Here is a 230,686-nt window from a genome sequence, read left to right on the forward strand (position 1 = left end):
ATGATGTAATGGAAAAAGTGCATGTGGCTATCAACGCCCTGCCGGAAAAGTACCGCACCATCCTTCAACTGAGGGATATCGACGGGCATTCCTACCAGGAGATCGCCGACATACTCGATATAGACATGAACGACGTTAAAGTGAATTTGCACCGTGCCCGTAAAACGGTACGCGAGAAACTACAAAACCTGCAGGTATATGGATTATAAAGAAATCACTGTATTGGTGGAAAAGTACTGGGAAGGAGAAACTTCCCTCGAAGAGGAAGCGGTGTTGCGGGATTTTTTCAGTACACCACATTCAGCCCTGCCAGAAGTATTGCAGGAAGCAGCGCCCCTGTTCGGCTATTTTCACCGGGAGGCGGAAAAAGTATGGGAGGCGCCGCCGGTAAAAGTGGTGAAGCTTTCGCCCTGGCGGCATTGGATGAAGTATGCAGCTGTGATCATGGTGGCGGTAGGCATCGGTTATGCTCTCAAACAGCACCAGCAGCGTGAACAACAGGTATTGGTAGCCCTGGAGCAGCAGGAACTGAACGATCCGCAGAAAGCGTTGGACGAAACAAAAAGGGCTTTACAGCTGCTGGCTAAAAACCTGCACAAAGGCACCTCAAAGATGCAGCAGCTGTCTTATTTCAATGAAGCTACTGCTGTGGTAGAAGGCAAGGAAGACTAACGGCCATTTTAAAACCTGATATAAATTTAGAAAGATGAAACGATTCTTGTTATTACTATTGGCAGTCTTTGCCAGTTTTCACCTCTTCGCGCAGCAGGGAAGCGTTATAGAACGATTTTTCCAGAAGTACGAGAACGATCGCAGTTTCACAGTGATCACCATTACCCCCAAAATGTTCAGCATGTTCGCCAAAGTAGATGCCGGCGACGCGGATGCCAAAAACATGATGAAGGTGATCCAGAAACTGAAAGGACTCCGTATCCTTACAAAGGAAACCACCAAAGATGGTCCCCGGTTGTACAAAGAGGCCGCCGCCTTCCTGGGCAGCGATTTTGAAGAGCTGATGACGGTACGCGACAAAGACAGCGACCTGAAGTTCCTCGTCAAAGAAGATGCGAAAGGAAATATCAATGAACTGGTCATGCTGGTAGGCAGTTCCGATCAGTTCCTGGCCATGAGCCTCGTGGGCACCATGGACCTCAATGAAATATCACAGATCGCCAACGGCGTGAATATCCAGGGAATGGATAAACTAAAAAATGTGAAGAAGAAATAACTTTTAAAAACCACCCCCATGAAATCATTACTCATTGCCGCCAGTTGTATCGTTTTGTCTGCCACCGCTGTAAAGGCCCAGGATAAATGCCTGCGGGAGTTCCGTAACAAGTACAGGGGAAGCGCCGAAACACATACCATCAGCTTTGGCAACTTTGCTATGCGACTTGGAAGTTTATGCTTGTCGTTTGATAGTGAAGATGCAGATGCCCAGGCGATGAAACATGCGCTTAAAAATGTGCGCAAAGTAAAGATGTACACCATCTCTAACGTGAAAGGCGGCACAGTGAGCAACGACGATATCGCCGATCTGAAAAGTAACCTGCAACGGAATGAAAATTTTGATTTGCTGATGGAAGTGAGGGAAAAGGGAAGCCTGATCCATATACTCAACAAAGGAAAAGACGATGAACTGGGTAATGTGGTGATGCTGGTGCAGGACGAAAATGACTTTTTGATCGTCAACCTGCAAACTACCCTGAAAATGAGCGATATCAACGAACTGATTCACCAGTTTGCCTCCAACTGATACTTACCGGATCATCACTTCCTTTACAATGTTCTCCCCGAGCATTTCATTCACCAGCTTGATGATCTTATCTTTCGAATAAGTTAGTTCCTGTTTTAGCGGCGCCACGGTAGTTGTAACGATCAGTGTATGATCGATCAGCTGGATACTCTGTGTGTAGCGGGCAATAGTTTTACCCATCAGTTTCTCCCAATTTTCCTGGATGCGTACTTCTGTGAGACGGGGTTTCATCCTGCTCTTATTCATAAATTCCCGGAGCGCATCTCCGATACTGGTGGTTCCATGACGCATGGTGCGAAGCTAGTGATTTTTTGGTTCTCTGTGATGGGCTTTTAGCTTTTGGTGATCAACTTTACGGAGGAAAGCTAAAAGCTATATTGTTATCAGCTGTATGGCCTCGCCGGTGCCTGCAAATGCCTCTTGCAGGCGCTCTGCGTGCGTATCTGTAATGAACACCTGGCCGTAATTATCGCTGGCAACCAGGGCAATGAGGCGGCTCACCCTTTCCTGGTCAAGCTTTTCGAATATATCATCCAGCAACAGGAGCGGAGGGAATTTTTTATGCTGACGGATCACTTCAAACTGTGCCAGCTTAAGTGCAAACAAAAAGCTTTTGCGCTGTCCCTGTGAAGCGCTGCTTTTCATCAGGTGGCCGTTCAGCAAAAAAAGGAGGTCATCGCGGTGAATACCGGTAGTGGTGCGCTGTAACTGCATGTCGCGGTATCTCGACTGGTGCAGCTGCACCGCGTAATCTTCTTCCTGCAGGGTGCACTGGTACTGGATATTTACCACTTCGTGGGTGCCGGCAATATAATCGTACAGGCGCTGTACCTGCGGAATAAAGGTTTGCAGAAAGGCTTTCCGGGTTTCGTACACCGGTACGCCATGCATCACCAGCTGCAGGTCGAATACATCCAGCAGGCTATCCTGGTTCTGCCCGGTAGCGGCCATGTTTTTCAGGAGCGTGTTCCGCTGTAATAATATTTTCTGATAGATGATGAGGTGGTCGAGGTACTCGGGATACAGCTGGGAGAGGAGACTATCCAGCCATTTACGCCTTTCCTCGCTGCCTCCCAGGATGATGTCCGCATCGTCCGGGGCTATCATTACGGCGGGAAACTGCCCGATGTGCCGGGAAAAGCGGTCGTACCGGTCGTCGTTAAGGCTTATTTCTTTCCGGCCCTCTTTGAGGGTACAGACAATTTTTTCTTCCTGGTTATTTTTTTCAAGATAGCCCTCCAGCCGGAAGCCGTTGGTCAGGTACTGGGTATTCTGACTTTCGCTGCTGGTAAAATAGCTGCGGGTGAAGCAAAGGTAGTAGATGGCGTCCAGCAGGTTTGTTTTGCCGGCACCGTTGCGGCCGGTGATGCCCACGATCCTGTGCCCGAAGGAAAAGGCCGCCCGGCTGTAATTTTTGAACTGGACGAGTAATATTTTATTTATATAAAGCAAAGAAAAAGATTATTCGTAAATAATAATATGCGAAAATTATCAATTGTATAAGTGATAAAAAACCGCTCTAATGGGAACTTCCCTGTGATTCCCGTGCAAATAAATGCAAAACTGTTTGAAATTGATGAAATTGCATAATTTAATGGGAATTAGAATTGATATTTATATTTTACGATTTTCCTGTTATATTTGCGAACAAATTTAGAAAGAGTGCAAACTAAAACAGACGTGAAGACGAAATTCACCAAAGAGACATATCTGTACTGGTATGAATTGATGCTTTTGCTGCGCCGCTTTGAAGAAAAGACAGGCCAATTGTACGGGATGCAAAAAATCCGTGGCTTTTGTCATTTGTACATAGGACAGGAAGCAATTGCTGCTGGTGCGATGACTGCTACCAAGCCCGAGGATAAATTCATCACGGCCTACCGCGACCATGCGCTGGCAATTGCAAAAGGAATTTCCGCTAAAGCTTGTATGGCTGAGCTGTATGGTAAAGCAACCGGTTGTTCGAAAGGAAAGGGAGGCAGCATGCACTTTTTCTCTAAAGAACATGGCTTCTTCGGTGGCCACGGTATTGTTGGAGCTCAGATAGGTACAGGTGCCGGACTGGCGCTTGCAGAGCAATACAAAGGAACAGACAACGTCGTGTTGTGTTTCTTTGGTGATGGCGCTGCCCGTCAGGGTATCCTCCATGAAACCTTTAACATGGCCATGACCTGGAAGCTCCCTGTGATTTTCATTTGTGAAAATAACATGTACGCCATGGGTACTTCTGTAGAACGTACCTCCAACGTATTGGATATCTATAAGTTGGCGGATGCTTACGAAATGCCGGCCGATTCTATCGATGGTATGAGCTGCGAAGCTGTACATGATGGTATCGAAAGAGCGGTGAAACGCGGTCGTGAAAACGGCGGTCCAACCCTGCTGGAAATCAAAACATACCGTTACCGTGGTCACTCCATGAGTGATCCCGCTAAATACCGCACAAAAGAAGAACTCGAAGAATACAAGGAGAAAGATCCGATCAACGAAGTACTGAGAGTTATTCAGAAAAATAAATGGGCTACCGAAGCAGAAATTGAAGCAATCAACGAACGCGTAAAAGTGGAAGTTGAAGAGTGTGTAACATTCGCAGAAGAATCTCCGTGGCCAGCCGATGATGAATTGCTGAAAGACGTTTACGTTCAGGAAGATTATCCATTCATCGTTGACTAATGTATTTAGCTATCTGCCTTAAGCCTTTAGTAAATGTAGCAAAGCTGCATCTGCTAAAGGCTTAAAGCCTAAAGCTAAACCCTATATTTAATAACCAAGCAATCACAATTACACCTTACAATGGCAGAAACTAAAGATAAAGCCACCGTGCCTCAACCTACAAAAGATTTTGACCTGGAGAAATCCATGCACAAGGCGGAAGATTTCTTCTATAAAAACAAAAATGTTATTTCTATAGCCGTATTGGCTGTAGTAGTAGTGGTAGGCGGTTTCTTCGCTTATAACCGTTTTGTAAAACAGCCCAATGAAAATAAAGCACAGGAAATGATTTTCCATGCGCAAAACTACTTCGCGGTAGATTCATTCAAACTGGCACTGAACGGCGACGGTAATAACTACGGTTTCATCCAGGTAGCAGATAAATACGGCAGCACCAAAGCCGGTAACCTCGCTAAATACAGCGCAGGCGTTTGCTACATCCGTTTGGGCGAATACCAGAAGGGTATTGACATGCTGAAATCTTTTAGTTCAAATGATCTGCTGCTGCAACCTACTGCCTACGGTTTGATCGGCGACGCTTACATGGAGCTGAATAAAGCTGAAGAAGGTATTGAATCCTACAAGAAAGCAGGTCACTATAATGATAATGAACTGACTGCCCCCGTATACCTGTTCCGTGCAGGCCAGGCCCTGGAAAGAGCTGGTAAGGCGCAGGAAGCAATCGCTATCTATCAGGAAATTAAAAAGAATTTCCCTACCACCAACGAAGGTCGTGAAATGGATAAATACCTGGCAAGACTGGGAGATGTAAAGAACTAGCTATTAGCAGTTAGCTGTTAGTTTTTAGCTGACAGCTAACTGCCAACAGCCCAAAGCTATAGAATATGTCCGAGCACAATAAGAGCTTATTAAATGACGCTGGCATTCTCAACCTGGAGGATGCCAGTGTTGTTATGGTGTATACCGAATGGAATGATGCCATCGTGAATGAACTGGTAAACGGCTGCGAAAAAGCCCTCAAACAGTATAACATCACCAAATCAGAAAAAATAATTGTACCTGGCGCTTTCGAACTACCTTACGCCTGTAAGCAATACTGGGAAACCACCAAAGGCACCGGCAAACAGCCTGGCGCTATTATTGCTTTCGGTTGCGTGATCCGTGGCGAAACACCTCATTTCGATTATGTGTGTAAAGCCGTAACAGAAGGTATCCTTCAACTGAACCTTCAGTTACCGCGTTCCTGTTATATTTGGAATTCTGACGGTAGATAACGAACAGCAGGCGCAGGACAGACTCGGCGGGGCCCACGGCCATAAAGGGGAAGAAGCTGCCATTACTGCACTGAAGATGATTGCATTGCAAAGAAAGTTAGCTAAGAGCTAAGGGCTAATCGCTAAAAGCTATAGAGATGAATGTACAGTTATTTATACCGTGTTTTGTAGATCAGCTGTTTCCTGAAACCGCCTTCAATATGGTGAAGGTACTCGAGAAACTGGGATGTAATGTAATGTATAACACGGAACAAACCTGTTGTGGTCAGCCGGCCTACAATGCCGGGTACCAGGATGAATGCCGTACCGTAGCTACCAAGTTTGTAAAGGACTTTAAAACCTTCGACTACATTGTTGCTCCCAGCGGTTCCTGTACCGGTTTTGTAAGAAACTACTATGGCAAATTGTTCGATAATTCAGCCGCACATAATGATGTGAAACTGCTGAAGAAAAACCTCTTCGAATTTACCGAATTTCTCACCGACGTATTGCATGTAACAGACCTGGGAGCTACCCTCAACGGCGTAGCCACCTATCATGATGCCTGCGGCGCACTGCGGGAATGCCATATCAAAGAAGGCCCCCGTAAACTGCTGGAAAAAGTAAAAGGACTGGAGCTGAAAGAGATGAACGATGCCGAAGTATGCTGCGGATTTGGCGGTACTTTCGCCGTTAAGTTTGAACCTATTTCCATGGGAATGGGCGAACAGAAAGTAAACAACGCCGTTGCCAGCGGCGCCGATTACCTGATCTCCACCGACCTTTCCTGCCTCATGCACCTGGATGGTTATATCCGTAAGCACGGTACCAACATCAAAGTGATGCACATTGCAGATGTATTGGCCAGCGGTTGGTAATTCCAACTATCTGATTACGAAAATTAATTGCTATATGAATTATTGGTTGGTGAAATCTGAGCCATTTAAATATTCCTGGGATCAGTTTGTAAAAGATAAGATCACCTTTTGGGATGGTGTGCGCAACTACCAGGCGCGCAACAACCTCCGGGGCATGAAAAAAGGCGACCAGGTACTGTTCTATCACAGCAATGAAGGGATGGAAATAGTGGGCCTGGCCACTGTTGCCAAAGAAGCTTACCAGGATCCCACTACACCCGATCCAAACTGGGTGGTGGTAGATCTTAAACCATTAAAGCCATTTAAAAAGGCGGTGACGCTGGCACAGATGAAAACTGAAAAACGATTGGCCAACCTGTCGCTTATCCGCCAGGGTCGCTTATCCGTGTGTGATGTGAAGCCGGAAGAATTTGAGGCGATCATGGAAATGGGTGGTATGAAGAAGTAGGTACTTTACCAGAGATATAAACGGCGAAGGTTATCTTTCTTATGGAAGATAACCTTCGCCGTTTATGGAATTCGTGAAAGATGTTCATCATAGAGAAAATTCCAGCTCATGAAACATTCCTTCATATTAGCCCTTTGCACAGCAGTAGCCTTATTGCCGGCCTGCCGCAACCATAGCGCGCCGGTTGCAACTGAATTCAAACAAACGGAAGCCAACATGACTGCCGCCGCAGTAGCCAGCGACGAGCTTCCCCTGTCTGAAAGCGAAGCTGATCAGGCACCTGCCTTACCCATCTCCCAAAAAATAATAAAGAATGCGGTGCTCCGCTTTTCCACTTCTGACTTTGAAGCCTGTAAAAAGCGTATAGCCGATACAGTTAAAAAATACGGTGGCTACATTGCCAGTGAAAAACAGGAAAATACCAGTATGCAATGGCGGAATGAGGTAGCCATAAAGGTGCCGGCAGCCACCTTTGAGCAATGCGTGGAAAACCTCACTGGCGGCGCCTCCGGGGTAGATGAAAAAAGTATTACCTCCACTGATGTAACAGAAGAATATGTAGACCTCGACGCCCGTATGAAAGCACGGCTGGCAGTAGAACAACGTTATGTGCAGATCCTGCAGCAGGCGAAGAATGTAAAAGAAATACTGGAAGTGGAGGCACAGCTGAAAGGCATCCGTGAAGAAATAGAATCCGCAAAGGGCCGGCTGCAGTACATGGATCATCATGTGGCCTACAGCAATATCAGCCTGGAGTATTACCAGACGTTTGCCAATTCAGATCCGCAGTCGCCGGGATTCCTGCAACGCTCGTGGTTGTCGTTTAAAGATGGCTGGAACGGGCTTTTATCTTTTGCATTGGGCATATTGAGTGCATGGCCTTTGATTGTTGGTATTGTTTTTATTTTTATTTTTATAAAAAGAGGAATAGGGAGATGGAAATCCCGTAAAACCCCAGCTAACGTAAACCTATAAACGAATTCACATGAAACCAAGATTGGTGGTGCTGACCGGAGCCGGCATCAGCGCAGAAAGTGGCCTCCGGACTTTCAGAGACACGGATGGATTATGGGAGGGCTATGATGTGTATGAAGTGGCTTCTCCGCAAGGCTGGGAGAAGAATCCCGCCCTGGTACAGGACTTTTACAACGGCCGCCGGCAGGACGTGAAGGCGGCGCTTCCCAATGCTGCACACACAGGCCTGGCAAAGCTGGAAGAAAAGTATGATGTGCGGATCATCACTCAGAATATTGACGACCTCCATGAAAGAGGAGGTTCCACTACAGTACTGCACCTGCACGGGGAAATTTTCAAGATGCGCAGCGTGAATAATGAAGCGCTGATCTATGATATCCGGGAGGATATTAAGATGGGTGACTTCGCAGAAGACGGTGGACAGCTGCGCCCGCACATCGTTTGGTTTGGCGAGGCGGTGCCTATGATTGAAAAGGCCGCACGGGAAGTATGGGAGGCCGATGTGTTTGTGGTGGTGGGAACATCCCTGCAGGTATATCCTGCCGCCAGCTTGTTGCAGTATGTAAAACCGGACGTGCCGGTGTATATCATCGACCGGAAAATTCCCGAAGTAGGAAAAGCGGATAACCTGCACCTGATTGAAAAGCCCGCTACAGAAGGCGTGCTGGAATTATTAAGTATCCTGTAAAATAAAAAACCTCCCCACTTCAGGGGAGGTATCACAAGTCCTTGTGCCCGGTTAGAGTCCATCATAGGAAAAAAATAACTTTGCGCTTATTCAAAGCTTTCTTCAAATCTGATATCATACTCCTCTAATTCTTTTAGAACGGGGTTATATATTTCCGGCATTACCGGTATTTGTAGTCCTGTTAACGTTACCTTATCCTGGAGAATCATTTTGGCCATGATGCCGAGCGGAAGTCCCACTGTTTTAGCCATTGCGGTATGTATGCTGTCTTCGCCCTGAACAATCATGTAACTGTGCATCCTGGTGGCCATGTTGCGGCGTTCAAACTCAATCTCGTGCATCATTACGATCATGTCCTTGTCGGCAGGCTCCATTTTAAGTTTGTTTTCCACCAGGAACTGGAGAACGCCTGCGTTGGTTTGCACCCCTAAATTTATGACTTCTGTATTTAATAATCCCAGGAATTTTAACTGGCGGATCACTTTGGACTTGGTGCTAACGCCCAGAAACTGGGCCATATTCTCTTCCGGGGTGCCTGTTCCTTCTTTAACGGATTTGGTGGCCCACTCGGTATACGTAAGCTTATCCGTGGCAATCTTATGACCGTCGTCTGTCAGGCCCAGCTTCATCAGGGCATTCCAGCCTTCGCAGAAGTCGGGATACCGGAGGGTGGCACGCATAAAAGTGGCCAGTTCTTCGAGCTTATACGCCTGCATATATCCCAGTGAGTCGCGGTTGGGGTAGAAGGCCAGTTTACCGAAGCCAGGTACCTGGATCGTTTTGGTATGATCAAACAGTTGTTCGTAGCTAAGTTCCTTTACCTTTCCTTTTTCTTTGTAGGTGGCGCCGGAAACGCCCGCCATTACAATGTTCCGGGCATTCCAGGATACTTTGTACTGCCAGGGATTATCGTTGCTGTCGGGGGAGATAAGGCCCCCGCAGTAGGATTTAAAGGAGAAGATCTGTCCGCCTTTCTTTTCGATGGAATGAATGAGTTTCATGGCCGACATGTGATCGATACCCGGGTCTAATCCCATTTCATACATGAAGAGTAACCCGGCTTTTTCAATTTCGGGTTGCAGTTGCCGTACTTCTTCGTCGATATAAGAGGCGGTGAGGAGGTTCTTTTTTTCAGTAAGACAATCTTTGGCCACTAAAATGTGCAGGGTAGCGGGTAGCAGGGAGATGACGAGATCGGTATCCCGGATGAGTTGTTGTCTGGCCGCGCTGTCTTTAATATCGAGTGCGGCGGGGGTAGCATAATATGATTTTCCTGTTTTGGATTTGATGAGCGAAAGATCGTGATCGGCTACAGTGATATGCCATTTTTGCCTCGGTGCATTTGCCAACAGATAGTCGATCAAACTGGTGGCCGATTTACCGGCTCCAAACAACAGTATGTTCTTCATAGTCTTCTTTAGAAAAATGATTAAGAATCAGGGGAATAACAGCACTTTTTATACTAATGTTCGAATTTTTAAGCAAATTCGGATTTGTTCTTATTATATATATGTTTTCCGTTGATTCGAACAATTGATTATCAGCCTCTTAGAAACAAATACTTTGCCAATATTTATATTCTAATATATTAATGTGTCTTAACATATTGCAATTAAATCAAAATCAGGGTTGTTTTACTATAACACAAATGCTATATAAATGGTTGTCATTCATTGTGTAAATCAATCATATATCGATATTGCAATATAAGCGTTAATCCCTATGGCGTTTTTTATTCACATTCTTTGATTTTTAGGCCGGAATAAGGGCTGAAATGGCTATATTTGCCTTTATCTGTTTTACGCAGAAAAAACTGTAAATCAACACACAAAATGACAGAGCATACGGAAAATCATCAGGAAGGGAGAATTGTCCAGATAAATATCGAGGAGCAAATGAAAACGGCCTACATAGATTATTCTATGTCCGTGATCGTGGGCCGTGCCTTGCCCGATGTGAGAGATGGTCTGAAGCCTGTGCACAGGCGTGTTTTATTCGGAATGAATGAACTCGGCAACCACAGTAACAAGGCCTACAAGAAATCAGCGCGTATTGTGGGTGAGGTAATGGGTAAATATCACCCGCACGGTGATGCTTCCATTTATGACACCATTGTACGACTGGCGCAACCCTGGAGCATGCGTTATCCCATGGTGGACGGACAGGGTAACTTCGGTTCGGTAGATGGCGATATGCCGGCTGCCATGCGTTACACGGAGATCCGCCTGCAGAAGATCGCAGAAGCCATGCTGGAAGACATTGAAAAGGAAACGGTGGACTTTACCAACAACTTCGATGACACGCTCGAAGAACCGACGGTACTGCCTACCCGCATTCCCAACCTGCTGGTGAATGGCGCTTCCGGTATCGCCGTGGGGATGGCCACCAACATTATGCCCCACAACCTCAGCGAAGTAGTGGATGGCGCTATCGCTTACATCGAAAACAAAGAGATCACTATAGAAGAGCTGATCAAACACATTAAAGCACCGGATTTCCCAACAGGGGGTGTTATTTATGGTTTTGAAGGCGTTAAACAGGGTTTTGAAACCGGCAGGGGCAGAGTAGTGGTAAGAGGCAAAATTACCTCCGAAACCGCTAAAAACGGCCGTGAAAAACTGGTGATCTATGAACTGCCTTACCAGATCAACAAGGCAGTACTGCACCAGAAAATTGCACAGCTGGTAAATGATAAGATTATTGAAGGCATCTCCGATGTACGTGACGAAAGTGACCGTGAAGGTATGCGCCTGGTAATTGATCTGAAAAGAGAAGCGATCTCCAATGTGATCATCAACCAGTTATTTAAATATTCCGAACTGCAAACATCTTACGGCATCAACAACGTGGCACTGGTAAAAGGCCGTCCGCGTATCCTGAACCTGAAAGATATGATCGGGGAATTCATCGACTTCCGTCATGAAGTAGTGGTGAGAAGAACCCGCTTTGACCTGCGTAAGGCAGAAGAAAAAGCGCATATCCTTGCCGGTTACCTGATCGCACTGGATCACCTGGACCAGGTGATTGCACTGATCCGCGCCGCCGCTACGCCTGATATTGCGAAAGAAGGGCTGATGACAGAATTCGGATTGTCTGAGTTACAGTCGAAGGCTATACTGGAACTGCGTTTACAACGTCTGACCGGTATGGAACGCGATAAGATCCGCGCTGAATACGACGACATCATGAAACTGATCACTTACCTGAAAGAAGTATTGGCTGATGAATCTTTACGTATGAAGATCATCCGCGAAGAACTGGAAGAAGTGAAGAAGAAATTCGGCGACGAACGTAAGACAGAAATCCAGTACCTCGCCAGCGAAATGAGGATAGAAGATATCATCGCAGAAGAAGATGTGGTGATCACCATTTCCCACCTCGGATATATCAAGCGTACTTCTGCCTACGATTACCGTCAGCAGAAACGCGGAGGCCGTGGCGCCATCGGCGGTAAAACCCGTGATGAAGATTATATCGAGCACCTGTTTGTGGCTTCTACACACCATACCATGCTGTTTTTCACGGAAAAAGGCCGCTGCTACTGGCTGAAGGTCTATGAAATTCCGGACGGGGAAAAGAGCGGTAAAGGACGTGCCATTCAGAACATGATCCAGCTCCCGGTTGATGATAAGATCCGCGCTATCATCGATATTAAAGACCTGAGTGATAAAGATTTTATCAATAACCATTATATTGTACTTTGTACCAAGAAGGGTATCATCAAGAAGACGATGGTGGAAGAGTTCTCCCGTCCGCGTCAGAACGGTGTGAATGCCATTACCATCAATGAAGGCGATGAACTGCTGGAAGCCAAACTGACTACCGGTGACAGCCAGATCATGATGGCCATCCAGAGCGGTCGCGCTATCAGGTTCCCTGAAGCTACGGTACGCGACACCGGTCGTGGCGCCATCGGCGTAAGAGGAATTGAGGTAGACAGCGACAACGACGAGGTGGTTGGTATGGTTTGTGTTAATAAGGAAGATGAACAGAAAACCATCCTGGTGGTTTCTGAGAAAGGATTCGGTAAACGTACCAACATCGAGGAATACCGTATCACCAACCGTGGTGGTAAAGGTGTGAAAACCATTAACATCACAGAAAAAACCGGTAACCTGATAGCTGTACTTGATGTTACGGAGAAACATGACCTGATGATCACCTGTAAGTCCGGTATCACCATCCGCATGGCCGTTGCAGATATCCGCGAAGCCGGCCGCGCCACACAGGGTGTACGCCTGATCCGCCTGGATGACAACGACGAAATTGCAGCTGTAGCACGACTGGATGAACAGGAAGAAGAAGTAATACTACTGGAAGAAGGCGAAGAAGGTAGCGAAACGCCCGCTGTAGCAAGTGATGAAACACCTGAAGCAGGTGAAAATGACAATACACCGGAAGGAACCGACGGTGAAGCTACTGACACTACAGAAGAATAAATAAAATTATAACCGGTAACAGGTCCTTAACCCGGTCTGTTACCGGTTTCTGATAAAAAAAATACAGCCAGCTTTTAGTGGTAACTATACTACTGGTTGTATTACTATTTATTGGAGCACCATACTCTTATTGTAATCAGCAACTAAAAAAACAAAAGCATGAAAAAATTATTGGTATCTCTTCTCTTTTGCACGGCCGGTGTATCGGTTATGGCACAACGGGCAAAAGTTAGCAGTGCGGATGAGAACCTGAAGAAGCAAGATCTGGAAAAAGCCAAAGCGGATATTGACGCAGCATTACAGAATGAAAAGACCAAGAACGACGCTAAAACATGGCTGGTAGATGGTAAGATCCTGGAAGCTATGGGCACCAAGCAGAAAAGCGCTGCACTGGCAACAGAAGCTTTTGCCGCCTTCAAAAAAGCATTGGAGATAGATCCTAAAATGAAAGAAGCCGTGCTGGAAATGAACCAGCCGTTGTTCAATGTATACGCTACTATTGCCAACGCCGGCTATGCTAACCTGAATGAACAGAAATGGGATTCCTCCCTGTATAACTTCAAACAGGCTTTTGAAGTAGCTGACTTCTACAACAGTAAAAACCTTGGTGGCTCTATTCCTGCAGATACTGCCCTCACTTTCTACGTTGGTTACGCTGCCAACCAGGCCGGTAAAAAAGATGATGCTTTTACCTACCTGAAAAAAGCAGCCGATCTGCAATTCAAAGGAGAACCTGCTCTCTATGTAATCCTGGGTCAGCTGTATGAAGAAAAAGGCGACCAGGCAAACTGGCTGAAAACAATCGAACAGGCTAAAGTTTTATTCCCTAAGGATAAACGCTTTAACGATATGGAAATGGCTTTCTACAGCAAAACAGGTAAAACCAACGAATTACTGACGATGCTGGAAAAGAAAATCGCCGACAATCCAACCGACCAGGCAGCTGTACTGGATTACGCTATCCGCGTAGATAACCTGGCTAATCCCCGCGATGATAAAGGCGGTGATGCTCCTAAACCAGCTAACTACGAAGAACTGATAGGTAAAGCAGAAACAGCTTATAAGAAAGCGATCGAAATGAATCCTGCCGATGCTACCGCTAACTTCCAGCTGGGTGCTCTGTACTTTAACCGCGCAGTTGTTTTCAACAAAGAACTGAATGGCCTGGACAGCAAACAGCAAACTTCTCCTAAAGCAAAAGAATTACAGGGAAAAGTAGAAGGACTGATGGGTCAGGCACTGCCTTTCTTCGAGAAAGCTGATGCCGGCTTCACCGCTAAAGCCAGCAGCCTCGATGCAAGCGACAAACAAACTTACGAAAGCTGCCTCTATGCACTGCAGAAGATCTACGCGATCAAAAACAACACTGCAAAAGTAGAAGAAGTGAAAAAGAAACTGGACGGTTTAGGTGCTAAACAATAAACCGCGTATTGATATTCTTGGAAAGAGTCCGCCTGACAGCGGACTCTTTTTTTTGCTTGTGCGGATTTTGTCTTTCTCGCTGATTACGCTGATTATACTGATTAGTTTGATTTTTACTTTTGGATTTTATAAAGAATTAAGGGAGATAGAAGCGGATATATTCGCTTTTATCCCCCTTAAATAGTATTATAAGAAAATCTAAAAAATCAAAGAAAAATCCAAAAGTAAAAATCAAACTAATCAGCGTAATCAGCGAGAAAGACAACCTCCGCAAAAAATCCCGCAAGCCGGAAAGACTTGCGGGACAATTAACTCAAACGCTGTATGTACTCGTTATGCTTTTTTAGCAGCAGGAGCAGCTTTCTTTGCATGTTCGTGTTTAGCGGCTTTCTTAGTAGTGTCAGCAGCTGGTTTTGCTTCAGCTTTTGCTTCAGTTTTAGCAGCTTTCTTTGCAGGTTTAGCAGCTGGTGCTTGTGCGAAAGATGCAGCAGAAATGCTCATTACTACTACAGCGGCGATCAGGCTTTTTTTCATGATATTGTCTTTTTAAAATGATTAGATGAAGAATGTTTTGTTATAGTTTCTGTAGTAAAATTACATCAGCAAAGGCGGTGTTGACGGGATGTTTCGGTGAACAGGGAATTACTGTCGTTGAACAGGGGAAAATGTACGGTAATATACAACAGGGAGTTATAACAGGATGTGGATGGCCTCCTGTACAGCCTGTATACACAGGTGTTTCAGGGTATTGAACTGGCTGGCAACCGTACCGGGATGGTAGTTGTTTTCCTGTAGTTTTTCCAGTGGTTCCAGGATAGGATAGAGGTGATCCTGCAAACCGATAAATGAAACGGTTGTTTTCAGGTTATGCGCGGTAGCGCGTATAGCTGCAATGTCTTCGGCTATCACTGCCTGTTTCAGCAACGATAGTTCTTCCGGCAACTGTGCAATGAACTGCTCCAGCATTGTTTTTTCAAATTCGGTATTACCTTTGGAAAGATCATGGAGATAATTCAGGTTGATGAGATGCTGGGCGCCATTTTCATTTGACAGGTGATAAACAGCCGGCAGTTCACGGGGCGGCAGTTTACCAATGTATACCTGGATCATTCTGTAGAGGTCCTCTTCAATAATAGGCTTGGAGATATACTCGTTCATACCCATTTGCAGGCATTTTTCGCGCTCTCCGGTCATAGCATGGGCTGTCATGGCTATTACGGGGATAGTGGAGTGCAGCTCGTGCCGGATGGCCTGTACAGCGGTGTAGCCATCCATTTCAGGCATTTGAATATCCATCAGCACCAGGTCGTAGTGCTGCCGGTCCAACGCCTGCAACACTTCCTTGCCATTGTTTACAATTTTATACTGCAACTGCCAACTGCCCAGCAAATGACGAAGCAGGTTCTGGTTCATCTTATTGTCTTCTGCCACCAGCAGCCGTACATCCGGATGAAGGGGCAGTTGGTCGTTCTCTGTAAAATAATGATGCCCCTCTTCTGATAATGATTCTCCCAATGTGTAGGGGAGTTCTACTTTAAATGTAGCGCCTTCACCGGGTTTGCTCTCCACTGAAATAAAACCATTCTGTAATTCTATCAGTTGTTTTACGATGGCCAGTCCCAACCCCGTTCCGCCAAACTTGCGGGTGGTAGCAGCTTCCGCCTGGTGAAAGCGGTCGAAGATACTTTGTTGCATGGAAGGGTCAATACCTATACCGGTATCACTAACGGTGAATAATATACGAACCGCATTTTCTTCTGCCCATACTTTTGCCACATGTATGCGTACTTCACCCTCACTGGTAAATTTAACAGCGTTGCTGGTGAGGTTCACCAACACCTGTGTCAGCCGCATTACATCTCCATATAAAATATCCGGTACATCTTCCTCAATGGTCACAGCCAGCTGAAGTTGTTTCTCTTCGGCTTTGGGTCTGAACATGGTATTTACACCATGGAGCACGCTGCGCAGGCTAAAAGAGGTGGCTTCTATGCGCATCATCCCGGATTCTATTTTGGAAATATCCAGGATATCGTTGATGATTTCCAGTAAACTCTGGCCGGCGCTGTCTATGGCGCCTACATATTCTTTGGATTTATCGTTGAGCGGCTGGGCTTTGAGCAGGTTGGTGAAGCCCAGCACCGCATTCATGGGCGTTCGTATTTCATGGCTCATATTGGCCAGGAACTGGTCTTTTATGGTCGCCAGTTTTTTCTCCTGTCGCTGGGATTCATCCAGCGCTTCAATGAGTTGCTCTTGCCGGTGGATCCGGCTGGTGATATATAAGAATGCCAGCAGGCTCATTAAACAGGCAAAAAATACCAGCACGGTACCCCAGCGCTGCGCTTTTTGCCCGCTGCTGTCTATCAGGTGGGTGGTGCGGTTCACCTCCGATTGCCGGGTGGTGTCCAGTTGCCGCAAAATGCCGTTGATGGCCTCGCCCAGCCGCCTTCCTTTCTGGTTGTTAATTAATTTTTCAGCCGCCCATTTACCCTGACTGTAAAAAGTATCCAGTACCATGAGGTTAAAGGCATTCTTTTCATCTACCAGGTAGTTGAGCTGGGTGAGTAACTTTTCTGTGCTGTCGTTTCTGATAATTTTATTGATCTCTTTGAGATCTGCCTTAATAATGGCTATTTCGGCTTCGATGCCGGTAATATGAATGGTGTCCTGGGAAATCACTGCGCCGCGTACCTTGCTGTCGGTTTTTGCCATATTGGTTTGCAGCTTCTGGAGTTCGTTCTTTACATTAAGCTCCTGTAACAGCTGCTCATTGCCTTTGATCAGCTTATGGATATTGTTTGCGGAGTTGAATTGCAGCACAACAAATAATATCATTCCGGTAATGAACAGGCCGAGGAGGTAATATTTGATTCTTTTAGGCTGCATGACAGTTTAGTACATATAAAACGCTGATATAGGAAAGCCGGTTCAATAAAAGTAGCAATTTTATTGCTCCTTCCTTCAGATAATTAGCCTCAGCGTAATAATTCGCTGAGGCTAATTATGTTGACAAAGGACTATGATTATTTCGCTTTTGGTGCAGCCGGAGCAGCAGCAGGTTTTGCTGTATGATGATGCTTCGCATGTGTTTTGTGAGCAGGCGCCTTTGCAGCCGCTTCTTTTTTTGTTTCTTTTTTAGGCGCAGTGGTCTGTGCAAAAGATGATGCACTCATAAACAACATAGCTGCGGCGATTACAATACCAAACTTTTTCATGGCTGTATATTTTATTTAGTGATCAATTGTTTGACGACCTAAAGGTACATCCGCCAGAAAAGTGATGGTAATACTAATGGCCCAACAGGCAGCAGCTGTCGGTCAAAAAGGGGAAAGTGTCGTTGAGTTACAGGAGGTTCAGTTTATTATTCAATGCAGAACGGTAGGCATCTGCTACAGGAATCGCGTTTTTATTAATAATGATGGTGCCATCTTCAATAGATTCAATTTTGTCGAGCGCCACGATATAGGAGCGGTGCACACGCATGAATTTAGCAGCCGGCAGTTTTTCCTCCAGTGCTTTCAGCGTAGTATGGATGGCGTGGAATTTCTGCGGGGTATTTAACTTTACGTAGTCGCCCATTGCTTCCAGGAAAAGGATATCTTCTGTTTTTATTCTCTTCAGGATGCCATTATCACGTATAAACACAAACTCGGTATCGGATACCTGTAGTTCGCGGTGATCGCTGTCGGTGATTTCACGGGCCTTTTCAATGGCCTGGATAAAGCGGGCAGGCTGTACGGGCTTAATCAGGTAGTCGGCCACATTCAGCTCAAACGCTTCTACTGCATAGTCCTTTTTTACCGTGGTAAAGATGATCACCGGGCGTTTCTTTCCCAGGTTGCGGGTAAGCTCCAGTCCACTCATACCGGGCATTTCTATATCCAGTAACAGCAGATCTATCTTTTCTTTCTGTAAAAAATTATATGCTTCCATAGCACTGCTGCACTCACCTGCCACATGCAATTGTTCCACATGACTGGCTAATTGCTTCATGGCGGTACGCGCCAACTTATTATCGTCTACGATCAGGCAATTCATGCGGCTAATTTAAGTACAAATCGTAATATAAAATCATCTCAGCCGCAACTGCGATGCAGTTTTTTCCAGTGGCGTTTTGAGTTTAATTTTTACATTTGTAAAGATGAAGTGGTTACTTTACATACTAAGCTGTTATATCCTGCTGCTGTCGTGCATTCCCTGCAACGACTACCAGCCGGGAAACCATAGCGCAGTTGTACAACTCGCCACTTCCCACGACCATGAAACACAACCGGACTACTGCTCGCCATTGTGCGTATGCAGTTGCTGTAATATACAGGCTACTCCCGGTGTGGCCGTCACGGTTTATTTTATGGCGCAACGGATCAGTATAGATTACCCCGTGTTGCCCGTTAACCCGCTTCCTTCCTTATCAGATAATATCTGGCAGCCCCCACAGCTGGTTTAATCCGTTTACAGATGTTTTTGCTATGAGCATATCCATGCCTTTACCGGCGTAGATAAGGCTATGGTACGTCATTTTATTACTTATTGAATCAATCATGCTGGATAAGATCATTCGTTTCTCTGTGAGGAACAAATTAATGATAGGGATATTTACGTGTGCCCTGGCGGCATTTGGCGTATATTCCCTGTTACGTTTACCGGTAGATGCCGTACCGGATATCACCAATAACCAGGTGCAGGTGATCACACAATCGCCTTCCCTCGCAGCCCAGGAAGTGGAAAGGCTTATTACCTTTCCTGTTGAACAAACGATGGCGGTAATACCGGAACTGGCGGAAATACGCTCTATTTCCAGGTTTGGACTGTCGGTTGTAACCATTGTATTTCATGATAATGTAGATATTTACTGGGCCCGCCAACAGGTAAATGAAAAGCTGGGCGAGGCGAGAACCAGTATTCCTCCGGGTATTGGCACCCCGGAAATGTCGCCCATTTCCAGCGGATTGGGGGAAGTATACCAATATGTACTGCATCCCCGGAAAGGGTATGAAGAAAAGTTTGATGCGCGTGAATTGCGTACTATACAAGACTGGTATGTAAGGCGACAACTGCTGGGAACACCCGGCGTAGCCGAAGTAAACAGTTTTGGCGGATTGCTGAAGCAATACCAGGTTACGCTCAAGCCCGACCAACTCCGCAGCTATCACCTGAGCATCGCCGACGTGTTCAACGCTATGGAAAGGAACAACCAGAACACCGGCGGCGCTTATATCGACAAGAAACCCAATGCTTACTTTATCCGAAGCGAAGGGCTGATCAGCAGTTTGGCGGATATAGAAAAGATAGCGGTGAAGAATACGCCTGACGGATTGCCCATATTGATCAGGGATATCGCCACCGTGCAATTAGGAGATGCCGTACGTTATGGTGCGCTTACCCGCAATGCAAATGGGGAGGCCGTTGGTGGCATTGTGATGATGCTGAAGGGGAAGAACTCCAGCGAGGTAGTGAAAACAGTGAAAGCAAGGATTGAACAGATACAGAAAACGCTGCCGCCCGGCGTGGTAATAGAACCGTTCCTGGATCGCAGCGAATTTGTAGGCAGAGCCGTAGGCACTGTACAAAAGAACCTGGTAGAAGGGGCGCTCATTGTCATATTCGTACTGGTACTATTCCTCGGAAACCTCCGTGCAGGGCTGATTGTAGCCTCTGTGATCCCGTTATCGATGTTGTTTGCCATTTCCCTGATGTACCTCTTCGGGGTATCAGGTAACCTGATGAGCCTCGGCGCTATCGACTTCGGACTGATTGTAGATGGTGCAGTGATTATAGTGGAGGCGACCTTACACCACCTTGCCGGCAGGAATAAAACCGGTCAGCTGGTACGTTTATCACAGCAGGAAATGGATACTGAAGTATTTGATGCTGCCAGCAAGATCCGCAGTACTGCTGCTTTTGGTGAAATCATTATTCTCATTGTATACCTGCCCATACTCGCTTTAACCGGCATCGAGGGCAAGATGTTCCGGCCGATGGCGCAAACTGTTTCCTTTGCCATTCTCGGCGCTTTCATCCTGTCGCTCACCTATGTGCCGATGATGTCCGCGCTGATGCTGAGTAAAAATCTCGATAATAAAGTCACGGTAGCCGACCGGCTTATGCGCTTCTTTCAGCGTATATACGATCCCGTTATACGCGGCGCATTACGCGCAAAGGCGGTGGTCACGGGAGCGGCTATACTGCTTTTTGTGATCGCATTATTTTTATTTGGTAAGATGGGAGGAGAATTTATTCCTACCCTGGAAGAGGGGGATTTTGCCGTGGAAACAAGGCTGCTCACCGGTAGTTCCCTGTCCGAAACCATCGACAAGGTAAGCCTGGCCTCAGGGATATTAATGAAACAATTCCCTGAAGTGAAAGAAGTGATCGGCAAAATAGGCGCTGCTGAAATTCCTACCGACCCAATGCCGATGGAGGCCTGTGATCTCACCATTTTACTGAAGCCCAGGAAAGAATGGACCAGCGCCCGCAACCGGGAAGAACTGGCCAACAAAATGCAGGAAGCCCTGGAGGCGATACCAGGCGTGAGTTTTGGCTTTTCGCAGCCTATCCAGTTACGGTTCAATGAACTGATTTCAGGTGTGCGCCAGGACGTAGGGATTAAGATCTTTGGGGAAGATCTCGCTACGCTGGCTTCACTGGCCGACAAGATAGGTCGTATTGTAAGCCGCACTCCCGGCGCCAAAGATCTGTACGTGGAGCAAACCGGCGGGCTGCCACAGATAGTGGTAACAGCCAACAGGGACAAAATAGCCCGCTACGGACTTGACATTGCCACCATTAATCAAACCATCAACACTGCTTTCGCCGGCCAGAGCGCCGGACTGGTATATGAGGGGGAGAAGCGTTTCGACCTGGTACTGCGGCTGGACCAGCAAAGCCGGCAGCAGCTGGCAGATGTGCAAAACCTGTACATCACCACGCCATCCGGAAACCAGGTGCCGCTACAGGAAGTGGCGGAAGTAAAAATGACGACGGGCCCCAACCAGGTGCAAAGAGAAGATGCTAAAAGACGCACTATCGTTGGCTTTAATGTGCGGGGCCGCGATATTTCAAGCGTGGTAGCCGATATTGAATCCGCCATTGGCAAAGAAGTAAAACTTCCCGCGGGTTATTTTATCCGGTACGGCGGACAGTTTGAAAATCTGAAAGAAGCCAACCGGCGTTTAGCCGTTGCCGTACCTGTAGCATTGCTGCTGATTTTTGGGTTGCTCTATTTTACTTTTCACTCTGTAAAACAATCGCTGCTCATATTTACCGCTATCCCCATGTCGGCCATAGGAGGCGTTTTTGCGCTCCTGTTGCGTGGTTTGCCCTTCAGTATTTCCGCCGGCGTAGGATTCATCGCGCTTTTTGGTGTGGCGGTATTAAATGGTATTGTGCTGATAGGGGAGTTCAACCGGCTAAAGGAATCCGGTTTGCAGGACCTTAACAGTGTGGTACTAAATGGAACCGCTACACGATTACGGCCGGTACTGATGACCGCCTTTGTGGCATCTCTCGGCTTTTTGCCGATGGCCCTGGCCACCAGCGCAGGAGCGGAAGTGCAACGTCCGCTGGCTACCGTGGTAATAGGAGGGTTGATTACTTCTACCTTACTGACCCTCCTGGTGTTACCGTGTTTATACATCTATTTGGAGAAAGGTTTTTCAAAACATACATTATGAAGATCTGGATATTAGCAGGCCTGCTGTTGCCTGCAATAGTTACTGCACAGTCGCAGGTACTCACACTGGAAACAGCTGTACAGCTGGCCTTGCAGCAAAACAAAGGGCTGAAATCTGCCGATGCATCCATCGGTTACTACCGTAAAATGACAGGCACCAGCGGGGAAATCCCGAAGACAGATGTGAACCTGCAGTACGGTCAAACAAACAGTTATGTTTCCAATGATAACAACTACAGTGTTACGCAAACCATTCCTTTCCCAACCGTATTCAGCGCCAGGAAGGAACTGAATCATGCGCAGGTGGACAAAGCAGTTTGGCAGAAAGCGGTTACGCAGAATGAACTGGTGTACCAGGTGAAACAGGTGTACATACAGCTGCTGTACCTGCAGGAGGTGAAAGCCCTGATACTCCGGCAGGATAGTATCTTCACCAGGTTTGCCCGCAGTGCAGACCTGCGGTACCGTACCGGTGAAAGCCGGATGCTGGAAAAAATCGTAGCCGAAGGACGGCTCAACGAAGTAAAGAACGCCCTGCGTCAAAACGAGGCTGATCTTAAAATTTATACCGCCAGGTTACAGGCATTATTGGGTACCAACAAGCCCGTTACAATAACGGAAACGGCTATACCGGATGCAGCACTTTCCCTTGTGGGTGATTCCGCCGCCATAGTGACCAATCCGCAACTGCAATACCTGAAGCAGCAGGTAGCCGTTGCGGAAAAGCAAAAGAAGCTGTTGAAAGCCGCGATACTGCCGGATATCATGGTGGGTTACTTTAACCAGTCGTTCATCGGCACTCCGTTGAATGCTTCGGGCACCCCGCTGGCTACCAACAGCAACCGCTTCCAGGGGCTCCAGGTAGGACTGGCGCTGCCCATTTGGATAGGACCTCTCAAAGCAAAAGTACGGGCGGAGGAAAAGCAGCAGCAGGCGGCCAGTTTACAGTTTGATAATAACCTGATACAACTGCAATCCCAATATGAGCAGGCGGTACAGCAGTTTATCAAAAACAGGAACAGCCTGGAGTTTTATGAAAGCACTTCACTGCCAAACGTAGAGCTGCTGCTGAAGCAATCTGAAAAATCCTACAGCAGCGGAGACATTGGCTACGCTGAATATTTTCTTAACCTGGAACATGGGCTTACGGCACGGCAGGGATACCTGCTGGCGCGCAATGAAGTAAAACAGGCAGAATTATACATGGCTTATCTGGCCGGCCAGCAGTAAGCTGTGTTCCGCCGGTCATCAACAAAAAAAAATCATTATGCGATTATTCAAAAAACATATAGCCTTTACCGTTATCAGCAGCATTTTGCTTGTTTCCTGCGGCAATAAACAAACACCAGCTACTGCAGATGTGCATGATCATGAAGAGGAACCTGGTGTTGTAGAGCTGACTCCCGCACAATTTAAAACAGCAGGTATTACTTATGGTAAACCAGAGAACCGGCAGATCAGTGGCGCCGTGAAAGTAAATGGCTTGCTGGATGTACCGCCGCAGCAACAGGTAAGCATTTCGGTACCAATGGGTGGATTTATAAAGCAAACCAGTTTATTACAGGGAATGCCGGTGAAGCAGGGGCAGGTAATTGCTGTACTGGAAAACCTCGACTACATCCAGTTGCAACAGGATTACCTGGAAGTAAGCAGCCAGCTTGAGTATGCAACAAAGGAACACGACCGCCAGCAGGAGTTGGCCAAAGAAAATGTAAACGCCCTGAAAACGCTGCAACAAGCCAAAGCCAGCTGGCAAACCCTGCAGGCCAAAGAGAGTGGACTCAGGCAAAAACTGTCGGTGCTGAATATTAACCTCCCTGCCCTGCAAAAAGGAACCATTCAGCGTACGGTTAATATATATGCGCCTATCAGTGGCTATGTAACACAGGTGAACGTTAACCTGGGCCAGTTTGTAACGCCTGCGGATATCCTTTTCCGCATTGTGAATACGGAACATCTGCATGCGGAGCTGACGGTGTTTGAAAAAGATGTGCCCCGGTTAAAGATCGGTCAGCTGGTACGTTTCACGCTGGCTAATGAAACTAAGCCGCGTACCGCTACTGTTCACCTGATTGGCCGTGAAATCAGTCCCCAACGTACGGTAAGGGTGCATTGCCACCTGGAGGAAGAAGATACACAGTTGCTGCCAGGTACTTATCTCCAAGCCATGATTGAAACCGGCGCCGCTGCCGTAAAGGCGCTGCCTGATGCCGCCCTTGTGGATTTCGACAACAAAGCGTACGTGTTCGTAAAAAAACCGGGAACAGACAGCACCTTTCATTTCAATATGCTGGAGGTTAAAAAAGGAAACAGTGAACTGGGCTATACCGAAGTAGTTTTCCCGGAAGAGGCGCCGGACGGGGATGTGGTGATAACAGGCGCCTATGATCTGCTGGCTAAGTTGAAAAACAGCGGAGAACATGAAGGGCATTAGGCAGTGATCCGTTTTATTAATTTAAATAATTTCATATATTTGAAATTATTAATTGATGAGAAAATGAACTATTTGAGATGGTCCGTTCTTTTAGGGGCTTTACTGATCAGCAGTTTCGCCATAGCCCAGGTACCAGTCGTAACACTGGGACCGGACTTCGCCGAGCCGGGAGATGGCTGGGATAAACTGCTGCAATTAAGGAATGGTAACACGGTGTACCTGCATTTCTCCAAAAAGGACGGGCTACTGGTAAATATTTACGACACCGCCCGGGCCCTGAAAGTAGCTGATACAGTACATGCCAGTCAATGGAATGCGGCAGACCTGGAGTCTACTGAAATAGATGGCATCTTTGAAATAAACGGTCAGCCGGTACTTTTTTTACAACAACTGGTAAAATATAATCCCGTGATGTACCGTCTGATACTGGATGGTGAAACAGGGAAACTGCTCCGGGAAGATAAACTGGGAGAGCTGCCCAGCGTACAGCACCGCAGCGTATTTGTAGATGATAATCTCGCTTCTCATGATATGTATGTAGAGAAAGATGTCAACAGCGATTACTATGCTGTGGCTTTATTTTCAGGGGGGCCGGTTCAGAAAAATGACAGTGTTCGCGAACGTATCCGGGTCATGCATTTTTCACCGGGGCATGAACTAATTAACAGTGGCTTGTTTTACATGTCCGACTCTTCGTATAGCTATTTCAGTTATATCGATATGGCAGTGAAAGGAAAGGAAAAAGTGTACATGGGCACAGTGGGCTTTAACGCCAAACGAAAAGACGGCGACGCAGGAGCAAAGGTGCTCTTCTCCATGTTATCGCCCGATTCGGCTACCTTTGCACACGAGGTGCTGGATTATACTGCCGGCTTTGGAAATGTTGGTGGAGAAATCCAGGTGGCTGCTTCACAGCTGCGGATGCTGCTTTATGTGTCTCCCCAACAAAAAGACGGGTATTCCGGCATCATCATGAACACTTTCCGGGAATCTACCGGTAAGCTGAAGAAACATGTGCAGCTGTCGTTTCCGGAGCTCTCCCGTAATGTGCAGCAGAATCTCAACTACAAAGAAGAATACAAAGGCACACCACAACGGATACACCTGAACGAAGACGGAAGCAGCACGTTGTTGATGGAAAGTTTCTCGTTTTTTAAACAAGGTAACTCACAGCTGAATAAATTACACACGAATCTGGGAGATATCGGGATTGCTTTACTGGATACGGCGGGAAGGGAAAACTCCACACTGGCCGTTTCAAAATACCAGGTGATCACCGGTGTTTGTGAGCCTTTCCAGTTGCAGCGTCGCAGTAAAAGTGAGTGGGTGTTCCGCAATAAAATCGCCGCATTGAATACCAACACCTGGTTGTCGTACGACTATATCCCTTCGCCGGATGTATCGTTTGTACTTTTCAATGACTATCTCCAATACCTCGACACCGGCGGACAGGACAAAGTTCGTAAACCCCTGAAATACGCGGCAGACGCGAATTTTGTCTGCTACCGTTTTTATAAAGGAAAGATGGACCGGTTGTTTCTTTTCGGTGCGCCGGAAGTAACAAAAGGATATGCCTGTATGATGGGCGCAGCAGATTATAATGCACAAACACGCACATATGCTACGGTACTGATTTCGCGCAAGGGCCTGGAGAAAAAAGCAAATATTGCGTGGATAAAGTTTTAGTTGCAGTCTTTAGGTTTGTTCAAAGACTGGTCCATCCTTCAGAAATGACTCCCGTCCGGAATTGGTTAACCGCGTTGTGCGCCAACCTTGTTGGCTCAGGTAAACGGTAGCCTTTTATGCACTGCATAAGGGTCTCCGCACTGCCCGGAATATCTGTCAGATGGCCGGGTGACACGAAAATAGGCGCCACATTGGTTTTACTCCGCAGTACATAGCCCAGTTGTTGGCCCTGTTTATCCGTTAACGGGGTCCGGCTGCCCCTCTCCATACCAGGTTCTTCATAAATACCAAACAGCTTTTTCTTGGCGCTGCCAATGGTGGGCTGTTGTGTAAGCACTCCAAAATGACTGGCGATACCCATACGGCGCGGATGCGCAATACCATGACCATCCACCACCAGTATATCCGGTTTTACGGGCAGTTGCGCCCAGGCATCCAGCAGGGCGGGAACTTCCCGGAAGGCGAGGAAACCGGGAACATAAGGGAACAATACTTCTTTTTTTACAAGACTGTAGCCAACCGGCTTTAGCGATGGAAATTCCATCATTACAATACCAGCGTATACAGTAGTACTGAATTTATTGAAAGAAATATCTGCTCCGGCCACATAGTTTATAGGGCCGTTGTACGGTGTTATTTTTACGGAGTCACGTAATTCCTTTTGTATAACAGTGGCTTCCGGAACGGTGAGTTCATTGTAATTGATCATGGATTCCGTTATTTGATCTGCTCAGAAAAGGGTTAACTGGTCGCCGCCTTTGGGTGCAGGAGGTTTTACTGCTTTCCCGAAAACGGTTCTGCCACCATATTTCCACGAATCGCGGCGTTCCTGTTCTATCACGTTCTCAAAATTGCTGTTCGGTTCAAAATCTTTTTCAATCTGCAGGGAAAGCGCCGACAGCTTTTTGATGGCATCCTTCTTATCCGATTCCCCGATCTTAGCTTTGTGCAGCGCTTCTTTCAGGGTATGAATGGTTTCATCATAAATGCGAGTGGGCACCGGGAAAGGGTGACCATCCTTTCCGCCGTGTGCAAACGAAAAGCGGGCGGGATCCTCAAACCGGGAAGGGGTGCCATGAATCACTTCACTCACCAGTGTAAGCGATTGCAGCGTTCTTGGGCCTACGCCTTCGAGCATCAGGAGGGTTTCAAAATCCGCAGGGTTGGTATCATGCGCCAGGGCGAGCACGCTTCCCAGCCTTTTCAGGTTCACGTTTTCCGCTCTCACATCATGATGGGAGGGCATCACAAGATTACGTATTTCGGGCAGCAGGTGCACCGGTTTTTCTTTTGTAAGCTGAAGGATGCCGCTTTTGGTAGCACCGGCCTGTAAGTCGGTGAGATTGAGGATTCTGCCCTGGTTGCGCCCATAAATAAAAGTATGCGGCGCTTCTGTATACGACTGAAAGGCGGACGAATGCCAGTGGTAACGACGGGCCATACTGCTGGCATCATTCATTCCCTGTTGCACCACCGCCCATTCGCCGTCATCTGATAAAATGAAGGAATGCAGATATAGCTGGAAGCCATCCTGAACAGCGGTATTATCTACTTTGGCGGTGAGCTTGCTGCTGTACACGAGCTGGTCGCCGGGTAAGCCGGTTTTGTTGGCAATGGCGGTGAGTTCAGCAGGTGTTTGTTTACTGTAGCGGCCTTTGCCACCGCAGATATAGATACCCAGTTCAGCAGAACGGGGATTGATCGCTTTTTTCAGCGCGCCCATTACGCTGGTGGTAATTCCTGATGAATGCCAGTCCATGCCCAGCACGCAGCCCAGCGCCTGGAACCAGCAGGGATCACTGAGCCGTTTAATCACTTCTCCTTTACCGTAATCGGTTACAATAGCCTCTACAATAGCGCCGCCCAGAAGGCTCATCCGCTTGGCCAGCCAGGGCGGAACCTGGCCGTAATGTAAAGGCAGATCTGCATATGATGGCATAATACTCAATTAAAAATCTTACGATGGGTTTGCCTGTATCTCGTATTGGGAGATAAATGGGTTCGTCAGCAGGAAGTTATCAAACTGCTCCATACTTTCTTTGCTGCCCCGTACCGCGTAATTCACTTCCACAATATGTTCCTTTCTCACGACCATCATTCTTTTATGCTTCAGTTTAAAATCATGTAGGATATTTTCAACATCCATATGTGGAAATTTTTCTTCATGAAAAAAAATTGTGTAATAACGTTTAACATTTATATCCGCAATTTTTCTTTCTACAAATTCCAGTGTAACCAATACAATCAGCGCACCGGCAAGAGCTGAAGCGGCCAGCCAGTACTGGCTCATACCAACGGCCATACCAATAGCGGCAGCAATCCATATAGATGCCGCAGTAGTAATTCCATCTATCGTATAATCGCCTTTAAAAATAACGCCTGCACCAATGAAACCCACGCCGGTAAGGATATTGGAGGCTACGCGATCTGCTGAATGAGGATATCCCAACTCTGCAGATAGGATGGTGAATACAGTGCTGCTCATGCATATGAGGGTCATGGTACGCATACCAGCAGCCTTTCGTTTATACTCTCTTTCAAGACCCAGCAATGCACCCATCACCAATGCTATCAGCACTTTCAGTATCTGGTCTTCTTCTATGATATGCAATACATCTTTCATCGTCTCAAAATATATACTTACAAATGTACGTGTTGGCACAATTCTTTCCTTTATCAATTGTAACAGCATATTGAACTGTTTGCTTTAATGCCTGTTACGAATGAAATTTATCACCATAAAAAAGATCAACATGGAAGCCTTTTTCTATAAATCATGTGTAGTCCTCTGTTTAACCGGGATGCTGAGCCTTTTCCTGTTTGCCTGTAACAGTTCCAAAGAAGCCAGTCGTGAAGCCGATTCCGCTGCGGTATCTATGCCTGCGGTAGACAGTACCAGTGTTATACCCGTAGACACTACTAAAACCAAACCGGATTCAACCCAGCGGTAAGCTGTAACGCTTGTTTAGGGACAACGCTTTGTTAACTGATAAATGAATTACCTCACCCTTAAACATTCAGTTTATGAAAGTAACACACATGCTCATGCTGGCAGGTATATCGGTTGTAATGCTCGCTGCATGCGGAAACGGCAATAAATCCGGAACCGATTCAACGGTAAATACAATGGATACAGCCGGTATGATACAGCAGGACACCGTGCCTGCGGCACAAATGCCTCCCGGAGCTATTAACCCAGGGGAAGATTCTTCCCGTTTTGGGACCGGTGCCGCAGATTCATCCAAGAACAGACCACGGCCTTAGCCGCACTTATAATGCCTCTGGTATTTGTTTTTCCGGCGAGGAAAAGGCAATCCCCGGAGGCATTATAAATTTTATCCCGCTTTTTGCAATATATTTGGATACGTTTCGTCTACCTCTATTAATAAAGACTATATCCGAATGCAAAACGACACCACACCCCCGGCACCAAAGCAATCCATAAAGGTAGCCGCTCTGAAAAAAACATTCCGCCTGTTCCGTTATGTAAAACCCTACTGGCCTGAGTTTTCGTTAGGTTTTATTTTCCTCCTGGTTTCCAGTTTAGCCGGCCTGGCCTTTCCGAAATTGCTGGGCAACCTGGTAGATCCGAAAAGTAATGAATACCTGTTTAACGGTATGAACAAAGCTGGCGTATTGCTGATTGGCGTACTGATAGCACAGGCTATCTTCTCTTTTTTTCGCGTTGTATTATTCGTTAATGTAACAGAAAAAACGTTGGCCACGCTTCGTCAAACTATTTATAGTCACCTGATTCGCCTGCCGATGAAATTTTTCCTGGAAAGAAGGGTGGGAGAGCTTAGCAGCCGTATTTCCTCAGACATTTCTTTATTACAGGAAACTTTTACGACCACCCTGGCGGAATTTATCCGGCAGATCATCATCATCATTGGAGGTGTGGTTATTTTACTGGTCACCTCGCCTCATCTGACCATCTTTATGCTGGCCATATTGCCGCTGATGATGGTAGTCGCCGTGGTTTTCGGGAAATTTATCCGCCGTTTTTCCAAACAGGTGCAGGAACAGGTAGCAGCTTCCAACACAGTAGTGGAGGAAACACTGCAGGGTGTTTTGAACGTGAAGGCTTTTGCGAATGAATTTTTTGAAATTGCCCGCTACCGCCAACGCACCAATGAAGCCGCCAGGCTGGGTATGAAAAGCGGAAAATTCCGCGGCGCTTTTTCTTCCTTTATTATCATGGGTATTTTTGGTGCACTGGTAGCAGTGATCTGGAGGGGCGTTTCCATCGGGATGCCTACTTCCGACCTTCTGTCATTTGTGTTGTATTCCCTGTTTATCGGCGGTTCCATCGCGGGTTTGGCGGAAGTATATACCAATCTGCAGAAGAGCATCGGCGCTACCGAACATCTGCTGGAAATACTGGATGAACCGGCAGAAGATATCAGCCAGGTAACGGCCATTGCGCCGGAAAACCAGCTGGACGGGCAGATCAGCTTCCGCAATGTGTCTTTTCATTATCCTTCCCGCCCGGACCTTACCATTATGAACGATGTATCGTTTGATGTGTATGCCGATCAGAAAGTGGCGTTGGTAGGCCCCAGCGGTGCGGGGAAAAGCACCATCGTGTCCTTGCTGTTACGCCTGTACGATCCGGTAAACGGCAGCATCCTGTTTGACGGCAAGGAAAGCACTGCCTTTCCGCTGTCGCAGCTCCGTTCGCAAATGGCAGTAGTACCCCAGGACGTGTTCCTTTTTGGTGGTACCATCGCAGAAAATATTGCCTACGGCAAGCCCGGCGCCACACCCGAAGAAATGGAGGAAGCCGCGAAAAAGGCCAATGCATGGGAATTCATACAGCGGTTTCCGTTAGGTCTTCAAACGGTAGTAGGGGAAAGAGGCATTCAACTCTCCGGCGGACAGCGCCAACGTATTGCTATTGCTAGGGCGGTATTGAAAAACCCCCGCATCCTCATACTGGATGAAGCCACTTCCGCATTGGACTCCGAATCGGAAAAACTGGTGCAGGACGCGCTGGACAAGCTGATGGAAGGCCGCACATCAATCGTAATCGCGCACCGCCTCGCCACCGTACGCCAGGCCGACAAAATAATCGTGCTTGACAAAGGCCATATCGTAGAAGAAGGCACCCACAGCGAATTAATAGGCCTGGACGGCCTATACCGGACACTGAGCGATATGCAGTTTGCGAGCTAACCCGCGCGGATTTTGTCTTGGCTCAGGATTACGCTGATTATACTGATTACCTGGATTTTTACTTTTGGATTTTATAAAGGATTAAGGGAGATAGAAGCGGATATATTCGCTCTTATCTCCCTTAATTATTATTTAAGAAAAATCAAAAAATCTAAAAAAATCCAAAAGTAAAAATCCGGGTAATCAGTATAATCAGCGTAATCCTGAGTAAGACAAAATCCGCTGCGATCCCCGCTACATGTAGGGCCTCATTTCTTCGTCGATGTCTTTACGCAGGTCCATTAGCTTTTTGGCATAGCCTTCCATGCTGATTTCGTTGGCAGTTTGTGGCGTCCACTTGGGTACGGGTACGGTTTTGCCGTGATCATCCACTGCAGCAAAAACCATGACGCAGTGCGTGGTTTTGGATTTCTTTTGCTGACGGGGATTGCCTGCAAATACATCAATAGAAATATGCATGCTGGTATTGCCGGTATAAATGATCTTTGCATCTATTTCCACCAGGTCGCCGATGGCGATGGGTTTAAAAAAACGGATACCCCCTACATATACCGTAACGGCGTATTGCCCGCTCCAGTTGGCAGCACAGGTATAACCTGCCTGGTCAATCCACTTCATAACAGAACCGCCATGTACTTTCCCGCCGAAGTTTACGTCTGACGGCTCCGCAAGGAACCGCAGGGTGATAGTGTGATAAATAGAATCCATAAGTGTTTGTTTGCAACGACAAAATACGAATTAAAAATTATCACCTCCCCCCATTTCTCCGTTGTTGTTTTCTTTGGACTTGTTATTCTTTCTTTTAAAAAGATGCGTGTCCATTTTACCAAAGCGCCAGGTAGCATTGAGCCTCAGCTCCCGGGTGGCGCGTTTGCGGTAATTTTCCTGCTCGGAAAAGCTGGTCGTGGTATAGGTAAGATTGCGATCGGTATTGAATATATCTGCGATCCCCAGGGAAATAGACAACGCTTTATTTTTAAGCAGGTCCTTTTTAATGGCGGCATCGGCCGACCATTTGGGCTCTCTTTCGCCCTGTGGCAGGATTTGTTTGGATTCATATTCGGCGCTTACCTGTAGCGTAAGGTTCCACGGCAGTTTGGTGTTGCTGTTCAATTTACCAAACCAGGTAAGGCCCTGGTTGGAGAGATTGCTGCCATTACTGGTGGCGTCGATCTTTGTCTGCGCCAGGTTTACGTTGGTGGTCAGGTCCCATATTTCTGTGAGCTGGCTTCTCAATGTAAATTCCGCACCATATGAATTCCGGGTGCTGGCATTAATAGGATAGGAGAGCAATACGTGCTGATCCTGCCCATTCAGGTTCAGGGTAGTATCTACATAGAAATCAGTAATAGCGTTGTTGGTATTGCGGTAGTATAAAGATACCAGCAGGTTGTGTTTATGCGCAATATCTTTCAGATAAGACAATTCAAAGGAGTTCGTGAACTCCGGTTTCAGCTGCGGATTACCGGTATTGGCGCTTTGCCCGCTGTAGTCGATGGTTGGCAGGAGATCACGGAACCAGGGCCGGCGGATCCGGCGGCTATAGTTCAGTTGCAGTTCATGATCGCCTTTAAATTTCTGCGACAGGAAAATGCTAGGGAACAGGCTGATCGGATAATTGATCTTATAGGAAGATTTCTCTCCCAGTCTTGTTTCTCCGTCGTAGTTCGATTGTTCCGCCCTTAAGCCAACCTGGTAGCCGAAATTATCTTTGGCGCCGGTGTAGCTTACATAGCCCGCATTGATCTGTTCCTGGTAATGATAGCTATTAGAGAGCGCGGTATCCAGTGAGAAATCGCCGGAAGGATAATTCTGTCCATAGGTATTGGTGAAATTATCAAACTTGCGGGTGTTGCTGCGCAGCCCCATTTCTATCTTGGATTTTTCTGTCAGCGGTTTTACATAATCCACCTGCGCAGTAATATATTTAGTAGTTCCTTCTCCGCTGCCATAGCGCAATTCAGGCTTTTTAGGATCATAGATCGGTTGCCCGGAAAGATCAAAATACTGCAGGGAGTAATTGGAACTATTGTCGCCGGTAGCGTAGTTATAGGTGAAATCTGCGGTCAGCTCTTCACCTTCTTTGGCAAACGTATGCTTGTAACCCAGCTGTGTAGTGTAGTTACGGAATCCGTTTAAGGTATTGTTGATACCTGTACCATAGCGTACTTTTTGTTGCTTATCGTCCAGTTCATTCAGTATTTGATTATTGTACCGGTTAAAATTACCGCCGGTAATGTTTTCAGATACGGTGATGGTGTTACGGTTATCGATAAACCAATCGAACCCGATGCGGCCGGTCTGGAATTTCCGGTAGAAGTCACCATCTTCCAGTTGCTCTGTATACGAGGTGCTATCAGCGCCCAGGTTCTTACGGAAAAGGCGGCTGGTCATGGGAGATTTGCGGTTACGGAAATTATAATTTATGAAGAAGTTGAACTTCTCCTGGCGCAGGTTGAAGTCGATGCCGCCATTGGTGCTGCCGAGGGAGGTCACACCGGCATTTACGGCGCCATTGATCCCTGCTTTCTTATTTTTCTTCAATACAATGTTGAGGATACCGCTCATTCCTTCTGCGTCGTACTTGGCAGAAGGGTTGGTAACCACTTCGATGTTCTGGATGGCATCGGCCGGGATCTGGTCCAATGTGAGGGTAGAGGGGCGCCCGTCAATAAAGATGGTAGGAGCGCCGTTGCGCACGGTTACATTTCCGTCGATGTCTACATTCACGGAAGGCACCTGTTTCAGTACATCGGTGGCAGTACCGCCGATACTGGCCAGGTTCTTTTCTACATTAAATACTCTTTTATCAATGGCCATCGTAAAGGCCGGTTTCTCGCCTACTACATTCACGGCGGCAAGTGATTTTACATTCGCCTTCAGCTTGATGTTACCGATGTCTACACTGCTGGTTTTAGCCGACAGCACCGCTGATTTATATATGGATTCGTAACCGATGAAATTAATCTTCAGGATATATTTATTCAGTGCAATGTTTTCGAAACTGAAGTCTCCGTTGGTTTTGGAGAGCATACCTGTCTGCACGGAGGAGTCGGGACGCAGCAACGCTACAGATGCGTACTCAATAGGTTTACCGGTTTGTGCGTCCAGCAGTTTGCCGTAGATAACGCCCGTACTGGCGGGGGCGGCCTTTCCACCCGGTTGTTGCGCCACAGCAGTAATACAAAACAATAACAGCCAGCCTGTAATTAACGATACAATTTTTCTCATAATAGCTTCCAACAATTTATAGCCCTGTAAAATTACCTTTTATGAATGAAGAATTGACTGTTTTTAGGATGAAAGGTTGGTTGGAACCCTTTACAGTCCGCTGTTTCAACTACAGGATTGCACAGAGTCCCTTGTGGTAGCCGGTTACAGAAAATATGCAGAGAAAATACCACAAGTGTTAATTAGTGTTAAGCCTGGTTTGTAACCGGTGTAATTGAGTGGAGGCCAACGCATAGCATACGCTAAATTTTGTGGATAAAAAAGAGGTCAATACAAGTTTATCGTTTCCATTGTATTACAGAGCAACGTATCTTTACAGCCAGCTGTTGCGTTATTTTAATTTTTTTATATGCATAAGGATTACCGACCGGACTGGGATATTTATACGTGCCATATTGAAGAAAGTCCAGCAGTAATAGGCCTTGACCTTGATCTGAGACGATTTGCGCCATTAAAGGAAAAGCCGAATGCCATATATATAACAGTGTATCTTAACAATCCACGTGAGGACGGATTCCCGCAGAACGATGAATTTGCCGTCATGGGTGAAATTGAGGATAGTTTGGTAGAGCAACTGCAAACCAAACTGGATGCGCATTTTGTAGGCCGCACTTTTTCAAATGGCGTACGTGATTTTTACTTTTATTCAGGCACCACTTTGCTGCATGATAAATTCATTGCGGATGCAATGATTAATTTTCCTGATTACCGTTACGACTACGGCGTAAAGGAAGATAATAACTGGGAACTATATTTTGATTTTCTCTTTCCTGATGTGTACGAGTTTCAGCGCATTCAAAACAGAAAGGTACTTCGTATGTTGCGCCAGCATGGAGATGCTTCAGAAAAGGAACGTATCATTGAGCATTGGATTCACTTCAGAACAGAAGAAGATAAAATTGCTTACTGGGAACACATCAAGGAAAATGGCTTTGCGCTGGCCCGGGAAGAGAAAACAGATAATCCAGAATTCCCTTATAAATTATGTATTTCCCGCTTGGACAAAGCCAGTGAAGCCACCATCGATAATGTGGTAATGAGCCTTTGGGAACTGGCCCAGCAGGTAAATGCAGAATACGATGGCTGGGAAACCAGCATCATGAAGTAGTTGCGGATGTTGTCTGACTCAGGATTACGCTGATTATACTGATTAATTTTTTGATTTGATCATGTCTGATTTTAAAGGATTCGGGGAGGTAAAAGCGAATAAGTCGTTTTCCTCTTCCTGAATCCTGTAAAAAATCAAAAAAATAATTCAAGGAAATCAGCATAATCAACGTAATCCGGCTCCAAGACAATTTACAACCGCCGAAGGCGGTTCAGCTCCTATTTCCGCAGCAGTCCTGTCAGTAAAGAAATAGCAAATAACACCAGGAAAATGTAAAACAGAATCTTGGCGATAGATGCTGCTCCGGCGGCAATGCCTCCGAAACCAAATACTGCTGCGATAATAGCGACGATAAAAAAGATGAGTGCCCAGCGTAACATAACTAAAACTTTAAGGTGAACAATAATATCTGTAACACTTTTTCAGGTAATCCGTTCAATTTTACACAATTATCATTCCGGTAAGTACAATAATTGCAGTTGCTGCTATTTCATTTTTTTTCGATATACTTGTTACCTGCTGCTAGAATTGAGGAATTATTTCAAAATATGGCCTACACTAACTGTCTTATGCTGGCTGATTGGCCTGCATAGTCCTGTCTGTTTATACGCAGAAGGCCAACAGTCACCGCTCGCAGCGGACACTGTCCCCCATAAAAGTAGTGGCCTCTTCAAAAAAATCGGGGAATACCGCGATTCCATGCGTAACAAAGAGTACCGGCAATCGCTCATAAAACGCATTACCAAACAGGATGTTCAGGCACATTCCAATGATAACGACAGCACCATTATCAAAAGTGAGGCGTATTTTACCCCCTTTGCGGGCAAAGTGATCAGAAATATCTACTATAGGAAAGTAAAGGTTTTCGGTCCGCGCAACATCAATGATACCACTTTCACCACCAGCATGAAGCTGATCCACCTGGCCAACCGGATGCACTACGATTCCAGGGAATGGGTGATCCGGCAGTCGTTGTTCTTCCGGGAGAATCAGCCCCTGGATCCCTTTGAAATGGCCGATAACGAACGTTACCTGCGTAACCGGCCTTTTATACAGGATGCCCGTTTATATGTAAAAAATACCGACGGCGATTCAATCGATGTGGAAGTAGTTACGAAAGATCTCTTTGAATATGGCGTAGACATCTCGCAGTTCAGTGCAAAAGACATCAGGGCCAGCGTATCCAACAACGACCTGTTTGGCGCCGGGCAGGGACTCCGGGTCGGAATGCAGTGGCGCTCCGATTATTCTCCCACCTGGAACACGGAAGTAAGGTACACGAAATATAACCTCCTGGGATCTTTTATAGATGTGAGCCTGGGCTATACTACCCTGAATAACTATGCCCAGCTGGATACCAACGCCTTTGAAGGAGCGGTATTTATTAATCTCAACAAACCGTTGTACCGCAATTCCGCCAAACTGGTGGGCGGTTTTGCCCTGTCGAAGAACTGGTCCATTAATATCCGGGGTTCACTGCCCGAAAACGGCGACAGCATTTACCGCGACTATGTTTACGCAGTAATAGATGGTTGGATCGGGTATAACTTTATCAATAATTATAAACACGACGGGACCATCGGGAAGAAGCCCAACTTCGCGGTGCTGGCCAGGCACTATAATTTATCCTTTCAGCGAAAGCCGGATCAGTTGCGGTATAAAGACGATCCCGTTTATAATAACCACCGCCTTTACCTGGCAGAACTACAGGCTTACCGCATTGATTATTTTAAAGCCCACTATTTTTTCGGCTTTGGCCGCACAGAGGATATTCCCCTGGGATATAACATCAGCGCCACCAGCGGCTGGGAAAGCTGGAAGGATCGTCGGAGGATCTACACCGGTATTGAAGCGCAGAAATTCTGGACCACCAGGAACCAAGGCCTCTTTAACTCTACCATCGGGCTGAGTACTTTCTGGCTTAATAATGCCTGGGAAGATGGCGTAATACATGCCCGTCTTGAATATTACAGCAAGTTGCTGAATATCCGGAAATCACGGTTCCGGCAGTTTCTGAACGCCGACTACCTCAACAGCCCCAACCCGTTTTTTAATAAGCCGCTCAACATTAATATGGAATACGGCATCTGGGGGTATAAGAATACCATGATCAACGGCTATCAGCGCCTGAACCTGGGATCGGAAACCGTGTACTACAGCCCCCTGAAATTCCTGGGCTTCAAATTTAATTTCTTTACAGCGCTCCAGGCATCTATGATCACCAATAAAAGTGATGACCTGTTCCGCAATCCGGTTTACCTCGGACTGGGAGGCGGCTTCCGGGTACGCAATGAAAACCTCTCTTTGAACACCATCAAAGTTTCCGGCTATTATTATCCCAATGCGCCGGCCCCCATGAAAAAGCTGATGCTGGAAATTACTACCATCGTTGATTTTCGTTTTGATGTATCTGCACTGCGCGCGCCTACGGTGCTGAACTTCCGCTAAAATCATGCGGAGGAAACCCCTTCATTCCGTAAATTTATAGTACTAAACCTTTGTGTCATGGAATGGAAGAATGAACTCACCCGTATGCTGGGGATCACTTATCCGTTGATACAGGCGCCCATGCTGGGGATCACTACACCCGCCATGGTAGCTGCTGTGAGCAACAGCGGCGGAATGGGTTCCCTACCGGTTGGAGGGCTGCCTCCGGAAAAGATAACAGCGCTGATCCGGGAGGTAAAGGGATTAACACAACAACCGTTTGCCGTAAACCTCTTTGTTTATGAGCCTGCAGCGCATTACGACCGGAAAATATTTGATGATATGCAGGAGTTCCTGCAATTCCTGTATGGCGCCAACAGGCTTGCCGCTGCACCGGTGGAATTTCGATGAAGTACCTTTTTATTCCTGGAGGGACCAGCTTCCCGTTATCCTGGCAGCAGGCATAAAACATGTGAGCTTTACATTTGGCATGCCTGATGAAGCCGGATTCAGGCTGCTGAAGGAGCATCATGTGCTGCTGATGGGAACGGCCACCTCGGTGGAAGAAGCGACTGTACTCGCTTCGGCAGGCACCGATGTGGTGATCGCACAAGGCATTGAAGCCGGCGGCCACCGCGGCTCTTTCCTGTCGGGAAACCTGCCGCAAACGGGCACATTCGCGCTGGTGCCTCAGATTGCTGATCGTGTGCACGTGCCCATTATAGCAGCCGGCGGAATAATGGATGGCAGGGGAGTAGCCGCTGCAAAAATGCTGGGCGCCGCTGGCGTTCAATTGGGCAGCCTGTTCCTCAGAGCCCACGAAAGCCTTGCTACATCTGCACATAAAGCCGCATTGGCCGATATAACGGATACGGATACACTACTTACACGGGCAGTCTCCGGTCGTTGGGCAAGGGGCGTTCGTAATACATTGATCACAGAAATAGAAGCATCCGGGTTACCCATTAATGAATATCCTTACCAGGATGCGTTAACGCAGCCCATCCGTAGAGTAGCGAAGGAACTGGATAACCCTGCGTTTGTAAATATGTGGGCCGGACAGGCAGCCGGAAAGGCGCGTACCTGGAGCACGGCAGATATTTTCGCAGAGCTGGTCCGTGAAACAGCCTTGATCTTTAATAAGTGATGCGTTGGAAAATACCGGGATAATCTGTTACAATATCGTTTTCATCAAACGGTAATGCTGCTGTAAAATCTGTGGATACATTATCATACAGGTATTCCTGCTGGCCTGTGCGGGTATAACGTTGCTGCACTTTCTGCAATTCAAATTCCGGCAGGTTGATATACAGCATATCCAGCAGTTTACTTTCCTGCAACTCAAACTGCAGGCGTTTCACCGGCAGGGTATTCGTGAAAGGAGTCAGCGAAATATCAATGTCGATACAGTTATCAAATGCATCTATATGGTTATTATCTTTATCAAACCAATGCCCATGCAGGTCGGAGGTAAGCTTTAGCTCTGTTGGCGTAAGCCCTTCCTGTTTAATGTGAAAGGAAGACACCTGCCAGGATGCGGTGATCTCTATTTTATAATGAATACAAAATGGTTGCTGATCCCTTACTCCGTTGATACAACCAGTGGCGAGCCTCCCCGTTCCATTTTCCTGCAATGTAAAATATTCAGTTGCCGGCCATAATAGTGCCTGCCATATAATGGGTTGCATGCGTTAGTTTTTTATAGTCGATGATTTTATTTTAATGATCACCAGTTTTGATGTTGGCGTATTGCTTTTATCTGCTACGCTGTCTACCGGCACCAGCACATTGGTTTCCGGGAAATAGGTAGCAGTGCATTTTTCAGGTATGTGATAAGATACAATAATGAAGCCATATGCTACGCGCTCTTTACCACCGTGATAATTATAGAGATCCACCACATCGCCCGGGTGAAATCCGGCGGCGGCAATATCAGCAGGATGCATGAATATTACGCGCCGCTCATGATATACGCCACGGTAACGGTCGTCAAGCCCGTATATGGTGGTATTGAACTGATCGTGACTGCGGATGGTCATCATCATATACTCGTCGATGGCCAGCGGCGTGGTGAGTACTTCTGCTATATTGAAATTAGCTTTGCCGCTGTAGGTATTGAACTGTCCGTCGCGTGCGCCGTTGGGCAGGTAGAATCCTCCCGGATGCCTTACCCTTTTATTGTAATTATCGAAGCCCGGAATTACTTTTTCTATATCGTTGCGGATATGGTCATAGTGCCGCGTATAGTCTGTCCAGGGTACGCGCGATTTTTCGCCCAGCAAGGCCATAGCCAGTTCGCAGATAATAACAGGTTCACTTTTCAGATGAGTGGATACCGGTTGCAGGTTGCCTTTGGACATCTGAATGACGCCCATAGAATTTTCGCAGGTCACAAATTGCTGCTCGCCGTGTTGGAGGTCTTTATCGCTGCGACCGAGACAGGGCAGTATCAGGGCTTCTTTGCCGTGCACAACATGACTGCGGTTTAATTTCGTAGATACGTGAACGGTAAGGTCGCAGTTACGCAGCGCCTGCGCCGTATACAGGGTATCTGGTGTAGCCGAAAGAAAGTTGCCGCCCATCGCCATAAACACTTTGGCATCTCCGCGGTGCATGGCGTTGATGGCATTCACCACATCATAGCCGTGTGCTCTTGGCGGCTGAAATCCATATACAGCGCCAATTTTGTCGAGGAAGGTGGCGGATGGTTGCTCGTAAATGCCCATGGTCCGGTCGCCCTGCACGTTGCTGTGCCCGCGTACCGGGCAGGTGCCTGCTCCTGGTTTACCGATACTGCCTTTCAGCAGGAGGAGGTTCACCACTTCGCGGATAGTGTCTACTGCGTTTTTATGTTGGGTAAGTCCCATTGCCCAGCAGGCGATGATCTTCTTTTTATGGAACAGAGCTTGTGCGGCCTGGTGTATCAATTCCGGCGCTGCGCCGCTGTCGGCGATCAGTTGCGGGAGCGACTGCGTTTTCAGATGGTCGATATAACCATCGTAGCCGAGGGTGTTTGCGGCTATAAATTCCTGGTCAAATACGCTGCCGGGTACACGTTCTTCTTCCTGCAACAGCAGCAGCGACAAGGCTTTCAGCAGGGCCATATCTCCATTGATCTTTACCTGCAGAAAAATGTCCGTGAGATGTGTTTTAATGTTTAATACTCCCTTAACGGTTTGTGGATTCAGAAAATTCAGCAGGCCGGTTTCGGGTAAAGGGTTTACAGATATGATGGTAGCGCCGCTGGCTTTTGCCTTTTGTAAAGCCGTGAGCATGCGCGGATGGTTAGTTCCGGGATTTTGTCCCAGTATAATAAGCACTTCTGCCTCATGTATATCTTCCAGGGTAACAGATCCTTTGCCTATCCCTACTGCATCACTCAGCGCTACGCCACTGGATTCGTGGCACATATTGGAACAGTCGGGGAGGTTGTTGGTGCCGTATTCCCGGACCATCAACTGGTACAGGAAAGCCGCTTCGTTACTGGTTCTCCCCGAGGTATAAAATACAGCTTCATCCGGTGAGGGTAATTTATGAAGATGACCGGCAACGATTTTGTAGGCGTCTGCCCAGGCGATGGGTGTATAATGTGTGGCGCCGGGCGCGAGGTACATGGGTTGGGCTATCCTTCCTTTTTTGCCTATTTCGTAATCCGTTAATTCACCGAGTTCCACGATGCTGTGCTGTGCAAAGAAGTCCGGCAGCAGCTTTTTGGTAGTAGCTTCTTCGGCAACAGCTTTGGCGCCGTTCTCGCAATATTCTGCGATGCCGGATCTTTCGTCATCCGGATCAGGCCATGCGCAGCCCGGGCAGTCGAATCCATCTTTCTGGTTAAGCTCCAGCAGGGCTTTCATTCCGCGGAAGGCATTCATTTCCTCCAGGATGTGCCGCATACTGGACACTACTGCAGGGATGCCTGCGGCTACTTGTTTGGGAGGTCCTAGTCTGATACCGGTGAACCGCACCGGGTTTTCTGCACTATCCATAAAGGTGAATTTATATTACATCAATTCTTTCTGCTCCGCTGTAAATATTAAAACGTTGATCTTTCAGAAAGCCGAGCAGTGTGATATTCCATTCGACGGCCATTTTTACCGCCATGCTGGAAGGTGCGCCTATGGCTGCAATAACAGGTATTCCCGCCATAGCGGCTTTCTGTATCAGTTCAAATCCTGCACGTCCGCTGAGCAGCAGGACACATTGGTCCAGCGGCGTTAATGGTTGCTGAAGAGCTGCGCCAATAAGCTTATCCACCGCATTGTGGCGGCCGATATCTTCCCGCAGCAGGAGTAATTCCATATTGCTGTTGAAAAGTGCAGCAGCATGTAGTCCGCCGGTAGATGCAAACAGCGCCTGTTCATTTCTTAGTATGGCGGGCAGTCCGAATAAATTCCCGGCGGAGAGGCAAAGGGTGCCATTACTAACGGAAACGCCTGTATGAATGGATGCTATATCCGTTTTGCCACATACCCCGCAGGCGGCCGTGGCGGCAAAATTCCGCTGGGTACCGCCAAGTTGCGCCACTATGGACGGTTTTAGGTGAACGGTGGCAACGCTGCCGTTATTATCTTCCGACAAAATAATTTCCTGGATAGCAGCCTGGTCACGGATCACCCCTTCGGTAAAGAGGAAGCCGGCAGCCAGTTCCATATCTTCACCGGGCGTACGCATGGTAACGGAAATATTCTGTTGCCGGCGGTTATGGGAAGGCCCATGCACCAGTCTTATTTCGAGTGGATCTTCTGTCGCGAGTGTATCACAGGCATCTGTAATACTTCCGGCGGCTACTTTTTTTACACGGGTATGAACAACAGCATTTGTCATACTCAAAATTACACTTTCACTACCATCTTACCGCTGTTTCTTCCTGAAAATAATCCGAGTAATGCTGCGGGCAGATGATCAAATCCTTCTTCCACGGTTTCGGTATATTTTATTTTTCCTGCCTTCACCCATTCGGACAGCTGTTTGAAACCTTCGCCAAACCTGCTGGCGTAGTTACCGATAATGAAGCCCTGCATGAGAATGCTCCGGGTTACCATAATAGGCTGGATGCGTGGGCCCATAGGCACTTCTGTGGAATTATATAAGGCAATCTGCCCGCATAGCGGCACCCGGGCAAAGAAGTTGAGCTGTTTGATCACCGCATCGGAAATATCGCCACCTACGTTGTCGAAATAAATATCCACGCCGTTGGGGCAGGCCGCCGCCACTGCGGCTTCTATGTTGGTGTTACCTTTGTAATCGATGGCGGCATCGAAATTAAAAGTATCTGTCAGCAGTTTTACCTTTTCAGCGCCGCCTGCAATACCTACCGCGCGGCAGCCCATTATTTTTGCAATTTGTCCTACAATGATGCCCACAGCGCCGGCGGCGCCGGATATCACCACGGTTTCCCCGGGTTTGGGCTTGCCGATATCTGTCATGCCAAAGTAGGCGGTTAACCCCGGCACGCCAAGGAGACCGAGATAATAAGTAAGCGGGATGCTGTCGTCAATTTTACGCAGGTGCCCGGCGGGGAATATAGCCGCCGTTGCCCAGGGCAGGAAGGGGCGGGGGCCGCTGCTCATTACTTTATCACCGGCTTTAAACAGGGCGCTTTTGCTGTGTGTTACTTCCGCCACGCCGCCGCTTTCAATGGGTTCGCCTACCTGGAACGGGGGAATATAGGACCTGGCGTCGTTCATACGGCCACGCATATACGGATCTACAGAAAAGTACAGTGGTTTTACCATTACTTCATCTTCCTGTAGTTCCGGTAAGATGGCATCTACTATTTCAAAGTTGCCGGCTACAGGTAATCCGTTTGGTCTGGCGGCGAGCAGGATCTGCTTTATTTTCATATGCGCGGGTGTTTATAGAAGTGAGGAATGGCAATGATTATTTAACAGGTAAAAAATGCTTTTGTTTAACCGGGGAGAAAAGAGTGGAATTATCAATGAAAAATGTACATTCGGGTAAGAATTTTCACCCCTTAAATTTAAAATCTACTATGCGTCTTGATGATGAAGAAATGAGCGAAAACGTCGAGAAACGGTCCGGTGGCGGCATGCGCAAGATCGGGGTTGGCGGCGGCATTGGCACCCTTGTCATTATAGTGCTGGCATTGATCTTTAAACAGGACCCGCAGCAGGTAATGCAGGCTGTTCAACAGGTAGCCCCAGGCCAGGAGCAGGCGGGAACATCTGAAAAACTTACGAAGGAAAATGCAAGTCCTTTTGAGGTCATGTCTTCTAAAGTTCTCCGCAGTACCGAAAGGGTATGGAAGCAGGGATTCCAGGAGCGCAACAAAACCTATGAAGTACCCGGTATGGTGTCTTTTGAAAAAGGTACCAATTCCGGCTGCGGCTTTGCGGAATCAGCTATGGGCCCATTTTATTGCCCGGCCGACCGTAAAGTATACCTGGACGTTTCTTTCTTTAATGAACTGGAGCAACAATTTGGCGTAAAGGGCGATTTCTCAAAGGCTTATGTGATTGCACATGAAGTAGGGCATCACGTACAGAACCTGTTGGGCATCAGCGATAAATTACAATCCATGCGTTCCCGGCTAAGCGAAAAAGAATACAATAAATTATCGGTGATGCTGGAGCTGCAGGCAGATTTCCTTGCGGGCGTATGGGCTAACCGTGCCAATAAAATCAAACCTTTCCTGGATCCGGGAGATATAGAATCCGGGTTGAATGCCGCCAGCGCGGTAGGCGACGACCGCCTGCAGCAGGCCAGCACCGGCCAGGTAGTGCCGGACGCCTTTACGCACGGAACGTCCGAACAAAGGATGTTCTGGTTTAAGAAAGGCTTTGAATCCGGGAATGTGGCCGACGGCGACACGGGCATCGGCCTGGGTAACTGGTAGGCGAGGGGGTTCCGGATTTGCGTAACTGCTGGTGCAGGTACACAAATCCGGAAACGGTGCATCATTAAATATTCAGCATTTCCTTTGCCAGTTCGATCATCCTTGGATCACCGGTATATTTCCCGTTTATATCAGACAACTTCACTACAGGCGACCACCGGGTAGCATCTTCGGGCAGGGCTTCATACATTTTTATTACAATATTCAGGGCCGTTAACCCTACGTCGTTGGTAAAATTGGTACCAATGCCAAACGACATCCCGATCTTTCCCCGGCAGTAAGCGGCGATATCCGCTACTTTCTCATAATTGAGGCCATCTGAGAAAATGATGGTTTTGCTGAGCGGATCCACGTTTTTACCTTTATAATGCGCAATAGTGCGGTCTGCAAACAAGAGTGGATCGCCGCTGTCGTGCCGCACCCCATCAAACAGCCGGGCGAATTTCTTGTCGAACTGCTCAAAAAAAACAGGAGTGGTGTAGGTATCTGAAAGCGCAATTCCCAGATCCCCGCGGTATACCTGTACCCAGTTTTCCAATCCAAGCATGTTGGCCATTTTAAAGCCGTATTTGGCCGCATGAAACATAAACCATTCATGGGCGTGGGTGCCTACAGGCTTTACTCCGTTACGCATGGCCAGGTGTACATTGCTGGTGCCAATAAAACAACCTGTTCCATATTCACGCAGCGTTTTCATCACCAGCTTATGAACGGCGAGGGAATGCCGGCGCCGGGTGCCAAAATCCGCGATGGTGATATCCATCTCTTTATATTTTTCAATTTTTTCGCGGGTAATGCGGATCACTTCTTCATCAGCTACCCGCTGCTGGCCGGTCAGCTGGTAATAGAGTTCGCAGATGAGCGACATCAGCGGCACTTCCCAAAGGATAGTGCGGTACCAGTAGCCATCGGCATGTACTTCCAGGTGTTCGCCCTGTTGTGCAATATGAATTTCGGCCGGATCATAACGGTAGCCCTGCAGGAAATCAAGGTAGGTAGGGTCGAGGTAAGGACAGGTAACAGCCAGGTAATCCTTTTCCTCAGGGGTAAGCTGCAGTTGCTGCATGTTATTCACCGCTTCACGGAGGGCTTCGGCAAAGCCCGGCGGAAAGGCATGCTGTCCCCGGTTAATGAACGTATAACGGGCACGGGCCTTCGGGAATAATTTGACAACGCCATGCTGCATGGTAAATTTATAGAAATCGTTATCAAGAAGCGAAGTAAGGATCATATTTGGCGTTTAGATTCACAATAAAATTATATTTTTGCATTTAATCATATTCTCACTTACCATGAAGCAGATTAAAGTTAAATGGCCCCTTAACCCACAGGAAACCATATTATTCAAAATTGATGCAGTATACATGAAGACCAGGTTCAATGCAAAACAAGGTACACTGTATATTACAAACGAGAGAATTGTTCTTGAAGCCAAACCAATGGTGATGATTTTGTTATTTGGTGTCATTGGTTGGTTGCTTTCCCGTAAAAAAATTACCCTGGAATTTCCGTTATCTGATATAACAGATTTCAGAAGAGGTAAACAGGGCTTTAACAAAAGAGTTGCCGAGTTCGATCTGATAGATGGCCGCAATATACGCATCGGCATTTCCGGTAAATGGGAACTTTTTGATGCTGCTTACCAGAAAGCAATGATAGACGTACAGCCTTTATTCAGTGTAAAATAATTCAGAGTTTATTACCGCAGTATTTGCAGAAGTCCGCATTGGCATCGTGTCCTTCACGCATGCAATGTGGACAAACTCTGCGATCTACATCATCGCGACTGCGTATCCTGCTCATCTCCACCGTCACTATCCCTGTAGGTACTGCTATAATTGCATAACCCATTATCATGATGAGCGCTGAAAACGCTTGCCCCATTGGCGTTACAGGCGCAATGTCCCCGTAACCCACCGTGGTGAGCGTAACCACCGCCCAGTATACACTTACCGGTATGCTGGTGAACCCTGAATTATGGTCAGACTCTATCACATACATAATAGCGCCTAATACAACGGTCAACAATCCAATAAAAAAGAGGAAAACAAATATTTTACGCTGGCTTTGTTGTAGCGCCAGCGACAGTTGTTTGCTTTCGTTCAGGAAGGGGACCAGTTTAAATATCCTGAAGATCCGCATGAGCCGTAGTATCCGGATGGTGAGCAGGAAGTGCGCACCACCATAAAAAGCTTCCACATAGGTAGGCAGGATGCAGAGCAGGTCAACAAGCCCGTAGAAGCTCGTAATATATGCCTTCGGACGGTAACTGCACCAAACCCGGAAGAGATATTCCAGCGTGAAAATAATAGTGAATACCCATTCCAATATATGAAACAGGTGTCCGAATTTCTCCTGCAAAGGCGCCACGCTTTCCATCATTACAATAACAACACTGATCAGAATAGCAACAAGGAGGATAATATCGAACGCCCGGCCGGCCGGTGTGCTCGCCTCAAAAATAATGTTATGCCATTTCTCCTGGAAGGGAGTAAGTTCGCGCCTGCTATCGTTAGTCATCCTGTTGAGTTATGTACTTAAAACAAAAGCAGGTTAGTTTATGTTTAGTGAAAACTTTTATAATAATATCAAAAGATGATTAACGGCTTTTCCTATCTTTAACATATGCTAACCGGAATTTTAATAAATTTATTTGAGCGGGATCTCAGCAAACTCGAGGAGGAGATTGCCGCATATGAAACAGCTGCCGGCATCTGGCAGGTTCCTCCCGGTATAACAAATCCCGCCGGGAATCTTTGTCTGCATCTCTGCGGTAACCTGCAGCATTATATAGGCGCGGTATTGGGTAAGACGGGCTATGTCCGCAACAGGGACCTGGAGTTCAGCGACAGGAACGTACCCACGGAAGATCTGCTGGTGCTGATCAGTTCCACGCGTCGTGTAATCCTTACCGTTATAGCAGGTTTAACAGCAGAAGATCTTGAAAAAACATATCCGGAAAAGGTTTTTTCAGGAACGATGTCTACCGGCCATTTCCTCGTACATCTGAGTACACATCTTAATTATCATCTCGGACAAATAAATTATCACCGCCGATTAACCCAGTCGTGATCCCATGAATGCCTTCCTGAATAATTTCATTAAAGTATACCAGCAACTGAAATGGCTGGTATGGCCATTTGTCTTGTTAGTCATTACTGTGCTGGTAATGCGGCTGGTAGTAAGTCGCCAGGATGCTTATTTTTTCATTAATAAACTGCATACGCCGGCGGGCGACTTCCTATTTCCCCGGATAACAGAGCTGGGAAGCGTTGCCGCAGCGGTTCTCATTTCATTATTGCTGCTGGTCATTAATAGGCGGGCAGGCGTTATGCTGGCCACCGCGTACCTGTTTACCGCCGCTATCAGTTTTACACTGAAAGCATTGATTGGCTTTCCCCGCCCTCACCGTTATTTTGCCAGCCGTTTACAGGAAATTTATTTTGTACCAGGCGTATCGGTACTTGATAATTTCAGAAGCTTTCCTTCAGGGCACAGCGTATGTGCATTCACTGCTGCCACCGTGCTTTCCTATTATGCAAAGAATAAGTACTGGTCGCTGTTATACCTGGCGCTGGCCATGCTGGTGGGATATTCCCGGATGTATATGAGCCAGCATTTCCTGGAAGATGTGACCGCCGGCGCTACGCTGGGCGTTTTCTTTTCTATGGTATGGTTAAGCATCTTCAGGGGCAAAACAGCACAACTGTCAGGACAATAAATCTTTTTTGTCTTCCATTTCCTGTATCAGCGAGTCCTGGTGCTGCCTGAGCATTTCATTATATAATTTTGCGGGAGATGTGGTATCAGTATTTTTTTCTTTGTGCCACACAGGGGCAGGGGTGTACCGTGCCCACAGTATTTCATACCCGATGTAAATCTGGTGCTTACCATCCCTGACATGATCCGTATGTCCCAGCCGCCGTTCCTCTCCGGGAGCAAGATTTTCAATGAGGCGGGCCTGGTGCGTGGTACCCATAGTGGTAGTGATCACCTGGTCAATTGCCACAGTCATAAACCGGCTGTCCGACAGGTTCTTCACGCTGCGGAGGTATTTGGATACGCTGAATACACTATTGGAAACGCCTACTATCCTGACGGCATGGATGGCATCTTCACCTGCGACAGGCTTTGGCCTCTTTTCCTTGAAGGCTGCGCCGCGGAAGCTTTGGGTACGGAAATGAATGTACCACAACAGGAAAAAAAAGAAAATGATTACCGGAACGTACATAATTAACAGCTTTTGAGGAGGGGATTATTAAACAGGGCATCAGTCTTATTTTGAGTCGCTTGCAGGTCACGGGGCTTTTATTTTATCATATTGATAATGCTAAAATAAGCGGTCTTGCACAGGTAAATGTAAATTCTATGTTAATGAAAGCATGATATTTTTACACAGATCGATGGGTTTCCGCAGGTACTTTTGCAAAAATGAACATTTTTTTTGCACGTTAACAATTAAATCACAAAATTTCTCAGGATAAACCTGCAACTTTACCGTATTGCCAAAAAACAGGTGTTTGTAACCAGGTCAGCTTTAGGGGTTAACCCCCATGTATTCTTTAGTTAACACTCCAATATTTTAATATATGTATTTTTTTACATCCGGGACGGATGCAGCGTCATAGCGCCCTATAGGCGTTATGACTTACTATTTACTTATCATGTTACTTAGCGGGGAAGAAGATAAAGCTAAGACCGGCACTGTGAAATTGCGGGTTATAGTAAGGCATGATCATTTTAGTCGCCGGGTGCGCCGGATCTTTAAAGAGCTGCCGCTGAATCCAGGGATACATCCAATATGCAGCTTTGGTGCCCAGTATGCCTATACCCGCGCCGGCTACCACATCACTGAGCCAGTGTTTATTATTATACATCCTCAAAGCGCCGGTGGTGGTAGCAGCTAAATAGCCCGCCACGCCATACCAGGGGGATACGTCTTTGTATTCCTGCCGGAGAAATTCTGCAGCAGCGAAAGCTGTAGCTGTATGACCCGAGGGGAAAGAAAGATAGTCGGAGTGATCCGGCCGCTCTTCATGGGTACGATTTTTTACAATTTCCACGGTACCAGCGGTAATTACGGCGGATATTCCCAGGATGATGGAGCGGTCGCGCAGGTTGTGTTTTCCCTGGATGCCGGCGGCATTCAGGATATAAACTGCAGTAACGGGAGCATACTGAAGGTAGTTGTCAATATGCGTGCGGAATTGAGGGTGATCTTCTTTGATTTCCGCTTTGGTAGTGGAGTTCAGGTCCCTCAGCGTTGGATTATTAAGCGCAAACACCCCGTAGCTGATCATTGCCACCGGAACAGCAACACCCGCAATAGTGGTATGAAATTGTTTTGTTTGCCAGGCAGGCAGCTGGCTCTTTTGTACAGGATAGGTAAAACGGATGGAATCATTTCCGGCAGGCAGGGAATCTGTTTCCTGTGCATCAGCACCATAAGAGCAGGTGAGGGCGCCCAACGCCAAACCTGTCGATAATATCATTTTCTTCATGCGTCACTCCTTGTTACATCAAAAATAGGAGCCGATTCTGAAGTAATTCTGTATCATCTTATTCCCCGCCCCGGTCGGGTTTGGGAAGGATCATTTCAGCGGTTTGTTTGGTATAACGGTTATGGAAGATGAAAGTAATCAGCAGCCCAAGCAGGCAACCGGCCAATACAGACAATACTCTTGCCACGGCAGTATCCCACACATGTTCACCCGCCTCATGGGTCATCACAATAATAGTGGCCGCCAGCGCCGTACGGGTAGCTGCTTCAAGATTTAGCAGGTTGCAGATTACTACCGTAACAAATACGGCAGCACACATCATCATCAATATATTCGGATGCACTAATATCAACAGGAACCCCGATATACCACCTACCACATTTGCCTTAATGCGTGTAACCGCTAACGTTACAGCGTCTGATCCGTCAGGAGACAGTACCAGCATCACAGAAATCAGCACCCAGATGATGTCGTTGTAATTGACTAACCACGACAAACCAAGCACCACCAGCACGCCGGTGACGCATTTGGCTGCGTAGATGAATGTTCGCCTGATTCTTATTTTGTCAATCATGATTGAACTTTTGGCAGTTGGAAGTTGTTCTAGGGATTTAACCAAATAACGGCATGAAAATAAGGAAACTATGTTATCTGGCCACGCTGACTATTTTGTTACACGCCTGCATTAAAGACGCACCCATTAACCCGGAGGCAGATATTGAAACATTTATCATAGAAAAGAAATATCTCACTGCAGATATTTTTATTGATCAGGCAAACAAAAAGATCATGCTGAACCTTACACCTGCTGCGTTTAAGAGCGGTGTAACCCCCACGATTACCACTTCAGCGGGAGCTACGGTACTGCCGGCATCCGGCGACTCACTGCACCTGGATTCTTCACAGGTAAGCGAGTATGTTGTTACTGCCGCTAACGGAAATAAGAAGATCTACAAGATTGAATTTGGTGGGATGGGCATATGGAAATGGGACTTCGAAACCTGGCTGCTGCAGGATAAAGATAAATACCAGTATGTAGAAGAACATGGGAGTAGTACGTTCTGGTCATCCGGTAACCCAGGCATAGCCTTATCCGGCGTAAAGAAGGACCCGATGGAATATCCGCTGCGTGCCACTTCCGATGCATACCACGGAAAGTCTGCCGCTGAATTGGTGACCCGCAAAGGCACGGCTTTGTCCGCCTTGTTAGGCATTAAGCTGTTTGCAGGGTCTCTTTTTGTAGGTGTATTTGATTCGAGAAATGCCATGACTGCGCCGTTAACGGCTACACAATTCGGGGAGCCCTATTCAGGTAAGCCACTGCGTTTCGTGGGTTATTATAAATATCAGCCGGGAGAACAATACCAGGATAAAGCCGGGAATATTATTGCGGGCATGAAAGACAGTTGTTCTTTATACGCGGTGCTGTTCAAAGGAACCACCAGGCTGGACGCCACCAACATCCACACATCAGACAGGATAGTAGCCACCGCCAGTATACCGGATGGCGGTCCTCACAGCACATGGACACGATTTGATATCCCGTTTAAAACCGTACAGCCATATACAGGAACGGAGAAAATGATGATGGCAATTGTAGCGTCTTCCAGCAAAGATGGTGATACCTATAAAGGCGCTATCGGTAGCAGGCTGGTACTCGATAGCCTGGAAGTGATAAAGTAACCGGGCAGTATAAACAAAAGATTACCCATGATGATAAATATAAGAATACCAGTACTGATATTAGGCATGCTCGCCACCGCCTCGCCGTTATTTGCACAGGATAACGGGTACGGGCAAACGAATACGCACCACTTTAAACCGGTACTTGAACATCGCATCCTTGCGGGGTTTAACTTTGGGGGCACGGCCCCCGTAGGCTTACCCAACACCATCCGTAAAATCGAAACCTACCGGCCTGAATTCTCTCCTTCGCTGGGCTATGAGCTGTCGTACCGCAAAACAAAAAAATGGGGCGCTGCAGTAGCGGTGAAACTGGATTATAAAGGAATGTTTACCAAAGATGAAGTGCAGTATTTTCCTACTATCATTACCACCAGCGATGGTGGCCGATTTGAAGGAGATTTTACCGGTAAAAACGAGACCACGGTACGTAATGCATATGTGTTCTTTCCCATCAGCGTAGTATATACTCCCAATGATAGGTGGCGTTTTAACATGGGCGGTTATGTGGCCTGGTTGTTCAGCGCCAATTTCCATGGTAATGTTTCTGACGGCTATATCCGCAATGGCGGATCATTAGGAGAGAAAGTAAACATCACAGAAGCGACCTTCGATTTTGGTACGGAAGTCCGTTCATTTGATGCGGGGTTACAAGGCGGCGCTGCCTATCGCGTAGGTAAAAAACTCAGCATCAACGGCAACCTCAACTGGGGATTGCGCCCGATATTCCCGGACGATTTTAAAGGAATGGATTTCCCCTTGTACAACATCTACATGACCTTAGGCGTAACGTATAAAATATAAAACCGCGACCGCCTTCGGCGATGCGAAGGTTGTCTTGAGCACTGATTACGCTGATTATACTGATTAGTTGGATTTTTACTTTTGGATTTTCTTTGATTTCTTAGATTTTCTTAAATAATAATTAAGGGAGATATAAGCGAATATATCCGCTTATATCTCCCTTAATCCTTTAAAATCCAAAGTGATCAATCCCTAAATCAGTATAATCAGCGTAATCAGTGCTCAAGACAACCTTCGCACCGCCGAAGGCGGTCATCCGCGCACTAGTACTTCGCCGCCTGCCCGGCTTTGGGAAGCGACGCCCGGATGAAATCGCGGATATCGTTATTCCCTGTTGCCAGATCATCCTTCCGGAGGTACATCATGTGGCCACTGCGGTAGCCGCGCCAGGAGAGGCGGTCTTTCAGCCGGCCGCCGGGATCCATTTGCCACATACTGTATTTGGCATTGAAGTAATCGCAGGCGCCATCGTAGTAGCCCGATTGGATCATTACATGCAGGTAGGGGTTGGCGGCCATGGCCTCACGCAGGTTTTCGCCGGTATTGTCGCCGTTCTTATCCCACGGATGCACGGGGCCAAACATCATGTATTTGAGATCAGTATTGAATTTCAGCTCTTGCCTGAGATAAATATTAATGGCTGGCGTAAACGCATGCAGCCAGGAAGTAAGTTCTGCATTGTAATCCGGACCGTTGCCTGCATCTTCCCGGTCGAGGCCACGGTAGCGGGAATCCAGTCTGCCTACGGTAAACCCTTTATCACGCAGTAATTCTTTCCAGAAGAAATTCGGTGGTACGTCGAGGTTATGTTGCAGGATCACTTTTTCCGGTAAACCGGAGTAACGGGCCATTTTTGAGGCGATACTTTTTCTTTGTTGTTCATCCAGGAATCCACCCTGGCTGATGGCCGGTATTAATTCATGGATGGTGAAGTTTTCTACTTCCGGTAACACGGCGGTGAGATCTTTCTGTTGCAGGTCCGGCGGCAGCATTTTATGATACCATGCGGTGGCTGCAAAGTAAGGGAGCCGCAATGCCGCATCTACAGGGCCGTTGCGGGAAATGCCCAAATCGGTGGGGGATACCAGGATCACACCATTGAGATACATCCACTGCGCATTCTGCAATTCCAGCGCCAGGCCGGAAACACGGGTAGTACCATAGCTTTCCCCAATCAGGTATTTGGGGGAGGCCCACCTGTTTTGCCTGGACACGAAAGTGTTGATCCATTCTGCCAGGTAGCGGATGTCTGCATTCACCCCGAAGAATTTTTCACGGGGCACATCTTTTCCTATAAGCCTGGAAAAGCCGGTGTTGGCGGGATCTATGTAAATGATATCGGCGATATCCAGGATAGTTTCCGGATTTTCGTGTATGCCATAGGGTTGTACGGGATATCCTTCGTCATCGATATTGAGTAATCTTGGGCCGGTATAGGCAATCTGCATCCATACAGAAGGCGTGCCGGGGCCACCATTAAAAGAAATGATCAGCGGTCTTGCTGCGCGGTCCTTTACATCAGTCCTTTCATAATAAGTATAGAAGAGACCCGCCAGTACTTTGCCATCCTGGTCCCATACTGGTAGGGTGCCCGCGATGGCTTTGTAAGGGATCTTCTGACCTTTTACGGTTACATCGTGAAAGGTGGTAACGGCCGTATCCGGGTTCAGGACGACGGACCATTGCGGCGGCGTTTCCTCTTTGGCGGTCGCATTGACTTTATTGTTCTTCTGCTGTGCCTGTAGCTGCAGGCCAATAGTACCCGCCAGCAATAGCGGCAGCCATAGTTGTTTTGTTATTACATTCATGGATTGGATCTTGATTGCGCTTAAAGATTGTGCAATTGCCGCAGAAAATCAAGCACATTCGGATGAGTGGGTGAATGCTGGAATCAGCCTTGTTTGATTTTTGTACCTTTGATCTATCATGAGATTCATTGAACTACAGTCCTTTTATAAGATCCTTAACCGGGATATTGCACCTGCGCTGCAGGAGTCAGGCCACTTCAATATTTTCAGGATTGAAGATATGCAGTTACCGGACTATAAGCCGGTTACCTACAGCCGTCGAAACTTCTTTAAAATCAGTCTGGTTACAGGGCATAGTAAAATTCATTATGCAGATCAAAGTATCGAAGTGCTGGATAGCGTATTGGTATTTACGAATCCGATGATTCCATATCATTGGGAGAGAATCAGCGAAAAACAAAGCGGTTACGTTTGCATCTTCACAGAGGCGTTTTTTAACCGGTTTGGAAATATCAGGGATTACCCGGTATTTCAGTCTGCCGACGGCGCTGTAATACCTTTATCAGCTGGCAGTATATCCCAGTTTAGTGAACTTTTTCTGAAGATGTTTAACGAGCTGCAGGGGGATTATGCGTTTAAATATGATCTGCTGCGAAGCCTTGTGATGGAAGTAATTCATGAGGTGCAAAAGATGCAGCCGGCAACCGGAGGCCCGGTCGTGGGTTCCAACGCGTCGGAAAGGATCACAGGATTGTTTGCCGAGTTACTGGAACGTCAGTTTCCCATTGAATTAAGTAACCAGGTGATTCAGTTAAGTACGCCGTCGGCTTTTGCCAAACAGTTAAATGTTCATGTTAACCATCTCAATAAAGCGTTGAAAGAAATCACGGGAAAAACCACGTCCCGTCTGATCAGGGAGCGGATATTGCAGGAAGCGAAGGTCTTACTAAAAAGTACCAACTGGACGGTGAACGAAATCGCCTGGAGCCTGGGATTTGAAGAGCCTAATCATTTTTCTACTTTCTTTAAAAGTCTTGCCGGAATCACCCCCAATAAGTTCAGGCAATCTGAGGCTGATTGATTTTCATAGTTTTTGCTTTCATTCTGGTATCATCGGCATATGCTGTTTGAGGAACTTTGTGGTATCAAATAAACAAAGTTATGTGGACAGCAAAAGATAATATGACAGATCAAGCCGGTAAGACGGTGATCGTAACAGGTGCAAATGCCGGAATCGGGTTTGAAACAGCGTTGGCCTTATACATGGCGGGAGCGCACGTGGTTTTGGCCTGTAGAAGTATTGAGAATGCAACGCGTGCCCTTAGACTCATAAAGGAACATAAGGGAACTGGTTCATTGGAAACAGCTTTGCTGGATCTGGCCAACCTCACAGCGGTGAAACAGTTTTCAGAGGAATTTCTGAAGCATCACACGCAGCTTCACGTGCTTATTAATAACGCGGGCGTAATGATTCCGCCGGCCTCTAAAACAGCCGACGGGTTTGAGTTACAGTTTGGTGTCAACTTCATCGGACATTTTGCATTAACAGGCCATCTGTATCCGTTGCTCAAAGCAACGCCTGGCACACGTATTATTACCGTGAGCAGTATGGCGTATCTGAGAGGAGTGATCGATTTTGATAATCTGAAATCCGAGATTTCCTACGATCCGGTGAGAGAATATTCACAAAGCAAGTTAGCAGATATATTGTTCTCGGTAAAATTGCAACGGAGAATTACCGCTGTTGGCGATAAGGTGGTTTCAATAGCGGTACAACCGGGAGCGAATAAAACGGAGTTGGCGCGTCATATGAGTGCAACTGAGTTTTCAGCTGCAAAAGAACGTGTTGGTGAACTGATGGAACCATGGCAAGGCGCTCTGCCGTCGCTATATGCCGCGGTTTCAGATGAAGTAACAGGAGGGGAATTATATGGTCCCGACCGGGACGGCGGATACCGGGGATTTCCAGCGCGTGCTGAAATTTCGCCGAATGGCTTGGATGAGATGGTGGCGAACCGGCTTTGGAGTTTTGCAGAAGAGGCTACAGGTGTTCATTATCCAGGATAGGCGCAACGGATAAGGCAACTTTAAGCAATCGGCAAACTTGCGGGCTTAAGTTTGTCTTATCCATTTGGATCAGATTAAGTTGATAGGTCAGCGAATATAAGGAAGGCCGCAAAATCGATAGGATAGAGAAGATGATTAATTATTAGTTCTTTAAGTCAGTTTATTCTATTTAACATAATATAAATTATAGGATATATTTGAATACACTGAAGCATAAAAGAAAGATGCTAGTCACCCTGGTTATTAGGCAGATTTTAAGGGCTAATTCACTAAAAATGAAGGCGCTGAGAATCGTATATAAGAATCATGTCTGCATATCTGATGGGATTTCGCAATTACAGCCGGTACTGTCACGCACAAAAAACCGTTTGAATAAACGAGTGATCAGTTCACTCCCATTCAAACGGTTTCTATTCTGAAGCAACTAGACGTTATGGCTACGGAATTATCTTTTTACCGCAGTCGCATCTATCTCCACCAACATACCATCCAGTGCAAGCCGCGGAACCGGAATCAGCGTATTTACGGGGAATTTTTTGTCGGGCCAGATACGCAGGGATTCTTCTGTGAGGATTTTGAGTTTCTCTTCATTGTGATCCACAACCAGCGTGGTTAGCTTCACAACATCACTGAGCTTCAAGCCTTGCGATTTAAGCGCTGTATCCAGGTTGCTGAAGGTTTGCTTTAATTGTGTTCGAAAATCATTTAGGAGGCTGCCATCAGCGGTTTCGCCGCCCTGACCGGCAATAAAAACCAAAATATTTCCCGCCGGCACTACCGCGATATGTGAATACGCATTGGGAGCCGGATCGTATAGCCCGGGAGGATTAATGAACGCCGGCATTTTTGTTTCTTTTTCCATGTCAATACTTTTGAAGATAATAAATAAGATACCTGTTAAAGTCAATGCTGCAGCAGCTATCAGGATATTCCTGCGGGGAAATCTACGCATGCTTTTCATTTTATATCCCGCAAAATAAACGGAAATAGCTACGCCAAAACAGGTACAGATCTATGTATCTAAAGCATAACAGTATCAGCCAGGAAGTGTTTCAATAAACTCAATTACTTCACCATCCAATCCATACACGAGGGAATTATACACCGTCATAGGCGGTTCGCCCAAAACAAGCACAGATGGCGGCACACAGCTCGTGGCTCCGGCAGCGATGGCCCCGTGGTAAGCTGCTGTGGCGTTTTTCACGGTAAATGCGAAATGGAGTAAGGCGCCGGCTACCGGTGATTCTCCGCGACGACCCTGAGTTGGGATATTCGCTCCTTTGTCAAATATTTCTACAAAGGAAGATGTTCCGGGAATGAGCAGCAGCGCGCCGTATTCAATATTGAACTCCGGCAAGGTCCAGCTGTGAAACAAACTAAGTCCGAGCGACTCATAAAATTTAATAGTAGCCTTGTAGTCTTTCGCTTGAATGGCAACATGGTGCATGCCTGTGATGTTCGTCATCCGGCAAATTTAAAAGCTGCTGACGTAAGAAGATGGTACTAACAAAATTGTTAGCGCAACTTTTTTACTTCCAGTCGCTGGGCGCCATAAATACCCGTGTGCCCACTGAAATAATAGGCCGTAAAACAAGCCACTGCAAAGTATAAAATGTGGTCGGTGCCAAATAATTCTGCGCCCATTAAGGTACAGGCAATGGGTGTATTGGTGGCGCCTGCGAAAACAGCAATAAAGCCCAGGCCCGCAAACAGGTCAACCGGTGCGTTGAACAGGAGCGCCAGCGTATGGCCCAGGGTAGCGCCTATAAAAAACAGGGGGGTCACCTCCCCTCCTTTGAAACCCATTCCCAGGGTAATGGCCGTGAAAACCAGCTTCCAGAGCCAACTCCAGTCGTTAACTCCACTGCCGGGATCAAATGCAGCCAGTATACTGATAGATTTTCCGTGAACGCCTAATCCCAAATAGTCGGTAGTTCCGGCCACGTAACTCAGTAATATGATTACTACGCCGCCGGCCACAGGAATCATCCAGGGTATTTTAATATAGGCCTTGGCGTTATGCCTGATGTTATGAATGAGTTTGGAGAATAAAAGGCTGCTCAAACCAAAACACACACCACTTGCGATCACTTTCGCCAGCAACCACAGATCCTGGTGAACAAAAGGGAGCCAGTTCATGAAAGGATTGGCCTTATAAAATATATAGTAATGGGTATGTTGAATACCCCATGAGGAGCATACGATATCCGCGAAAACGGCAGCAATCAGGCAGGGTATCAATGCCTCGTAACGCATTACGCCAATGGCCAGTACTTCCAGCGCAAACACGGCGCCCGTAAGTGGCGTGCCAAACACCGCTCCAAATCCAGCCGCAATCCCGGCCATCAGTAAAATTCGTATATCCGGCGCCGATAGCCCCAGCTTTTTACCTATCAGGCCGGCCATACTGCCGCCGATCTGCACCGCTGTTCCTTCCCGCCCGGCAGAGCCGCCGAATAAGTGAGTGATAATCGTGGTGACCAATACCAGCGGCGCCATACGTGCAGGCACACCGCCACCAGGTTGGTGGATCTCTTCCATGATCAGGTTGTTGCCTTTCTCAGCGTCATTTCCACCGATACGATAGAGCCAGTAGATCAGTATACCCGCCAGCGGAAGACCAAAAATCAGCCACTCATGCTCCATACGGAGATCGGTGACTACATCCAGTAGCCAGAGAAACAGGGCTACTAAAGATCCAACTATAATGGCAACAGGTGTTACCAATACGGTCCAGCGCAGCAGTTGGTTAGCCACGGACAATTGTTCCAGCAAAGATTTCGTTTGTTTCATATCCTACAAATAGCAGCGTTATATGGCAGCTTTGCTACCATTATAATATTTGTAGGCGCCATCAGACAGCCCTGGGCTGACGGTTTGGGTCAGGAAGACACCATTTCCTGTTATCTGTCTCTCAAAAATAAGTTTATTCTTTTAATAATCCGGCATAAAATGCCGCACCCCATAAGGCAGCTTTATCATTGCTGACGATATGGATTGGTACACTGGCCAGCAATTCAGCCATGCGGTCGCCCTGCATATAATGATGATAAAACTCACCTGTTTCCAGTAGCGCCGCTATCTTTGGAGGAATTCCCCCGCCCAGGAACAAGCCACCCGTGGCCTTCATTTTCAACACCAGGTTGCATGATTCCCTGGCGAGGTAGCGGACAAACAGCTCCATCGTTTTAATACAAACCGGAATCCGTCCTGCTGCAGCGGCCTTGCTGATTTCAGCCGCCGCGTCGCCGGCGTCCATCGCTGCACGCAGCTCGGTGGGTTCGTCCATGCCTTTTATATCCCGCAGGAACTCGTAGATATCGGTTATACCGGGGCCGCTGATAAGACGCTCCCAACTCACCACATCATATTTTTCCTGGAGATACCGGAGCAATAAAATATCGAGGTCTGTTCTGGGCGCAAAATCAGTGTGGCCTCCCTCTGTGGGGAACGGGTGATGATATTGGCCATCCCAATACAACCCTGCCATACCCAGCCCCGTTCCCGGCGCTATGATGGCCATGTTGCCGTTATGCTCCGATGCGCCCCTGTGCAGGGTGGTAAGCTGCTGCGGCGCCAGCGTGGCTAACCCGTAAGCGGTAGCCTCCAGGTCGTTGATCAAGGCCACAGTATGCACACCCGTGCTCTGCCGGATCTCTTCTTCACTCAGCTCCCGGCTCAGGTTGGTCAGTTCCACTTTTCCCTTCACCACAGGCCCGGCTACGCCTATGCATATACGCTGCGGCGGAGTATCGCTGCATCCACTGAGAAAGTGCTTAATTATCTCTGAAAAATTCTGATAATCACGCGAAGCATATTTTTCCTGCCGGATCAGCTCCAGCTCTCCATTCACGCTGCTGAACAAGGCCAGGTTGGTTTTGGTGCCTCCCAGGTCGCCCGCCAGCAGATAGGTTTTGGTGTCCCCACTGCTTACCGGCTCTATAAAATGAGGAAGGTATTGCTGCTTTTTCAATGTTTGCATCTTTGTGGAACTTTATACTTAAAAATAAGGGTTTCCACCAAGAATACAACAGGAATATGTTTTGTTAATAATTGTCCCGGATATATTATTGGAACAGCTTTTGTTCCAGGGGGATGAACAATTCCGGGAGAAAAATGTAATTCAAACCAAACGTAAGGCCCATATGGAAAGACACACCTATCAGACAGGACTTATTGGCAACTGTGCATTTCTGGCGCATGTAAATAAGGATACAAACATCGATTGGCTTTGCTGGCCCCGCATGGACAGCTCCTTTATTTTCGGCGGACTGCTCGATACGAAGAAAGGCGGCTGCTTCTCCATTTTACCGGAGGCAGATTTTTCTTCCCATCAGTATTACCTGGAAAATACCAATGTGCTGTGTACTGAAATTACCACTACAGAAGGCAGCTACCGCGTTACCGACTTTGCGCCCCGCTTCCTTCAGTATGAACGTTTTTTTAAGCCACTCATGCTGATCCGGAAAGTGGAACCACTGGAAGGCTCTCCCAGGATCCGGGTAACCTGTGAGCCTACCTGCGACTATGGCGCCTCGAAGTTGCGCCCTATGAGAGGCAGCAGTCATATTGAATTTACAGGCTGCGAAGAAAACATCCGCCTCACTACCAACATTGCTGTCAGCTACCTTATCGACGATGAGTTTTTTGTACTCAATGATACGCGGTACCTGATTCTCACTTATGGCCATCCGCTCGAAGCGCCACTGGCCAGTACCGCGGAACGGTTTCTCCGGGAAACTATTTCCTACTGGAGAACATGGATCAAGCATTCTTCCATTGCCAATTACTTCCAGCCTTATGTGATCCGCTCTGCTTTAGCACTGAAAATACACCAGTATGAAGATACCGGCGCCATCATCGCAGCCAGCACCACCAGCTTACCCGAGTTTCCTGAAAGCGGGCGTAACTGGGACTATCGCTATTGCTGGATGCGCGATACCTATTATATTATCACTGCCTTGAACCACATTGGTCATTTTGAAGAAATGGAAAGGTACTTCGGTTACATCACCGATATTTCTTTCTCCGGTGATTTCCGCTATCAGCCACTGTATGGAATTACGGGACAAAAGACCCTGTCGGAAACCATCCTGCCACACCTTGATGGTTACATGGGAAATAAACCGGTGCGCATCGGCAACCAGGCTTTTGAGCACATCCAGAATGATATATATGGACAGGTGCTTATTTCCATGCTTCCATTATATACTGACCACCGTTTTATTTTTTCAGAAAGAAAGGATTCTGACCGGTGGATTGAACTGCTGCTGAAGAAGATAGAAAAAACGATTGATGAGAAAGATGCAGGTATCTGGGAGTTCAGGAACATGGCTAACGTTCACTGCTACACGAACCTGTTCCAGTGGGCCGGCTGCGCAGCCGCTGAAAAAATGGCCCGCACCATTGGCAATCAATCCCTGCTGGATAAGGCCATTGAGCTGAAAAACCGCGCTGCAGCCCATATTGAAAGCTGTTACGACCCGGTAAGAAAAGTATACACCAACGCCGCCGGAAGCCAGCACCTCGATGCCAGCACCCTTCAGCTGATCATGATGAATTACCTGGATCCTGCCTCTGAACGGGCACGCGATCATCTCATCGCATTGGAAAAGGAATTGAAAACACCGGAAGGATTGTTTTACCGTTACCGTCACTCCGATGATTTTGGTAAACCCAAAACCACTTTCCTCGTATGTGCGTTCTGGTATGTGGAAGCACTTGCCTGCGTTGGCCGGCTGGAAGATGCGCAGCGGGAATTTGCCAAGCTACTGCAATATTCTAATCACCTGTTGCTTTTCAGTGAAGATGTGGAATCTGCCACCGGCAGCCAGTGGGGGAATTTCCCGCAGGCTTACAGTCATGTGGGATTGATGAATGCCGCCTACCGGATTGCCATGAAACTGGATACCCCCATTTTTCTATAGTTTGATTTTACATAAAAATAAAGGAGGGGAGTTTGTGCTCCCCTCCTTTCATTATTTACACGCTTTCCCTGTTGCGTAATGTTCTCAGCAAATGCCGCACTTCATGATAACTTCGTAAGTAGTACTGTGCAGCAGATACCTGGCTGCCTACTTTCACCGTGATGGCTTTATTCGGAAGCGCTTTAAAGATGTCTTCATCTGTTACATCATCGCCCATGGCCATAATGAAGTCGTATTTTTTATGATTCAGCCAGCTCAGGGCGGCTTTACCTTTATTTATTTCGATATTTTTTACCTCTATTACTTTGTCGCCGGGCAATACCTGCAATCCTTTCTCCACTGTAAAGTAGCGCAGGGTATTCATCAGTTCATTGGCGCGTAATTCGCCGAGGCCGGATTCCACTTTGCGGTAATGCCATACCAGGGAGAAACTTTTTTCTTCGATGAAGGAACCGGGTGTACGGTCGGTAGCCAGTTCCATGATAGGCAGCAGTTCCTTTTTCCATTTGTCAGTGAGGCCGGGCAGCTGGTACCACTCCCCTGCTTTCGTTTTTTGCCAGGCGCCATGTTCTGCAATGAGATCGAGGTTGAGATGACCGAACCACTCTCCCAGTGTATCGTGGTTCCTGCCGCTGATCATTACCAGGTCGTTGCCGGGTATGGCTGCCAGTTCCCGCAGTAGCTGGTACAGATCAGGATCAGGAGATGCCATGTCGATATTGGGCTGGAAGCCCACCAATGTACCGTCGTAGTCGAGGAAGATGATCCGTTTTTTACTGTTGAAATATTGTTGCCGGATGAGTACCGCTGTTTCCTGGTTTACGCGGCGGGCCAGCATATTCTGCTGCATCTCATTTACTTCCTGCAGGCGGGTCATGAATAGTTTTACCCAGTGGCTGATATTGAACTTGGCAACCACGGTGCGCATTTGTTTCATGCGGCGTTGCTGTTCCGCGAGTGGCATGTTCAGCGCGTCTACGATAGCGCGGGTGATGGCGCCAATGTTATTTGGATTGACGATGATGGCATCTATTAATTCTTTAGATGCCCCCGCCATTTCGCTCAGAATCAATACACCATCGTCGTTATTACGGCTGGCTACATATTCCTTGCTAACGAGGTTCATCCCATCACGCATAGGTGTTACGAGACAGATGTCTGCAAAATTATAGAGGGCTGATAGTGTTTCCAGCGGAAATGAACGGTAGAAGTATTGGATAGGATGCCAGGCCAGCGTACGGAAACGGGCATTAATATTTCCTACCTGTTTATCTATTTCATCGCGCAGTTCTTTGTACTGGGGCACCTGGTCGCGGGAAGGCACCACAATCATATACAACACCACCTTGCCGATATATTCAGGATGGAGTTGCAGCAGCAGTTCAAAAGCCTGGAGCCGTTGCAGGATTCCTTTGCTGTAGTCCAGCCGGTCGATGGAGAGCACGAGCCGGTCGTTGTGAAAGTTTTCTTTCAGGTTTTTTACCTGCTGCAGTACTTCGGGGTCATTGCCCATTTCTGCATACTTGTTATAATCGATCCCCATTGGAAATGTTTCCACTACAATGGCGCGGTCGTTATAAGACACCACGTTGGCGGTGGTGGTCACTGGCAGGATGCGGCTGGCGGCATTCAGGAAGTGGCGGGTATCATCAAAAGTATGGAACCCCATCAGATCGGCGCCCAGCATCCCTTCCAGGATCTCGGCCCTCCATGGGATAAGGCGGAATAATTCGAAGGAAGGAAATGGGATGTGCTGGAAGAAGCCGATGGAGATCTCCGGCATCTCTGCGCGGATCATTCCGGGCAGCAGCAGCAATTGGTAGTCATGAATCCAGATGGTGTCTCCGGGTTCTGCTACTTTCATAATAATATCCCTGAATTTTTTATTAACCTGGTAATAAGCGTCCCAATAGGATTGTTCATAGTGGGCATAAACAGCCATATAGTGGAAAACCGGCCACAGTGTTTCATTAGAAAAGCCTTCGTAGAAGTTGTTGATTTCATCCTGTGTCAGGTATACCGGCATCAGGTTCATCTTACGCAACTTTTTTGTTACTTTCTCCTGTTCCTTCTGGTCTGTGATTTCCTGTCCCGGCCAGCCTATCCAGATATTATTTCCTTCGCGGTAGATGGAGCCCAGGCCTGTTGCCAGGCCCCCTTCGCTGGGTTGAAGGGAGTAATCCCCCTCTGTTTCCGAAATCTTTACTGGCAGCCTGTTCGATACAATAATGGTCTTTCGCATAGTCAGTTTATATAATCTATTATCTAATTACATTCAATTGGAATAGCACCCAACAAAACAAAAAATGCACCCAAAAGAGCGGAACCTACATATATAAATAAATACAATGCTGCTACAATGGCTATGGTTCATCAACAGGGTTTATCCGGAGCGGATAAGGGCTACACCTGTATATGTGTGAAAATGCAAGATAAACATTATCAGGGGGAAAAGGAAGTAGAAATATCTCTACTACCCTATTTTGACTTACGGCCCAGCGTCATCAATACTACACCGCAGATAACGATAGTAGCGGAAATGCCTACCAGCGAAGTAATGGCTTCGTTACCAATAGCCCATCCCAGGAACAAGGCCACAATGGGGTTAATATAAGCATAAGTAGCCGTTAGCCGCGGCGGCGCATTTTTCGATAACCAGCTGTAAGAAGTATACCCCACCAGTGACCCGATCAATACCAGGTAAAGATAAGCCTGCCAGGCTTCCGCAGTCATCAGAGGCAGGGTAGCAAGTCCGCCGGGTTCCAGCACAAAACTCATCAGCAGGGAAAATACGCCGCCGGCCAGCATCTGGATAGCGGTGCTGGTAATTTGTGTAGGCATCGGGAGCCGCTGTACCAGCAGCGTTCCAACCGCCCAGGCAATATTGCCCGCCACGATTACAATCACCGGCCATAAAGGAAACTGTCGTGCTTCGTGATGAACAAACGGGTTAAACAACAGGAACAGGCCAATAAACCCTACTACAATCCCCAGCATAGTCATGGCGGAAGGGCGTTGTTTGCTGAAAAAGACCCAATCCATACCCATGATCCAGGCGGGCATGGCAGCTACTATCAGCGCCACAATGCCGGAAGGCATATGGTGTACGGCCAGGGCTACCGTGGTGTTGCCGATACCAATAAGCAGCACGCCTACAAAACAGGCAGAGATAAGCTCTCTGCGCCCCGGCCGGGTTTTCTCCCGCAGGCAACCTACCAGCAGCAGGATCCCTCCTGCTACCAGGAAACGCATCGACGACAACAGAAATGGCGGCACTACTTTCGTCGCTATCTTCATCCCGAGGTAAGTGGACCCCCAGATGATGTATACTGCCAACAGGCAAAAGATCATTTTGGAGGATAATACGCCTGTCTTTTTGTTCATGGTTTCTTTCTTTTGGTACGCTGATAGTTCCGGGTTACTTTACTGACATCACCGCAAGTGCTCATGCTGCACCATTTGCGGGAGCCGTTGCGGCTTTTGTCCAGGAAAAGCCATCCGCAGGCGGGACACTCTTTTACTTCCGCCGGCTTGCCGGAGGTATACAATTCCACTGCCGATTTTACCAGCCACCAATATACCTGCTCCAGTGCAGGGGCGTTAAACTGCAAAGAGCCCGCGCCTGCCTGCCAACTGATTTCTATATTGCCGTACGCCTCCCCGATATAAGTATTGAACTGCATACTGTCGGCCGCAGCAGGTTGCTTCCTGGCAATACCTGCCATAAATAACCGGTGCAGCAACTCCCTTAAAACAATGCTTTTCTCAAAAACCATGGTCGCCTTTTGCGGATAATCCTTCGCCAACCGTTCCAGGGTATGGATAATTTTGGGAGATAAGGCACGGGTGTGAGCGTACCATTTCAACAACTCTTTGAAGCCGTTGAGATAGTCGTGCGATATTACTTTCTTACGGTTGTCGATCGTATTCACAAAATCGAGACACAGGATGCCACCGTCGAGCCGGAGTGATGTAATGGATTTGGAGGATGCCATGAGCGGATTTTGTCTTTCCCAGGATTAAACTGATTACGCTGATTACGCTGATTTTTTTTGTTTTTTTTTGGATGCTACTGCGAAGATAAATCTTATTATTAACCAGTAAAAGTTATTTTACCGGTTAATTAAAAAGAGGGTTAAATGAGGGTGTTTGTCTGATTGAGACAACGCTTTAATGCGAAAGTGTTATATTAATGATTATCAATTTGTTATAAAGTAAAAAGCAGCTTCAGAAGAAGCTGCTTTTTACTTTATAATGATGGTATTTTAATATGCGGTAATTAATAGCGGGCAGTATTTTTGCCAGATGACCTAATAAGTTACATTATTTATTTGATATATACTTCAATAATTGCATTAGTAGGCCTTCTGGGTGCGAGGAAACTGTCAACCTGGTGGTAATGTTGCTTCAGTTCTCCCCTCAATGCAAAGGGGTAAAAGTTGTTCAGGTTGGGCGCATATTCATATATTACCAGGTCGTAATGACGGTCTCTTACCTTTTGGGTGAAGGTGGCAAGTTGCCTGTTGAACATCCCTACTCCCAGGTGATACCATAACGGGTAATCGGGACCGGTTTCCAGTTTATAAGGCATTGCGGCGGCCAGCGGAGTCAGCTCGGACATGTTCAGTACTTTAATATCCCCTCTCTTTTCGGCTACGACCGGCAGCGCCATAATCTTTTCCATTCCCTTTACCGTGGAAGCGGGCATGTATATTTTGCGGAACGGACGGAGATTTGAGAAAACCCAGGACGACACCGGCACATCGGTGGTATCGTTATTCAGCATAAAGTTATGCCGGTTTACTACATTCTCATGACCGGGCGTTCCCATTGCCACAGTTTCCTGTGCCGGAAATAAACGGTCGGTGAAACGGCCTATGTATTTCCACCAGGTACCAGACCACCAGAAAAGCACCAGGAAGGTGGCCCCTAACAACGGACGGAACGAGTTGATATTTATCTTCCCTAAATCCAATAAATAAGAAGCGATAAAGGCAAACGCGAAACTGTGGAAGAAGATATTGTTATCCGGCGGGGTGTAGCTTGTTACCTGGAAAATGGCGGCTTCGCCCAATATACCCAGTGTAAGCAAAGCAAACAGTACTTCCCGGCGCTGCTGTAACCAGGAGCCCCATGCTTTCACTTTCGCCACAAGGCACAGCACTACCAGCACCACATATGCCTTGATCCAGTTGGAGCTGCCGAATATTTCGTCTGTGAAGTCGTTGAAGGCCAGTCGGGAGCTGTGTGGCGGCTGCCCGTGGTTAAACCAGTATCCGAATCCCGGCATCAGCGGCAGGATCATGATGGCGGCAATCAAAGCAAACATACCGGCAAAGATGGGCAGGTCCAACCAGCGGCGTGTCTGGAAACTATTATAGGCCAGGAACAGGAGGCTCAACATAAACGCCATTCCACCGCCATCCTGTTTGGTGAAAACGGACAGGAAGATAAAGAAGGCAGCACCGAACATCAAGAGGTAACTACGTAAACGGCTATCCGAAAAGAAGGACCGGAACAGGAAGCTCAGTCCCACCAGTTCAAATACAATCACCGTATGATTATACCAGGGCCAGAAATTAAAGAAGGAGTAGGACAACACAAATACCAGCACAGACAGTAACCTGACACCGGGTTGCACGCCCATACTTTTCATGATGGACCTGAAAGCAAAGCCGGCCATGATATTCAGGAGCACCTGCGCCTTTACAAGGGAAATGAGTTCAGGTCCGAATAGTTTAAAGAAGATGGCCGGGAAGATCCAGAAGCCGTAACCAAGTGGCGATCCGAAATCCCTGAAAGGAATTTGTCCGGATGATATCCGGTAAGCTCCTTCCCAGGATAGAAAAATATTAACGCGGTACGGGAATGTTACAAATAACGGCACCAGGGCGAGTGCGATAATAATAATGCTTTCGGCAATGGCCGGGCGACGGCCGTTCAGTGAAAATTTTGGCATAGTAGATTGGGATTCGCTGTAATTGCTGACTATTCAGTAATATGAATGGCTGCAAAAGTAATTGAATAAATTGTAAATTAGCCCCATCTAACTACCAAACAACTCCAGGTTCCGTGAAATTTTTAAAGCTGCTGAGACCCAAACACTGGGTAAAGAATGCCTTCCTGTTTATTCCCCTGTTCTTTGCGGGAGAGATCTTTAATACTGATAAACTGCTTGATGTCCTGGTGGGTTTCTTCGCCTTCAGCTTTATTGCCAGCAGTATTTATATACTGAACGACTACCGCGACATTGAGGCTGACCGCCTGCATCCGGTAAAGTGTATGCGTCCGCTGGCGTCGGGAGCCATCAGCCGGTCGGCCGCAATAGCGCTTTTTATCATCTGCGTTTTCGCCGGGTATGCGCTGGCCGTTATGGTGGGAGAAAAGTTTGTTTTTGTGCTGAGTATTTACTTTGTGCTAAACATCCTGTATTGCCTTGGCTTAAAGAACATTTCTATCCTTGATATTATCATTGTGTCAACCGGATTTGTGCTGCGGGTTAAATCCGGCGGTGTAGCCGCCAAGGTGGCGTTGTCGGAGTGGCTGGTGATTATGGTGTTCCTGTTGTCGCTGTTTATGGCCATTGCCAAACGGCGGGACGACATCCTGATCAAACTCGATTCCGGGAAAGACATGCGCAAGGCGGTGCGGGGTTACAACATGGATTTCCTGAACGTGATGCTGGCGCTTGTTTCTGCTGTTATCATCGTTGCCTACCTGATGTATACCATTTCTCCTGAAACCCAGGCCAGGTTCCATACTTACCGGCTTTATTACACCACCCTGTTTGTAATTGGCGGATTATTACGATATTTGCAAATAACCTACGTACAGAACAGTACTGGTTCTCCAACCAAAATCCTATATAAAGACCGTTTTATTCAATTAACCATCCTCCTGTGGGTCCTGAGTTTTTATGTATTAATTTATTTACCGACAGATAAAACTTTTTTTGAATAATGCAAAAACGGTTAGCCAACTGGGGGAACTTCCCTGCTGTTGACAGCGACGAAAATGCTTTTACCCAGGAAGATGAACTTCGCAAATACGTAGTGGCTAATAGCCACATGATTGCGCGGGGCAATGGCCGCTGTTATGGCGATGCCTCCCTGGGAAAGCACAGCATATCCATGCTGAAATACGATAAGATGCTTTCCTTTGACACCGCCAACGGGATCATGGATGTACAGGCAGGCGTAACGCTGGACCAGATACTGGATATTATTGTTCCCAAAGGATGGTTCTTACCGGTAACCCCTGGTACTAAATATATTACCGTAGGCGGAGCAGTGGCTTCTGATGTACACGGAAAGAACCACCACGTAGACGGCGCCTTTTCCGGTCACATCATTGATATGGATATACTCACCGCCAACGGTGAAACCATTTGCTGTTCCGCCACCCAACACGAAGATCTTTTCTGGGCTACCTGTGGCGGCATGGGTCTTACCGGCGTAATCACGCGGGTGAAATTCGGCCTTAAAAAAGTGGCTACTGCCTATATACGCCAAACACAACTGAAGGCGAAAAACCTGGAAGAAGTGATCCGGCTGTTTGATGAATATAAGCACTATACTTACTCCATGGCGTGGATCGATTGCCTCCAGAAAGGCGATTCTTTTGGCCGGAGTATCCTGATTGTAGGCGAACATGCCACTCCGGAAGAACTCAGCGCGGAGCAACAGAAAGCCCCCCTCACCCTTCCGGCTAAACGAAAACTCACGCTCCCGTTCAACCTTCCTTCCTTTGTACTGAACACTTTTACCGTAAAGGCGTTTAACTGGTTATACTACGGGAAGAATTATAAGAAGGTGATGCACAAGGTAATCCCTTATGAACCCTTCTTTTATCCGCTGGACGCCATCCTTCACTGGAACCGCGGGTATGGCAAGGCAGGCTTTGTACAATACCAGTTTGTAGTATCCCTGGAACAGAAAGATGGCCTGGTGGCTATCCTGCAACGGATCAGCGATAAAGGCTGGGGTTCGTTTCTCGCGGTACTAAAGGTATTCGGTAAACAAGACAGCCTTATTTCCTTCCCGATGGAGGGGTACACCCTGGCGCTGGACTTCCCCATCCGCAAAGGATTATTTGAATTCCTGGATGAGCTGGATGAAATTGTACTGCAATACGGCGGTCGTTTGTACCTGTCGAAGGATGCGCGGATGAAGCAGGAAATTTTCTGGAACAGCTATCCTAATGCCGGCAGGTTTGCCGAAATTGTAAAACAATATAACAACAACGCGCGTTTTGAATCCCTGCAATCGGAGCGTTTATTATTGACAAAATAGTTTACCCTGATTAACCAAGTACACTCATGCCTACCCTTTTAATACTTGGCGCAGGCTCCGACATGGCCATTGCCATTGCCCGGAAGTTTGCGTCTGAAAAATATGATATTCAACTGGCCGGCAGGAACATTGCCGCATTGATTCCTCAACAACAGGATCTGCAGGTGCGTTATGACGTTAAAGCCACCACGCATGTGTTTGATGCTGCCGGCTACCAATCGCATGCTGCTTTTTATAACGACCTCCCTGTTCCCCCGGACATCACCATCTGCGTTTTCGGTTACCTGGGCGACCAGGAGAAAGCGCAGCAAAACTGGCAGGAAGCCGCCACCATTATCAACAGCAATTATACCGGTGCTGTTTCTATATTGAACATCGTAGCGGAAAGCTATGTGGCCAGGAAGCAGGGAACTATTGTGGGCATCAGCTCTGTAGCCGGTGAAAGAGGACGCCAGAGCAATTATATCTACGGCAGTGCGAAAGCCGGTTTCACCGCTTACCTGAGCGGATTAAGGAACCGTCTTTTTCGTAGTGGCGTTCACGTGATGAGTGTGCAGCCGGGCTTTGTGAACACCCGTATGACCCAGCACCTGACGCTCCCACCACTGCTTACGGCGCAACCGGAAGCAGTAGCTACCGCAGTTTTCAAAGCAGTGAACCGCAAAAAGAATGTGCTGTATGTAAAGTGGCATTGGCGATACATTATGCTCATTATCAAATTAATACCGGAAGGTATTTTCAAAAAACTCTCCCTGTGACCATCGCTTTTTTCGACTTTGACGGTACCATTACTACACGGGACACCCTATGGGAAATTATCCGCCATCACAGGGGCCGCGCCGCCATGTATGCCGGCATCATTCAATTGCTGCCGCCACTGCTGCGCTTCAAATTAAAAATGATGCCGGCGCAGCAGATGAAAGAACAAGTGCTGGAATATTTTTTTGGGGAGATGTCTGCCCACGATTTTTCCGCTGGCTGTGAAAGCTTCTGCCGGGAAAAGCTGCCGGCTTTAATTCGCCCGCAAGCGCTGGCGGCTATACGAAATCACCAGCAACAGGGTCATCATGTGGTAGTAGTATCCGCTTCCGCACAGGACTGGGTAGCGCCGTGGTGCCGGAAAGAAAATATCATTTGCCTGGCTACGCGTCTCGAAGTAAAAAATAAAGTCATCACCGGTAAAATACAAGGTATCAACTGCAATGGCGAAGAAAAGGTGAACCGCATCCGCGAAGCCTACCGCCTGGAAAACTTCCGCGAAATATACGCCTACGGCGATAGTGAGGGCGACCGGCCGATGCTGGCACTTGCGCAGCATGTTTCGTTCAAGCCATTCAGGTAGTGGGGATTGCAGCGAAGGTTGTCTTACTCAGGATTAAACTTATTTCACTGATTACGCTGATTTGATCACTTTTTGATTTTTAAAGATTCGGGGAGATATAAGCGAAAATATCCGCTTATATCTCCCCGAACCTTTAAAAAAATATAATCATTATAATTAGCGTAATCAGTGAGTAAGACAAAATCCGCTTATCCGCTTATATCTCCCCGAACCTTTAAAAATCAAAAAGTGATCAAATCAGCGTAATCAGTGAAATAAGTTTAATCCTGAGTAAGACAACCTTCGCGTATAAAAAATGCCTCACCATTACGGTAAGGCACTTTCTATTATTGTAACAGATTGATTGTACGAAGTGTTTATATTATCAGGCAGCTTTCGCTTTCTTCATTTGCGCTGTTACCATTGCGGGTTTCAGCTTGATGATGCCAACGAAGTTCAGCAGCTTCATTACCTGGTAGCTTGGGTCCAGCTCATACCATTTTTTGGCAAAGTTAGGACTGTCTTTAAATTTGTGGTGGTTGTTCTGGAACAGTTCGCCCATCAGTACTATACCCCATGGAGAAGTATTTCTGGAGTGGTCGTTGTTGTCAAAATTCTGGTAACCATATTTATGTCCGCACCAGTTAACGATAGCACCCTGTACAGGTCCCATCAGGAAGTGGATAGGCAGCAGTAAATAAAGATACCACATACCTGCAGGAACGAATGCTACGTAAAATGCTACATAAGCGCCCATCCAGAGGAAACGGGTGATGTTGCTGTCGCCGAATTTATCCATCGCATCCCATTCTGGTAATGGGTCTTTGGTAAATTTAGGATCTACATCACTGGTACGTGTTACAAAACCATTATAGATTTTGCGGGTTTGTACCATCATGCCCCATACGTCTTTGAAGAAGTGCGGAGAATGCGGATCATGTTCAGTATCGCTGAATTCATGGTGCATGCGGTGCATAACGCCATAAGCTCTTGGAATCAGGTATGATGAACCCTGGAAAAACCAGGTGCTGAAATAAAAGAATCGTTCCCAGAATTTACTGGTAGTATACATCTGGTGAGATGCATAACGGTGTAAGTAGAATGTGTGAAAAAACAAGGAAAAGAACCAATGCACACAAAAGAATATCAGGATCGCCGTCATTTCTATACTTTATAAAGTGACAAATAAGCGTCAAAGGTAAGCTAATTAAGCGGATATTAAGCCAGTTTTAACCTCCCCGGTGGTGAAGAAAATGTTAAAATAATTTTAAATTTTAATTTTTCTTTACCCAACGTAACTCTAAGAGATTCATACCGTTACCACTGAATCCGGAGACGTTTGGCTGCACCAGCCGCACCACTTCGTCATAGAACAGCGGCACTACCGCGGCGTCTGCCATGATCATATTATCCATCTCCCGGTACTGGATGTACCGGATGCTGTCGTTGTTCTCCTCCAGGGATGTTTCGTACAACCGGTCGAATGCCGCGTTGTGATAGCGGGTATAATTCGGTGGCGCCGGGTTTTTGCTGTAAAACATGGCCAGGTAGCTTTCAGCGTCGGGGTAGTCGGCGATCCAGCTGCCGCGGAAAAACAATGCCTGTGATTTAGCGGTTTGCTCCAGTAGCAGGCTTTTCTGCAGCACCTCCACTTGTATACGTATACCAACATTCTCCAGCTCATTCGCTACATAATTGGCGAGGTCGGCGTAGATGGGAATAGACAACAGTTTGATAACAGGTAGTCCTTTTCCATCCGGGAAGCCGGCCTCACGGAGCAGCTGCCGCGACATGGCCGGGTTGTAGGGATAGCCTTTTACCAACTGCGCATTAAAGGAAGGCAGGCCCGCGGGTACAAATCCCGCTGTCGCAGCGGTGCCTATGCCATTGCGGAGGTAAGTCATCATTTTCGTACGGTCGAAGCCGTAGTTGATAGCTTGCCGGATCTTTTTCAAGCGGAGCGGCGACTTCCCGACGAGCGGATTGCTGCTGTCGGTAAGAAATCCGAGGTATTCTGTATTCAGATAAGGATGTTTGTTCAGCACCATTTTCCCCTCCCACTCCTTCCGGAGCTTGCCTTGCTTGGTGAGCACTTCATCTTTAAAGGAGGCATCGATATCATTCATAAAGTCCAGTTGCCCCTGGCGGAACAGCAGGAATTCCGAAGCTTTGCTTTCAAGGAAGCCTACCTGTACTGCATCCAGGTAAGGGAGGCGGCGACCGGTATCATCTTTTTCAAAATAAACGGGGTTGCGATGCAGCACCAGCGCCTGTCCTTCATCCCAGAGGAAAAAGCGGAACGGCCCGGTACCGCAGGGATGATTGCGGAAGTCTTTCCCGTATTTCTCTATGCCCTCGTGTGGTACGATGGAGCAATACTGCATGCTGAGTATTCCCAATACCGGGTGGAACGGCCGGTAGAGCGTTAGTTCGAAGGTGGAGTCATTCAGGGCGTGAAGACCGCTGTCGGCGGACAGTTTGCCGTTGAAGATCCAGGCGCCGGGCGAGGCCGTGGCGGGGTCCATGATACGGCGCAGGCTGTACACCACGTCGTTGGCCGTCATCCGGCGGCCTTTGCCTCCGGGGAAGATGTCGCTGTCGTGGAAGTATACGTCTGTCCGGAGATCAAACGTATAGGTGCGGTGATCGGCCGATTCACGCCACTGTTTGGCGAGTGAGGGACGGATCACCAGGTTGCTGTCGGGTTCCACGAGCGTATTGTATAATTGCTTTACCGCCCATATTACTTCCTGGCTTTTGGCAAAAGCAGGGTCCAGGCTGGCTATTCCGTTGGTGCTGTTATACCGGAATACGCGCAGCGACTGTTTTTCCGGGCTACCGCACGCCCCAAGTAAGAGGCTGCATAGTATTGCAAGCCCCCATCTGCATATAACCACCTGACAATAACAACTTTTCATTTGGCAGTAAATTAATATCTTTCAGGCTAAAATATACGAATAAATATGCGCGGCATACCGATGCTTTGTATGGCCCTTCTGGCAACTTTAACTGCCGGGGCACAACAGTTCAGCAGGGCTGACACGCTGAGAGGCAGTATTACTCCTCAGCGTGCCTGGTGGGATGTTACCAGCTACGACCTCCATGTACAGGTAAACCCGGACGACAGTACCTTCAGCGGTTTCAATACGATTACCTATGAGGTGCTGAAAACCGATTCAGTGATGCAGATAGATCTGCAGATACCGATGGTGATAGACAGCGTGGTGCAGGATAAGAAGCCGCTCACCTTTACCCGCGACGGCAATGCCTGGTTTATAAAAATGACAATTCCACAGGTAAAAGATAAATCAAAAAAGATCACCGTGTATTACAGCGGCAAACCCCGCAAGGCGTTGAAAGCGCCGTGGGATGGCGGTGTTGTATGGTCGACAGACGACAAAGGCCGTCCGTGGATAGCCACTGCCTGCCAGGGTTTGGGCGCCAGCATCTGGTGGCCCAACAAAGACACACAAAGTGATGAGCCCGAAGACATGACCATCAGCGTTACCGTTCCTGCCGACCTCACCGATGTATCCAATGGCCGTTTAAAAAAGACCATCGACAATCCCGATGGCACCCGGACCTTTGTATGGTATGTAGGCAGCCCTATCAACAACTATGACGTAGCAGTGAACGTAGGTAATTATATAGAGATGAAAGATACCTGGCACGGTGAAGGCGGTAAACTGGATCTTGGTTTCTGGGTATTGGATTATAATGAAGACAAGGCAAGGGAACATTTCAAAGTAGTGAAGCCTATGCTGAAATGCTTTGAATACTGGTTTGGCAAGTATCCTTTTTATAAAGACAGCTACAAGCTGATAGAAGCACCGTTCCTGGGTATGGAGCACCAGAGTGGTGTGGCTTATGGCAACAAATACCTCATGGGGTATTCCGGCAGGGATCTTTCCGGTACCGGCTGGGGATTGAAATGGGACTTCCTCATTATCCATGAAAGTGGCCACGAATGGTTTGGCAACAGTATCACCAGCAAAGACCTGGCAGACATGTGGATCCATGAGTCTTTTACCAACTACTCCGAAACTCTTTTTACTGAATGCCAGTATGGACATAAGGCCGCTGAGGAATATGTACAGGGAATCCGTAAGAATATTTTAAATGATGTGCCCATCATTCCGCCTTATGGTGTTAATGCAGAGGGAAGCGGTGATATGTATTATAAAGGCGCCAACATGCTGCACAATATCCGGCAGATCATGGAAAACGACGAGGCCTTCCGCCAAATGTTGCGTGGGCTTAACAAAACATTCTATCACCAAACGGTAACCACGCAGGAGGTAGAACAATACATCAGCCAGGCAGTAGGTATGAACCTGGATAAAGTATTTAACCAGTACCTGCGTCATACCACTATTCCTACACTGGAGTACCGCTTCAATGGCCAGCAGATCCAATACCGCTGGGTGTCTGATGTAAAAGACTTTAATATGCCGGTGAAAGTGAAGCTGAGTGATAGCGGGTTTAAGCTGATATACCCGGGCACTTTATGGCGGAGTTCCAATATTACTTTAGGTGACCTCAAGAACTTTGAAGTAGATAAAAACTTCTATATTAAATCCAGGCAGGTGAAATAAAGATGCGTGCAAAATAAAAAGAGGGGTCTGCTGATAGCAGACCCCTCTTTTTATTTTATCGTTTCAGTAATTTGAAGGCGTGACCGGTGCTGTCATTCAGAAATCCGTAGGCTGCCCATAAAATAGAGAGTGGTTCAATACTGCGGCTCATTTCTATCCTTCCCATATCTGCCACATCGAGCCAGCCTATCTGGTGCAGGAGGTTGATGACTTCGCGCTTCGCATCGTTGTTATTGCCGGCGATAAACATGGTAGGGGCTCCTTCTTTGAGTTCCGGGAGCAGCATTTTTTCGTGGCCAATACAGCTGAGTGCCTTTACTACATTGGCATCCGGCGGCAGCCAGGCTTGTATTTGTTCCCCTGCGGAGTTGTTGTGACCGATGGTGAAGGTGAGTCGTCCGTTTTCATCGGGGCCTTTGCCATCGAGTGGATTGGTAACATCCACTACTGTTTTGGATTTAAAGTTCCATATCCCGGCGGCTTCAATGGCTTTTTTGGTACCGGCCCAGCTGGTGCAGATCAGCAACAGTTCCCCGAATTCGGCTGCCTGTCTGAAAGTGCCTGCCGTAGCCTGCTTACCCTGCTTCTTTATCCATTGCTGCAAAGATTCCCTCGAGGGATTACGGGTACCGATTGTAACATGATGTCCTGTTTGAATAAGCCCTTTACCAAGAGTTAAACCAACGGGACCGCTTCCAAGGATACCGATTTTCATGAGCGTAGATTAGTAGATTAATTTTAAGTGCGAATTATGAAGATACTTAAAATTGGGGAGAACTAAGCGTAGGTTGTCTTTCTCGCTGATTACGCTGATTTTACTGATTTTACTTTTGGATTTATTGGGGAGATGTGAGCGGATTTTGTCTTACTCAGGATTACGCTGATTTAACTGATTATATCTTTTATGATTTTGGGAGATATAAGCCAATATATCCGCTTATATCTCCCAAAATCATATAGAATCCAAAGTGTTCAAATCCCTTAATCAATAAAATCAACGTAATCCTGAGTAAGACAGCCTACGCTTAGATCTCCCCTGGCACTCGCTTAGGACATGCTTAATACATGCCTTTGCCATGGGCTAAACATGAGGTAACGTGGAGGTGACGTGGACTTGATCATGTATCCAGCTCCTGTAGCAGGTATCCGAGGAATTTTTGCATGCCTTGTCGCTTTGCGGGCGTTAACGGATAACTGATATTATGAATATAATAAGTGGTAAGATCGTAGACTGCATAAGGGTTTTCGGCCACTACTGCCGGGATGTTCTGAATACCGATGCCGGTGGCGTTGTTAAATGCGGTGATAAACTCAGCGGGCAGTTGTTTATTACTGATCCAGGCGGCGAATACAAATGGCAGGCTGGTAAAGCGCACCCAGTGTTCAGCGAGGTCGTATATATATGGCGAAACGGTGCGTTGTTCCAGGGCGCGGTCGCCGATCACCAAACCAGCGTCAGTTCCCCTGATTTTGTCCTGGTAATCCCCGTTGGTATCTACAAACTCCACACCAAGCTTCCAGTATTCACGTACCAGTACTTTGAGTAAGGCTACGGAGGTACGGCTCTGGTAATCGAGGTAAATACGTTTTATTTCGTTTAAGGGCACCTCGCTGTATAAACAAACAGATGCCACAGGTCCTTCGGCTCCGATACAATAATCTGCTATGATATGATATTCCTTCAATTTAGGGATAATGGCTACCGGCACCAGTGCTACGTCTACCTCTCCATCTATCAGCTGCTGGGCTATTTTAGCGGGATAATCCATCGATAATTCCATCATTTCCATCACCGGATGATTCCTGAATCCATACAATAAAGGCTTCGTATTCAAATAACTTACAGCCGCAACTTTTACTTTCCGTTCCAATTTCAGTAATTTTGAAGCTGCAAAAGTAATTAAATCCCGGTTAACAAGTTCCAAATGAATAATTGTGGTCCTGTAAATCAGGATTTAGGGAGAACTTGCAGCCATTCAAACATGTTAATAGTAATACTGGAATACATACATTATGCAACTACAACCTTTAACTGCCATTTCTCCGCTGGACGGGCGCTATCGCAAACAACTGGACGAGCTGGCCAATTATTTTTCTGAATTTGCGTTGATCCGTTACCGTGTGATGGTAGAGGTGGAATATTTTATTGCGCTCTCCGAGCAGAAGCTGTTTACGCTGCCGAAAGCCAAGTTCCCTGCCCTGCGTAAAATCTACCAGGAGTTCACCATCGAGAACGCACAACTGATCAAAGACACAGAGAAAATTACCAACCACGACGTAAAGGCAGTTGAATATTTTCTAAAGAATGAATTGAAGAACCTGGGTTTGGAAGACAAACTGGAGTGGGTGCATTTCGGTCTTACTTCACAGGATGTAAACAATACTGCTACCCCGCTGCTGTGGAAAGATGCCATAGAGCACGTGTACATGCCCGCGCTGGCCAATATGATCCTGGAGCTGAAAAAACTTGGCTTATCCTGGATGAAAGTGCCAATGCTGGCACGTACCCACGGTCAGCCAGCCTCGCCCACCATTTTGGGTAAAGAGATCCTGGTGTTCGTAGAACGCCTCGAAGGACAGGTAAACCTGCTGGGACATATTCCTTTCGCTGCAAAGTTTGGCGGCGCCACCGGCAACTTCAACGCGCATCATGTGGCTTTCCCGAAGATCAACTGGGAAAAGTTCGGGGAGAAGTTTGTGAACACCACACTGGGCCTGCAACGTATGAAGTATACCACGCAAATTGAGCATTATGACAACATCTCCGCTCAATTTGACGCGTTGAAACGGATCAACACTATTTTGCTGGACTTCTGCCGTGATATATGGACTTATATCTCCATGGATTACTTTAAACAGAAGATCAAGAAGGATGAAGTAGGTTCTTCTGCGATGCCGCATAAAGTAAACCCCATTGATTTTGAAAATGCAGAAGGTAACCTCGGACTGGCTAACGCCCTGTTTGAGCACCTGAGCGCCAAGCTGCCTGTTTCCCGCCTGCAGCGCGACCTCACCGATTCTACTGTATTGCGTAACCTCGGTGTTCCGTTTGGTCACACCTTACTGGCTACCAAATCTATCCAGAAAGGATTGGGTAAACTGATCCTGAATGAAGCTAAACTGAAAGATGACCTGGAAAATAACTGGGCCGTGGTAGCAGAAGCTATTCAAACCGTATTACGCCGTGAAAACTATCCGCAGCCATATGAAGCCCTGAAAGAGCTGACCCGCGGCGGAGAACAGATCACACAGAAAAGTATGCATAAATTTGTGGACGGACTGAAGATCAGCGCTGCCCTCAAAAAAGAACTGAAAGCCATCACACCACACAACTACACCGGTTTGTGGTAAGCATAAAAACATAAAAGCTCCGTCTTATAAGACGGAGCTTTTTTTTACTTTCTGACTCCCGAAAGCAACTTACGGTGTTCAATGCGTTAGTAGCGTAATAGCCGCGGTTAATCAAACGCTGTCAAATGTGTATTAATTTTTACGCTCCTATCCTTTCTGTTGTTACGGGTATCGCCGTTATCCATCTCTCCTGTTATGTACATAAACTGCCTGCATAGGTCGCGCTGACCAGTGCACCAGATCTTTTCAGAGAAAATGTTTGCTTGTCATCTACCGGGATACCGGGGGTATAACAACTCGGGGTAGGTTCTAAAAGCTGTTACAAAGATAGGCAATAACATAGTATGAGAAAATTATCACAGGCGTTTTTTTGTTAATAAGCGGTTAACGCGGATTTTGTCTTGAGCACTGATTACGCTGATTATACTAATTAACTGGATTTTGTTTTTTTTGATTTTTTGATTTTAAAATCATTTGGGGAGATATAAGCGACAATATCCCCTTATATCTCCCCAAATCATTTAAAATCCAAAGTGATCAATCCTTTAAATCAGTATAATCAGCGTAATCAGTGCTCAAGACAACCTTCGCGCCAAAGGCGTTTGCCTAAAACACGTCCTTCAGGTGTTCCAGCTCGTACGTTTCTCCGGAAAATGTGATCGCAATAATATCAAACCGGATGGCCGGCGGGTTGAGGTTATAATGCAGCAGGTAATCAGTTGCCACACTGCGGATATGTTCTTCCTTGCGGGCGTTCACTGCTTCTTCGGGCCAGCCGAAACGATCTGTGCTGCGTGTTTTTACTTCTATGAAATAAATCTGTTCACTTTTCCGGGCGATGATATCGATTTCCCTCCTGCCGGATTTCCAGTTTACATGCAGGATATCACAATACCGGCGAACATAAGCCTGTGCAATTGACTCGCCCTGTTGCCCCAGGGACAGATGATTGACCATTTGTTATTGGGTTTGGGTTATCACAAACAACTGCCTGAATAATTTACTTCCCGGTGCGGGGGAATTATTTACACTTAACACCTATTTTTGCAGGCATATAAAATTATCGATTCCCTGGTATTTAACAAGTAAAAACAGATTACTATATATGAACTTATTCAGACTGGAAGGAAAAGTACAGCACTACGCATGGGGCGGACACAACTATATTCCTGAGCTGTTGGGAATAGCCCCTTCAAATCAGCCCAGTGCAGAATACTGGATGGGCGCGCATCCCAGCGCACCATCCACTGTTACTACCGCCAGCGGACAACTGCCGCTGAATGAACTGATCGGCCAGGATCCGGCCAACATTACCGGGCCTGCGGTATGGGAACGATTCAAGGAGCTGCCTTTTCTTTTTAAGATCCTGGATGTAAAAGACATGTTATCTATCCAGGTACATCCTACCAAAAGTGAAGCGGAGAAAGGTTTTGCAAGAGAAAATGCTGAAGGCATTCCATTGAGCGCCCCTAACCGTAACTACAAAGACGATAACCATAAACCTGAAATTATGGTGGCCCTGAGTGAGTTCTATCTCCTTCATGGCTTCTTACCGCATGAACAATTGCTGGAAGTGCTGAAAACCGTTCCGGAATTCACTTCACTGGTAAGCATATACGAAAAAGAAGGTTATTATGGCCTGTATAAAAATGTAATGGAAATGCCTCAGTCGCTGGTGAACATCCTTCTCCGCCCGCTGACAGACCGCCTGATCCTTCCTTACAAAGCCAATAAGCTGTCGAAAACCGATCCTGGCTTCTGGGCGGCCCGTGCGGTTTTAAACGATCCTAACAGCAGGGAAAAACTGGATCGTGGTATCTTCTCTATTTACTTCTTTAATATCATGCAGGTGCAACCGGGTGATGCGGTATTCCAGGACGCCGGCATCCCGCATGCTTACCTGGAAGGCCAGAATGTAGAGCTGATGGCCAATTCAGACAATGTACTGCGCGGCGGTCTTACCCCGAAACATGTGGACGTACCGGAACTCCTGAAGCATACCCGTTTTGAGGGCGTGCATCCGAATATCATTAAAGGCGATGTAAGCGCTGATGGCCTGGAGAGAATATATCCTTCCCCGGCGCCGGATTTTGCGGTAAGTAAAATCGATCTCACTGCCGGACAAGTGTATAAACACACCGCCAAAGCCGCGGAAATACTGATTGTAATGAAAGGCAACGCCACCATTAAAGGTGAGGATACACTGGCGCTGCAAAAAGGGCAATGCGCTTTCACCGCCTACGGCGCCACCTACGAGATCAGCACTGACAGCGGAGCGGAGCTGTTCAAGGCAACAGCGGGTATCTGATCGCCTCCGGCGATGCGGAGGTTGTCTTGAGCACTGATTACGCTGATTATACTGATTAAGGGATTGATCACTTTGGATTTTAAAGGATTAAGGGAGATATAAGCGAATATAGCCGCTTATATCTCCCTTAATTATTATTTAAGAAAATCTAAGAAATCAAAAAAAATCCAAAAGTAAAAATCCAACTAATCAGTATAATCAGCGTAATCAGTGCTCAAGACAACCTCCGCGTCATCAAATAACAATCACGGTTTTCCCTTTGCCTTTCGCCTGACGGCTCAGGGCTATGGCGGCCGGAACGTCTTCCAGTTTGATTTTATTTTCTACGGGGATGGTGAGTGCGCCCCGGTCAATGGCTAATGTGAGGGTATCCAGTGAGGCGGCGCTGCCTTGTGTTTCGAAGTTGCCTCCGCGGATGTTCCGGTCTTTCAGCGCATCTTCCTTTGCTACGAACATGGTGGTAAGGGCTGCGCTGCCTGGTTTCAGCAGATCCAGGTTTGCCTCAAATGCGGCGGCGTTGCTTACCAGGTCGATCAGGCCGTCGAGTCCCTGCGGGAACTTTTCCTTTACCTGTTGCGTTAACGGCGCTTCTTTATAGTTGATGGTGATGGTGGCGCCCAGTTTCTTCATTCTTTCAGCGCCCGCATCGTCTGATACAGTGGCAATTACCTGTAAGCCCTGGGCGGCGGCCAGTTGTACTGCAAATGAGCCAACACCGCCGGTGGCGCCGTTGATCAGCAGCGTATTTCCTTCCTGGAGATCCAGTTTATCCAGTAATTGCTGGGCGGTCATACCGGAGGTAGGCACCGCTGCCGCTTCCACGGCCGACAGGCTGGATGGCGCTTTGGTAAGCCCGGATTTCTCCGGCACAATGGCGTATTCGGCATAGGAGCCTTCACCGATGGGCGAATGAATAAACTGTCCGTATACCTTATCTCCTGCTTTAAACCGGGTAACGCCCTCTCCCACTTCTTCAATGGTACCGGCTCCATCTACGCCCATGATGAGCGGAAACTGGTGTTTGGTTTTCCCGTCGTCCATAATGCCATCGATCATTTTCCAGTCGAACGGATTCATTCCCGCTGCGGCCACTTTTATCAGCACAGTGCCTGGTCGTACTACGGGTTTCGGCAGGTCCATCACTTCAGGAATGTCTTTGAATTTTGATACGGCTACGGCTTTCATAATTATGTTTTTTTAATGTAGAAAGATGTTTTCATGATTACAGTCTCGGATCGACCGGTTCGCTCTCCAGCGCTAAAATACCAAATACGCATTGATGTACCGACTGTAAAGGTGCATTATTTACAAACCGGTCGAGCCCTTCGAGGCCCAGTGCGAATTCGCGCAGCGCCAGTGAACGTTTGCCAGATAGCTTGCGGCTGCGCAAACGGTGGAGGTTTTCCGGCGCATCGTATTCAGGACCATAGATAATGCGCAGGTATTCTTTTTCCGCGGATCTTTACGGCGGGCTGAATGAGTCCTTTTGCATCGCGGGCAACAAAAACAGATGGCTTGATCACCATGCCTTCGCCACCGGCGGCGGTAAGGTTTTCCCACCAGGTGACTGCTGCTTTTTCACTGGCTTCATTACCGATTTCCACTTCCAGGAAGGGAGTAGCCAGCAGTAATTGTTCATCTCCGGCGCAGATATTTTTTATGGCAGACAGGTGCCATTCATGGTCTTTATCGAAATACGTTTTTCCTTCCGTGGCCATGATATGGAACGGCGCCAGCTTATAATCGTCCAATGATGCCACCGGCCAGCAATATTGGCGGTATGCTTTTACGTAGCTGCTGGTTTGCTTGAGGCGGCGGGAATATTTTTCCAGCAACGCCTGTGCCGGCACGCCCTGTGAAATGGCTTGCTGTAATGCATCTACCACAACGGGCAACGCCTGGCCTGCAGCAGTACCTACGGCGGCATACTGGTTTTGCAGCAATGCCTGCGCCTTTGCGCTCCAGGGCATCAATTCTGTATCCAGGCATACCCAGTCGGTGTTAAAGGTTTCGTAAAAACCGGTGTTGATCAGCGCTGTGTTGATGCGGGCAATGAAGTCCTGTTCTGTTTGTTTATCGCTGAAGAAGCTGCGACCTGTTCTCGTATATACTACTCCGTTACCTCCGCCTGCAATACCGAAACGTTTTACGGCGGTGGCCTCGTCGCGGCAAACTATTACCACAGCGCGGGAACCCATATGTTTCTCTTCACAAATAACTTTTGCTATTCCTGCTTCTCTATAATACTGCAGGCCCTCTGCGGGGTGCTCCAGCATTCCTTCTTCGCGGCTGGTTTCAGCGGGCGACATAGTCGGTGGCAGGTATATAAGCCAACGCGGGTTGATGGCAAAGCGGCTCATTGCTTCCAATGCGGCAATGTTGTTCTCTTCCCGGATGGTAATGCTATGGCTATAGTTTGTTTGCAGTATTTTCTTCCCGATAAAATCTTCTATGTCCAGTACGTTATCATATTGTTGCTCCAGTGTCAGCGCGCTTTCTGCGTTATAGCCTATGGGCCGGGCCGGCGCTGCATACTGTTCTTTTGCCGGTACCGATACCAATATTTTTTCGGGATAACGCAATGCGGTAAGGGTAGCGCCAAATACGCAACCTGTGTCTATGTCGATGGTATTGTTTAAAAATCTCGCTTCAGGAACCGGTGTGTGGCCATATACCACCATTGCCTTCCCTTTGTATTCCAGCGCCCAGTTATATCTTACCGGCAGGCCGAATTCATCTGTTTCACCGGTGGTTTCCCCATACAAACAAAACTCCCTTACAGCGCTGGAACCGCGCCCCTGCATGCTTTCTTTCAATCCGGCGTGTGCTACTACCAGTTTACCGTCGTCCAGTACATAATGACTTACAAGGCCATCTAAAAAGAGTTTTACCGCCGCGATGAACTCCGGCGATTCGCCAGCCAGTTGGGCCGCCGTTGCTTCGAGGCCATGCCGCAGCTGCACATTTTTTCCATTCAGGTAGCGGAGCAGTTTGGCGTCGTGGTTTCCCGGTACACAAAGCGCGAGGCCATTGTTTATCATGTTCATGACCAACCGCAATACCTGCGGTGATTTCGGGCCGCGATCTACCAGGTCGCCTACAAACACAGGTTTACGGAAACGCGTGTATCCCTCTGCGTTAGTAGTGAGCGGTGCGCTGATCAGGCTGCAGTTTTCTTTATCTACTTCATAACCCAATGTATCCAGCAAGGTGCATAGCTCATCGTAGCAGCCGTGTACATCTCCTATGATATCAAAAGGTCCGTGTTCATCTTTCTTATTATTGTAGAGCGGGTTACGGATAACTGCTTCCAGCTGTTCCACTTCTTCCGGCGAGTGCAGTTCAAATATATGCCGGAAACCTTCTTCCCGGAGGTAACGGATACCGCGCCGGAGCTGACTGATCTGCTGCGGAATCACATGCGCACCGAAGTTACGGTCGCTCCGCAGCTGGTTGCGCTCCTGGCATACTTTCTCTGCCATATTAAGCACAATTGCTACCGGCAATACATGATACTCACGGGCCAGCCGCACCCATTCTTTGCGGGTTTCCGGCTGAACATTGGTGGCGTCGATCACGGTAAGCAGCCCCAGTTTCAATCGCTTCGCGGCTATAAACCTGACTACTTCAAAAGCATCGGTAGTAACAGCCTGGTTATTTTCATCATCGCTGATCAAACCGCGGCAAACATCCGACGAAATAATTTCGGTGGGCTTGAAAAAGCGGCGGGCAAAGGTAGACTTGCCGGCGCCGGAAGGGCCGATCAATAATACCAGTGAAAGTTCCGGCAGGGAGATATGTGATAATTGTCTATTTCTTCGGGACATAAAATTCGTCTCTTATGCTGATTAACAGCTTTGCTGCCAGTTCCGGGTCCGGGTGATCCGGAAGATCGGAGGCAGCATACAGCTGTTCCATGTCATTTAATTTTTGGGCAGCCATATCCAGCAATTCCTCATACGTGAACTCACCGTTGCGGATACGAAGCAGGAAATCGCGGTCGTTGCGGTAAACGCGCACTTCCTTGTATAATGCAATCTCTTCTGCCATGGTGAGCAGACGGAAAGTATGCATCATATGTTTGCTGTCGTAGTCTGCCCCCAGTTCTTTATTATGCTCATAGCGGGCTTCATTGCGGAGTTCCACCCATTCCCAGTAGGCTGCAAAGTCTTTGCAATATACCGTATAGCCATCTTTGTTAAACTGCATAATCGCCAACGGATCCGGTCCTTTCGGGATGCTGCTGAGTTGTACGTCATTCGCATCTGCACCGGAAAAAATACCTTTAAAGGTAACGCCGGGTTCAAACTGGCTGGTATGGTACAACGCATAAACATCGCGGAAGTGATCTATCCGTGCGAGCCCGCAGTCACTTTGCAGAAGATCATTTTCGTGCATCCATTCCCGTAAGGGAATGCTCCGGCTGCCGGCAATCACGTAACAAAACTCGGTGATGTTTTTCCGTTCTGTTCCGTGCGACTGATTGATCTTTTTGTTCAGTCCGCGGGCTTTCTTTATCTGTGTTTTGGCATAGCCTGCAAAGGTTTCCAGACAAAGTTTTGACAGGAAGTCGCGGGGCTGAATGAGGTTCATCAGCGGATGCCGGAATAACTGGTTGCCGTTGGCGGTACTCAGCAGTTCCAGGATATTGGGATTGTTTTTATCCAGTAGTTCCAGGAAGCGTTTTATTTCAAAATATACTTCGTCGTTGCTTTGATTGGCCACCTGCGGTGTGTAGATCATCCCATACAGTTCACGTTGCGGTAATATGAACACGCCTTTGATATCTGTATCTGAGGTGGGTACCTGGAGGTTATATGCCCTGCTGCCGCTGATGCATTCCAGCAGGATATATTCCCGTTGTTGTTGCAGTGCTTCAAAAGTCATACGAAATATATTTCCGGAAAAGCGTATCCAGTTCCGCGGTATCGTTTTTTATAGCGGGCAGTTCAGCAGCCTGCATTTTGCAATCTTCCAAAGTATATGCCATCCACTGATGCAATGTTTCATCAGGCGCTACCGTGGCTTGCTCATCTGCGGTGGCTTTTAATTCCAGCAGTTTGTCGATAATGGCCTGGATGCTATCATCTTTGATTAAGGTACGCAGCGGCGCCAATTCCATCGGCGGCACTCCTTTACCGGCAAGGATCCACTGGCAGGCCAGCATAGGGCGCAATACATAAAAGTACTTCTTCAGTTTAATGGCTTCTCCCTGTAATTCGTTGGAGAAAACATTAAAGGCCATAGACAGGTAATGATGACAACCTGAGCGTGGCGAGAAATACTTCCCCATCAGGCTTGTGAGGGTTTGCTTAAAGTCCGTTTCTTCCTTGTAGATGATGGGCGACTGTAACCATTCGTACAGGGGAGCATTAGATTTCAGGAACAGCTGTAATCCTTTGCGGATATCCCAGCCGCTTACGTCCAGTACTTCATCTACCGGTAATTCAATCACATCCCGTGGTTCCGTGATACTCAGGTAGCTATCCCTGTGCCGGGTGTAAATATAGCGCACATCGTAGTCGCTGTCGGGCGATTCAAAGCCCCATGCGCGGCTACCGGATTCGCAGGCATATAATACTTTTACCTGGTGTTGTTGTTCCAGTTCCTCTATCTTCTCTAATATAATGTCTCTCATAATGATCGTTTAAATAATGCCAGCTGGCTGGGTCCTCCCAGTGTTTCATCTGTTTCTCCAAGTGGTCTGAAGGATACAATATAGCCAAATTGTGCGGCTACGCGGTTGGCCCATGTTTCAAATTCTGCGCGCGTCCATTCAAAACGGTGATCGCCGTGCCGGAATGAGCCAGCAGCAAGTTTTTCATACATCACGTTATATTCTGCATTTACGGTGGTCATGATCACATGGGCAGGCCGTGCATATTCAAAAACTACTTTTTCCAGGGCTGACAGGCGGGATTCGTCCAGGTGTTCTATCACTTCCACCAATACGCCGGCATCAAAACCTTCCAGTCGTTTATCCCTGTACGTTAGTGATCCCTGGATGAGTTGTATACGGTTACGCTGCATTTCAGGCAGGCGGTCCAGTTTCAGTTTATCCTGTGCAATTTCCAGTGATCGGTAGCTTACATCCATTCCCAGGATCTTTTTGAACTGTGTTTTTTCCACCAGGAGGCGGAGCAGCTTGCCTTCTCCGCAGCCCATGTCTGCCACGGTGGACACGTTTAGTTCCAGGAGTATATCCCTTACCGTTAGCAGGCGGAGATCGTGCAGTTTCACTTTATCTTTTGCCGGTTTTTCTTCTACCGGTAATACTTCATCCTTCATGATCAGCTCCAGCGCCTGTTTTGCGAGTGGTGCGATATTCCGGAGGTAGCGGCGGGTAATGAGTTCTTTGGCAGGATGTGTATCCAGCCAGCCCTCTCCTTTCTCCATCAGCTTTTCAATTTCATGGCCGCCCACGAAATAATGTTTGTCGTTGTCACAAACCGGCACCAGGATATACAGGTGTCTGAGGATTGTTTTCAGCGGCAATGTGTGGCGGAGTGTTACATTGAAATAGCGACTCTGCCCCCATTCGGGATATTGTTCATCCAGCAGGTGCGATTGTACCGTTACTTCATAGCCCAGTGGCTCAAAGAATTGTCGGAGTAAAGGTTCGCCGCCTTTCACCGGTAACACGGACAGGCCTATTTCAAACGGAATGGCTTCATCTACCAGGTGTGGCTTATCTTTACAACGCCCGTTCATGGCGGTGGCGAAGGCTTGAGAGATGGCGGCGCTCATAAACGACGAGGCCACATACGGGCGGTCGTTTACATATTGTTCCAGTGCAAAGTCGTGGCCGTTACCGTTTCCACGTACCAGTCTTACAGGATCAATGTCCAGCAGTAAAGCGGCGGTGCAGGCATGGTCGGTTGCTTCCGGGTAAAAGATGTGTGCACTCCCTGCGGTCAGTTCAACGGTTTGTACTTTAGCGGGATGTTTATGCAACAGGTAGCCCAGGTCTGTGGCGGGGTAACGTTTGGTGGTAATAGTTAATAACATCGGTCAACTGCGTTTCTTCACGTAAACATGCATTTTGTAATTATGCTGCCGAAGATATTATTTTTTGTGTGAGAACCATGTTAAAATATTTTGTTATTGCAATTAGTCTACTATATTTGTAGACTTATACTCAAACCTTTAAACTTTCCGGTTATGTCCAGTAAGCCATTACATTTTGACACTTTACAGGTGCACGCGGGTTATCAGCCTGAATCCTCTACCCATGCTGCCGCAGTGCCTATTTACCAAACCACGTCTTATACTTTTGAGAGTGCAGAACATGCGGCGGATCTGTTTCAGTTGAAGCAGTTTGGTAACATTTATACCCGTATTATGAACCCCACCACGGATGTATTTGAGAAGAGAGTGGCGGCACTGGAGGGCGGCGTGGGCGCGCTGGCAGTGGCTTCGGGGCAGGCAGCCCAGTTTATTGCCCTGCATAATATCCTGTTACCGGGAGATAATTTTGTAACCTCTTCCTATTTGTATGGCGGCACTTTTAACCAGTTTAAAGTAAGTTTCAAGCGTATTGGCGTAGAGGCGCGTTTTGCGGATCTTGACAACCCGGAGAGTTTTGAAGCATTGATTGATGCCAATACAAAAGCGCTTTACGTGGAAACCATCGGTAACCCGGGGTTTGCCATTCCTGATTTTGAAAAGATCAGCGCCATAGCGCGCAAGCACGATATTCCGCTGGTAGTGGATAATACATTTGGCGCAGCGGGTTACCTGGCCCGTCCGCTGGAACACGGCGCCAACGTAGTGGTAGAAGCAGCCACCAAATGGATTGGCGGGCATGGCACCAGTATTGGCGGTATTATTGTCGATGGTGGCAACTATAACTGGGGCAATGGTAAGTTTGTGCAGTTCAGCGAGCCTGATGAGGCGTATCATGGCATGAAATTCTGGGAAGTATTCGGCTCCCACAGCCCGTTTGGCAACATTGCCTACATTATCAGGGCACGTGTGGCCGGCTTGCGCAGCTGGGGACCGGCACTGGCGCCACAAAACTCTTTCCTGTTCCTGCAGGGGCTGGAAACCCTCTCCCTCCGGGTACAGCGGACGGTAGATAATGCACTGGCGCTGGCACAGTGGCTGCAAGCGCATCCTCAGGTGGAATCTGTAAACTATCCTGGTTTGCCCGACAACAAATACCATGCACTGGGGAAGAAGTACCTGCAAAACGGCTTTGGCGGTGTATTGAGCTTTAAGATCAAAGGAGGAAAAGAAGTAGCTGATAAATTCGTACAGGCGTTAAAGTTAATTTACCACCTCGCCAATGTAGGCGATTCCAAAACGCTGATCATCCATCCGGCTACTACTACTCATCAGCAGCTGAGCGAGGAAGAACAAAAGAAAGCGGGTGTAGCGCCGGGCGTGCTGCGCATTTCGCTGGGCATTGAACATATCAGTGATATTAAAGGAGATCTTGAACAGGCCTTCCAAACGGTGGCTTAGAAATAGTGATGGTGGCTTTTGTGATGATTCACAGAAGCCACTTTCTAGTCATCATTTCCTTTGCCCAGCTTGATCTTTACTTTGCCATCCTTTTCCGAAACGGCACGCAGGTGCACCACAATTCCTTTCCTGCTGCGTTTGCGCTTCTCTGCTTTGTCGGTAATGGCCGAATCTTTTGCGGGGTTCCTCAATGGAATATCCAGGTTGATATTCGTACCTCCGGTTATTCCGTATACCCCGTTCACATCAATATTGATGGCGCTGGAAGCGATGCGCATAGGTGGAATCAGTATTTTATTTCCCTCCACCTGGAAGGTACTTGACAGGTTATCGATGGTGATACTATCGAGGCGGCGTTTGCGGAAGGCGAAGTTACCAATGTCTGCAAGCGGGCCGAAATTGATGAGTGCACCGTTCTTCAGGTTAAAGTTAATAGTACCGTAGAGCGAGTTTTTAGCAAGACTTCCATTATCCAGCACATTACCTTTCAGGTTCACCTTTGCCGATACATTGCCTCTCAGGTTATCTGATTTCAGGGCCGACAAGCCGAAGTTATCGAATGCGTAAAACAGCTGGCTGATGTGCACATTGTTCACCGTGGCGTTTATGTTAAAGTTGTTGTTATTCCCTTGCTGGTGGAGCACCCCGGCCATCTGCATATTTCCGCCTGCATGTTGCAGGGCAATTTGTTTTAACAGTATATCCGTATTCGTTAGCTGTACAGATGCTTTTACATTTTGTGCATTAAAGCGCTGATAGGTAACCTTATCCAGCTGCACCAGCATATTTACATTACTGGAAGCCAGTACTACATCCAGTTGCCGGTTTACCCGGGTCATTTTTGCTTTCTGCTGGGTGCGGGTTGGTTTAACTTTTTGCCGTGGTGCCAGGAAGCTCTTGAACTCATTAAGGTCTACCAGCTGGCTGCGGATATTCCAGGTGAGTTCAATTTTATCCGGCGTAGTAAAATAGAGGTTCAACAGGTTCTTCACCATGCCGTCCATTTGCAGGTTACTTTTCTGTGTTTGTATATGCACATTTTCCAGCATCAGATCCTGCCCTGTAAAGCGCAGGGTGGCGTTGGCATCATGAAAAGATAAGTTACGCGGCAGGTAGGTAAATGCCCCTTGTTTTACCTGTACTACCCCTTGCAGGGACGAAGGCGTATTATCGCTGTTAAGCACGGGCCCCGTGTAGTATAGATCTGCATTGGCGTTGCCGTCTTTGAACAATATCGGGCTTTCCCCTGTCTCGCTGTTCAGGTTGGTCAACGGAAAATCCGACCGGAAATGTCCGTGCAGTAAAGGCTGTTTCAGGTTTACCACCCGGATGGTGTCTGCTTTTAGCGGTACACCTGCCAGCGTGGCGCTCAACTGGAAAATATTAACGGCAGAATTTTCATCAGTGTGGCCTTGTCCCGGTAATACTTCGTTATTAAATCTCCCCGTGAAATTACAGTTGGTCCATTCGCCCATTGTAGTTACCATTACATTGTTGGTGGTTTTCCAGGTAATGAGCACTTTGGGGGTGTCCCTGTATTTCATATAACCGTTGAGGTTAGCTTCTGCATCCAGCGGCTTTGTGAGGGTAATGCTGTTTAATTTGGAGCTGATGGCAGGCGGCAGCCAGGTGGCGGCATCATGCAGTAATACCTGGTTGGCATTAATTTTCAACTGGAACGGTGGTGGTTTTTCTCCAAACCCAAACTGCCCTGCAATGAGCAACGGGTGGTCATCTATACGGATTTCCTGTTGTGGTATGTGCAGGATCTTTGTGCGTTTGTTGAAGATCACGGAGAGGTTCAACTGCATTTTTTTATCTTTCAGATAACTTCCTTTAACGGTGTTAAAAGCAAAACTTTTAGACAGGATATCCGATATCATTGTAAACTGGATACTACTGTCGGTGGCGCTCACCTTACCGTCCAGCTGGCGTACATCCAGGTGGAATAGTTTAAACTTCTGCCGGTTATCTATTATAAAACTGATGTTCGTTAACATCAGCTTTTTAATGCTGGCATCTTTTGAGCCGTTGTTTTTCTTTGCGGCTGACTTCCGTTGAAGTACATACGTGTTGGAATAGCCGGTGGTATCTGTATACAGGAAGATGGTACCATCCTGCAGGGTGATTTCATTTACATTTACGTGTTTGCGTAACAGTGATAACGTGTTTACCTGTACGAAAATGTAGTCAACATCCAGCAATGGGTGATGATGCTGCTGAAAGAGGCTGTCTTCCAGCACTACTTTTTTCAGGGCGATAGACACACTGGGAAAGCTCTTCCAGAGGGAAGGTTCCATATCCGCGATGCGGATATTTCCGCTCAGGTGATCATTTAGCTGGGCAGTGATCTGTTTGAGGAAATTGTCTTTATTCGCATGTATGTACCAGGTCATACCCAGGATTAACAGCACCAGGAGTGCTATAAATATACCGCCGGTAATAAGGATGATCCTGAGCCATTTCTTCATGTGGTAAAGGTTTATTTGCTATAACAGCTTGAGCTGCCAAACAGTTCACCAACCCATAAAAACCATGCCTGTTCCGCAGAGTGTAACAGCAGCGCCGCTGATGGCGGCCATATATCTTTCTGTGGCTACGGGTTTCATTAGGGAAAACCCGTAGTATCCCAACAGTACCATGATGATCATGGTGAGGATGGTAAAGAACGTAAAAGTAGCTATCAGCATTACGATGCCGGGTACAGATTGTTGCGCGGCCGGATAAAACAATAACGGCAACAAAGGCTCCGACGGGCCCATTACGAATATTACGAACAGTATCCAGGGCGTTACGCGGATCCTTTTCTGTGGCGCTACATAGGCTTCATTGTGCCGATGCTGATAAACATACATATCGCCGTCGTCATATACATCAAAATGTTTGTGCGGCCTGTTGGCGATGGCTTTATACAATCCCCATATGAGGTAGAAAAGCCCCAATATCAGCAATGCCCATCCCGCAATGCCGCCACGCACTTCTGTGATGGCGGTAAAACGCGACAGCTGCCAGCCCAGTACTACGCCAATCATCCCGATCACGAGTGAGCTCATTACATGTCCGAGGCCGCAGAGGGCCGTCCACCCAATAGTTTTAGCCACCGACCATTTCCGGGTGCGGGAAAAAACGATGAAGGGCACGTAATGATCCGGTCCGGAGGCCGTATGAAGACAGCTGATAGTAACTGCCGTTAGCAATAAACTGTTATCAATAAATGACATACTACATTTTTAAAGAGATAAAAGCTTTGCCAGTTGTTGCTGACATTCAAATAGTTGTTCCCCGCTATGGCCCAGCATTCTTACCATGATACCATTACCCGCAGTGCGGGTAACGCCGGCCAGGATATGGGGTTGATCTTCCAGGTAACGGTGAAGCCTGTCCGCAGTTTCGTTCAGGAGTACCTTTTCATGGGTATCAAAAAACAGGAAGGTGGCCTGGTGGGTATATTCTTCCATCCATCCCATTGCATTAAAGCTGGTAACACCGGGTTGCATCAGGAGGTTATCCCTTAACAACAGCTGCTCCCCCAAAAATACCTGTGTGATGCTGTGCAGTTTTGTAAACAGGAATATTTCCCCGTTTAGTTTCCGGCCGCAGGTAATGATTTCTCCCCATATAAGACGGCAGTCATTTGCCAGGTGCAGGTTTGCCGTGCCGGTGTAGGCAGCCTTTTCATGCGGCACCAGGGGGTGCGGTAAAAAGGTGAAGGTGCTCCCTGTTTGCAGTCGTACGCACATTTCCTGTGTAGCGCCGGTTTCCATGTTAAACAGCCGCTGGTAGGCCTGAGTTTGCAGGTGCAGGGCGGTGCCTGCGGTTACGGTAATATCTAACTGGTAATGATCTTTATCCAGCATCCCCGGCGAAGAGCTCATCATCATGAGGCGCAATACCGGGTCGCTGCGTTCCTCCCGCACGTTGGCCACTTTAAAAGGCCGCGTGCAGTAGCATTCCTTCAGGTAAGTGCTGCTGTCCCTTTTGCCTGTCAATATCTTCAGTTCACTGATCATGTTAAGAGGTTGGGCACGGCGCTGTCTTCCAGTAATGCATATCTTTTAATCCAGTTAATTACGTCTTGCAGCCCGGTACCGCTCATGAGGTCAGTGAACACGAAAGGTTGTCCTACTCTCATTTTGCGGGCATCTCTTTCCATTACGCCAAGGTCGGCGTGCACATAAGGGGCGAGGTCAATTTTATTAATCACGAGCAGGTTCGAGCGGGTAATACCGGGACCTCCTTTACGGGGAATCTTATCCCCTTCCGCTACGTCTATCACAAAAATGGTAACATCTGCCAGGTCGGGGCTGAAAGTGGCGGACAGGTTATCGCCGCCGCTTTCAATAAAGATGATTTCAATATCGGGGAAGCGGCGTACCATTTCTTCCACGGCTTCCAGGTTCATGCTGGCATCTTCACGGATGGCGGTATGTGGGCAGCCACCGGTTTCCACGCCAATGATCCTCTCTGCCGGCAGCAGGCTGTTTTTCGTGAGGAATTCCGCATCTTCCTTCGTATAAATATCGTTGGTGATGACGGCTACCTGGTAGTGTTGCGCCATTTGCCTTGTTAACCGCTCAATGAGGGCTGTTTTGCCGGAACCTACCGGACCGGCCACTCCTACTTTTATGTATTCTCTGCTCATTGTATGAATAATTATTGTTACGACATATACAACCGGCTGTACAGGCGTTCGTGCTGCATACTGCGGATATCAAATGCCGCGTTGCAAAGGCCGAGCAATGATCTGTCGGGTTGTATCGTTGCTGCTGTCAGTTCTTTTAGTAGATGTTGCAGGTCAAAGATGATATCCTGCCCGTCCATTTGCCCAAGGGGCACGAGCTTTACGCAGTTGGTCACCATTCCCATGGCGGCGTTGTAATAGAACGCATACAACGCGGACGACAATGGAATGCCGGTGAGGTGGGCGTATATACCAAACACCAGGCAGTAGTGCGGGCTGTTACCTGCCGCTGTTTCATACTGCGTTACCAGATCGCTGGTGTACCTGCGGCTGAAAATACGGGTAAGCCTTGCACCCAGCTTCTGGCTGGCTTCCCGGAGTTCGCGCGGCGCTTTTACGGCAGTGCACAGGTGGTGCAGCTCCAGCAGTTCGTTCACATTATTTTGTGTAGCTGCGGTGTAGGCCAGGCTCATAAATGCGGCATCGTTGTAGCGGATATTATTCTGCAGCATATTGCGCACAAAGGTAGCCGCAGTGGCTGCGCTGTTGACCAGCCCCTGTTGCACAAAGGTTTCCAGCCCGGCAGAATGTGTGTAACCGCCAATGGGCAATGTGCTGTCTGCCAGGTGTAGTAAGCTGCCGAGATAATGCTGTTCCATATGCTCTATTTTGACGCCAGTTCCAGGATCTTCCCAAAATATGAAGAGCCGCTGTTTCCATGCGTGTGTGGTTGTACGTTAGTACGCAGGATGTGCAGTAACTTGCGCCGTTCTTTTACCACCGGGTACCCGGCCGCATGGAGCCAGCGATACAGCGGCTCCTCTGCGGGAATCAGCAGCTGCTCCTCTTCGAGGAAAAGCGGCAGGTGTTTGTTGCCGATTTCGTAGCACACCTTTGCCATTTCGGCCATGTTCTGCGGGCGGATCACAATAGCTTCACAGGGAAGGATGTCTACCACGATCATCAGGTCATTGTCCTGGTAGAGGATATCATTTTGTTGCAGTTGCTGCCCTTCCTTTGTAAACTTCAATGCCACTTCACGGCCGCCGGCAGTGAGTTTCCGCTGAATGCGCCGGGAAGTTTCAAACCATTCCAGCGGCAGCAGGTCGGTTTCTTTACTGCTGCGTGTATGCGTATCCGTATTTCCTATAATTTCCCTTACCAACATATCTCTTCCGGATTAAAATAAAAAATAACGCTGTGCGAGCGACAGTTCCTTTAACGGTTCGCAGGTAATTTTTTCGCCGTCTACCCGTACTTCGTATGTTTCCGGATTTACGGTGATATCGGGTGTTTTATCGTTATGAATAAGATCTTTTTTGGAGATGTTACGGCAGTTGCTCACCGGCAACAATTGTTTCTGTAAACCGTATTCTTCTTTAATGCCTTTCTCTAACGATAACGCAGATACGAATAATACGCTGGTGTGCAGCAGTGCTTTTCCGTGTGCGCCAAACATGTGGCGGTAAATTACCGGCTGCGGTGTTGGAATGGACGCATTGGGATCGCCCATGCGGCTGGCATTGATCATGCCGCCTTTGATGATCATTTCAGGCTTCACGCCGAAGAAAGCGGGTTTCCACAGCACGAGATCTGCCATTTTACCGGGTTCCAGGGAACCGATATGCGTGGAGATGCCGTGTGCGATAGCCGGGTTGATGGTATATTTGGCGATGTATCTTTTCACACGGAAGTTATCATTCTCGCTGTTCTTATCCTCCTCCAGTGCGCCACGTTGTTTCTTCATTTTATCGGCGGTTTGCCAGGTGCGGATGATCACTTCACCGATGCGACCCATTGCCTGTGAGTCGGAGCTCATGATGCTGAATACGCCCATGTCGTGCAGGATATCTTCTGCAGCAATGGTTTCCGGGCGGATACGTGAATCTGCGAAGGCCACATCTTCCGGTACTTTTTTATCCAGGTGATGGCATACCATCAGCATGTCGAGATGTTCATCGATGGTATTTACCGTATAAGGGCGGGTGGGATTGGTAGATGCAGGCAATACATTCGGGAAGGAGGCGGCGCGGATGATATCCGGTGCATGGCCGCCACCTGCGCCTTCTGTGTGGAAGGTATGTATTACACGGCCGTTGATGGCGTTGAGTGTATCTTCCAGGAAGCCGGCTTCATTCAGCGTATCCGTGTGGATGGCGATCTGCACGTCCAGTTCGTCGGCTACTTTCAGGGAAGCATCTATTACGGCCGGCGTAGCGCCCCAGTCTTCATGAATTTTCAGCCCCAGCGCGCCTGCAGCTATCTGTTCCACCAATGGCCCTGTGGTAGCACAATTCCCTTTACCAAAGAAGCCGAGGTTTACGGGGTATGCTTCTGCCGCCTGCAACATGCGCTGGATGTTCCATTTTCCCGGTGTTACCGTAGTCGCGCTGGTGCCATCGGCCGGACCGGTACCGCCGCCTATCAGGGTGGTTACTCCGCTGAAGAGGGCATGATCCACCTGTTGCGGGCAGATAAAGTGAATGTGCGTATCAATACCGCCGGCAGTGGCGATGAGGTTGGCGCCATTGTGTACTTCGGTGGATGCGCCGATGATGAGCTGCGGATGTACGCCGTCCATCGTGTCGGGATTACCTGCCTGTCCTACTGCAACGATCTTACCGTCTTTAATCCCTATATCTCCCTTCACAATACCCCAGTGATCGATGATCATCACGTTAGTGATTACAAAATCGAGCACGCCTTCGCTGCGCAGTGCGGTGGCTGATTGGGCCATACCGTCCCTTACGCTTTTACCGCCGCCGAATTTGCTTTCATCGCCGTATACGTTGTAATCCTTTTCTATTTCGATGATGAGGTCTGTATCTGCCAGCCGTACGCGATCGCCGGTGGTAGGACCATACATATTTACATATTTTGTTTTGCTGATGGACAGGCTCATAGTTGCTCGGATTTAAAATTGAGGGAAGCTGCTTTGGCTATGGCTGCGGCTTTCACAGCAGGATCGGTGGTATCGCCGTTTACAAGGTTATTGATACCGATCACTTTCCGGGCGCCGCCCAGCTCCACCAGTTCCACTTCCTTGGCTTCTCCCGGCTCAAAGCGTACAGCATTGCCCGAAGGTATATTGAGCCGCATACCGAATGCGGCCTCCCTTGGGAAAGACATCATGCGGTTTACTTCAAAAAAGTGGCAATGGGAGCCTATCTGCACTGGTCTGTCACCGGTGTTCACCACACTTACCCTGACCGTTTTCCGGCCGGCATTGGCAATGATATCTTCCTTCTTTAAAAAATATTCTCCGGGGATCATGGTTGTAAGATTTAGTACTGGTTAACGGATAGGATCATGTACGGTGACCAGTTTGGTACCGTCGGGAAAAGTAGCTTCGATCTGAACCTCGTGGATCATTTCGGGTATGCCTTCCATCACATCTTCGCGGGTAAGAATGGTAGCGCCATAGTGCATGAGCGCTGCCACGGTATTGCCGTCTCGTGCCGCTTCCATTAAGCGGCTGCTGATAAGGGCGATGGCTTCCGGGTAGTTAAGGCGCAGTCCTCGTGCTTTTCTTTTCTCGGCCAGTTCACCGGCCAGGTGCAGTAGTAATTTCTCGGTTTCCCGTGCAGTCAGGTGCATATGAATAGATTGTTGTATAAAAACTTTTTTCCGGGAGATTGGCTGGTGTATGAAAGGAGTGGTAAAGTACGATTTTTCCGCGGATTTTGTCTTTCTCAGGATTACGCTGATTTTACTGATTTTTTTGATTTGAACATTTTGGATTTTAAAGGATTTGGGGAGATATAGGCGGATTTTGTCTTTCCCACTGATTACACTGATTTTACTGATTAAGGGATTTGAACACTTTGGATTTTAAATGATTTGGGGAGATGTAAGCGGATATTTTCGCTTATATCTCCCCAAATCATTTAAAATCCAAAATGTTCAAATCAAAAAAATCAGTAAAATCAGCGTAATCCTGAGTAAGACAAAATCCGCTTAATGTGCGGCGCTGGCTATTTTACCGAACCGAGTACGTACGGCATCGAGTTCTCCGCGTTTCATTTTTGATGTTTTTTCGAGGATGCCAACGAAGTAATCCACTTCTTCTTTCTGGGCGGGACAGCCTACGTTCTGCAGTTTGCCGGTGGGGCTTTTCATGCGGCTGTCGGCCAGCAGTTCACCGTTGGTGTTTAATACCAGCCAGAACGGAATGCCTTCCTGATCGCCGTGATATTTTGCCAGCAGATCTGCGCCACCGGGGTTTTCCAGCGATTTGTTGGCGCCGTTTTCCAGCACGGTGATATGACGGATTTCGTAATTGTTGTCGAATGCTTTTTTCACGCTGGCATCATTCATGGCAGTATCCATTTTATGGCACCAGCCACACCAGGATGCGTGAAAGATGACGATCACTTTTTTATTGGCTTTGGCTGCCTGCGCGCAGGCATCTTTTACTACCTGGTCGGCGGCGGGTGGCGCCTGTTGCGCTTTTACGGCCGAGAAAGCGAGCGCGGAAAATACGAATGTTAAAGAGAGCACTAAAGAACGCATGGGTGATTGGTTTTCTCAAATATAACAAATTTCGCGTGGGGATCGCCTTCGGCGATGCGGAAATTGTCTTGGCTCAGGATTACGCTGATTTTACTGATTAGTTTGATTTTTACTTTTGGATTTTTTTTTGGATTTTCAGATTTATATAAAAATTAAAAGGAGATATAAACGAATATATCCGCTTATATCTCCCAAAATCATATAAAATCCAAAGTGATCAATCCCCTTAATCAATATAATCAGCGTAATCCTGAGTAAGACAACCTACGCTTTAATCATCGAGTTTGAGTACCGCCAGGAACGCTTCCTGTGGTATTTCCACGTTGCCTATCTGGCGCATACGTTTCTTACCTTCTTTTTGTTTCTCGAGTAATTTACGTTTACGGGAGATGTCACCGCCATAACATTTTGCGGTTACGTCTTTACGCATAGCGCTGATGTTTTCGCGGGCAACGATCTTGGCGCCGATGGCTGCCTGGATGGCGATCAGGAATTGCTGGCGGGGCAGCAGTTCCTTCAGTTTTTCGGTGAGTTTACGGCCAAACTCCTGTGCGCGACTTCTGTGGATCAGGGCACTGAGTGCATCCACTTTTTCGTTGTTCAGGAGGATATCCATTTTCACGATATCACTGTCGCGGAATCCGATCGGGGTATAGTCGAAGGAGGCGTATCCACGTGTCTGACTTTTCAGTTTATCATAAAAGTCGAATACGATTTCCGTTAATGGTATTTCAAACATCAGTTCCACGCGGGTGGTGGTCAGATAGCTTTGATTCAGGAGGTTACCGCGTTTGCCGAGACACAGGGTCATGATGTTACCGATATATTCCGGCTTGGTGATGATCTGTGCGCGGATGAAAGGCTCCTCGATCCTGTCCAGTTTGGTAGGATCGGGCATTTCGCTAGGGTTGTTTACGATGATCACGCCATCGCGGGTTGTGTGTGCAATGAAGCTTACGTTGGGAACCGTGGTGATAACGGTTTGATTGAATTCCCTTTCGAGGCGTTCCTGGATAATTTCCATGTGAAGCATACCGAGGAATCCGCAACGGAAGCCAAAACCCAGCGCCTGCGAGGTTTCCAGCTCATAGGTGAGGGAAGCATCGTTCAGCTGCAGTTTGTCCATACACTCACGCAGCTCTTCGAAATCTTCCGTATTTACAGGATAGATACCGGCAAATACCATTGGTTTTACTTCCTGGAAGCCGTTGATACCTTCTAAGCAAGGATTATTGGATAAGGTGATGGTATCCCCTACTTTCACTTCCTTAGCGCTTTTGATACCGGTAATAATATACCCTACATCCCCGGTGAATACTTCCTTGCGGGGATCGAGTCCAAGTTTCAGGATGCCTACTTCATCTGCAAAATATTCTTCTCCGCTGTTGAAAAACCGGATCTTATCACCTTTTTTGATGGAGCCGTTGAACACGCGGAAATACGCGATGATACCACGGAATGAGTTGAATACGCTATCGAAGATCAGTGCCTGTAACGGCGCTTCATTACTGCCTTTGGGAGCGGGAATACGGTGAACGATGGCTTCAAGGATCTCTTCAATGCCGATACCGGTTTTACCGGAGGCAAGCAGGATATCTTCCCCTTTTACGCCAATGAGTTCAATGATCTGGTCTTTCACTTCTTCGATCATGGCGCCCTGCATATCAATTTTATTGATAACGGGGATGATTTCGAGGTCGTTTTCCAGTGCCAGGTAAAGATTTGAGATAGTTTGCGCCTGGATACCCTGTGCGGCGTCTACCAGGAGGAGGGCTCCTTCGCAGGCGGCAAGGGCGCGGGATACTTCGTAGGAGAAGTCCACATGGCCGGGGGTATCGATCAGGTTAAAGATATATTTTTCACCATTTTTTGCCGTGTAATCCATCTGAATGGCGTGGCTCTTGATGGTGATCCCTTTCTCACGTTCAAGATCCATGTCGTCCAGCACCTGTGCCTGCATGTCGCGGTCGGAAATAGTATGTGTAAACTCCAGTAAACGGTCTGCCAGGGTACTTTTACCGTGGTCAATATGGGCAATGATACAAAAATTGCGAATATTCTTCATATGTTTTTTTGCTATTCCGTGTCCTGCTGCAATGTACTGCATCGGACCTTTTCAGCCGGCAAAGGTATTGAAATTAGTTCATTAGTTAATGCGTTTAGTAATTATGTTTTGTTATTTGGTTTTTAAGGAGATAGAAAGGATGGCGCGGGCTTTTTTTGATATATTAATATATAAAGCTCAACTTTATAGACATAAGGGAAAAATGAGGGTGTTAACCCGTATTATTAAATTTAAAATTCACCGCACATGGAACTAACCAGTCAGTTTGAAGAGGCAGTAGCAGCCAGTAAAACCCTGCCGGAGAAACCGTCCAATGAAATTTTGCTGCAGTTGTATGCTTTGTACAAACAGGGAACAACCGGCGACGTGGATAACGACGGTCCTTCCAACCCATTTGATTTTGTGGCGAAAGCCAAGCATGAAGCGTGGGCGGAGTTGAAAGGTAAAACGAAGGATGCGGCGATGCAGGAATATGTGGACCTGGTAAAGAAACTGAAAGGAGGCAATTAGCCGGGAGCTGTTAGCTGACGGCTAACAGCTTCTTTCATCTTTTTCCTTACTTTTGGGTTATGGTACCTTCATACACGATAAGCGAAAAGTCACAACATTACCTGGCGCTGGAAGAACAATATGGTGCCCATAATTATCATCCGCTGCCGGTTGTACTGGACCGGGGCGAAGGTGTTTTTTTATGGGATGTGGATGGCAAACGTTATTATGATTTTCTGTCCGGTTATTCTGCTGTAAACCAGGGGCATTGTCACCCTAAAATTATTGCCACCCTTATAGAGCAGGCAAAAAAGCTGACACTTACCTCCCGTGCATTTCACAATGATTTGCTGGGAGAATATGCACAATATATCACTGCTTATTTCGGATATGACAAAGTATTGCCCATGAATACGGGGGTGGAAGCAGTGGAAACAGCGCTGAAGCTTTGCCGTCATTGGGCCTATATTGTAAAAGGCATTCCGAAAGACAAAGCAAAGATCATTGTTTGCGCCAATAACTTCCACGGGCGTACGCTCAATGTGATTTCGTTCAGTACGGATCCTGCCGCACGTGATAATTTTGGTCCGTTCACACCGGGCTATGAAGTCATTCCATACAACAGCCTAACAGCACTGGAACAGGCTTTACAGGATAAAAACGTAGCCGGATTCCTGGTAGAACCTATACAGGGTGAAGCAGGTGTAATGGTACCGGATGAAGGGTATTTATCCAAAGCGTGGCAGTACTGCCAGGATGCCAATGTGTTATTTATTGCAGACGAGATACAGACGGGTTTGGCCCGTACCGGCAAAATGCTGGCGTGCGACCATGAAAATGTGCGCCCGGATATCCTGATACTTGGAAAGGCTTTGTCGGCCGGCACCTTACCGGTGAGCGCTGTACTGGCGGATGATGAGATCATGCTCACCATTAAACCGGGCGAACATGGCTCCACCTATGGCGGCAACCCGCTGGCCTGCAAAGTGGCCATTGCTTCCCTGCAGGTGCTGAAAGACGAGAAGATGGCGGAAAACGCCGCTGAAATGGGCCTGTTGCTCCGCAACGGCCTGAAGGAACTGCATTCGCCTTACATCACCACCATCCGTGGAAAAGGACTGCTGAACGCCATCGTTATTGAACATAAAGACCCGGAAGCTGCCTGGGACCTTTGTCTTACTTTAAAAGAAAACGGTCTGCTGGCAAAACCAACACACGGTGATAAAATACGGTTTGCACCGCCCCTGTCTATCAACGCAGGACAGATCAACGATTGCGTGCAGATCATCAAAAGAAGCCTGGAGCAGGCTTTCAGTTAGTGAACCTTGTATGACTATATCCCATAAAGCCATCCGTAGTTCCGGGTGGAAGACAGATTTTTTAATCGGGTTTCCCGATGGACTTTTCCTGCTGTTCTTTGCTACGCAGGTGATACAGGTATTTCCCATTGAAGTGCAAACCTTTTATACCATTCACCTGTGCGCACTGATCATTGGCGCCGTACTGGTAATGATCAGCGCTTTCCAGGCTAATAAAGGCGACCTGCAGCACGACAGCGCCCTGTTGTCGGACCAGGAACGGTCTAAGCTGCAACGATTGGATATCAACCCGCGTATGATTGCACATATAGAACAGGAAATGGAAAAGGATGCCCATTCATGGGAGCTGATGCTGGAACAGGAAAAAGTAAAGGAATCTGCGTTTAGCCGTTCCCGTGCTATCAAGAGTGCGCTGATGACGGGAGTTTTCTTTTTGCTTGGCGGCATCCTTTCGCTGGGACCTTACCTTTCCAATGAAAATTTCGCAGCGGCCTCCCCTACCAGTATCCTGCTGGTTTTCCTGGGACTCACGATTTTCAGTTTTATCAAGGCGAAAGTAACCGCGCAACGTCCGCTCCCGGTGATTTTACGGTATTGGTTGATGGGAGCCGGTATCCTTGCGGGTGCATGGATTTTACATAAAACCATCTTCTGAAGCGGATTTTGTCTTTCCCACTGATTACGCTGATTATATTGATTTAGGGATCTGATCACTTTGGATTTTAATGATTCGGGGAGATATAAGCGGATATTTTCGCTTATATCTCCCCGAATCTTTTTAAAATCATAAAAAAATCCCAAAAGTAAAATCAAGGGAATCAGTATAATCAGCGTAATCAGTGGGAAAGACAAAATCCGCATCGTCTTCGGCGATGCGGATTTTTATTTACTGTTTTTAGGCGGACGTGTAAACAACACGCAGGCAAAGGCTACCAGCGCACCAGCTAATGATAAGTAAAGGCCGGGTTGCGACTGCGGACAATCGCCCATCTCACATCTTGAATACAACAACATATTCCTGAAGGTCCAGGCCAGCAGAAACCCTACAATAAAGAGGTTCACCCTGGACACCCACTTATTCTTTACCAGGAATATTCCAATTGCCAGTATAGAAAGGATAATACATAACCGGCCCGGCTCTCCGTAATTGGAACCCGTTCCGTTTACGCCTGTAAAAACCAGGTGCCTGCCTTCCACGTCTACCACCGACCACGGCAAAAACGCGCAGATAATCACCAGCAACACTGCCAGTATTCCAATAATAGCTGTCCTGGACATACTTTTAAATTTAGGGAGGCAAAGGTACTTATTTTGCGCCCGGTTCACAATGCGAACGCAAATAATTAGTATATAAAGTAGAAAGGTGTTCAAAAGTGCCTTGCCCCTCAGAGATACTATGTGTGCGGTTAGGATAAGCCATAAACTGGAACTGCTTATTATACCTGATCAGTTCATTCAGCAGCATTTCCGCGTTCTGATAATGTACGTTGTCATCACCGGTGCCATGAATATAAAGCAGATTGCCCTGGAGATTTTTTGCATAAGTGATAGGCGAACCTTTTACAAAGTCTTCCCGGTTTTCTTCGGGCAGGCCCATATAGCGTTCCTGGTAAATGTTATCATAAGTAAGCTGGTTGCCTACCGCAGCAATGGCGATCCCTGTTTTATAGATCTCCGGATACTGGAACAGGAGATTCAGCGTCATGGAGCCGCCGCCGCTCCAGCCCCAAACAGCGGTGCGTTGCGGATCAAGAAAAGTATATTTCTGTAACAATGCTTTGGTGCCCATAGCCTGGTCGCGTGCATTGATCAATCCTACTTTGCGGTACACGCATTTACGCCAGTTGCGGCCTTTGGGCAATGGGGTGCCCCTGTTGTCCATTGATACGTACACATATCCGTCGGCAGCCATATCGCCGTCGTAGAGGAAATTGCGGCCTGCGCCAATGGCGTCTAGCGAGGTAGCGCCGGCGGGTTCGCCGTATACATAAAATACCACGGGATATTTTTTGGAGGGATCAAAACTGGCGGGTTTACTCATCCAGCCGCTCATGGTAACGCCGTCAACGGTGGTGATGCTGAAGAACTCCGGTTTATTGGGTGCTGCAGCGCCTTTGGTAATAGCATTCAGTACGGTATTGTCCTTGCTTTTGTGCGCCGGCAGCTGCAGGTTTTCACTAACAGGATAAGTATATGCGTTGCTGAAGTCGTGGATAGCCCAGTTTCCGTAAGGTGAAATTTTATATTCGTGGGAGCCGGGTTCATTCGCGGGTGTGATACGTTCTGCCTTGCCTCCGTTTAACGGCACCTTGTAAAGGTACTGCTGGGTAGGATTGTCCGGTGAGGCGAGGAAATAAATGGTGTTACTCGCTTCATCAATTTTGGCGATGCTGATCACATCATAGTTTCCTGGTGTGAAGTAAAGTGGCTTTACCATCGTCCGTAGAAATATTGTAGAGATGGCGCCAGCCGTCCTGTTCACTCACCCAGATAAAGGATTTGCTGTTGCGGATAAAGTCCCATCCGGCGATGTTGTCATCGTCCCAGCGCGACTTTACATCGATCCAGGCGCTGTCCTTTTCCTGGTAAACAGGGCGTACATTTCCATTGGCGGCATCGCAGAGCATTATTTTGCTTTCGTTTTGTTTGCGGTTCAGCTGCTGGATGATGAGGGTATTTTTACCGGGCACCCATTCCATGCGGGGAATATAATGTTGTTGCTGATCGCCCGGAACCTGCATCCAGGTTGTTTTAGCAGTTTGTATGTCGGCAACCCCGATGCGGCAGGCAGAGGGGCTCTCTCCTGCTTTCGGATATTCTACCGGCACCGTAAAGGAATATATGGAATCAGTGTTATCGATCATGAGGAAGTCGCGGATCTTTGTGGCATCAATCTGCCAGTAGGCGATGCGCTTGCTATCCGGGCTCCAGCGGAAGCCGTCGCGGCAGCCGAATTCTTCTTCATAGGCCCAATCGAATGTACCGTTAATAAAACGGCGGGTACCATCCGTGGTAATGGGAGTAATGGCGCCTGTGGCGAAGTCTTCCACGAAAATGTTATGCCCGCTTACGTACGCGGCTTTCGTGCCATCTGGTGATAATTTGGCGAACATAAGGGAAGAAGCCGGTTTATCTTTCCCGAGCTGCAGGAGTTTTCCGCTGGCGATGTCCAGCAACCAGTAGTCACCGCGGGTTTCATAACGCCATACTTTTTTCGAATTGGTGTAAAGCAGTACTTTTTTTTCATCTCCTGAAAAATAAAAATCCTTTATGGCAAGGTTGTGATAGCTGACTGCGGGGACTTTTAGGGAAGATGCTTCACCGGACAACGGGTAAGATTCGATCCCGGCAGGGGTGGCTTTAAAATAGGATTTGCCGTCGAGGCTCCACCGGATGCCCTTTCCGGGCTGCGCCTGTGCTGGTAAATAATACAGCGCGATAAAAACAATGAGTAGCGTAAGTTTCTTCATTATGTAAGAATAATTTGCAATGGTAGCCAAATTATAATAGAAAAAAAATGAACAATATAGGGACGGTAGTGTTCACTTAATAAAAAATCACCCTTTAGTATTAAAAAAACAATTTCTTTTTGCCTATTTTTATGTCAGATTTAATAATTAGATAATGAAAACCAGCCGGTTAGCCATATTTTAACCGGTAATCCTAATTCCTGCAGAAAAACCGTCAGTTATGATACAGATTACCTTATCTTATAAAAACCGTGAATACCGGCATTTTGAAGATTCCTCTCTTGCGCAGATCGCTGAAAATACCCGGAGATTACTTTGCGCTTTACTGGAAGATATCTATGACCTTGTTACGAAGGAAACAGGGCGCTTTATGATCTACCTGGATCACCATCCTAAAATTGAAGTGGAAGGATTCAGTCATGGTCTCCGCAACCAGATAGAGCGTACGCTCCGTGGTGAATCTGCCCATGAGGATGATTATTGAGTTGGTTGTTGTTCTCCTGTCGTAGTCATATAAAGTATCCTTACCTTAGTTCATAAATCAGACAAGGAGAATGCAGCTTACCTTCATCCAGGTATTGGAATTACTGGGCACTTTTGCGTTTGCTGTTTCCGGAGCCACAGCAGCTATTAATAAGTCGTATGATGTTATCGGGCTATTGGCGCTGGCTTTTATCACCGCTATTGGCGGTGGTACTATCCGCGACCTGCTGACAGGCGCCACGCCAGTAGCCTGGATGACGGACGAACTTACCAACACGGCCATTATTGCCGCGGCTATTATTGCCGCATTATTTTTTTCCTATGTGAAAAAACTCACCCGTTTACTCAGCACCTTTGATGCTATTGGTCTTGGGCTGTTTACTATTACCGGTATCAATAAAGGACTGGCAGCGGGGCTTCCTATGCCCATATGTGTAGCGCTGGGCGTTATTACCGGCACTTTCGGTGGATTACTGCGCGATGTTATCACCGGAGAGCAGCCAATTCTTTTTACCCGCGAAATATATGCTGCGGCATCTATTGCCGGTGGCATCCTGTACCTGGTTGCGGGGCACTTTACCGGCGTTTCCGGAGACATTGCGCAGGGTATAGCCGTTACCGTTATAGTGACCATCCGGCTGATAAGCCTGCGTCATAACTGGCAATTGCCCCGCTTACGTTCCTAGCAGCGATGTTTGCCGGTAAATAAAATTTATTATATTGCTGATATGATGGCATTATTTGATAATTATCTTGCTTTTGCAACCACCGTATTCATGGGATTACTGGCAATTGTAAATCCTGTTTCAGCCATCCCTGTTTTTATGGAGCTGACATCCAATATGGATAAAAAAGCGAAGCGAAATATTGCCACCAAATCAGTGATCATTGCCTTCTGTATTATTCTTGTTTTCAGTGTGGCGGGTAAACTCATTTTTCATGTTTTTGGCATTACATTGGCCGCGTTGCGTGTAACCGGCGGTATCCTTGTATTCGTGATTGGCTATGAAATGGTACGCGGAGAAAAGGAAAATAAAAATGAAAATCCCAAACTCGGCGCTCAACCGGTGAAGGCCGACCAGGGGATCAGCGTAGCCATTACCCCACTGGCAATGCCGCTGCTGGCGGGCCCCGGCGCTATTACCACTTCCATGAGTTATTCCGCGGCAAAAGACCTTACACACCTGGCTATTGTAATAGCCATTTATGCATTTATATGTTATATTACCTATCTGCTCTTTATTGCAGGTGAGCGCATTGTAAAAATAATCGGCACCAATGTAATGATGGTGATCACAAAAATGATGGGACTTATTCTAGCTGTTATCGGGGTTCAGATGTTTGCGCTCGGCATCCGCGAACTTTTTAATTTTTAAAAACGGTTTTCCCAGAACAATTTTAAATCGTTTCGTGTTATTATTTCAGATGCGCACTAAAGGAGTTTTCAAGATAACACAAAAGGGAAAAAATATTTAAGAAGATAGCAGCCATCATCCGCATAGCGTGACCCGCTATGATTGTCATTGCGCATCCAAACATAAAATCCAAAAACATTTTAACCTATCGAAAACATTTCGCGTAAAAATACGTGAAGGAATCTCATTGCCACTTTATAAAGTTTTTTTAGTTGAACAACAGGTAAATCCGTTATTGATTACTAGGTGGATGTTATTTGTTCTCTTTTTTTAATAAGAACATAAGAAAATCAATATAGACGGAACAGTTAGCAGAAAAGCCGTCCCGACTCCTCGGGACGGCACTTTTTTTTAGTCCTGGTTTTTCTTTTTGCGTTTGCTGTCTGCGATATCTTTCTGATCGTATTCGTCTTCATCATATCCTTCCAATACATTATTCCGGTCGTCGTTCCTTTCCTTTTTGGCGCCGCCTTTGGCCGGAGCCAGTGTTTCATTCTTACGCTTTGTTTCTTTCAGCTCACGCTTTTCGGAAGTGCTTTTTTTGATCGTCATAAGTCATGGTTTTAACGTATGGCTACAAAAAAAACGCCGGAACTGTGCTTACGGGATCATGATACCTTCTTTAATTTCATCTGTTGCCGGTGCGATCACCCGGTCATCCGCCTGCAGATGGCCGAACACTTCCGTGGAGTCGTTGTGATGATTACCTTCTTCTATATCAATCCATTTTGTATAGTGATTTCTTACGGCGACTACATACTTTCTTTCCGTAGACATAACAATTGCGCTGGCCGGCACTAACAGCGCCTGAGCAGAGCCTTTCAGCGGCAGCATCACTTCTGTATACATTCCTGCTTTGAGTAACCGTTTCGCGTTCTGTACATCTATTTCTACAGCTTCAGAGCGGTATTTATCATTCAACGTACCCGCCTGCCTGGCGATGGTACCCTGGAAATGTTCACCGGGAATGGCATTGACCTCAAATGTGATCACAGACTGTTCTGATAACTGGGCGCTGTATATTTCGGGGACCTGGAGCATCAGCCTTAGCTTGTCTTCCTGCTCCAGCATCAACATGGGCTTATCATCCACTTTGGTGTCCGGCCCCACCAGGGCACCGGGGTGAATGTTACGTTCTGTGATCACGCCATCAAAGGGCGCGGTAACAGTTAAATATCCACGGTTTACTTCCTGCGCGCGGAAATTGGCCTGCTCGCTGTTCATCAGTGCGCTGTCGGCCAGCATACGGGCTTTTGCCAGCTCCAGGTCGTGCGGGGAAATGGTGCCCGGTTCTTCACTGGTGGCTACGGTACGTTCGTAGTTATCCTTACTGGAGGCGAACATGGCCGCTGCCTGCAGGTATTTGGACTGTGCAGCGTAATAATGCTGGGTTACTTCCGGCGCTTCCAACACCAGGAGTACCTGTCCTTTTTTTACTTTGGAGCCACGGTCTACAGAAATGCTTTTCACAAAACCATTGATCCTGGGATAAATGCTAACCTTCTGGAAGGCGGCTAACGCGCCCGGCAAGCGGATACTACCAGCCAGCGGTCGCTGTACCACTGTTGCGAGCATATAATGACGTTCTTCTTTATTTGTTTTCTTTTTATCAGTCATAGCGGCTGAATTACAGGCCGCCAGGGCAATGATTAAACTTACCGTGAACAGGTAATATTTATAGTACTTCATTATTTTAGATTTTATTTTAAACATTGGCATTGTCCGGCATTAGGGAGGGCGACTGATAACCTGTCTTACGCTGCATCAGCGCATATACCTGCGGTAATATAAGCAGGGCGGCAAGTGTGGAAGCTATCAGTCCGCCGATTACGGCGCGTCCCAGCGGTGCCGTCTGATCTCCTGCTTCCCCAAGGCCGCTGGCCATCGGGATCATCCCTGCGATCATGGCCAGGCTGGTCATCAGGATAGGACGTAGCCTTATACCGGCGCTCACGATGGCTGCTTTCCGCGCATCGCGGTATTCCACCCGGAGTTTTTCCGCGTTGGTAACGATCAGGATGGCATTGGCCACCGATACGCCGGTAGACATGATCATGCCCATATAAGATTGCAGGTTGAGTGTAGCGCCGGTGAGTAACAGGGCGATCAGTGCACCGGCGATTACTGCCGGGATGGTAGTGAGTACCACCAGCGATAATTTAAACGATTGATAATTGGCCGCCAGCAACAGGAAGATAACTGCTACCGCTATCATCAGCCCGTTTTGCAGGCTGTTCAATGTTTCCACCAGGAGGCTTGATGCGCCTTTCAATTCTGTGATCAATCCCTTTGGCGGTGTGCCGGTTTCCTGAATCGCCTGTTGCACGGCGGCCGTGGCAGCACCGAGATCTTTGCCCGAAATATTGGCGCTAACGGTAACGAATCTACGCGGACCGGAGCGGTCATATTCCCCTGGCATTTCCGTTTGGGAAAAAGTGGCTACATCTGCCAGTACTGGTCTGGGCTGGCCTTTCACCAGCGGGATCTCTTTCAGGTCGTTTAAGGCTGTCATGTTGTACTCCGGCACCTGCACCTGTACCTGGTAGGTATATGCCACCTTTTCATCGAGCCATTGATTTTTTTCCGTAAAGCGGCTGGAGGACGTGGATGCTGTAACAGAACGCGCCACCTGGTAAATGTTCAAACCCATCTGTGCCAGTTTAAGACGATCAATGTGAATGCTGATCACCGGGAAATGCAGTGGCTGCGCAATTTGTACATCCCGCAGGAAAGGAATGTCGCGCAGCTTATCTACCAGCTGTTGTGCATACGCGGAAATCTGTTTCATATCCTTCCCTGCCACCCTTACTTCTATCGGCGTGGCTGCTCCCTGGCTCATAATTTTTTCCGTGAGATCTATCGGCTCAAAGGACAACCGCATCTCCGGTATTTTCGCCGTGATGTTCTGCCGGAGCTGATCTTTCAGCATCTCGATATTTACTTTGTAATTTTCCTCCAGGTTCACCTGCAATACCGCCTCATGGGTGCCGCTGTTAAAAATATAGAGGTTACTGGTACCATAGCTGCTGGGAATTAATCCCACGTAAGCGGAGCTGATGGCCACATGCCCTTCCACGGTACTGTCCACTACCGCCAGCACTTCATGCAGTGCGCTTTCCGTGCGCTCCAGGCGGGTACCATCGGGCATGCGTAAACGAAGCTGGAACTGCCCGGCGTTGATGTGGGGCATGAGGTCCTTCCCTATCCATACGTAGCAACCACCAGCCAATAGCAGGGAACCAATGATATAAACGGTTACGACTATACGGGATTTATTCATACCGCTTTCCAGGACCTGCATAAAGCCCTGTTTAAAGCGTTCGAAGCCGGTTGCTTTTTCCGGATGCTGCACCGCCTGCTGCAGATGATCGTTTACTTCGTTTATTTCTTCCGCATCCAGCGCCAGGCCGGCATGGGCATGGTGTTGGTATTTATCAGCCTTCAGCCACCAGTTGGCGATAACCGGCACCAATGTTTGCGCTGCGAAATAGGAAGCCACCATAGCAAAGCCGATAGACAACGACAGTGGCAGGAACATGGCACGTGGCACCCCGGTCATAATAAATGAAGGCGCAAATACTGCCAGGATGCAAAGCAGGATGAGCAACAGCGGGAATGCAATTTCTTCGCATGCATCATAAATTGCCAGCCGTTTGGACTTCCCCATTTCCAGGTGCTGATGGATATTTTCGATAGTCACCGTGGCCTGGTCCACCAGAATACCGATGGCCAGTGCAAGGCCGCTCAGCGTCATGATGTTGATGGTTTGCCCTGCCAGCTTCAATCCCATTACAGCGCATAGCACTGCTACCGGGATGGTAACCACTACCACCAGACAACTACGCAGGTCACGCAGGAACAGGAGTACCATCAGCCCGGTGAGCAATGCGCCCAGCGTACCCTCTGTGATCAGGCTTTTCACGGCATTGATCACGAACACCGACTGGTCAAATTCGTACGATACCTTTACATCATCCGGCAGCAGGCTTTGCATTTCCGGGATTTTGGATTTCAGTGTTTTTACTACGTCCCAGGTGGAGGCATCGGCTGTTTTTACCACCGGGATATATACCGAGCGTTTGCCATTAACCAATGCATAATCCACGGTTACATCCGTAGCATCGGCTACACGGGCTATGTCGCGTACGAACACGTTGTTGTTGCCATTGGTAACAATGGGAATATCACCAAAGTCCGCCACCTCTTTTTCGAGGGAATTGATGGTGGTCACAAACATGGTATTGTTGATACGGATGTTCCCTGAGGGCGTCATCACATTATTTTTCGCAATGGCTTCCACTACTTCATCGGCGCTGAGGTTAAAGCTGCGCAGCTTTTGCGGATCAACATTTATGATCACCGACCGGGAGTTAGCGCCAAAGGGTGGCGGCGCCGACAGTCCGGGTACAGATGCAAACATAGGCCGGATGCGGGTAGCGGCCAGATCATAAATTTCCTTCAGCGACTTTTTAGGGCTGCTGAACACCAGCTCTCCCACCGGCAGCGACGATGCATCGAAACGCATGACCTGCGGCGGCAAGGCTCCCGGCGGAAAAAACTTCATGGCGCGGTTCACCTGTAACGCCACCTGGGCGGAAGCTTCCGCCATATCTGTGTTTTCATAAAAGGTGAGCTTTAGTAACGTTAACCCCTGTATGTTTTTGGTAGAAATACTTTTTACGCCATTTACATACAGGAACTGATCCTGCAGGCGGGTGGCAAAGAACCCTTCCATTTGCTGCGGCGACATTCCTCCGTATGGCTCTATCACGTAGATAGTTGGCAGGTTCAGTTTCGGGAATATATCGATGGGTATATTGAAGATGGACAGCAACGAAAAAAGCAGTAGTCCGCCGGTGATTACCACCACCGCAATGGGCTTCTTCAGTGCCGAAGATACAAATGACATAATGAATAGCGTTTAATTCAGATCAGGTAAAAGTTGTGAAATAGTATTGCCGGCATAAGCAGCACGGAACAGTGCTTTCCAGGCTGCATCCTGTGTTTGTACCAGGTCTGTTTCCGCGCGGTTCAAAACAAATAAAGCAGTAGTGACATCAATAATATTGGTGAGACCACCTTTATACAACGCCATTTTTTGCCGGGCTGCAGCCCGTGCAGCTGCCAGTTGCAAAGGCAGTTCCTGTAGTTTCTCGCGCGAAGTTTGAATATCCGACTGCGCCTGTTGCAGTAACCCACTGAGCGCAGTGCGGGTGGTAGCCAGTTGTTGCGCGGCTGCTTCCGAGCGGTATTGCTGCACAGCAACTTTTTCGTGTGTGCGTTTCAGGTCTGTAAGATTATATGTGATGCCCAATCCGAATAAATAGTTGTACCTGCCGTACCCGAGGCCACTCCACAGGTTTTTATCATATACATCATTGAATGATCCGCTGGAGCCGCGCATCCAGCCTGCTGCCATCAGGTTTACTTTGGGCAGCCTTGCTTTGCGGATTACCTCAGCGGCGGCGCGTTGTTGTTCGTATACCGCATGATAATAAGCCAGCATGGGATGGGCGGCCAGGCTGTCCGGCGCTTCGCTGCCCAGCAACACCCGCAGGCGTTTGTTGTTAATGGTATCGGGCAGTATCAGCGCCGTATCGAGTCCGGTGAAAACACTAAGCTGAATGCGCACCTGGTTATAGTTGTTTTTTATATCGAGCAGGGTGAGTCTTGCTTTCGACAATTCTGCGGCAGCTATGGCGCTGTCGACTCCGGGTTTGAGGCCATGCAGCACGGTAGCCGTTACTGCCTTCAGCACTTCTGCATTACGCCGGATATTGTCCGATGCTATTTGCTGCAAGGCATACAGCCGGAGCAGTTCCAGGTAATTTTGAATAACGGATACCGTTAGCTGGTTGGCCGTATTATTCAGATCTGTTTGCTGCACTTTAAGTGATTGTGCCGCTTCTTTCTGTTCACTGCCGTAGGCGCCAAAGTTATAGATCTCCCACTGCATAGCGGCCATTGCGATATTGCCGCTCATTAAGGCACTGTTATTTTCCGGGCGGATCCCCCCGGAAGTGGAGGGAATCATTCCCATGGTGAAATAAGATCCGTATATGCTGTTGTCTGTGCCGGCATCTACCTGCTCGTGCAGTTTTATGGCCGGGTACCAATTATGCTTAATATCTGTAAGGCTTGCCTGTCCGGCGTTTACCTGGGCCTGTTTGGCCTTTATAGCGGGGTAATGTGCAAGTGTAAGCGCAATGGCCCGCTGCAGCGAAAAGCTATCCGCTGCAGATTGTGCGAACAAAGAAGTGAAGGGGAAAATACATAGCAACCACCAACACCACTTCTTCGCGATCATATGTAAGTTCATAAATCGCTAAAAAAGAAAATGAAATAAATAAAAGATAAACGGGTTATCAGGCGGCAGGCGGGCCTCTCCAGCTTCTTAGCGGTGTGGGTACGCTGAGGTAAGGATTGAAATAATATCCTTTGAGGGTTTTGTCTACATAAATAAACCGGGTAGTAACGGCGGACAATAAAAGGGGACAAACCTTTTCGTGGCCGTAGCTGTCGTTGATACCAACAGGGCGGCGTTTGAACCGGTTAACCGTAGTGCGGAACCGCGGTGCTTTCTCCGCCGCTTTAAAGGCGATGCCGGTGGTCAGGTGAATATTATCCGTGCCTTTTACCTGTATTTTCCAGGGCTGCCCCTGCACCTGTGGCAGGAACATCACCGCAATCAATACATAAAATAAATGCCGGAATAATTTCATGTGGTATACTGTAATGAATGTACTAAGGTATTTAAAAGTGCCTGCTTTGACAGCGCCTCGTATTTTTTTAACCGGATTTTAATGTCCTAAAAAAAACAGATCAGGCAGAGTTCTTCCATTTTCAACAGGGCATTGGCGAGGCGAAAGTCCTGCATATTAAGGCAGGTGAAGGATTGATATTCATCCAGACTGGTACCGGCTGCCACTATTTTCAATTCATGTTCATCCAGCTGGTCATTTACAAAATCCAGCACGCCTTTGGCAAAATCTTCTGCGCCAATGATGGCTTCAAAATCATCTGCATCCGGTGCTTTCAGCATAATACCAGCCTGTTGCAATGGCCTGAGCCCATTCAGCGCAATGATACCGCTTTCTGCAAATTGCTGCCACTCAAATTCCACCACGTTGCCGGTGGCGGATAGCGCAGCATATAATTCTTCCCATATGGCCGTGGCATTTGGCAGCACGATGTCCGGCAAATGACTGATCTGGTCTTCCGCATCATCTTCATTAAAGATATCCAGGTACAGCTGTGCCAGCGGTTCGCGGGCATTTGAAAGACCGTGAAGGTTTTCGAGCATCTTTAGTTCGTGCATGAGATCAGACCAGCGGAGCAATAGCTCTTCTTCATCTTCCTCATTCATCTCATCTGGGATGAGCACTGCTTTATCGTGCAACTTATAATTATCGAGTCTGTTTTTCCTGATGTGCAGTCCCGGCGTATCAAAAGAAAGTTCATAGGAAGCACAGTTCAGGAAGGCGGTACCAATAAGCACCTTATCTACAAAAATTTCATGCACCACACTTTCTTTGGTATCTATGTGCGAGTAGCCACTCTCCTTTCCATAGGTTTGTGTTAACCAGTTAAAATCTTCGCGTGAAATAGCAGGCATCTGTTCTGGCATAAAAATTAGTCGGTGAAAGACAAAAGTAATTAAATTACGTACGGGATGTACCCGCGATAGGTATCAATAAAAAAATTATTATGGAAAAACGGAAACTGGGACAATCCGGGCTATTAGTAGCCCCACTGGCCTTTGGCGGCAATGTATTCGGCTGGTCGGCCAATGAATCCACTTCTTTCTCACTACTGGACGAATTTACGGCAAATGGGTTCAACCTTATAGATACGGCGGACGTATACTCGCGCTGGGTACCGGGCAATTCGGGAGGTGAATCTGAAACTATAATTGGTAAGTGGATGCGCGACCGAGGTAATCGCGACAAAGTAGTGGTGGCCACCAAAGCCGGCGGTGATATGGGTGAAGGCAAAAATGTGACCAGGGCCTATATCCTCAAAGCCGCAGAGGCTTCCTTAAAGCGCCTGCAAACAGACTATATAGACCTTTACCAAACGCATTTCGATAACGAAGCCACTCCTGTGGAAGAAGCGCTGGCCGCTTATGATACGTTGATAAAAGCCGGCAAGGTAAGGGCTATCGGCACTTCCAATATGAGTGCCGCCCGCCTGCTGGAAAGCCTGGAAGCCAGTAAGCAAAACGGCTGGCCGCGGTACGAAACATTCCAACCGGAATACAACCTGTACGACCGCAAAAAATATGAGCAGCAGTATGCAAAGATCTGTGAAGAACAGCATCTCAGCGTGATCAATTATTATTCGCTGGCGAGTGGTTTCTTGACGGGCAAATACCGGACGGCCGCCGACACGGGCAAAAGCACCGCCCGTGGCCAGAAAGCGTTGAGCTATCTTAATGAAAGGGGGCTTCATATCCTGGCGGCATTGGACCAGGTAGCGGCCCAATATCACTCTACACCAGCCGGCGTGGCGCTGGCATGGCTGCTTACACGCCCTGCAGTAGCGGCGCCTATTGCCAGTGCTACCAGTAAAGAACAATTGCATGAACTGATGAATGGCGTGCAGCTGCAGCTGGATTCAGCAGCAGTGGCGTTACTCGACAAAGCAAGTGCATAAAAAAAGGGGAGGTTAAATGGCCTCCCCTTTTTTATGTTATTTATGATCACAAATTAAATTTCAATCCTACATTTAATCCCAGTCCCCCGATATTGATATAGGATTTCAGGTCGTTGCCCGGCTTATTATCATCTTTATAAATCACTTTGGTGCCCTGCTGGTTTACCGGCGTATTGGAGCCCTGATCCAGCGTAGTTACGTATTTCGTATTCTTTTCCGCTACCGACAAATCGTTAATAGTACGGCCTGGCAGGGATTGTATCACCGCGCCGGTGGAACCATTGATGAGGGTATTGGTTTCATTGTACTCAGTGATTTCTTTCTCTTTACTGCGCACCGGCACATTCTTGTATTCCGTTTCCACGAAAACATCAAAGCGGGGTGACACTGTAAATGATACACCGAATGCTCCCTGGAAACCGACAGTAGGATTAGGTTTGATTTCTTCTTTCCTGCTGATATTGGTAACTACCTGCGTACCTGTAGGAATACCGGCGGGGCTTGACACCTGGGTAGCATCCGTTTCAATATAGAGGCGGCCCCATAACGGAACGATTACACCAAAGCGCACATAGGGGTTTACTTTTTCAAAGCCCGGACTTACCACCAGGCTGGGTGCAAAATCTATTGCGTTCACATGTCCATGCGACTCCACATGTCCCAGTTCCCTGCCAGAACCGGCCAGGGTAGTCCGCTGACGGGTCATCAGGTTTTTCTTGCTGTGGAAATAATTAAAGGTTCCTTCTACCGCAAAATATTTATTGATGTTATAGCCAACGGAAAGTCCTCCCCTGAAACCTTCTCCGTAAGAACCGGTGAGCACCTTCCGGCTAATCGTATCCATACCGGAAGCCGGGTTAAACTCTGTGTGCAGATCCTGCGGAGGATACGGGCCAACATTGGGAAACTGCCCCGGCGATACGCTGAAAAAATATCCACCGGTAACTTTGAGATAAAATTTGGAATGTGAAGAAGATTGGGTGCTGGAATTGTCCTGGGCCTGGGTGCTGTGGGTAACAATCAAAAGCACGGCAACTGCTCCTAGCAGGAATAGATTTTTCATATGCAATGGTTTTGGAGTATGGTATTTAATCTATTGAAAGTTAACAAATTATTACCACATAACCATCACCATTGCACTGCATTAGAACGCTTCCGCCAGAGACAGATACAATCCTTTTTGCCTGGATTCACCGCTGCGCTTCTCTCCAACGGCGTAGTCTATACGAATAGTGAGTCTTGCATTTTCGTCGTAGAAGTAACGGATCCCTGCGCCATAGCTTGGTTTAAATCCGCCGAAACGGAAATCACGATTGGCGAACACGGTACCGGTGCCGGCAAATGCTGCCAGTGCAAATTTTGGTTTGATATCCACAAACCAGATATGGATGCGCATTTTAGGATCAACGAGATAGCGATATTCCGCTTGTCCGGCCAGGTAATTCTGGTTGCGGTATCTCCCGGTGTAATAGCCGCGCATGATGAGGTCGTTCCCCATTTCCGGCAGCAGGTAAAAGGGCAGTTCATTCCCCTGCAAACTGTTGAAGATGCCATTAAAGCCAAGTGTGCTTTTGCGGGAGATGGACAGGAAATGTGATCCTTGTGCTTCTATTTTGAATAGCGGGTGTTTGCTTAAAAAAGAAGGTGCGTATGCCAGGTTGAGTTTCAGCCATGAACCGCGGCGGGCAAAATTTTCATTATCGCGGTTATCGAAGATACCCGTGAGTCCGAGAAAGGTAACATATCCTCCTTCTTTATCGGTAAGCGGCATGGTGGTATAAATGCCTTTACTATCGCCGCTGCTGTAGGTATCATGCTGGTATAATATGGAGGCGCCTGCATAAAAATGTCCGCTGATGCGGCGTTCCCCTTCCACCTGTACTTTATAGCGGCTATTGTTTACCAGCGACCGGTTATCGTAACGGGTGGTATCACCGATACCAAAGAAATAAAGCGGGTAGTTATGATACCGGAGATTGCTTTTGAAATGCCAGGTATTGCTGCGGGTCCAGATATTTGCTTTCAGGTCTATCTTGTACTGGCTTTCCGTGGTGATCGCGGGGATCAGGTTGAGCGTGGAGTTACGGGTAGCCCTGTCTGGATTCTTATTATCCGTATAAAACGAATACAACATGGCGGCGCCGATTTCCAGCCCTTTTTCCTGGGAGTAGCCGAGCACCGGCAACGGAAAGAAGCTCCGTTTACGTAACCATACGCTATCGTATAGCCCTTCCCGTGAAGAAGAAGGGGTTGTGGTAGTGCTATCCTGCTGAGCCTTTGCGCCTATTGCTAATAAAAGTGATAAAGCCGTGATATGGAGGTTTTTACGCATAGGCTGCAAATGTAAAGATTTTAGCGGAGTGCACGCCTTCGGCGTGGGAAATTGTCTTGGAGCACTGATTACGCTGATTATACTGATTTTTCGGATTTTGTTTTTTTGATTTTTATTTTGATTTCATTTGTACTGATTAAGAGAAATATAAGCGATCCGCATATATCTCTCCTAATCATTATAAAATCCCAAAAAATCAAATCCAAAAATCAGTATAATCAGCGTAATCAGTGCTCCAAGACAATTTCCCCACGCCGAAGGCGTGCGCTACGGCCGGTCCGAGTGCCCGAGGCTCTTTTCAGGGTTCACGTGATCCCTTACCAGCTGCTTGAGGAATTTTATTTCAGGGAAATGCCCGCTTTCCTTGCGGTCGAAGATCTTTTCTTCGCCAAGCCAGATAATATAGGAGCCCCCTGTTTCGCTGGGGCGGAGGGTAACGCCTCCCAGTTCGTCTGTGAAGGTAGTCAGCAGTTCCTGGGCCATATAGGCGGCCCGGAGTAACCAGCCGCATTTCGGACAGTATTCTATGGTAATGAGCGGTTTCATTGCTATTAATCTTTCGGGAAAGATACAACCTAATTGATTTATGGCGGGCATAACACTAAATTCATGCTCCCATTCCTCACTTTTTTCCCAACTTACTTTGAATCGTGGCACATTATCTTTAATTTTAACCTATATTAAAGTGGACCGCCCCCGAATCGCTCCACTCTGTCACTGCCAACAATATTAAATATGCTGCCGGCCAGTCCTTTGAAGAAGAGCGTTTTAATCCCATTATGTCTGATTTTGCTGTCGCCTGCGGTAACAGCGCAACAGCTTATCCACGACAGCCTACTGGCAGTACTACACTCCCATTCACAAAACGATACCGCCCGTGTAAACCTGCTGAACCAGGTAGCCAGGACTTATTTTACTATAAATGCCCCTACTGCAGCGAAGTATGGCGCCGAAGCGCTCCGGTTAAGCGACAGTCTTCATTATACCAAAGGAAAAATATGGGCCTGGCGCAACCTTGCCCTTGTGGAAAATACCAAAGGACACCTGGATCAGCAGATGCAGCTGACCCTCAATGCCCTGAAACTGGCAGAAGTCCTCGGCGACTCTTACACACTCGGCGTACTCAATAATGATGTGGGGAATATTTTCACAGAACTGAATACGCCCAGGGACGCACTCATTTACCTGAAAAAGGCCCTGGCTATAAAGCTGAAAAGAAACGAAAAAACGGAGATCGCCAAGACCCTGAATAATATCGGCTCTGCTTATATCTCCCTGAAAATACCAGATTCCGCTATGCTGTTCCTGGAGAAGGCCGAGAAAATAAAGCTGGAACTGCACGATCAGCGCGGCCTGGCCTATACCTATGAGAACATGGGTATTGTTGCGATGCTTCAGCACCGGTATAACGATGCACTGCGCTATCACCAGTTCTCCAATACCTACTACCAGGAGGCCGGCAATTTGCCCGGTGTGGTGAAGTCGAGCCTGAACCTGGCTGAAATTCAAACTATGCAGGGCGATCTGAAAGGCGCTGCCAAAAACCTGGAAAAAGCAAAGTTATTAAATGATACCCTGGGTAATGTAAAAAACGAGATGATTTATTACAAGATCCGCTATGAGCTGGATTCTGCCCGGAATGATTATGCCGCTGCCTTTGCGAGTTACAAGGAATACAGCAACCGTAACATCGACTTTTTCAATGCTGAAAAAGGCCGGCTGATATCCCGCTCACAGGAAAAATATGAATCTGAAAAGAAGCAACGGGAAAATATTTTATTGAAGAAAGAACAACACATGCACCTCGCTACCATTCAGCAACAGCGGGTGCTGGTGCTGTCGGCCGGGGCGCTTTTCCTGGCGTTGTTGCTGATTACGGTAATGGTGTACCGGCTTTATAAAAGGCAACAGGAACTGTATCTGGAACTGAATAACAAGAACCGGGAAGTATCCATGCAGAACCGCATTATCCTGGAGCAAAACGCCACCCTGGAAAATCTTAACCAGGTAAAGGATAAAATATTTTCGGTCATTTCGCACGACCTCCGTTCCCCGCTGGCCATCCTGGAAGGACTACTCTTTTTGCTGAAAGATGAGAAAATTGATGCGGCACAGTTCCGCATTTATACCGACGAATTATGGAGGGACGTAAAAAATACGGCCTATATGATGGACAATATGCTGCAATGGGCCAGCAACCAGATGAAAGGCATTGGTGTAAAAGCCGACGACTTTGACGTCACCTTATTATTAAACCGCGAATTTGAGCTGTTGCAAACCCTTGCCCGGCAGAAAGAAGTGAAGCTGTCGCACGAACTGAATAAGAGCATTATGGTATACGCCGACCCAGATATGATCAGGCTGGTAATGCGTAACCTGATCAATAACGCCATTAAGTTCACACCTTCCGGCGGTGAAGTAATGATTACCGCCACACATGACGGCGAACAGGCGGAAATTACGGTAAAAGACAATGGTACCGGTATTCCTGTGGAAAACCAGCACCGCATTTTCTCCAACATCTACTACTCTACCAGCGGTACGCAGAACGAAAAAGGCTGCGGGCTGGGGCTGCATCTTTCCAAAGACTTTGTAGAACGCAACCAGGGACAGATCTGGTTTAACAGTATGCCCGGCAACGGCAGCAGTTTCTCGTTTACCATCCCTTTGTCCGAAGAACCGGAGACTAACCCGCTGGCCTATACGGTAGTGGTACAGGATCATCCGCTCAGCGGTGTGAGTGTGCTGAGGCGCTAACTATCCCAGCCGGAAAGCTGTGGTGTGCTTGATTTCCGTCATCACAAAAGAGCTGTGCACCTGCCCGATGTTTTCAATGGCCGCCAGTTTATTCGTCAGAAAATACTGATAGCTGCGCATATCGTTTACCACTACCTTCAGCAGGTAATCGTACGTGCCCGCTACATGATAACACTCCATCACCTCTTCCATTTTTGCAATAGCAGTTTCAAATTTCTTTATCAGCGGCTGTGAATGCAGCTGCAATGATACATTACAATATGCCGCGAGCGTTTTGCCTGCTTTATCGCCATGCAGCAGGGTTACATAGCTTTTGATCACCCCGCTTTTTTCTATTTTCTTCAGCCGTTCGTAGGTGGGAGTAACGGAGAGCCCTATACGGTGTGCAATTTCTTTGGTGTTCAGGCGTGCATCGGCCTGGAGGGCGTCCAGTATTTTCCGGTCTGTTTTATCCAGTGTATCCATGGCAGTTATATTTTTCTTTTAAAAGATGTCCGGCGGTTGCCCGGCAGTGCTATTTATCTTACAAAGGCTTAAAAGTAGTATATATTTTCTAATTCAATCTCTATTCCAGTTCAATCAGATTACCAATATGTACTTTTACAGCATCATACACCTGTAAAATACGATTATGAAAGAGTACCGGCTGGCCGCAGCAGATGCTACAACGCTGAATGAACTGTTAGCGCAGGTACAAACGCATACCAGGGATTTCCTGGGATATCCTGTGTCCAAAGATTTTGATTATAGTCCACTCCTGCCCTTTTTACAATATCCGTTAAATAACCTGGGTGATCCTTTTGTGCGCGGCCACTTACGCCGTGGGATCCAGGGAGATGGAGAAATTCGTGGTTTCCTTCTTTGCCGGCCTTTTCCGTACGCCGGAAGACGACTGGTGGGGGTATGTTACCAACGGAGGTTCCGAGGGCAATTTATACGGCCTGTATCTCGCGCGGGAATTATATCCCAAAGGAATGGTGTATTATTCCGAGGCTACTCATTACAGTGTGCAAAAGAACCTGCACCTGCTCAATATGCCGGGGATTATTATCCGCACATTGCCGAACGGGGAAATAGATTATAACGACCTGGAAAATACCATCCGTATGAACAGGCATCTGCCGGTGATTATGCTGGCGAACATCGGTACCACCATGACGGAAGCGCGGGATGATGTAAAGCGAATCAAAGATATACTGAAGAACCTGGCCATACGCCATCATTATATTCATGCTGATGGGGCGTTGTCCGGCAGCTACAGCGCTTTCCTGGAGCCGAGACCCGCATTTGATTTTGCGGATGGAGCAGACAGCATTGCCATCAGCGGCCACAAATTTATTGGCGCCCCGATTCCCTGCGGGGTTGTGATTGCGAGAAAATCGAACCGCGACAGGATTGCCCGGTCGGTGGCGTATATCGGCAGTATGGACACCACCATTACCGGTTCAAGAAACGGCCATAGTCCGTTGTTCCTGTGGTATGCACTGAAAAGCCTGGGCGTGGAAGGTTTGCGGGAAAGGGCCAGGCACAGTTTAACAGTAGCCGCTTACGCAGTGGAACGCCTCAACGAAAACGGCATTCCGGCGTGGCGCAACCCCGATGCTATTACGGTGGTGTTTCCGGATCCTCCCGGAAGCATCCGCCGGAAGTGGCAGCTGGCTTCAGAAAGCGGCTGTTCGCATATCATCTGTATGCCTAATGTAAGTAGGGCGCAGATAGATCAGTTTGTGGAAAGCTTTGTGGAAGCGATGGTACTGATTTAGCTCACACCTTCGGCGATGGCCATGATTTCTGTGTTGAGCGCCCGCCTGATGAGGCGTTCAACTTCCTTATTGGTTTGCGGCATCAGCAGTTGTACTTTAAACTGTACAAAATCTTTTTTGATCTCCATTGTTTTCAAGGAGAAGCTTTCGGGGGTATAGCTGCGGGAATACGCGTCGATGGCTTGCTTCAGTCGGTCTTCCAGGCCGCGGATGGTAAACGGATGCTTATGATCCAGTTCAAACTCGATGGTGAGTTTACGGATATTCTGTTTGGACTGGTTCAGTACAACCGACGTAAACACTACCGAATTAGGAATAATAACAATATCATCGTCGTCGTTCTGCAATACCAGGTTGATGAGGGTAATATCCATCACCCTTCCTTTGATATCGCCAATGCGTATGTGGTCGCCGAGCGACAACTGATCGGAGAACATAATGATGAGTCCATTGATCATATTGGCGATATAATCTTTCGTGATCAGGGCAATGGCTGCTGCCACGATAGTGATGCTGGTGACAAATTTCAGGGGATTTACGCCAAAAAAGAAGGTGATGGCGAGCAGGAGAAAAATAGTATTTAATACGGAGGAAATGCGGTTGATGCCGAGAATGAAATTGTCTTTTTCGATAGGCCGCTGCCTGTTGCGTCGGCGGGTATACCACGAGAGGATTACCAGCCAGGCCAGGGAGATAACGAGGTTGGCTCCCAGGAAAAAAGAGAGTGCATTGGTAAGCTTAAACAGCCATGTAAATTTATCATATACGGCAGGGTGTTCAAGGTTAAAATAAACAATGCCCAGATATACCAGCAGTTTTACGAGGAATATGATCCTTTCCCTGCGATTAGCGTTCTTATAGGTTTTATCGGTTACCATCATAGCAATTCATACTCGCTTTGCTGCGAAGGTACAACCGTAGTAGTGAAGCAACAAAGCCTTATTTCATTTTATCCAGAATATCTTCCCAGATAATACGGGCAATCTGTTCGGTTTCTACCGTGCGGATGCTTCCCTCAAGGGTATCTTCGTGATCAGCAATAAAGGCTGTACCGTGGGGTTCAAATTCATCGAGCACATGTTCGCTCACATCAGGAATCACTTGAAATGCTGTTTCCAGAGCGCCCTTGTCGATTGTAATAACCAACCCGTAGGGTTTACCTCTAATGATCACAGTAATGCTGTGTTTTTCCATACTTCATAATCCTGCAAGCCATATACCATAAAAAAAGACCGGTGCTATCCAGTCACCGGTCTTTTTGTATATATAAAACGGATAAAACGATCCTGAAAACCCTTTACTTATGCGGTTGCTGCTGATTTTTTACGCGCGGCTGACTTTCTTTTAGGCGCTGCTTTTTTTGCGGTAGATTTTCTGGCCGTTGTTTTTTTAGCAGCTGTTTTTCTTCCGGTAGATTTTTTCGCTGCTGCTTTTCTAGGCGCCGCTTTTTTTGCGGTAGATTTTTTTGCGGTAGATTTTTTCGCTGCCGCTTTTTTGGGTGCTGCTTTTTTTGCAGTGGACTTCCTGGTAGTGGATTTTTTTGCCGCTGCTTTTTTAGGCACCTTCGCTCCTTCTTCGCGGGCTTCGGATAAGCCTATTGCGATAGCTTGCTTAGGATTCGTAACTTTCTTTTTGCTTCTTCCGCTCTTCAGTTTTCCTTCATGCATTTCGTGCATACTTTTCTCTACTTTGTGCTGGGATTCTTTTGAATATTTTGCCATAACAAAAAAATTTAGATGGGTTAAGAAAAGAAATGACATGGTTGCAAAAACAAAATATAAGCCACGGAAAATGAGAGAGTTCCCGATTAAAAACTGTAGAACAGACAATAAAAGTGTGTGGAAAATTCTATGGATTGTGGAATGTATTGCCCCATTTCACATCCCCATGTGCCTCAAATCCGCTACCATCGTGGCTAACCCGTGATGGCACATATCTTGTTCCGGGTTAGCGTAAATGTTTAACTACTATCACTAAAAAAAACCTCAGGATTATGGAAGACATCAGATATCAAACTGCCACACCGGTTAACCATGTTTCGGAAAAGAACTCTGATCAGAAGAGTAAACACAGTAAACGCGGATTCGCTTCTATGGACCCTGAACAGCAACGTGCCATTTCAAGAGAAGGAGGAAAAGCTGCACACCAGCAAGGTGTTGCCCACAAATTCACTTCTGAGGAAGCCCGTGCTGCAGGTAAAAAAGGCGGTGAAGCCGTTAGCAGAAATCGTGAACACATGGCCGCTATTGGCCGTAAAGGCGGAACCAACCGCGGAAAAAAGAAAAGTAGCGTTGAAAGTGATAATCAGCAATAACCCGACGACCGGGTTATTGCATCGTATAAGGGGCCGCAGGTCCCTTTTTCTCTCTCCTGACCCATCCTCATATTCCGGTTTTCTTTGCTATATTTACCGCTTTTTGAACCTATGGTAGCAAAAAGGCGCTGGATTTACTTTTTCCTTATTTTACTGAATATCCCTTTAGGACTCGCCACCAGGTGGGCACCTCAATATTTTCCTGACATCATACGCATATATGGAGGAGATGTGTTATCTGCCACCTGTATCTTTTTTGGCCTCCGGTTCCTGTTCCCGGTTACTCCCCTGTGGAAAATTAGCATCAGCAACTACGTGGTTTGCCTGCTGATAGAAATACAGCAGCTGTACCAGGCAGAATGGGCAGTAAAGTTCCGTAACACACCTGCCGGTATCCTGCTGGGACATGGATTCCTGTGGAGCGATTGTGTATGTTATGCCGCAGGCACCCTGCTGGCGCTGGCCATTGCCTGGCTTGCAGAAAGAATAATTTGACCTATATTTATTTATAAACCTCAACACTATGCTGGTCGCCATCAAAATATTGGTTGCTTTTGTAATGCTGGAACATCTTTATATCCTTTGGTTTGAAATGTTTGCCTGGACCAGCAGGGGACCTAAAATATTCAAGCAACTGCCCCGGGAATTGTTTGTCCCTACCAAAGCACTGGCAGCCAACCAGGGCCTGTACAACGGTTTCCTGGCAGCCGGCCTGGCCTGGACCTTCTTTATCTCCGACCCGGTGTGGAGCTTGCATGTGGCCACTTTCTTTTTAAGCTGTGTAGCTGTTGCCGGTATATATGGAGCGCTTACCGCCAGTAAAAAGATCTTTTTCGTACAGGCATTACCGGCGTTGATCACCTTGTTGCTGATTATATTTTATTAAGATAAAAATATGATAGAAGAATCAGACATACGGATAGGCAACTATGTATCTTACTTTGATTATAACATGGAAGAAACAGCCTTTGTAGTAGAAGGCGTCTTACAAGGCTTTGTGTATAATTCAGGACTGCCGCTCAGCAAACTGCCCTATGCAAAGGTAAACCCGATGGTGCTGGATGTGGACCTGCTGCTGAGATTTGGATTTATCAAAGGAGATCCCGACTACGGCGAAGATGAAAATGTATATTCCCTGAAATATAACCGGCTGCACAGTGTGCATATCAGGCACGAAAACGAAGTGTTTCAGCCACTTACAGATGCCGCAGAAGGACTGGTGCCATATGGCCGTGCCATTGTACATGTGCACCAGTTACAAAATCTTTTTCACGCAGTTACCCGCGATGAGCTGACCTTATTCGAATAAACTCACTTCCACTTTTCCGGTTTAAACAACACGGTGCCATCTCTTTTTATTACCCATGCGGTAACCGGATTCACATGATATCCTCCCATGTCTGTTCCACGCGCCTGTATCAGTTGCTTTAATGAAGGCTGGCGATAGCCCGTGTCGTCTGTAGCGAGACTCATGATCTCTGTGGCTTGCCCGTCCCAGTACCAGAGATGGCGAAAATAGGTGTGTGCTTTGTCCATTACCGGTTCCTGCAACACTGCTTTTGACCAATGCTTCCCTGCATCGGTGCTGATTTCCACGCTATCAATTTTTCCGCGGCCGCTCCAGGCAATGCCTCTTATTTCTATCCAGCCCTTTTCCACCTGCTGCGGAAACGACGGATAGGTAATGATAGACCGGGCATCCATATCGAAGCTGAATTGCCGGATCTTATGATCCCGGATGGTTTCCGTGTATTTGGAAGTTTCTTCACGCGTCATAAAGGGTTGGTCCGACAATTCAATACGCCGGATCCACTTTACGTTGGTATTTCCTTCCCATCCCGGCAGGAATAAACGCGCGGGATAGCCCTGTTCCGGGCGAATGGCCTCCCCATTCTGCCCGTAGGCGATCATGGCGTCTTTCCAGCCCTTTTCCACCGGGATGCTGCGGGTCATTACTGCAGCATCGGACCCCTCTGCCAGGAACCAGGTAGCCTTTGGATGCACGCCCACTTCACGGAAAAGGGTGGACAGCATTACACCGGTCCACTCACTCTGACTCGTGAGGCCACAAATTTCCTGCGGCGTCATGGTTTCCTTGCCCGATCTGAAGTTCCCTGAGCACTCGATAAAGGCGATGCGCGATGCGGCCGGGAAACGCTTTAAATCGCGTAAAGTAAAGATCATAGGCCGCTCCACCATACCGTGAATCAGCAATTCGTACTTATCAGGGTGAATGAGTGGCACGCCGGCATGACTTCTTTCAAAATGCAGGTCCGACGGAGTGATAATGCCATACAAATCCTGCAGCGGCGTGCGGGAAGAAATATCGGAGGGCTTTTTCAGCGGCTGCTCAAATGGTGAGCGCGTTCCGAGTTTGCCCGGAAGTGTGCCCGTGATTTTGGTAGGATCGGTGTAAACCGTGTCCTTTCCCGCGCTGATGCGGCCGGTACCACGCTGCACCCTGGAAGCGCCCATTAGTGCCGCAGCAGCGGAAACCGCCGCTGCTCTCAGTATTGTTCTTCTAGGTATCTTGTTGTCTTCCCCTGACATAATATTCATTTTACTTCGTTGCCACCACGACGGTCGTCGTTCACATAATATTTTTTTGCCGGCATTACAATATGAGACAGGTTTGTTGCATCCAGTTGCAGGGTGCTGTCGATGATATCGTTGCGATACAGCAGGAAGGCGGTAAGGCTATACACTTCTTCATTCGTGAGCGATCCCGGTGCATTAAAGGGCATAGCGCGGCGGATATAATCAAATACCGTGGTAGCATAAGGCCAGTAATTGCCGATGGTTTTTGTGCGCACCGTATCGCTGAGCGTAGCCACCAGCCGGTTGGCCGTGGGCTCAGCGCCGGTTTCACCATGACAGGAAGCGCATTTGGCCAGGTAGATCACCCTGCCTGTTGCTGCATTGCCACTGCCGGCGGGCAGCCCCTTGCCATCTGGAGCAATGGAGATGTTCAGCGAATCGATTTGCCGGCGGGTGGCTGTTTTCCCAAATCCAAAATGTTCCGGCCAACCCGGTACCGGTGGCCGGGTGTTGGTATGGCAAGCCAGCATACCCAACACCATTACAACAGCCACCCGGTAACAGTTGGTTCGTTTTATCAACATAGCGCTTCTTAGTATTTTCCTGCCTGCAAGGTGCTGGGTGTCAACGTATAATCCCTGTTGATGCGATCCAGCACCACGTAAATGTTGTTCTTATTTTCGTCCACGCCGGTGAGTACCACATGCGAACCATCGCTGGTGGAATATTTCACCGTAAAGCGTTTCCGGTTTTCCCAGGCAGGTGCGGCGGCATAATCTTTTGCCCTCCGGGCAGACAATGCAATGGGGGCTATCTTTAATGATTCATCACCTATATTTTTACGCGCTGCTGCTGGGATCCAGTCCTTCGCAGCCTTGGCCGCTTCCTCACGCGCTGCCTTTTCCGCCGCTTTATCCACTACCACGCCACCATCACCGCCTACACCGGCGGTGCGGTTACGCCTGTCCGGAATGGGCTTATATTTATCTTCGAGGTAAAGTACTTTATTTACTTCATCTGCATAATAATGGAAAGCCCGCTGACCGCCGGCGAGACCGGTTATTTCAAAGGTGCGGTTCACATCGCGCTGCGGATCGCCGCCGCCATTGGACAGATCCAGCGGATGCGGCTTATTAACGCGGTAAGTAAAAGTAGACCAGTTCTCAAACGTGGCTTCCTGCCAGCGAACCGTATCGAGCGGCGAATACGGGATCACCTGTTCATTTAGCCGGAATTCCGTTACCTGGTAGTTGCCGCGTAGTTCCTTTACGCCCGCCACCGATGGTTGTTTGTAAGGATCATACAGGAAATTGATCAGCTGCAGATAAAAAAGCACACCCAGGAAAAGGAAGATGGTAGCTGATTTCAGCCCTATGCGGGTATAGCGTTGCCATCTCTCCGGAAAAACGGGATAATAATTTACCGGCACCGTGAAACGCTCCTGCACCAGCAAACGATAAATTTTAGGCACATCATTTACCAACAGTAACGCTGCCAGCAGTACGAAATAACTGCTGTATACATGCACGCCGCCATCGTAGGCAAAGTTCACATACACGATATCTCCCAACGCGGCAAACAACAAAACAGCACCCAGCGTAGTCGTTTTACGGAAAAATAAAAGTGCGCCTGCCGTTACTTCCACCACGCCCGCAAACACCTGGTACCAGGGTACAATACCGATAGACAACCAGTAAATTTTCTGCGCAGTAAGATCCCCGAAGTTGGTATTTAAAATACCGAAAGATGGATACGGCATTTGTACCGGTAACAGCTTGGTAAACCCAAAGCCGATGATACCGATACCCGCACGGTATCTTACAACCACCCGCAGCCAGTACCACGCGGTATAATATTCTTTACGCGGCAGCTTGCGGGCTTTTACGATGCCAGTCCACACAAGACCGCCGGCTGTAGCTATCAATGCCGTAGTGATCCAGTTGGCATAGCCCAGCAGGGAGCTGCCGAAGATGGTGTTGCCAAGGAAATTAATCCCCGAGCCAAAGCGCGCAATATCATACAAGTCGCGGTAGTTCAACTGCGTCCAGTCAAGCTGCACCAGTTGCTGGTACCACTCCACGCTATTGGGAACCGATAACGCAATGAAAAAAATAAAGGCGATGCGGAATAGTACCAGCTGGTATTCTTTCCAGGCCGGCAGCTGCGACAAAGGTGCACTGACAGCCGGCAACGCCACCGGGGCCGTATCCTTGATCACGGGTTCATCTGATAATGTTTGTGTGTTATGAGCCATGATAATTGGTTTAAAGTTTTAACTTCCTGTTTCGTCCTCCTCCGTTTGCCACTTCTTCCAACAGATATTTCTTATTTACTTTTTCCAGTACTACATAGATAGAATCCCTGCTGTAGGTGGTACCCGTGAGTATCACCCTGTTGTTATCCGGCCGCGAGTAGTGCAGCAACAAGGTTTCCGCCGACAGTTTGGGATGCCTGTTTTGTAAGGTGAGCAGTTGTTGCGTGGTATCGGCCGCATAGCTGTAGTAGTGCCTCCCGCTGGTACCTTCAATTTCGTATAGTCTTTCCGCGTTATCGCGTTTCACCAGGTGCTGATTGTTGGAATCTACCAATGCCGGTTTGTTGGTGCGGATGCTGATGGTGTTCCATTCTTCAAACACCACGTTGCGCCAGCGAAGGGAATCTGTTAAAGAATAAGCAAGTGTATCGCCATTAACAATAAACGTGGCCACATTATATAACCCGCTGATAGCCGGTAACCCTTTGGTGGTGGGATATTGATAGGGATCGTATTTTGCGCCCACACCTGTTTTCACACCATAAATCACCACAAAGAAAAGCAGGAAAGCTGTTTTCAGGATCCACCTGCCGTTTTTACGAATGCCTTCAAACGCCGGTTTAAACGAAGCTGCTGCTGTAGGTTTTTGGAGAATGAGCAGACGGACAATCCGCTGCAGATCGAAGCTGAAGATAACAAAGGCGTAGGTGATCAGCAGCAGGCTGTATACCTGGTCGCCGCCTTCGTATGCCAGGTTGGACATAAAGACATTACCACAAAAGATGAGGAACATGAAAGCGCCTACAGATGCGGTTTTACGGATCAGTAACAATACCGCTAAAAATATTTCCACACCGCCGAGGAATAGTTCATAGGAAGGAACGATGCCAAGACTGAGAGAAAACAACTTCCAGCGGTTAAAATCGCCGTACGGTGTATTCAGGCTGCTCAGCGAGGGATATGGCGCCTGCAACGCGTACAGCTTCAGGAAGCCATAGGCCAGCAGTGCCAGTGCCAGCCGGTACCGGAGAATCACGCGCAGCCAGTAAAAGGCTGCGTCGTAGGTGCGTGTCCGTTGGCCATCGGCGTAAGTCCATACAACGGCGCCCGCTACTGCAATGATCAGCAGTATGCCCCAGTCGGCATAGGTAGCAGGCCCCGCGCTGAAGCGCGTAGCATAATTGACCAGGTTAAAGATATCTTCATAATGAAGGTTAAAAATGGGGGTAGAAAAAAGGTAACTGTAAAACTTCCAGTCGAGCGGCAACGCCTGCAACACGAAGTAAATAAAGATTACCCTGAACCCAATTTTTTCATAGTCTTTCCAGGCGGGTGTTTCCCCTATTGTGACATTACTCATTGGTGATTTGTTATAAGGTGATAAGATCAGTAACCATCATTCTGTTTCAGATTGCCGTTCGATAAAGTGACTTCGTTGGCCGGGATCGGAAATACATACAGCTGGGGATTCGTGATATTCAACACGGCGCCGGCGCGTTTGGTGCGTACCAGGTCGAACCAGCGGTGAGGCTCCAGTGCGAATTCTATTCTCCGTTCGTTTTCAATGGCCAGCAGCAGGTCATTCTTAGCAATCAGTTCATTCACGGGTGAGAGCCCGGCCCTATCGCGGATAACGTTGAGGTCTTCGCGGGCCAGATCTGGTTTATCCTGTTGGGCGCGTGCTTCCGCGCGGATCAGGTAGAGTTCTGCTATGCGGATCACATAAGCCGGATCGGTGGCGGGGCTTCTGTAATAAAGGTTGCCATACCACAAACCGGCAGAGGTTTTAGCTACCAGTGCGTTGCGGTTGCCGCCTGTTTTCGGATCATTTACCAGCGTGATAAACGCATCTGATGGCGCCCATTGCCGCGTACCACCATTGGCCGGCGGTTGCCAGTAGTTGCGGTGGCCGCTCAGGTAGGTAGCGCTGTACGACAGCTCAAATACCGATTCCTTTGTAGCCATGGCGCTGGCCGGGGAAAAGAAGGCGCTGTAAGGCTTGAGCAGCGTATAGCTTCGTGTGTCGCTAATTACTTTGGTGGCATAGGCTTCTGCCTGGGTCCAGTCCGACTGGTACAGATAGTAGCGTGCTTTCAGCGCCCAGGCGGTTTGCTGGTTTACCCTCACCGGGTTAGGCGCGCCTGTTTGAGACGGCGGTTGCAGCAGCGAGTCGGCCGCATTCAGATCGCTTAGCACCTGCTGGTATACCTGCGCCTGTGTGCTGCCTTTTACATCCAGCTTATCGGAAGCATTGAGTGTAGGCGTTAACGTTATTTGCACATTTCCCCAGGTGCGGGCAAGATCAAAGTAGCTCAGGGCGCGGATAAAGTACGCCTCTCCTACCGCCTGGTTCTTTTCCGTATCCGAAAAAGTAGCGTCCTGCAGGCCGGGTACTTTTGCAATCACGTTGTTGGCGCCGTTGATGGTAGCATAAATAGCCGCCCATACCGTTTGCAGGTTACCATTGTCCGCATTTATTTTATGGGTAATAAACTGCTGTATAACCGACTGGGAGCCGGTCCACTGCACATTATCGCCGGGCAGGTAGCCGAAGGTCTGGAACAAAGCGCCGTAGTAACCGTCGCTGCCCAGCTTCCTGTACACACCACGCAAAGCCGTAGTGGCGGATGTTTTATCAATGATCGTTTGTTCGTCAGACACACTGTCCCGTGGTTCCACGTCGAGAAATTTCTTGCATGACAAGGCTGTCAGCGAAAGAAAGAAGAGCGATATATATTTCCGATATGCTTTCATACAGGAGAATTAAGAGCGTTTAAAGAGTTACGTTTAAGCCAAACTGCACGCTGCGTGGTTGCGGCGGCGTGCCAAGATCCAGTCCCTGTACGGTTTGTATACCCGTTACGTTTGATTCCGGGTCCAGCCCCGTGTATTTGGTCAGCAACCAGAGGTTACTACCGATGAAGTATACACGCAGTAGCTGGATATGCAGTTTTTCACTGACAGACTTAGGAATGGTATATCCTACAGTGAGTGATTTAAGCCGCAGGAAAGAACCATCTTCCAGGAAGCGGTTGTTCTGATCGATGGTGTAGCTGAGACCATAAGCGGTAAGGCGCGGTACATTGGTGATGTCGCCGGGTTTCTGCCAGCGGTTGAGCTGATCCGCAAATAACACGCGGTTGGCATCGCGGGTGCCTCCTCCTTCTCCGAAAAATTTGTTCAGGTTGTATACGTCGTTGCCATACTGGAAGGATAACAATACACTCAGGTCAAAACCTTTATAGGAAACGGTATTGCTGAAGCCCCCATAAAATTTCGGCATGGCGTTGCCCATTACTTTGCGGGCAGATACCGGCAGCTTGCCATCTTTCTCGCCTTCAAAGATCGCGTTACCGGTTTGCGGATCCACGCCCAGCTGGTTGTACAGCCAGAAAGAGTACATGGGTGAACCTTCCTGCATGATGATCCAGTCGCGGTTATACTGATATATCGGCGTTGGCAGTTTTTCAATGCGGTTGGTATTGCCGGCAATATTCAGGCTGCTTGTCCAGGTGAAATTACGGGTGCTGATATTAGTTGTATTGATCCCGATTTCATACCCTTTATTACTGATTTCACCGGCATTGCTATAGATCGACGTAAAGCCCGAAACGCCTGCTTTAGGCAGTTGCAGCAGTACATCGCTGGTGTATTTGTAGTATACATCTGCAGTGATATTGATACGGCCGTTGAGTAATCCGAGATCCAGTCCGCCATTGAACTGGCTGGTTTTCTCCCAGCGTAGGTCGGGGTTTGGCAACTGCAGGGGTGCGGTGCCTGGCTGATCGCCGGTACTGTTGTCGGGGTAGCCTGCACCGCCGGACCACAGCCCTTTTGCCGCGAAGTTGCTGATGCCGGATTGATTCCCCGTGATGCCGTAGCTGGCGCGTACTTTCAGATCGCTGATGCTGTTCACCGACTTCAGGAAGTTTTCTTCCTTGAGCCGCCAGGATGCACTTACAGAGGGGAAGTATCCCCATTTATAGTTGTCGCCGAATTTGGAGGAGCCGTCTGCGCGGATGCTTGCTTCAAAATAATATTTACCTGCATAGTTGTAATCGATCCTGGAGAAGAACGACGACAATGTGCTGCGGGTCCATGTTTGCGCAGCGGTGCGGGTTGCGGCCGCAGAAATATATTTATAAGAATTGTTAGGGAAGCCGGTTCCCTGTGCAGAGGTTAATGTTTCCGTATTACTCTGGATGGTGTTGCCTACCAGTACGCCGAAGAAATGTTTTTCTCCTGCATGTTTGCGCCAGGTAAGTGTTTGTTCATTGATCCAGGAGGTGTTTTGTGTAATGGCGGAAGTGGCCAAACCGTTGGTGGGACTGGCGCCCAGCTGGGTGAGGTTATTCCAGTATTCGGATTCGTTATAGTTATTGTAATCGATGCTGATGTTGCTGTGAAACTTCAGGTCCGGCAGCAGTGTGGCATCGAGGTAAAGGTTTCCGATATAACGGAGGCTTGTGGTGTGTACGTCGTAGTTATCGATGAGTACTTGTACGTTATCAAAGCCTGCCCACCGTGCCGGTGTACCGTCGGGATTTGTTTCCGGGAGATAGGTGGGCGTATGCAAGGCTGCCTGCAACAGGCCACCCTGCGGGCCATCGCCAGCGCGGCCCTGGCTGCGGAAGCTGCGGGAGAAGCTGTTGCTGGACCCGATGGTTACCTTGTCATTCACCCGTTGATCGATGTTCAGTTTAAAGCTGGCCCTTTCAAAGGAGATGGGCCGGAGGATAGATTCCTGTTTGGAATAGCCGCCGCCGAAATAATACTTGGTTTCACGGTTACCACCGGAAAGGGACAGGTTATAATTCTGTAGCGGGGCTGTCTGAAAAATTTCCCCGAGGCGGTCGTAGGTTTGCTGATCCTGCGGCAATCCCCTGGGTGCAGGCGATTTATCCGGATTGTCCGTCAGCGCGCGGAAGGGCTGGTAGCTGTATTTGGTGATGCCTGCTTTGTCGCTGAGAGCCGTGGCGTCGGCCAGGGAGTTGCGGTAAAACTCATTGACCAGCGTAGCATGTTCCGGGCCGGTGGTGAGGTCCCACATTTTGGGCGCCCAGGCTACACCAGCCGATACATCTGCCGTTACTTTTGCTTTGCTGTTATAGTTGCCGCGGCGGGTAGTAACGATCACTACGCCGTTGGCGCCCCGGGAGCCATAAATGGCTGTTGCGCTGGCATCTTTCAATACCTCTATATTTTCAATATCAGCAGGATTGATATCTGCCAGCGGAGAGCTCGAGCGGCCGCCGGTATTCACCGTTTGCAGGCTGGAGTTATTCATAAATACACCGTCGATGATATAGAGCGGGTCATTATCGGCGTTGATGGAGGTAGTACCGCGTACCCTTACAAATACGCCATCGCCGGGAACACCGGTATTGGAATTAATTTGCACCCCTGCGGCCCTGCCCTGCAGCTGTGCGTCGAAGCTGGCTACCGGCACCGTTACCACGTCGCTGCCTTTTACGGAGGAGATGGCGCTGGTAAGGTCCCTTCTTTTCTGTGTACCATAACCTACTACCACCACGTCGTTCAATTGTGTACTGAGCTCTTCCAGGGCGATATTGCCTGCATTGGATTTATCGGCATATACTTCTTTGAGTTTATAACCCAGGGAAGAGATCTGGTAGATGACCGGCACTTTCTGACCGGTGAGGAAGGCGAATTCCCCGTTAGCGCTGCTTTGCACCTCATGGGTGGTGCCTTTGATATGCACAATAGCGCCGGCGATAGGTTGCTGTGATTTGGCGTCGATAATCCGTCCTGAAAGTGAAATGTTGTTTTGAACAATGTTCCTGTGTACAGGTTTGGTGGTATCTGCGCTGTGAGGTGCGCGCAATTCCTGCGACCATGCGGTAGCCGCCAGCAGCAGCCCGCAGCTGCATGCAATAGCAATTTTCATTATCTTTACTTTGGTATGAAAAAATGAGGCCGGTGAAAGCAGGTAACTGCAATCACTGTAAAATGTCTCCAACAGCCTTGATTACCAGCCGGAACTGCGTCAACAGTTCCGGCCTTTTTATTTCTGATTGATGCGTCCTAACATCGGTTTGCCGCAAATGCTACACAGCAACTATTCCTCATTAACTGTAATGATGTTTCCATGTCGGTATTATTTTGAAAGATAAACGGGGTATGTCAACAGGTGGATGAGTTTCCCCTAAAGCGGACCCGGAAAGCCTACGAAGCACAATAATACAATATTTTTTGAAAAGTCTATAATTTTAGTAGACTAATTAAAAAATAATACGGCAACCATCTGCGCATGAAGTTTGTTGACCTATGTATGATCATTTTTTTACAAAAAAGGAATACCATGACCAACAACACTTCTCTTATTCCCAATCCCGTTGCATTGGATGAACTATGTATCAATACACTGCGTTTTTTATCGGTAGATGCCGTACAGAAAGCAGACAGCGGGCATCCGGGGCTGCCATTGGGAGCTGCGCCGATGGCCTATGTATTATGGACCCGGTTCCTGCGTCATAATCCTTCCGATCCGCATTGGTTTAACCGCGACCGGTTTGTATTATCGGCCGGACATGGCTCTGCCTTGTTATATAGTTTGCTGCATATTACGGGGTATGATTTGCCATTGGAAGAGCTGAAGCGGTTCCGTCAATGGGGCAGTAAAACACCGGGGCATCCTGAAAGGGGTTTGGCACCGGGCGTGGAGGTAACTACCGGTCCGCTTGGACAGGGATTTGCCAACGGTGTTGGCCTTGCGATGGCAGAAGCTTACCTGGCAGCAAAGTATAACCGTCCGGGTGATACGGTAATAGACCACTACACCTATGCGCTGGTGAGTGACGGCGACCTGATGGAAGGTGTGGCATCCGAAGCCGCTTCCCTCGCCGGTCATTTACGGCTGGGCAAGCTGATCTATTTGTATGACGATAACCGGATTACCCTGGCATCTGCCACACCGGTTACCTTTACAGAAGATCATGCAAAACGGTTTGAATCGTACGGATGGCATACCCAAAAGGTAGCCGATGGCAATGACCTGGAAGCAATTGATGAAGCCATCCGTATGGCGCAGGCAGAAACAGAGCGGCCTTCCATCATCCTCGTGCGCACGCGTATTGGTTTTGGTTCTCCCAAACAGGATACCACCGGTGCGCATGGTTCCCCACTGGGCCCTGAAGATGTAAAACTCACGAAAGAGAAACTTGGCTGGCCGGTGGAACCGGATTTTTTAGTGCCGGCGGAAGCCCTGGATCATTTTCGTGCAGCCGTAGACGTTGGCAAAACATTATCTTCCAAATGGGAAGAGCAAATGATCATCTACGGACAAAAATACCCGGAGCTGGCCAAAGAATTACGCTCGCTGATACATGACCATATTCCGGAAGACTGGGATAAGGACATTACGCCGTTTGCCGCTGATGCCAAAGGACTGGCCACCCGCGCCGCTTCGGGGAAAGTGATGCAGGCGTTTTTCAAACATCTTCCTGGTTTCATCGGTGGCTCAGCAGATCTTAACACGTCCACCAATACAGAATTAAAGGACGCCGGTAATTTTGAAAGTCCGGCGATGGAACATGGCGACCTGCAGGGCGCTGCCGGCGGTGTATGGGGCTACGATGGCAGAAATATCCAGTATGGAGTGCGGGAACACGCTATGGGCGCTATTTCCAACGGCCTGGCAGCACATGGCGGCATCATCCCCTACTGCGCCACCTTCCTCACCTTTTCCGATTATATGCGGCCATCGATCCGGCTGGCGGCTCTTTCAGAACTGAAAGTAATCTTTGTGTTTACGCACGACAGTATTGCTATGGGAGAAGACGGTCCTACCCACCAGCCGGTGGAACTGCTGGCCGCACTCCGCGCCATTCCCCGCCTGGTAGTGATCCGTCCGGCAGATGCCAACGAAACGATTGCAGCATGGCAGATAGCAATCCTTGAACCGGACAAACCGGTAGCGCTGATCCTCTCCCGCCAGGCGGTGCCTACCCTGGATCGCAGCAAATATGCAGCTGCCAATGGGTTACGCTATGGCGGTTACATCCTCGCAGATGCGCCTGACGCAAAGCCTGAGCTGATCCTGATAGCCACCGGCGCCGAAGTGGACTTAATTGTAGCTGCGCAGGAGAAACTACAGTCATTTAACATCGCCGTGCGCACCGTATCTATGCCCAGCTGGGAACTGTTTGAAGCGCAATCTCCGGCTTACCGCGACCAGATACTTCCCCCCGATGTAACAAACCGGATTGTAGTGGAAGCAGGTATTTCACAGGGATGGCACCGTTATGCGGGTGATAAGGGTGAGATTATATCCATTGATCACTTTGGCGCCTCTGCACCGGGACCAGTATTGCTGCGTGAGTTTGGATTCACGGCAGATAATATTTGTGAACGCGCACTGGCCTTACTAAAAAAATAACCGCAACAAATGAAGAAGCTGGTGGTATTTGACCTGGATGGAACGTTGGCACAGAGTAAATCTGCTATTGATGAAGAAATGAGCGGACTATTATATTCATTGCTAACAGTGGCCAGGGTGGCGATTATTTCCGGCGGCGCCTGGCCACAGTTTGAGCAGCAGGTGCTGGCAAAACTGCCTGGCCAAAAAGGGCTGGAACGGCTATCTATTCTCCCTACCTGTGGCACACAGTTTTACGCGTACAATGGTAAGTGGGATAAATTATATGCGGAAGATTTCACCGCAGCAGAAAAAGAGAAAATCACCAGCGCTTTGAATGAAGTGATAAACACCCTGGGATATAAAGCTGCCAAGCTTTGGGGGCCTGCCATAGAAGACCGTGGCAGCCAGATCACCTTCTCTGCATTAGGACAGGAAGCCCCGCTGGAGGAAAAGAAAAAGTGGGATCCTGATTTTGCAAAAAGGCAAAAAATGAAAGCCTTGCTGGATGGTATCATCCCGGAGTTTTCTGTAAGCCTGGGCGGCACTACCTCGGTGGATATCACCAGGCATGGCATCGACAAAGCTTACGGCATCCATAAACTCAGGGATATTTTAGGGATCACTATTGAAGAAATGTTGTTTGCAGGAGACGCCATTTTTCCAGGCGGCAATGATTACCCCGCAAAGGAAACGGGCGTAGCCTGCATCAAAGTGCGCGACCCCGACGAAACCAAACGCGTAATTGAAGCGGTTATAGCCTGCTATACAGGATAAGCCAGCAATTCATTCAACAACTCAGTTAAGCTGATGCTTCCGGTGGCAATCACTTCATCACCGGCGCCATAATAAATATACAGGGTATCGTTGAATACGACTGTGCCGGTAGGGAAACAAACATTATCCACATCTCCCCTGATTTCCCAATCCCGCTCCGGCGCCAATATGGGATAAGGTAACCGTGCAATTTCTTTCGCAGGATCATTGAGATCGAATAAGGCTGCGCAGCCCACATATACGTAGCCTTGCGGGGTTTCATGCACGCCGTGGTAAATGAAAAGCCAGCCGTGCGGGGTTTCCACCGGCGGACAACCGGCGCCCACATAACTCATTTCGTGTTTATACTTTGGCGTTAGTATGATATGGTCGCGGAGATGGAGATAATAATCTTTCCAGAAATCCGCCGTAAGATCAGATAGTTCGTTTACCGAAACCAGTTGTATGTGTGGTTTTATGCGGTGCAGAAAATAAAACCGGCCATTAATTTTTCTGGGGAAAAGTACTACATCCTTATCCCATAAACGCGGATTAAAATCGTTGTACAGGATATATTTTTCATCCAGCGGGCCATTGGTTTCCGCAAGCCGTTTAAATTCCGCGTAATCCATTTGTGCTACTATCAGCCCGTGTTTTTCAAACTTTACACCATCGGAGGAAGTGGCCAGCGCGGCGCAGGCGCTCACACCGTCGTAAGCAGTGTACGTGAGATAGTATACCCCATCGATACACACAATGCGGGGGTCTTCCAGCCCTTTTGCTTCGTAGTCGTGTTCAGGAAACAGAATGGGTTTATCCAGGCGTTGTTCAATCGTAAGCGGGTCGCTTAATTTACAAAAACCGATGCTGGAGTGATTGCCTTTCTGTACTGCCCTGTAGTAAAAAAGCACCTCGTTTCCCGCCCTGATAGTGGCGGGATTCAGCACGCCTTCGTTTTCAAACTCGAGATTGGTTTGTTTCAGCAGTATGCCTTCTTTTCTGATCCGTATCATAATTCCCGGTTTCCGTTTGGGTAAAACAATTATCTGTCTGTCAGCAGGGAAACTTTATATTTTGGATAGTCTACCAACAGCTTGTAAAAGATAATATTTTTTGCTGATCCGGAAACGATTACCTTATAAACGCCTTTTCTTCCGGTAGCAGCCCAGGCGTACCGGAGGCTGTCGTTCTGCACTTTTAATTCCTGTTCCTTGCGCCAGATATACAGTTGCTGATTTACCAATTCCTGCGCCCTTTCAGGGGTGGCGAAAACGGCGTCTACCTCCTGCTGATAGCGGCTACTCCAGTTGCTGCCATATCTTGCCTCCATCTTTCTATTCGCCACGTTATTGACACGGGCTACGCTGTCGATAAGCGTTTGATCAACGGTACACTCCCCTACTGTATAAAAAGCAAAGCCCCATTTCCGGGCGATGGTTTGTTCCACCTGAACCCTTTCAATATCGGGGAAGCCGTAAGTGAGGAAGCAGATCTTTTCTTCCGTATGGTTGTTTTGCGGCTGTGCCAGGCTAGTAAAGGAGATGAGTAGGAAGATGGCGAATGCGGATAGGGATTTCATTGTGGTGTGTTGGAGATTTCAAAAGTTGCCAGCAACTCATCGACTTCAGAACCGTAGTGGCTGGTAAACCGATACCTTCGAGCCTGTAGCAATGCCTTATAGGCTTCCTCCCGTTTATTTTCTTTCAGGTATACGAGTGCCAAATTACGGTAAGCATATGAATTACTTTTATGCAGGTCAAGGGACTGAAGGATATGTTCCGTCGCTTTTTGTACAAAGCCCTGTTGGAGCAAAACAAATCCTTTATTGTTATAGGAGTATGCGAAATCAGGATTCAGGCTAATAGCCTTATCCAAGTACCTGATTGCTTCATCATAGTTACCAGCATTGGCCAGAAAAAAACCAATGTTATTTAACACCGGAACATTATCGGGTTGTTCAGCCAATATCTCTTCTAATATTTCTAATGCCCGGACGTGGTGTCCGTTAGCGTCTAAACAGCTGGCCAGATTTTGCTTATTGGCAGCATCTTCCGGCTCTTGTTTAACGGCCTGTTCTAAATATGGTTGTGCATTTTCATAGCGAAGTTCTTTCATCAACGCATAACCTAAAAGGCTATTTGCATCCACATTATCCGGATCGATTTCGAGCACATAGTTACAGTATTCCCGTAGTAGCTCGTAATGGTTTACTTTTGAAAAATAAACTGCCATCCGGAGCCATGAAGCAATCTTTTTCTTTTCTGAAATGGGAAATCCGGAAAGCCAATTGAACCATCTGCTACGAAAGGGCTTACTTCGAGGCATCATGGCAACGCTGCTAATATCCATCTGTATATCAGATTGCCATTTTTTATCAATGTATTCGAGGTAATCTTCAAAAATAAGTCCGACGCTTTCCATCTGTTTCCTGCAGACTCCCTGGATACTTAGCATGGCGAGCAGTAAATGTTCGGGGGAAAGATGACTGTGTTTCAGTTTAACCTGTAATACCGCGGCACTATTGACCATTTCCTCGGCCTCAAGTGTTAGTGGTATGCTATCTTTTACCATGCCAGCTCCTTTTATTGGTTCCCATCCATTACTCTTCAACCGCGTTACTAACAACTGAATGTCAGTCTCCTCCAACGGTAGCGGGAAATGGGTTAATTCCAGAATAGCCAGCAGTAAAAGTCTGCTATCGATATAATAAATCTTATTTTGAACGCTAAGCTCCCTGGCAATGGTGGTCACTAACTTAAACTTTTCATCCTGATCTGGTAGCATATAGAGATTATCAATAGATGATGACTATTACAAATATATACCAAATATAACTAATGTAAATATCCGGGCATAAAAAAAGGACGAACCGATGTAACTCGTATTCGTCCTTTAGTTGGTGACCTCATCTGGATTCAAACCAGAAACCTTTTGATTCGTAGTCAAATGCTCTATTCAGTTGAGCTATGAAGCCGTTTTCCCGTTTCGGGATTGCAAATGTAGAACAATTTTTTATTCTAACAAATTATTTTTCAATTTTTTATACCTGAAAGCTTTTCTCCAGATTTTTTTCTTTTGACAGAAAATGCTGCAGTTAATGCAGCATTTCTGTCTTTTGGTGACCTCATCTGGATTCAAACCAGAAACCTTTTGATTCGTAGTCAAATGCTCTATTCAGTTGAGCTATGAAGCCATTCCCTGTTTGGGATTGCAAATGTAGGATTTGTTTTAAATTAAACAAAAAAAATTAAAACTATTTTTCTGAGACTACCGTTAACGGGTATACGTGATTTGTATAGGTAGCTGTAAAGGTCTGCCATCAACAGATAGCAGGGATTAAAGGGACCTGGCCTGTTCATTTGGTTCAAATAATTCAACCAGGTTTCCTGAAGGATCCTGCAATAGAATTTGTTTACCCCCGGCGCCTGTCACCAGCTCATTGCGAAAACGTGCATCCTTTGTTTTCAATGTTTCAATGAACGCCTCCAGGTTAATTACTTCCAGTTGGATCCGGTTCCATCCGCCCGGTGCAGGCGCGGTACCATCAGGCATCGATTGTCCGGCGCCTCCAAACCCCGGCTCATTCAGGTACAAGTGAAGGCTTCCTTTTGATAGCTTTGCAAAACCCTGCGCAGCCTGCATGTCGACCGTAAATCCGAGTAGCTCTTTATAAAATGGTACAGTGGCGGCTACATCTTTTACGATATAACGAACACCATAAAAAGCTACAAGTTCATTGTGCTTGTCCATAGCATGCGGTATTTGATTTATGAAAAACGCTATTTCACTTTCCTTTCGGACGAAGCGCCAGTCCGCTTAAAGTAGCGCCCGTCAGTGCCAGTACAAGTGCCACAATGGCTCCGGCTTTTCCACTGCCTGAACCAAAAACAGCACCGGCAGAAGTGCTGAGATGTACAACACTGAGGATAATGGCTATTGCTCCCAGCGACAACGCAATAATAGCTGCTGTTGGTTTATTCTGCCTGTTTCCGGTGAGATGGGTTGAACGGGAACGGGCTTTAGCCCGCCATCCCATAATTAAACTAATGAGTGCGATGATCGCGCCAACCAGGGCCTGGGCCCGCCCGGTGGTAATGCCGCTGACAGCCGGTGAAGTTCCATCTGGTGTTGTTTGTGAAAATACTTTTTCCGTTGTCAAAATAAACAATCCAATAAAGAAAATGAATGGAATATGCTTTTTTATGAAGGTCTTGCGCTGTAAGTTCATAAGGCTCTTTTTTTACAAAGCTACTGTTGGTGCAATCAACAAAATTGTAAAATCGCGACATGTTTCAGCCTCCGGGTCAGGGATTGAATTCTTCAAACGCCCGGTAATCAGCCGCATCTTTCTGATGCGTGAAAAAAGCTTTGGGATTATATCCTGAAAATAACCGGAAGTCGTGGATAAAATGGGACTGATCGTAATATCCGCAACTGTACGCCATTTCCGTGAGCGATACCGGCCGTTTCTCAAACCCTTTTATAACTGCATTGAAACGGGCAATCCGTTGGAATTGTTTAGGACTGTACCCCGCATAATGAATAAATTTTCTTTCAAACTGCCTGCGGGACAAATAGCACTCATCCGCCAATGCAGGAATAGACAAGGCTGTGGAAGATATCAGGATCTGTCTTATCGACGTAAAAACAGGACTCGCTGTTTCCGCGCTCTTCGCCAGCCGCTGCAAAATAAATTGAGAAATGAGTGTTGCACGTTGCCGGTGATCAGACGCCGCGAATACTTTTTGCTCGAGCAACTGTCCTTCTCTTCCGAGCAGTGTTTCTGTATCCACTGTTTGATCACTCAGCACATGGGCTGGTAAACCAAAAATACCGGGGATTGCATAAGGAAAAAGGTATACACCGAACAAGCAGAAATCGTTCAAAGTATATAGTTTTCTAAAATGCTGCAGCTGTCCCGATAAACAGGAGAAAGAAGTTTTGTGCCGGTCGTCGCCCACCCCGTAAGCCTCGAATTGTCCTTTGCAATAAAATATCCATTCCGGTGAACTCTCGGCCAGCACCCGGTGATGGAATGGCTTTTCAGCTGTAGCTGAACCTTCCAGTACCCAAAAGAACTGAATGTATTCCGCAAGTTTGACCGGGGGCGGAATTGTATAATAGTTCATATGTAATACGGTGTTGGACTCAATGTTTATTACTTATTTTACTTGATTTGACGACGGACTTTCCTGCCTCGTTTATAAGCAGGAATATCAACATCATCGTCATAGCAAAATCAGTGCGGTATTATTTGTTTTGCATAGGTAAATTGTTTAAAGCTATCAATTCGTTTTTACTGATAAATGCGGATTTGTTATTTCGAACCGGGAACAGTTATTGGGAAGAAGTTTCACTGGCAATTTTAACGTTACCGGAAGTGTTACGCGTTCTGAAAAATCACTATACAAGAAAAGAAATAGGCGGAATCCCTTATAGGTAAGGAATTCCGCCTTGTGACCCCGTCAGGATTCAAACCTGAAACCTTCTGATCCGTAGTCAGATGCTCTATTCAATTGAGCTACGGAGCCATGTGTTTATGAATGGATGCCAAAGGTAGGAGATTTTTCGAAAATCCCAAATAGTTATCAAAAAAATTTCTACAATCTTCTGATTTACACTTACTTTTACACCAATTGCTTAATTATTAAACGAAGTGAAAATTCAACTCTGGAGCATAGGAAAAGAACATGATCCCTACATCAGGGATGGGATGGCTGTTTTTCAGAAAAGACTGCAGCATTACGTGGATTTTGAAGTAAAACTAATCCCTACGGTAAAGCAGGCTGCCAGTTTATCGGTGCCGGAATTGAAAAAACAGGAAGCAAAAATTATCCTGGATATGTTACAGCCTACCGATTTTCTGCTTGCGCTGGATGAGAAGGGAAAGATGATGACCACTGTGCAGTTTGCCGACTTCCTGCAGCAACGCAACAATGCAGGTACACGTCAGCTGATCATTTTAATTGGCGGTGCGTTTGGTATCGATGATGCCGTGTTGCAAAGGGCGCAACTGAAAATGTCTTTATCCCCGCTTACTTTTCCGCATCAGCTGGTGCGTCTTATTTTTGCTGAACAACTGTATCGTGCTTATACAGTTTTAAACAGAGAAAAGTATCATCATCAATAAGTACCTTTACCACCTAAATAAACCGGTTATATGACGCTTTCCATCAGTTTGATTATTATCATTATTACCTGTCTTGTTTCCTATACTGCCCTTAAGAACTATGACCAGCTGGACAAGATGAGCCTGCAACCGTACATGGTAAAGCGTTACAAACAATATTATCGCTTCATTACTTCAGGGTTTGTGCATGCCGATTTTCAGCATCTCATTTTCAATATGCTCACATTATTTTTCTTTGGCCCTGCCATTGAAAATTTATTCATGCAGCTTTTTCACAGCAAGCTGGTTTATATTTTATACTATCTATTGGGAATCATTGTTGCAAATATCCCATCTTACATAAAACACCGTAACAACTCCAGTTATTCTTCGCTGGGAGCTTCGGGAGCTATTTCTGCGGTGGTGTTTTCAGCCATCATGATAGATCCGTGGAATACGATCTTTTTGTTTTTCATCCCCATCCCTGCTGTAATTTATGGCGTTTTATTCCTCGCTTTGTCAGCGTACATGTCGAGAAAAGGCGGCGATAATATCAATCATGATGCACATATGTGGGGCGCGCTATTCGGTATCGTATTTCCACTGATTTTCCATCCAGAACTGGGCGCCTATTTCCTGGAGATGCTCAAGCATCCAAGATTCGGACGATAAATGAAACCGCCGGCTGTGTTGGTATTCCACTCCGCCGGCTATTTCTTATTTCGCAAAAGTAATACTAAGTACTGCTTTCGTTTTGGGCGTAATCTTCACGCGGTCATCCACCCGCATACCTACCAGCCACACGATACGTTTGTTTGATTCCAGCACCCATACATTTTCTTTTTGCGGCATTGATAATTTCTGATCAATCAGGAAACGGCTTACCTTTTTCTTTTTGGGCATGCCCAGCGGGTAAAAGTAGTCGCCTTGTTTCCACTTTCTCAGGATCAACGGGAAGCTAACCTGTGCCGCATCCAGCCAGGCTATTTCCGGCGACGCAGGAATACCGGCGTTGCCCCGCTCCTGCTCACGGACCTGTAATTGTCCGCCTCCAAAATGAATATGCTGCTGTCCGGGTTCAATCACTACCAGCGGCGACGCATCTGTTGCCAGCGGGGTAATAAGCAGCCACTGACGGTTGCGCACAATGCGGTGACTGGCCGTATCCACATACCTGCCGGATTCACTTTCCATCAACGATAATACCTGCTGCGTTTGTGCGGATGAACAGCCAAAAGTCCGGAACAGCTCCCAGGCGATTGTTTGCAGCGGGATCGTTTTCTGCAGCTTCAATACGGGCACCATCCAGGTGTTCCCCTGCTGGAACAGCAGGCGTTTACGGTGCTTCGCCAATGCTTCCTGGTAAAGGATCTCCGCTTCCCTGATCCGTTCAATAGTAGCCGACATATTTTTCACAACACCAGGAAAGGCTTCCTGTAATCGCGGAATCACCTGGTGACGGAAATAATTACGTGTATACTTGTCAGTTATATTGGAGCTATCTTCTACAAAAGAAATATTATTCATGGCGGCATACGCTATGAGCCGGTCTTTCTCCGTAAATAATAACGGGCGGATCAGGCGTTCCTGTTTGGGCAGAATGCCATGCAGCCCGGCAATACCGGTACCTTTGGCGAAATTCATCAATGCTGTTTCCACACTGTCCTGCATATGGTGGGCGGTGGCAATATATGCGTATCCTTCCGCAGCGCGTACTTCTTCCAGCCATTGATAACGCAGTTCACGAGCGGCTACCTGTATGGTTACACGATGCTGGGCCACATAACCATTGGTATCGAATTTTACTACGTGCAGCGGCAGTTCCAGTGTTGCTGCCATGTTCCGTACAAAAGCTTCATCCCGCTCAGATTCCTCACCCCGCAGCTGAAAGTTGCAGTGGGCAATACCGGCGCGGTAACCGGCATTTTTAAACAACCAGGCCATTACGATGGAGTCCACCCCGCCACTTACGGCCAGCAGCACCTTTTGCGCAGGATCAAATAATTGCCGGCCGGAGATATAAGCAGTGAAATCAGTTATTAGATGTTGAGGCATGCGTTGTTTGTTGGATTAATAATATCAGTATATCAGGTCTTCGTAGGCCGACTGTAATTCGTTGTATGCATGTCTTTCATTACCTGCTTTGGCCATAGCCATGCCTTTTTCATAGGTGCTGATGGCGGCGGCATTATCACCGGCACGTTCCAGTAACTTCCCCAGGTGATAATAAGAACCTACATAGCCCGGTTCATGGGCCAGCAGTTCTTCAAACAACTGCCTGGCGGTTACATCGTCGTTGAGCTTAATGTATTCCAGCGCCAACGCATGTTTCAGGAAGCTGTCGTTTGGTGTGGCTACCAGGAACTGCTTTATTTGCGCGATTCTGTCCATTCGTTTGTTATTATTTAATTGTACAATATGTCAATCTCTCACACTGATTAAAATCATCTTCCCTCCCTGCGGTTGGCGTATATTATTTAGATATATTTGCTATTACCGCATTTTAAAACAAAACAGTTTAAGGCCATGAAGATTTTAGTATGTATCAGCAAAACTCCGGACACGACTGCAAAAATAGCTTTCACGGACAATAACACGAAATTCAATGAGGCTGGTGTACAGTTTATTATTAATCCGTACGATGAATGGTATGCATTGGTAAGGGCGCTGGAGCTGAAAGAAACCATAGGGGCTGACGTGCATCTTATTACGGTAGGTGGTGCAGATTGTGATCCGGTTATCCGCAAGGCACTGGCTTTGGGCGGAGACGAGGCTTTCCGTATAAATGCGGATAGTGCTGACAGTTACTATATTGCGTCGCAGATAGCTGCGCATGCAAAGGATAAACAATACGATATTATTTTTACCGGGAAGGAAACCATTGACTTTAATGGCTCCGGTATAGGCGGTATGGTGGCAGAGCTGCTGGAATTGCCCTATGTATCCATTGCTGCTAAATTTGACCTGAATGGTACCGTGGCTACCGTTAACAGGGAAATAGAAGGCGGAGAAGAAGTGTGCGAAGTATCGCTGCCAGTAGTTGTTTCCTGCCAGAAGGGAATGGCTGAAGCCCGGATCCCCAATATGCGCGGTATTATGGCCGCCAGAACCAAGCCCCTCACTGTGGTGGAACCTGTTGCTGCAGACGCCCTCACTTCCGTAGTAAGCTTTGAACTGCCTCCTGCAAAGGCCGGCGTTAAACTGATCAGTCCTGATAACGTGGAAGAACTGGTGAAGTTGCTGCACGAAGAAGCAAAAGTGATCTAAGGGTAAACTATCTCTCAACTACTAATCAAATTATTCATGTCTATATTAATATTTGCCGACCAGGCACAGGGTAAAATCAAGAAAGCGGCGCTGGAAGCCGTACAATATGGCGCTAAAGTGGCTGAACAGCTGGGTACTACTGCTACTGCACTGGTACTGGGCCCTGTTGATGCTGCTGAACTGGCCGCACTGGGCAACTATGGCGCACAAAAGGTACTACACGCAGCAGATGCCCGCTTACATGAAGTAGAAAGCATTGTATATACCAAAGCTATTGCCGAAGCAGCCGAAAAAGAAGGCAGTAAGGTGCTTGTCTTCCCTCATAACTTTGATGGTAAAGCCATTGCGCCGAGGGTATCTGCCCGGCTGAAAGCCGGTCTGGTGGCAGGCGCCATTTCCTATCCGGATACTACCAATGGATTTGTGGTAAAGAAAAACGTGTTCTCCGGTAAGGCATTTGCCCATATCAATATTACATCTGATAAGAAGGTGATTGCCATTATACCCAATACCTTCCCTGTGAACCCCAGCACTGCTACTGCTACAGTAGAAGCCTTTTCTCCGGCTATCAGCGATGCTGATTTTAAAGTGAAGGTGGTTAAAACTGAAACGGTGAGCGGTGAAGTGCCTTTAACGGAGGCAGAAGTAATTGTAAGCGGCGGCCGTGGTATGAAGGGTCCGGAAAACTGGGGCATCCTGGAAGACCTGGCAAAGGCACTGGGGGCTGCAACAGCAAGTTCCCGTCCGGTAGCCGACGCCGGCTGGCGCCCGCACCATGAACATGTGGGTCAGACTGGTTTAACCGTGCGCCCCAATCTTTATATCGCGGTGGGCATTTCCGGGGCTATTCAGCACCTGGCAGGCGTAAACGGCAGTAAGGTCATTGTGGTGATTAACAAAGATCCGGAAGCTCCTTTTTTCAAAGCCGCAGATTATGGCATAATAGGTGATGCATTTGAAATAGTGCCTAAGCTTACGGCAGCCGTCAACAAGCTGAAACAGAGCTAAGCAACCGGATTACGGTATAAGAATTACGAATGAAGTATTCAATTTTTAAGATCGTGTTGATTTTTCATTCGTAATTCCTGTACCGTAATTCTTATATCATAGATTTATCATTATAGATTTTTTTTAGATAAGGAATATTTTTCTAACTTCACGGTCTTACAAACTATTCAGCGACAACGCAAGACAGATATGAGAAAAATAGAACTGGAAATAGTTGCTTTATCGCACAGCATTACGCAGACTCATTCATATGCCGTGGTACTGGGAGAAGTAAACGGATTGCGCCGTTTGCCTATTGTGATTGGTGGCTTTGAAGCGCAGGCGATTGCAGTAGCTCTGGAAAAAATGCAACCCAGCCGGCCTTTAACACACGACCTGATGAAAAACTTTATGAACGCCTTTAATGTAGAATTACAGGAGGTGGTCATCAGTAATCTGCAGGAAGGCATCTTTTACTCAAAGCTTATCTGTTCTAACAATGACGAAACCATAGAGATAGATTCCAGGACATCGGATGCACTGGCCCTCGCAGTTCGCTTCGGATGCCCTATTTATACTTTCGAGAATATCCTCAACAGCGCAGGGATACTGCTGGACGACCCTGCCGGTAAAAAGACCAATAAGCCGGTTACCCCCACTATTTCGGAGCATGAGAAAGGTGTGGAAGATGACTTGAAAGCACTGAATGTAGAGGAGTTAACTACCTTGTTACAGGAAGTACTGGAACAGGAAGACTACATCCGGGCCATCGCTATCCGCGATGAGATCAACAGCCGCAAAAGCAAATAACTTTTCATTTTATATACTCCCTGCAGCCGGCGGTGTAAAAACTGTAGCTGTTGACTTGCCGTGCAACTATGATTCTATTTCCAAACTGCAAAATAAACCTGGGCTTACATGTTACCGGTAAACGCCCCGATGGCTTCCACAACCTGGAAACCATCTTCTATCCCCTGCCTGTTAATGATGCGCTGGAGGTAATTACGCATACTGAACTTCAATTTGAGAGCACGGGTATCCCGGTGCCTGGTGATGCAGCCGATAACCTTTGTATACGGGCTTTTCAGTTATTGCAGTCGGACTTTCCGCAGTTGCAGCCGGTAAACATTCATTTGTTGAAAAATATACCCATTGGCGCCGGCCTGGGTGGAGGTTCCGCAGATGCCGCCTTCATGTTGCAACTGCTGAACCAGAAATACCAGCTGGGACTTCCGGAAGCTGCGCTGGTTGACTATGCGGCTCAACTGGGGAGTGACTGCCCGTTCTTTATTGTCAATAAACCTTGCTATGCCACAGGGCGTGGAGAAATCATGGAGCCGGTGACACTAGACCTCTCCGGCTACTCGTTTTTGCTGGTGCATCCGGGTATTCATGTAAATACGGGGTGGGCATTTAGGCAGCTTGTTCCCGGCGCGCCGGTTCACCCGCTGCGGGAAATGATCCAGTTACCGGTGGAGGAATGGAAAGATATGGTGTCAAACGATTTCGAGGCGCCGGTATTCCAGGCACACCCGGTGCTGGAGGGGATAAAGGAACAAATGTATTCGTCCGGGGCGCTTTATGCGTCGATGAGTGGCAGCGGTTCCGCGATATTCGGGATATATCCTAAAAACAAAATAGCTGACATCCTGTGGGATGCCAGCTACCGGGTATTTACTATCAGGTAAGTCTTACTTTACAGAAGCTACCAGTGCTTTAAATGTTTCTGGTTCATTCATAGCCAGATCAGCCAGAACTTTTCTGTTCAGGTCGATGCTTTTGCCGGCTAATTTGTTCATAAACACAGAATAGGTCAACCCTTCTGCTCTAACAGCAGCGTTGATACGGGCGATCCACAGCTGGCGATAGTTTCTTTTCTTTAATTTACGGCCAACATAGCTATAAGTGAGTCCTTTTTCAAGAACGTTCTTCGCTACGGTGTACACATTTTTTCTTTTACCGTAGAAGCCTTTGGCTTGCTTTAAGATCCTTTTTCTCCGGGCTCTTGAAGCTACGGCATTAACTGAACGAGGCATTTGCTTTGTTTTTTCTCAGGTTATAAAATTCGATTCTTTTGACAGATACTAGCGCATTCCGAGCATTCTCTTAACCAGGTTAAGATTTGCTTCGTGAACCAGTGTACTACCTCTTAAGCTACGTTTTCTTTTCGTAGATTTTTTGGTCAGTAAGTGGCTTTTGAAGGCCATGAACCGCTTAATCTGTCCGTTCCCACCAACCTTGAACGTTTTCTTGGCACGGGAATGTGTCTTTACTTTGGGCATCTTACATCAAATTTGGTCTGCAAAGGTATGAAAATAATTTAATAAAGCACAGTCTCCTCTAAATAATTCAGCCCCCATCGCGAATGTGGATAACTTTTCTGATATTTTTTTACCCCCTTTAAGCAATTGACAATCAATTTTTCGCTAACCCATCCGGTCAACTTATCTGGCGCTTTATCATATTACGATTAATAACACTTTTTTTATTTCCCTATATTACATCTAATTTTAATCTTAATTCATTTATATATTTTAGCCATACCAAGTATAAACACCTGACGCCTATGAAACCATTTTACACTTGCTCCACGCTCTGCCGGAAAAAACCATCCGGGAAAGATAACCGATGTAAAGAGTTGAGGTACAATATGGACTGAGCAAACAAAAGCTGCTCAATCCTGATACTTTTCTTACTTAACTGTTTGCACCTATGAAACGACTATTAACCTTTTTGTACCTGATACTGGGGCTTGTGCTGCTTAATAAACAGGTGGCAGCACAAACTGCGCCGGCAAACGGCACAGCCTTTATGAACCTTCCCGACACGATATGTAAGGGAAGTTTCGCCAGTATGAACGCCTTCTTCTGGAATAACACCAGTAATTATGCAGATTCCGCGACCTGGACAATCACGGGGGGAACCTATGATGTGCTCTTCACGACCGATACCAGGGCAGGCCACGAATTAGTTGGCCAGCGGAGGGACACTTATAACTCCGGCGGCATAAATATTAATAAGAACTCCCTGACCATTAAATTTAATGATGCCGCTAAGTATACGGTGAAAGTGGTGCTATTCAGGGGAAATAATACCTATCCGGTTACAAAGTCCATTTACGTAAAAGACTGTACAATTCAACCGTGTTTGGGTAATACGACCAGTAAAAGCGATTTCCTGGAGGACTTTGGTAAATTCAAAAAGAATGCTACCGACAGCCGCTCCAATGCAGCGGTTACCGGATATAACTATGTACCTATGCCTCTGAACGGGGCTAATTTCATTGATGATAGTTACAATATTTTCTGGCATACTCAAATAAGAAGTGAGTGGGTAAAGGCAACAGATCATACCGGAAGTACTATCGACTCCGTGGGTGGTATGCTCATCGCCAACTCTTCTATCAATAAAAAATCTTTCTATACTAAAAACAATGTGCAGGTATGCCCGGGCTCTTCTTATAATTTCAGCGCCTGGTTCCTGAACGTAAACAGCTACAACGTATTTAACTATAACTGTGCGGCAGGTAACTCGGATGGTTATCACTATGCCGGGGTTACCTTCCTCATCATTAATAAAAAGGGCAGCACTAATGCTGCATTGTGGGATACACTCGCAAGGTTTAAAACCTACGACGTATCAATGAACCTGTCGTATTCAACATGGCAACAATACGGCGGCAGCTTTAAAACACCCGGAGGTGTAACTGCAGTAACACTTGAAATTGTCAATGATCGTCTTGGTGATTGTGGAAATGATATCGCGATAGATGATATCGGCTTTAATTATTGCAGCCCGGACATCTACTCATTTATCGATGGTCAGATTGATACAGAATTAAGAGCGGATTCACTTTGTGAAGGCGCTCCTATTACTATTAAAGCATTATATAGTCCTGATGGTCATTTGCCGAATGGCACTTACGATCCCAACCAGGATTATTTTAAGAATCCAATATATCAATGGTTTTACAGTAATACCGGGGATGAAAACAATCCGGCCGACTGGTTTCCTGTTGTAAATGGAAACGGTATATCAGGCGCGGCTACCAACACGCTCACATTTGCGGATGGCGCGCTGAAAGGAGATCCCAACCAGATAGTACATAAATATTACCGGGTAAATATCCTTGAATCGGGAAACGTCAGCAACTGTGCGTCTCCATCGAAATACACCAAGATCACTATTCTTCCGAAGCCCAAAGTAACCATTTCGTCGGGCAGGATCTGTATCGGGCAAAGTGTGGATCTGACGGCTGATGGAGGATACAGTACTTATGAATGGAAGGTGGACCCGGTTTATTTTGGCCCTAAAATGACCGTATTTCCCGACAGCACCAGAGACTACTGGGCTATCGGGATTGCAGATTACGGGTGGAACTCTGTGAAGAATGAACCGCGTCAATGTAAGGACAGTGGATTTGCCCGGGTAGTTGTAGATAAAAAACCGGTCACCGCTATTACAGGCGGACCGGTGAATATTTGTCTTGGTGCACAGATTAACCTGAACTTAGGCATTACAGGCGCGCCCGCCGACAGTTTGAACTGGATGTGGAAATATGGCATTGATTCTATTAAAGGTAAAGTGCCCGCTATTTCGCATGTTCCTTCAGATACCGGTACCAAAGCTTACAACGTTGTTGTGACCAACAAAACCTGTACGGTCGTTGACACCTTCAGGGTAAATGTGCGGTCGGTGCCGGTAGCGGATGTGGATACCATCTACAGACAATGTAATATATCCACCTTTAATATTAAAAGGAGCACCCCTCCTTCGGATCAGAAAGGTACCTGGTCATTTGACGGTCCAAACAAAGGAGCCGTTATTACCAATACTACTACTGCCGCCACCAGCGTGACGGGTGTTATGGCAGGTGATACGGTACGTCTCTTCTGGATAATTACCAACAAAGCACTGGCTGCATGTACGGATACCAACCGGGTTACACTCATTAATACCAGACCTCTTACCCCGAGTGTTGCAGGTCTGAACCAGGTACAGTGCGAGTTACGTGATTTCCAGCTGAACGCCAGTAAGCCGGGCGTTGGTGAAACCGGTAAATGGACATTAGCGCCAGGTACTACTTCTTCGGATATCACCATTAACTACGACACCGCTTATAATGCGATAGCTTCTGTTGTCAGCAATGCACGGCCTAAAACATTTGTGCTGACATGGACCATCTCTAATGGTGTTTGTCCCGGTCCGAACTCGACTACCGTTAACCTTACCATTAAGGATAAGCCTACGCTGAATATTGCTGCAGCTGCGGTTTGTAATACGGTGGATTCCTTTACGGTTTCCTACAGCAACGTGGTACCAGGGACTTTGAAGCAGTATGTACTCAGTGTTGCCGCCACCAGGAAGATGCCTGGTTTTGTAACGGTGTCCAAAGCATGGCCATCTAACAATACCTCTGGTATCTTTAACGTGAAGCTGCCGGCAAACATACCTGCTGGTAGCTACGACTTCGTCATTACAGCACAGGAGGATACGTTACACGGATGTAGCGTTACGGTGCCGTTTTCTGTTTCTGTGGAAAAGCCTTCAACCGCTCCTACTTCCATTGATGCCAGCTCCGACAGTCTGTGCGTTACCGGTAATGTTACTTTAAAAGTGATAGGAGGTTCCTTGGGAACTGATTCTACTGGTACTACACATAAATGGAAATGGTATACCGGTGCTTGTCCTGGTTTACCAGGCAGCGTAGCAGTAACTCCAGCTTCCTCTATTAATAATGGTGCTGAAGTTGTATTTAATAATGTAACTGCCACCACCACTTATTATGTGCGGGCAGAAAGTACCGGTCCTTGTGGTAACACCGCCTGTGCGAGTGTAACGGTGAAAGTATTTGCAAAACCTAATGTTGCCAATGCAAATACTGACCAAACAGAATGTGACCGCGCTACTGACTTCCAGTTAGCAGGTAATACTCCGGCTCCTGCAGGAGCTACGGGCCTCTGGACATCGCCTAACCCGCGGGTTACTATCACCAACCCAACGCAGTGGAATGCTACTGTGAAAGTACCTGTTGGTGATACCGCTTCATTGGTATGGACTATTTCCAACGGACCATGTTTGACTACCAATGACACGGTATTTATTACCAATTATAAGAAGCCTGTTATGCGCAATGCAGGTACTGACCAGACAGCATGTGATAAAACTACTTTTACACTTAATGCTACTGAGCCTACGGAACTGGGTGCTAAAGGTACCTGGACCTTCCTGCCTGTTACTGCTACCGTGACTTTCGTAGATAAAAACAAAGCCAACACAAATGTTACCGTTCCCGCTAATACTGCGGTGAAACTGATCTGGAGCATTTCAAATGGTACGTGTAGCGCCGATAAATCGGATACAGTTGTTATCACCAGCCTGCTCAAACCAGTGATGCGCAATGCAGGTACTGACCAGACGGCATGTGATAAAACTATCTTTACGCTTAATGCTACTGAGCCTACAGAGCTGAATGCACAAGGCACCTGGACATTCCTGCCCACCACTGCTGCGGTGACTTTTGTTGATAAAAACAAGGCTAATACGGATGTTACCGTTCCTGCTAATACTGCGGTGAAACTGATCTGGAGCATCTCAAATGGTACTTGTAGCGCGGACAAATCGGATACGGTTGTTATTACCAGCCTACTCAAACCAGTGATGCGCAACGCAGGCACTGACCAAACAGCATGTGATAAAACTACCTTTACACTTAATGCCACTGAGCCTACAGAACTGAATGCACAAGGCACCTGGACATTCCTGCCTGTTACTGCTGCGGTGACTTTTGTTGATAAAAACAAGGCTAATACGAGTGTTACAGTTCCCGCCAATGCTGCGGTGAAACTGATCTGGAGCATCTCAAATGGTACGTGTAGCGCCGATAAATCGGATACGGTTACCATCACCAGCCTGCTCAAACCAGTGATGCGCAATGCAGGTACTGACCAGACAGCATGTGATAAAACTACTTTTACACTCAATGCTACTGAACCTACGGAACTGAATGCACAAGGCACCTGGACCTTCCTGCCGGCTACTGCTGCGGTAACTTTTGTTGATAAGAACAAAGCTAATACGGATGTTACCGTTCCTGCTAATACTGCAGTGAAACTGATCTGGAGCATTTCAAACGGAACATGTAGCGCGGACAAATCAGATACAGTTGTTATCACCAGCCTGCTCAAACCATTGATGCGCAATGCAGGTACTGACCAGACGGCCTGTGATAAAACTACTTTCACACTCAATGCTACTGAACCTACTGAATTGAATGCACAAGGCACCTGGACCTTCCTGCCAGCTACTGCTGCGGTAACCTTTGTAGATAAGAACAAGGCTAATACTTCTGTTACCGTTCCCGCCGACGCCTCGGTGAAACTGATCTGGAGCATCTCCAACGGCACATGTAGCGCGGATAAATCGGATACTGTTACCATCACCAGCCTGCTCAAACCAGTCATGCGCAATGCAGGTACTGACCAGACAGCATGTGATAAAACTACCTTTACGCTTAATGCTACTGAGCCTACTGAATTGAATGCACAAGGCACCTGGACATTCCTGCCGGCTACTGCTGCGGTAACTTTTGTTGATAAAAACAAGGCCAACACGAGTGTTACCGTTCCCGCCAATACTGCGGTGAAACTGATCTGGAGCATCTCAAATGGTACTTGTAGCGCGGACAAATCGGATACGGTTACCATCACCAGCCTGCTTAAACCAGTGATGCGCAATGCAGGTACTGACCAGACAGCATGTGATAAAACTACCTTTACGCTTAATGCTACCGAGCCTACAGAGCTGAATGCACAAGGCTCCTGGACATTCCTGCCGGCTACTGCTGCGGTAACTTTTGTAGATAAGAACAAGGCCAACACGAGTGTTACAGTTCCCGCCAATGCTGCGGTGAAACTGATCTGGAGCATTTCAAATGGTACTTGTAGCGCGGACAAATCGGATACGGTTACCATCACCAGCCTGCTCAAACCAGTGATGCGCAATGCAGGTACTGACCAGACGACGTGTGATAAAACAACCTTTACGCTTAATGCCACTGAGCCTACAGAACTGAATGCACAAGGCACCTGGACATTCCTGCCTGCTACTGCTGCGGTGACTTTTGTTGATAAAAACAAGGCTAATACGAGTGTTACCGTTCCTGCTAATACTGCCGTGAAACTGATCTGGAGCATCTCAAATGGTACGTGTAGCGCGGACAAATCAGATACAGTTACCATCACCAGCCTGCTTAAACCAGTGATGCGCAATGCAGGTACCGACCAGACAGCATGTGATAAAACTACCTTTACGCTTAATGCTACTGAGCCTACAGAGCTGAATGCACAAGGCACCTGGACCTTCCTGCCTGCTACTGCTGCGGTAACTTTTGTTGATAAAAACAAGGCTAATACGGATGTTACCGTTCCGGCCAACACTGCGGTGAAACTGATCTGGAGCATTTCAAACGGTACTTGTAGCGCCGATAAATCGGATACAGTTGTCATCACCAGCCTGCTCAAACCAGTGATGCGCAATGCAGGTACTGACCAGACAGCATGTGATAAAACTACCTTTACGCTTAATGCTACTGAGCCTACAGAGCTGAATGCACAAGGCACCTGGACATTCCTGCCTGTTACTGCTGCGGTGACTTTTGTTGATAAAAACAAGGCTAATACGAGTGTTACCGTTCCGGCCAACACCGCGGTGAAACTGATCTGGAGCATCTCAAATGGTACTTGTAGCGCGGACAAATCGGATACGGTTGTTATTACCAGCCTGCTCAAACCAGTGATGCGCAATGCAGGTACTGACCAGACGGCATGTGATAAAACTACCTTTACACTTAATGCCACTGAGCCTACAGAACTGAATGCACAAGGCACCTGGACATTCCTGCCCACCACTGCTGCGATAACTTTTGTTGATAAGAACAAGGCTAATACGAGTGTTACCGTTCCTGCTAATACTGCGGTGAAACTGATCTGGAGCATCTCAAATGGTACTTGTAGCGCGGACAAATCGGATACGGTTGTCATCACCAGCCTGCTCAAACCAGTGATGCGCAATGCAGGCACTGACCAAACAGCATGTGATAAAACTACCTTTACACTTAATGCCACTGAGCCTACAGAACTGAATGCACAAGGCACCTGGACATTCCTGCCCACCACTGCTGCGGTGACTTTTGTTGATAAAAACAAGGCTAATACGAGTGTTACAGTTCCTGCTAATACTGCCGTGAAACTGATCTGGAGCATTTCAAATGGTACGTGTAGCGCGGACAAATCAGATACAGTTACCATCACCAGCCTGCTTAAACCAGTGATGCGCAATGCAGGTACTGACCAGACAGCATGTGATAAAACTACCTTTACACTTAACGCTACTGAACCTACAGAGCTGAATGCAAAAGGTACCTGGACCTTCCTGCCTGCTACTGCTGCGGTAACCTTTGTTGATAAAAACAAGGCCAATACGAGTGTTACAGTTCCCGCTAATACTGCGGTGAAACTGATCTGGAGTATTTCAAATGGTACTTGTAGCGCGGACAAATCGGATACGGTTACCATCACCAGCCTGCTTAAACCAGTGATGCGCAATGCAGGTACTGACCAGACAGCATGTGATAAAACTACTTTCACACTCAACGCTACCGAGCCAACAGAGCTGAATGCACAAGGTTCCTGGACATTCCTGCCGGCTACTGCTGCGGTAACTTTTGTAGATAAGAACAAGGCCAACACGAGTGTTACAGTTCCCGCCAATGCTGCGGTGAAACTGATCTGGAGCATCTCAAATGGTACTTGTAGCGCGGACAAATCGGATACGGTTGTTATTACCAGCCTACTCAAACCAGTGATGCGCAATGCAGGTACTGATCAGACGGCGTGTGATAAAACAACCTTTACGCTTAATGCCACTGAGCCTACAGAACTGAATGCACAAGGCACCTGGACATTCCTGCCTGTTACTGCTGCGGTGACTTTTGTTGATAAAAACAAGGCTAATACGAGTGTTACAGTTCCTGCTAATACTGCCGTGAAACTGATCTGGAGCATTTCAAATGGTACGTGTAGCGCGGACAAATCGGATACGGTTACCATCACCAGCCTGCTTAAACCAGTGATGCGCAATGCAGGTACTGACCAGACAGCATGTGATAAAACTACCTTTACGCTTAATGCTACCGAGCCTACAGAGCTGAATGCACAAGGCTCCTGGACATTCCTGCCGGCTACTGCTGCGGTAACTTTTGTAGATAAGAACAAGGCCAACACGAGTGTTACAGTTCCCGCCAATGCTGCGGTGAAACTGATCTGGAGCATTTCAAATGGTACTTGTAGCGCGGACAAATCGGATACGGTTACCATCACCAGCCTGCTCAAACCAGTGATGCGCAATGCAGGTACTGACCAGACGACGTGTGATAAAACAACCTTTACGCTTAATGCCACTGAGCCTACAGAACTGAATGCACAAGGCACCTGGACATTCCTGCCTGCTACTGCTGCGGTAACTTTTGTAGATAAAAACAAGGCTAATACTTCTGTTACCGTTCCGGCCAACACTGCGGTGAAACTGATCTGGAGCATTTCAAATGGTAGTTGTAGCGCGGACAAATCGGATACGGTTGTCATCACCAGCCTGCTCAAACCAGTCATGCGCAATGCAGGTACTGACCAGACAGCATGTGATAAAACTACTTTCACACTCAACGCTACCGAGCCTACAGAGCTGAATGCACAAGGTTCCTGGACATTCCTGCCTGCTACTGCTGCGGTAACTTTTGTTGATAAGAACAAGGCCAACACGAGTGTTACAGTTCCCGCCAATGCTGCGGTGAAACTGATCTGGAGCATTTCAAATGGTACGTGTAGCGCCGATAAATCGGATACAGTTGTCATCACCAGCCTGCTCAAACCAGTGATGCGCAATGCAGGTACTGATCAGACGGCGTGTGATAAAACAACCTTTACGCTTAATGCTACTGAGCCTACAGAACTGAATGCACAAGGCACCTGGACCTTCCTGCCGGCTACTGCTGCCGTGACTTTTGTTGATAAAAACAAGGCTAATACGAATGTTACAGTTCCGGCCAATGCTGCGGTGAAACTGATCTGGAGTATTTCAAATGGTACTTGTAGCGCCGATAAATCGGATACAGTTGTCATCACCAGCCTGCTCAAACCAGTGATGCGCAATGCAGGTACTGACCAGACAGCCTGTGATAAAACTACCTTTACGCTTAATGCTACTGAGCCTACAGAATTGAATGCACAAGGCACCTGGACCTTCCTGCCAGCTACTGCTGCGGTAACTTTTGTAGATAAGAACAAGGCCAACACGAGTGTTACAGTTCCCGCCAATGCTGCGGTGAAACTGATCTGGAGCATTTCAAATGGTACGTGTAGCGCCGATAAATCGGATACAGTTGTCATCACCAGCCTGCTCAAACCAGTCATGCGCAATGCAGGTACTGACCAGACAGCATGTGATAAAACTATCTTTACGCTTAATGCTACTGAGCCTACTGAGCTGAATGCACAAGGCACCTGGACATTCCTGCCTGCTACTGCTGCGGTAACCTTTGTAGATAAGAACAAGGCTAATACTTCTGTTACCGTTCCGGCCAACACCGCGGTGAAACTGATCTGGAGCATTTCAAATGGTACTTGTAGCGCGGACAAATCGGATACGGTTGTCATCACCAGCCTGCTCAAACCAGTGATGCGCAATGCAGGTACTGACCAGACGGCATGTGATAAAACTGCCTTTACGCTTAATGCCACCGAGCCTACTGAGCTGAATGCAAAAGGTACCTGGACTTTCCTGCCTGCTACTGCTGCGGTAACCTTTGTTGATAAAAACAAGGCCAACACGAGTGTTACAGTTCCCGCCAATGCTGCGGTGAAGCTGATCTGGAGTATTTCAAATGGTACTTGTAGCGCCGATAAATCGGATACGGTTGTCATCACCAGCCTGCTTAAACCAGTCATGCGCAATGCAGGTACTGACCAGACAGCATGTGATAAAACAACCTTTACGCTTAATGCCACCGAGCCTACAGAGCTGAATGCACAAGGCTCCTGGACATTCCTGCCCACCACTGCTGCGGTAACCTTTGTTGATAAAAACAAGGCCAACACGAGTGTTACAGTTCCCGCCAATGCTGCGGTGAAACTGATCTGGAGCATTTCAAACGGCACATGTAGCGCCGATAAATCGGATACGGTTGTCATCACCAGCCTGCTCAAACCAGTCATGCGCAATGCAGGTACTGACCAGACAGCATGTGATAAAACTACCTTTACACTTAATGCTACTGAGCCTACGGAACTGAATGCAAAAGGTACCTGGACATTCCTGCCGGCTACTGCTGCGGTAACCTTTGTTGATAAAAACAAAGCTAATACTTCTGTTACCGTTCCCGCCGACGCCTCGGTGAAACTGATCTGGAGCATCTCAAATGGTACTTGTAGCGCGGACAAATCGGATACGGTTGTTATTACCAGCCTGCTCAAACCAGTGATGCGCAACGCAGGTACTGACCAGACAGCATGTGATAAAACTACCTTTACACTCAATGCCACCGAGCCTACAGAGCTGAATGCACAAGGCACCTGGACCTTCCTGCCGGCTACTGCTGCTGTAACCTTTGTTGATAAAAACAAGGCCAACACGAGTGTTACAGTTCCCGCCAATGCTGCGGTGAAACTGATCTGGAGCATTTCAAATGGTACGTGTAGCGCGGACAAATCAGATACAGTTACCATCACCAGCCTGCTCAAACCAGTGATGCGCAATGCAGGTACTGACCAGACAGCATGTGATAAAACTACCTTTACACTTAATGCTACTGAGCCTACGGAACTGAATGCAAAAGGTACCTGGACATTCCTGCCGGCTACTGCTGCGGTAACTTTTGTAGATAAGAACAAGGCCAACACGAGTGTTACAGTTCCCGCCAATGCTGCGGTGAAGCTGATCTGGAGCATTTCAAATGGTACTTGTAACGCGGACAAATCTGATACAGTTGTCATCACCAGCCTGCTTAAACCAATTATGCGCAATGCAGGAACCGATCAAATGGAGTGTGAGAAAACCACCTTTACGCTTAACGCCACTGCTCCTACTGAACTGGACGCGAAAGGCACCTGGACCTTCCTCCCCGCTACTGCTGCAGTATCTTTTGTAAATAAGAACGATCCGAAAACCACTGTGACGGTTCCTGCAAACACGGCGGTACAGTTGATCTGGAGCATTTCAAATGGTACTTGTAGCGCCGATAAATCGGATACAGTTACCATCACCAGCCTGCTCAAACCAATTATGCGTGATGCAGGCACCAATAAAATAGCCTGTGAGCAAACCACCTTTACCATGAACGCCACCGCTCCTACTGAGCTGGGTGCTATTGGTACATGGAGCTTCTCACCGGCTACTGCCACTGTGAAGATCGCGAACATTAATAATCCGAAAACTTCCGTTACCGTTCCGGCAGACAGCACCATCCTGTTTACCTGGAAGATCACCAATCCAAAATGCGCAGCAGACCTGGCAGATACTGTAAGGATCACCAGCTACAAAACACCTGCTGCCGCCAAGGCTGGTCCTGACCAGGAAAAATGTGATGACATCAACTTCATCCTGGATGGCGGCAAACCTGCCGGTTTACATGTAACAGGTACCTGGACGAATCCAGCCGGTACCACCGGCGTAACTATCGCCTCTCCGAATCAATACAACACGGCCGTTACTGTTGCTGCGGGTGTCAGCGTAAAACTGGTCTGGAGAATCACCAATGGCACCTGCGCCGCTACTTATGATACAGTAATGCTTACCAACTACGCCAACGCAAATAAAGCAAATGCCGGTCCTGACCAGGCCATCTGTGGCAACACAGGCGACTTCATCATGGCGGCAAATGTACCAGGCGTGCCCACTGCAAAAGGAACCTGGACTGACATCAGCCCAATACCTGGAAGAGCAAAAATCAAATCACCTAATAGTCCTACTACCGCGGTAACAGTGCCTGTAGGCGATACCGTGATACTCCAGTGGGCTATCGCAAACGGTGTATGTGATACCAGCTTCAGCAGGGTAACCATCATCAACTACAAAGCGGCCATCACAGCAAATGCCGGCCTTGACCAGGAAAAATGTAATACTACAGCCGACTTCATCATGAAGGCGAGTCAACCCGGATCCCCCAGTGCAAAAGGCACCTGGACCGATGTAAGCCGTGTTCCGGGTAACGCCGTTATCAAATCGGTAAATGACCCGAATAGCGCAGTAACTGTTCCGGTTGGCGATACTGTAATCCTGAAATGGACCGTCACAAATGGTAGCTGCATGAGCACCAGCAGCACGGTTACACTGATCAACTATAAAACAGCGGCTGCTGCAAATGCAGGAGCAGATATTGAAATGTGTAATAACACCGGCGACTTCACCCTGGCAGCAGATCCGGTATCTGTACCAAGTGCAAAAGGCTTCTGGTCTGTTATTAAAGGAAATGCTGCGATCAGGTCTATCAACAGTCCTACTTCCAATGTGAACATCAACACAGGTGATACGGTTACTTTACGCTGGACTGTGACCAACGGCGTATGTAGCGCTACCTGGGATGATGTAACACTCATCAACTACAGATTACCGGTACCTGCCAGCGCAGGTATTGATCAGGAACATTGCGATGATGCCACCTTTAAAATGAGCGCCAGCGATCCTGGTGTAGCAGGTGCAAAAGGCACCTGGATTGTAACCAGCAACAACGCGGCACTGATCAACATCAGTGATATTAACCGGAAAGATGCAACCATCACCGTTCCTGCCGGCGAAACAGCCCAATTAACATGGGTCGTAAGCAACGGCGTGTGCGACGCTTCCAGTTCCAGTGTCACCCTGATTAACCGTAAACCAATACTCGGTAACACCATTCAGGATGATCAAACAGTTTGCGTAACAGAAGCGCCAATGGCTATACGCAGCAATGCACTGACCGGCGGTAATGGCACTTACACCTACCAGTGGCAACAAAGCACTGCCGGTGCAAACGGACCATTCACCAACATCACCGGCGCCACCAGCGATACTTACCAGCCTGGTTTGCTTGCAGCCAACACCTGGTACAGAAGAGTGGTAGCTTCCGGAGCTTGTATCAACAACATCAGCAACGTGGTGAAAATCACGGCCATCACTATCAGCCCGATTGTTACCTTCACTCCTCCGGCCATAACAACGGAATGTGAAAGAGGTAAAGACTACACCACGCTCTTCGGAGATCCGGCGTTCAGTCACGCGCCTTACAACAACGAGCCGCTGACCATTACTTACAATGACGTCACCGTGGTTACTTCGCCTTGTCTCAGTACCATTACCCGTACCTGGACAGCGACAGATAGATGCGGTCTCTCAGTAAGCGCTTCACAAACCATTACGGTAAAGGATACCAAAGCACCGGTATTCACCACACCAGCGCCTGCCGATACCACCGTAAATTGTGATAAGGTACCTGCAGCAATAAACCTGAAAGCAAACGACGACTGCGCCGGGGAAATCATTATCCCTGTAGTGGAAGTTCGCCAGGATCTGCCAGGCAACTGTGCTAACAATTACCTGCTGATCCGCACCTGGACCGCGAAAGACGAATGTAACACCGGCGTGACCCTGAAACAGGTGATCACCGTGAAAGACATGACCGCCCCGGTATTCAATATGGCTACACCTGCCGATACCACAGTGGATTGCGATAAGATCCCGGCCGGATTTAATCTCACAGCAACCGATAACTGTACGCCGGGTGTAATTACAGTAGTGCCGAAAGACTCTGCTGCCCACAACCCGAACAGCTGTAATAACAACTACGTGATCTACCGTAAGTGGACCGCCTTTGATGAATGTGGTAATGCCCGTGCAGTACAACAGATCATTAAGGTACAGGACACCAGCAGACCGGTATTCAGCATGCCTGCTCCGAAGGATACCGTGGTAGATTGCGATAAGGTACCGACATGGCCTGCCATCACCGCTACCGACAATTGCAGCGGCAGCATCCAGGTGTTCACCAGTAGCAAAACCGTGAAATTACCAGGTAACTGCGCCGCTAACTTCCGGGAAACAAGAACCTGGACCGCTACCGACGAATGCGGCAACAAAACCGTAATGCAGCAGATCATCACCGTTCAGGACACCACTAAACCGGTATTCACTGTGAAGCCTCCTGCCGACACAACAGTGAGCTGTGATAACATCCCTGCTCCTGCTACCGATGTACAGGTATCTGATAATTGCAGCAGCATCGGAAATGGTCTTACCGTATCCCGCAGGATCACTACAGAAAGAATACCAGGAGAATGTGCCGGCAACTACCGCATCATCAGAACCTGGATCGCTAAAGATGCCTGTGGTAATACCACTACCATCACACAGGTAGTAAATGTAAAAGATACCACCAGACCAGTGATCATGCCTGCTCCTGCAGATGTGGAAATCTACTGTCAGGATAAGATCCCTGCTGCACCGGTATTAACCGCAACAGACAACTGTGATAACAGCTTCCCGAAAAGAGCTATCTATACAGAAGATCCATATGTGGAAGATATCTGTAACGGATATACGATTATAAGAAGATGGACCATCATGGATGCCTGCGGCAATAAAGCCAGCGACGTTATCCAGCGTGTAATCATTAAGCCTTGCGATAAACCGCAACTGGAAGCTACCCTGCCTTCCAACTGTTCAGACAACGGCAGGATCGCTTTACGCAAAGTTGGCAACGTATACCTGCCTTCCTATACGCTGGTAGCAGTTACGCCGGCCAATGCGGTAACAGGATTGCCAAGAACACAAAGCAACAATGTGTTTAACCTGAACGGGGCTACTTCTGCTTCCTTCATCATTACGGATGGCAGAACGGGTTGTTCCTCTGACACCGTGACTTACAATCTGAGTTACATCCAGAAACCAATGGTGAACCTGGGCAACGATACCACTATCTGTGGTGGCAACAACCTGGTGCTGGATGCAGGTCCTGCTAATTTCGCCTACCAGATTAAATGGTCTACCGGCGCAACCACGCAACGGATCAATATTAACCAGGCAGGCACCTACTGGGTAAATGTAAGCAACGGCGAATGCGCCACTACCGATACCATCCATGTAGGTCTGGTACCAACGCCACTGGTTGATATCCCTGATACAACCATCTGCCGCGGCCAAACCGTGAAACTGGATGCTTATGTAAATGGTGGCTCCTATCTCTGGAGTAATGGTTCTACAGAACCTTCCATCCTGGTAGGAACACAGGAACAATTCTGGGTGAAAGTGATGAAGTCCGGATGTATCACCATTGATACCGTGAAAGTGAGTGTGAATCCTCCGCCAGACATCAGCCTGAGCCGCGACACCTCTATCTGTCCTGACCAGTCTATTATGCTCACCGTTAATTCCAACGGCGGCCGTATCAAATGGCAGACGGGTGAAACCAGCAACTCTATCGTGGTAAACAAGCCAGGCGGATACTGGGTAGCCGTAAGCAGGGATAACTGCGTGGTAAGAGATACCGTGAATGTAAGGATGAAACCAGCGCTCACTATGGAGCTGGGACCCGACAGGAATATCTGCCCTGGTGGCACCATTACCCTGGACGGAACCAATCCGGATGCCATTTCTTACCTCTGGAACGACGGCGATCCTAACCCGGTTAAACAGATCTCTCAGGCAGGTAGCTATAAATTAGCTGTGATGGATAAATACTGTCAACGTGTGTTCCTCGACAGCGTGAAAGTAAATATCACCGGCTTACCGGTTATCAACCTGGGAAGAGATACCACCCTGTGTAAAGGTGAAACGCTGATACTGCGTGCTGAAGGTGGCGGAATTACCGGTGTACGCTGGGATAACGGTTCCGGCGGACCATCCCTCACCGTAACCAACGGAGGTACTTACACCGTAACCGTATTCAACGATTGCGGATCTGCTACCGATGATATCACCGTAGGCTTTATAGAATGTGAACCTAAACCAACCTTACCAAACGCCTTCTCACCAAACGGCGACGGACGTAACGATGTGTTCAGACCAGTAGTGAGGGGACAAATGTTCGACTACGAACTGCGGATCTTTAACCGTTGGGGTGAGCTGATCTTCATGTCGTCCGACAATCATAAAGGATGGGATGGCAGATACAAGGGAGTTCCGGTGGATGTTGGCACATACGTATGGTGGCTTTCTTACAAGAAAGTAGCCGGCGGATCCTCCAACGTACTGAAAGGAGAAGTTACCGTGATCCGCTGATAACGGATACGCGATCATAAAACAAAAAGCATAAGGCCAACCGGCTTTATGCTTTTTGTTTTTATATCCAACTCCATCAAATCCCGGGCGATTTATTAACTTAGTGCCGTTTCATTTGCAAACCGGAAATTGTTTTTATATGAAAGTGTACGACACCGTAACAGCGGCCATAGAAGATCTGCGTAAACGCGGATACACCACCGATTTCAACCTTGTTTTCGACAGTATTCAGTGTAACAGCGGGAATGTGCGGCCGGAGGATTTTGACATTACAGAAACCTATCGCTTTGAAGGAGATACTGACCCCGGCGATGAGGCAGTAGTGTATGCCATTGAAACCAAATCAGGTCTCAAAGGCGTATTGATGTATGGGTATGGTGTTTATTCAGAGGATATGTCTGAAGATATGATCCGGAAACTGAGTCACCGCTGATACTTCCTCTTCCATCAGCTAACTGGTCCGGGTATACGTATCCGGACTTTTTTATTGTCGCTAAAGTAAAAGCCGCGTTGATCTTGCGATCAACGCGGCTTGAATTGGCCGGCTAACGTTAAAGGATATATGTTATTGAAGTCCTGCTACTTTCTTGCTTAACCTGAAATCAACCATTCCGTTAAACCCTCTGGCAGGCGTAATACCAGGAATAGCCGCGCGCAAATCATTGCCGGCAGCTGCGCTGATCCTGGCGCTGGTACGAAGATCCAGGTAAGTGCCTGTTGAAACATAGTTCAGGGCCTGCTGCAGGTTCTGATCCGATGTAGTGTTGCCCCAGGCAACGTTTACATAGTCCGCTGCCTCCGCATCTACCGGGATACCGGTGTAGTAACCCCCGTTGCCGTTGGCATTCATGGTTTCGAAGTTGATGGCGTACAGGTCAGCAAGGTATACCGGTTTATGATCATTATCATACATGGAGATATTAAAATCAATAAAGCCAACCGGTTTTCCGTATGTCTTCTTCCCGATGAGCCTTACATTCATGTACGGTTTAAGGTTGTTCAGTGTTAATTCGCTGGCAGAAGCAGTTTCCCCGGATACAATAAAAAATATATTGTCCAGTGACATACCACCTGTAGCAGCAGCAAAGTTCACCTGCGCATCCAGTTTGGTAGCCGCGAGGTTCTGCATGATCTTATCGTTATACTTGTAGGTATACATCACTTTACCGCCGGCAGCCGAAGGAGCAAAAGCATTGTCCAGGTATTCCGCTGTAGAGGTGGCTCCGCCGCCGTTGTACCGGAAATCCACAATCAGTTGTTTGATGCCCTGTGCTTTGAATTTGGCGATCGTTTGATCCAAAGCCGTTTTGGTAGCGGTAGCATTTCCGGCGTCGTTGGTTACACTGGAAAAAGTATACATCGCGAAATAGCCCACCTTTATATTTATGTTCGCGGTATTCTTAACGGTGTAAATGGTATCGAACAGCACCGGGTTTATGTTGTATGTAGCGGAATTGATAGTAAGGGTAACCGAAGTCTGATCCTGTTTTTTAAATCCCAGGGTGATGGTGGATGCCGTTGAAATCGTATTATAAAGCGAGTTGATAGCAGAAGAGGCACTGGAAAAATTGGTATTACCGTTTACGGAAATAATCTCCCACCCTCTTAAAACGCCTGCCTTACCGGCGGGGCTGTTCTTATCTGCATACTTTACAAATAATCTTACTTTACTGGCATCTGCTCCGGCAGCAAAACCAATGTCAAATCCCAGTTTAGAGGGATTGGCAGCGGCATTTTGTTCCGATACGCCATTCATCAGCTGATTGGTGATGGTACCATCTTCATCGAGGAAGCTGTAATGGTCGTATGCGGCATTGGTGGCCGGGTTGATGGCATAGCCTTTCATCTCTGTCAGCAGGGCGTTTGCATCCGCATACTTGCTGGCCAGGGGATCCAGCTGCGGTACACTGGAATACCAGTAGTAAGTAGGCAATCCTTTGCTGACCGTTCGTCCGCCATCGCCGTAAGTTACCTGCATGATCTGGTACATCAGGTACTTCAGGGAGTCCTTCTTCAGGGCGTCTGTAATGTCAACTGGCGGAGGGGCTGGTTTATCTTTGTGGCAAGACATAAAAGTGCCTGTGCATAAGGCCCCCGCCAGTATGGTGGTAGTTCCCGCAGAAAACAGTTTTTTATACATAAAAACAGTTAAGACGATGGTAGTCTGGTTGCTTACTTTTGAGTGGCCAGTGTTTGACGTGTCCAAAAGTCGGCTGAATAATACAAGGCGAATTGGTCCGCATATTCACCTGGCATCGGGGGCTTTTCTCCTTTGGCACGTTTGGCCTCCAGTTCCTTTTTATCCTCCCTTTTCATGGCGTTTACCTTAAAATGGTAAGCGATGGGCTTATCACTTCCGGCGGGGATACCCAGCACCTTCAGCGGGATACCCAGTTCACAAACCAGGTTACCGGCGGCATCATATGAGGAGGTGGTTTGAATACCAAACGTATTCTTCACCGGAATATTGCCATCCGGGATGCTGTCAAATCCTTCCACTTTGATGTCCTTTACGTTCGCCAGGAGTTGTTTTTTCAATTCACCTGCAATGAGTGCCCGGGATTCTTCCGGGACATCCGGTGCGCCGGTGTTCACATTATAGGTGAGCGGAAATGTAATCCCCGCGCCCCCTTTTTTCTTCCCGGTAGGGTTGATGGAAACAGTAAGGCCGGAACGCATAATTTTCATCTGGCTCTGCGGATCAGGAACACTAACGATTACGTATAAATTCTCCTGGTCGTTGGCTATTGTGTAAAATAACTTGGTAACGTTGTTATAAAACTGCAGGGGTTTGGGCCATTCAGTAGCCTGTCCGTCGATTTTGATATTTGCTGGCGCCCATTTATTTGGTTCACTATCTTGTGCGGAAGCATTTACATACAACAAAAGACCGGCTATTACCCCTGCTCCTGCTGTCAGTACCCTGTTCATATTCATGTGCTAATTTTTTCAGTTGCACTACAAGGTTAACAAAGAATTTTGAAAATACGGGAAGAAAAAACGTATATGAGTAAAAAGAGTCGGTGAACGGGGAGATATGGTGGGTGAGCATCACGGATTTGCGGGGAACTAAAACCGTTCGCCCGCAAATCCATTGTTGCTTTTATTAATACAGTAATCTTGTTTTAATCGTATGCTCTACTTCCTTCAGCAAAGCCAGCGCCTCTTGTGATAACCTCGTATCCACGTCCAGTACCACGTAACCGATCTGGTCGTTGGTTTTCAGGTACTGCCCCAGGATGTTGATTTTGTTGGCAGATAAGGCAGTATTGATGGCAGACAACACGCCCGGCACGTTCCGGTGGATATGCAGGATGCGGTGTGTGTTTTCAATAGGCGGCACGCTGATAGCAGGTACCGTATGAGAACCGAAGCTGGCGCCCTTTTCCAGGTAGTTGAGCATTTTACTGCTCACGTCCAGTCCGATGTTGTGCTGCGCTTCTTCCGTGCTTCCGCCGATATGCGGCGTGAGGATCACGTTGGATAATTTTTGCAGCGGCGTGCTGAATGCGGCGCCATTCTTTTCCGGTTCTACCGGGAATACATCTATGGCGGCGCCGGACAAACGTCCGCTTTCCAATGCATCTTTCAGCGCTTCCAGGTCTACTACCTCACCACGGGCATAGTTAATAAAAATAGCCCCAGGTTTAGCATCTGCAAGCACTTCTGCAGTGATCATATTCGTAGTGGTTTTGCTGGAAGGCACGTGCAGCGAAACGATATCCGCCTTGTTGAAGAGTTCCTTCAGCGTGCGTTGCTGTTCTGCATTACCCAGCGGCAATTTGGTTTCGGCGTCATAATAAATTACGTTCATGCCCATTCCTTCCGCCAATACGCTCACCTGGCTACCGATGTTGCCATAACCTACTATTCCAAGTGTTTTACCCCTTAGCTCATAGCTGCCAGTGGCTTCTTTAAGCCAGATGCCGTTATGCGCTGCATTGTTTTTATCCACGATACGGCGGATGAGGATAATAGACAAACCTATTACCAGCTCAGCCACTGAACGGGTATTGGAATAAGGCGCGTTGAAAACGGTTACACCGTGCTCTGTAGCAGCTTTCAGGTCAACCTGGTTGGTACCGATACAGAAACAACCAATAGCCTGCAGTTTCCTGGCCGATTCCAGTACCTTACGGGTAACTTTGGTTTTGGATCGGATGCCCAGTAAATGAACGTCCTTGATTTCATTGATAAGATCTTCTTCGCTGAGCGCACCGGTAAGCTTGCGCACATGGTATCCTGCCGTGGTAAATTCTGCCACCGCAGCATCGCTGATGTTCTCTAATAATAAAATGCTGATCTTCTCTTTCGGATAACTTGTCGACTTTTGCTGGTCCATAATATTATACTAAGTTATATGTGTATCTCTGTGTTGCAATTGGCTTAATAATTGCTGATAGCGGGGAAACAGGGCACAAACCTACTCGAAGTTGAGGAATATTCAAATAGCAGTGGAATCAAATTCGATTTTATCAAAAAAAGACGGAAATCGGGGATGATTTTTAAAGTTTTTCTCACTTTTTTGCTTAAAAATCAATTAAAAGAATCCGAAATCACTGTTTTTATTTGGCAGTCTTTTACTTTGAGTCTAAATTGAGCGCTTTGTATTTTATGGGTCGAAAATTGAATTAAGAAAGTAGTCACAACTCCTCTAATGAAGCGATTGAAAGCAATAAGTATTATCTTAACTATATCGGGAATTGCAATTATCTCCAGCTGCCAGAGCAATGCAGCAAGAAGGGAAGAAAGTAAAAGGAAAGCAGCAGCAGATTCGGCACGCTTTACAACAGGACTATCGGCCGCGGAAAAAGAAGCCATCCTTAAATCACCGCGTACTAAACAAATGCAACAGGAACTGGAAGCATTCTATAACGGAAAGCTCCTGCGTACCGGTTTCAACGGCGCCATCATAGTGGCCAGGAAAGGGGTGGTTATCTTTGAAAAGTATCATGGCTATGAAAATTCCCGGACTAAAACACCGGTGATGGACAGTTCTTCTTTTCAGCTGGCTTCTGTTACAAAAACCTTTACCGGCGCAGCAGTAATGTGGCTGGTACAAAATGAGAAACTGAGCCTGGAAGATTCCCTGCAAAAATTCTTTCCCGAATTTCCTTATAAAGGAATCAATGTACGCATGCTCCTGAACCACCGGAGCGGCCTGCCTAACTACCTTTATTTCTGCGACAGTTTATGGAAAGAAGAAGCCAACTTTATTACCAACGGCGAAGTCATCAAATTAATGGAAGCGCATAAGCCTGCCATGCAACATTTGCCAGGTACGCACTTCCAGTACTGCAACACCAATTACCTGCTCCTTGCTTCTATTATTGAAAAGGTAAGCGGACAGAAATATGCCGACTTCATGCAGCAAACCATTTTCGGACCCCTGCATATGACCAGCACTTTTGTATACGACCCCTCCTCTGCTGTGCGCGTGCACCAAACCCAGAGCCATAAATATAACGGGCAGTTTGAACCGGATACTTACTTCGACGGTGTAATGGGCGATAAAGGTATTTACAGCAGCGCACAGGATATGCTGAAGTGGGATCAGGCCCTCTATTCAGGCCAGTTCCTGAATGCGGCTACCTTAAAGGCAGCCTACACGCCTTACAGCAATGAGAAGCCCGGCGTCCGCAATTACGGACTGGGATGGCGCCTTATGGTGTATCCGGACAGTACAAAAAATATTATTTATCACAACGGCTGGTGGCATGGTAACAACACCGTGTTCTATCGTTTCATACAGGATTCTACCACCCTTGTTATCTTAGGAAACAAATACAACCGCGGTATTTACCAGGCAGTAAAACCTATCCGCGATATCATCGGCCATGGTGATGGTGAAGAAGCTGGAGAAGAATAAACAGTTAAACATCTGACTATAAAAAAAACCAGCATAGCTTATATAAGTTATGCTGGTTTTTTTATAGCAAGATGAATTACTATCCATGTTTTCTGTTGGGTAGTACGTTATCGCGGGTCCATATTATTTCGCCGGTAAATGCATGGCTCCGGACCGGGCAGGCTTCTTTTAAACAGTAGTGGCAACAGGAAGGAATACAGGGGTCCATATGAATAAAAAACTCTACCTCACTACCGGCAAACCCTTCATTCACGAGCTTCTCAATCTTCTTCATTTCATCATGCGCATCATTCAGCTCCAGGTAGTAAGGCATCGTTACATGGCAATCAATGTGATAGTTGTTACCATATTGCTGCACACGCATATTATGCATATCGATCCAGTTCTGCCTGCGATGAACCGATAAAATAGTGATCACCTTGTCCACTATCTTCATATCTGTTTCATCCATTAACCCGGAAATAGACCGGCGCATCAATTGATATCCTTTGCTGAGGATCAATCCGCCCATCACCAGTGATACCGCGGGATCCAGCCAGGTCCAGCCGGTGAAATGAATGACAACCAACGCAGCAATCAACCCCGCACTGCTGTAAACATCGGTCATGATATGCTGGCCATTCCCCGAAATAGTGATGGAAGAAAGCTGCTTACCGGAACGTACCAGGTACAGGCCCAGCAACAGGTTGGCGACAGTGGTACCGCCCAATACCCATAAACCGTTTTCAATCTGGTGCAGTTCACGCGGCAGGATAAAATACTGTGCCGTTTTCACAAGGATCAACACGCCGGCGATAAAGATCATGGCGCCTTCAAAACCGATCGAAAAGAATTCCACTTTGCCATGTCCGTACGGATGGTTGGCATCTTTCGGCTGACTGGCAAGGTAAATACTATAGCAGGCAAAACCGCCCGCCACCACGTTGATAATGGACTCCAGGGCATCAGAAAGGATGGCCACCGAATGGGTCATAAAGTACGCCGAAAATTTCGCCACGGTTAGTATAAAACTAACGATCAGCGACACCAGTATGACGCGCAGTTCTTTTTTTAGCAATGGTTCAGTTTTGTGTAATGTAAAGGGCAAAGGTAAAGGATTATTGGCGTTTGAAAACCACTCCGGTATTAATAAAAACATAACATGAGGCGTGCTGATAAAGCAGTTGCAGCTATTACATTTGCGATAATGCCACGGCATACTATGAAAAAACTGTACTAACCCTTATAAACGTACGAAAATGACCGGTAGTGAATTACATGCCCAATCAGTAGTCAACAAAATCTTCGACCTGTATAATACTTACGGCCACCAGGAATATGGCGAACAGGTAACCATGCTGATGCATATGATGCAGGCAGCCCTTATAGCAGAAAGCACAGGCTTTGATGATGAAATGATCGTTGCTGCATTCCTGCACGACATTGGTCATTTTTTTGAAAGTGCGCCCCAGATGGGCGGCCTCGGTACCCGCGCACACGACGACCTGGGCAGCGCTTTCCTGCTGGAATGCGGCTTCCCGGAGCGCATGGCGCAGCTGGTGGGCAGTCATGTGGCCGCGAAACGCTATCTTACCTGGTCGGACAGCGCCTATTACGATACCCTCTCCGAAGCCAGCAAGCAAACCCTCGAATACCAGGGTGGGCCTATGAATGAAGAAGAGGCGCTGGCGTTCCGCAATGATCCTTTATTCCACCAATACATCCAGATCAGGATCTGGGATGATATGGGCAAGGAAACGGATATGCCGGTGAAGCCTGAAGACGTAGCGCGGATGCGTGAAAAAACGCTCGCCTACCTGCTGGCAAACAGTACTTCCGCCAATAATTAACTCGTGTGTATTAAATTGCAGGTCTATGGATCTGCGTACTGAAATTTTATCGGAAAATTCCCGTGCCCAGTCGCTCCGCATTGCGACCTGGATAGGTCCGCATCCGGAACGGTTTGCCGCCTTGATACACTTGTTCCTGCACGACGAATACCGCGTGGTACAACGGGCTGCGTGGATTGTGAGCTTTGTGGCAAAAAAGTACCCCGCGTTGCTTGCTCCCCACCTGCCGGCTATGGTAGCCAGGATGGAGGAACCGGGTATGCCGGTGGCAGTAAAGAGAAATGTATTGAGGATATTGCAATACCTGCCGGTCCCGGAATCCCTGCAAGGGCCGGTGATGAACAGTTGTTTTGCGTTCCTGGAAGATCCGCTGGAAGCAGTGGCGGTGAAAGCTTTTTCCATGACGGTACTGGCTAACCTGGCAAAAGATTACCCTGACATCAAAAACGAGATCCGGCTGCTGATAGCAGCGGAGCTGGAAAATAATCCCACACCGGCTATCCGTTCCAGGGCGCGGAAAGTACTAAAAGCAATACAATAGCAGGTTACACGCTAAAAGAAAAAGCAGCGCAACAAGGTATAATACCTTGCTGTGCTGCTTTTTTAATGTGATATAACCATTGGCTATGCGTTGGCATCTCCTGCTGCATCAGCGGCTGGAGGCGTAACGGGCGCCTTTGCTTCTTTCGGTTCTCTTGGCTCCCTTGGTTCCCGGGGTTCTCTCGGTTCCTTGGGTTCTTTTTCCTTCTTTTTCGCTGCTTTAGGGGCAAAGATGGCGATCATACGCTTACCTTCCATGGTAGGCATACTTTCCAGGCCACCTACTTCTGCCAGCCTTTCAGCAAACTTCAGGAGGATCAATTCACCACGTTCCTTAAACATGATGGCACGTCCTTTAAACTGTACATAGGTTTTCACCTTGTTACCGTCTTTCAGGAAGCTTTCAGCATGTTTCGCTTTGAAATCGAAGTCATGGTCATCGGTGTTAGGCGTAAAGCGAATTTCCTTCACTTCACTTTTGTGCGCCTTCGCCTTCATTTCCTTTTCCTTCTTTTTCTTTTCGTAGAGGAATTTGTTGTAGTCGATGATACGACAAACGGGAGGCACAGCATTCGGGGAAATCTCTACCAGGTCTAAACCCTGTTCCTCAGCCATACGCAGTGCATCCTCTGTTTTGTAGACACCTACCTCAATATTTTCACCTACAAGTCGTACCTCAGGAACGCGTATCATCCTGTTGGTGCGATGTTCTTGTTGTTGTTCCCTGCGGAAGTTGGGGTTTCTTCCCCGGTTGTTGCCGCCAAAACTGCTTGGTCTGGGTCTTTGTTGCATTAAGAAAAATAAAATTAATTAATTAATTGTCCTTTTAGTCCATGGTCCACATCTCGTCCATGGACCAAAAACAATCTTTACAAAAATACGGGGAAAATTACAGCAATTAACATACCTCAATCGAGTAATGTTCATTGTTTTATATACCTTTTTTCCACATTTATGCGATGTTACTCAATTGGCTTCCGGTTTGCTACCTCTTCGTTTATCATGGTGGTAAACTGTTCGAGTTGCATAGTTCCCAAATCACCTTTTGATTGACGACGAACGGCTACTACATTGTCGGCTGCTTCTTTTTCACCGAGTACGAGCATGTACGGAATCTTTGCCAGCTCTGCTTCCCGGATCTTCTTACCTATCTTTTCACTCCTATCATCTATCTCAGCGCGAATTTCTGCTTTTTTTAGCAATTCTGCTACTTTTTCTGCGTAGGCCTGGCTTTTATCACTGATCGGCAAGATCTTCACCTGTGTTGGCGCTAACCACAACGGGAATTTACCGGCGCAATGTTCGATCAGCACGGCGATAAAGCGTTCCAGTGAACCAAATGGCGCACGGTGAATCATTACCGGCCGGTGTTTCTGGTTATCGGCCCCGATGTACTCCAGTTCAAAGCGTTCCGGCAGGTTGTAATCCACCTGGATAGTACCCAGCTGCCATTTACGGCCCAGCGCATCCTTCACCATGAAGTCAAGTTTAGGACCATAGAACGCCGCTTCGTCGTATTCCACCACGGTGTTCAGCCCTTTCTCGGCGGCAGACTCGATAATTGCTTTTTCTGCCAGTTCCCAGTTCTCTTCGGTACCCATGTATTTACTGCGGTCCGTTTTATGACGCAGTGAAATCTGTGCAGTATACTCGGTAAAACTCAAACTGTTGAATACATACATCACCAGGTCTATTACTTTCTGGAATTCTTCCTTTACCTGGTCAGGACGGCAGAACAGGTGCGCATCATCCTGGGTAAATCCTCTCACACGGGTAAGACCGTGCAGTTCACCATGCTGCTCATAGCGGTACACGGTACCAAATTCGGCAAAGCGCACGGGTAAATCCTTGTACGACTTTGGCGATACCTTGTACAGTTCGCAGTGATGCGGGCAGTTCATAGGTTTCAGCATAAACTCCTCACCTTCTTCCGGCGTATGGATCGGCTGAAAACTGTCTTTTCCGTATTTTTCGTAGTGACCGGAAGTCACATACAGATTTTTATTCCCGATATGCGGTGTTACTACCGGCAGGTAACCGCTGGCCAGCTGGGCTTCCTGGAGGAAACGCTGCAGGCGTTCACGCAGCATGGCGCCTTTAGGCAACCACATAGGTAAACCTAAACCTACTTTTTCAGAGAAGGCAAACAGTTCCAGTTCTTTACCCAGTTTGCGGTGATCACGTTTCTTTGCTTCCTCTATCAGGGCCAGGTATTCGTCCAGCTCTTTCTGGTTAGGGAAGGTGATGCCATAGATGCGGGTAAGCATCTTATTTTTTTCACTGCCGCGCCAGTAAGCGCCTGCAATGCTGGTCAGCTTGATGGATTTGATAAAGCCGGTATTCGGAATGTGCGGTCCGCGGCAAAGATCTGTGAATCCGCCCTGTGTATAGAAGGTAATGCTTCCATCAGGTAATTCATTGATCGTTTCTATTTTATACGGGTCGCCTTTTTCAGTAAAATAAGTCAGGGCATCTGCCTTGCTTACTTCTTTGCGCACGTATTCGCTGTTGTGTTTAGACAACTCCACCATTTTTGCTTCGATCGCTTTCAGATCTTCTTCGGAAATCGTGCGGTCGCCCAAATCAATATCGTAATAGAATCCATTTTCAATTGAAGGGCCATAGCCGAGCTTTACGCCGGGGTACAGGGCTTCCAGTGCTTCGGCCATCAGATGCGCCGAGGAATGCCACATTGTTGCCTTACCATCCTTATCCACCCACGTCAGTAGCTGCAGCGTGCTATCCGTCAAAATCGGGCGTGTAGCATCCACTACCTGCCCGTTAACATTTGCTGCCAATACTTTGCGTGCCAATCCTTCGCTGATGGATTTGGCAATGTCCAATGCAGTTACTCCTGATTCATACTGACGAACTGCGCCATCCGGAAAAGTGATATTTATCATACGTTTTGCTGTTAGCACCATACTTTTTCATATGGGCTATATTTCCTTTATAAAATGTTTGCGAAGTTAAGAAATAGTTTGTTAGCTTTTAGATAACCATGTCGTTGAACTTAAGGATTTTAAAAATAAATATTTATACAGCGGTGTGAACACAGTTGAAAAATGGTTTAAATGCACAATTTATAATGATAAAACATTACAATCCATGTGATTTACCGGGTGAGACGATCTTATTTAGGGGAAGTTAAGCTAAAAGATAACAGTTACCTCACCCCTGCTTCACCGATGCCTCAAACCAGCGTATGTCATGGGTCATCCATGCAGTATCAATGCACTTACCATGCACTCCTCATGGACTCCCCATGCACTATACATGCACTCCCAATGCACTATGCCCCCAAAAACTTCCCTGATATAGCACTCCTGGCAATAGTACGGATGCCTTTTGAGATTATTTACATCAAAATATTATTCACAGTTACAAAATAATAAACAGCCATCAGCTTTGATATATTTAAAAGAAATATCTGTAATTATCACGATATCGAAATAAAGAATAAATTAATTTTAGTCCTGTAATATAAAATCATTACATATGACAATCGGAAACTTAAAACTGTATGACATCTTCCGGAATGACCTGCATTTGCCGGACGACAAAGCCCTGGAAGTTGTAAATGCGCTGGATGACCACTATGAACGGAAATCATCCGCGAAAATTGAACAACTGGCCACTAAAGGCGAACTATGGGATGTTAAAAACGAACTTAAGCAGGACATCCACACGCTTGCTACCCGTATGGATCTGATGGCTACTAAAGAGGAGCTATCGAATGTTAAAAACGAACTTAAGCAGGATATCCACAAGCTTGCCACCCGTATGGACCTGATGGCCACCAAAGAAGAGTTATCTGTTGTAAAAAACGGGTTAACGCTGGATATTCAAAAGGTTAAGTCGGAGCTGCTGGGCACTATCCAGGATGTTAAAGCAGAACTGATCAGCACCATTCACAAATCGGTACACTATGCCGCCATTGCGCAATTCATTGCTATAGTGGCTGCCCTGGTAGGAATTATCAGGTACTGCTTCGTGAGGTAATCCCCCGCTATCACCCCATTTGTATGTACTATCATCTCATTTGAATTCAGGTACTATCACCCCTTTTGAATCCCGGCTAGAACCTGAAATTATACGTCACCGACGGTAACACCGGGAACAGCGACACCTGCTTCGCACTCACCTTCAACGTGCCATCTACGGCGCTCCCCTCCTGGTCAAAGTAAATGAAATAAGGATTCTTCCTGCTGTAAACGTTATACACAGAAAATGTCCAGCTGCCTTTCACACGCTTATTGGGCCGTTTGGGCACCGGAGTATATATGGCCGACAGGTCGAGCCGGTGATAGGCATCCAGCCGGTAGGAGTTGATACTGCCGTAACCCTGTACCAGCGTGCCTTCTATAAAATAGAATTTTTCCGGTAGCGTAGTGGTATTACCGGTGCCGTAAATAAACACACCTGACACCGTCCAGCGTTTACTCAGGTCGTAAGTGCCTACCAGGGCCAGATCATGGCGACGGTCGTACTTCGCGGGATAACGGTTGCCATCATTCAACGCGGGAAATTGCCGCCAGGTCCAGGCCAATGTATAACCCAGCCAGCCGGTAAACCGCCCTTTCTTTTTGTTTACAAATAATTCCATGCCATAGGCCTCCCCCTTTCCGAACACGAAGTCCTGCTCCGGATCATTCAACGATGGAGTGTATCCTTCCCTGTATTCAATCTGGTTTTGCAGGCTTTTATAATATACCTCGGCAGATGCCTCATACATATTATTGCTGAAATTGCGGAAGTACCCGGCAGAATATTGCCAGGAAATCTGCGGCTGCACAAGGTAAGTGCTGGGCACCCATACGTCTGTAGGCAAAGTAGTTCCCGCGTTGGATACAAGATGAATAAACTGGTAGTTACGGGTTGCGGAAGCTTTTACGGAACTTACCTCGTTCCAGGACCATCGCAGGATGACCCGCGGTTCAAAGCCACCATGACGGGATATCGGCTGCCAGCGCCGGTATACAACACTATCCGTTTTATTCCCCGTTGCATCACGGGAGTAGCGGGTATAAGGGCCGATCTGCATAAACCCGCTGTAGCGAACACCCACATTCAATTGCAATCTGGGAGATATTTCCCAGTCATCCATCAGGTATAATGCCACCTCATGGGCATATTTCTTAAACACATTCTCGGGGGAGAATTTGGTGGAATCCTGCTCCCCGCTGATAGTAGAGGGTGTAAACGTGTGATAGATATAGTTGCCGCCAAAACGGATATGATGCTTTACATGCGCGTAATAGTCAAAATCTGTTTTCAGGTTCATATCGCTGATGCCGGAAGACAACCGGATATCGAAATTATTTTGCAGGGCGCTGAACTGAAATTTATAATCGTTGTAGATGAGAGAGGTGTTGGCAAATAACTTCTGGCTGAACACATGATTCCAGCGCAAAGTAGCCGTGGTATTGCCCCAGGGAATCTTTACATCAAAGGAACGGTCCTGGTTATTAAAGCTGAACACATCTTTTCCAAGATAACCGCTCAGGTAAATATGGTCTTTCTCCGAAATAGCGTAGTTCATCTTTACATTCAGGTCATAGAAATAATAACCCGAACCCTTATACGAAGTATTATTGATAAATGGCTTTGTGACAAGGTCGATATAAGTGCGACGGCCGCTCACGATAAAAGAGGCCTTATCTTTTTTCAAAGGTCCCTGGAAAGATAGCCTGGAAGAGATCAGCCCGATTCCCCCTTCTCCCTGGAAATTTTTATTATTCCCTTCCTTCATAGCAATATCCGCCACAGACGACAACCGGCCCCCGTAATTGGCAGGCATACCACCTTTGATGAGCGTGGTGCTCCGGATGGCATCTGCATTGAATACAGAGAAAAAGCCAAAAAGGTGGCCTGTATTATACACCGGCGCTTCGTCCAGCAGGATAAGATTCTGATCGGCCCCGCCGCCACGCACATAAAAACCGGCGTTGCCTTCACCGGCAGCCTGTACCCCCGGCATCAGCTGCAGGGCTTTGAGCACATCCACCTCCCCCATCAGTGCCGGCAGTTTCTTTATCTGTACTGCGGTCAGCTCGGCCTTTCCCATCTCGGTATTTTTCACATTGGCATCCTTTCTTTTGTCGGTGATCACTACTTCCTTTGCCTGGTAAGAACGCGGGTATAGTTGCAGGTGCTGGGTGGTATTGGCATCCAGCGTCAACGCCACTGCTTTGGATTCGTAGCCAAGAAATGAATACAGGAGGATGTAATTGCCTGCCGGCAGTGTGATAGAATAAAATCCGTAGTTGTTGGTATGTACGCCGTTGGTGGAATGCAGCACCTGCACCGTGGCGCCGGGCAATGATTCGCCATTGGTGCTGTCTTTAATAAAACCGCTTACGGTATATTGCTGTCCCGCTGCCTCATTGAAGAAACACAGCAAAAAGAAGAACAATAAAAGGGGACTATATCGTGTGAACATACCGTTAAATCATGAGCAGCAAAGCGAAAGTAATTTACGATTTACTGCGCACGATTCAACGATTACTTATTATTTATAGCTCAGGCTATCTTTGGTTTCACCGCAGGTGAGCATCTTATGGCCAAAGTAAGGATTCTGTATAGCTGCTTTGTCGCTAAGCCAGTACGCGCCTTTATCATCAAATGCCATCGGGCAGTACTGGTGATAAATAGTATGACCTTTCAGGCCGGTGTTCTTTACAAGGTCGAACAGCATATCGGATACCATCTGGAAAGCGGCTCTTTTGCCTTCCAGGCCTGTTTCTCCTGCCAGACCGGTTAATTCAGCGCTTACGCTGCCGGTGATACCGGTAATATTGGCCAGGTGGCTGCTATCCATCTGTAAAAGGTTGACCGGCAAACTGTCCACATGCCCTTTCAGTGTCGCTGCTGCGGTATTGGCGGCAGTGCTATCAGCCTGTACCAGCGCATCCGAAAGCTGGTAATACGATTGCATGGCGGCGCCCAGTGAGTCGTAAAACACCTGGCTATAGGGCGCCTGTAATGCGGCGGAAGCGCCTGCTGCCGCTTCTTCCTGTTTCGGGGCGGTCTGCTGGTTGCAGGCAAACAGGGCCACACCCAGCATCAGTAAGCCAACCGGAACGCATACTTTAAAATTCATAATCTTACACTTTGTAACAAAACTAAATAAAATGAGCGGATTGTTTCTTTGGAGTATTGAATTTGAGTAGGTTAAAGTCCGCATTTTTCCTTAACTTTGCACGTTTTTTATCCAATTTTTTTATTTTTTATGTTGATCGCATTACAGGACATTACGTTTGAGTTTGGGTCCAGGGTTATTCTGGAAAATTCCTCGTGGCATATAGAACCGGGTGACCGTGTAGGGCTTATCGGGTTGAATGGTACCGGCAAATCTACCCTGTTACGCATTATCAATGGGGAATATTCCATTTCCAAAGGAAGTGTTAATAAAAGTAAAAGTCTGACGATTGGCTTCTTTAACCAGGACCTGCTCAGCTTTGAAACCGATGAATCTATTCTTACCGTAGGCATGATGGCCTTTGGCAAAGCACTAGAGCTGGAGAAAGATATTGAACGTATTACCCGGGAGCTGGAAGACAGTCAAACCGAAGAACTGTTGCACGAATTCAGCGACAAGCTGCATGAATTTGAAGCGCTCGACGGCTACAACATGAAACATAAAACGGCGCAGGTGCTGGAAGGCCTCGGCTTTACCACCTCCGACCTGGAGCGGCCGTACAGCCAGTTTTCGGGTGGATGGCGCATGCGTGTGCTCCTGGCTCGTCTTATCCTGCAGCAGCCGGACGTGCTGATGCTCGATGAGCCCACGAACCACCTGGATCTTCCCTCCATCGAATGGCTGGAAAGATACCTGGTAGGTTACAACGGCGCCGTGATCATTGTATCGCATGACCGTTTCTTCCTGGACCGTATGGTGAACAAGATTGTGGAAGTATACCAGCAGCAACTGCACCACTACGCCGGTTCTTACGCCGACTATGAAGTGGAAAAGGAACTTCGCCGGGAAATGCAGCAACGCGCTTACGAAAACCAGCAGGATTATATCCGCCAGCAGGAACGCTTTATTGAACGCTTTAAAGCCAAAGCGTCCAAAGCCGCCCAGGCACAAAGTATCGCCAAAAGGCTCGATAAACTGGAGCGGGTGGAACAAACCGATAACGGCCCTTCTAAAATCAAAATAAACTTCACAGTAGATAAAACACCTGGTAAGATCCTATGTACACTGAATAACATCAGTAAAAGCTTCGGCAAGATCGAGATCTTAAAAAATACCAGCGCTGAAATCAACCGTGGTGATAAAATAGCCTTAATCGGCGCCAATGGTAAGGGTAAGTCTACCCTGCTGCGTATCATCTTTGGTATGGAGCCGATGGAAGGAGAACGCGTACCTGGTCATAACGTGGTAACCAGCTTCTATGCACAGCACCAGCTGGAATCACTGGATATGAACAGCGAAATACTGGACGAGCTGAAGAACTTCGGCAGCGGCCGTACAGAGCTGGAATTACGCCAGTTGTTAGGCTGCTTCCTCTTTACCGGCGATGATGTATTTAAGAAGATCAAGATCCTGTCCGGAGGCGAAAAAGCCCGTGTGGCCTTGGCGAAAACCATCATCAGCCAGGCTAACTTCCTGATGCTGGATGAGCCCACGAACCACCTGGACATGAACTCCGTGCAGATGCTGATAGACGCCCTGAACAAATATGATGGCAGCCTGGTACTGGTATCGCACGACCGTTACTTCGTAAGCCAGACGGCCAATAAGATCTGGGAAATCGTAGACGGCGAAATCAAGGAGTTTAAAGGTACCTACAACGAATACGAAGAGTGGAAAAAGAGAATGGCTGCCCAGCAACAAAACGGCAACGCCAAAGCCACTAACAATAACGCAGATACGAAAAAAGAAAACCGCCAGCAGGCAGCAGCCCCGGTTGCAGATGCAGGTAAAGGCGCTATCAACAAAGACGTACAGCGTGAACTGCAGAAACAACAGAAACAGTTTTCACAGGTAGAAGGCCAGGTGGCCAGCCTGAAAGAACGTAAGGCCGGCCTGGAAGCCAGCCTCGGTTCTCCTGAAATCTACAATGATAAAGCTAAATTTGCCCAGGTAGAAAGCGAATACCAGGATGTTCAGAAGTACCTGGACAGGGCCAATCAGCAATATGAGCAGTTATTTGAGAAAATAATGCAACTGGAAGCGAACCTTATCAGTTAGTTATTTTGTTATACAGGTATCTTTCAGGATGCCTGTATAACAACACTTAAACCCTTTCTATGCAAAAGATACTGGTTGTTGAAGACGAAGTTAAAGTAGCCAATGCCGTTAAGAAAGGACTGGAGGAAAACGGTTTTGATGTGGATGTGGCCTACGACGGCCGTATGGGTAAAGGATTAGCTACCAGTAACGATTACGACCTGGTGATCCTGGACCTGAACCTGCCGCACAACAACGGCTATGAGCTGTGTGAAGTGATCCGTCACAAAAACAACCGCGTTCCCGTGATCATGCTCACCGCACTCGGTGGCGTGGAAGACAAAATGCAGGCTTTTGAGCTGGGCGCCGACGATTACCTGGTAAAGCCCTTCGACTTCCGCGAACTGCTGGCGCGCATCCGGGTATTCCTGAAAAGAGCCGGCTCCGATGCCACGCATGGCACCCAGTACAAAATCACGATCGCCGACCTCGAAATAGACCGCGAGAAAAAAGATGTAACCCGTGGCGGTAAAAAGATTGCCCTCACCGCCAAAGAATACCAGCTGCTGGAATTCCTGGCCATGCACAAAGGCAAGGTTATCTCCAAAATCACTATCGCTGAAAAAGTATGGGATATCGACTTCGATACCGGTACCAACGTGATTGAAGTGTATATGAACTTCCTCCGCAAAAAAATAGACAAGGATTTTGATCAGAAACTCCTGCATACAAAAACAGGTATGGGTTATTATCTTTCTGAAGAATAACACACCGGTTGAAAATCAAATATAAAATAGCGCTTTATTATACCCTGTCGGCTACGCTGATGCTCGTTGCATTTGCCGTGCTGGCCTATTATTTCTCTGCCAAGTCGCGGAAGGCGGAATACCTGGAACGGCTGGAATACCGCGCCCGCTCCATTGCCAACGTGATCATTGAAGATGGCAACGTAAAGGTGGACCTGCTGCGGAAGCTGGACCGGACCACCTTCCAGGATCTTTATAAAGAAACCATACTCGTATACAATCCTAATTACGACCTGCTGTACAGCAACCTGAAAGATACTACCATCCGCACACATCCCAGTTTACTCGATTATATCAAGGAAAATAAACTGTACAGCTACGACAAAGGCGTTGGCGAAGTAGTGGGCGTGTATTATACAGAAGGCAACGTATCTGTCATCGTCATTGTATCTTCCTTTGATAAATACGGTTTTCAAAACCTCCAGAACCTCAGTCAGATCCTGCTGCTGGAGCTGATTACCGCCGTGATAGTACTGGTGGGTGTAGGTTACTTTTTTGCGCGTAAAATGGTACAGCCTATCGATCAGCTGGTACAGCAGGTAGATAGTATCAATGCCAACAACATGCAGGATACACAGGTAGCCGTGAAAGGAAAAGATGAAATAGCCAAGCTGGGCGCCAACTTCAACACTATGCTGCAACGTCTCAGCGAGTCGTTTCACCTGCAAAAAAGCTTTGTGAGCAATGCTTCCCATGAGCTGCGTACTCCCCTGGCGGCTATTATCAGCCAGTTACAGGTGGCATTATCCAAAGACCGGAGCAAAGAAGAATACCTGGCACTACTTACTTCTGTGCTGGAAGATGCAGAAAACCTCTCCGATCTTTCCAACGGCCTGTTGCAACTGGCACAGTCGGAAATGCGGCAGCAGGAGTTTGTATTGACGAATGTAAGGATAGATGAGTTACTGATGGAGATGACCACCCTGATCCGGCTGAAACAAAAAACTTCCAGTAAAGTAGAGATCCATTTCATAAAGGTACCTGATAATGATTTGCTCGTGACCTGCTATGGAAACGAGAGCCTGTTGAAGGTGCTTTTCCTGAACCTGATCGATAATGCGTGTAAATTTTCAGAAAATAATACTGCGCATGTGTCGATAGATTTTTTCACGAAAAATATTCTTATACAGATAAAAGATTCCGGCATTGGTATTCCACCGGACGATATTAACAAAATATTTGAACCCTTTTACCGTGGGCAAAATGTGCTTCAAATCCGCGGCCATGGCCTGGGTTTATCTATCTGTAAGAAAATTGTGCAGATCCATGGCGGGCATATTACCGTTACCTCCAATCCTGAAGGAGGCACTACATTCTCCGTGGTCCTCCCACACGTATAAATTTCTTTTAATTTTTTTTTAATCTTCCTTAAAGGCCGCTTTAATTCCCCTTTGTGAGCTTTGTGCCATGAAATCTGGCATTATGCGAACTATCAGGATGCTGTTCTTAACAGCGTGTATTTACTGCCTGGGCTTTATTCAACATGCACAGGCGCAAATCACTTCTCAACCTGTAACACTGCAGGCAGTTGAAGATTCATTTCTTACAAAAAACTATTTATTACTGGCGCAACGCTACCAGGTAGACGCCTCCAAAGCGCTGATACGGCAGGCGAAGATGTGGGACAATCCTTCCTTCAGCACTGTACTGGGTTTCGGCAGCACTAATAACTTTAAACCGTTTAATGTGGGCGCCGGCGGCGAAACACAATATAACCTTGATCAGCTCATTCAGCTGGCAGGCAAACGGAATAAAACTATACAACTGGCCGCAGCAGCCGCCAAAATGAGCGAGGCCAACTTCGATGAACTGGTGCGTACCCTCCGCTTACAACTCCGGGAAAACTTCTACAATGTATACTACCAGCAACAGATTGAAACCGTGTTAAAAGAACAGCTGGATAACCTGCAGAAAATTGTAGATGCATATGTAACAGCTGATAAAAAAGGAAGCGTGGCCCATGCGGATCTCGTCAGGCTGCAGGCATTACAGGTAGGCATTGAAAACGACTTCGCCGATCTGAAACAACAGGAATTGGAATCACAGAAAAACCTACAACAGTTGTTACATACCAGCGTTTTTTATGAGGCCCGGCTGCAACCCGCAGACCTGGCTTCATATAACCTGGATAAGATCCAGCTGCAATCATTACTCGACAGCGTAGCGCAGAACAGGCCGGATGTACGGATGGCTGACGTGCAGTTCCAGACCGCACAGCTCAACTACCGCCTCCAGAAATCAATGGCAGTGCCGGACCTTCATGTAGGCGCCACTTACGATAAGCAAGGCAGTTACACGCCTAATTTCGTTGGCCTGACACTGGGAATTGATTTACCCACCTGGAACCGCAACCAGGGAAATATCCGTGCCGCACAACTTCAAATCGGCGCAGAACAGCAACAGCTGCTGCAACAACAATCCATCGCACAATCAGAAGTGTTGAATGCTTATCAGCGCATATTAGCATTGGAAAAGCGTTACAAAGGATTTGACCTGCATCAGTTCCAGGGAGAATTTGATACCCTGATTGCTGAAGTAGCCAAGAATTTCAGCAAAGGAAATATCTCCCTTCTTCAGTTCATCGATTACTTCAACAGTTACAGCGATAACGCGAAAAATATCAACAAGTTTTTATCCAACCGGGTAAATGCCTACGAAGAACTCAACTATGCAACAGGACAAGAATTATTTAAAAATTAAGCGCATGAAACAGCCTTTCCTTTTTATTGGCTTTTCGCTGCTGGCAACTATTCTGTGGAGTGGTTGTAAACACAGCCAGGCAGAAGATCAGGAGAAAACCACCTTCGTTCTCAGCGATACCATGCTGAAAAATATACGTATCGATACGGCACACCTGCAGCCGGTGGTGAACGAAGTTCGTTTATCCGGTAAGGTTACCCCTAATGGCGGTAAGGTATTGAAAGTATACCCACTGGTGAGCGGGTATGTGGAAGATATCAAAGTACAGCTGGGCGACTATGTACAGAAAGGCCAGGTACTGGCCGTAATACACAGTGCTGAAATTGCTGATTACGAAAAGCAGCTGGCCCAGGCAAAGTCTGACCGCAATGTGGCGGACAAAAACCTCAAAGTAGCCCAGGACCTGTTCGACAGCCGTTTGAACACAGATAAAGACGTAGTAAACGCCAAGGGAGAAGTACAAAAATCTGATGCGGAAATTAACCGGCTCAACGATCTGTTTACCATATACCGCAAAGGCAAAGGCGCTACCTACCTGGTAACCGCTCCTATTTCCGGTTATATTATTGAGAAGAATATCAATAATAACATGGAGATACGTACCGATAACAGTTCCAACATTTTTACCATCTCTGAACTGGATGATGTGTGGGTGATGGCCAATGTTTTTGAAACAGACATTGCGCGTATCAAAGAAGGCTATGAAGCAGACGTGGTAACGGTAAGTTACCCTGATGAGCCCTTCCACGGCAAAATCGATAAGATCTACAATTTCCTGGACCCTGCCACCAAAACCATGCAGGTACGGATCAGCATCGATAACAAAAACATGCTGCTGAAGCCGGAAATGTTTGCTACCGTATACGTGAAGTACCAGGATAACGACCAAAAGATAGCCGTCCCTTCTGCCGCCGTCATCTTTGATAACAGCAAAAATTATGTGCTGGTATTTAAAGACAAATTTAATATAGCCGTACGCGAGGTAGAAGTGGCTAAAACATCCGGCGATATTACTTATATCTCCTCCGGCCTGGCCGCAGAAGAGAAAGTGATTTCCAAAAATCAATTGCTCATCTACGATGCACTTAAAGATTAAGCGGGCCATGAAGCAGCTGTTCTCCATAGGAATACTGGCACTGGGCAGTACCCGCCTGCTGGCACAGGAAAAGAAGACGGATAGCATTATCCCCTACACTTTCCATTTTCAGCAAACACTGGTAACGCAATGGCATCCTGATTTCTCCGCGAAGTACTCAGGCGCCAACAGTTTCCGTACTCATGAAAAAGGGGCTACATCTATTACCAGTACTGTTTATGCCGGTATCCGCCCGTGGAAGAACTTTGAATTATATGTGAACCCGGAACTCGCTGGTGGTGAAGGTCTCAGCCATGCCACCGGCATCGCGGGTTTTCCGAACGGAGAAACCTTTCGCGTGGGCGATCCCAAACCGAAAATTTACCTGGCCCGGGCTTATGGCGTGTATACATTACCGTTAACGTCTGACACTGAAGCGGATGGTGATGACCTGAACCATGTAGGCAGCGCTACGCCTACCCATTATCTCCGTTTCATTGGCGGTAAATACTGCCTCGCGGATTTCTTTGATCAGAATACGTACAGCCACGATCCCCGCACCCAGTTTATGAACTGGTCGCTGATGAGCAATGCAGCATGGGACTACCCAGCAGATGTACGCGGCTATACCATGGCGCTGACCATTCAGTACCGGAAGGATAACTGGCTGTTACAGGCAGCTACTTCCCTGGAGCCGGAAGAAGCCAACGGACCGAAATTGAACTACCAATACGGTAAATCCAACGGTGAGGTAATAGAAGTAACGCATACGCATACACTGAATAAGCATGAAGGGAATGTCCGGTTAATGGCTTTTATTAACCAGGCTCCTATGGGCAATTATAACGAAGCGGTGAGTGCCGCAAAAGATACGCCGGACGTCAGTTCCGTAAGAAGGGACGGACATACTAAATACGGTTTTGGTATCAATATAGACCAGGAACTTACCAACAGCGGCGGCGCTTTCCTGAAAGCATCGTGGAATGATGGCCGCAATGAAACCTGGGCTTATACCGAAATAGACCGCTCTGTTAGCGCCGGATGGCTGCAAAACGGCCAGTGCTGGCACCGCAACCAGGACAACGCCGGTGTGGCGCTGGTGGTGAACGGATTATCAGAAGAGCACCGCAATTACCTTGCTGCCGGTGGCACCGGATTCATGATCGGCGACGGCCAGTTGAACTATGCACCGGAAATGATTGCCGAAGTTTTCTATCAATGTAACATTACCAGGCTACATATAGCCCTAAGCCCTGATTACCAGTTTGTGATGCACCCTGCCTACAACAGGGACCGCGGACCGGTAAATATCATCGGATTAAGGACCAGAGTGGCATTCTAAAGAACAGGAGTTATGAATAAATTCATTAGAAATATTGTCGCTTTTTCGCTGAGGAACAAACTGTTTGTCTTTATCAGCGTAGCTACTTTGATCGCAGCAGGCGTGTTTTCCTTTTTGCATACGCCCATTGAAGCCTTCCCCGATGTTACCAACACACAGATTGTGATTGTAACCAAGTGGAATGGCCGCAGCGCGCAGGAAGTGGAACGTTTTGTAACGCTGCCCATAGAAGTATCCATGAATGCGGTGCAGAAGAAAACCAGCGTGCGCTCTGTTACCATGTTCGGATTATCTGTAGTGAAGATCATGTTCGACGATGACGTGGAAGATTTCTTTGCGCGGCAGCAGGTCAACAACATGCTGCAGAGTATCAGTTTGCCGGAGGGCGCCGAACCCGAAGTACAGCCTCCCTACGGTCCTACCGGTGAAATATTCCGGTACTACCTGAAAAGCAGCAAACGCGATTCCCGCGACCTGCTCACCTGGCAGAACTGGGTGATAGACCGGCAGATCCGGAGCGTGCCCGGTGTAGCCGATGTAGTTGCCTTCGGCGGGCAGGAAAAGATCTACGAGATCTCCGCTGACCCGGTACGATTGGCCAAATACGATATTACACCGCTGGAATTATACCAGGCCGTGACCAAAAGTAATGTGAACGTAGGCGGTGATGTGATTGAAAAGAACGGGCAGGCATACGTGGTACGTGGCATCGGGCTGCTGAACAGCATCCCCGATATCAACAACATCATTGTTCAGAATATCAACGGCGTGCCTTTGCTGGTAAAAGACCTCGCAAATGTACATGAAGCCTCTGCCCCGCGCGTGGGCCAGGTGGGCATAGGCAGCAACGACGACCTGGTGGAAGGCATTGTGGTGATGCGCAAAGGTGAAAACCCCACAGAAGTACTCGCCCGCCTCAAAGAGAAGCTGAAGGAGCTGAATGAAACCATTTTGCCGGATGATATCAAGATGGAAACGTTCTATGACCGCGATAACCTCATGGAGTTCTGTACCCACACCGTGATGCACAACCTCGCGGAAGGGATCATTTTTGTAACGGTGATCGTATTCCTGTTCATGGCCGACTGGCGCACTACCGTGATTGTATCCATCATTATTCCGCTGGCACTGCTGTTTGCCTTTATGTGCCTGCGCATGAAAGGCATGAGCGCCAACCTGCTGTCGATGGGGGCGATTGACTTCGGTATTATCATAGACGGCGCCGTGGTGATGGTGGAAGGCATCTTTGTGATGCTGGACCATAAAGCCCACAAATACGGCATGGAGCGGTTCAACAAAATGGCGAAGCTGGGCTGGATCAAGCAAACCGGTGGAGAACTGGCCAAAGCCATCTTCTTCTCTAAACTCATTATCATCATCTCCCTGATCCCCATATTTTCTTTCCAGAAAGTAGAAGGTAAAATGTTTTCGCCACTGGCCTGGACGCTGGGATTTGCGTTACTGGGCGCACTGCTCTTTACCTTAACACTGGTGCCGGTACTGTGTTCCATCTTGCTCAACAAAAATGTGAAAGAGAAGAATAATCCACTGGTGAACTTCTTTGACCGTTTTGTAATGAGAGGGTTTGGATGGACCTACCGGAATAAACGCCTGAGCATTACGCTGGCACTGGCCTTCATGGTACTTACGTTTATTTCCGCCAAATTCCTGGGAACAGAGTTCCTTCCGCAGCTGAATGAAGGCTCCCTGTGGGTAACCACGGAGTTGCCCATGAGCATGTCGCTCACGGAAAGCACTAAAATGGCGCATGATATCCGGCAGGACCTCGGCGGTTTCCCCGAAGTAAAAAGGGTATTATCGCAGGTAGGCCGCTCCAACGATGGTACAGATCCCAACGGTTTTTACTTTATACAATACCAGGTAGACCTGGCGCCGAAGGAAGAATGGAAACGGAAGATCACGCAGGACGAGCTGATTTCCCAGATGGAACAACGGCTGAAGAAATACCCGGGTATCATCCTCAACTTCTCGCAACCAATCAGCGACAACGTTTCTGAAGCAGTAGCCGGGTTCAAGGCTGCCAATGGCGTAAAGATTTTCGGCGACGACCTCGTGAAGCTGGAATCACTGTCGCAACAGGTAGTGGCGCAATTGAAAACGGTGCAGGGTATTAAAGATCTTGGCGTGATCCGGAATATTGGTCAGCCTGAAATGAGCATCAATCTCGACGACAACAAAATGGCCCAGTATGGTGTAGCCACCGGGGATGCCCAGGCAGTTATTGAAATGGCCATTGGCGGTAAAACGGCTACCCAGCTGTATGAAGGCGAGAAAAAATTCGATATCCGTATCCGTTATGATGAAAACTATCGTAAAACGGAAGATGACCTGGCCAACCTGATGGTGCCTACTATCAACAACAATAAAATACCGCTGAAAGAAATCGCTGAGATCAAAACCATTACGGGACCGGCTTTCATTTACCGCGACAGTAACAAACGTTTTATCGGCGTGAAATTTTCTGTCCGTGACCGCGACCTCGGCAGCACTATTGCGGAAGCGCAGGCGAAGATCAACCGGGTAGTGAAATTGCCGAAAGGTTACAGCATTGGCTGGACGGGTGAATTTGAAAACCAGGTGCGGGCTACGCAACGACTGGGACAGGTAGTGCCTATCAGTATCATTGCCATCTTTATGGTGTTGTTTATTATGCTGGGCAGTGTAAAGGATGCGGGACTGGTGTTAATGAACGTGCCGTTTGCGTTGATAGGCGGTATCCTGGCATTGCATGTTACCAATATGAACTTTGGTATCTCTGCGGGGGTAGGTTTTATTGCATTGTTTGGTATTTGTATTCAGAATGGGGTGATTCTCATTTCTGTATTTCATAAGAACCTTGAAGCGAAATTATCGCTGAATGAATCGATCAAATTAGGTGTGCAGAGCCGCATACGGCCGGTGGTAATGACCGCCATGATGGCCGCCATCGGTTTGATTCCGGCGGCCATATCACATGGTATCGGGTCTGAAACACAGAAGCCGCTGGCGATCGTGGTAATTGGCGGGCTTATTACCGCAACGGTATTAACCCTGCTGGTGTTCCCGATCATTTTCTATGGCGCCTATAAAAATAAGAAAGATCAGATGTGAGGATGAAATTGCGTATAGTCCTTTCATTTAGTTTGGTATAACGTGGTGGACTATACGCTTATACTTTTAGTTCGCATATAGGTTGATAGAATGGTCATAAAAAAGAAAAGGCCGGAGTGATCCGGCCGATTCAATTTTATGGTCAACTACTCCGCCCTGCCGAGAAGAAACAACGCGGGGCGGATTTTTTATTCTACTTTTCTTCGCCGGGATTTATTGAACATAAGTCCTTTTTCCACTCCCTTTCGCAGTTCTGCCTGTTGTTCCGGCGGTAATGCATGGGTGGTTTGGCAGGATTCACTGCAGCAGCCATCATATTTTTTCGCGCAGGATTCGCACTGGATAAACAGGAGGTGGCAGCCATCGTTAAGGCAGTTGGTATGTGTATCGCAGGGCGCTCCGCACTGGTGGCAATGACTGATAATATCGTCGCTGATGCGTTCCCCAAGCCGGTCGTCGAATACAAAATTTTTACCTTTGAACTTAATGGGAAGTCCCTGCTGCCGGGCTTTGTTGGTGTATTCGATGATACCTCCTTCCAGGTGAAATACGTTTTTAAAACCATTATGCAGCATGTAAGCCGATGCTTTTTCACAACGGATTCCACCAGTGCAGTACATGATGATATTCTTATCTTTTTTATCTGCAAGCATATCCACCGCCATCGGCAGCTGATCGCGGAAAGTATCTGAAGGTACTTCTATGGCGCCTTCAAAATGACCTACTTCATATTCGTAATGGTTTCTCATGTCCACGATCACGGTATCCGGGTCGGCAGTAAGTTCATTGAAGGTGCTGGCATCCACGTAACGGCCACGGTTGGCCATATCGAAGGTGGGGTCCTCGATTCCGTCGGCCACAATTTTGTCGCGGACCTTGATTTTCAATACAAAAAAGGATTTGCCATCATCGTCCACGGCAATATTCAGCCGGATGCCATGTAGAAAGTCGATCGAGTACAACTGTTGCTTAAATGCCTCAAAGTGATGCTCAGGAACGCTCACCTGGGCATTAATGCCTTCATGGGCTACATAAATGCGTCCGAAAGTACCGAGTTGGAAAAGGGATTCGTACAACTGATCACGGAATGCCTGTGGATCGGGGATTTTTGCGTACTGGTAGAAAGAAACGGTCACGCGTTTAAACGTTTCATTGGCCAGCCGGACCTTCAGTTCGGCGGCAGATACTCTATTGTGTAATGCCATAATTGCTTGAAATTTTAAGGACGCCTGCGTCGCGAACAAAACTCCAATCAACTCTCTTTAATCGTAAAAGAACAATTGATTTAGGGGGCAAAGGTAGCAAAATCCATTGAATATCAGGAATGAGAAGGGTCTGATTTCTTCGCCCACTGGTACAGGACGTGTAAGGAAAACCAGGCTATTGCGCTGATAATGAAGATATAACCGACAAAGCCGGGGGTTCTCAGTTCTGCTGCGCCGGCCAGGTCATTTGTTTCCGTAATGTAGGCGGCTGCGGCCAGGATAATTCCCGACAACAGCGCAATGAGGGCGATCTTTCTCATACCGGTAATTCAAAGGATGACGGTTCATTTTGGCACCAACGTGTGAGTAAAATGTGCACAGCGCTTGTCCAAATATACTTACCTTACTAACGAATTAGGGCCACCAAAGGTTCACCGGAGATCTAAAAAATATTTATTTTTTTCTAACTATTTGATAATTATTGTATATAACTTTGCAGATAAGTTACAACCCCGATTGGCACCCTTTTTGAAAATTGATTAAGAGACGCAATATTGTTTAACCCGAAAATGTTATTTTATGAGTATTTACATTACCTACTTTATTTATGCAGTTGTTGGTATCTGGATCTACAGGTTACTGGCATATTTCTTTGATGAAAAGAAAGAGATAAAGAGCAGGAAGAAATTTTAGAACCGGTTTGTGAATGATGAGATACGGGGATTTTGTTACCTGGCAAGCAACAACAGGTGGTAACAGGTCCCCGGAATCACTGTCAGTTCTTAGTTCTTAAACTTCACCATATTCCCCAGGATACCTCCAAAACCAACCCGGACGCCTATACGGGTATCTTCTTTACTCTGATAACCCGCTACTACATCTACCCTGATCATCTTCAGAATATTTTCAATACCTCCAAAAACTTCTACATAGTTATTATCACTGTTTACATAAAATGCGTTGGCGCCAGCTACCAGGTTCCATTTCAGGCGGTTGAACAATGGAATTTTATTGGTGAGTAATCCATTGAAATGGTGTTCTACATTAGCGGTAGCATAAAACGGGGCGGTAGTACTGTACTGGTAATACGGCGCCAGCTGGAAGCTGTTCAGGTATTTCATGTTATAGAAAGTCTGGTTGCCATTGAAGTGCTGGTAATCGGGTATTTGTACGTTCCGGTCGTTCAGGAACCCGCCGGCGCCGATACGGTAGCGGAATTCCCCCAACAACTTGAAGTTCATGTTGTCCTGAACGGAGAAACTCCATTTGTCGAAATCAACAATACTGTTTGCCACATTGGGTATCCCTTTGCTGTAGCCTACTTTGAACGTGGGGTATTTGGAGCCAAAAGGGATTTTCCGGTCGGGCAATTCCACAAACTGTTGACCGGGTTGGAAGGTAAAATCCACATCCAGTATTAACGCCTGGTGCTTTTCAAAGGGCACATTGGCCAGCTCATAGGGATGGTTGGGCGTAAACTGCTTACGGTCGTTTTTAAAGATTACAAAGTCGGTGGTATTTTCTACCGGGTTCCTGCTTTCATAAGTAGCGGCGAACGATAACTGGTCATTTGTCTGGAACGTACGCGCGTAGCGCAGTTTGCCAAACCAGTTTTCATAGAGCTTCATATAGTTTTCCTTCAGGAACAGGGTATAAAACTCATTGGCGATATTATCGATGGGATTGTCCTGGTTAAACTGGGAGATGCGCTTCCCTCCTGCCAGTGACCAGTCGTTGCGGCCATAACGCTTCTGTACTTTACTCCTGTTACTGAAATAAATTTGCGTATAGGCATTGAAGTGAGTATTGCTTAATCCGTACCGAAAGAAAGGTGTAATCCGCAGGCTGCTTTCTTCTCCTGTATAGATGTTCAGCTCAGGCTCCACTGCAATAACCAACCCTTCCACGGTATTATACTTCAGTGATTTCAGCAGTCCTTTTACACCGAGGGAATGATATTGTATGGAGCTGTCGCGGCGGAAATAGTACTTATGTTTTACACCGTTCCAGAGCACATCCGTTACTTTTACCGGTTTCTGTTTCCGTTGCAGGGAATCGAGGTGATAGCGGGAAAAGGAGGAGTCGCGCGCTGCTTTGGCGATGCTGTCTTTTTCGTGATAATCCTTCACCTCAGCGGTTTCCAGCGGAACCGGCCGGATGCTGTCCCAATAAGTATGTCCTTGTTTATCAAAGGCAGAATCATATTTGAGGAAGGTGTTATCAAAAAACTTCGGCGGGAATTGAGGATGTACATTATAATCGGAGTATACATTGACGAAGCTGCCACCCATGCGGAAACCAAACTTATTAAATGAGATGTGCATTACCTGGTCTTTTACGCGCCAGATGTCGGCGGTAACGGGTACGTGGGTTTGGCGGATCTCCAGCGTGTCCATCAGTTCCAGCTGGTATTCACCGGTAAGGATCAGGTCTGTGCTGTGAATGCGCCAGTCGTCATCTGTAATGAAGATATATCCTGAAAACAGTGGTTCCTGTTTACGGCGGGGAATCACCTGTATTTTATTAACCGTTTTGCCTTCTTCCGTGAAGGTGCCTTCCAGCCGGTATTTATAGTAGGCGAGTGCATTTTCTGCAATGGGAGAAATATAACCCCTGGGGCCCATTTGTGTGATAACGGCGGAAACATTGTTATCATAGAAGCTGATGATGGCAGGGAAGCTTAAGCCAAAGCCGCCGCCACTTTTGCGGGAGGAAATGACTTCCAGTTTTATTTTATCCGGCTGCCTTGCAGATATTTTAGTTACTGACTCCGACAGGAATATCATGCCTTTCCCGGTGCTGTCGACTCCCATGTCGTTCTTATCTATTTTCTGTCCCATGAATTTCCCTGGAACAGTTTTCATCCCGATAGTCCCTTTGATATAAGACATGCAGGTATATTCTTTTACCTGCTCCTGGTAGAAATGCCGTTTCTTAATGGCCTGCCGGATGATGGCATAGGCAGGATCTTCTCCGTTGGCTTTCACTACTACTTCTTTTATCTGCATGTTAACGGGCTGCAAATGAAAGTCGAGCACCTGCGTTGGGGCGTTTACGTTAAGCGGCAGTTCCGTTCTTTTAAAGCCGATATACTGGCATACTACCGTATATTGACCTGCCGGGAGGTCAAGCTGGTATTGACCGGCAGCATTGGTCGTGGTGCCGGTGGTAGTTCCTTTTATGAATACGGTAGCAAATGGAAGCGGCTGATCCTTATCATCCGTCACGCGGCCTTTCACCACAATAGCCTGGCAGTAGCTGGAAATGAAAATGCAAAACAGGGCAGACAGATAGTTCTTCATATCCCAAATGTAACGGCGAACAGCTTACAGGTTATTTGCACAAGCTGTTTTATCAGAATTTTAACACCCTGGATAAGTAATCAGGCGGGCTTTTTCGCCGCACGGACAAACGCAGCAGAGCTGGCAGCAAAGCCGGCTACGAGTCCCCCGATAAAGGAACTGACCATGCCCATTAGCGGTGCGCTCCGCACCTTCAATATCATTTCACTCATGCGGTTGGCGAGCAGGTGATCATTTCTTACATCCATATAAAAAGCCAGGATCATCCATAACACAAATACGCCCATGAAGGCGCTGAAGAATGATTTACCCGGTGACAAAGGCATGAGCAGCGTTACCAGGAAAGCCACGAGCGCTACGCTCCACCAGGGCAGCACCATACCTGCTACATAAGACAGGAGAAGGATCAGGAGAAAATGGGCAAAGGATTTCATGATTCTAATATAAGGAGAATAATGCGGATTGTGCGAATTTTGTCTTACTCAGGATTACGCTGATTATACTGATTTTACTTTTTGGATTTTTTGGATTTTTATGATTTTCTTTTAAGAAAAAGACCAAAACGATAAAATCGCTTTGGTCTCTCTTAAATCTTTATAATCTTGATAAAATCCAAAAAGTAAAATCAGTATAATCAGCGTAATCCTGAGTAAGACAACATCCGTTACAGGGCACTCGCTGTCAATGCCTGCTCTATGTCTTCCACGATATCCTTAATGTTTTCCAGTCCTACGGAAATCCGTATCAGTCCTGGCGTTATACCGGCAATAGCGCGTTCTTCTTCAGAGAGTTTTGCGTGGGTGGTGCTGGCAGGATGCGAAGCAATACTGCGGCTGTCGCCCAGGTTAGCGGTGAGTGAAAGGAGCTGTAAGGCATCCAGGAAACGAACGCCCTGTTGCAGGCCGCCTTTCAGTTCAAAGCATACAATACCACCGCCGCCATTCATTTGTTTTTTGGCAATGTTGTATTGCGGGTGACTAGTCAGCAAAGGATATTTCACTGACAGCAGGTGCGGGTTGTTTTCCAGGCGCTCGGCGAGTTTCAAGGCACTGGCCGAATGACGTTCCATTCTTACATAGAGGGTTTCCAGGCTTTTGCTGAGCACCCATGCGTTGAATGGCGACATGGCCGGGCCGGTACTTCTGCAAAAAGTATGGATTTCCTTGATCAGTTCCGCCTTTCCTACTACTACTCCGCCGAGTACACGTCCTTGTCCGTCGATCCATTTGGTAGCCGAATGGGTAACCAGGTGGGCGCCGTATTCAATAGGGCGTTGCAATACAGGCGTTGCAAAGCAGTTGTCGACGTTTAAAATGATATTATGCTTATTGGCGATGCCGGCCAGCAGTTCCAGGTCTATGATCTCAAGACCGGGATTAGACGGCGTTTCCACAAAGATCATCCGGGTATTGGGCTTTATCATGGCTTCAATACCGGCGGGATCGGTCATATCAAAATAGGAAGTTTCAATGCCCCATTTTGGCAGGAACTTCGTGATCACGGTGTGGGTGGAGCCGAAGATAGAGCGGGCAGACAACAGGTGGTCGCCGGTTTTGAGCAGGGCCATGAAGCTGGCAAAAATTGCGCTCATACCGGAGGCCGTAGCATAGCCGGCTTCTCCTCCTTCAAGGGCGCACATCTTCTGTACAAATTCGTCTACATTGGGATTGCTGAAACGGCTATAGATATTGAAGTCTGTTTCATCCGCGAAAGTAGCACGCATTTCTTCTGCGTTATCAAAACAAAAACTGGAGGTCAGGAACATGGGTACAGAATGCTCCATCTGGTCCGTTTTAGGCGTCTGCATTCTTACCGCATTGGTATCCGGTTGGTATTGATTTTTTTCTTTGCTCATGGATATGGTAGTTACAGCATTTATGCGTTCAGTTTCACTTCCCAGGTCAGTTTTGTTTTACCCTGACGCAGGGTTTCCGCCACAGAACAATATTTGTTCATAGACAATTCCACAGCGCGCGCTGCTTTATCGGGATCAATATTACCTTTGAGATGAAATACCAGGTGAGCCGTTTCCCAGAGGGAAGGTTCTTTTCCTTTTTCTCTTTCTGCGTCAATTTCGATACGGAAATCGGTTACTTCCTGGCGTTGTTTCTTCAGGATCATCATCACATCAATGGCAGAACAACCACCAAGGCCCATGATCACCATTTGCATAGGTCTTACTCCGTTATTTTTACCGCCATTTTCCAGAGATGAGTCCATCAGTACTTTGTGGCCGCCTTCATCTACTGCCTCCATATTAAATCCGTCATCTACTCTTTGTAATGCTATCTTCATGATTATTAGGTTATCTTCAACAAAGATAAATAAAACCATCAGGATTTATGCAGTGGCCGTCATTCCTCCCTAATTCATAAATCACCGGCGCTATTTTGCAATTTTTAATTCTGATATTGTAGTTTTGCGCAAATTCGAAGAAGCATTGTCGGCAAAGGTATTTCACAGTCAAACAGCATTCCGGTTAGAATCCGGCGAAGTATTACCGGGATTACATATCGCGTATCATACGTATGGTACGATGAAAGAAGATGGCAGCAACGTGGTTTGGGTATGTCATGCCTTAACCGCCAACAGTGATGCGGCTGACTGGTGGACTGGCTTAATCGGACCCGGTAAGGCGATCGACCCTTCCAGGCATTTCATTGTGTGTGCTAATATCATTGGGTCCTGCTATGGCAGCAGCGGTCCGCATACTGTAAACCCGGAAACCGGCCATCCATGGTATCGGCAGTTTCCTACCATTACCATCCGGGATATGGTACAGGCGCATATCCTGCTCAGGAAGCAGCTGCAGATTCCCCGTATCCACCTGCTGATCGGCGGTTCTATGGGCGGCTACCAGGCACTGGAATGGGCCTTGCTGGAGCCGGCTGTTACCGACCGTCTGTTCCTGCTGTGCACAGGAGCCGCGGAAAGCGCCTGGGGTATTGCCATCCATACTGCGCAGCGACTGGCCATTGAAGCGGATGATACGTGGCAGGACAACAACCACAGCGCAGGATCGAAAGGGCTGAAAGCCGCCAGGGCTATTGGTATGCTTACTTATCGCAACTACCACACCTTCGTGCGCGCGCAATCAGATGAAGATAAAGAGAAGACCGATAATTTCAGGGCTTCCTCCTATATCATTTACCAGGGCGACAAACTCGTAAAACGCTTTAATGCGCAGTCGTACTGGCTGCTCACCAAGGCAATGGATAGCCATAATATTGCCCGTGGCCGTCATGAAGATATTACCACTACCCTTTCTCATATTCAGCAGCCTACCCTGCTCATAGGCATCAGCAGTGACATTTTATGCCCGCCGGAGGAACAGCAGTTTATAGCGGCACATCTTCCACACGCTACTTATCATGAAATAGATTCTTCGTACGGACATGATGGTTTCCTGATAGAATTTGAGAAGATCGGCAGCATTTTACAGGAATGGATGCAATAACAGCACATTGATTTTTAAGGTATTATAACAAGATAGATGCAGCAGGATGACCCTGTTGCATTTTTATTTTAATCCCCTGCACTCCCGATGGCTATATGCGGTTTTTTTTCTTTATATTTATTTAAACCGAGTCTAAACCTTTTATAAATCCATCGTGTATGAGAAGCATTCTAATCAAAGCCTTCATCGGCTGCCTGGTGCTTTTATTATCCCTGACCCAGATAATTTCGGCCCAAAACCCTGTCTTCCTTAATGGTACTGTACGCGAAAAAGGTTCCGGCAACGTCATGCCCGGTGTAACCGTAGCAGTTAAAGGCTCCAATACCGGGACTATCACCGGCAGCGGAGGCGCTTTTACCCTCAGAACCACACATGCGTTCCCGTTAACACTGGTATTCTCCTACGTAGGCTTCAAAACAGAAGAGCGGGAAGTCTCCTCTGCGGCGGACAAACTGGTAATAGAACTCAGCTCCACTGAAATTCTCGGCCAGGAGGTAGTAGTAGCCGCCAGCCGTACACAGGAAAGCATCCTTCAATCACCGGTGTCCATCGAAAAACTGGATGCCCGCGCCCTGAAGGCCTCCCCCGCACCCTCTTATTATGATGCGCTGGCCAACCTGAAAGGCGTTGAAATGAGCACCCAGAGCTTAACGTTCAAATCAGTGAATACCCGCGGCTTTAACAGCAATGGTAATACCCGCGTGCTGCAACTGAATGATGGAATGGACAACCAGGCCCCGGGGCTGAACTTTGCCGTGGGCAACATGGTGGGTATTCCGGAAGTGGATCTCGACAACATGGAACTCATCCCTGGCGCGGCATCCGCGTTGTATGGCCCCAATGCCCTCAATGGTATCCTCCTGATGAACAGCAAAAACCCGTTCCAGTACCAGGGACTCAGCGCCCTTGTAAAAACCGGTTTCCTCAATGATGCAGGCCGCTCTACCGCCACTACCGGGTATTACGATGTATCTGTGCGTTACGCACATGCCTTTAGTGACAAGGTTGCCTTTAAGCTGAACGTAGGCTATTTACAGGCGAAGGACTGGCAGGCATATGATCACCGCGACCAGAGCCTGGCAAACGGTCATACCCTCGAAAATGGCACCCGCGCTAATAATGAAGGCTATAATGGCGTGAATGTATATGGAGATGAGAATACCGTAAATATGTACACCGGCCTGAAACCTGCCCTGATGCCGCAAATGGTTGCATTGTCGCAGCAACTGGGAGGCGCCCTCACACCGGATCAGTTATATAATGCAATCCTGCCTCCGCAGAATATGTCGAACGTAACCCGCACCGGTTACAACGAAGCGGACGTAGTAGACTATACTACCAAAAACCTCAAACTGAATGCTGCATTGCATTACCGGCTCACCACCAATCTCGAAGCCATTTTACAGGGCAGCTATGGCTCCGGTACTACCGTGTACACAGGAGCTGACCGCTATTCCCTGAAAAACTTCAACATGGGCCAGTATAAAGTGGAATTGAAGAGCCCTGACTTCTATGTAAGATTATACACTACACAGGAAAGGGCGGGCGACAGCTACGCCGGTGGTACCCTGGCTGCCGGTATCAATGAGGCCTGGAAAACCAGTCAGCAGTGGTATAGTGAATACTTCGGTACCTATGGACTGGCCGCAGGCAATCTTTTTAAAACAACTTTTACCAATAACCTCGGACAAGGAATTCCCGCTGCATTTGCTGCTGCCCAGGCGGCAGTTCAATCACAGCAGGCCAACTTTATCGGCGCTGCCAGAACCAATGCCGACAAGGGCCGCCTGATCCCAGGCACACCAGAGTTTGATGCTGCCGCAGATAAAGTGAAGAACAAACCCATACCCGGAGACGCTTCCGGTGTGGGCGCTAAGTTCACCGATAAAACCAACCTGTATCAGGCAGAGTTCATGTACAACTTCCATAACCTGATTCACTTTGCTGAAATACTGGTAGGCGGCAACTACCGCCGCTATGCGCTGAACTCAGAAAAAACACTGTTTGCAGTAGATGACAACGGCGATGAATTCCGTATCAATGAGTATGGCGGTTATGTGCAGATCATGAAAAAGATCATAGAGGACCACGTGAAACTGACCGGCTCCCTGCGCTATGATAAGAACATGAATTTTAAAGGCCAGTTTAGTCCACGTTTGTCAGCTGTATATACGTTCCTCGGTACGCATAATATCCGCGCTTCCTATCAAACAGGCTTCCGTATTCCACACAACCAGGATCAGTATATCGATCTCGTAACGCCACAGGCACACCTGATCGGCGGCTTGCCATTCCTCCGCGAACGTTATGGCCTGGATAAAGGACCGGTGTTCTCTCTCCAGTCAGTACAGGCGGGGGCTCCCAAACAGTATGTTTTCCGCGAATTCCTGCCGGAAAGGATCCAGGCATATGAAATAGGTTATAAAGCAGTAATCGCAAAACAATTGCTGGTGGATGCTTATATCTATAAAAATGATTTCAAAAATATGAATGGTACACAGGTGCTGGTGCAACCAACCGCAGATCCGGCAAAGAATAATATCTTCTCTGTGCCGGTAAGTGCCACCGAAGTAGTGCATTCCTGGGGATGGGCATTGGGACTGGATTACAGCCTGCCGCTCAATTTCACCGCCGGTGGTAATATCTCTTATAATGAACTCACCAATGAAAAGGACCTCGGTTCATTTATGACGATGTATAACACCCCAAAGGTGCGCTACAGCCTGAATTTCGGTAACCGCAACATTGCCAATTCCAATTTTGCGTTTAACGTATTATGGAAATGGCAGGACTCCTTCATATGGCAGTCGTCTTTTGTAGGACCTAATTTAAATGCCGCCGGTCTTAGCGAAATTCCTGCCTATGGCACATTGGATGCAATGGTGAGTAAGTTTTTCCCGAAGGCTAAAACCACGGTAAAACTGGGCGCCGCCAATATCCTGAATAAGAAATATATACAGTCGTGGGGTAATCCCACTATTGGCACACAAGGCTATATTTCTATAGGCTATAATTTATAAAAAGAAGAAGCCCCGGATACTGTTTTCTTGTCAGAAAATAATACCCGGGGCTTTTTATGCTTGTTTGCCGGTTGTTATACTACGTCCCACCAGGGTTTGTCCGACGGGGTGGTTGGATTGTTGAGTGGTATGGCATTGACCTGTGGCGTAATTTTTTTAGCCGTGCTTTCTCCTGTCCACAGGCTGCGGGCTTCTGCCTTAATATCTTCCCTTTGCAGCAATGCGCCCAGTGTGGCTTTCAGCTTTGCGCCCAGTTCCGGTTTCACCATGTATACAAAGTTGGCGTATCCTTCCATGCTGCTGATAATATTTTTTCCTTTGCCCCAGCTTTTATTGGCTAAACCGGTTTTCTCTACATGGTGTAGCAAGGCGCGGAATTTACGCAGGGTGGTACGGTCCAGGCTCAGCTTTTCATTTACCACGATGCCCGTTACTTCGTGTTTATCTCCTTTACGCATCACCTTTAGTTTATCGGGGTGGATGGTAAAACCTTCTTCTTTTACAAACATTTTCACGGCACGCAGCAATTGTCCTGCTTTATCTGCAGCCGGGCCTTTGGCAGAAAATGTCATGTCGTCTGCATATCTCGTATAGGCGTATCCGTACTTTGCCGCCAAACCTGCAAAACGCCTGTCCAGCTTATAACAGATCAGGTTTGTAATAGCGGGGCTGGTAGGGGCTCCCTGCGGGAGATGCCGGGCTGTTTTAGCCACATAGTATTTGCGGCCATCGAGCAGTACTTCATCTACTTCCGGTTCTGTACAAATAAGCGCCAGTATGGTAGCTACCTGTTCAGCGTATCCGAGTTTACAGAATAGTCCTTTTACCCGTTTGTATTCAATTGACGGGAAGAAGTCGCGCAGATCAATGTTGATCACGATATCCTGACCGGTATGTGGCGCTGCGTTGGTAACGATAGATCTGCCCGGTACGAAGCCGTGAGCTGATTCATCATTTTTTATTTTATAGAGAATATTCTCCAGGATCCAGTGTTGTGCGGCTTTCAGTTGCGGCATCGGCGCAGAAATGGTGCGGGCGCCACCGGATTTTTTTGGGATCTGAAAACGTTGATAGTGGGTATGATGCCCGACTTTCCGGTTAAAAGATAAATACCTCAGTTTGCCGATGGTGATGCCCATAGCGTTGGCTAACGCGGTAGCGTCGGCCCATACCGGCAGTCCGAACTTTTGGAGTTGCGCTACATCCGGCACCACTTTATTTAAGCCGGCAGATACTTCCTCACCAAGATATACGATCTGCTGATCTTTGGTGATGGCCCATGCGGCGGCTCTTTCTTTTCTTGCGATTTCGCGGCGTTGTTTTGTTTCTTTCCTTTTCAGTTTAGCTTTTGCCATGCGGGCCTTGCGCATATCTTCCAGCATTGCCCGCTTGTTACGGTATCGCTGCCGTTCGTTCATCAGATCGTTCAACTGCCGGCGCACCTCATTTTCCTTCTGGATGAGGGTAGCTGCAGGTGAAGGCTGCGCAACATTTTCGGCCCAGAAACCCAGGCGTGTCATTTCCTGTAATATATATTCCTCTTTAGAGGATGCACGTATCTTATCGTACAGTTGTTGACGGGTTAAGGACATGATAAATATGTTTGTATTTATGCTGTTTCATGACTTTGACAACGGAGCCTATCCGTAATAAAAATCCGGTCGTCTAAAATAAAATACCAGTAAAAGGGTGGAAAATGGGCGGTGATACGGCCCTGCTGAGAAGGGGAAACAAAATTCTGTAAAGAGGAAAAGGCCTTCGTGCAAACCATTGACTAAATCAATCAACTCCAGGGAGGGGGCTACGGTACGCATATTTCAGCCCAGGGGGCTTCTACTGGAAATATGCGTACCGTAGCCCCCTCCCAAAGTAAAGATTGCATTTAGTGAAGCATGTATAGTCAGAATACCTGAATGACGAAACATCATTCGTCCCTTTTCGGGCGCAAGTGCAATCAATTCCTCTTTACAAAGATCTTTGTTATTAACGAGTCAGCAAGGTAGAAAATAATCTCCGGAAATAAAAACACCTCCTTAAATTATTTTACCGCTTTATTTTCCGAATGCGCTATACGCAGTGCCAGCATGTGTTCGCACGGCCCCTTGTATAATTTATTCGTACTATAAAAATTACAGTCGCAGTGTGCATTACTTAATCTTTCATCCGCATCAATGGTAATAACGGGATGGTATATACGTTGCACACCTTTTACATTTCCTTTCAGCTGCAAGCCTACTCCCGGGATATCGGTAGCCGTCAGTTCCACTTTTCCGGCCTGCACCAGTTTGGTGGCTTCCCCTTCCTGCGGATTGGCAAAGCGCAGCTGGTCCAGCGGCAGTGGCTCACGACTTAGTTCACGGAGGCGGTAAAAGCCAGTGTGCAGATCGTAAATTACTTTGCCTGCCTGGGTATAAATTCCCAGTGCCCCCAATACGGTAGCCCTATCAAGGCCGGTGGCGGCAACAATCGTTTCCGGTTTAGCCATCCACCTGGTTTTCAGGTCTTCAAAAACGGTGAGCTTTGCTACGTCGCTCACGTCTGCTCTTGGCGCCATAAGGTCAAACTGCCCGGCGCGCGACCAGTCGTTGGCGGTCCATCCGCTGAGCCCCAGTGTAAACTGCATATCGCCAAGATCTGCTACATAAAAGGATGGCAACCCGTTACCGGTAAGATGCACGGTGAACTTCTTCGCAATTGGAATCAGCCTTTCCAGGATCAGCAACCGTCTTCTCCCCCATATCCTGATCTCCCTGCTTTGCGGGCCGGTGTATAACGATCTTGCACATACGATTTCCTGGTTCCATGGCTCAAACACTGCACGTACCGGTTTACCGGGTTCCAGGATAAAACGGATCGACCGTGGCCCGTGTTTTTCTTTGAAGCGCCGCAGCCAGGAACAGAAATTATATACATCCATCGGATGCAGGTCAAACGTTGCGGCGGGCAGTGTCATCGCAGAACTCACCTGCAGAAAGCCTCTCACCCAGCTATCGGGCAAATCGATCTTTACTTCATGATATAGTTCCTCCTGCGAGGTTTGCACCTGGAAGCCGGCTGGATCAATCTTAAAATCTGTTTCCTTATAATCACGGATCTTCTGGAATTCGTTATAAAGCGATGCGGAATAATCAATATTGGTAGTGCCGCATTCAAACTCGTTCACTTCTTTGAAAACATTATAACTCGCACTCAGCTTTCCGTAGGTAGATTCGTCCTGGCTGAAACATTCAAAGAACAGTTCATCCGGATGTACGCTGATCACCGGGTCCAGTACAAACCAGGCATCACGGTCTTTCTGGTATAAGTAATCGAAATAATTTTTACGGGCTTTATAAAAAGGGGCCATCACTTTTTCCTTCTCCTGGTAAATACCATTGAGTTCCCCTCTCAGCGCGTCTATCCGCTGATCGGCCGCCTGCGCATCATAGCCGTTCATGAACTCCGCCAGCCACACTGTTTCCTGCTGGGCGGCCCATTCTTTATAGGCTGTTTTATCTTTCGGTTTAAAGCGCAGATCGGATACCACTACATCATGCAGGGCGGAGATGGCCTCCCGGAAAGCTATTTTTTTATGCAGCTTACCCACAAAAAAGGTAGGGTCACGACGGGTATCCGGTGCAAAGGAAATGCCCGCAGCGGTGGCATTGCTGAACACGTTGGAGTTCCCGCTGTATCTGTAATTGAATAACATAAATGGATTACTTTTTAAGATACTCTAATCGCTGTTGGCACTATTTCAATCGGCAGTTCTACCGCATACCGTTCCTGGATACTACGCATTATGGCAATGCAGCGGGCTTTATCGCCAATGGCTACAGTAGCGGATATATGCGCAATAATATGACCGATATAAGCAGCTGCTTCCTCCGACTTCATGGCTTCCTTTTCCAGGAATACGAAGATCCGTTCCTTGGCAGCGCGGGCTTTGTTTACCCTGCTTAGTACCACCCGGAAATAATGTTCCAGCTGTTGCAGAAACACCAGGTTGCCAGCGGCATATTGCTGCAGGTAGTTAGTCGCAAATAACTGCATGCTTTCACTTGGGTGTTGGCTTAATTTCAGCAGGTAGGTTTGTCCGTCCTGTTCGCGGAAGAAGCGCAGCAGCAATTCCCGGCCAAAGGCCTGGATATCGGGCCGCACGCTGTCGGCCACCGCCACCAGTGTTTCCGGCGACCAGTCGTTATCCGTAAACTGCGTTCTGAAAAATTCCATTGCTTCCTGCCGGGTGTCGTCCCATTTCGCATCGAGCAGGCCAATAGCGGCGTCTCTTTCAAAACGGATACGGGCGACGTTGTTGTAGTAAAAATGCCAGCTCCACTCCCTTACTTTCAGCAGTTCATGATTACCGGCAGCAATTACCTGTTTCACGGACAGCGCCGATGCAGGAATATATTTATCAAGTACCAGCAATCCGAATTGTTGTGCCGACCTGTAATTGGCGTACAGTAGGCGTAAAGCAGTAGCAGTGTCGATATCCTGTAAATAGTCAACCAGCTCATTGCTGAGGGTGGCTTCAATATCGGCATGCATGCCTTCCCCGGTTTCCTTGCGCATGAGCAGTGGCACCAGTTCATTTACCAGGTAAACGGCCATGCGTTTATCCTGCTGTACCAGCCGGCTGATAAGTGGGCGTACCGCATTACGTACATCCGTGTACGTACTTAATAATATATAGAGTACCAGTTCTGGTCTTTTCAATAATTCATCGACGCCCATTGCTTCCAGCACTTCCACACCGGCAGCTCTTACCGGCTGGAATTCATTGCTGATCAGCTGTTTCAACATCGCGTCGGATACTTCGCTGAAGTTAAACGCTCCTTGTTTCAGGAGCAGCAGGCGCGCCGCGAATGCCTGATTGGCCGCCACCGGGCTTTGCAGCAACGCTTCTATATCCGGCATGCCGGTTTCCGTTAGTGCCTCCCGGCAATGTTGCTCCAGGATATTACAGCCATCATTCAGGTTTTCATTGCCTGCCGGCGTGGATGTTTTCAATGCCAGCAACGAAGTAATTGCTTTTGCAGAGAGTATTCTCGCCTTATCCAATGGCAGGTACGCCGGTTTAAGTTGCTTACGGGCAAAGCCGCGCACTTCCTTATAGGGCGAAAATATCAGCTGCATGAGGAAGTCCATGTCCGCAAAGCAAACCGGCTCATTTTCGCTGATCCACTGCAGTCCCTGTAAACGGGCCAGATCCAGTGGGCTCATCACCAGTATGTATAATAGCCGCAACGACGGGTTGGCGGGATCGTATCTTTCTTTGGCCAGTTCCAACCCGAACATGGATGGAATGGAAAATGCGTTAGCCAGCAGCCCGGCAATCACGCCTTCATCCATTTTATCTTTCAGGGTGTTGTAATCCGGATGGGCTTTCAGTTGCTCCATGGCAAAGATGTGGATCGCTTCCATGCGTGCGGATATGAGCAGCTGGATGAAAGCCTGCGGTAACTTTTGCCACAGTTGCAGGAATGGCACATCGCTCACCGGTTGTGCCGGTGATGCCTTATACTCCGGCGGTACGGCCGATGCTGGTGCGTTCTTTTCACCACCCAGCCAGCCGAAGAGTTTCTTCAGCAGGCCGCCTTTGTCTTTCGCGGCGTCGGGGTTGCTACCTGATGTCAGTTTCGTCCGTCCCTGTGCATTAGGTGCTCCGTCATCTTTGAAAACCCATTCCTTGTGATCGGGCGTTAATTGCAGGTTGGCGGCGTTTCCGCGGAGGATATAGTTGAGGTATACCAGTTTTGAATTAGCCGGAAACTGGCGGTAGAAGCTTTCATAGCGGCCATTCACCCAGGTATGTTCGCGGGTCTGGTATTCTTTGGCCGCATCCCTGCTTTCTTCGTATTGCAGCAACAGGGCGGTAGCGAGGCGAACATAATGATCGTCATTTTGTTCACCGAACTGGCGCAGGTTGCGGAATACGCGGTAATGAAGGTAATTACGGGTCCTGTCTGAAAATGCAACTTTACTGGTGGGCCTTTTCAGTTCTTTATCTGCCTGTACAGATTCTTTCAGTTCCGGTATATAAGTGTTTGGAACAAACGGCTTATCGTTATAATCTATACTCGTACCCGGGTTCTTAAACATAGGGGCTTCCCTTTCGAAACGTGCAGCCAGGATGGCTACAATTCCCTGATCGCCGCGCAGTTCCGCCTGTTTGAAGATATGGCGGATATGCTGGAACCAGGATGGCCTGAAAGGCAGGTGCATGAGGAAGTTGCCGATGGCAATTCTCACGGCGGAATGTTCAAAGGCTACGATGTATAAGTCTTCCAGCAGCGGGTAGCTTTGCTCCTGTTGTGTGATGACCCGTTGCTGCAACAGTGTGAGCAATTCTTCTGTACTTCCTTTGGCAACCGCCTGCTGGAATATTTCGGGCAGCCGTTGGAGATAGGAACGCACATGTGCAGCCCGTTCTTCCGTTGGCAATAGCAGTAGCAGGCCATTGGCGGCCAGCATCCTGATATTCAGGGGGCGGGAGCTGTTATCGGCATAAGAGCGGAGTACCGGGATGGCCGCGGGGTCGCCTGATTTACCCAGCGCCCAGAGAGCTGCATAGCGTTGCAGTCCGTCGCCTTTTTCCACGAGCTTGATCAGGTAGGGAACGGCTTCCTTTATCTTTTCTTCACCGGCCCGCCATATTACGCGGGAAGTGCTCCAGGCAGTTTTAAAGCTGCTTTTCCCTTCTACCGCATCTTGTAAAACGTTTCAGGATGGCGCGGTGTTTCACGTTTTCCACGAGGGTAGTATCTACCGGGGTAAACGACAGATCCTGAACAGCTTCCTGTTCTCCCAGATAACCTTTACTTCTTTTTTCTTTTTCAAGACCATCGAATATAGTGGTGGCGGCAGATAATGTTACGGGGCTTATAGTTTTGGTACCGTCTTTCAGGGTACCGAAGCGTTTACCATATCTGAAGTTAACAATATACTGTTCCGGGCCAACCTCACAAAGATCAATTTCATAGGTCTTATCCGAGTTTCCTTCCCGGAAAAAGAGTTTTACGTTCCTGACAATACGCATGAGCTAACATTAAAAATAGGTGGCTAAGCTAATAAAAGAATTTTGAATTTGGCGTATGGGGGTTATATAATTAATATATGCATATACGTTAGGGGTAACATAGCAACGGGCCGGATGGCCGGCCCGTCTTTTTGTTGTAACCTTCATGGATCTTATCCAGAAGTATTTTTAAACGTTAAAGCGGAAGTGCATAACATCCCCGTCGGCAACGATGTATTCTTTACCTTCAATGCGCAGACGGCCGTTGTCACGGGCAGCTGCTTCAGATCCGTATTTTACGTAATCTTCATAAGCAATTACTTCTGCTTTAATGAAGCCTTTCTCAAAATCGGTGTGGATTACGCTGGCAGCCTGGGGAGCTTTCCAGCCTTTATGGATGGTCCAGGCGCGTACTTCCTGCACGCCGGCAGTGAAGTAGGTGATCAGTTCCAGCAGGTTGTAGGCAGAACGGATTAAGCGGTTCAGGCCGGGTTCAGTCAGGCCATATTCTCCCAGGAACAATTCTTTATCGGCAGGATCTTCCATTTCGGAGATCTGTGCTTCGATCGAGTTGTTCATGATAATTACCTGGGCATTTTCTGCTTTCACAGATTCCTGGAGGGCATTTGAAAATTTGTTACCGGTATGAAGGGATGCTTCATCTACGTTGGCTACGTACAGTACTGGTTTTTCAGTGAGCAGGAACAGGTCGGCAATGGCTACCCGTTCTTCTTTACTGAGACCCAGTTCACGGATGTTACGGCCTTTCTCCAGGTGTTCCTGGCATCTTTTCAGTATTTCGAATTCAATCTTTGCTTTTGGATCGCCACCGGTTTTAGCCATTTTCTCGGTACGGGCTACTTTACGCTCCACGCTGTCGAGGTCTTTCAGCTGTAATTCGGTGTCAATGATTTCCTTATCGCTGACAGGGTTGATCTCTCCTTCTTCGCGGAGGATGTTTTCATCTTCAAAGCAGCGGATCACGTGAACGATCGCATCCACCTCACGGATATTGGCCAGGAACTTGTTTCCCAGACCTTCCCCTTTGCTGGCGCCTTTAACCAGGCCGGCAATGTCCACAAACTCGATGGTAGTAGGCACCACGCGGTCAGGCTTTACCAGCTCTGCCAGTTTATGCATACGTTCGTCCGGTACATCCACCTGGCCAACGTTAGGTTCTATAGTACAGAAGCGGTAGTTACTGGCCTGCGCCTTAGCGCTGTTGCTCACCGCATTAAATAAAGTCGATTTTCCTACATTCGGCAATCCTACAATTCCAACTTGCAAAGCCATTTTTTAAAATTTGCGCAAAGATAGGTTTATTTTAGTTTATTTGTTGATTGAATAAACCAATAATCTAATGGCATTAAACTACGTATGGCTGGGATTTTTTCTTATTGCATTTGTTGTAGCACTTTTCAAGTCAGTAGTTTTACATGATGCGTCTATTTTTGGGGAGATTATGAACGGCATGTTTGCCAGCGCCAAAACCGGTGCAGAGATCTCCCTGGGACTGGCCGGCATCATGACTTTATGGCTGGGCATCATGCGGATCGGCGAGGTGGCCGGTATGATCAACCGGTTTTCCAGGCTGGTAAATCCTTTCTTTTCCAAGCTGTTCCCGGAGGTGCCGAAGGGGCATCCGGCCATGGGGTCTATGATGATGAACTTCTCTGCCACCATGCTGGGACTGGATAATGCCGCCACGCCTATGGGGCTGAAGGCGATGAAGGAGCTGCAGGAGATCAATCCCCGGCCGGAGGAAGCGAGTAATCCGCAGATCATGTTCCTGGTGCTGAATACAGCCGGCGTGGTGCTGATCCCCACTTCTGTTATTGCCATACGGCTGGCCGCGGGTGCGGCTAACCCGGCGGATATCTTCATCCCTACCCTGATATCCACCTTCATGGCCTTTATCATGGGGATGTTTGTGGTTTCCATCTATCAGAAAATCAATCTTTTTAAACTCCCTGTCCTGGTATTCCTGGCCCTGTTTGCCGGGATTATGGCTGCCTTATGGTTTTGGGTCCGCAGTTTACCACCTGCGGAGATAGGCCCTAAAACGGCTTCCCTCGGTGGCGCGATCATTTTCAGCATTGTTATCATTTTCCTGGTGGCAGGGATGGTAAAAAAGATCAACGTATACGATGCCTTTATTGAGGGGGCGAAAGAAGGTTTCCAGGTATCTGTAAGAATTATTCCCTACCTGGTGGGTATGCTGGTAGCGATCAGCGTGTTCCGGACCACCGGTTGCCTCGACTATATTACCAACGGCATCGGACTCTTGTTTGCGGCGATGGGGTTCAATACGGATTTTGTTCCTGCCCTGCCGGTGGCCTTTATGAAACCGCTGAGTGGCGGAGGCGCCCGTGCCCTGATGGTGGATATCCTGAAAACGCACGGACCGGATTCTTTTGTGGGTAAACTGGCCAGCATTATACAGGGTACCACAGAAACTACCTTTTACGTGCTCGCAGTGTATTTTGGCTCAGTCAATATCAAACTCACACGGTATGCCCTGGCAGCCGGACTGATTGCCGACTTCTTTGGTATGCTCTGCGCAATATTACTCGGCTATCTCTTCTTTCATTAAATCACCGGAGTATGCTATAAATGAAAAAAGGAAGGCATTCAGCCTTCCTTTTTTCATTTATAGCTATTAAGCTGGTACATTAATCGTGGCATTCACCCGTTTCACAAAATCATCTGCACCGGTGGGGCTGATCAGCCATTTCCTGTTGAGTGATTCTATCAGCACCAGGTTTTCCCGGCTGGTACACCAGCGCTGGTACTTGCCTATTTCACTGGAACGGTAGGTACCGAGGTACCCGAAAATGCCTCCTAATCCCAGTAAGCGGGAGCTTGTGCCCAGGTCTTCTTCCGTGATGCTTCTCAGTCTTACCACATCTTCCAGCTGAATGGTAATGCTATGCAGCGGGCGCTTGATAAGTATAGTCGTAGCCGTTAGAATGTAATACCGGGGGCTCAGACACCAGGCTACCAGGATGGCTGGCACCAGGATAAACAAAAACATGGTAGTGGTAACTGCATCATGCGAAACATCCGTCATCTGTCTGCATAAAAACACAAGCGTAATAATGATGACCAGGTTCGTTACAATCTTCGAGTTATCATCCAACGGGGCAGCGTATCTCATATATATGGCTCTCCTTTAGTTCGGTGAGTAAGATAAAAAAAATTGGTTATATGCTATCATACTTCCCTGTTTTTTCTTCAATGGTAACATCCCCGTCTTTTCTTATCTGCATTTTTATATATACCAATAACTGGGATGCACCTGCCTTAAAACATACTTCCTGGGTTTTACGCACCACTTCCATCAGCTCCTCGTAGGTGCCTTCCATCACCGTTTCAAAAGGGCATACCCTGTATTTTACACCGGAATCTTTAATCACCGCAATTGCTTCGTCTACTACTGCGTAAACCTGCTCTGAAGGTACTGAAGGAATGATTTGAAGGGCTAAATTGATCTTATTGCTCATCTTTTATTTACTTTTTAATTTTATGGTTACCAATCTATTAAAACAAAATACTTACAGTAATGGTTTAAATGAAACGATCATTTTTTGCGGCCAATTTGTTAGTGATCATGAAAAATAGCCTATTTACATTATAGTATCACTTCAATTAAATCTCTCAATATATTAATTATCAATTGTTAAACAGAATATAATCTTATAATTTACTACTATTTAAAATCACTGAACGTTTCATTATATATAACAAATAAAAACAATCCATTCGGCTTGTTTATTCCGCCGGTCGGGTGGTAAAACTACGAAAGGCAACACACAAATGAACATGTATTGCCTTTATCATCATAAAGAGCTGGACTATATTTTTGTAGCGAGATAGTTAAACTGGTCTATTCTGTCGAAAGTAAAATTAGCTAATGAGCTCAACTTATCGTTTACAGTATTGTCACCTTCATAGCGTTCAAAAATGATACGCAGATGATCGGCTTTGCCGATAAAATTACGCGCACCTTCCAGCACTTCTGTCTCCATTCCTTCCACATCCAGCTTCATAACGATTTTACTGCGCAGGTCAAATCCTATTTCAGGAATCAGGTCATCCAGTTTTTCAATAGGAATATTGCCTTCTTTATCGCTATCCCGGTCGATATAACTTGACCCGGTAACAGTACTCATAATATTGAAGTTCACCTTCTCCTGCCTGCTACCAAGACCGCAGGCGTAAAGTTTCACTTTATCTTCCACATGATTGAGGGTGATATTTTCCTGCACGGCTTTGTAATTCACTGGTTCAAAAGCAACACAGGGGATTCCTTTTCCACCCAGCCATACATCATACTCCCCGATACAGGCGCCAATGTCAATAAAACCGTCGATGTTCCCATTTTCTACCTGCTCCTTTAGGAAGTCGCGTACCCGCTTCTCGTATGCATAATTAATAAACTGGAAGTCGGTTGTGCCTCCGCGGATCCGGAAAAGTCCCATGGCTGATTTTGCGTTCCATTCGTTCAGAGAGGGCTTGTTTAATAAAACGAGTTTAAGGGACGCTTGCAGGGATTTCCAGTCGTTATACCTGATATATTCACTAAAATAGGCAAGATACTGCCTGTACTTGGATAAATTCCTCCAGGAAGGATAATAGGCTTGATCTTTCATAACTTTGGGGGATTTACACTGAATTTAAAACTAAAAAAGGATAACAGCAAGCCTCCGCAAGCCGTTACCCTATTTATTTTCAGGCATCAAATTATATCTATTTATAATTCGAAAATCCTCTTCATCTATATGTACAATTACCCCTTCTTTTTATAGTTTACTTCATACAGATCCCGCCGGATATCTTTTTTAGTTTGCACGCTTCCAAAAGCGTGTAATTCTTTCAATAATACCAGGTCCACATCCGCGATAACCACCATTTCGGTGTTTGGCGTTGATTCTGCCTTAATGCCTGTTACCGGAAAAGCAAAATCTGATGGGGTAAATACACAGGATTGCGCATATTGCAGGTCCATATTATTTACCTTCGGCAAATTCCCGATACAGCCGGCGATGGCCACATAGCACTCATTTTCAACGGCTCTGGCCTGCGCGCAGAACCGTACCCGGTTATAGGCATGCTGCGTATCTGTCATGAAAGGCACAAACAGGATCTGCATACCTTGTTCTGCCAGGATACGGGACGGTTCCGGGAACTCCACGTCATAGCATGGATGCCAGATCTGGATGCCGATTTTACCGCAATCTGTATCAAACACTTTAATATCGCTTCCTCCCTTAATTCCCCAGGCAGCTACCTCGCCGGGTGTGGGATGGATCTTAATATACTGCTCGTAGGTACCATCCCGGCGGCAGAGGTAGGAAATATTATACAGTACCTCATCGATCACAATCGGCATACTGCCCGAAATGATATTAACATTATAAGCTACCGCATGCTGCTGGAATATTTCCCTTAACTGCTGCGTGTATTGGGCTACTCCCCTGATAGCTCCTGCCGGGTCCATCTGGTTGAACTCTTTCATCAACGGAGAGTTAAAGAGTTCCGGGAAAACAACAAAGTCGGATCCATAGTCGCTTACTGCATCGATAAAATACTCCACCTGTTGCAGGAAACCTTCAAGACTGCCATAATCCCGCATCTGCCACTGCACTAGTCCTATGCGTACGGTTGATTTGTTATAGCGGATGGTATCCAGGTCCTTTTCGTAATAGATATTAAACCACTGCAGCAACGTCGCAAAGCCTTTCGAAGCCTCATCGTTAGGCAGGTAGTTTTTAAGGATCTTCTTTACCGTGAAATCATTTGAAAACTGGAATGTGAGGGTGGGATCATAAATTTCCCGGTCCTGCACTTTCTCGATATACTCCCTGGGCGACATCCGGTCGGAGAACTTTTCAAAATTAGGTATACGTCCGCCGGCCACGATCCCCTGCAGGTTCAGTTGTTCGCAGAGATTTTTACGGGCGTCATATAAGCGGCGGGCCAGTCGCTTACCGCGATAATCGGGATGTACGAACACCTCGATCCCATAAAGTGTATCGCCTTTTGGATTATGCGTATTAAACGTATAGTAACCGGTGATCTGTTCATAAGTATGACTATCACCAAATTTCTCATAGTCCACTATAATGGCCAGTGCGCACCCCACTACCTTGTCATTTACCGTCACTGCGATCTGCCCTTCCGGGAAAAGTGTGATCAGTCGCCGTATGGTTGGCTCCCGCCAATAGCTGCCGGCCATATCGGCATAGGCAGACACCATGGATTCTTTAAGATCCAGGTAATCCTCAACGGTCAATGTTCTTATTTCTACTGTTTCTGACATAGCCTCTTTTTCTGTTTTTAAAGAACGATTCTTATTCTAATACTCCAATAATATCGATTTTTTTTATTTACTTTGCATTTAGAGCTAAGAAGTTCAATATTTAACCATCCCCAACGGCAGACCTGCACATATTAATTCAATAAACCGATATACATCATCTACACTTTGCTACTGTGCCTTTAATTCAAAACAGAGATATCGTTGTAATAGGGCTGCAACAATGGTACACTACTATTGGAAGCAACTGTAAAAATATTGCGCGGGAATTTGCCCGGCATAACAGGGTATTATATATTAACGCTCCGCTGGACAGGAATACCCTTATGACCGGGAAGGAAGATCCGCATGTGCAATACCAGCTGAATGCTATTCAGAAAAAGGTACCTGCCATCGTGCCGATCAGTGACAACCTCTGGAACTACTACCCTTCTGCTATCCTCGAATCTATTAACTGGCTGCCTTTCACCCCTTTATTCTCCTGGTTTAACAAGCGGAATAACAGAAAGTTTGCAGACAGTATTATGGATGCTGTCAAGGAAATGAATTTCAAAGACATCATTCTATTTAATGATAATGATATATTCCGCGGCTTCTACCTCAAGGAAATGCTGCAGCCTTCCAGTTATGTATATTATAGCAGGGACTACCTGCTGGGCGTGCCTTACTGGAAAAAGCACGGGCTGCGGCTTGAACCGCAGCACATTGCCAAGGCCGATGCCGCAGTAGCCAATTCATTATACCTCAAGGAAATGCTGCAGCAGTACAACCCTTCCAGCTATTATGTGGGACAGGGATGTGACCTCCGGCTGTTCAATGCGGCAGATAAACATCCGGTTCCGGATGATGTGCCAACAGGACAGGGACCGGTTATTGGTTATGTGGGGGCGCTTAAATCACTGCGACTGGATATTTCCGTTTTGGTAAAGATAGCCAGCGAACGGCCGGAATGGAAGTTGGTGCTGGTTGGCCCGGAAGATGATGACTTCAAAGCGTCAGCGCTTCATCAGCTACCCAATGTTTATTTTACGGGGCATAAGGACTTATCGCAGCTTCCTGCCTATGTGCAGTCCTTTGATGTGTGTCTTAATCCACAAGTCATCAATGAAGTCACGGCAGGCAATTACCCGTTGAAAATCGACGAATATCTTGCTATGGGTAAGCCGGTGGTAGCAACCGCTACTAAAACCATGGAACTGTTCAGGGATTATGTTTACCTGGCGCCTTCACCGGACGATTATGTTCCATTGATTGAAAAAGCTTTATCAGATAACGCAGATCCGGGGCTGGCCGCTGAGCGTATCCGCTTTGCAGGCACACATACCTGGGAGAATTCCGTTGCGGCCATTTACCAGGCGATCTTAAATTCCAGTGGTAATTGATTATGAGTATAAAAGACAAACTGAAACAACACCCGGGGCTGAAGAAACTGGCTTTATACCTGCTGATGCCCAAGCATCAGGCCCGTCCACGCCTGTGGGTGCGGTTGTTTATCAATCCCTTCCTCCATAAAAAAGGAAAAGGCTCCCTGATAAGAAGGCGGACACGGATGGATGTGTTGCCATTTAACACTTTTACTCTCGGAAACTACTCCACCATAGAAGACTTTGCCACCGTAAATAATGGAATGGGCGCGGTAATTATTGGCGACCATGTAAGGATCGGGATAGGCAATGTGCTGATTGGCCCGGTTCGTATAGGCGACAATGTTATATTGGCGCAGAACATTGTATTATCAGGTTTGAATCATGGGTACAAAGATCCCGATGTTCCGATTGCGTTGCAGCCCTGCACCGTTGGAGAAATTGTTGTAGAAGCAGATTGCTGGATTGGCGCCAACAGCGTTATTACCGCAGGCGTAACCATCGGCCGCCATTCTGTAGTGGCGGGCGGCAGTGTGGTTACCAAAGACGTTCCTCCTTTTACAATAGTGGCCGGCAACCCTGCCCGCCCTATCCGTCAATATCAGTTATCCAGTGGTACCTGGGAAAAAATCTAGTTGCTTACTTTTATAAAACGGCCTTTCTTATTGTAGCTGCTGTCTTCCGACTTCACATCTATAATGAAATGTCCGTTTGATAAATTGCTGATGTTCACTTCTGTCTGGAATGAATCAGGCGTGGTGTATCTCAGCTGTTGCTGCATGCGGCCATTCATGTCGAAAATCCTCACCTGCAAAGGCGTTGCACCGCTCCGCACGATCCGTAACCGGATGTATTGTGTGGCCGGATTCGGGAATATACCCAATGAGTCTTCCTCATGTGTGATAATATCGTTGCCCAGTACGGTTAAGGTAAAGCTGCTGGTAGCCGTACCGCCCCTGTCATCCGTCACAGTAAGTTTGAATTCGTATTTGCCGGCATGGAGGCCGTTGATCAGTGTTTGTACCTGGTCAGGGCTTTTTAAATTGGCGGTGGCGGGTCCTTCTACCTGTGTCCATTCATACTTCACAATATTACCATCAGGATCATAAGATGAACTGCCATCTGCAATGAACGAATTCATTGGCTGCTGAATGCTCCTATCACCCTGTGTTTGGGCTACCGGCGCTTTATTTTCCAAAGGCAGTACCGTGATACTTACTGAAGAAGAATTGGTGGCGCCATTGTTATCGGTGACCGTCAGCCGGAACGTATAAGTTCCCGCCAGCAGGTTGGTGACATTTGTTTTGGCGGCATTGGTCGCAGAAAGATTCCCTCCTGCAGGACCTGCGGTTTTCTCCCAGAGCCAGGTAACGATTTGTCCGTCGGCATCTGTGGAGGCGCTGCCATCCAGGGCTGCGCTGCTTACCGGTAGCTGGATCTGTATATCATTTCCGGCAACGGCCACCGGTGGATTATTCACCGGCGCTGCGGTTACTGTAATGCTCACAGTGGCATTGCTGGTAGCGCCATCGTTATCAGTGACTGTCAGCCGGAACGTATAAGTTCCCGCCTGCAGGTTGGTGACATTTGTTTTGGCTGCGTTAGCGGCGGAAAGATTTCCTCCCGCAGGACCGGCAGTTTTTTCCCATAGCCAGGTAACGATTTGTCCGTCGGCATCTGTGGAGGCGCTGCCATCCAGGGCTGCGCTGCTTACCGGTAACTGGATCTGTATATCATTCCCTGCAACGGCCACCGGTGGATTATTCACCGGCGCTGCGGTTACTGTAATGTTCACAGTGGCATTGCTGGTAGCGCCATCGTTATCGGTGACTGTCAGCCGGAACGTATAAGTTCCCGCCTGCAGGTTGGTGACATTTGTTTTTGCAGCGTTGGTAGCTGAAAGATTTCCTCCCACAGGGCCAGCGGTTTTCTCCCATAGCCAGGTAACGATTTGCCCGTCGGCATCTGTGGAGGCGCTGCCATCCAGGGCTGCGCTGCTTACCGGTAACTGGATAGCTATGTCATTGCCCGCATCTGCTACCGGCGACAGATTGGGCGCTGCTGCCAGTACCAGGATGGTTACGGTGGCTGTGGCAGTGGCGTTATTATTATCAGTAACCGTTAACTGGTAGGTATAGGTACCGGCAGACAGGTTGCTCACCGTTGTTTTGGATGCGCCGGCGCTTGCCAGGTCTCCGCCAGCCGGGCCGGTGGTTTTCTGCCATGACCAGTTCACGATTTGTCCGTCGCTGTCAGTGGAACTACTGCCGTCGAGCGCACTCGTGTTTACCGGCAACTGGATCTGTATATTTTTCCCGGCATAAGCTACTGGTGGTTTATTAGCAGCAGCGGTTACGGTAACATTTACGGTGGCCGTATCCTTTGCACCGGTGTTGTCTGTGATAATGAGACGGTAAGTGTAAGTACCCGCCAACAGGTTGGCTACATTTGTTTTGGCGGCATTGGCGGCGGAAAGATCGCCCCCGGCAGGACCGGCGGTTTTTGTCCAGGACCAGGTGGTTATTTGTCCGTCGGCATCCGCAGAGGCGCTGCCGTCCAGTGATGCACTGTTTACGGGCAACTGTACCTGGATATTACTTCCGGCATTGGCCACCGGCGGTTTATTAGCCGCGGCGGTTACGGTGACATTAACGGTGGCCGTATCCTTGGCGCCGGTGTTATCTGTGATGATGAGACGGTAAGTATAAGTGCCTGCCACCAGGTTGGCTACATTTGTTTTAGCGGCATTGGCAGCGGAAAGATCGCCCCCGGCAGGACCGGCGGTTTTCGTCCAGGCCCAGGTGGTTATTTGTCCGTCGGCATCCATAGAGGCGCTGCCGTCCAGTGATGCACTGTTTACGGGCAACTGTACCTGGATATTACTTCCGGCATTGGCCACCGGTGGCTTATTAGCAGCGGGTTTCACGGTAACCGTGATGCTGTCGCTATCTGTCAGCCCCTTATCGTCTGTGACGGTCAAAGCATATACATAGGTTCCCTGTGTAAGTCCCGTTACATTTGTTTTAATGACGTTCGGGCTCACAATGGTGCCGGCGGTGGGACCACTGATCTTCTTCCACGCATAGCTTTGAATGGTGCTGCCGCCTGAAGCGGCCGATGATGCGCCGTCCAGGGTTACATAATCTATTGGTAAGGTAATGGTAAGGTCACCACCTGCATTTGAAACGGGTGGTGAAGTGGTACCGGTTTTCAACTCAAAAGCACCCACATCGTATTTGCTCTGCTGTGGACGGGCGGTATTGTCGAAATCTGTTTTCAGGGAAAAGTCAGCCATATCCCTGCCGGTGTTTACCGCTGTTGAAGTAGATGTCAGCCGGTAGTTTTTCGCAGCTCCGTCCACAAATTTGGCGGAGGCCACATCTGTATAACAAAGATTGTTGCTGGCGGTCAGCTTAATAGGCTGGTCTCCTTTAATATACATTCCCTTTGAAGGATAATCGTAGGCTGTTCCTGTTTCCACCAGCAGGTTATTATACACCTGGTGCCCGATGGGTGTCTGGTAGGCAAATATCTTTATACCGTTCTTACCTGCATCTGTATTAACAATGGTATTATTGTAGATGATGGCAGCGGGAGGAGGAAAAACATCCAGAGTGGTGTTTTCCGGAATCTTATCTGCCACGTTGATTCCTTCATAAAAAATATCAGAGATCACATTGTTATATATTTCGCTTACGCCCGAACCGAAAACCGTAACACCTGGCATATAGCCAGTGGTGATGGTGTTATTATAAACTTTCAGGGCGGAACCGGAACCAATCAGGATTCCGTAACCATGTGCAGAGTTCTTTGAAGTGGCATAATTTACCAACCGGTTATTGAATACGCGGTTGTCACCATTCTTGGCCATGGAGATCTGTAATCCGTCGCTGCCAATATTTTCCAGGTCATTGTCGTATACCCAGAGGTTTTCAATCCAGTGCGACTTCATATCAACGCAGGTACCTTCTGTCCAGTAGTAATGCGTGTTACCGATATAAAAACCTTCACCGGTCGAGTTGCGGCATTTTAATGTGATGGAGTTTCACATTCTTCATTACAAAGTTGCCTTCGAGGTATTGAGGCTGCGCACAGGTTTGCAGGGTTTTTGCCTGTAACAGGATGTTACCATCGTGGATATAGACATTATGCACATCAAAATCGGAGGCGCCCATACCCAGTGTAAGACCGAATATTTTAAGGCCTGTTATATTTGTACCATTCAGGTCAAATCCAAATTCATAATTTTTATCTCCGCTCCCGCTTATCTCTACAAACCGGCAGGTTGGCGCATTGAATACGGCTGCAGTTCCCTGGTTCTTTACGCCCAGCTTTACCTGTCCGCCACAGTTGATGATAACAATAGGTTTCGCTGCAGTTCCCGTCAGGTTGCCGAGATGCAGGTATTCATATTCTCCGGCCGGAATACATAATGTGTCACCGGGATTTACGTTAAATGTTTTCATTGCGTCCGGATAATAAATTTCTGCACGTCCGTTGGCGGTGTTGCTCATTGGTACAACAATACGTTTCCCTCCTGTAACGGGTGGCGGCGTGGTGGGTACTGTTCCACCCTGCGTATACTGCAGCATCCACTCATACATATTTTTGCCATCTTCCTTTGTGGCGGGATCGTAAGCCCTGGTCCACGCATCGTGGGAAGCGACGCTGTAAATAGAAAGTTTTGCCAGCGGATTGGGGGCCGGCACGGTGGCATTAATATATTTTACCCAGTTTTTTGAATAGTCGGAAGGCACTGTTGGATCAGCGTCGTTATGAAAAGCCCATACCGGTGTATTATTTGAAGCCACTACCGCAGCATAGGCGGTGGTGGGTGGATACATGCCGCAAACAACAGCTGCTGCTGCAAAAGCCTTGGCCTTGGTTTTATCTTCACAGAGCGTGCCCCACGTTAGTCCACCTCCCATGCTCAGGCCTGTGATATAAATGCGGGAAGGATCGATATCATATTTTGTAAGAAGATAATTTTTAAACAGCGTCACATCTCCGGAACCCGGCCAGGTGTTAAACTGGGGGGATATCACTATAAATGAAAAAGTTTGATTGTTTACGGTGAAGGTGGTGGGAAATTTCCCATCGTTGATTACCCGTGGGAGACCATTTCTGAGTACTGCAGATAACGGAGAGCCATAGCTGGCCAGTTCTCCGTTGCCATGAAAGAAAATAATCAGGGGATATTTCTTTCCACTCCCGGGTGTATAGCCGGCGGGAAGATATTCATAGAAGCCTTTGATATTGGACATCGTAGGATCACTAAACGAACGCGCTGTCTGAACCTGGCTGAAAACAGGGACCGACCCAAAACAGGATATTAATAATATAACAGCGCCTAGCCTATAAATACCGCGGCAAAAAAATTGCCTTAGCAATAGCAGATGGTTTATCATATAAATATATGGCTTGTGCAATTGGTTTTTAAAAGTCTATCCTCATAGTCAATACTTAAAAGTTCCCGGAAAAAGGGGTTTTTATTATTGCAAAGAAAGCTTTTTTTTAATTCACATAATGAAAAAAATTAACATATATCATTACAATAAATAAAGTATAAATATTTTATATCTATATTTATTTGTTTATTTTCAATCTATCTCTCCTTGCGATGCTATTTATTCTAAATAAAAAAACTACCTTTGTTATTCTGAGCATCGAATATTCCTCTTTTTTTTAGCCTCATCCTGTAAAAGACCATTGTTTTTCATACAATTTGAATGTAATTAATGGTTCATGGCATTTAAACTTTTAGCTGTTGTTCGTAACAGGCATTTCCATTCCCTTCTAGGAAACGTCATAATGGCTTTTTTCAACGTACTTTCCTTTGCATTACTGGTGAGGATGCTTTCCCTGAGCGCCTTTGGTGAATGGGTGTTATTTCTGGCCACTTACAATATCCTGGATCAGATACGCACCGCCATGCTGCAATCCGGCATTATTAAGTTCAGCGCAGGAACAGACATTGCTGTTACCAGGCAGGTTACCGGGGCTGCCTGGTACATTTCCCTGGTACTCACTATCTCTTTTATCCTGCTGTCCTTCCTGGTATACGCTGTTGCTTATCCCTATTTCAGCGCCACCTGGCACTTCTTCCTGGGATGGCTCGGAGTCATGACTTTATTTTCACTGCCTTTTAACTTTGCCACCTGGGTATTACAGGCTGCGCACAGGTTTGATAAAATTGTACAGATACGTATGCTGCAAAACGGGTCCTTCCTGGTTTTACTCGGCGGCCTGTTCCTGATGAAACAGGTAACACTTCACAACGTATTGTATACCTATTCATTATCGCTGCTGATCACCAGCATTTATTGCATGATATTCCGGTGGACAGCTTTAACAACGATGGCTGCCAGAACGAAAGTCCAGGTAAAAGAACTGTACCATTACGGGCGGCTGATAGTAGGCAGTATGGTTTCTTCTGCTTTTCTGAATTATTCCGATAACCTGGTACTCAGAACAATGCTCAATCCTGCGGCCGTAGCGGTTTACAGTATTCCCCAGAAATTCATGGAGGTAATTGAAATTATATTGAGAAGTTTTGTAGCCACCTCACAGCCCACTATTTCTGCCGCTGCCAACCGGAACGACTGGAAAGAAGTATCCCGTGCCTTTTGCAGGTATACCGGTACGGTTACCATTCTCATTCTTCCTTTTGTGGTAGGATTGCTGCTCTTTACCAAACCCCTGATCCTTTTGCTGGCCGCCAAAGCCTATTTGCCGGCCACAGATATTGTACGGATATTCCTGTTCTCGGCTATCCTCTATCCTATCGACCGCTTTATTGGGGTTACACTGGATATGATCAACAAACCGCTGATCAACTTCTACAAAAATCTCATTAAACTGATCCTGAATATTGTGCTGGATATCACGCTGGTATTGCTTTTTGCAGATATCCGTGCGGTGGCTGTTGCTTCTTCCCTGAACCTTTTATTTGCGGTCATCTTCGGATATATTTTCCTGCGGCGTTATCTTCCCGCAGTGAACCTGAAAAGTATATGGCACTACGGCTGGTTTGAATGCAAAATATTATTGTCAAAAATAAAACTGTTCCGTTTACAGTATAAATAATCTTCAGTTTATGAAACTCGCTTTTATTATACTGAGTCATAAAAACCCGGCGCAACTATGCCGGTTGCTGAACAGGCTGCAACACCCTGCCATTGATTGTTATATACACCTCGATGCCAAATCTGATATCAATGACTGGCAGGAGGCGATGAATATGCCGCAGGTATACTTTATTGAAAAACGGGTAAATGTTACCTGGGCGGGATATGGAACCATACAGGCAGCATTGAACGGAATCGAATTTATTGCCGGCTCAGGCAGTCAATATGGCTTTATTCATCTCATCAGTGCACAGGATTATCCGCTTACGGATATGAATATGTTCTATGATTTTTTCAGCAACCGCGCAGGACAACAATTCCTGGATCTGCTACCTGCGGATGAACTGAAAAAGATGATGCCCAAAATTACCTCCTATCATTTTGAAGATCTCCGCCTGCCGGGGAAATACAGGATCACGGCATGGATCAATAAAATATTGCCCCACAGGCGTCACCCCCTGAACCTGGAAGTGTATGGAGGATCGCTCTGGTGGAGCCTCACACAGGAATGTGCCACCTGGTGCCTGCGGTATATCCAGGATCACCCGGAGATTGAGCGTTTTTACAAATATACCTGGGGAGGGGATGAATTCATTTTCCAAACCATTATTATGAACGGGCCCTTTAAGAACAGCGTACAAAATAACTACCAGCGGTATATAGACTGGTCCGAAGGACATGCGCATCCCAAAACGTTTACCATGAGCGACCTTTCTGCTATACTACGGTCGGGTAAATTACTGGCCCGTAAATTTGATATGGATAAAACGCCGGAACTACTGGATAAAATAGATGCGGCGGCCAACCGCCTGTAAAAAGAGAAGGCCGATCACCGTGATCAGCCTTTCTCTATTTGTACCAACATTCAAAAATCAACCGGCACTTTTTCTCCATAAGGTGTTAAAGCCACCGGTAAAATTGTACGGCAATATTTCTGCTACCTGGCAATCGAGTGTTTGCAGGAATTTAAGGCGCTTTGTCAACAGGGAAAAAGGAAATACATCTTCCACAAAATTCGTTTTCGCAAACCTTACAATTTTGAAATCACTCGCCTGCGCCAGATCCTGTAAGTCTTTACGCGTAAAGAACTGCACGTGATCCAGGTTATCTGCCTGGGATTGTGCAGTGGTACCTTTAAACCCTAGTGCACTTTTTACTTTATTAATGTTCTTCCACAAAACGGGGTTATTGCGCGCTTTGAGCATGGGTCTTGTTACACACAATTCCCTGGGGCCATTACCATTGGGAACCGTTACAACCAATAATCCATCGTCTTTCAGTGATGCGTGGATGGTGTTCAGCAGCAGCCCCGGGTGATCCAGGTGCTCCAGTACTTCGCTGCATATTACGGCATCATACGTTTCGCCCTGGGCAGTTAGCGCTTCCGCGCTGATGGCTGCAAACTTCACA

195 protein-coding genes, 3 tRNA genes and 1 riboswitch (2 of these 199 running past the window's edge) are annotated in these 230,686 nt (G+C 47.5%); of the genes, 84 read left to right on the forward strand and 114 right to left on the reverse strand.

Going from position 1 to position 230,686, the window contains the following annotated elements:
* The 4 genes in view from QFZ48_RS26840 to QFZ48_RS26855 are tightly spaced (at most 34 nt apart) and all read left to right on the forward strand, a layout consistent with a single transcriptional unit that may run on beyond the window.
* Positions 1 to 209, forward strand: partial view of an RNA polymerase sigma factor gene (locus QFZ48_RS26840; RefSeq protein WP_370913121.1) — the final stretch only. It extends 307 nt beyond the left edge of the window; 209 of the gene's 516 nt are visible here — the last part of the coding sequence; the start codon falls outside the window, past its left edge; its stop codon occupies positions 207 to 209.
* Positions 199 to 672, forward strand: coding sequence for a hypothetical protein (locus tag QFZ48_RS26845; RefSeq protein ID WP_370913120.1), 474 nt, complete (start codon positions 199 to 201; stop codon positions 670 to 672). Before QFZ48_RS26840 ends, QFZ48_RS26845 begins: the two co-directional genes overlap by 11 nt.
* Positions 673 to 706: 34 nt before the next feature.
* Positions 707 to 1,228: a DUF4252 domain-containing protein gene (locus tag QFZ48_RS26850; protein ID WP_370913119.1), complete on the forward strand. Its 522-nt coding sequence runs from the start codon at positions 707 to 709 to the stop codon at positions 1,226 to 1,228.
* 18 nt (positions 1,229 to 1,246) lie between these two features.
* The gene (locus QFZ48_RS26855; protein WP_429048033.1) at positions 1,247 to 1,756 is read left to right on the forward strand and encodes a DUF4252 domain-containing protein; all 510 of its coding nucleotides are present in this window, start codon (positions 1,247 to 1,249) and stop codon (positions 1,754 to 1,756) included.
* 3 nt (positions 1,757 to 1,759) lie between these two features.
* Here the strand turns inward: QFZ48_RS26855 and QFZ48_RS26860 are convergent, their stop codons facing one another.
* Together QFZ48_RS26860 and recF are read right to left on the reverse strand one after the other, a co-directional pair.
* Positions 1,760 to 2,047, reverse strand: coding sequence for a DUF721 domain-containing protein (locus QFZ48_RS26860; RefSeq protein ID WP_370913117.1), 288 nt, complete (start codon positions 2,045 to 2,047; stop codon positions 1,760 to 1,762).
* A gap of 81 nt (positions 2,048 to 2,128) precedes the next feature.
* Positions 2,129 to 3,208, reverse strand: a complete 1,080-nt coding sequence (gene recF / locus QFZ48_RS26865) for a DNA replication/repair protein RecF (RefSeq protein WP_429064608.1) — start codon at positions 3,206 to 3,208, stop codon at positions 2,129 to 2,131.
* A 228-nt stretch (positions 3,209 to 3,436) separates the two neighbouring features.
* Here recF and pdhA point away from each other — a divergent pair, with 228 nt between their 5' ends.
* From pdhA to QFZ48_RS26905, 8 genes are all read left to right on the forward strand, one after another.
* Entirely contained in the window at positions 3,437 to 4,429 is a 993-nt protein-coding gene (gene pdhA / locus QFZ48_RS26870) for a pyruvate dehydrogenase (acetyl-transferring) E1 component subunit alpha (protein ID WP_370913115.1), read from the forward strand.
* 120 nt (positions 4,430 to 4,549) lie between these two features.
* A complete protein-coding gene (locus QFZ48_RS26875) occupies positions 4,550 to 5,248 on the forward strand; it encodes a tetratricopeptide repeat protein (protein WP_370913114.1) in 699 nt (232 codons plus the stop codon).
* A gap of 65 nt (positions 5,249 to 5,313) precedes the next feature.
* Positions 5,314 to 5,703: a 6,7-dimethyl-8-ribityllumazine synthase gene (gene ribH / locus QFZ48_RS26880; protein ID WP_429064610.1), complete on the forward strand. Its 390-nt coding sequence runs from the start codon at positions 5,314 to 5,316 to the stop codon at positions 5,701 to 5,703.
* Positions 5,690 to 5,815 carry a 6,7-dimethyl-8-ribityllumazine synthase gene (locus QFZ48_RS26885; RefSeq protein ID WP_429065562.1) on the forward strand — a complete coding sequence of 42 codons (126 nt, stop codon included), beginning with the start codon at positions 5,690 to 5,692 and terminating at the stop codon, positions 5,813 to 5,815. The genes ribH and QFZ48_RS26885 overlap by 14 nt, the downstream gene beginning before the upstream one ends.
* 25 nt (positions 5,816 to 5,840) lie before the next feature.
* Positions 5,841 to 6,560, forward strand: coding sequence for a (Fe-S)-binding protein (locus tag QFZ48_RS26890; protein ID WP_429048028.1), 720 nt, complete (start codon positions 5,841 to 5,843; stop codon positions 6,558 to 6,560).
* Between the two features lie 34 nt (positions 6,561 to 6,594).
* Complete coding sequence (locus tag QFZ48_RS26895) at positions 6,595 to 7,008, forward strand: EVE domain-containing protein (RefSeq protein WP_370913111.1); 414 nt, start codon at positions 6,595 to 6,597, stop codon at positions 7,006 to 7,008.
* 108 nt (positions 7,009 to 7,116) lie between these two features.
* Positions 7,117 to 7,983, forward strand: coding sequence for a DUF4349 domain-containing protein (locus QFZ48_RS26900; protein WP_429064611.1), 867 nt, complete (start codon positions 7,117 to 7,119; stop codon positions 7,981 to 7,983).
* A gap of 10 nt (positions 7,984 to 7,993) precedes the next feature.
* Positions 7,994 to 8,671, forward strand: a complete 678-nt coding sequence (locus QFZ48_RS26905) for an SIR2 family NAD-dependent protein deacylase (protein ID WP_429048024.1) — start codon at positions 7,994 to 7,996, stop codon at positions 8,669 to 8,671.
* Between the two features lie 86 nt (positions 8,672 to 8,757).
* On the opposite strand, the gene QFZ48_RS26910 is transcribed toward QFZ48_RS26905, so the two are convergent.
* A complete protein-coding gene (locus tag QFZ48_RS26910; protein WP_429064612.1) occupies positions 8,758 to 10,080 on the reverse strand; it encodes a saccharopine dehydrogenase C-terminal domain-containing protein in 1,323 nt (440 codons plus the stop codon).
* Positions 10,081 to 10,503: 423 nt separating this feature from the next.
* On the opposite strand from QFZ48_RS26910, the gene gyrA reads away from it, so the two are divergent.
* Together gyrA and QFZ48_RS26920 are read left to right on the forward strand one after the other, a co-directional pair.
* Complete coding sequence (gene gyrA / locus QFZ48_RS26915; protein ID WP_429064614.1) at positions 10,504 to 13,110, forward strand: DNA gyrase subunit A; 2,607 nt, start codon at positions 10,504 to 10,506, stop codon at positions 13,108 to 13,110.
* Between the two features lie 159 nt (positions 13,111 to 13,269).
* Positions 13,270 to 14,532 (forward strand): hypothetical protein, encoded by a 1,263-nt coding sequence (locus QFZ48_RS26920; protein ID WP_429064615.1) that lies wholly within the window; start codon positions 13,270 to 13,272, stop codon positions 14,530 to 14,532.
* Positions 14,533 to 14,865: 333 nt separating this feature from the next.
* Here the strand turns inward: QFZ48_RS26920 and QFZ48_RS26925 are convergent, their stop codons facing one another.
* The 4 genes from QFZ48_RS26925 to QFZ48_RS26940 form a co-directional block, all read right to left on the reverse strand.
* Entirely contained in the window at positions 14,866 to 15,066 is a 201-nt protein-coding gene (locus tag QFZ48_RS26925; RefSeq protein WP_142687064.1) for a hypothetical protein, read from the reverse strand.
* A gap of 156 nt (positions 15,067 to 15,222) precedes the next feature.
* Positions 15,223 to 17,421 carry an ATP-binding protein gene (locus QFZ48_RS26930; RefSeq protein WP_429048014.1) on the reverse strand — a complete coding sequence of 733 codons (2,199 nt, stop codon included), beginning with the start codon at positions 17,419 to 17,421 and terminating at the stop codon, positions 15,223 to 15,225.
* Between the two features lie 137 nt (positions 17,422 to 17,558).
* Positions 17,559 to 17,750 carry a hypothetical protein gene (locus QFZ48_RS26935; RefSeq protein WP_429048013.1) on the reverse strand — a complete coding sequence of 64 codons (192 nt, stop codon included), beginning with the start codon at positions 17,748 to 17,750 and terminating at the stop codon, positions 17,559 to 17,561.
* Between the two features lie 127 nt (positions 17,751 to 17,877).
* Entirely contained in the window at positions 17,878 to 18,573 is a 696-nt protein-coding gene (locus QFZ48_RS26940) for a LytR/AlgR family response regulator transcription factor (RefSeq protein ID WP_370913103.1), read from the reverse strand.
* Positions 18,574 to 18,676: 103 nt separating this feature from the next.
* Here QFZ48_RS26940 and QFZ48_RS26945 point away from each other — a divergent pair, with 103 nt between their 5' ends.
* From QFZ48_RS26945 to QFZ48_RS26965, 5 genes are all read left to right on the forward strand, one after another.
* Positions 18,677 to 18,982 carry a DUF6660 family protein gene (locus QFZ48_RS26945; RefSeq protein ID WP_429048011.1) on the forward strand — a complete coding sequence of 102 codons (306 nt, stop codon included), beginning with the start codon at positions 18,677 to 18,679 and terminating at the stop codon, positions 18,980 to 18,982.
* A 94-nt stretch (positions 18,983 to 19,076) separates the two neighbouring features.
* A complete protein-coding gene (locus tag QFZ48_RS26950) occupies positions 19,077 to 22,208 on the forward strand; it encodes an efflux RND transporter permease subunit (RefSeq protein ID WP_429064617.1) in 3,132 nt (1,043 codons plus the stop codon).
* Entirely contained in the window at positions 22,205 to 23,437 is a 1,233-nt protein-coding gene (locus QFZ48_RS26955) for a TolC family protein (RefSeq protein ID WP_429064619.1), read from the forward strand. Before QFZ48_RS26950 ends, QFZ48_RS26955 begins: the two co-directional genes overlap by 4 nt.
* 37 nt (positions 23,438 to 23,474) lie before the next feature.
* Entirely contained in the window at positions 23,475 to 24,641 is a 1,167-nt protein-coding gene (locus QFZ48_RS26960) for an efflux RND transporter periplasmic adaptor subunit (protein ID WP_429064621.1), read from the forward strand.
* Positions 24,642 to 24,704: 63 nt separating this feature from the next.
* On the forward strand, positions 24,705 to 26,327 hold the full coding sequence (locus QFZ48_RS26965; protein ID WP_429064622.1) for a hypothetical protein: 1,623 nt from the start codon (positions 24,705 to 24,707) through the stop codon (positions 26,325 to 26,327).
* 19 nt (positions 26,328 to 26,346) lie between these two features.
* On the opposite strand, the gene nfi is transcribed toward QFZ48_RS26965, so the two are convergent.
* Genes nfi through QFZ48_RS26980 form a run of 3 tightly spaced genes read right to left on the reverse strand, consistent with a single transcriptional unit; the run spans position 26,347 to position 29,019 of the window.
* Positions 26,347 to 27,036, reverse strand: a complete 690-nt coding sequence (nfi, locus tag QFZ48_RS26970; protein ID WP_429064623.1) for a deoxyribonuclease V — start codon at positions 27,034 to 27,036, stop codon at positions 26,347 to 26,349.
* A gap of 21 nt (positions 27,037 to 27,057) precedes the next feature.
* Positions 27,058 to 28,266, reverse strand: coding sequence for a DUF763 domain-containing protein (locus tag QFZ48_RS26975; protein ID WP_429064625.1), 1,209 nt, complete (start codon positions 28,264 to 28,266; stop codon positions 27,058 to 27,060).
* Between the two features lie 18 nt (positions 28,267 to 28,284).
* Positions 28,285 to 29,019, reverse strand: coding sequence for an MgtC/SapB family protein (locus tag QFZ48_RS26980; RefSeq protein ID WP_429047999.1), 735 nt, complete (start codon positions 29,017 to 29,019; stop codon positions 28,285 to 28,287).
* Between the two features lie 31 nt (positions 29,020 to 29,050).
* On the opposite strand from QFZ48_RS26980, the gene QFZ48_RS26985 reads away from it, so the two are divergent.
* The 3 genes from QFZ48_RS26985 to QFZ48_RS26995 all read left to right on the forward strand — a co-directional run bounded on the left by QFZ48_RS26985 (position 29,051) and on the right by QFZ48_RS26995 (position 31,502).
* A complete protein-coding gene (locus QFZ48_RS26985; RefSeq protein WP_429064627.1) occupies positions 29,051 to 29,278 on the forward strand; it encodes a hypothetical protein in 228 nt (75 codons plus the stop codon).
* A 73-nt stretch (positions 29,279 to 29,351) separates the two neighbouring features.
* The gene (locus tag QFZ48_RS26990) at positions 29,352 to 29,591 is read left to right on the forward strand and encodes a hypothetical protein (RefSeq protein WP_429047995.1); all 240 of its coding nucleotides are present in this window, start codon (positions 29,352 to 29,354) and stop codon (positions 29,589 to 29,591) included.
* Positions 29,592 to 29,729: 138 nt separating this feature from the next.
* Positions 29,730 to 31,502: an ABC transporter ATP-binding protein gene (locus QFZ48_RS26995; protein ID WP_429064629.1), complete on the forward strand. Its 1,773-nt coding sequence runs from the start codon at positions 29,730 to 29,732 to the stop codon at positions 31,500 to 31,502.
* A 234-nt stretch (positions 31,503 to 31,736) separates the two neighbouring features.
* On the opposite strand, the gene QFZ48_RS27000 is transcribed toward QFZ48_RS26995, so the two are convergent.
* Positions 31,737 to 32,210, reverse strand: coding sequence for an acyl-CoA thioesterase (locus QFZ48_RS27000; RefSeq protein WP_429064630.1), 474 nt, complete (start codon positions 32,208 to 32,210; stop codon positions 31,737 to 31,739).
* A gap of 30 nt (positions 32,211 to 32,240) precedes the next feature.
* Complete coding sequence (locus QFZ48_RS27005; protein ID WP_429064631.1) at positions 32,241 to 34,733, reverse strand: TonB-dependent receptor domain-containing protein; 2,493 nt, start codon at positions 34,731 to 34,733, stop codon at positions 32,241 to 32,243.
* Between the two features lie 349 nt (positions 34,734 to 35,082).
* On the opposite strand from QFZ48_RS27005, the gene QFZ48_RS27010 reads away from it, so the two are divergent.
* The gene (locus tag QFZ48_RS27010) at positions 35,083 to 35,841 is read left to right on the forward strand and encodes a DUF695 domain-containing protein (RefSeq protein WP_429064633.1); all 759 of its coding nucleotides are present in this window, start codon (positions 35,083 to 35,085) and stop codon (positions 35,839 to 35,841) included.
* Between the two features lie 218 nt (positions 35,842 to 36,059).
* Here the strand turns inward: QFZ48_RS27010 and QFZ48_RS27015 are convergent, their stop codons facing one another.
* Positions 36,060 to 36,221: a DUF1328 domain-containing protein gene (locus tag QFZ48_RS27015; protein WP_079471907.1), complete on the reverse strand. Its 162-nt coding sequence runs from the start codon at positions 36,219 to 36,221 to the stop codon at positions 36,060 to 36,062.
* A 319-nt stretch (positions 36,222 to 36,540) separates the two neighbouring features.
* Between QFZ48_RS27015 and QFZ48_RS27020 the strand changes: the two genes are divergently transcribed.
* The 3 genes from QFZ48_RS27020 to QFZ48_RS27030 are packed head-to-tail and all read left to right on the forward strand — an operon-like array spanning position 36,541 to position 39,415.
* Positions 36,541 to 38,289 carry a hypothetical protein gene (locus QFZ48_RS27020; RefSeq protein ID WP_429064634.1) on the forward strand — a complete coding sequence of 583 codons (1,749 nt, stop codon included), beginning with the start codon at positions 36,541 to 36,543 and terminating at the stop codon, positions 38,287 to 38,289.
* 57 nt (positions 38,290 to 38,346) lie between these two features.
* Positions 38,347 to 38,679: an NAD(P)H-dependent flavin oxidoreductase gene (locus QFZ48_RS27025; protein ID WP_429064635.1), complete on the forward strand. Its 333-nt coding sequence runs from the start codon at positions 38,347 to 38,349 to the stop codon at positions 38,677 to 38,679.
* Positions 38,636 to 39,415, forward strand: a complete 780-nt coding sequence (locus QFZ48_RS27030; RefSeq protein ID WP_429064637.1) for an NAD(P)H-dependent flavin oxidoreductase — start codon at positions 38,636 to 38,638, stop codon at positions 39,413 to 39,415. Before QFZ48_RS27025 ends, QFZ48_RS27030 begins: the two co-directional genes overlap by 44 nt.
* Here QFZ48_RS27030 and QFZ48_RS27035 read toward each other — a convergent pair.
* Genes QFZ48_RS27035 through QFZ48_RS27050 form a run of 4 tightly spaced genes read right to left on the reverse strand, consistent with a single transcriptional unit; the run spans position 39,405 to position 44,111 of the window.
* Positions 39,405 to 39,956 (reverse strand): putative glycolipid-binding domain-containing protein, encoded by a 552-nt coding sequence (locus tag QFZ48_RS27035; protein WP_429047986.1) that lies wholly within the window; start codon positions 39,954 to 39,956, stop codon positions 39,405 to 39,407. The two genes, QFZ48_RS27030 and QFZ48_RS27035, sit on opposite strands and share 11 nt — an antisense overlap.
* Positions 39,957 to 39,959: 3 nt before the next feature.
* Entirely contained in the window at positions 39,960 to 42,254 is a 2,295-nt protein-coding gene (locus QFZ48_RS27040; protein WP_429064638.1) for an FdhF/YdeP family oxidoreductase, read from the reverse strand.
* A gap of 10 nt (positions 42,255 to 42,264) precedes the next feature.
* Positions 42,265 to 43,092 (reverse strand): formate dehydrogenase accessory sulfurtransferase FdhD, encoded by an 828-nt coding sequence (gene fdhD, locus QFZ48_RS27045; protein ID WP_429047984.1) that lies wholly within the window; start codon positions 43,090 to 43,092, stop codon positions 42,265 to 42,267.
* Positions 43,093 to 43,100: 8 nt separating this feature from the next.
* A complete protein-coding gene (locus QFZ48_RS27050; RefSeq protein WP_429064640.1) occupies positions 43,101 to 44,111 on the reverse strand; it encodes an NADP-dependent oxidoreductase in 1,011 nt (336 codons plus the stop codon).
* Between the two features lie 149 nt (positions 44,112 to 44,260).
* On the opposite strand from QFZ48_RS27050, the gene ypfJ reads away from it, so the two are divergent.
* Positions 44,261 to 45,124 (forward strand): KPN_02809 family neutral zinc metallopeptidase, encoded by an 864-nt coding sequence (gene ypfJ, locus QFZ48_RS27055; protein WP_370913082.1) that lies wholly within the window; start codon positions 44,261 to 44,263, stop codon positions 45,122 to 45,124.
* A 64-nt stretch (positions 45,125 to 45,188) separates the two neighbouring features.
* Here the strand turns inward: ypfJ and pncB are convergent, their stop codons facing one another.
* Positions 45,189 to 46,355, reverse strand: coding sequence for a nicotinate phosphoribosyltransferase (gene pncB / locus QFZ48_RS27060; protein ID WP_429064642.1), 1,167 nt, complete (start codon positions 46,353 to 46,355; stop codon positions 45,189 to 45,191).
* Between the two features lie 61 nt (positions 46,356 to 46,416).
* Here pncB and QFZ48_RS27065 point away from each other — a divergent pair, with 61 nt between their 5' ends.
* Positions 46,417 to 46,812: a hypothetical protein gene (locus QFZ48_RS27065; protein ID WP_429064643.1), complete on the forward strand. Its 396-nt coding sequence runs from the start codon at positions 46,417 to 46,419 to the stop codon at positions 46,810 to 46,812.
* 1 nt (position 46,813) lies between these two features.
* Here QFZ48_RS27065 and QFZ48_RS27070 read toward each other — a convergent pair whose 3' ends face one another.
* Positions 46,814 to 47,644, reverse strand: a complete 831-nt coding sequence (locus tag QFZ48_RS27070; RefSeq protein ID WP_429047976.1) for an ion transporter — start codon at positions 47,642 to 47,644, stop codon at positions 46,814 to 46,816.
* A gap of 105 nt (positions 47,645 to 47,749) precedes the next feature.
* On the opposite strand from QFZ48_RS27070, the gene QFZ48_RS27075 reads away from it, so the two are divergent.
* Both QFZ48_RS27075 and QFZ48_RS27080 read left to right on the forward strand, forming a co-directional pair.
* Positions 47,750 to 48,196 (forward strand): DinB family protein, encoded by a 447-nt coding sequence (locus QFZ48_RS27075; RefSeq protein ID WP_429047975.1) that lies wholly within the window; start codon positions 47,750 to 47,752, stop codon positions 48,194 to 48,196.
* A 4-nt stretch (positions 48,197 to 48,200) separates the two neighbouring features.
* Positions 48,201 to 48,845, forward strand: coding sequence for a phosphatase PAP2 family protein (locus QFZ48_RS27080; protein WP_429047973.1), 645 nt, complete (start codon positions 48,201 to 48,203; stop codon positions 48,843 to 48,845).
* Here QFZ48_RS27080 and QFZ48_RS27085 read toward each other — a convergent pair.
* The 3 genes from QFZ48_RS27085 to QFZ48_RS27095 form a co-directional block, all read right to left on the reverse strand.
* On the reverse strand, positions 48,834 to 49,355 hold the full coding sequence (locus QFZ48_RS27085; RefSeq protein WP_429047971.1) for a hypothetical protein: 522 nt from the start codon (positions 49,353 to 49,355) through the stop codon (positions 48,834 to 48,836). The two genes, QFZ48_RS27080 and QFZ48_RS27085, sit on opposite strands and share 12 nt — an antisense overlap.
* Positions 49,356 to 49,791: 436 nt before the next feature.
* Positions 49,792 to 50,625 carry a phosphatase PAP2 family protein gene (locus tag QFZ48_RS27090; RefSeq protein WP_429064644.1) on the reverse strand — a complete coding sequence of 278 codons (834 nt, stop codon included), beginning with the start codon at positions 50,623 to 50,625 and terminating at the stop codon, positions 49,792 to 49,794.
* A gap of 58 nt (positions 50,626 to 50,683) precedes the next feature.
* Entirely contained in the window at positions 50,684 to 51,199 is a 516-nt protein-coding gene (locus tag QFZ48_RS27095; RefSeq protein ID WP_429047967.1) for an FUSC family protein, read from the reverse strand.
* Between the two features lie 53 nt (positions 51,200 to 51,252).
* On the opposite strand from QFZ48_RS27095, the gene QFZ48_RS27100 reads away from it, so the two are divergent.
* Together QFZ48_RS27100 and QFZ48_RS27105 are read left to right on the forward strand one after the other, a co-directional pair.
* Entirely contained in the window at positions 51,253 to 52,308 is a 1,056-nt protein-coding gene (locus QFZ48_RS27100; protein WP_429047965.1) for a PCMD domain-containing protein, read from the forward strand.
* 27 nt (positions 52,309 to 52,335) lie between these two features.
* Positions 52,336 to 53,112, forward strand: coding sequence for a porin family protein (locus QFZ48_RS27105; protein WP_429047963.1), 777 nt, complete (start codon positions 52,336 to 52,338; stop codon positions 53,110 to 53,112).
* A 263-nt stretch (positions 53,113 to 53,375) separates the two neighbouring features.
* Here QFZ48_RS27105 and QFZ48_RS27110 read toward each other — a convergent pair whose 3' ends face one another.
* Positions 53,376 to 54,920 carry a S10 family peptidase gene (locus tag QFZ48_RS27110; protein ID WP_429064645.1) on the reverse strand — a complete coding sequence of 515 codons (1,545 nt, stop codon included), beginning with the start codon at positions 54,918 to 54,920 and terminating at the stop codon, positions 53,376 to 53,378.
* Positions 54,921 to 55,038: 118 nt separating this feature from the next.
* On the opposite strand from QFZ48_RS27110, the gene QFZ48_RS27115 reads away from it, so the two are divergent.
* Both QFZ48_RS27115 and QFZ48_RS27120 read left to right on the forward strand, forming a co-directional pair.
* Positions 55,039 to 55,941, forward strand: a complete 903-nt coding sequence (locus QFZ48_RS27115) for a helix-turn-helix domain-containing protein (protein ID WP_429047959.1) — start codon at positions 55,039 to 55,041, stop codon at positions 55,939 to 55,941.
* 80 nt (positions 55,942 to 56,021) lie between these two features.
* The gene (locus QFZ48_RS27120; protein WP_429064647.1) at positions 56,022 to 56,927 is read left to right on the forward strand and encodes an oxidoreductase; all 906 of its coding nucleotides are present in this window, start codon (positions 56,022 to 56,024) and stop codon (positions 56,925 to 56,927) included.
* A gap of 445 nt (positions 56,928 to 57,372) precedes the next feature.
* Here the strand turns inward: QFZ48_RS27120 and QFZ48_RS27125 are convergent, their stop codons facing one another.
* The 4 genes from QFZ48_RS27125 to glk all read right to left on the reverse strand — a co-directional run bounded on the left by QFZ48_RS27125 (position 57,373) and on the right by glk (position 60,909).
* Positions 57,373 to 57,879: a RidA family protein gene (locus tag QFZ48_RS27125; RefSeq protein WP_429064648.1), complete on the reverse strand. Its 507-nt coding sequence runs from the start codon at positions 57,877 to 57,879 to the stop codon at positions 57,373 to 57,375.
* Between the two features lie 84 nt (positions 57,880 to 57,963).
* Positions 57,964 to 58,392: a VOC family protein gene (locus tag QFZ48_RS27130; RefSeq protein WP_429047954.1), complete on the reverse strand. Its 429-nt coding sequence runs from the start codon at positions 58,390 to 58,392 to the stop codon at positions 57,964 to 57,966.
* Positions 58,393 to 58,442: 50 nt separating this feature from the next.
* Positions 58,443 to 59,720, reverse strand: coding sequence for a voltage-gated chloride channel family protein (locus tag QFZ48_RS27135; protein ID WP_429047952.1), 1,278 nt, complete (start codon positions 59,718 to 59,720; stop codon positions 58,443 to 58,445).
* A gap of 45 nt (positions 59,721 to 59,765) precedes the next feature.
* Positions 59,766 to 59,837, reverse strand: a riboswitch (Fluoride riboswitch).
* A gap of 16 nt (positions 59,838 to 59,853) precedes the next feature.
* Complete coding sequence (gene glk, locus QFZ48_RS27140; protein ID WP_429064650.1) at positions 59,854 to 60,909, reverse strand: glucokinase; 1,056 nt, start codon at positions 60,907 to 60,909, stop codon at positions 59,854 to 59,856.
* A gap of 100 nt (positions 60,910 to 61,009) precedes the next feature.
* Here glk and QFZ48_RS27145 point away from each other — a divergent pair, with 100 nt between their 5' ends.
* A complete protein-coding gene (locus QFZ48_RS27145) occupies positions 61,010 to 62,854 on the forward strand; it encodes a glycoside hydrolase family 15 protein (protein WP_429065565.1) in 1,845 nt (614 codons plus the stop codon).
* Between the two features lie 55 nt (positions 62,855 to 62,909).
* Here the strand turns inward: QFZ48_RS27145 and QFZ48_RS27150 are convergent, their stop codons facing one another.
* From QFZ48_RS27150 to QFZ48_RS27165, 4 genes are all read right to left on the reverse strand, one after another.
* A complete protein-coding gene (locus QFZ48_RS27150; RefSeq protein ID WP_370913048.1) occupies positions 62,910 to 65,096 on the reverse strand; it encodes a bifunctional alpha,alpha-trehalose-phosphate synthase (UDP-forming)/trehalose-phosphatase in 2,187 nt (728 codons plus the stop codon).
* Positions 65,097 to 65,332: 236 nt separating this feature from the next.
* A complete protein-coding gene (locus QFZ48_RS27155; RefSeq protein WP_429064652.1) occupies positions 65,333 to 66,238 on the reverse strand; it encodes an EamA family transporter in 906 nt (301 codons plus the stop codon).
* On the reverse strand, positions 66,235 to 66,849 hold the full coding sequence (locus tag QFZ48_RS27160) for a CGNR zinc finger domain-containing protein (protein WP_429047947.1): 615 nt from the start codon (positions 66,847 to 66,849) through the stop codon (positions 66,235 to 66,237). Before QFZ48_RS27160 ends, QFZ48_RS27155 begins: the two co-directional genes overlap by 4 nt.
* 332 nt (positions 66,850 to 67,181) lie before the next feature.
* A complete protein-coding gene (locus QFZ48_RS27165; protein ID WP_429047946.1) occupies positions 67,182 to 68,813 on the reverse strand; it encodes a hypothetical protein in 1,632 nt (543 codons plus the stop codon).
* A gap of 113 nt (positions 68,814 to 68,926) precedes the next feature.
* Here QFZ48_RS27165 and QFZ48_RS27170 point away from each other — a divergent pair, with 113 nt between their 5' ends.
* From QFZ48_RS27170 to QFZ48_RS27185, 4 genes are read left to right on the forward strand one after another with little or no spacing between them, the layout of a single operon-like run.
* Complete coding sequence (locus QFZ48_RS27170; RefSeq protein WP_429064654.1) at positions 68,927 to 69,814, forward strand: decaprenyl-phosphate phosphoribosyltransferase; 888 nt, start codon at positions 68,927 to 68,929, stop codon at positions 69,812 to 69,814.
* Positions 69,814 to 71,145: an FAD-binding oxidoreductase gene (locus QFZ48_RS27175; protein ID WP_429064656.1), complete on the forward strand. Its 1,332-nt coding sequence runs from the start codon at positions 69,814 to 69,816 to the stop codon at positions 71,143 to 71,145. Before QFZ48_RS27170 ends, QFZ48_RS27175 begins: the two co-directional genes overlap by 1 nt.
* A gap of 26 nt (positions 71,146 to 71,171) precedes the next feature.
* Complete coding sequence (locus QFZ48_RS27180; RefSeq protein ID WP_429047942.1) at positions 71,172 to 71,903, forward strand: SDR family oxidoreductase; 732 nt, start codon at positions 71,172 to 71,174, stop codon at positions 71,901 to 71,903.
* Positions 71,900 to 72,487 (forward strand): HAD family hydrolase, encoded by a 588-nt coding sequence (locus tag QFZ48_RS27185; protein WP_429047941.1) that lies wholly within the window; start codon positions 71,900 to 71,902, stop codon positions 72,485 to 72,487. The genes QFZ48_RS27180 and QFZ48_RS27185 overlap by 4 nt, the downstream gene beginning before the upstream one ends.
* A 364-nt stretch (positions 72,488 to 72,851) precedes the next feature.
* Here the strand turns inward: QFZ48_RS27185 and QFZ48_RS27190 are convergent, their stop codons facing one another.
* Both QFZ48_RS27190 and QFZ48_RS27195 read right to left on the reverse strand, forming a co-directional pair.
* Complete coding sequence (locus QFZ48_RS27190; RefSeq protein WP_370913468.1) at positions 72,852 to 73,628, reverse strand: acyl-CoA desaturase; 777 nt, start codon at positions 73,626 to 73,628, stop codon at positions 72,852 to 72,854.
* A 112-nt stretch (positions 73,629 to 73,740) separates the two neighbouring features.
* Entirely contained in the window at positions 73,741 to 75,384 is a 1,644-nt protein-coding gene (locus tag QFZ48_RS27195) for an ABC transporter substrate-binding protein (RefSeq protein WP_429064658.1), read from the reverse strand.
* A gap of 45 nt (positions 75,385 to 75,429) precedes the next feature.
* On the opposite strand from QFZ48_RS27195, the gene QFZ48_RS27200 reads away from it, so the two are divergent.
* Positions 75,430 to 77,061: a M1 family metallopeptidase gene (locus QFZ48_RS27200; RefSeq protein WP_429064659.1), complete on the forward strand. Its 1,632-nt coding sequence runs from the start codon at positions 75,430 to 75,432 to the stop codon at positions 77,059 to 77,061.
* 55 nt (positions 77,062 to 77,116) lie between these two features.
* Here QFZ48_RS27200 and QFZ48_RS27205 read toward each other — a convergent pair whose 3' ends face one another.
* Positions 77,117 to 77,776: an NADPH-dependent F420 reductase gene (locus tag QFZ48_RS27205; protein ID WP_429047938.1), complete on the reverse strand. Its 660-nt coding sequence runs from the start codon at positions 77,774 to 77,776 to the stop codon at positions 77,117 to 77,119.
* A gap of 403 nt (positions 77,777 to 78,179) precedes the next feature.
* A complete protein-coding gene (locus tag QFZ48_RS27210; RefSeq protein ID WP_429047936.1) occupies positions 78,180 to 78,932 on the reverse strand; it encodes a menaquinone biosynthetic enzyme MqnA/MqnD family protein in 753 nt (250 codons plus the stop codon).
* 142 nt (positions 78,933 to 79,074) lie between these two features.
* On the opposite strand from QFZ48_RS27210, the gene purB reads away from it, so the two are divergent.
* Positions 79,075 to 80,412 carry an adenylosuccinate lyase gene (purB, locus tag QFZ48_RS27215; RefSeq protein WP_429047934.1) on the forward strand — a complete coding sequence of 446 codons (1,338 nt, stop codon included), beginning with the start codon at positions 79,075 to 79,077 and terminating at the stop codon, positions 80,410 to 80,412.
* Positions 80,413 to 81,018: 606 nt separating this feature from the next.
* On the opposite strand, the gene QFZ48_RS27220 is transcribed toward purB, so the two are convergent.
* The gene (locus QFZ48_RS27220; RefSeq protein ID WP_429047932.1) at positions 81,019 to 81,369 is read right to left on the reverse strand and encodes a YraN family protein; all 351 of its coding nucleotides are present in this window, start codon (positions 81,367 to 81,369) and stop codon (positions 81,019 to 81,021) included.
* A gap of 148 nt (positions 81,370 to 81,517) precedes the next feature.
* On the opposite strand from QFZ48_RS27220, the gene manA reads away from it, so the two are divergent.
* Positions 81,518 to 82,720, forward strand: coding sequence for a mannose-6-phosphate isomerase, class I (gene manA / locus QFZ48_RS27225; RefSeq protein ID WP_429064661.1), 1,203 nt, complete (start codon positions 81,518 to 81,520; stop codon positions 82,718 to 82,720).
* Positions 82,721 to 82,954: 234 nt separating this feature from the next.
* Here manA and QFZ48_RS27230 read toward each other — a convergent pair whose 3' ends face one another.
* Genes QFZ48_RS27230 through QFZ48_RS27255 form a run of 6 tightly spaced genes read right to left on the reverse strand, consistent with a single transcriptional unit; the run spans position 82,955 to position 89,728 of the window.
* A complete protein-coding gene (locus QFZ48_RS27230; protein ID WP_429047930.1) occupies positions 82,955 to 83,905 on the reverse strand; it encodes an NADP-dependent oxidoreductase in 951 nt (316 codons plus the stop codon).
* Positions 83,906 to 83,942: 37 nt separating this feature from the next.
* Positions 83,943 to 84,110 carry a hypothetical protein gene (locus QFZ48_RS27235; RefSeq protein ID WP_429064663.1) on the reverse strand — a complete coding sequence of 56 codons (168 nt, stop codon included), beginning with the start codon at positions 84,108 to 84,110 and terminating at the stop codon, positions 83,943 to 83,945.
* A gap of 28 nt (positions 84,111 to 84,138) precedes the next feature.
* On the reverse strand, positions 84,139 to 86,547 hold the full coding sequence (locus QFZ48_RS27240; RefSeq protein ID WP_429064664.1) for a polynucleotide kinase-phosphatase: 2,409 nt from the start codon (positions 86,545 to 86,547) through the stop codon (positions 84,139 to 84,141).
* The gene (locus QFZ48_RS27245; protein WP_429047926.1) at positions 86,531 to 87,607 is read right to left on the reverse strand and encodes a DNA polymerase beta superfamily protein; all 1,077 of its coding nucleotides are present in this window, start codon (positions 87,605 to 87,607) and stop codon (positions 86,531 to 86,533) included. The genes QFZ48_RS27240 and QFZ48_RS27245 overlap by 17 nt, the downstream gene beginning before the upstream one ends.
* Positions 87,597 to 88,358, reverse strand: a complete 762-nt coding sequence (locus QFZ48_RS27250; protein ID WP_429064666.1) for a nucleotidyltransferase domain-containing protein — start codon at positions 88,356 to 88,358, stop codon at positions 87,597 to 87,599. The genes QFZ48_RS27245 and QFZ48_RS27250 overlap by 11 nt, the downstream gene beginning before the upstream one ends.
* Positions 88,355 to 89,728, reverse strand: coding sequence for a 3' terminal RNA ribose 2'-O-methyltransferase Hen1 (locus QFZ48_RS27255; RefSeq protein ID WP_429047922.1), 1,374 nt, complete (start codon positions 89,726 to 89,728; stop codon positions 88,355 to 88,357). Before QFZ48_RS27255 ends, QFZ48_RS27250 begins: the two co-directional genes overlap by 4 nt.
* 153 nt (positions 89,729 to 89,881) lie before the next feature.
* Here QFZ48_RS27255 and QFZ48_RS27260 point away from each other — a divergent pair, with 153 nt between their 5' ends.
* A complete protein-coding gene (locus QFZ48_RS27260) occupies positions 89,882 to 91,186 on the forward strand; it encodes an O-acetylhomoserine aminocarboxypropyltransferase/cysteine synthase family protein (protein ID WP_429047921.1) in 1,305 nt (434 codons plus the stop codon).
* A 44-nt stretch (positions 91,187 to 91,230) separates the two neighbouring features.
* Here the strand turns inward: QFZ48_RS27260 and QFZ48_RS27265 are convergent, their stop codons facing one another.
* The 11 genes from QFZ48_RS27265 to lepA form a co-directional block, all read right to left on the reverse strand.
* Positions 91,231 to 93,657, reverse strand: a complete 2,427-nt coding sequence (locus QFZ48_RS27265) for an AsmA family protein (protein ID WP_429064668.1) — start codon at positions 93,655 to 93,657, stop codon at positions 91,231 to 91,233.
* A 45-nt stretch (positions 93,658 to 93,702) separates the two neighbouring features.
* Positions 93,703 to 94,407: a hypothetical protein gene (locus QFZ48_RS27270; RefSeq protein WP_079471858.1), complete on the reverse strand. Its 705-nt coding sequence runs from the start codon at positions 94,405 to 94,407 to the stop codon at positions 93,703 to 93,705.
* Between the two features lie 9 nt (positions 94,408 to 94,416).
* Positions 94,417 to 95,196: an urease accessory protein UreD gene (locus tag QFZ48_RS27275; protein WP_429047917.1), complete on the reverse strand. Its 780-nt coding sequence runs from the start codon at positions 95,194 to 95,196 to the stop codon at positions 94,417 to 94,419.
* A complete protein-coding gene (ureG, locus tag QFZ48_RS27280; protein WP_370913451.1) occupies positions 95,193 to 95,828 on the reverse strand; it encodes an urease accessory protein UreG in 636 nt (211 codons plus the stop codon). The genes QFZ48_RS27275 and ureG overlap by 4 nt, the downstream gene beginning before the upstream one ends.
* A gap of 17 nt (positions 95,829 to 95,845) precedes the next feature.
* Positions 95,846 to 96,526: an urease accessory protein UreF gene (locus QFZ48_RS27285; protein ID WP_429047915.1), complete on the reverse strand. Its 681-nt coding sequence runs from the start codon at positions 96,524 to 96,526 to the stop codon at positions 95,846 to 95,848.
* Positions 96,527 to 96,531: 5 nt separating this feature from the next.
* Positions 96,532 to 97,035: an urease accessory protein UreE gene (gene ureE, locus QFZ48_RS27290; protein WP_429064669.1), complete on the reverse strand. Its 504-nt coding sequence runs from the start codon at positions 97,033 to 97,035 to the stop codon at positions 96,532 to 96,534.
* 12 nt (positions 97,036 to 97,047) lie between these two features.
* On the reverse strand, positions 97,048 to 98,769 hold the full coding sequence (ureC, locus tag QFZ48_RS27295) for an urease subunit alpha (protein ID WP_429047912.1): 1,722 nt from the start codon (positions 98,767 to 98,769) through the stop codon (positions 97,048 to 97,050).
* Complete coding sequence (gene ureB / locus QFZ48_RS27300) at positions 98,766 to 99,140, reverse strand: urease subunit beta (RefSeq protein WP_336388574.1); 375 nt, start codon at positions 99,138 to 99,140, stop codon at positions 98,766 to 98,768. Before ureB ends, ureC begins: the two co-directional genes overlap by 4 nt.
* A 21-nt stretch (positions 99,141 to 99,161) precedes the next feature.
* Positions 99,162 to 99,464 carry an urease subunit gamma gene (gene ureA / locus QFZ48_RS27305; protein ID WP_370913447.1) on the reverse strand — a complete coding sequence of 101 codons (303 nt, stop codon included), beginning with the start codon at positions 99,462 to 99,464 and terminating at the stop codon, positions 99,162 to 99,164.
* A gap of 360 nt (positions 99,465 to 99,824) precedes the next feature.
* Positions 99,825 to 100,379 (reverse strand): thioredoxin family protein, encoded by a 555-nt coding sequence (locus tag QFZ48_RS27310; RefSeq protein WP_429064671.1) that lies wholly within the window; start codon positions 100,377 to 100,379, stop codon positions 99,825 to 99,827.
* 271 nt (positions 100,380 to 100,650) lie between these two features.
* Positions 100,651 to 102,444 carry a translation elongation factor 4 gene (lepA, locus tag QFZ48_RS27315; protein ID WP_429047905.1) on the reverse strand — a complete coding sequence of 598 codons (1,794 nt, stop codon included), beginning with the start codon at positions 102,442 to 102,444 and terminating at the stop codon, positions 100,651 to 100,653.
* A 246-nt stretch (positions 102,445 to 102,690) separates the two neighbouring features.
* Here lepA and QFZ48_RS27320 point away from each other — a divergent pair, with 246 nt between their 5' ends.
* Genes QFZ48_RS27320 through QFZ48_RS27330 form a run of 3 tightly spaced genes read left to right on the forward strand, consistent with a single transcriptional unit; the run spans position 102,691 to position 104,907 of the window.
* Positions 102,691 to 102,954, forward strand: coding sequence for an acyl-CoA-binding protein (locus QFZ48_RS27320; RefSeq protein ID WP_079471849.1), 264 nt, complete (start codon positions 102,691 to 102,693; stop codon positions 102,952 to 102,954).
* Between the two features lie 59 nt (positions 102,955 to 103,013).
* On the forward strand, positions 103,014 to 104,252 hold the full coding sequence (gene rocD, locus QFZ48_RS27325; protein WP_370913444.1) for an ornithine--oxo-acid transaminase: 1,239 nt from the start codon (positions 103,014 to 103,016) through the stop codon (positions 104,250 to 104,252).
* 10 nt (positions 104,253 to 104,262) lie between these two features.
* Positions 104,263 to 104,907, forward strand: a complete 645-nt coding sequence (locus QFZ48_RS27330) for a VIT1/CCC1 transporter family protein (RefSeq protein WP_429047900.1) — start codon at positions 104,263 to 104,265, stop codon at positions 104,905 to 104,907.
* A gap of 227 nt (positions 104,908 to 105,134) precedes the next feature.
* On the opposite strand, the gene QFZ48_RS27335 is transcribed toward QFZ48_RS27330, so the two are convergent.
* Genes QFZ48_RS27335 through QFZ48_RS27345 form a run of 3 tightly spaced genes read right to left on the reverse strand, consistent with a single transcriptional unit; the run spans position 105,135 to position 107,722 of the window.
* On the reverse strand, positions 105,135 to 105,530 hold the full coding sequence (locus tag QFZ48_RS27335; RefSeq protein WP_429064674.1) for a hypothetical protein: 396 nt from the start codon (positions 105,528 to 105,530) through the stop codon (positions 105,135 to 105,137).
* 28 nt (positions 105,531 to 105,558) lie between these two features.
* A complete protein-coding gene (locus tag QFZ48_RS27340) occupies positions 105,559 to 106,689 on the reverse strand; it encodes a prolyl oligopeptidase family serine peptidase (RefSeq protein ID WP_429064676.1) in 1,131 nt (376 codons plus the stop codon).
* Positions 106,652 to 107,722, reverse strand: a complete 1,071-nt coding sequence (locus QFZ48_RS27345) for a DPP IV N-terminal domain-containing protein (RefSeq protein ID WP_429064678.1) — start codon at positions 107,720 to 107,722, stop codon at positions 106,652 to 106,654. Before QFZ48_RS27345 ends, QFZ48_RS27340 begins: the two co-directional genes overlap by 38 nt.
* A 220-nt stretch (positions 107,723 to 107,942) precedes the next feature.
* Here QFZ48_RS27345 and QFZ48_RS27350 point away from each other — a divergent pair, with 220 nt between their 5' ends.
* From QFZ48_RS27350 to QFZ48_RS27360, 3 genes are all read left to right on the forward strand, one after another.
* Positions 107,943 to 108,206, forward strand: coding sequence for a hypothetical protein (locus QFZ48_RS27350; RefSeq protein WP_429064680.1), 264 nt, complete (start codon positions 107,943 to 107,945; stop codon positions 108,204 to 108,206).
* Positions 108,207 to 108,276: 70 nt separating this feature from the next.
* The gene (locus QFZ48_RS27355) at positions 108,277 to 108,891 is read left to right on the forward strand and encodes a trimeric intracellular cation channel family protein (RefSeq protein ID WP_370913439.1); all 615 of its coding nucleotides are present in this window, start codon (positions 108,277 to 108,279) and stop codon (positions 108,889 to 108,891) included.
* A gap of 42 nt (positions 108,892 to 108,933) precedes the next feature.
* On the forward strand, positions 108,934 to 109,581 hold the full coding sequence (locus QFZ48_RS27360) for a MarC family protein (RefSeq protein WP_370913438.1): 648 nt from the start codon (positions 108,934 to 108,936) through the stop codon (positions 109,579 to 109,581).
* A gap of 390 nt (positions 109,582 to 109,971) precedes the next feature.
* On the opposite strand, the gene QFZ48_RS27365 is transcribed toward QFZ48_RS27360, so the two are convergent.
* The 6 genes from QFZ48_RS27365 to QFZ48_RS27390 form a co-directional block, all read right to left on the reverse strand.
* Positions 109,972 to 110,172: a hypothetical protein gene (locus QFZ48_RS27365; protein ID WP_370913437.1), complete on the reverse strand. Its 201-nt coding sequence runs from the start codon at positions 110,170 to 110,172 to the stop codon at positions 109,972 to 109,974.
* A gap of 48 nt (positions 110,173 to 110,220) precedes the next feature.
* The gene (locus QFZ48_RS27370; protein WP_429064682.1) at positions 110,221 to 111,309 is read right to left on the reverse strand and encodes an efflux RND transporter periplasmic adaptor subunit; all 1,089 of its coding nucleotides are present in this window, start codon (positions 111,307 to 111,309) and stop codon (positions 110,221 to 110,223) included.
* A 16-nt stretch (positions 111,310 to 111,325) separates the two neighbouring features.
* Complete coding sequence (locus QFZ48_RS27375) at positions 111,326 to 114,529, reverse strand: efflux RND transporter permease subunit (RefSeq protein WP_429064684.1); 3,204 nt, start codon at positions 114,527 to 114,529, stop codon at positions 111,326 to 111,328.
* 12 nt (positions 114,530 to 114,541) lie between these two features.
* Positions 114,542 to 115,939, reverse strand: a complete 1,398-nt coding sequence (locus QFZ48_RS27380) for a TolC family protein (RefSeq protein WP_429047886.1) — start codon at positions 115,937 to 115,939, stop codon at positions 114,542 to 114,544.
* Positions 115,940 to 115,985: 46 nt separating this feature from the next.
* On the reverse strand, positions 115,986 to 116,342 hold the full coding sequence (locus QFZ48_RS27385; protein WP_429047885.1) for a hypothetical protein: 357 nt from the start codon (positions 116,340 to 116,342) through the stop codon (positions 115,986 to 115,988).
* Between the two features lie 86 nt (positions 116,343 to 116,428).
* Positions 116,429 to 117,247 carry a DUF6630 family protein gene (locus QFZ48_RS27390; protein ID WP_429047883.1) on the reverse strand — a complete coding sequence of 273 codons (819 nt, stop codon included), beginning with the start codon at positions 117,245 to 117,247 and terminating at the stop codon, positions 116,429 to 116,431.
* Between the two features lie 80 nt (positions 117,248 to 117,327).
* On the opposite strand from QFZ48_RS27390, the gene QFZ48_RS27395 reads away from it, so the two are divergent.
* Positions 117,328 to 118,275 carry an aldo/keto reductase gene (locus QFZ48_RS27395; protein WP_429047882.1) on the forward strand — a complete coding sequence of 316 codons (948 nt, stop codon included), beginning with the start codon at positions 117,328 to 117,330 and terminating at the stop codon, positions 118,273 to 118,275.
* Between the two features lie 46 nt (positions 118,276 to 118,321).
* Here QFZ48_RS27395 and QFZ48_RS27400 read toward each other — a convergent pair whose 3' ends face one another.
* The 3 genes from QFZ48_RS27400 to QFZ48_RS27410 all read right to left on the reverse strand — a co-directional run bounded on the left by QFZ48_RS27400 (position 118,322) and on the right by QFZ48_RS27410 (position 121,153).
* Entirely contained in the window at positions 118,322 to 119,338 is a 1,017-nt protein-coding gene (locus tag QFZ48_RS27400) for an outer membrane beta-barrel protein (RefSeq protein WP_429064686.1), read from the reverse strand.
* A gap of 81 nt (positions 119,339 to 119,419) precedes the next feature.
* Positions 119,420 to 120,607: a hypothetical protein gene (locus tag QFZ48_RS27405; RefSeq protein ID WP_429064687.1), complete on the reverse strand. Its 1,188-nt coding sequence runs from the start codon at positions 120,605 to 120,607 to the stop codon at positions 119,420 to 119,422.
* 267 nt (positions 120,608 to 120,874) lie between these two features.
* Positions 120,875 to 121,153, reverse strand: a complete 279-nt coding sequence (locus QFZ48_RS27410; RefSeq protein ID WP_429064689.1) for a SelT/SelW/SelH family protein — start codon at positions 121,151 to 121,153, stop codon at positions 120,875 to 120,877.
* A 243-nt stretch (positions 121,154 to 121,396) separates the two neighbouring features.
* On the opposite strand from QFZ48_RS27410, the gene QFZ48_RS27415 reads away from it, so the two are divergent.
* Positions 121,397 to 123,364: a tetratricopeptide repeat-containing sensor histidine kinase gene (locus QFZ48_RS27415; RefSeq protein WP_429047875.1), complete on the forward strand. Its 1,968-nt coding sequence runs from the start codon at positions 121,397 to 121,399 to the stop codon at positions 123,362 to 123,364.
* Here QFZ48_RS27415 and QFZ48_RS27420 read toward each other — a convergent pair whose 3' ends face one another.
* On the reverse strand, positions 123,365 to 123,829 hold the full coding sequence (locus QFZ48_RS27420) for an Lrp/AsnC family transcriptional regulator (protein WP_429047873.1): 465 nt from the start codon (positions 123,827 to 123,829) through the stop codon (positions 123,365 to 123,367). It lies immediately after the preceding gene.
* A gap of 326 nt (positions 123,830 to 124,155) precedes the next feature.
* On the opposite strand from QFZ48_RS27420, the gene QFZ48_RS27425 reads away from it, so the two are divergent.
* Complete coding sequence (locus QFZ48_RS27425) at positions 124,156 to 125,127, forward strand: histidine decarboxylase (protein WP_429064691.1); 972 nt, start codon at positions 124,156 to 124,158, stop codon at positions 125,125 to 125,127.
* Here QFZ48_RS27425 and QFZ48_RS27430 read toward each other — a convergent pair.
* From QFZ48_RS27430 to QFZ48_RS27440, 3 genes are all read right to left on the reverse strand, one after another.
* The gene (locus tag QFZ48_RS27430; RefSeq protein WP_429047870.1) at positions 125,124 to 126,008 is read right to left on the reverse strand and encodes a mechanosensitive ion channel family protein; all 885 of its coding nucleotides are present in this window, start codon (positions 126,006 to 126,008) and stop codon (positions 125,124 to 125,126) included. The genes QFZ48_RS27425 and QFZ48_RS27430 overlap by 4 nt on opposite strands.
* Before the next feature lie 58 nt (positions 126,009 to 126,066).
* The gene (locus QFZ48_RS27435) at positions 126,067 to 126,321 is read right to left on the reverse strand and encodes a hypothetical protein (RefSeq protein WP_370913423.1); all 255 of its coding nucleotides are present in this window, start codon (positions 126,319 to 126,321) and stop codon (positions 126,067 to 126,069) included.
* A 107-nt stretch (positions 126,322 to 126,428) separates the two neighbouring features.
* Positions 126,429 to 126,956: a DUF6496 domain-containing protein gene (locus QFZ48_RS27440; protein WP_429047869.1), complete on the reverse strand. Its 528-nt coding sequence runs from the start codon at positions 126,954 to 126,956 to the stop codon at positions 126,429 to 126,431.
* 164 nt (positions 126,957 to 127,120) lie between these two features.
* On the opposite strand from QFZ48_RS27440, the gene QFZ48_RS27445 reads away from it, so the two are divergent.
* The 4 genes from QFZ48_RS27445 to QFZ48_RS27460 all read left to right on the forward strand — a co-directional run bounded on the left by QFZ48_RS27445 (position 127,121) and on the right by QFZ48_RS27460 (position 128,750).
* Positions 127,121 to 127,441, forward strand: coding sequence for a KGG domain-containing protein (locus QFZ48_RS27445; RefSeq protein WP_429047867.1), 321 nt, complete (start codon positions 127,121 to 127,123; stop codon positions 127,439 to 127,441).
* A 111-nt stretch (positions 127,442 to 127,552) separates the two neighbouring features.
* The gene (locus QFZ48_RS27450; RefSeq protein ID WP_429064693.1) at positions 127,553 to 127,936 is read left to right on the forward strand and encodes a DUF2809 domain-containing protein; all 384 of its coding nucleotides are present in this window, start codon (positions 127,553 to 127,555) and stop codon (positions 127,934 to 127,936) included.
* 28 nt (positions 127,937 to 127,964) lie between these two features.
* Complete coding sequence (locus QFZ48_RS27455) at positions 127,965 to 128,327, forward strand: DUF1304 domain-containing protein (protein WP_370913419.1); 363 nt, start codon at positions 127,965 to 127,967, stop codon at positions 128,325 to 128,327.
* A gap of 9 nt (positions 128,328 to 128,336) precedes the next feature.
* On the forward strand, positions 128,337 to 128,750 hold the full coding sequence (locus QFZ48_RS27460) for a hypothetical protein (protein WP_429047860.1): 414 nt from the start codon (positions 128,337 to 128,339) through the stop codon (positions 128,748 to 128,750).
* 2 nt (positions 128,751 to 128,752) lie between these two features.
* On the opposite strand, the gene soxC is transcribed toward QFZ48_RS27460, so the two are convergent.
* From soxC to QFZ48_RS27490, 6 genes are read right to left on the reverse strand one after another with little or no spacing between them, the layout of a single operon-like run.
* Positions 128,753 to 129,991 (reverse strand): sulfite dehydrogenase, encoded by a 1,239-nt coding sequence (soxC, locus tag QFZ48_RS27465; RefSeq protein ID WP_429064695.1) that lies wholly within the window; start codon positions 129,989 to 129,991, stop codon positions 128,753 to 128,755.
* A 5-nt stretch (positions 129,992 to 129,996) separates the two neighbouring features.
* Positions 129,997 to 130,563, reverse strand: a complete 567-nt coding sequence (locus QFZ48_RS27470) for a c-type cytochrome (RefSeq protein WP_429064697.1) — start codon at positions 130,561 to 130,563, stop codon at positions 129,997 to 129,999.
* A gap of 8 nt (positions 130,564 to 130,571) precedes the next feature.
* Positions 130,572 to 132,233 (reverse strand): hypothetical protein, encoded by a 1,662-nt coding sequence (locus tag QFZ48_RS27475; protein WP_429064699.1) that lies wholly within the window; start codon positions 132,231 to 132,233, stop codon positions 130,572 to 130,574.
* A gap of 10 nt (positions 132,234 to 132,243) precedes the next feature.
* A complete protein-coding gene (locus QFZ48_RS27480) occupies positions 132,244 to 133,593 on the reverse strand; it encodes a DoxX family protein (protein WP_429064702.1) in 1,350 nt (449 codons plus the stop codon).
* A gap of 26 nt (positions 133,594 to 133,619) precedes the next feature.
* Positions 133,620 to 134,987 (reverse strand): RagB/SusD family nutrient uptake outer membrane protein, encoded by a 1,368-nt coding sequence (locus QFZ48_RS27485; protein ID WP_429064704.1) that lies wholly within the window; start codon positions 134,985 to 134,987, stop codon positions 133,620 to 133,622.
* Between the two features lie 19 nt (positions 134,988 to 135,006).
* Entirely contained in the window at positions 135,007 to 138,141 is a 3,135-nt protein-coding gene (locus QFZ48_RS27490; protein WP_429064706.1) for a SusC/RagA family TonB-linked outer membrane protein, read from the reverse strand.
* A 414-nt stretch (positions 138,142 to 138,555) separates the two neighbouring features.
* On the opposite strand from QFZ48_RS27490, the gene tkt reads away from it, so the two are divergent.
* The gene (gene tkt / locus QFZ48_RS27495; protein ID WP_429064708.1) at positions 138,556 to 140,631 is read left to right on the forward strand and encodes a transketolase; all 2,076 of its coding nucleotides are present in this window, start codon (positions 138,556 to 138,558) and stop codon (positions 140,629 to 140,631) included.
* A gap of 9 nt (positions 140,632 to 140,640) precedes the next feature.
* Positions 140,641 to 141,387 (forward strand): HAD-IIB family hydrolase, encoded by a 747-nt coding sequence (locus QFZ48_RS27500; protein ID WP_429064710.1) that lies wholly within the window; start codon positions 140,641 to 140,643, stop codon positions 141,385 to 141,387.
* Here QFZ48_RS27500 and QFZ48_RS27505 read toward each other — a convergent pair.
* The 9 genes from QFZ48_RS27505 to QFZ48_RS27545 form a co-directional block, all read right to left on the reverse strand.
* The gene (locus tag QFZ48_RS27505; RefSeq protein WP_429047839.1) at positions 141,375 to 142,379 is read right to left on the reverse strand and encodes a hypothetical protein; all 1,005 of its coding nucleotides are present in this window, start codon (positions 142,377 to 142,379) and stop codon (positions 141,375 to 141,377) included. The genes QFZ48_RS27500 and QFZ48_RS27505 overlap by 13 nt on opposite strands.
* A 29-nt stretch (positions 142,380 to 142,408) precedes the next feature.
* Positions 142,409 to 142,945: a hypothetical protein gene (locus QFZ48_RS27510; RefSeq protein ID WP_429047836.1), complete on the reverse strand. Its 537-nt coding sequence runs from the start codon at positions 142,943 to 142,945 to the stop codon at positions 142,409 to 142,411.
* A complete protein-coding gene (locus QFZ48_RS27515) occupies positions 142,942 to 144,150 on the reverse strand; it encodes a tetratricopeptide repeat protein (protein WP_429064712.1) in 1,209 nt (402 codons plus the stop codon). Before QFZ48_RS27515 ends, QFZ48_RS27510 begins: the two co-directional genes overlap by 4 nt.
* 113 nt (positions 144,151 to 144,263) lie before the next feature.
* Positions 144,264 to 144,340: transfer RNA gene (locus QFZ48_RS27520), tRNA-Arg, on the reverse strand.
* 142 nt (positions 144,341 to 144,482) lie between these two features.
* Positions 144,483 to 144,559 (reverse strand) — tRNA-Arg (locus QFZ48_RS27525).
* A 143-nt stretch (positions 144,560 to 144,702) separates the two neighbouring features.
* Positions 144,703 to 145,116, reverse strand: coding sequence for a VOC family protein (locus QFZ48_RS27530; protein ID WP_429047831.1), 414 nt, complete (start codon positions 145,114 to 145,116; stop codon positions 144,703 to 144,705).
* A gap of 34 nt (positions 145,117 to 145,150) precedes the next feature.
* Entirely contained in the window at positions 145,151 to 145,594 is a 444-nt protein-coding gene (locus QFZ48_RS27535; RefSeq protein WP_429064714.1) for a DUF6223 family protein, read from the reverse strand.
* Positions 145,595 to 145,670: 76 nt separating this feature from the next.
* Positions 145,671 to 146,495, reverse strand: coding sequence for a DUF6597 domain-containing transcriptional factor (locus tag QFZ48_RS27540; protein WP_429064715.1), 825 nt, complete (start codon positions 146,493 to 146,495; stop codon positions 145,671 to 145,673).
* Between the two features lie 328 nt (positions 146,496 to 146,823).
* Positions 146,824 to 146,897 (reverse strand) — tRNA-Arg (locus tag QFZ48_RS27545).
* A 125-nt stretch (positions 146,898 to 147,022) separates the two neighbouring features.
* Here QFZ48_RS27545 and QFZ48_RS27550 point away from each other — a divergent pair.
* Positions 147,023 to 147,496 (forward strand): 23S rRNA (pseudouridine(1915)-N(3))-methyltransferase RlmH, encoded by a 474-nt coding sequence (locus tag QFZ48_RS27550; RefSeq protein ID WP_079471812.1) that lies wholly within the window; start codon positions 147,023 to 147,025, stop codon positions 147,494 to 147,496.
* A 30-nt stretch (positions 147,497 to 147,526) separates the two neighbouring features.
* Entirely contained in the window at positions 147,527 to 148,147 is a 621-nt protein-coding gene (locus QFZ48_RS27555; protein WP_429047825.1) for a rhomboid family intramembrane serine protease, read from the forward strand.
* Between the two features lie 45 nt (positions 148,148 to 148,192).
* Here QFZ48_RS27555 and tilS read toward each other — a convergent pair whose 3' ends face one another.
* Together tilS and QFZ48_RS27565 are read right to left on the reverse strand one after the other, a co-directional pair.
* The gene (gene tilS / locus QFZ48_RS27560) at positions 148,193 to 149,530 is read right to left on the reverse strand and encodes a tRNA lysidine(34) synthetase TilS (protein ID WP_429064717.1); all 1,338 of its coding nucleotides are present in this window, start codon (positions 149,528 to 149,530) and stop codon (positions 148,193 to 148,195) included.
* Positions 149,531 to 149,554: 24 nt separating this feature from the next.
* The gene (locus QFZ48_RS27565) at positions 149,555 to 149,866 is read right to left on the reverse strand and encodes a hypothetical protein (RefSeq protein WP_429047822.1); all 312 of its coding nucleotides are present in this window, start codon (positions 149,864 to 149,866) and stop codon (positions 149,555 to 149,557) included.
* Between the two features lie 135 nt (positions 149,867 to 150,001).
* On the opposite strand from QFZ48_RS27565, the gene QFZ48_RS27570 reads away from it, so the two are divergent.
* The 4 genes from QFZ48_RS27570 (at position 150,002) to ispE (ending at position 153,417) form a co-directional block, all read left to right on the forward strand.
* Positions 150,002 to 150,742, forward strand: a complete 741-nt coding sequence (locus QFZ48_RS27570; protein ID WP_370913402.1) for an electron transfer flavoprotein subunit beta/FixA family protein — start codon at positions 150,002 to 150,004, stop codon at positions 150,740 to 150,742.
* Positions 150,743 to 150,778: 36 nt separating this feature from the next.
* Positions 150,779 to 151,750 (forward strand): electron transfer flavoprotein subunit alpha/FixB family protein, encoded by a 972-nt coding sequence (locus tag QFZ48_RS27575; RefSeq protein ID WP_429047819.1) that lies wholly within the window; start codon positions 150,779 to 150,781, stop codon positions 151,748 to 151,750.
* Between the two features lie 189 nt (positions 151,751 to 151,939).
* Positions 151,940 to 152,539, forward strand: coding sequence for a bifunctional nuclease family protein (locus tag QFZ48_RS27580; RefSeq protein WP_079471804.1), 600 nt, complete (start codon positions 151,940 to 151,942; stop codon positions 152,537 to 152,539).
* Positions 152,540 to 152,607: 68 nt separating this feature from the next.
* Positions 152,608 to 153,417 carry a 4-(cytidine 5'-diphospho)-2-C-methyl-D-erythritol kinase gene (ispE, locus tag QFZ48_RS27585; RefSeq protein ID WP_429064719.1) on the forward strand — a complete coding sequence of 270 codons (810 nt, stop codon included), beginning with the start codon at positions 152,608 to 152,610 and terminating at the stop codon, positions 153,415 to 153,417.
* Positions 153,418 to 153,420: 3 nt separating this feature from the next.
* On the opposite strand, the gene rplT is transcribed toward ispE, so the two are convergent.
* Positions 153,421 to 153,765, reverse strand: a complete 345-nt coding sequence (gene rplT / locus QFZ48_RS27590) for a 50S ribosomal protein L20 (RefSeq protein WP_370913399.1) — start codon at positions 153,763 to 153,765, stop codon at positions 153,421 to 153,423.
* 48 nt (positions 153,766 to 153,813) lie between these two features.
* Positions 153,814 to 154,011: a 50S ribosomal protein L35 gene (gene rpmI, locus QFZ48_RS27595; RefSeq protein WP_079471802.1), complete on the reverse strand. Its 198-nt coding sequence runs from the start codon at positions 154,009 to 154,011 to the stop codon at positions 153,814 to 153,816.
* A 430-nt stretch (positions 154,012 to 154,441) separates the two neighbouring features.
* On the opposite strand from rpmI, the gene QFZ48_RS27600 reads away from it, so the two are divergent.
* Both QFZ48_RS27600 and QFZ48_RS27605 read left to right on the forward strand, forming a co-directional pair.
* On the forward strand, positions 154,442 to 170,032 hold the full coding sequence (locus QFZ48_RS27600) for a gliding motility-associated C-terminal domain-containing protein (RefSeq protein WP_429064720.1): 15,591 nt from the start codon (positions 154,442 to 154,444) through the stop codon (positions 170,030 to 170,032).
* Positions 170,033 to 170,171: 139 nt separating this feature from the next.
* A complete protein-coding gene (locus tag QFZ48_RS27605) occupies positions 170,172 to 170,465 on the forward strand; it encodes a hypothetical protein (protein WP_429064722.1) in 294 nt (97 codons plus the stop codon).
* Positions 170,466 to 170,597: 132 nt separating this feature from the next.
* Here QFZ48_RS27605 and QFZ48_RS27610 read toward each other — a convergent pair whose 3' ends face one another.
* From QFZ48_RS27610 to serA, 3 genes are all read right to left on the reverse strand, one after another.
* Positions 170,598 to 172,172 (reverse strand): S41 family peptidase, encoded by a 1,575-nt coding sequence (locus QFZ48_RS27610; RefSeq protein WP_429047812.1) that lies wholly within the window; start codon positions 172,170 to 172,172, stop codon positions 170,598 to 170,600.
* A gap of 32 nt (positions 172,173 to 172,204) precedes the next feature.
* The gene (locus QFZ48_RS27615; protein ID WP_429047810.1) at positions 172,205 to 172,969 is read right to left on the reverse strand and encodes a hypothetical protein; all 765 of its coding nucleotides are present in this window, start codon (positions 172,967 to 172,969) and stop codon (positions 172,205 to 172,207) included.
* Positions 172,970 to 173,138: 169 nt separating this feature from the next.
* Complete coding sequence (gene serA, locus QFZ48_RS27620) at positions 173,139 to 174,374, reverse strand: phosphoglycerate dehydrogenase (protein ID WP_429047809.1); 1,236 nt, start codon at positions 174,372 to 174,374, stop codon at positions 173,139 to 173,141.
* Positions 174,375 to 174,689: 315 nt separating this feature from the next.
* Here serA and QFZ48_RS27625 point away from each other — a divergent pair, with 315 nt between their 5' ends.
* Positions 174,690 to 175,901: a serine hydrolase domain-containing protein gene (locus QFZ48_RS27625; protein ID WP_429047807.1), complete on the forward strand. Its 1,212-nt coding sequence runs from the start codon at positions 174,690 to 174,692 to the stop codon at positions 175,899 to 175,901.
* Between the two features lie 79 nt (positions 175,902 to 175,980).
* Here the strand turns inward: QFZ48_RS27625 and QFZ48_RS27630 are convergent, their stop codons facing one another.
* Positions 175,981 to 176,958: a cation diffusion facilitator family transporter gene (locus QFZ48_RS27630; RefSeq protein WP_429064724.1), complete on the reverse strand. Its 978-nt coding sequence runs from the start codon at positions 176,956 to 176,958 to the stop codon at positions 175,981 to 175,983.
* Positions 176,959 to 177,139: 181 nt separating this feature from the next.
* Between QFZ48_RS27630 and QFZ48_RS27635 the strand changes: the two genes are divergently transcribed.
* Both QFZ48_RS27635 and QFZ48_RS27640 read left to right on the forward strand, forming a co-directional pair.
* Positions 177,140 to 177,730, forward strand: coding sequence for an HD domain-containing protein (locus QFZ48_RS27635; RefSeq protein ID WP_429064726.1), 591 nt, complete (start codon positions 177,140 to 177,142; stop codon positions 177,728 to 177,730).
* Between the two features lie 25 nt (positions 177,731 to 177,755).
* Entirely contained in the window at positions 177,756 to 178,271 is a 516-nt protein-coding gene (locus QFZ48_RS27640) for a hypothetical protein (RefSeq protein ID WP_429047800.1), read from the forward strand.
* Positions 178,272 to 178,354: 83 nt separating this feature from the next.
* Here the strand turns inward: QFZ48_RS27640 and infC are convergent, their stop codons facing one another.
* Entirely contained in the window at positions 178,355 to 179,062 is a 708-nt protein-coding gene (gene infC, locus QFZ48_RS27645) for a translation initiation factor IF-3 (RefSeq protein ID WP_429047798.1), read from the reverse strand.
* A 170-nt stretch (positions 179,063 to 179,232) separates the two neighbouring features.
* The gene (gene thrS / locus QFZ48_RS27650; RefSeq protein ID WP_429047796.1) at positions 179,233 to 181,173 is read right to left on the reverse strand and encodes a threonine--tRNA ligase; all 1,941 of its coding nucleotides are present in this window, start codon (positions 181,171 to 181,173) and stop codon (positions 179,233 to 179,235) included.
* Between the two features lie 595 nt (positions 181,174 to 181,768).
* Between thrS and QFZ48_RS27655 the strand changes: the two genes are divergently transcribed.
* Positions 181,769 to 182,272, forward strand: a complete 504-nt coding sequence (locus tag QFZ48_RS27655) for a hypothetical protein (RefSeq protein ID WP_429064728.1) — start codon at positions 181,769 to 181,771, stop codon at positions 182,270 to 182,272.
* Positions 182,273 to 182,348: 76 nt separating this feature from the next.
* Here the strand turns inward: QFZ48_RS27655 and QFZ48_RS27660 are convergent, their stop codons facing one another.
* Together QFZ48_RS27660 and QFZ48_RS27665 are read right to left on the reverse strand one after the other, a co-directional pair.
* A complete protein-coding gene (locus QFZ48_RS27660) occupies positions 182,349 to 184,712 on the reverse strand; it encodes a TonB-dependent receptor (protein WP_429064730.1) in 2,364 nt (787 codons plus the stop codon).
* 69 nt (positions 184,713 to 184,781) lie between these two features.
* Positions 184,782 to 185,372 carry a DUF3347 domain-containing protein gene (locus QFZ48_RS27665; protein WP_429047791.1) on the reverse strand — a complete coding sequence of 197 codons (591 nt, stop codon included), beginning with the start codon at positions 185,370 to 185,372 and terminating at the stop codon, positions 184,782 to 184,784.
* 129 nt (positions 185,373 to 185,501) lie between these two features.
* On the opposite strand from QFZ48_RS27665, the gene QFZ48_RS27670 reads away from it, so the two are divergent.
* The 7 genes from QFZ48_RS27670 to QFZ48_RS27700 all read left to right on the forward strand — a co-directional run bounded on the left by QFZ48_RS27670 (position 185,502) and on the right by QFZ48_RS27700 (position 196,482).
* Entirely contained in the window at positions 185,502 to 187,469 is a 1,968-nt protein-coding gene (locus tag QFZ48_RS27670) for an ABC-F family ATP-binding cassette domain-containing protein (protein WP_429047788.1), read from the forward strand.
* 59 nt (positions 187,470 to 187,528) lie between these two features.
* On the forward strand, positions 187,529 to 188,215 hold the full coding sequence (locus tag QFZ48_RS27675) for a response regulator (protein WP_370910391.1): 687 nt from the start codon (positions 187,529 to 187,531) through the stop codon (positions 188,213 to 188,215).
* An 8-nt stretch (positions 188,216 to 188,223) separates the two neighbouring features.
* Positions 188,224 to 189,594 (forward strand): HAMP domain-containing sensor histidine kinase, encoded by a 1,371-nt coding sequence (locus QFZ48_RS27680; RefSeq protein ID WP_429047781.1) that lies wholly within the window; start codon positions 188,224 to 188,226, stop codon positions 189,592 to 189,594.
* An 82-nt stretch (positions 189,595 to 189,676) separates the two neighbouring features.
* Entirely contained in the window at positions 189,677 to 190,954 is a 1,278-nt protein-coding gene (locus QFZ48_RS27685) for a TolC family protein (protein ID WP_429047779.1), read from the forward strand.
* A 4-nt stretch (positions 190,955 to 190,958) separates the two neighbouring features.
* Complete coding sequence (locus tag QFZ48_RS27690) at positions 190,959 to 192,050, forward strand: efflux RND transporter periplasmic adaptor subunit (RefSeq protein WP_429047777.1); 1,092 nt, start codon at positions 190,959 to 190,961, stop codon at positions 192,048 to 192,050.
* Positions 192,051 to 192,057: 7 nt separating this feature from the next.
* Positions 192,058 to 193,371, forward strand: a complete 1,314-nt coding sequence (locus QFZ48_RS27695; RefSeq protein ID WP_429047775.1) for a carbohydrate porin — start codon at positions 192,058 to 192,060, stop codon at positions 193,369 to 193,371.
* A gap of 12 nt (positions 193,372 to 193,383) precedes the next feature.
* Complete coding sequence (locus tag QFZ48_RS27700; protein WP_429064732.1) at positions 193,384 to 196,482, forward strand: efflux RND transporter permease subunit; 3,099 nt, start codon at positions 193,384 to 193,386, stop codon at positions 196,480 to 196,482.
* Positions 196,483 to 196,670: 188 nt separating this feature from the next.
* Here the strand turns inward: QFZ48_RS27700 and QFZ48_RS27705 are convergent, their stop codons facing one another.
* The 6 genes from QFZ48_RS27705 to QFZ48_RS27730 form a co-directional block, all read right to left on the reverse strand.
* Entirely contained in the window at positions 196,671 to 197,687 is a 1,017-nt protein-coding gene (locus QFZ48_RS27705) for a rhodanese-related sulfurtransferase (RefSeq protein WP_370910385.1), read from the reverse strand.
* Between the two features lie 113 nt (positions 197,688 to 197,800).
* The gene (locus tag QFZ48_RS27710; protein WP_429064733.1) at positions 197,801 to 198,007 is read right to left on the reverse strand and encodes a hypothetical protein; all 207 of its coding nucleotides are present in this window, start codon (positions 198,005 to 198,007) and stop codon (positions 197,801 to 197,803) included.
* 462 nt (positions 198,008 to 198,469) lie between these two features.
* Complete coding sequence (locus QFZ48_RS27715; RefSeq protein WP_429064734.1) at positions 198,470 to 200,989, reverse strand: DUF5686 and carboxypeptidase regulatory-like domain-containing protein; 2,520 nt, start codon at positions 200,987 to 200,989, stop codon at positions 198,470 to 198,472.
* An 80-nt stretch (positions 200,990 to 201,069) separates the two neighbouring features.
* A complete protein-coding gene (locus QFZ48_RS27720) occupies positions 201,070 to 201,423 on the reverse strand; it encodes a hypothetical protein (RefSeq protein WP_429047765.1) in 354 nt (117 codons plus the stop codon).
* Positions 201,424 to 201,653: 230 nt separating this feature from the next.
* Positions 201,654 to 202,844, reverse strand: a complete 1,191-nt coding sequence (locus QFZ48_RS27725) for an O-succinylhomoserine sulfhydrylase (protein WP_429047764.1) — start codon at positions 202,842 to 202,844, stop codon at positions 201,654 to 201,656.
* A 20-nt stretch (positions 202,845 to 202,864) separates the two neighbouring features.
* A complete protein-coding gene (locus QFZ48_RS27730; protein ID WP_370910379.1) occupies positions 202,865 to 203,284 on the reverse strand; it encodes an OsmC family protein in 420 nt (139 codons plus the stop codon).
* 124 nt (positions 203,285 to 203,408) lie between these two features.
* On the opposite strand from QFZ48_RS27730, the gene metX reads away from it, so the two are divergent.
* Positions 203,409 to 204,446: a homoserine O-acetyltransferase MetX gene (gene metX, locus QFZ48_RS27735; RefSeq protein ID WP_429064735.1), complete on the forward strand. Its 1,038-nt coding sequence runs from the start codon at positions 203,409 to 203,411 to the stop codon at positions 204,444 to 204,446.
* Positions 204,447 to 204,604: 158 nt separating this feature from the next.
* The gene (locus QFZ48_RS27740; RefSeq protein WP_429064737.1) at positions 204,605 to 207,466 is read left to right on the forward strand and encodes a TonB-dependent receptor; all 2,862 of its coding nucleotides are present in this window, start codon (positions 204,605 to 204,607) and stop codon (positions 207,464 to 207,466) included.
* Between the two features lie 74 nt (positions 207,467 to 207,540).
* Here QFZ48_RS27740 and QFZ48_RS27745 read toward each other — a convergent pair whose 3' ends face one another.
* From QFZ48_RS27745 to ychF, 5 genes are all read right to left on the reverse strand, one after another.
* Positions 207,541 to 209,058 carry a reverse transcriptase family protein gene (locus tag QFZ48_RS27745; RefSeq protein ID WP_429064739.1) on the reverse strand — a complete coding sequence of 506 codons (1,518 nt, stop codon included), beginning with the start codon at positions 209,056 to 209,058 and terminating at the stop codon, positions 207,541 to 207,543.
* A gap of 446 nt (positions 209,059 to 209,504) precedes the next feature.
* A complete protein-coding gene (locus QFZ48_RS27750) occupies positions 209,505 to 211,157 on the reverse strand; it encodes an SWIM zinc finger family protein (RefSeq protein WP_429064741.1) in 1,653 nt (550 codons plus the stop codon).
* Positions 211,158 to 211,171: 14 nt separating this feature from the next.
* Positions 211,172 to 214,105 (reverse strand): HEAT repeat domain-containing protein, encoded by a 2,934-nt coding sequence (locus tag QFZ48_RS27755; RefSeq protein ID WP_429065568.1) that lies wholly within the window; start codon positions 214,103 to 214,105, stop codon positions 211,172 to 211,174.
* A gap of 25 nt (positions 214,106 to 214,130) precedes the next feature.
* The gene (locus QFZ48_RS27760; protein ID WP_429064743.1) at positions 214,131 to 214,487 is read right to left on the reverse strand and encodes a hypothetical protein; all 357 of its coding nucleotides are present in this window, start codon (positions 214,485 to 214,487) and stop codon (positions 214,131 to 214,133) included.
* A 168-nt stretch (positions 214,488 to 214,655) separates the two neighbouring features.
* Positions 214,656 to 215,759 (reverse strand): redox-regulated ATPase YchF, encoded by a 1,104-nt coding sequence (gene ychF, locus QFZ48_RS27765; RefSeq protein WP_429047750.1) that lies wholly within the window; start codon positions 215,757 to 215,759, stop codon positions 214,656 to 214,658.
* 67 nt (positions 215,760 to 215,826) lie between these two features.
* On the opposite strand from ychF, the gene QFZ48_RS27770 reads away from it, so the two are divergent.
* Positions 215,827 to 217,059 carry a nucleoside recognition domain-containing protein gene (locus QFZ48_RS27770; RefSeq protein ID WP_429047749.1) on the forward strand — a complete coding sequence of 411 codons (1,233 nt, stop codon included), beginning with the start codon at positions 215,827 to 215,829 and terminating at the stop codon, positions 217,057 to 217,059.
* 66 nt (positions 217,060 to 217,125) lie between these two features.
* On the opposite strand, the gene QFZ48_RS27775 is transcribed toward QFZ48_RS27770, so the two are convergent.
* The 4 genes from QFZ48_RS27775 to QFZ48_RS27790 form a co-directional block, all read right to left on the reverse strand.
* Positions 217,126 to 217,623: a PH domain-containing protein gene (locus QFZ48_RS27775; protein ID WP_370910371.1), complete on the reverse strand. Its 498-nt coding sequence runs from the start codon at positions 217,621 to 217,623 to the stop codon at positions 217,126 to 217,128.
* Positions 217,624 to 217,669: 46 nt separating this feature from the next.
* The gene (locus QFZ48_RS27780) at positions 217,670 to 217,969 is read right to left on the reverse strand and encodes a thiamine-binding protein (RefSeq protein ID WP_370910370.1); all 300 of its coding nucleotides are present in this window, start codon (positions 217,967 to 217,969) and stop codon (positions 217,670 to 217,672) included.
* Positions 217,970 to 218,320: 351 nt separating this feature from the next.
* On the reverse strand, positions 218,321 to 219,118 hold the full coding sequence (locus QFZ48_RS27785) for an FkbM family methyltransferase (RefSeq protein ID WP_429064745.1): 798 nt from the start codon (positions 219,116 to 219,118) through the stop codon (positions 218,321 to 218,323).
* Between the two features lie 137 nt (positions 219,119 to 219,255).
* On the reverse strand, positions 219,256 to 220,788 hold the full coding sequence (locus QFZ48_RS27790; protein WP_429064746.1) for a GNAT family N-acetyltransferase: 1,533 nt from the start codon (positions 220,786 to 220,788) through the stop codon (positions 219,256 to 219,258).
* 173 nt (positions 220,789 to 220,961) lie between these two features.
* On the opposite strand from QFZ48_RS27790, the gene QFZ48_RS27795 reads away from it, so the two are divergent.
* Together QFZ48_RS27795 and QFZ48_RS27800 are read left to right on the forward strand one after the other, a co-directional pair.
* Positions 220,962 to 222,167: a glycosyltransferase gene (locus tag QFZ48_RS27795; protein ID WP_429047742.1), complete on the forward strand. Its 1,206-nt coding sequence runs from the start codon at positions 220,962 to 220,964 to the stop codon at positions 222,165 to 222,167.
* A 2-nt stretch (positions 222,168 to 222,169) separates the two neighbouring features.
* Positions 222,170 to 222,784: an acyltransferase gene (locus tag QFZ48_RS27800; RefSeq protein WP_370910366.1), complete on the forward strand. Its 615-nt coding sequence runs from the start codon at positions 222,170 to 222,172 to the stop codon at positions 222,782 to 222,784.
* Here the strand turns inward: QFZ48_RS27800 and QFZ48_RS27805 are convergent.
* Positions 222,781 to 226,101: a PKD domain-containing protein gene (locus tag QFZ48_RS27805; RefSeq protein WP_429064748.1), complete on the reverse strand. Its 3,321-nt coding sequence runs from the start codon at positions 226,099 to 226,101 to the stop codon at positions 222,781 to 222,783. The two genes, QFZ48_RS27800 and QFZ48_RS27805, sit on opposite strands and share 4 nt — an antisense overlap.
* Positions 226,102 to 226,156: 55 nt before the next feature.
* Entirely contained in the window at positions 226,157 to 227,413 is a 1,257-nt protein-coding gene (locus QFZ48_RS27810) for a dienelactone hydrolase family protein (protein ID WP_429064750.1), read from the reverse strand.
* A 481-nt stretch (positions 227,414 to 227,894) separates the two neighbouring features.
* Here QFZ48_RS27810 and QFZ48_RS27815 point away from each other — a divergent pair, with 481 nt between their 5' ends.
* Both QFZ48_RS27815 and QFZ48_RS27820 read left to right on the forward strand, forming a co-directional pair.
* The gene (locus QFZ48_RS27815; protein WP_429047739.1) at positions 227,895 to 229,235 is read left to right on the forward strand and encodes a lipopolysaccharide biosynthesis protein; all 1,341 of its coding nucleotides are present in this window, start codon (positions 227,895 to 227,897) and stop codon (positions 229,233 to 229,235) included.
* 10 nt (positions 229,236 to 229,245) lie between these two features.
* Positions 229,246 to 230,091, forward strand: a complete 846-nt coding sequence (locus tag QFZ48_RS27820) for a beta-1,6-N-acetylglucosaminyltransferase (protein ID WP_429064752.1) — start codon at positions 229,246 to 229,248, stop codon at positions 230,089 to 230,091.
* Positions 230,092 to 230,148: 57 nt separating this feature from the next.
* Here the strand turns inward: QFZ48_RS27820 and QFZ48_RS27825 are convergent, their stop codons facing one another.
* On the reverse strand, positions 230,149 to 230,686 hold the 3' portion of the coding sequence (locus QFZ48_RS27825; protein ID WP_429064754.1) for a class I SAM-dependent methyltransferase. 233 nt of this gene lie beyond the right edge of the window; 538 of the gene's 771 nt are visible here — the last part of the coding sequence; its start codon lies off the right edge, out of view; the stop codon is at positions 230,149 to 230,151.

This window comes from Chitinophaga sp. W2I13, assembly GCF_050434005.1.
Classification (GTDB): Bacteria; Bacteroidota; Bacteroidia; order Chitinophagales; family Chitinophagaceae; genus Chitinophaga.

Excerpts from the sequence above, each read along its gene's own strand:
- nfi (WP_429064623.1), bottom strand. The coding sequence starts at position 27,036 with ATGATCAATTACAATGAACTCACCGTTCCGGAAGCCACTGTTATACAA.
- QFZ48_RS26950 (WP_429064617.1), top strand. The coding sequence starts at position 19,077 with ATGCTGGATAAGATCATTCGTTTCTCTGTGAGGAACAAATTAATGATA.
- glk (WP_429064650.1), bottom strand. The coding sequence starts at position 60,909 with ATGCAAACATTGAAAAAGCAGCAATACCTTCCTCATTTTATAGAGCCG.
- QFZ48_RS26990 (WP_429047995.1), top strand. The coding sequence starts at position 29,352 with ATGAAAGTAACACACATGCTCATGCTGGCAGGTATATCGGTTGTAATG.
- QFZ48_RS27635 (WP_429064726.1), top strand. The coding sequence starts at position 177,140 with ATGACCGGTAGTGAATTACATGCCCAATCAGTAGTCAACAAAATCTTC.
- QFZ48_RS27040 (WP_429064638.1), bottom strand. The coding sequence starts at position 42,254 with ATGGATAGTGCAGAAAACCCGGTGCGGTTCACCGGTATCAGACTAGGA.
- QFZ48_RS27710 (WP_429064733.1), bottom strand. The coding sequence starts at position 198,007 with ATGAGAAAGATCGCCCTCATTGCGCTGTTGTCGGGAATTATCCTGGCC.
- ychF (WP_429047750.1), bottom strand. The coding sequence starts at position 215,759 with ATGGCTTTGCAAGTTGGAATTGTAGGATTGCCGAATGTAGGAAAATCG.
- QFZ48_RS27665 (WP_429047791.1), bottom strand. The coding sequence starts at position 185,372 with ATGAATTTTAAAGTATGCGTTCCGGTTGGCTTACTGATGCTGGGTGTG.
- ypfJ (WP_370913082.1), top strand. The coding sequence starts at position 44,261 with ATGCGTCTTGATGATGAAGAAATGAGCGAAAACGTCGAGAAACGGTCC.
- ureG (WP_370913451.1), bottom strand. The coding sequence starts at position 95,828 with ATGAGCAGAGAATACATAAAAGTAGGAGTGGCCGGTCCGGTAGGTTCC.
- QFZ48_RS27380 (WP_429047886.1), bottom strand. The coding sequence starts at position 115,939 with ATGAACTTACATATGATCGCGAAGAAGTGGTGTTGGTGGTTGCTATGT.
- QFZ48_RS27780 (WP_370910370.1), bottom strand. The coding sequence starts at position 217,969 with ATGAGCAATAAGATCAATTTAGCCCTTCAAATCATTCCTTCAGTACCT.
- gyrA (WP_429064614.1), top strand. The coding sequence starts at position 10,504 with ATGACAGAGCATACGGAAAATCATCAGGAAGGGAGAATTGTCCAGATA.
- QFZ48_RS27255 (WP_429047922.1), bottom strand. The coding sequence starts at position 89,728 with ATGTTATTAACTATTACCACCAAACGTTACCCCGCCACAGACCTGGGC.
- QFZ48_RS27705 (WP_370910385.1), bottom strand. The coding sequence starts at position 197,687 with ATGGCATTACACAATAGAGTATCTGCCGCCGAACTGAAGGTCCGGCTG.
- QFZ48_RS26925 (WP_142687064.1), bottom strand. The coding sequence starts at position 15,066 with ATGAAAAAAAGCCTGATCGCCGCTGTAGTAGTAATGAGCATTTCTGCT.
- QFZ48_RS27615 (WP_429047810.1), bottom strand. The coding sequence starts at position 172,969 with ATGAATATGAACAGGGTACTGACAGCAGGAGCAGGGGTAATAGCCGGT.
- QFZ48_RS27460 (WP_429047860.1), top strand. The coding sequence starts at position 128,337 with ATGATAGAAGAATCAGACATACGGATAGGCAACTATGTATCTTACTTT.
- QFZ48_RS27260 (WP_429047921.1), top strand. The coding sequence starts at position 89,882 with ATGTCCAGTAAGCCATTACATTTTGACACTTTACAGGTGCACGCGGGT.
- QFZ48_RS27555 (WP_429047825.1), top strand. The coding sequence starts at position 147,527 with ATGACGCTTTCCATCAGTTTGATTATTATCATTATTACCTGTCTTGTT.
- purB (WP_429047934.1), top strand. The coding sequence starts at position 79,075 with ATGCAACTACAACCTTTAACTGCCATTTCTCCGCTGGACGGGCGCTAT.
- QFZ48_RS27355 (WP_370913439.1), top strand. The coding sequence starts at position 108,277 with ATGCAGCTTACCTTCATCCAGGTATTGGAATTACTGGGCACTTTTGCG.
- rplT (WP_370913399.1), bottom strand. The coding sequence starts at position 153,765 with ATGCCTCGTTCAGTTAATGCCGTAGCTTCAAGAGCCCGGAGAAAAAGG.
- QFZ48_RS27150 (WP_370913048.1), bottom strand. The coding sequence starts at position 65,096 with ATGCGAAAGACCATTATTGTATCGAACAGGCTGCCAGTAAAGATTTCG.
- QFZ48_RS27125 (WP_429064648.1), bottom strand. The coding sequence starts at position 57,879 with ATGCGTAGATTTCCCCGCAGGAATATCCTGATAGCTGCTGCAGCATTG.
- QFZ48_RS27785 (WP_429064745.1), bottom strand. The coding sequence starts at position 219,118 with ATGAAAGATCAAGCCTATTATCCTTCCTGGAGGAATTTATCCAAGTAC.
- QFZ48_RS27770 (WP_429047749.1), top strand. The coding sequence starts at position 215,827 with ATGGCATTAAACTACGTATGGCTGGGATTTTTTCTTATTGCATTTGTT.
- QFZ48_RS27130 (WP_429047954.1), bottom strand. The coding sequence starts at position 58,392 with ATGACGAACATCACAGGCATGCACCATGTTGCCATTCAAGCGAAAGAC.
- QFZ48_RS27800 (WP_370910366.1), top strand. The coding sequence starts at position 222,170 with ATGAGTATAAAAGACAAACTGAAACAACACCCGGGGCTGAAGAAACTG.
- QFZ48_RS27250 (WP_429064666.1), bottom strand. The coding sequence starts at position 88,358 with ATGAGAGACATTATATTAGAGAAGATAGAGGAACTGGAACAACAACAC.
- QFZ48_RS26975 (WP_429064625.1), bottom strand. The coding sequence starts at position 28,266 with ATGCCATCATATGCAGATCTGCCTTTACATTACGGCCAGGTTCCGCCC.
- QFZ48_RS26920 (WP_429064615.1), top strand. The coding sequence starts at position 13,270 with ATGAAAAAATTATTGGTATCTCTTCTCTTTTGCACGGCCGGTGTATCG.
- QFZ48_RS27775 (WP_370910371.1), bottom strand. The coding sequence starts at position 217,623 with ATGAGATACGCTGCCCCGTTGGATGATAACTCGAAGATTGTAACGAAC.
- QFZ48_RS27030 (WP_429064637.1), top strand. The coding sequence starts at position 38,636 with ATGGCGCCAACAGGCTTGCCGCTGCACCGGTGGAATTTCGATGAAGTA.
- QFZ48_RS27375 (WP_429064684.1), bottom strand. The coding sequence starts at position 114,529 with ATGTCATTTGTATCTTCGGCACTGAAGAAGCCCATTGCGGTGGTGGTA.
- QFZ48_RS26905 (WP_429048024.1), top strand. The coding sequence starts at position 7,994 with ATGAAACCAAGATTGGTGGTGCTGACCGGAGCCGGCATCAGCGCAGAA.
- QFZ48_RS27095 (WP_429047967.1), bottom strand. The coding sequence starts at position 51,199 with ATGATTGACAAAATAAGAATCAGGCGAACATTCATCTACGCAGCCAAA.
- QFZ48_RS27050 (WP_429064640.1), bottom strand. The coding sequence starts at position 44,111 with ATGAAAATAAAGCAGATCCTGCTCGCCGCCAGACCAAACGGATTACCT.
- QFZ48_RS27610 (WP_429047812.1), bottom strand. The coding sequence starts at position 172,172 with ATGTATAAAAAACTGTTTTCTGCGGGAACTACCACCATACTGGCGGGG.
- QFZ48_RS27720 (WP_429047765.1), bottom strand. The coding sequence starts at position 201,423 with ATGAAATCCTTTGCCCATTTTCTCCTGATCCTTCTCCTGTCTTATGTA.
- QFZ48_RS27670 (WP_429047788.1), top strand. The coding sequence starts at position 185,502 with ATGTTGATCGCATTACAGGACATTACGTTTGAGTTTGGGTCCAGGGTT.
- QFZ48_RS27310 (WP_429064671.1), bottom strand. The coding sequence starts at position 100,379 with ATGCGTTCTTTAGTGCTCTCTTTAACATTCGTATTTTCCGCGCTCGCT.
- QFZ48_RS27450 (WP_429064693.1), top strand. The coding sequence starts at position 127,553 with ATGGTAGCAAAAAGGCGCTGGATTTACTTTTTCCTTATTTTACTGAAT.
- QFZ48_RS27120 (WP_429064647.1), top strand. The coding sequence starts at position 56,022 with ATGTGGACAGCAAAAGATAATATGACAGATCAAGCCGGTAAGACGGTG.
- lepA (WP_429047905.1), bottom strand. The coding sequence starts at position 102,444 with ATGAAGAATATTCGCAATTTTTGTATCATTGCCCATATTGACCACGGT.
- QFZ48_RS27400 (WP_429064686.1), bottom strand. The coding sequence starts at position 119,338 with ATGAAAAATCTATTCCTGCTAGGAGCAGTTGCCGTGCTTTTGATTGTT.
- QFZ48_RS27805 (WP_429064748.1), bottom strand. The coding sequence starts at position 226,101 with ATGAAGTCGCACTGGATTGAAAACCTCTGGGTATACGACAATGACCTG.
- QFZ48_RS27600 (WP_429064720.1), top strand. The coding sequence starts at position 154,442 with ATGAAACGACTATTAACCTTTTTGTACCTGATACTGGGGCTTGTGCTG.
- QFZ48_RS27180 (WP_429047942.1), top strand. The coding sequence starts at position 71,172 with ATGCCTACCCTTTTAATACTTGGCGCAGGCTCCGACATGGCCATTGCC.
- QFZ48_RS26985 (WP_429064627.1), top strand. The coding sequence starts at position 29,051 with ATGAAATTTATCACCATAAAAAAGATCAACATGGAAGCCTTTTTCTAT.
- QFZ48_RS27320 (WP_079471849.1), top strand. The coding sequence starts at position 102,691 with ATGGAACTAACCAGTCAGTTTGAAGAGGCAGTAGCAGCCAGTAAAACC.
- QFZ48_RS26875 (WP_370913114.1), top strand. The coding sequence starts at position 4,550 with ATGGCAGAAACTAAAGATAAAGCCACCGTGCCTCAACCTACAAAAGAT.
- QFZ48_RS27820 (WP_429064752.1), top strand. The coding sequence starts at position 229,246 with ATGAAACTCGCTTTTATTATACTGAGTCATAAAAACCCGGCGCAACTA.
- QFZ48_RS27085 (WP_429047971.1), bottom strand. The coding sequence starts at position 49,355 with ATGTACGTTCCGGTAATCATTTTCTTTTTTTTCCTGTTGTGGTACATT.
- QFZ48_RS26910 (WP_429064612.1), bottom strand. The coding sequence starts at position 10,080 with ATGAAGAACATACTGTTGTTTGGAGCCGGTAAATCGGCCACCAGTTTG.
- QFZ48_RS27330 (WP_429047900.1), top strand. The coding sequence starts at position 104,263 with ATGACTATATCCCATAAAGCCATCCGTAGTTCCGGGTGGAAGACAGAT.
- QFZ48_RS26955 (WP_429064619.1), top strand. The coding sequence starts at position 22,205 with ATGAAGATCTGGATATTAGCAGGCCTGCTGTTGCCTGCAATAGTTACT.
- QFZ48_RS27080 (WP_429047973.1), top strand. The coding sequence starts at position 48,201 with ATGAATGCCTTCCTGAATAATTTCATTAAAGTATACCAGCAACTGAAA.
- ureE (WP_429064669.1), bottom strand. The coding sequence starts at position 97,035 with ATGTTGGTAAGGGAAATTATAGGAAATACGGATACGCATACACGCAGC.
- QFZ48_RS27015 (WP_079471907.1), bottom strand. The coding sequence starts at position 36,221 with ATGTTACGCTGGGCACTCATCTTTTTTATCGTCGCTATTATCGCAGCA.
- ureA (WP_370913447.1), bottom strand. The coding sequence starts at position 99,464 with ATGCACCTGACTGCACGGGAAACCGAGAAATTACTACTGCACCTGGCC.
- serA (WP_429047809.1), bottom strand. The coding sequence starts at position 174,374 with ATGGACCAGCAAAAGTCGACAAGTTATCCGAAAGAGAAGATCAGCATT.
- QFZ48_RS27565 (WP_429047822.1), bottom strand. The coding sequence starts at position 149,866 with ATGGACAGAATCGCGCAAATAAAGCAGTTCCTGGTAGCCACACCAAAC.
- QFZ48_RS27535 (WP_429064714.1), bottom strand. The coding sequence starts at position 145,594 with ATGAACTTACAGCGCAAGACCTTCATAAAAAAGCATATTCCATTCATT.
- QFZ48_RS27020 (WP_429064634.1), top strand. The coding sequence starts at position 36,541 with ATGCGTAACAAAGAGTACCGGCAATCGCTCATAAAACGCATTACCAAA.
- QFZ48_RS27815 (WP_429047739.1), top strand. The coding sequence starts at position 227,895 with ATGGCATTTAAACTTTTAGCTGTTGTTCGTAACAGGCATTTCCATTCC.
- QFZ48_RS27500 (WP_429064710.1), top strand. The coding sequence starts at position 140,641 with ATGAAGAAGCTGGTGGTATTTGACCTGGATGGAACGTTGGCACAGAGT.
- QFZ48_RS26995 (WP_429064629.1), top strand. The coding sequence starts at position 29,730 with ATGCAAAACGACACCACACCCCCGGCACCAAAGCAATCCATAAAGGTA.
- QFZ48_RS27075 (WP_429047975.1), top strand. The coding sequence starts at position 47,750 with ATGCTAACCGGAATTTTAATAAATTTATTTGAGCGGGATCTCAGCAAA.
- QFZ48_RS27115 (WP_429047959.1), top strand. The coding sequence starts at position 55,039 with ATGAGATTCATTGAACTACAGTCCTTTTATAAGATCCTTAACCGGGAT.
- QFZ48_RS27350 (WP_429064680.1), top strand. The coding sequence starts at position 107,943 with ATGATACAGATTACCTTATCTTATAAAAACCGTGAATACCGGCATTTT.
- QFZ48_RS27270 (WP_079471858.1), bottom strand. The coding sequence starts at position 94,407 with ATGTCATTTATTGATAACAGTTTATTGCTAACGGCAGTTACTATCAGC.
- QFZ48_RS27505 (WP_429047839.1), bottom strand. The coding sequence starts at position 142,379 with ATGATACGGATCAGAAAAGAAGGCATACTGCTGAAACAAACCAATCTC.
- QFZ48_RS27395 (WP_429047882.1), top strand. The coding sequence starts at position 117,328 with ATGGAAAAACGGAAACTGGGACAATCCGGGCTATTAGTAGCCCCACTG.
- QFZ48_RS27810 (WP_429064750.1), bottom strand. The coding sequence starts at position 227,413 with ATGTCCAATATCAAAGGCTTCTATGAATATCTTCCCGCCGGCTATACA.
- QFZ48_RS27445 (WP_429047867.1), top strand. The coding sequence starts at position 127,121 with ATGGAAGACATCAGATATCAAACTGCCACACCGGTTAACCATGTTTCG.
- QFZ48_RS27570 (WP_370913402.1), top strand. The coding sequence starts at position 150,002 with ATGAAGATTTTAGTATGTATCAGCAAAACTCCGGACACGACTGCAAAA.
- QFZ48_RS27025 (WP_429064635.1), top strand. The coding sequence starts at position 38,347 with ATGGAATGGAAGAATGAACTCACCCGTATGCTGGGGATCACTTATCCG.
- QFZ48_RS27090 (WP_429064644.1), bottom strand. The coding sequence starts at position 50,625 with ATGAAGAAAATGATATTATCGACAGGTTTGGCGTTGGGCGCCCTCACC.
- QFZ48_RS26890 (WP_429048028.1), top strand. The coding sequence starts at position 5,841 with ATGAATGTACAGTTATTTATACCGTGTTTTGTAGATCAGCTGTTTCCT.
- QFZ48_RS27540 (WP_429064715.1), bottom strand. The coding sequence starts at position 146,495 with ATGAACTATTATACAATTCCGCCCCCGGTCAAACTTGCGGAATACATT.
- QFZ48_RS27240 (WP_429064664.1), bottom strand. The coding sequence starts at position 86,547 with ATGTCCCGAAGAAATAGACAATTATCACATATCTCCCTGCCGGAACTT.
- QFZ48_RS27410 (WP_429064689.1), bottom strand. The coding sequence starts at position 121,153 with ATGAAACCGCTCATTACCATAGAATACTGTCCGAAATGCGGCTGGTTA.
- QFZ48_RS27490 (WP_429064706.1), bottom strand. The coding sequence starts at position 138,141 with ATGAAAATTGCTATTGCATGCAGCTGCGGGCTGCTGCTGGCGGCTACC.
- rocD (WP_370913444.1), top strand. The coding sequence starts at position 103,014 with ATGGTACCTTCATACACGATAAGCGAAAAGTCACAACATTACCTGGCG.
- QFZ48_RS27700 (WP_429064732.1), top strand. The coding sequence starts at position 193,384 with ATGAATAAATTCATTAGAAATATTGTCGCTTTTTCGCTGAGGAACAAA.
- QFZ48_RS27745 (WP_429064739.1), bottom strand. The coding sequence starts at position 209,058 with ATGTCCTTAACCCGTCAACAACTGTACGATAAGATACGTGCATCCTCT.
- QFZ48_RS27195 (WP_429064658.1), bottom strand. The coding sequence starts at position 75,384 with ATGAAAAGTTGTTATTGTCAGGTGGTTATATGCAGATGGGGGCTTGCA.
- QFZ48_RS27605 (WP_429064722.1), top strand. The coding sequence starts at position 170,172 with ATGAAAGTGTACGACACCGTAACAGCGGCCATAGAAGATCTGCGTAAA.
- QFZ48_RS27135 (WP_429047952.1), bottom strand. The coding sequence starts at position 59,720 with ATGAAACAAACGAAATCTTTGCTGGAACAATTGTCCGTGGCTAACCAA.
- QFZ48_RS27435 (WP_370913423.1), bottom strand. The coding sequence starts at position 126,321 with ATGGAAAAACACAGCATTACTGTGATCATTAGAGGTAAACCCTACGGG.
- QFZ48_RS27360 (WP_370913438.1), top strand. The coding sequence starts at position 108,934 with ATGATGGCATTATTTGATAATTATCTTGCTTTTGCAACCACCGTATTC.
- QFZ48_RS27370 (WP_429064682.1), bottom strand. The coding sequence starts at position 111,309 with ATGAAGTACTATAAATATTACCTGTTCACGGTAAGTTTAATCATTGCC.
- QFZ48_RS27070 (WP_429047976.1), bottom strand. The coding sequence starts at position 47,644 with ATGACTAACGATAGCAGGCGCGAACTTACTCCCTTCCAGGAGAAATGG.
- QFZ48_RS26980 (WP_429047999.1), bottom strand. The coding sequence starts at position 29,019 with ATGCTGTTACAATTGATAAAGGAAAGAATTGTGCCAACACGTACATTT.
- fdhD (WP_429047984.1), bottom strand. The coding sequence starts at position 43,092 with ATGACAAATGCTGTTGTTCATACCCGTGTAAAAAAAGTAGCCGCCGGA.
- thrS (WP_429047796.1), bottom strand. The coding sequence starts at position 181,173 with ATGATAAATATCACTTTTCCGGATGGCGCAGTTCGTCAGTATGAATCA.
- QFZ48_RS27580 (WP_079471804.1), top strand. The coding sequence starts at position 151,940 with ATGAGAAAAATAGAACTGGAAATAGTTGCTTTATCGCACAGCATTACG.
- ureB (WP_336388574.1), bottom strand. The coding sequence starts at position 99,140 with ATGATCCCCGGAGAATATTTTTTAAAGAAGGAAGATATCATTGCCAAT.
- QFZ48_RS26935 (WP_429048013.1), bottom strand. The coding sequence starts at position 17,750 with ATGAAAAAGTTTGGTATTGTAATCGCCGCAGCTATGTTGTTTATGAGT.
- QFZ48_RS27000 (WP_429064630.1), bottom strand. The coding sequence starts at position 32,210 with ATGGATTCTATTTATCACACTATCACCCTGCGGTTCCTTGCGGAGCCG.
- QFZ48_RS27690 (WP_429047777.1), top strand. The coding sequence starts at position 190,959 with ATGAAACAGCCTTTCCTTTTTATTGGCTTTTCGCTGCTGGCAACTATT.
- QFZ48_RS27470 (WP_429064697.1), bottom strand. The coding sequence starts at position 130,563 with ATGTTGATAAAACGAACCAACTGTTACCGGGTGGCTGTTGTAATGGTG.
- QFZ48_RS27480 (WP_429064702.1), bottom strand. The coding sequence starts at position 133,593 with ATGAGTAATGTCACAATAGGGGAAACACCCGCCTGGAAAGACTATGAA.
- manA (WP_429064661.1), top strand. The coding sequence starts at position 81,518 with ATGAACTTATTCAGACTGGAAGGAAAAGTACAGCACTACGCATGGGGC.
- QFZ48_RS27655 (WP_429064728.1), top strand. The coding sequence starts at position 181,769 with ATGACAATCGGAAACTTAAAACTGTATGACATCTTCCGGAATGACCTG.
- ribH (WP_429064610.1), top strand. The coding sequence starts at position 5,314 with ATGTCCGAGCACAATAAGAGCTTATTAAATGACGCTGGCATTCTCAAC.
- QFZ48_RS26940 (WP_370913103.1), bottom strand. The coding sequence starts at position 18,573 with ATGAATTGCCTGATCGTAGACGATAATAAGTTGGCGCGTACCGCCATG.
- QFZ48_RS27160 (WP_429047947.1), bottom strand. The coding sequence starts at position 66,849 with ATGGCATCCTCCAAATCCATTACATCACTCCGGCTCGACGGTGGCATC.
- QFZ48_RS27110 (WP_429064645.1), bottom strand. The coding sequence starts at position 54,920 with ATGAATGTAATAACAAAACAACTATGGCTGCCGCTATTGCTGGCGGGT.
- QFZ48_RS27730 (WP_370910379.1), bottom strand. The coding sequence starts at position 203,284 with ATGAAGATAGCATTACAAAGAGTAGATGACGGATTTAATATGGAGGCA.
- QFZ48_RS27365 (WP_370913437.1), bottom strand. The coding sequence starts at position 110,172 with ATGACGATCAAAAAAAGCACTTCCGAAAAGCGTGAGCTGAAAGAAACA.
- QFZ48_RS27010 (WP_429064633.1), top strand. The coding sequence starts at position 35,083 with ATGCATAAGGATTACCGACCGGACTGGGATATTTATACGTGCCATATT.
- QFZ48_RS27065 (WP_429064643.1), top strand. The coding sequence starts at position 46,417 with ATGAAGCAGATTAAAGTTAAATGGCCCCTTAACCCACAGGAAACCATA.
- QFZ48_RS27340 (WP_429064676.1), bottom strand. The coding sequence starts at position 106,689 with ATGGTAAAGCCACTTTACTTCACACCAGGAAACTATGATGTGATCAGC.
- QFZ48_RS27265 (WP_429064668.1), bottom strand. The coding sequence starts at position 93,657 with ATGAAGAAATGGCTCAGGATCATCCTTATTACCGGCGGTATATTTATA.
- QFZ48_RS27345 (WP_429064678.1), bottom strand. The coding sequence starts at position 107,722 with ATGAAGAAACTTACGCTACTCATTGTTTTTATCGCGCTGTATTATTTA.
- rpmI (WP_079471802.1), bottom strand. The coding sequence starts at position 154,011 with ATGCCCAAAGTAAAGACACATTCCCGTGCCAAGAAAACGTTCAAGGTT.
- QFZ48_RS27675 (WP_370910391.1), top strand. The coding sequence starts at position 187,529 with ATGCAAAAGATACTGGTTGTTGAAGACGAAGTTAAAGTAGCCAATGCC.
- QFZ48_RS27510 (WP_429047836.1), bottom strand. The coding sequence starts at position 142,945 with ATGAAATCCCTATCCGCATTCGCCATCTTCCTACTCATCTCCTTTACT.
- QFZ48_RS27390 (WP_429047883.1), bottom strand. The coding sequence starts at position 117,247 with ATGCCAGAACAGATGCCTGCTATTTCACGCGAAGATTTTAACTGGTTA.
- QFZ48_RS26855 (WP_429048033.1), top strand. The coding sequence starts at position 1,247 with ATGAAATCATTACTCATTGCCGCCAGTTGTATCGTTTTGTCTGCCACC.
- QFZ48_RS27475 (WP_429064699.1), bottom strand. The coding sequence starts at position 132,233 with ATGGCTCATAACACACAAACATTATCAGATGAACCCGTGATCAAGGAT.
- QFZ48_RS26895 (WP_370913111.1), top strand. The coding sequence starts at position 6,595 with ATGAATTATTGGTTGGTGAAATCTGAGCCATTTAAATATTCCTGGGAT.
- QFZ48_RS26845 (WP_370913120.1), top strand. The coding sequence starts at position 199 with ATGGATTATAAAGAAATCACTGTATTGGTGGAAAAGTACTGGGAAGGA.
- soxC (WP_429064695.1), bottom strand. The coding sequence starts at position 129,991 with ATGTCAGGGGAAGACAACAAGATACCTAGAAGAACAATACTGAGAGCA.
- QFZ48_RS26960 (WP_429064621.1), top strand. The coding sequence starts at position 23,475 with ATGCGATTATTCAAAAAACATATAGCCTTTACCGTTATCAGCAGCATT.
- ureC (WP_429047912.1), bottom strand. The coding sequence starts at position 98,769 with ATGAGCCTGTCCATCAGCAAAACAAAATATGTAAATATGTATGGTCCT.
- QFZ48_RS27695 (WP_429047775.1), top strand. The coding sequence starts at position 192,058 with ATGAAGCAGCTGTTCTCCATAGGAATACTGGCACTGGGCAGTACCCGC.
- QFZ48_RS27740 (WP_429064737.1), top strand. The coding sequence starts at position 204,605 with ATGAGAAGCATTCTAATCAAAGCCTTCATCGGCTGCCTGGTGCTTTTA.
- tkt (WP_429064708.1), top strand. The coding sequence starts at position 138,556 with ATGACCAACAACACTTCTCTTATTCCCAATCCCGTTGCATTGGATGAA.
- QFZ48_RS27485 (WP_429064704.1), bottom strand. The coding sequence starts at position 134,987 with ATGAAAGCATATCGGAAATATATATCGCTCTTCTTTCTTTCGCTGACA.
- QFZ48_RS27035 (WP_429047986.1), bottom strand. The coding sequence starts at position 39,956 with ATGCAACCCATTATATGGCAGGCACTATTATGGCCGGCAACTGAATAT.
- QFZ48_RS26860 (WP_370913117.1), bottom strand. The coding sequence starts at position 2,047 with ATGCGTCATGGAACCACCAGTATCGGAGATGCGCTCCGGGAATTTATG.
- QFZ48_RS27515 (WP_429064712.1), bottom strand. The coding sequence starts at position 144,150 with ATGCTACCAGATCAGGATGAAAAGTTTAAGTTAGTGACCACCATTGCC.
- QFZ48_RS26930 (WP_429048014.1), bottom strand. The coding sequence starts at position 17,421 with ATGCAGCCTAAAAGAATCAAATATTACCTCCTCGGCCTGTTCATTACC.
- QFZ48_RS27275 (WP_429047917.1), bottom strand. The coding sequence starts at position 95,196 with ATGATCAGTGAACTGAAGATATTGACAGGCAAAAGGGACAGCAGCACT.
- QFZ48_RS27660 (WP_429064730.1), bottom strand. The coding sequence starts at position 184,712 with ATGTTCACACGATATAGTCCCCTTTTATTGTTCTTCTTTTTGCTGTGT.
- QFZ48_RS27200 (WP_429064659.1), top strand. The coding sequence starts at position 75,430 with ATGCGCGGCATACCGATGCTTTGTATGGCCCTTCTGGCAACTTTAACT.
- QFZ48_RS26900 (WP_429064611.1), top strand. The coding sequence starts at position 7,117 with ATGAAACATTCCTTCATATTAGCCCTTTGCACAGCAGTAGCCTTATTG.
- QFZ48_RS27005 (WP_429064631.1), bottom strand. The coding sequence starts at position 34,733 with ATGAGAAAAATTGTATCGTTAATTACAGGCTGGCTGTTATTGTTTTGT.
- QFZ48_RS27455 (WP_370913419.1), top strand. The coding sequence starts at position 127,965 with ATGCTGGTCGCCATCAAAATATTGGTTGCTTTTGTAATGCTGGAACAT.
- QFZ48_RS27155 (WP_429064652.1), bottom strand. The coding sequence starts at position 66,238 with ATGAACAAAAAGACAGGCGTATTATCCTCCAAAATGATCTTTTGCCTG.
- infC (WP_429047798.1), bottom strand. The coding sequence starts at position 179,062 with ATGCAACAAAGACCCAGACCAAGCAGTTTTGGCGGCAACAACCGGGGA.
- QFZ48_RS27790 (WP_429064746.1), bottom strand. The coding sequence starts at position 220,788 with ATGTCAGAAACAGTAGAAATAAGAACATTGACCGTTGAGGATTACCTG.
- ispE (WP_429064719.1), top strand. The coding sequence starts at position 152,608 with ATGATTCTATTTCCAAACTGCAAAATAAACCTGGGCTTACATGTTACC.
- tilS (WP_429064717.1), bottom strand. The coding sequence starts at position 149,530 with ATGCCTCAACATCTAATAACTGATTTCACTGCTTATATCTCCGGCCGG.
- QFZ48_RS27385 (WP_429047885.1), bottom strand. The coding sequence starts at position 116,342 with ATGAAATTATTCCGGCATTTATTTTATGTATTGATTGCGGTGATGTTC.
- QFZ48_RS27220 (WP_429047932.1), bottom strand. The coding sequence starts at position 81,369 with ATGGTCAATCATCTGTCCCTGGGGCAACAGGGCGAGTCAATTGCACAG.
- QFZ48_RS27175 (WP_429064656.1), top strand. The coding sequence starts at position 69,814 with ATGCAAAAACGGTTAGCCAACTGGGGGAACTTCCCTGCTGTTGACAGC.
- QFZ48_RS27715 (WP_429064734.1), bottom strand. The coding sequence starts at position 200,989 with ATGAAGAACTATCTGTCTGCCCTGTTTTGCATTTTCATTTCCAGCTAC.
- pncB (WP_429064642.1), bottom strand. The coding sequence starts at position 46,355 with ATGATCCTTACTTCGCTTCTTGATAACGATTTCTATAAATTTACCATG.
- QFZ48_RS26945 (WP_429048011.1), top strand. The coding sequence starts at position 18,677 with ATGAAGTGGTTACTTTACATACTAAGCTGTTATATCCTGCTGCTGTCG.
- QFZ48_RS27165 (WP_429047946.1), bottom strand. The coding sequence starts at position 68,813 with ATGCCAAAATTTTCACTGAACGGCCGTCGCCCGGCCATTGCCGAAAGC.
- QFZ48_RS27245 (WP_429047926.1), bottom strand. The coding sequence starts at position 87,607 with ATGACTTTTGAAGCACTGCAACAACAACGGGAATATATCCTGCTGGAA.
- QFZ48_RS27530 (WP_429047831.1), bottom strand. The coding sequence starts at position 145,116 with ATGGACAAGCACAATGAACTTGTAGCTTTTTATGGTGTTCGTTATATC.
- QFZ48_RS26850 (WP_370913119.1), top strand. The coding sequence starts at position 707 with ATGAAACGATTCTTGTTATTACTATTGGCAGTCTTTGCCAGTTTTCAC.
- QFZ48_RS27750 (WP_429064741.1), bottom strand. The coding sequence starts at position 211,157 with ATGTTATTCAATTACAGATACAGCGGGAACTCCAACGTGTTCAGCAAT.
- QFZ48_RS27640 (WP_429047800.1), top strand. The coding sequence starts at position 177,756 with ATGGATCTGCGTACTGAAATTTTATCGGAAAATTCCCGTGCCCAGTCG.
- QFZ48_RS27230 (WP_429047930.1), bottom strand. The coding sequence starts at position 83,905 with ATGAAAGCCGTAGCCGTATCAAAATTCAAAGACATTCCTGAAGTGATG.
- QFZ48_RS27100 (WP_429047965.1), top strand. The coding sequence starts at position 51,253 with ATGAAAATAAGGAAACTATGTTATCTGGCCACGCTGACTATTTTGTTA.
- QFZ48_RS27405 (WP_429064687.1), bottom strand. The coding sequence starts at position 120,607 with ATGCGTAAAAACCTCCATATCACGGCTTTATCACTTTTATTAGCAATA.
- QFZ48_RS27430 (WP_429047870.1), bottom strand. The coding sequence starts at position 126,008 with ATGATGGTAACCGATAAAACCTATAAGAACGCTAATCGCAGGGAAAGG.
- QFZ48_RS27190 (WP_370913468.1), bottom strand. The coding sequence starts at position 73,628 with ATGACGGCGATCCTGATATTCTTTTGTGTGCATTGGTTCTTTTCCTTG.
- QFZ48_RS27285 (WP_429047915.1), bottom strand. The coding sequence starts at position 96,526 with ATGGAACAGCATTATCTCGGCAGCTTACTACACCTGGCAGACAGCACA.
- QFZ48_RS27760 (WP_429064743.1), bottom strand. The coding sequence starts at position 214,487 with ATGCGTATTGTCAGGAACGTAAAACTCTTTTTCCGGGAAGGAAACTCG.
- QFZ48_RS26965 (WP_429064622.1), top strand. The coding sequence starts at position 24,705 with ATGAACTATTTGAGATGGTCCGTTCTTTTAGGGGCTTTACTGATCAGC.
- QFZ48_RS27420 (WP_429047873.1), bottom strand. The coding sequence starts at position 123,829 with ATGGATACACTGGATAAAACAGACCGGAAAATACTGGACGCCCTCCAG.
- QFZ48_RS27725 (WP_429047764.1), bottom strand. The coding sequence starts at position 202,844 with ATGAGCAAAGAAAAAAATCAATACCAACCGGATACCAATGCGGTAAGA.
- QFZ48_RS27335 (WP_429064674.1), bottom strand. The coding sequence starts at position 105,530 with ATGTCCAGGACAGCTATTATTGGAATACTGGCAGTGTTGCTGGTGATT.
- QFZ48_RS27625 (WP_429047807.1), top strand. The coding sequence starts at position 174,690 with ATGAAGCGATTGAAAGCAATAAGTATTATCTTAACTATATCGGGAATT.
- QFZ48_RS27685 (WP_429047779.1), top strand. The coding sequence starts at position 189,677 with ATGCGAACTATCAGGATGCTGTTCTTAACAGCGTGTATTTACTGCCTG.
- QFZ48_RS27575 (WP_429047819.1), top strand. The coding sequence starts at position 150,779 with ATGTCTATATTAATATTTGCCGACCAGGCACAGGGTAAAATCAAGAAA.
- QFZ48_RS27205 (WP_429047938.1), bottom strand. The coding sequence starts at position 77,776 with ATGAAAATCGGTATCCTTGGAAGCGGTCCCGTTGGTTTAACTCTTGGT.
- QFZ48_RS27105 (WP_429047963.1), top strand. The coding sequence starts at position 52,336 with ATGATGATAAATATAAGAATACCAGTACTGATATTAGGCATGCTCGCC.